The organism is Rhizobium johnstonii 3841 (assembly GCF_000009265.1).
In the GTDB taxonomy this organism is placed as follows: Bacteria; Pseudomonadota; Alphaproteobacteria; order Rhizobiales; family Rhizobiaceae; genus Rhizobium; species Rhizobium acaciae.
Genome location: NC_008384.1, coordinates 230,687 through 461,372, shown reverse-complemented (window position 1 = coordinate 461,372; position 230,686 = coordinate 230,687). Strand labels below are relative to the sequence as shown.

The 230,686-nt window shown below is 60.7% G+C and carries 210 protein-coding genes and 11 pseudogenes (2 of these 221 cut by a window edge); 118 read left to right on the top strand and 103 right to left on the bottom strand.

Annotation, left to right across the window (positions count from 1 at the left end):
• On the bottom strand, window positions 1–401 hold the 5' end (the start) of the coding sequence (locus RL_RS31920) for an amidase (protein WP_011655163.1). The gene continues 970 nt to the left of window position 1, outside the view; 401 of the gene's 1,371 nt are visible here — the first part of the coding sequence; it begins with the start codon at window positions 399–401; its stop codon lies off the left edge, out of view.
• A 274-nt stretch (window positions 402–675) separates the two neighbouring features.
• On the opposite strand from RL_RS31920, the gene RL_RS31915 reads away from it, so the two are divergent.
• Window positions 676–954, top strand: coding sequence for a hypothetical protein (locus RL_RS31915; RefSeq protein ID WP_011655162.1), 279 nt, complete (start codon window positions 676–678; stop codon window positions 952–954).
• Window positions 955–1,025: 71 nt separating this feature from the next.
• Window positions 1,026–1,466: a DUF1810 domain-containing protein gene (locus tag RL_RS31910; protein ID WP_011655161.1), complete on the top strand. Its 441-nt coding sequence runs from the start codon at window positions 1,026–1,028 to the stop codon at window positions 1,464–1,466.
• A 30-nt stretch (window positions 1,467–1,496) separates the two neighbouring features.
• On the opposite strand, the gene RL_RS31905 is transcribed toward RL_RS31910, so the two are convergent.
• Window positions 1,497–1,685: a hypothetical protein gene (locus tag RL_RS31905; protein ID WP_003547852.1), complete on the bottom strand. Its 189-nt coding sequence runs from the start codon at window positions 1,683–1,685 to the stop codon at window positions 1,497–1,499.
• A gap of 82 nt (window positions 1,686–1,767) precedes the next feature.
• Entirely contained in the window at window positions 1,768–2,391 is a 624-nt protein-coding gene (locus tag RL_RS31900) for a TetR/AcrR family transcriptional regulator (protein WP_003547850.1), read from the bottom strand.
• A 127-nt stretch (window positions 2,392–2,518) separates the two neighbouring features.
• Here RL_RS31900 and RL_RS31895 point away from each other — a divergent pair, with 127 nt between their 5' ends.
• Window positions 2,519–2,734, top strand: coding sequence for a hypothetical protein (locus tag RL_RS31895; protein ID WP_003547846.1), 216 nt, complete (start codon window positions 2,519–2,521; stop codon window positions 2,732–2,734).
• Between the two features lie 187 nt (window positions 2,735–2,921).
• Here RL_RS31895 and RL_RS31890 read toward each other — a convergent pair whose 3' ends face one another.
• Window positions 2,922–3,779: an SDR family oxidoreductase gene (locus RL_RS31890; RefSeq protein WP_011655158.1), complete on the bottom strand. Its 858-nt coding sequence runs from the start codon at window positions 3,777–3,779 to the stop codon at window positions 2,922–2,924.
• A 249-nt stretch (window positions 3,780–4,028) separates the two neighbouring features.
• Between RL_RS31890 and RL_RS31885 the strand changes: the two genes are divergently transcribed.
• Entirely contained in the window at window positions 4,029–4,877 is an 849-nt protein-coding gene (locus RL_RS31885; RefSeq protein ID WP_032992687.1) for an IclR family transcriptional regulator, read from the top strand.
• 22 nt (window positions 4,878–4,899) lie between these two features.
• Here RL_RS31885 and RL_RS31880 read toward each other — a convergent pair whose 3' ends face one another.
• Together RL_RS31880 and RL_RS31875 are read right to left on the bottom strand one after the other, a co-directional pair.
• Window positions 4,900–6,108 carry an amidohydrolase/deacetylase family metallohydrolase gene (locus RL_RS31880; protein WP_032992733.1) on the bottom strand — a complete coding sequence of 403 codons (1,209 nt, stop codon included), beginning with the start codon at window positions 6,106–6,108 and terminating at the stop codon, window positions 4,900–4,902.
• 214 nt (window positions 6,109–6,322) lie between these two features.
• Window positions 6,323–7,192 (bottom strand): sigma-70 family RNA polymerase sigma factor, encoded by an 870-nt coding sequence (locus RL_RS31875; protein WP_011655155.1) that lies wholly within the window; start codon window positions 7,190–7,192, stop codon window positions 6,323–6,325.
• Between the two features lie 107 nt (window positions 7,193–7,299).
• Here RL_RS31875 and RL_RS31870 point away from each other — a divergent pair, with 107 nt between their 5' ends.
• The gene (locus RL_RS31870) at window positions 7,300–7,758 is read left to right on the top strand and encodes a carboxymuconolactone decarboxylase family protein (protein ID WP_003547836.1); all 459 of its coding nucleotides are present in this window, start codon (window positions 7,300–7,302) and stop codon (window positions 7,756–7,758) included.
• Window positions 7,759–7,852: 94 nt separating this feature from the next.
• Here the strand turns inward: RL_RS31870 and rhaI are convergent, their stop codons facing one another.
• Window positions 7,853–9,145, bottom strand: a complete 1,293-nt coding sequence (gene rhaI, locus RL_RS31865; RefSeq protein WP_011655154.1) for an L-rhamnose catabolism isomerase — start codon at window positions 9,143–9,145, stop codon at window positions 7,853–7,855.
• Window positions 9,146–9,222: 77 nt separating this feature from the next.
• Between rhaI and RL_RS37125 the strand changes: the two genes are divergently transcribed.
• The gene (locus RL_RS37125) at window positions 9,223–9,381 is read left to right on the top strand and encodes a YqaE/Pmp3 family membrane protein (protein ID WP_003547831.1); all 159 of its coding nucleotides are present in this window, start codon (window positions 9,223–9,225) and stop codon (window positions 9,379–9,381) included.
• A 2-nt stretch (window positions 9,382–9,383) separates the two neighbouring features.
• Here RL_RS37125 and RL_RS31855 read toward each other — a convergent pair whose 3' ends face one another.
• Complete coding sequence (locus RL_RS31855; protein ID WP_011655153.1) at window positions 9,384–11,480, bottom strand: bifunctional rhamnulose-1-phosphate aldolase/short-chain dehydrogenase; 2,097 nt, start codon at window positions 11,478–11,480, stop codon at window positions 9,384–9,386.
• 197 nt (window positions 11,481–11,677) lie between these two features.
• Between RL_RS31855 and RL_RS31850 the strand changes: the two genes are divergently transcribed.
• From RL_RS31850 to RL_RS31815, 8 genes are all read left to right on the top strand, one after another.
• Entirely contained in the window at window positions 11,678–12,490 is an 813-nt protein-coding gene (locus RL_RS31850) for a DeoR/GlpR family DNA-binding transcription regulator (protein ID WP_011655152.1), read from the top strand.
• A 48-nt stretch (window positions 12,491–12,538) separates the two neighbouring features.
• Complete coding sequence (gene rhaS / locus RL_RS31845; protein ID WP_018448549.1) at window positions 12,539–13,534, top strand: rhamnose ABC transporter substrate-binding protein; 996 nt, start codon at window positions 12,539–12,541, stop codon at window positions 13,532–13,534.
• Between the two features lie 73 nt (window positions 13,535–13,607).
• Complete coding sequence (locus RL_RS31840) at window positions 13,608–15,143, top strand: sugar ABC transporter ATP-binding protein (protein WP_041936920.1); 1,536 nt, start codon at window positions 13,608–13,610, stop codon at window positions 15,141–15,143.
• Window positions 15,144–15,152: 9 nt separating this feature from the next.
• Entirely contained in the window at window positions 15,153–16,154 is a 1,002-nt protein-coding gene (locus RL_RS31835) for an ABC transporter permease (protein ID WP_011655149.1), read from the top strand.
• Complete coding sequence (locus RL_RS31830; RefSeq protein WP_011655148.1) at window positions 16,151–17,158, top strand: ABC transporter permease; 1,008 nt, start codon at window positions 16,151–16,153, stop codon at window positions 17,156–17,158. The genes RL_RS31835 and RL_RS31830 overlap by 4 nt, the downstream gene beginning before the upstream one ends.
• Window positions 17,155–17,475, top strand: a complete 321-nt coding sequence (gene rhaM, locus RL_RS31825) for an L-rhamnose mutarotase (protein ID WP_003547822.1) — start codon at window positions 17,155–17,157, stop codon at window positions 17,473–17,475. The genes RL_RS31830 and rhaM overlap by 4 nt, the downstream gene beginning before the upstream one ends.
• On the top strand, window positions 17,472–18,851 hold the full coding sequence (locus tag RL_RS31820; RefSeq protein WP_011655147.1) for an FGGY-family carbohydrate kinase: 1,380 nt from the start codon (window positions 17,472–17,474) through the stop codon (window positions 18,849–18,851). Before rhaM ends, RL_RS31820 begins: the two co-directional genes overlap by 4 nt.
• A gap of 79 nt (window positions 18,852–18,930) precedes the next feature.
• Complete coding sequence (locus RL_RS31815; RefSeq protein ID WP_011655146.1) at window positions 18,931–19,689, top strand: fumarylacetoacetate hydrolase family protein; 759 nt, start codon at window positions 18,931–18,933, stop codon at window positions 19,687–19,689.
• Between the two features lie 16 nt (window positions 19,690–19,705).
• Here the strand turns inward: RL_RS31815 and mmsB are convergent, their stop codons facing one another.
• The 18 genes and pseudogenes from mmsB to RL_RS39545 all read right to left on the bottom strand — a co-directional run.
• A complete protein-coding gene (gene mmsB / locus RL_RS31810; RefSeq protein ID WP_011655145.1) occupies window positions 19,706–20,587 on the bottom strand; it encodes a 3-hydroxyisobutyrate dehydrogenase in 882 nt (293 codons plus the stop codon).
• Window positions 20,588–20,597: 10 nt separating this feature from the next.
• Window positions 20,598–22,193 carry a GMC family oxidoreductase gene (locus tag RL_RS31805; protein WP_028741798.1) on the bottom strand — a complete coding sequence of 532 codons (1,596 nt, stop codon included), beginning with the start codon at window positions 22,191–22,193 and terminating at the stop codon, window positions 20,598–20,600.
• 131 nt (window positions 22,194–22,324) lie between these two features.
• Window positions 22,325–23,314, bottom strand: coding sequence for a branched-chain amino acid ABC transporter permease (locus tag RL_RS31800; protein WP_003547798.1), 990 nt, complete (start codon window positions 23,312–23,314; stop codon window positions 22,325–22,327).
• A 1-nt stretch (window position 23,315) separates the two neighbouring features.
• Window positions 23,316–24,203 carry a branched-chain amino acid ABC transporter permease gene (locus RL_RS31795; RefSeq protein ID WP_003547797.1) on the bottom strand — a complete coding sequence of 296 codons (888 nt, stop codon included), beginning with the start codon at window positions 24,201–24,203 and terminating at the stop codon, window positions 23,316–23,318.
• 4 nt (window positions 24,204–24,207) lie between these two features.
• A complete protein-coding gene (locus RL_RS31790; protein ID WP_028741797.1) occupies window positions 24,208–24,909 on the bottom strand; it encodes an ABC transporter ATP-binding protein in 702 nt (233 codons plus the stop codon).
• Window positions 24,909–25,691 carry an ABC transporter ATP-binding protein gene (locus RL_RS31785; RefSeq protein ID WP_011655142.1) on the bottom strand — a complete coding sequence of 261 codons (783 nt, stop codon included), beginning with the start codon at window positions 25,689–25,691 and terminating at the stop codon, window positions 24,909–24,911. Before RL_RS31785 ends, RL_RS31790 begins: the two co-directional genes overlap by 1 nt.
• Window positions 25,692–25,696: 5 nt before the next feature.
• Window positions 25,697–26,902, bottom strand: coding sequence for an ABC transporter substrate-binding protein (locus RL_RS31780; RefSeq protein ID WP_011655141.1), 1,206 nt, complete (start codon window positions 26,900–26,902; stop codon window positions 25,697–25,699).
• 480 nt (window positions 26,903–27,382) lie between these two features.
• The gene (locus RL_RS38680; protein WP_011655140.1) at window positions 27,383–27,886 is read right to left on the bottom strand and encodes a hypothetical protein; all 504 of its coding nucleotides are present in this window, start codon (window positions 27,884–27,886) and stop codon (window positions 27,383–27,385) included.
• Window positions 27,887–28,330: 444 nt separating this feature from the next.
• Complete coding sequence (locus RL_RS31770; RefSeq protein ID WP_011655138.1) at window positions 28,331–29,506, bottom strand: glycoside hydrolase 5 family protein; 1,176 nt, start codon at window positions 29,504–29,506, stop codon at window positions 28,331–28,333.
• Between the two features lie 16 nt (window positions 29,507–29,522).
• Window positions 29,523–30,902 (bottom strand): membrane protein, encoded by a 1,380-nt coding sequence (locus tag RL_RS31765; RefSeq protein WP_041936918.1) that lies wholly within the window; start codon window positions 30,900–30,902, stop codon window positions 29,523–29,525.
• 2 nt (window positions 30,903–30,904) lie between these two features.
• Complete coding sequence (locus RL_RS31760) at window positions 30,905–31,906, bottom strand: glycosyltransferase family 2 protein (protein ID WP_011655136.1); 1,002 nt, start codon at window positions 31,904–31,906, stop codon at window positions 30,905–30,907.
• Window positions 31,899–32,726, bottom strand: coding sequence for a membrane protein (locus RL_RS31755; RefSeq protein ID WP_011655135.1), 828 nt, complete (start codon window positions 32,724–32,726; stop codon window positions 31,899–31,901). Before RL_RS31755 ends, RL_RS31760 begins: the two co-directional genes overlap by 8 nt.
• Complete coding sequence (locus tag RL_RS31750) at window positions 32,723–33,610, bottom strand: DUF6492 family protein (protein WP_011655134.1); 888 nt, start codon at window positions 33,608–33,610, stop codon at window positions 32,723–32,725. The genes RL_RS31755 and RL_RS31750 overlap by 4 nt, the downstream gene beginning before the upstream one ends.
• Entirely contained in the window at window positions 33,607–35,706 is a 2,100-nt protein-coding gene (locus tag RL_RS31745; protein ID WP_011655133.1) for a hypothetical protein, read from the bottom strand. Before RL_RS31745 ends, RL_RS31750 begins: the two co-directional genes overlap by 4 nt.
• Window positions 35,693–36,853, bottom strand: coding sequence for a glycosyltransferase family 4 protein (locus RL_RS31740; RefSeq protein WP_011655132.1), 1,161 nt, complete (start codon window positions 36,851–36,853; stop codon window positions 35,693–35,695). Before RL_RS31740 ends, RL_RS31745 begins: the two co-directional genes overlap by 14 nt.
• 26 nt (window positions 36,854–36,879) lie before the next feature.
• On the bottom strand, window positions 36,880–37,653 hold the full coding sequence (locus RL_RS31735) for a glycosyltransferase family 2 protein (RefSeq protein WP_011655131.1): 774 nt from the start codon (window positions 37,651–37,653) through the stop codon (window positions 36,880–36,882).
• 117 nt (window positions 37,654–37,770) lie between these two features.
• Complete coding sequence (locus RL_RS31730; protein ID WP_011655130.1) at window positions 37,771–39,111, bottom strand: polysaccharide biosynthesis/export family protein; 1,341 nt, start codon at window positions 39,109–39,111, stop codon at window positions 37,771–37,773.
• Between the two features lie 138 nt (window positions 39,112–39,249).
• A pseudogene (locus RL_RS39545) lies at window positions 39,250–39,339 on the bottom strand (IS5/IS1182 family transposase); the annotation flags it as partial.
• Between the two features lie 248 nt (window positions 39,340–39,587).
• Between RL_RS39545 and RL_RS31725 the strand changes: the two are divergent.
• Window positions 39,588–40,541, top strand: a complete 954-nt coding sequence (locus tag RL_RS31725; protein WP_011655129.1) for a LysR family transcriptional regulator — start codon at window positions 39,588–39,590, stop codon at window positions 40,539–40,541.
• On the opposite strand, the gene RL_RS31720 is transcribed toward RL_RS31725, so the two are convergent.
• Window positions 40,542–40,880, bottom strand: coding sequence for a cupin domain-containing protein (locus tag RL_RS31720; protein WP_011655128.1), 339 nt, complete (start codon window positions 40,878–40,880; stop codon window positions 40,542–40,544).
• A gap of 174 nt (window positions 40,881–41,054) precedes the next feature.
• Between RL_RS31720 and RL_RS31715 the strand changes: the two genes are divergently transcribed.
• From RL_RS31715 to RL_RS31700, 4 genes are all read left to right on the top strand, one after another.
• A complete protein-coding gene (locus RL_RS31715; protein WP_011655127.1) occupies window positions 41,055–42,242 on the top strand; it encodes an acyl-CoA dehydrogenase in 1,188 nt (395 codons plus the stop codon).
• Window positions 42,243–42,434: 192 nt separating this feature from the next.
• Window positions 42,435–42,896, top strand: coding sequence for a DUF4126 family protein (locus tag RL_RS31710; RefSeq protein WP_003547781.1), 462 nt, complete (start codon window positions 42,435–42,437; stop codon window positions 42,894–42,896).
• Entirely contained in the window at window positions 42,893–44,254 is a 1,362-nt protein-coding gene (locus RL_RS31705) for an FAD-containing oxidoreductase (RefSeq protein ID WP_011655126.1), read from the top strand. The genes RL_RS31710 and RL_RS31705 overlap by 4 nt, the downstream gene beginning before the upstream one ends.
• Window positions 44,255–44,284: 30 nt before the next feature.
• The gene (locus RL_RS31700) at window positions 44,285–44,854 is read left to right on the top strand and encodes a DedA family protein (RefSeq protein WP_011655125.1); all 570 of its coding nucleotides are present in this window, start codon (window positions 44,285–44,287) and stop codon (window positions 44,852–44,854) included.
• A gap of 15 nt (window positions 44,855–44,869) precedes the next feature.
• Here the strand turns inward: RL_RS31700 and RL_RS31695 are convergent, their stop codons facing one another.
• Window positions 44,870–45,913: an NAD(P)-dependent alcohol dehydrogenase gene (locus RL_RS31695; protein ID WP_011655124.1), complete on the bottom strand. Its 1,044-nt coding sequence runs from the start codon at window positions 45,911–45,913 to the stop codon at window positions 44,870–44,872.
• 491 nt (window positions 45,914–46,404) lie between these two features.
• On the opposite strand from RL_RS31695, the gene RL_RS31685 reads away from it, so the two are divergent.
• The 8 genes from RL_RS31685 to RL_RS31655 all read left to right on the top strand — a co-directional run bounded on the left by RL_RS31685 (window position 46,405) and on the right by RL_RS31655 (window position 55,158).
• A complete protein-coding gene (locus RL_RS31685; RefSeq protein ID WP_003547774.1) occupies window positions 46,405–46,494 on the top strand; it encodes a K(+)-transporting ATPase subunit F in 90 nt (29 codons plus the stop codon).
• 69 nt (window positions 46,495–46,563) lie between these two features.
• Window positions 46,564–48,267: a potassium-transporting ATPase subunit KdpA gene (gene kdpA / locus RL_RS31680; RefSeq protein WP_011655123.1), complete on the top strand. Its 1,704-nt coding sequence runs from the start codon at window positions 46,564–46,566 to the stop codon at window positions 48,265–48,267.
• Window positions 48,268–48,276: 9 nt separating this feature from the next.
• Window positions 48,277–48,432, top strand: coding sequence for a hypothetical protein (locus RL_RS40320; protein WP_165447751.1), 156 nt, complete (start codon window positions 48,277–48,279; stop codon window positions 48,430–48,432).
• 44 nt (window positions 48,433–48,476) lie between these two features.
• Window positions 48,477–50,537, top strand: a complete 2,061-nt coding sequence (gene kdpB, locus RL_RS31675; protein ID WP_011655122.1) for a potassium-transporting ATPase subunit KdpB — start codon at window positions 48,477–48,479, stop codon at window positions 50,535–50,537.
• 75 nt (window positions 50,538–50,612) lie between these two features.
• Window positions 50,613–51,182 carry a potassium-transporting ATPase subunit KdpC gene (gene kdpC / locus RL_RS31670; protein WP_011655121.1) on the top strand — a complete coding sequence of 190 codons (570 nt, stop codon included), beginning with the start codon at window positions 50,613–50,615 and terminating at the stop codon, window positions 51,180–51,182.
• Between the two features lie 81 nt (window positions 51,183–51,263).
• Window positions 51,264–53,972 (top strand): sensor histidine kinase, encoded by a 2,709-nt coding sequence (locus RL_RS31665; protein WP_011655120.1) that lies wholly within the window; start codon window positions 51,264–51,266, stop codon window positions 53,970–53,972.
• On the top strand, window positions 53,969–54,661 hold the full coding sequence (locus tag RL_RS31660) for a response regulator transcription factor (RefSeq protein WP_011655119.1): 693 nt from the start codon (window positions 53,969–53,971) through the stop codon (window positions 54,659–54,661). The genes RL_RS31665 and RL_RS31660 overlap by 4 nt, the downstream gene beginning before the upstream one ends.
• Before the next feature lie 41 nt (window positions 54,662–54,702).
• Window positions 54,703–55,158, top strand: coding sequence for a PTS sugar transporter subunit IIA (locus RL_RS31655; protein WP_011655118.1), 456 nt, complete (start codon window positions 54,703–54,705; stop codon window positions 55,156–55,158).
• Window positions 55,159–55,242: 84 nt separating this feature from the next.
• Here RL_RS31655 and RL_RS31650 read toward each other — a convergent pair whose 3' ends face one another.
• A complete protein-coding gene (locus RL_RS31650; protein ID WP_011655117.1) occupies window positions 55,243–56,259 on the bottom strand; it encodes a porin in 1,017 nt (338 codons plus the stop codon).
• A gap of 362 nt (window positions 56,260–56,621) precedes the next feature.
• Here RL_RS31650 and RL_RS31645 point away from each other — a divergent pair, with 362 nt between their 5' ends.
• The 5 genes from RL_RS31645 (at window position 56,622) to RL_RS31625 (ending at window position 61,525) form a co-directional block, all read left to right on the top strand.
• A complete protein-coding gene (locus tag RL_RS31645) occupies window positions 56,622–57,647 on the top strand; it encodes a sulfate ABC transporter substrate-binding protein (protein ID WP_011655116.1) in 1,026 nt (341 codons plus the stop codon).
• A gap of 8 nt (window positions 57,648–57,655) precedes the next feature.
• A complete protein-coding gene (gene cysT / locus RL_RS31640) occupies window positions 57,656–58,513 on the top strand; it encodes a sulfate ABC transporter permease subunit CysT (RefSeq protein WP_011655115.1) in 858 nt (285 codons plus the stop codon).
• A complete protein-coding gene (gene cysW, locus RL_RS31635) occupies window positions 58,503–59,375 on the top strand; it encodes a sulfate ABC transporter permease subunit CysW (protein WP_011655114.1) in 873 nt (290 codons plus the stop codon). Before cysT ends, cysW begins: the two co-directional genes overlap by 11 nt.
• A 10-nt stretch (window positions 59,376–59,385) precedes the next feature.
• Window positions 59,386–60,426 (top strand): sulfate/molybdate ABC transporter ATP-binding protein, encoded by a 1,041-nt coding sequence (locus RL_RS31630; protein ID WP_011655113.1) that lies wholly within the window; start codon window positions 59,386–59,388, stop codon window positions 60,424–60,426.
• 262 nt (window positions 60,427–60,688) lie between these two features.
• Window positions 60,689–61,525: a cell wall hydrolase gene (locus RL_RS31625; protein WP_011655112.1), complete on the top strand. Its 837-nt coding sequence runs from the start codon at window positions 60,689–60,691 to the stop codon at window positions 61,523–61,525.
• A gap of 95 nt (window positions 61,526–61,620) precedes the next feature.
• On the opposite strand, the gene pepT is transcribed toward RL_RS31625, so the two are convergent.
• The 9 genes from pepT to RL_RS31575 form a co-directional block, all read right to left on the bottom strand.
• Window positions 61,621–62,853 carry a peptidase T gene (gene pepT / locus RL_RS31620; protein ID WP_011655111.1) on the bottom strand — a complete coding sequence of 411 codons (1,233 nt, stop codon included), beginning with the start codon at window positions 62,851–62,853 and terminating at the stop codon, window positions 61,621–61,623.
• A 102-nt stretch (window positions 62,854–62,955) separates the two neighbouring features.
• Window positions 62,956–63,708: a metallophosphoesterase gene (locus RL_RS31615; RefSeq protein WP_011655110.1), complete on the bottom strand. Its 753-nt coding sequence runs from the start codon at window positions 63,706–63,708 to the stop codon at window positions 62,956–62,958.
• Window positions 63,709–63,780: 72 nt separating this feature from the next.
• Window positions 63,781–64,839 (bottom strand): ABC transporter ATP-binding protein, encoded by a 1,059-nt coding sequence (locus RL_RS31610; RefSeq protein WP_011655109.1) that lies wholly within the window; start codon window positions 64,837–64,839, stop codon window positions 63,781–63,783.
• Between the two features lie 4 nt (window positions 64,840–64,843).
• Window positions 64,844–65,674, bottom strand: a complete 831-nt coding sequence (locus RL_RS31605) for a carbohydrate ABC transporter permease (RefSeq protein ID WP_011655108.1) — start codon at window positions 65,672–65,674, stop codon at window positions 64,844–64,846.
• 4 nt (window positions 65,675–65,678) lie between these two features.
• The gene (locus RL_RS31600; protein ID WP_011655107.1) at window positions 65,679–66,614 is read right to left on the bottom strand and encodes a carbohydrate ABC transporter permease; all 936 of its coding nucleotides are present in this window, start codon (window positions 66,612–66,614) and stop codon (window positions 65,679–65,681) included.
• A gap of 96 nt (window positions 66,615–66,710) precedes the next feature.
• Window positions 66,711–67,970, bottom strand: a complete 1,260-nt coding sequence (locus RL_RS31595; protein ID WP_011655106.1) for an ABC transporter substrate-binding protein — start codon at window positions 67,968–67,970, stop codon at window positions 66,711–66,713.
• Window positions 67,971–68,005: 35 nt separating this feature from the next.
• On the bottom strand, window positions 68,006–69,178 hold the full coding sequence (locus RL_RS31590; RefSeq protein WP_011655105.1) for a PLP-dependent transferase: 1,173 nt from the start codon (window positions 69,176–69,178) through the stop codon (window positions 68,006–68,008).
• Window positions 69,175–69,897, bottom strand: coding sequence for a FadR/GntR family transcriptional regulator (locus tag RL_RS31585; RefSeq protein WP_011655104.1), 723 nt, complete (start codon window positions 69,895–69,897; stop codon window positions 69,175–69,177). Before RL_RS31585 ends, RL_RS31590 begins: the two co-directional genes overlap by 4 nt.
• Before the next feature lie 691 nt (window positions 69,898–70,588).
• Window positions 70,589–70,960, bottom strand: a complete 372-nt coding sequence (locus RL_RS31575) for a response regulator (protein ID WP_233939079.1) — start codon at window positions 70,958–70,960, stop codon at window positions 70,589–70,591.
• 143 nt (window positions 70,961–71,103) lie between these two features.
• On the opposite strand from RL_RS31575, the gene RL_RS31570 reads away from it, so the two are divergent.
• On the top strand, window positions 71,104–71,718 hold the full coding sequence (locus RL_RS31570; protein ID WP_129557822.1) for a hypothetical protein: 615 nt from the start codon (window positions 71,104–71,106) through the stop codon (window positions 71,716–71,718).
• A 10-nt stretch (window positions 71,719–71,728) separates the two neighbouring features.
• Here RL_RS31570 and RL_RS31565 read toward each other — a convergent pair whose 3' ends face one another.
• Entirely contained in the window at window positions 71,729–72,808 is a 1,080-nt protein-coding gene (locus tag RL_RS31565) for a hypothetical protein (protein WP_041936915.1), read from the bottom strand.
• Between the two features lie 94 nt (window positions 72,809–72,902).
• Window positions 72,903–73,154, bottom strand: coding sequence for a hypothetical protein (locus RL_RS39535; RefSeq protein WP_041936914.1), 252 nt, complete (start codon window positions 73,152–73,154; stop codon window positions 72,903–72,905).
• A gap of 324 nt (window positions 73,155–73,478) precedes the next feature.
• Between RL_RS39535 and RL_RS31555 the strand changes: the two genes are divergently transcribed.
• Both RL_RS31555 and RL_RS31550 read left to right on the top strand, forming a co-directional pair.
• Window positions 73,479–74,402 (top strand): adenylate/guanylate cyclase domain-containing protein, encoded by a 924-nt coding sequence (locus RL_RS31555; RefSeq protein WP_011655097.1) that lies wholly within the window; start codon window positions 73,479–73,481, stop codon window positions 74,400–74,402.
• A 1,436-nt stretch (window positions 74,403–75,838) separates the two neighbouring features.
• Window positions 75,839–76,111: a hypothetical protein gene (locus RL_RS31550; protein WP_041936913.1), complete on the top strand. Its 273-nt coding sequence runs from the start codon at window positions 75,839–75,841 to the stop codon at window positions 76,109–76,111.
• Between the two features lie 282 nt (window positions 76,112–76,393).
• Here the strand turns inward: RL_RS31550 and RL_RS31545 are convergent, their stop codons facing one another.
• Window positions 76,394–76,588, bottom strand: a complete 195-nt coding sequence (locus tag RL_RS31545) for a hypothetical protein (protein ID WP_003577126.1) — start codon at window positions 76,586–76,588, stop codon at window positions 76,394–76,396.
• Window positions 76,589–77,250: 662 nt separating this feature from the next.
• On the opposite strand from RL_RS31545, the gene RL_RS31540 reads away from it, so the two are divergent.
• A complete protein-coding gene (locus tag RL_RS31540; protein ID WP_011649142.1) occupies window positions 77,251–78,318 on the top strand; it encodes an IS110 family transposase in 1,068 nt (355 codons plus the stop codon).
• Window positions 78,319–78,487: 169 nt separating this feature from the next.
• Window positions 78,488–78,835, top strand: a complete 348-nt coding sequence (locus tag RL_RS31535) for a BON domain-containing protein (protein ID WP_011655092.1) — start codon at window positions 78,488–78,490, stop codon at window positions 78,833–78,835.
• 83 nt (window positions 78,836–78,918) lie between these two features.
• Here RL_RS31535 and RL_RS39790 read toward each other — a convergent pair whose 3' ends face one another.
• Window positions 78,919–79,146: a hypothetical protein gene (locus RL_RS39790; protein ID WP_129557821.1), complete on the bottom strand. Its 228-nt coding sequence runs from the start codon at window positions 79,144–79,146 to the stop codon at window positions 78,919–78,921.
• A 268-nt stretch (window positions 79,147–79,414) separates the two neighbouring features.
• On the opposite strand from RL_RS39790, the gene RL_RS31525 reads away from it, so the two are divergent.
• The 7 genes from RL_RS31525 (at window position 79,415) to RL_RS31490 (ending at window position 85,077) form a co-directional block, all read left to right on the top strand.
• Entirely contained in the window at window positions 79,415–79,681 is a 267-nt protein-coding gene (locus tag RL_RS31525) for a DUF982 domain-containing protein (RefSeq protein ID WP_011655090.1), read from the top strand.
• Between the two features lie 156 nt (window positions 79,682–79,837).
• A complete protein-coding gene (locus RL_RS31520; RefSeq protein ID WP_011655089.1) occupies window positions 79,838–80,191 on the top strand; it encodes a hypothetical protein in 354 nt (117 codons plus the stop codon).
• A 953-nt stretch (window positions 80,192–81,144) separates the two neighbouring features.
• On the top strand, window positions 81,145–81,402 hold the full coding sequence (locus tag RL_RS31510; RefSeq protein WP_041936910.1) for a CrpP-related protein: 258 nt from the start codon (window positions 81,145–81,147) through the stop codon (window positions 81,400–81,402).
• 17 nt (window positions 81,403–81,419) lie between these two features.
• The gene (locus RL_RS38650; protein WP_011655087.1) at window positions 81,420–81,707 is read left to right on the top strand and encodes a hypothetical protein; all 288 of its coding nucleotides are present in this window, start codon (window positions 81,420–81,422) and stop codon (window positions 81,705–81,707) included.
• 228 nt (window positions 81,708–81,935) lie between these two features.
• Window positions 81,936–83,168, top strand: coding sequence for a tyrosine-type recombinase/integrase (locus RL_RS31500; RefSeq protein WP_011655086.1), 1,233 nt, complete (start codon window positions 81,936–81,938; stop codon window positions 83,166–83,168).
• Complete coding sequence (locus RL_RS31495) at window positions 83,165–84,085, top strand: tyrosine-type recombinase/integrase (protein WP_011655085.1); 921 nt, start codon at window positions 83,165–83,167, stop codon at window positions 84,083–84,085. The genes RL_RS31500 and RL_RS31495 overlap by 4 nt, the downstream gene beginning before the upstream one ends.
• The gene (locus RL_RS31490) at window positions 84,082–85,077 is read left to right on the top strand and encodes a tyrosine-type recombinase/integrase (RefSeq protein ID WP_011655084.1); all 996 of its coding nucleotides are present in this window, start codon (window positions 84,082–84,084) and stop codon (window positions 85,075–85,077) included. The genes RL_RS31495 and RL_RS31490 overlap by 4 nt, the downstream gene beginning before the upstream one ends.
• 262 nt (window positions 85,078–85,339) lie before the next feature.
• Here RL_RS31490 and RL_RS31485 read toward each other — a convergent pair whose 3' ends face one another.
• The 4 genes and pseudogenes from RL_RS31485 to RL_RS31470 form a co-directional block, all read right to left on the bottom strand.
• Window positions 85,340–85,987: a VOC family protein gene (locus RL_RS31485; RefSeq protein WP_011655083.1), complete on the bottom strand. Its 648-nt coding sequence runs from the start codon at window positions 85,985–85,987 to the stop codon at window positions 85,340–85,342.
• Window positions 85,988–86,786: 799 nt separating this feature from the next.
• Complete coding sequence (locus RL_RS31480) at window positions 86,787–87,983, bottom strand: IS91 family transposase (RefSeq protein WP_011652217.1); 1,197 nt, start codon at window positions 87,981–87,983, stop codon at window positions 86,787–86,789.
• Between the two features lie 6 nt (window positions 87,984–87,989).
• Window positions 87,990–88,868, bottom strand: coding sequence for a tyrosine-type recombinase/integrase (locus tag RL_RS31475; protein ID WP_011652218.1), 879 nt, complete (start codon window positions 88,866–88,868; stop codon window positions 87,990–87,992).
• A gap of 10 nt (window positions 88,869–88,878) precedes the next feature.
• Window positions 88,879–89,544, bottom strand: a pseudogene (locus tag RL_RS31470) (OB-fold nucleic acid binding domain-containing protein); the annotation flags it as partial.
• A 19-nt stretch (window positions 89,545–89,563) separates the two neighbouring features.
• Here RL_RS31470 and RL_RS31465 point away from each other — a divergent pair.
• The 3 genes from RL_RS31465 to RL_RS31455 all read left to right on the top strand — a co-directional run bounded on the left by RL_RS31465 (window position 89,564) and on the right by RL_RS31455 (window position 93,978).
• Entirely contained in the window at window positions 89,564–89,761 is a 198-nt protein-coding gene (locus RL_RS31465; protein WP_129557820.1) for a hypothetical protein, read from the top strand.
• 731 nt (window positions 89,762–90,492) lie between these two features.
• Window positions 90,493–92,394, top strand: coding sequence for a potassium transporter Kup (locus tag RL_RS31460; protein WP_011655080.1), 1,902 nt, complete (start codon window positions 90,493–90,495; stop codon window positions 92,392–92,394).
• 342 nt (window positions 92,395–92,736) lie between these two features.
• The gene (locus RL_RS31455) at window positions 92,737–93,978 is read left to right on the top strand and encodes a glycosyltransferase (RefSeq protein WP_011655078.1); all 1,242 of its coding nucleotides are present in this window, start codon (window positions 92,737–92,739) and stop codon (window positions 93,976–93,978) included.
• A 310-nt stretch (window positions 93,979–94,288) separates the two neighbouring features.
• Here RL_RS31455 and RL_RS31450 read toward each other — a convergent pair whose 3' ends face one another.
• Complete coding sequence (locus RL_RS31450) at window positions 94,289–94,708, bottom strand: Spy/CpxP family protein refolding chaperone (protein ID WP_011655077.1); 420 nt, start codon at window positions 94,706–94,708, stop codon at window positions 94,289–94,291.
• 128 nt (window positions 94,709–94,836) lie between these two features.
• Window positions 94,837–95,511 carry an adenylate/guanylate cyclase domain-containing protein gene (locus tag RL_RS31445; RefSeq protein ID WP_032992679.1) on the bottom strand — a complete coding sequence of 225 codons (675 nt, stop codon included), beginning with the start codon at window positions 95,509–95,511 and terminating at the stop codon, window positions 94,837–94,839.
• A gap of 147 nt (window positions 95,512–95,658) precedes the next feature.
• Here RL_RS31445 and RL_RS31440 point away from each other — a divergent pair, with 147 nt between their 5' ends.
• On the top strand, window positions 95,659–98,133 hold the full coding sequence (locus RL_RS31440; RefSeq protein WP_011655075.1) for a heavy metal translocating P-type ATPase: 2,475 nt from the start codon (window positions 95,659–95,661) through the stop codon (window positions 98,131–98,133).
• 54 nt (window positions 98,134–98,187) lie between these two features.
• Window positions 98,188–98,652 (top strand): Cu(I)-responsive transcriptional regulator, encoded by a 465-nt coding sequence (gene cueR / locus RL_RS31435; RefSeq protein WP_011655074.1) that lies wholly within the window; start codon window positions 98,188–98,190, stop codon window positions 98,650–98,652.
• 28 nt (window positions 98,653–98,680) lie between these two features.
• Here the strand turns inward: cueR and RL_RS31430 are convergent.
• The 4 genes and pseudogenes from RL_RS31430 to RL_RS31415 form a co-directional block, all read right to left on the bottom strand.
• Window positions 98,681–99,235 (bottom strand): annotated as a pseudogene (locus RL_RS31430) (cytochrome c).
• Between the two features lie 103 nt (window positions 99,236–99,338).
• The gene (locus RL_RS31425; protein ID WP_028741778.1) at window positions 99,339–99,671 is read right to left on the bottom strand and encodes a four-helix bundle copper-binding protein; all 333 of its coding nucleotides are present in this window, start codon (window positions 99,669–99,671) and stop codon (window positions 99,339–99,341) included.
• A 10-nt stretch (window positions 99,672–99,681) separates the two neighbouring features.
• Window positions 99,682–100,113: a CopM family metallochaperone gene (locus RL_RS31420; RefSeq protein WP_011655071.1), complete on the bottom strand. Its 432-nt coding sequence runs from the start codon at window positions 100,111–100,113 to the stop codon at window positions 99,682–99,684.
• Window positions 100,114–100,154: 41 nt separating this feature from the next.
• On the bottom strand, window positions 100,155–100,481 hold the full coding sequence (locus tag RL_RS31415; RefSeq protein WP_041936906.1) for a hypothetical protein: 327 nt from the start codon (window positions 100,479–100,481) through the stop codon (window positions 100,155–100,157).
• A gap of 151 nt (window positions 100,482–100,632) precedes the next feature.
• Between RL_RS31415 and RL_RS39530 the strand changes: the two genes are divergently transcribed.
• Genes RL_RS39530 through RL_RS31405 form a run of 3 tightly spaced genes read left to right on the top strand, consistent with a single transcriptional unit; the run spans window position 100,633 to window position 101,488 of the window.
• Window positions 100,633–100,851, top strand: coding sequence for a hypothetical protein (locus RL_RS39530; RefSeq protein ID WP_122330925.1), 219 nt, complete (start codon window positions 100,633–100,635; stop codon window positions 100,849–100,851).
• On the top strand, window positions 100,848–101,174 hold the full coding sequence (locus RL_RS31410) for a hypothetical protein (protein WP_011655069.1): 327 nt from the start codon (window positions 100,848–100,850) through the stop codon (window positions 101,172–101,174). Before RL_RS39530 ends, RL_RS31410 begins: the two co-directional genes overlap by 4 nt.
• 14 nt (window positions 101,175–101,188) lie before the next feature.
• Window positions 101,189–101,488: a hypothetical protein gene (locus tag RL_RS31405; RefSeq protein WP_011655068.1), complete on the top strand. Its 300-nt coding sequence runs from the start codon at window positions 101,189–101,191 to the stop codon at window positions 101,486–101,488.
• A 79-nt stretch (window positions 101,489–101,567) separates the two neighbouring features.
• Here RL_RS31405 and RL_RS31400 read toward each other — a convergent pair whose 3' ends face one another.
• From RL_RS31400 to lov, 5 genes are all read right to left on the bottom strand, one after another.
• Window positions 101,568–102,881 (bottom strand): NRAMP family divalent metal transporter, encoded by a 1,314-nt coding sequence (locus RL_RS31400; RefSeq protein WP_011655067.1) that lies wholly within the window; start codon window positions 102,879–102,881, stop codon window positions 101,568–101,570.
• A 33-nt stretch (window positions 102,882–102,914) separates the two neighbouring features.
• On the bottom strand, window positions 102,915–103,085 hold the full coding sequence (locus RL_RS39955) for a hypothetical protein (RefSeq protein ID WP_157865248.1): 171 nt from the start codon (window positions 103,083–103,085) through the stop codon (window positions 102,915–102,917).
• Window positions 103,086–103,114: 29 nt separating this feature from the next.
• Window positions 103,115–103,774 (bottom strand): DUF6766 family protein, encoded by a 660-nt coding sequence (locus RL_RS31395; RefSeq protein WP_011655066.1) that lies wholly within the window; start codon window positions 103,772–103,774, stop codon window positions 103,115–103,117.
• A gap of 565 nt (window positions 103,775–104,339) precedes the next feature.
• Window positions 104,340–104,651, bottom strand: a complete 312-nt coding sequence (locus RL_RS31390) for a DUF982 domain-containing protein (RefSeq protein ID WP_011655065.1) — start codon at window positions 104,649–104,651, stop codon at window positions 104,340–104,342.
• A 164-nt stretch (window positions 104,652–104,815) separates the two neighbouring features.
• Window positions 104,816–105,853, bottom strand: coding sequence for a blue-light-activated histidine kinase (lov, locus tag RL_RS31385; protein WP_011655064.1), 1,038 nt, complete (start codon window positions 105,851–105,853; stop codon window positions 104,816–104,818).
• Window positions 105,854–106,057: 204 nt separating this feature from the next.
• Between lov and RL_RS31380 the strand changes: the two genes are divergently transcribed.
• The 4 genes from RL_RS31380 (at window position 106,058) to RL_RS31365 (ending at window position 111,299) form a co-directional block, all read left to right on the top strand.
• A complete protein-coding gene (locus RL_RS31380; protein ID WP_011655063.1) occupies window positions 106,058–107,083 on the top strand; it encodes a sensor histidine kinase in 1,026 nt (341 codons plus the stop codon).
• A 1,016-nt stretch (window positions 107,084–108,099) separates the two neighbouring features.
• A complete protein-coding gene (locus tag RL_RS31375; RefSeq protein ID WP_028741771.1) occupies window positions 108,100–108,378 on the top strand; it encodes a hypothetical protein in 279 nt (92 codons plus the stop codon).
• 301 nt (window positions 108,379–108,679) lie between these two features.
• A complete protein-coding gene (locus RL_RS31370) occupies window positions 108,680–110,305 on the top strand; it encodes a carboxylesterase/lipase family protein (RefSeq protein ID WP_041936905.1) in 1,626 nt (541 codons plus the stop codon).
• Window positions 110,306–110,723: 418 nt separating this feature from the next.
• Window positions 110,724–111,299, top strand: a complete 576-nt coding sequence (locus tag RL_RS31365; RefSeq protein ID WP_041936969.1) for a hypothetical protein — start codon at window positions 110,724–110,726, stop codon at window positions 111,297–111,299.
• Window positions 111,300–111,354: 55 nt separating this feature from the next.
• On the opposite strand, the gene RL_RS31360 is transcribed toward RL_RS31365, so the two are convergent.
• Both RL_RS31360 and RL_RS31355 read right to left on the bottom strand, forming a co-directional pair.
• The gene (locus tag RL_RS31360; RefSeq protein ID WP_003548979.1) at window positions 111,355–112,170 is read right to left on the bottom strand and encodes an endonuclease/exonuclease/phosphatase family protein; all 816 of its coding nucleotides are present in this window, start codon (window positions 112,168–112,170) and stop codon (window positions 111,355–111,357) included.
• 93 nt (window positions 112,171–112,263) lie between these two features.
• Window positions 112,264–113,727 carry a phospholipase D-like domain-containing protein gene (locus RL_RS31355; RefSeq protein WP_011655057.1) on the bottom strand — a complete coding sequence of 488 codons (1,464 nt, stop codon included), beginning with the start codon at window positions 113,725–113,727 and terminating at the stop codon, window positions 112,264–112,266.
• Window positions 113,728–113,892: 165 nt separating this feature from the next.
• Between RL_RS31355 and RL_RS31350 the strand changes: the two genes are divergently transcribed.
• From RL_RS31350 to RL_RS31340, 5 genes are all read left to right on the top strand, one after another.
• On the top strand, window positions 113,893–114,534 hold the full coding sequence (locus tag RL_RS31350; protein ID WP_011655056.1) for a UdgX family uracil-DNA binding protein: 642 nt from the start codon (window positions 113,893–113,895) through the stop codon (window positions 114,532–114,534).
• A gap of 142 nt (window positions 114,535–114,676) precedes the next feature.
• Entirely contained in the window at window positions 114,677–114,931 is a 255-nt protein-coding gene (locus RL_RS31345; protein ID WP_028741767.1) for a DUF2934 domain-containing protein, read from the top strand.
• 136 nt (window positions 114,932–115,067) lie between these two features.
• Window positions 115,068–115,244, top strand: coding sequence for a hypothetical protein (locus tag RL_RS40315; protein ID WP_165422437.1), 177 nt, complete (start codon window positions 115,068–115,070; stop codon window positions 115,242–115,244).
• A 9-nt stretch (window positions 115,245–115,253) separates the two neighbouring features.
• A complete protein-coding gene (locus tag RL_RS40310) occupies window positions 115,254–115,427 on the top strand; it encodes a hypothetical protein (RefSeq protein WP_165447752.1) in 174 nt (57 codons plus the stop codon).
• 175 nt (window positions 115,428–115,602) lie between these two features.
• On the top strand, window positions 115,603–118,320 hold the full coding sequence (locus tag RL_RS31340; protein ID WP_041936904.1) for a hybrid sensor histidine kinase/response regulator: 2,718 nt from the start codon (window positions 115,603–115,605) through the stop codon (window positions 118,318–118,320).
• 45 nt (window positions 118,321–118,365) lie between these two features.
• On the opposite strand, the gene RL_RS31335 is transcribed toward RL_RS31340, so the two are convergent.
• Complete coding sequence (locus RL_RS31335) at window positions 118,366–118,734, bottom strand: hypothetical protein (protein ID WP_041936903.1); 369 nt, start codon at window positions 118,732–118,734, stop codon at window positions 118,366–118,368.
• A 153-nt stretch (window positions 118,735–118,887) separates the two neighbouring features.
• On the opposite strand from RL_RS31335, the gene RL_RS31330 reads away from it, so the two are divergent.
• The 3 genes from RL_RS31330 to RL_RS31320 are packed head-to-tail and all read left to right on the top strand — an operon-like array spanning window position 118,888 to window position 120,278.
• The gene (locus RL_RS31330) at window positions 118,888–119,202 is read left to right on the top strand and encodes a hypothetical protein (RefSeq protein WP_011655053.1); all 315 of its coding nucleotides are present in this window, start codon (window positions 118,888–118,890) and stop codon (window positions 119,200–119,202) included.
• 53 nt (window positions 119,203–119,255) lie between these two features.
• Complete coding sequence (locus RL_RS31325) at window positions 119,256–119,546, top strand: DUF3175 domain-containing protein (protein ID WP_011655052.1); 291 nt, start codon at window positions 119,256–119,258, stop codon at window positions 119,544–119,546.
• A gap of 6 nt (window positions 119,547–119,552) precedes the next feature.
• Window positions 119,553–120,278 carry a glutathione S-transferase gene (locus RL_RS31320; protein ID WP_011655051.1) on the top strand — a complete coding sequence of 242 codons (726 nt, stop codon included), beginning with the start codon at window positions 119,553–119,555 and terminating at the stop codon, window positions 120,276–120,278.
• Window positions 120,279–120,351: 73 nt separating this feature from the next.
• Here RL_RS31320 and ligD read toward each other — a convergent pair whose 3' ends face one another.
• The 8 genes from ligD to RL_RS31275 form a co-directional block, all read right to left on the bottom strand.
• Window positions 120,352–121,230: a non-homologous end-joining DNA ligase gene (gene ligD / locus RL_RS31315; RefSeq protein WP_041936902.1), complete on the bottom strand. Its 879-nt coding sequence runs from the start codon at window positions 121,228–121,230 to the stop codon at window positions 120,352–120,354.
• A complete protein-coding gene (locus tag RL_RS31310) occupies window positions 121,227–122,234 on the bottom strand; it encodes a DNA topoisomerase IB (protein WP_011655050.1) in 1,008 nt (335 codons plus the stop codon). The genes ligD and RL_RS31310 overlap by 4 nt, the downstream gene beginning before the upstream one ends.
• A gap of 15 nt (window positions 122,235–122,249) precedes the next feature.
• Window positions 122,250–124,406, bottom strand: coding sequence for a glycogen debranching protein GlgX (gene glgX / locus RL_RS31305; protein WP_011655049.1), 2,157 nt, complete (start codon window positions 124,404–124,406; stop codon window positions 122,250–122,252).
• Window positions 124,407–124,508: 102 nt separating this feature from the next.
• A complete protein-coding gene (locus RL_RS31300; RefSeq protein WP_041936968.1) occupies window positions 124,509–125,303 on the bottom strand; it encodes an SDR family NAD(P)-dependent oxidoreductase in 795 nt (264 codons plus the stop codon).
• A gap of 115 nt (window positions 125,304–125,418) precedes the next feature.
• A complete protein-coding gene (locus tag RL_RS31295; protein ID WP_011655047.1) occupies window positions 125,419–126,009 on the bottom strand; it encodes a DUF4760 domain-containing protein in 591 nt (196 codons plus the stop codon).
• Window positions 126,006–126,389, bottom strand: a complete 384-nt coding sequence (locus tag RL_RS31290) for a hypothetical protein (RefSeq protein ID WP_233939080.1) — start codon at window positions 126,387–126,389, stop codon at window positions 126,006–126,008. Before RL_RS31290 ends, RL_RS31295 begins: the two co-directional genes overlap by 4 nt.
• A gap of 43 nt (window positions 126,390–126,432) precedes the next feature.
• Window positions 126,433–131,064 carry a caspase family protein gene (locus RL_RS31285; protein ID WP_244432412.1) on the bottom strand — a complete coding sequence of 1,544 codons (4,632 nt, stop codon included), beginning with the start codon at window positions 131,062–131,064 and terminating at the stop codon, window positions 126,433–126,435.
• A gap of 444 nt (window positions 131,065–131,508) precedes the next feature.
• Complete coding sequence (locus RL_RS31275; RefSeq protein WP_011655044.1) at window positions 131,509–132,723, bottom strand: MFS transporter; 1,215 nt, start codon at window positions 132,721–132,723, stop codon at window positions 131,509–131,511.
• A 160-nt stretch (window positions 132,724–132,883) separates the two neighbouring features.
• Here RL_RS31275 and RL_RS31270 point away from each other — a divergent pair, with 160 nt between their 5' ends.
• Window positions 132,884–133,120, top strand: a complete 237-nt coding sequence (locus RL_RS31270) for a hypothetical protein (RefSeq protein WP_017992143.1) — start codon at window positions 132,884–132,886, stop codon at window positions 133,118–133,120.
• Between the two features lie 40 nt (window positions 133,121–133,160).
• On the opposite strand, the pseudogene RL_RS39520 reads toward RL_RS31270, so the two are convergent.
• Window positions 133,161–133,384: pseudogene (locus RL_RS39520) on the bottom strand (3-oxoadipyl-CoA thiolase); the annotation flags it as partial.
• Window positions 133,385–133,699: 315 nt separating this feature from the next.
• On the opposite strand from RL_RS39520, the gene RL_RS31260 reads away from it, so the two are divergent.
• Genes RL_RS31260 through RL_RS31225 form a run of 8 tightly spaced genes read left to right on the top strand, consistent with a single transcriptional unit; the run spans window position 133,700 to window position 142,212 of the window.
• The gene (locus RL_RS31260; protein ID WP_173364463.1) at window positions 133,700–133,996 is read left to right on the top strand and encodes a helix-turn-helix domain-containing protein; all 297 of its coding nucleotides are present in this window, start codon (window positions 133,700–133,702) and stop codon (window positions 133,994–133,996) included.
• The gene (hyfB, locus tag RL_RS31255; protein ID WP_011655042.1) at window positions 133,993–136,014 is read left to right on the top strand and encodes a hydrogenase 4 subunit B; all 2,022 of its coding nucleotides are present in this window, start codon (window positions 133,993–133,995) and stop codon (window positions 136,012–136,014) included. Before RL_RS31260 ends, hyfB begins: the two co-directional genes overlap by 4 nt.
• The gene (locus RL_RS31250; protein ID WP_011655041.1) at window positions 136,005–136,961 is read left to right on the top strand and encodes a respiratory chain complex I subunit 1 family protein; all 957 of its coding nucleotides are present in this window, start codon (window positions 136,005–136,007) and stop codon (window positions 136,959–136,961) included. Before hyfB ends, RL_RS31250 begins: the two co-directional genes overlap by 10 nt.
• On the top strand, window positions 136,961–137,626 hold the full coding sequence (locus tag RL_RS31245; protein WP_003548927.1) for a hydrogenase-4 component E: 666 nt from the start codon (window positions 136,961–136,963) through the stop codon (window positions 137,624–137,626). Before RL_RS31250 ends, RL_RS31245 begins: the two co-directional genes overlap by 1 nt.
• Window positions 137,623–139,086, top strand: a complete 1,464-nt coding sequence (locus RL_RS31240) for a hydrogenase 4 subunit F (protein ID WP_011655039.1) — start codon at window positions 137,623–137,625, stop codon at window positions 139,084–139,086. Before RL_RS31245 ends, RL_RS31240 begins: the two co-directional genes overlap by 4 nt.
• 12 nt (window positions 139,087–139,098) lie before the next feature.
• Window positions 139,099–140,613: an NADH-quinone oxidoreductase subunit C gene (locus RL_RS31235; protein WP_011655038.1), complete on the top strand. Its 1,515-nt coding sequence runs from the start codon at window positions 139,099–139,101 to the stop codon at window positions 140,611–140,613.
• Window positions 140,614–140,625: 12 nt separating this feature from the next.
• Window positions 140,626–141,159, top strand: a complete 534-nt coding sequence (locus tag RL_RS31230) for an NADH-quinone oxidoreductase subunit B family protein (RefSeq protein ID WP_011655037.1) — start codon at window positions 140,626–140,628, stop codon at window positions 141,157–141,159.
• A gap of 12 nt (window positions 141,160–141,171) precedes the next feature.
• Window positions 141,172–142,212 (top strand): DUF4365 domain-containing protein, encoded by a 1,041-nt coding sequence (locus RL_RS31225; protein WP_011655036.1) that lies wholly within the window; start codon window positions 141,172–141,174, stop codon window positions 142,210–142,212.
• 196 nt (window positions 142,213–142,408) lie between these two features.
• On the opposite strand, the gene RL_RS31220 is transcribed toward RL_RS31225, so the two are convergent.
• From RL_RS31220 to RL_RS31205, 4 genes are all read right to left on the bottom strand, one after another.
• On the bottom strand, window positions 142,409–142,891 hold the full coding sequence (locus RL_RS31220) for a GNAT family N-acetyltransferase (RefSeq protein ID WP_011655035.1): 483 nt from the start codon (window positions 142,889–142,891) through the stop codon (window positions 142,409–142,411).
• A 76-nt stretch (window positions 142,892–142,967) separates the two neighbouring features.
• Complete coding sequence (gene pcaF / locus RL_RS31215) at window positions 142,968–144,173, bottom strand: 3-oxoadipyl-CoA thiolase (protein WP_011655034.1); 1,206 nt, start codon at window positions 144,171–144,173, stop codon at window positions 142,968–142,970.
• A 9-nt stretch (window positions 144,174–144,182) separates the two neighbouring features.
• Entirely contained in the window at window positions 144,183–144,872 is a 690-nt protein-coding gene (locus tag RL_RS31210) for a 3-oxoacid CoA-transferase subunit B (RefSeq protein ID WP_011655033.1), read from the bottom strand.
• Window positions 144,869–145,576, bottom strand: coding sequence for a 3-oxoacid CoA-transferase subunit A (locus tag RL_RS31205; RefSeq protein WP_011655032.1), 708 nt, complete (start codon window positions 145,574–145,576; stop codon window positions 144,869–144,871). The genes RL_RS31210 and RL_RS31205 overlap by 4 nt, the downstream gene beginning before the upstream one ends.
• Before the next feature lie 262 nt (window positions 145,577–145,838).
• Here RL_RS31205 and RL_RS31200 point away from each other — a divergent pair, with 262 nt between their 5' ends.
• Complete coding sequence (locus RL_RS31200) at window positions 145,839–146,597, top strand: IclR family transcriptional regulator (RefSeq protein WP_011655031.1); 759 nt, start codon at window positions 145,839–145,841, stop codon at window positions 146,595–146,597.
• Between the two features lie 101 nt (window positions 146,598–146,698).
• Here RL_RS31200 and RL_RS31195 read toward each other — a convergent pair whose 3' ends face one another.
• Window positions 146,699–148,243 carry an acid phosphatase gene (locus RL_RS31195; protein WP_011655030.1) on the bottom strand — a complete coding sequence of 515 codons (1,545 nt, stop codon included), beginning with the start codon at window positions 148,241–148,243 and terminating at the stop codon, window positions 146,699–146,701.
• A gap of 199 nt (window positions 148,244–148,442) precedes the next feature.
• On the opposite strand from RL_RS31195, the gene RL_RS31190 reads away from it, so the two are divergent.
• The 10 genes and pseudogenes from RL_RS31190 to RL_RS40910 form a co-directional block, all read left to right on the top strand.
• Window positions 148,443–149,732 carry a cytochrome-c peroxidase gene (locus RL_RS31190; RefSeq protein WP_041936900.1) on the top strand — a complete coding sequence of 430 codons (1,290 nt, stop codon included), beginning with the start codon at window positions 148,443–148,445 and terminating at the stop codon, window positions 149,730–149,732.
• 118 nt (window positions 149,733–149,850) lie between these two features.
• Window positions 149,851–149,976 carry a hypothetical protein gene (locus RL_RS41070; protein WP_261315805.1) on the top strand — a complete coding sequence of 42 codons (126 nt, stop codon included), beginning with the start codon at window positions 149,851–149,853 and terminating at the stop codon, window positions 149,974–149,976.
• A gap of 157 nt (window positions 149,977–150,133) precedes the next feature.
• Window positions 150,134–151,060, top strand: a complete 927-nt coding sequence (locus RL_RS31185) for an ArsR/SmtB family transcription factor (RefSeq protein WP_011655028.1) — start codon at window positions 150,134–150,136, stop codon at window positions 151,058–151,060.
• Between the two features lie 210 nt (window positions 151,061–151,270).
• Entirely contained in the window at window positions 151,271–152,779 is a 1,509-nt protein-coding gene (locus RL_RS31180) for an alpha-N-arabinofuranosidase (protein ID WP_011655027.1), read from the top strand.
• A 312-nt stretch (window positions 152,780–153,091) separates the two neighbouring features.
• Entirely contained in the window at window positions 153,092–154,996 is a 1,905-nt protein-coding gene (locus RL_RS31175; protein ID WP_011655026.1) for an ABC transporter substrate-binding protein, read from the top strand.
• A 113-nt stretch (window positions 154,997–155,109) separates the two neighbouring features.
• The gene (locus RL_RS31170; RefSeq protein ID WP_003548897.1) at window positions 155,110–156,114 is read left to right on the top strand and encodes an ABC transporter permease; all 1,005 of its coding nucleotides are present in this window, start codon (window positions 155,110–155,112) and stop codon (window positions 156,112–156,114) included.
• 3 nt (window positions 156,115–156,117) lie between these two features.
• Window positions 156,118–156,975 carry an ABC transporter permease gene (locus RL_RS31165; RefSeq protein ID WP_011655025.1) on the top strand — a complete coding sequence of 286 codons (858 nt, stop codon included), beginning with the start codon at window positions 156,118–156,120 and terminating at the stop codon, window positions 156,973–156,975.
• 1 nt (window position 156,976) lies between these two features.
• Entirely contained in the window at window positions 156,977–157,966 is a 990-nt protein-coding gene (locus RL_RS31160) for an ABC transporter ATP-binding protein (RefSeq protein ID WP_003548893.1), read from the top strand.
• Window positions 157,963–158,775, top strand: a complete 813-nt coding sequence (locus RL_RS31155) for an ABC transporter ATP-binding protein (RefSeq protein WP_011655024.1) — start codon at window positions 157,963–157,965, stop codon at window positions 158,773–158,775. Before RL_RS31160 ends, RL_RS31155 begins: the two co-directional genes overlap by 4 nt.
• A 316-nt stretch (window positions 158,776–159,091) precedes the next feature.
• Window positions 159,092–159,184 (top strand): annotated as a pseudogene (locus RL_RS40910) (ABC transporter ATP-binding protein); the annotation flags it as partial.
• Between the two features lie 31 nt (window positions 159,185–159,215).
• Here the strand turns inward: RL_RS40910 and traA are convergent.
• Entirely contained in the window at window positions 159,216–162,500 is a 3,285-nt protein-coding gene (gene traA, locus RL_RS31150; RefSeq protein WP_011655023.1) for a Ti-type conjugative transfer relaxase TraA, read from the bottom strand.
• A 278-nt stretch (window positions 162,501–162,778) separates the two neighbouring features.
• Here traA and RL_RS31145 point away from each other — a divergent pair, with 278 nt between their 5' ends.
• On the top strand, window positions 162,779–163,093 hold the full coding sequence (locus RL_RS31145) for a hypothetical protein (RefSeq protein WP_011655022.1): 315 nt from the start codon (window positions 162,779–162,781) through the stop codon (window positions 163,091–163,093).
• Window positions 163,093–164,770, top strand: a pseudogene (locus RL_RS31140) (type IV secretory system conjugative DNA transfer family protein). The gene RL_RS31145 and the pseudogene RL_RS31140 overlap by 1 nt, the downstream one beginning before the upstream one ends.
• A gap of 102 nt (window positions 164,771–164,872) precedes the next feature.
• Here the strand turns inward: RL_RS31140 and RL_RS31135 are convergent.
• Complete coding sequence (locus RL_RS31135) at window positions 164,873–166,129, bottom strand: type II toxin-antitoxin system HipA family toxin (RefSeq protein WP_011655020.1); 1,257 nt, start codon at window positions 166,127–166,129, stop codon at window positions 164,873–164,875.
• Window positions 166,122–166,451: a helix-turn-helix domain-containing protein gene (locus tag RL_RS31130; protein WP_028741739.1), complete on the bottom strand. Its 330-nt coding sequence runs from the start codon at window positions 166,449–166,451 to the stop codon at window positions 166,122–166,124. Before RL_RS31130 ends, RL_RS31135 begins: the two co-directional genes overlap by 8 nt.
• A 133-nt stretch (window positions 166,452–166,584) precedes the next feature.
• Here RL_RS31130 and RL_RS40905 point away from each other — a divergent pair.
• Together RL_RS40905 and RL_RS31125 are read left to right on the top strand one after the other, a co-directional pair.
• Window positions 166,585–166,827: pseudogene (locus tag RL_RS40905) on the top strand (type IV secretory system conjugative DNA transfer family protein); the annotation flags it as partial.
• 104 nt (window positions 166,828–166,931) lie between these two features.
• On the top strand, window positions 166,932–167,177 hold the full coding sequence (locus RL_RS31125) for a WGR domain-containing protein (RefSeq protein WP_011655018.1): 246 nt from the start codon (window positions 166,932–166,934) through the stop codon (window positions 167,175–167,177).
• A 28-nt stretch (window positions 167,178–167,205) separates the two neighbouring features.
• Here the strand turns inward: RL_RS31125 and RL_RS31120 are convergent, their stop codons facing one another.
• Window positions 167,206–168,126 carry an ArdC family protein gene (locus RL_RS31120; protein ID WP_011655017.1) on the bottom strand — a complete coding sequence of 307 codons (921 nt, stop codon included), beginning with the start codon at window positions 168,124–168,126 and terminating at the stop codon, window positions 167,206–167,208.
• Between the two features lie 381 nt (window positions 168,127–168,507).
• Window positions 168,508–169,404 (bottom strand): GGDEF domain-containing protein, encoded by an 897-nt coding sequence (locus RL_RS31115; protein ID WP_011655016.1) that lies wholly within the window; start codon window positions 169,402–169,404, stop codon window positions 168,508–168,510.
• Between the two features lie 204 nt (window positions 169,405–169,608).
• Here RL_RS31115 and RL_RS31110 point away from each other — a divergent pair, with 204 nt between their 5' ends.
• The 3 genes from RL_RS31110 (at window position 169,609) to RL_RS31100 (ending at window position 171,769) form a co-directional block, all read left to right on the top strand.
• Entirely contained in the window at window positions 169,609–170,043 is a 435-nt protein-coding gene (locus RL_RS31110; RefSeq protein ID WP_011655015.1) for a hypothetical protein, read from the top strand.
• A 467-nt stretch (window positions 170,044–170,510) separates the two neighbouring features.
• The gene (locus RL_RS31105) at window positions 170,511–170,816 is read left to right on the top strand and encodes a hypothetical protein (protein ID WP_041936899.1); all 306 of its coding nucleotides are present in this window, start codon (window positions 170,511–170,513) and stop codon (window positions 170,814–170,816) included.
• Between the two features lie 209 nt (window positions 170,817–171,025).
• Window positions 171,026–171,769, top strand: coding sequence for a thermonuclease family protein (locus RL_RS31100; protein ID WP_003548854.1), 744 nt, complete (start codon window positions 171,026–171,028; stop codon window positions 171,767–171,769).
• On the opposite strand, the gene RL_RS31095 is transcribed toward RL_RS31100, so the two are convergent.
• From RL_RS31095 to RL_RS31075, 5 genes are all read right to left on the bottom strand, one after another.
• On the bottom strand, window positions 171,770–172,744 hold the full coding sequence (locus RL_RS31095) for an OmpA family protein (protein ID WP_028741734.1): 975 nt from the start codon (window positions 172,742–172,744) through the stop codon (window positions 171,770–171,772).
• On the bottom strand, window positions 172,729–173,931 hold the full coding sequence (locus tag RL_RS31090; protein ID WP_003548852.1) for a hypothetical protein: 1,203 nt from the start codon (window positions 173,929–173,931) through the stop codon (window positions 172,729–172,731). The genes RL_RS31095 and RL_RS31090 overlap by 16 nt, the downstream gene beginning before the upstream one ends.
• Entirely contained in the window at window positions 173,931–174,755 is an 825-nt protein-coding gene (locus tag RL_RS31085; RefSeq protein WP_011655012.1) for a hypothetical protein, read from the bottom strand. The genes RL_RS31090 and RL_RS31085 overlap by 1 nt, the downstream gene beginning before the upstream one ends.
• The gene (locus tag RL_RS31080; protein WP_011655011.1) at window positions 174,733–176,181 is read right to left on the bottom strand and encodes a hypothetical protein; all 1,449 of its coding nucleotides are present in this window, start codon (window positions 176,179–176,181) and stop codon (window positions 174,733–174,735) included. Before RL_RS31080 ends, RL_RS31085 begins: the two co-directional genes overlap by 23 nt.
• 468 nt (window positions 176,182–176,649) lie before the next feature.
• Complete coding sequence (locus tag RL_RS31075; RefSeq protein WP_233939083.1) at window positions 176,650–178,530, bottom strand: PBP1A family penicillin-binding protein; 1,881 nt, start codon at window positions 178,528–178,530, stop codon at window positions 176,650–176,652.
• A gap of 127 nt (window positions 178,531–178,657) precedes the next feature.
• Between RL_RS31075 and RL_RS40900 the strand changes: the two genes are divergently transcribed.
• The gene (locus tag RL_RS40900; RefSeq protein ID WP_244432411.1) at window positions 178,658–178,885 is read left to right on the top strand and encodes a hypothetical protein; all 228 of its coding nucleotides are present in this window, start codon (window positions 178,658–178,660) and stop codon (window positions 178,883–178,885) included.
• A gap of 896 nt (window positions 178,886–179,781) precedes the next feature.
• Window positions 179,782–180,255, top strand: coding sequence for a VOC family protein (locus RL_RS31070; protein ID WP_011655008.1), 474 nt, complete (start codon window positions 179,782–179,784; stop codon window positions 180,253–180,255).
• Between the two features lie 661 nt (window positions 180,256–180,916).
• On the opposite strand, the gene RL_RS31065 is transcribed toward RL_RS31070, so the two are convergent.
• The 4 genes and pseudogenes from RL_RS31065 to RL_RS31050 form a co-directional block, all read right to left on the bottom strand.
• Window positions 180,917–181,138 carry a hypothetical protein gene (locus tag RL_RS31065; RefSeq protein WP_017992210.1) on the bottom strand — a complete coding sequence of 74 codons (222 nt, stop codon included), beginning with the start codon at window positions 181,136–181,138 and terminating at the stop codon, window positions 180,917–180,919.
• 213 nt (window positions 181,139–181,351) lie between these two features.
• The gene (locus RL_RS31060; protein WP_027687847.1) at window positions 181,352–181,558 is read right to left on the bottom strand and encodes a hypothetical protein; all 207 of its coding nucleotides are present in this window, start codon (window positions 181,556–181,558) and stop codon (window positions 181,352–181,354) included.
• A 65-nt stretch (window positions 181,559–181,623) separates the two neighbouring features.
• Window positions 181,624–181,863: a DUF982 domain-containing protein gene (locus RL_RS31055; protein WP_028741728.1), complete on the bottom strand. Its 240-nt coding sequence runs from the start codon at window positions 181,861–181,863 to the stop codon at window positions 181,624–181,626.
• A 356-nt stretch (window positions 181,864–182,219) separates the two neighbouring features.
• Window positions 182,220–182,771: pseudogene (locus tag RL_RS31050) on the bottom strand (alpha-glucosidase/alpha-galactosidase); the annotation flags it as partial.
• Window positions 182,772–182,964: 193 nt separating this feature from the next.
• Here RL_RS31050 and RL_RS31045 point away from each other — a divergent pair.
• From RL_RS31045 to RL_RS31020, 6 genes are all read left to right on the top strand, one after another.
• Window positions 182,965–185,946, top strand: coding sequence for an ATP-binding protein (locus RL_RS31045; RefSeq protein ID WP_041936898.1), 2,982 nt, complete (start codon window positions 182,965–182,967; stop codon window positions 185,944–185,946).
• A 21-nt stretch (window positions 185,947–185,967) separates the two neighbouring features.
• Window positions 185,968–187,125 carry a YcaO-like family protein gene (locus tag RL_RS31040; RefSeq protein WP_011655003.1) on the top strand — a complete coding sequence of 386 codons (1,158 nt, stop codon included), beginning with the start codon at window positions 185,968–185,970 and terminating at the stop codon, window positions 187,123–187,125.
• On the top strand, window positions 187,115–187,882 hold the full coding sequence (locus RL_RS31035; protein WP_041936897.1) for a TfuA-like protein: 768 nt from the start codon (window positions 187,115–187,117) through the stop codon (window positions 187,880–187,882). The genes RL_RS31040 and RL_RS31035 overlap by 11 nt, the downstream gene beginning before the upstream one ends.
• A gap of 66 nt (window positions 187,883–187,948) precedes the next feature.
• Window positions 187,949–189,157 (top strand): hypothetical protein, encoded by a 1,209-nt coding sequence (locus RL_RS31030; RefSeq protein WP_204339815.1) that lies wholly within the window; start codon window positions 187,949–187,951, stop codon window positions 189,155–189,157.
• Between the two features lie 13 nt (window positions 189,158–189,170).
• The gene (locus RL_RS31025; RefSeq protein WP_011655000.1) at window positions 189,171–189,671 is read left to right on the top strand and encodes a hypothetical protein; all 501 of its coding nucleotides are present in this window, start codon (window positions 189,171–189,173) and stop codon (window positions 189,669–189,671) included.
• A gap of 26 nt (window positions 189,672–189,697) precedes the next feature.
• Window positions 189,698–190,093 carry a hypothetical protein gene (locus tag RL_RS31020; RefSeq protein WP_011654999.1) on the top strand — a complete coding sequence of 132 codons (396 nt, stop codon included), beginning with the start codon at window positions 189,698–189,700 and terminating at the stop codon, window positions 190,091–190,093.
• Window positions 190,094–190,589: 496 nt separating this feature from the next.
• Here the strand turns inward: RL_RS31020 and RL_RS31015 are convergent.
• Window positions 190,590–192,880, bottom strand: a pseudogene (locus tag RL_RS31015) (PBP1A family penicillin-binding protein).
• A 327-nt stretch (window positions 192,881–193,207) separates the two neighbouring features.
• Between RL_RS31015 and RL_RS31010 the strand changes: the two are divergent.
• Complete coding sequence (locus RL_RS31010; protein WP_122330924.1) at window positions 193,208–195,202, top strand: AI-2E family transporter; 1,995 nt, start codon at window positions 193,208–193,210, stop codon at window positions 195,200–195,202.
• A gap of 192 nt (window positions 195,203–195,394) precedes the next feature.
• Here the strand turns inward: RL_RS31010 and RL_RS31005 are convergent, their stop codons facing one another.
• The 6 genes from RL_RS31005 to RL_RS30980 form a co-directional block, all read right to left on the bottom strand.
• On the bottom strand, window positions 195,395–196,765 hold the full coding sequence (locus tag RL_RS31005) for an alpha-glucosidase/alpha-galactosidase (RefSeq protein WP_011654997.1): 1,371 nt from the start codon (window positions 196,763–196,765) through the stop codon (window positions 195,395–195,397).
• 22 nt (window positions 196,766–196,787) lie between these two features.
• Window positions 196,788–198,455, bottom strand: a complete 1,668-nt coding sequence (locus tag RL_RS31000; protein WP_011654996.1) for an ABC transporter ATP-binding protein — start codon at window positions 198,453–198,455, stop codon at window positions 196,788–196,790.
• Window positions 198,456–198,465: 10 nt separating this feature from the next.
• Entirely contained in the window at window positions 198,466–199,602 is a 1,137-nt protein-coding gene (locus RL_RS30995; protein WP_011654995.1) for an ABC transporter permease, read from the bottom strand.
• Window position 199,603: 1 nt separating this feature from the next.
• Complete coding sequence (locus RL_RS30990; protein ID WP_011654994.1) at window positions 199,604–200,611, bottom strand: ABC transporter permease; 1,008 nt, start codon at window positions 200,609–200,611, stop codon at window positions 199,604–199,606.
• Window positions 200,612–200,788: 177 nt separating this feature from the next.
• Window positions 200,789–202,876, bottom strand: a complete 2,088-nt coding sequence (locus RL_RS30985) for an ABC transporter substrate-binding protein (protein WP_011654993.1) — start codon at window positions 202,874–202,876, stop codon at window positions 200,789–200,791.
• A 123-nt stretch (window positions 202,877–202,999) separates the two neighbouring features.
• The gene (locus RL_RS30980; RefSeq protein WP_011654992.1) at window positions 203,000–204,466 is read right to left on the bottom strand and encodes an alpha-glucosidase/alpha-galactosidase; all 1,467 of its coding nucleotides are present in this window, start codon (window positions 204,464–204,466) and stop codon (window positions 203,000–203,002) included.
• 60 nt (window positions 204,467–204,526) lie between these two features.
• Here RL_RS30980 and RL_RS30975 point away from each other — a divergent pair, with 60 nt between their 5' ends.
• Window positions 204,527–205,552, top strand: coding sequence for an AraC family transcriptional regulator (locus RL_RS30975; RefSeq protein WP_011654991.1), 1,026 nt, complete (start codon window positions 204,527–204,529; stop codon window positions 205,550–205,552).
• A gap of 29 nt (window positions 205,553–205,581) precedes the next feature.
• On the opposite strand, the gene RL_RS30970 is transcribed toward RL_RS30975, so the two are convergent.
• The gene (locus RL_RS30970; protein ID WP_011654990.1) at window positions 205,582–206,643 is read right to left on the bottom strand and encodes a class I SAM-dependent methyltransferase; all 1,062 of its coding nucleotides are present in this window, start codon (window positions 206,641–206,643) and stop codon (window positions 205,582–205,584) included.
• A gap of 250 nt (window positions 206,644–206,893) precedes the next feature.
• Here RL_RS30970 and RL_RS30965 point away from each other — a divergent pair, with 250 nt between their 5' ends.
• The 12 genes and pseudogenes from RL_RS30965 to RL_RS38605 all read left to right on the top strand — a co-directional run bounded on the left by RL_RS30965 (window position 206,894) and on the right by RL_RS38605 (window position 218,390).
• Window positions 206,894–207,214 (top strand): helix-turn-helix domain-containing protein, encoded by a 321-nt coding sequence (locus tag RL_RS30965; RefSeq protein WP_011654989.1) that lies wholly within the window; start codon window positions 206,894–206,896, stop codon window positions 207,212–207,214.
• 3 nt (window positions 207,215–207,217) lie between these two features.
• The gene (locus tag RL_RS30960; RefSeq protein ID WP_003548716.1) at window positions 207,218–207,478 is read left to right on the top strand and encodes a hypothetical protein; all 261 of its coding nucleotides are present in this window, start codon (window positions 207,218–207,220) and stop codon (window positions 207,476–207,478) included.
• A gap of 9 nt (window positions 207,479–207,487) precedes the next feature.
• Entirely contained in the window at window positions 207,488–207,727 is a 240-nt protein-coding gene (locus RL_RS30955; RefSeq protein WP_009987796.1) for a hypothetical protein, read from the top strand.
• 114 nt (window positions 207,728–207,841) lie between these two features.
• Window positions 207,842–207,982: pseudogene (locus RL_RS40035) on the top strand (bifunctional methylenetetrahydrofolate dehydrogenase/methenyltetrahydrofolate cyclohydrolase); the annotation flags it as partial.
• 103 nt (window positions 207,983–208,085) lie between these two features.
• Window positions 208,086–210,647, top strand: coding sequence for a GcvT family protein (locus RL_RS30950; RefSeq protein WP_011654986.1), 2,562 nt, complete (start codon window positions 208,086–208,088; stop codon window positions 210,645–210,647).
• A 419-nt stretch (window positions 210,648–211,066) separates the two neighbouring features.
• Complete coding sequence (locus RL_RS30945) at window positions 211,067–212,047, top strand: HlyD family secretion protein (RefSeq protein WP_011654985.1); 981 nt, start codon at window positions 211,067–211,069, stop codon at window positions 212,045–212,047.
• Between the two features lies 1 nt (window position 212,048).
• A complete protein-coding gene (locus tag RL_RS30940) occupies window positions 212,049–213,257 on the top strand; it encodes an ABC transporter permease (protein ID WP_011654984.1) in 1,209 nt (402 codons plus the stop codon).
• A gap of 5 nt (window positions 213,258–213,262) precedes the next feature.
• Window positions 213,263–214,390, top strand: a complete 1,128-nt coding sequence (locus RL_RS30935; RefSeq protein ID WP_011654983.1) for an ABC transporter permease — start codon at window positions 213,263–213,265, stop codon at window positions 214,388–214,390.
• A 77-nt stretch (window positions 214,391–214,467) separates the two neighbouring features.
• Complete coding sequence (locus RL_RS30930) at window positions 214,468–215,988, top strand: cyclic nucleotide-binding domain-containing protein (RefSeq protein ID WP_011654982.1); 1,521 nt, start codon at window positions 214,468–214,470, stop codon at window positions 215,986–215,988.
• Window positions 215,989–216,339: 351 nt separating this feature from the next.
• The gene (locus tag RL_RS30925; RefSeq protein ID WP_041936895.1) at window positions 216,340–216,717 is read left to right on the top strand and encodes a helix-turn-helix domain-containing protein; all 378 of its coding nucleotides are present in this window, start codon (window positions 216,340–216,342) and stop codon (window positions 216,715–216,717) included.
• The gene (locus RL_RS30920; RefSeq protein ID WP_011654980.1) at window positions 216,717–217,949 is read left to right on the top strand and encodes a type II toxin-antitoxin system HipA family toxin; all 1,233 of its coding nucleotides are present in this window, start codon (window positions 216,717–216,719) and stop codon (window positions 217,947–217,949) included. Before RL_RS30925 ends, RL_RS30920 begins: the two co-directional genes overlap by 1 nt.
• A 230-nt stretch (window positions 217,950–218,179) precedes the next feature.
• Window positions 218,180–218,390 (top strand): annotated as a pseudogene (locus tag RL_RS38605) (hypothetical protein).
• 101 nt (window positions 218,391–218,491) lie between these two features.
• On the opposite strand, the gene RL_RS30915 reads toward RL_RS38605, so the two are convergent.
• The 7 genes from RL_RS30915 to RL_RS30890 all read right to left on the bottom strand — a co-directional run bounded on the left by RL_RS30915 (window position 218,492) and on the right by RL_RS30890 (window position 223,990).
• Window positions 218,492–218,716, bottom strand: coding sequence for a hypothetical protein (locus tag RL_RS30915; RefSeq protein ID WP_011654978.1), 225 nt, complete (start codon window positions 218,714–218,716; stop codon window positions 218,492–218,494).
• Complete coding sequence (locus tag RL_RS30910) at window positions 218,713–219,465, bottom strand: COG4280 domain-containing protein (RefSeq protein ID WP_011654977.1); 753 nt, start codon at window positions 219,463–219,465, stop codon at window positions 218,713–218,715. Before RL_RS30910 ends, RL_RS30915 begins: the two co-directional genes overlap by 4 nt.
• A 57-nt stretch (window positions 219,466–219,522) precedes the next feature.
• Entirely contained in the window at window positions 219,523–220,251 is a 729-nt protein-coding gene (locus RL_RS30905) for a phosphatase PAP2 family protein (RefSeq protein WP_011654976.1), read from the bottom strand.
• 176 nt (window positions 220,252–220,427) lie between these two features.
• Window positions 220,428–220,580, bottom strand: coding sequence for a hypothetical protein (locus RL_RS40305; RefSeq protein ID WP_165422434.1), 153 nt, complete (start codon window positions 220,578–220,580; stop codon window positions 220,428–220,430).
• 423 nt (window positions 220,581–221,003) lie between these two features.
• Window positions 221,004–221,375, bottom strand: coding sequence for a response regulator transcription factor (locus tag RL_RS30900; RefSeq protein WP_011654974.1), 372 nt, complete (start codon window positions 221,373–221,375; stop codon window positions 221,004–221,006).
• Between the two features lie 99 nt (window positions 221,376–221,474).
• Window positions 221,475–222,107, bottom strand: coding sequence for a response regulator transcription factor (locus tag RL_RS30895; protein WP_011654973.1), 633 nt, complete (start codon window positions 222,105–222,107; stop codon window positions 221,475–221,477).
• Window positions 222,104–223,990 (bottom strand): sensor histidine kinase, encoded by a 1,887-nt coding sequence (locus tag RL_RS30890; protein ID WP_041936894.1) that lies wholly within the window; start codon window positions 223,988–223,990, stop codon window positions 222,104–222,106. The genes RL_RS30895 and RL_RS30890 overlap by 4 nt, the downstream gene beginning before the upstream one ends.
• Window positions 223,991–224,290: 300 nt before the next feature.
• On the opposite strand from RL_RS30890, the gene RL_RS30885 reads away from it, so the two are divergent.
• The 5 genes from RL_RS30885 to RL_RS30865 all read left to right on the top strand — a co-directional run.
• Window positions 224,291–225,961, top strand: a complete 1,671-nt coding sequence (locus RL_RS30885) for an arylsulfatase (protein ID WP_041936893.1) — start codon at window positions 224,291–224,293, stop codon at window positions 225,959–225,961.
• A gap of 115 nt (window positions 225,962–226,076) precedes the next feature.
• Window positions 226,077–227,048, top strand: coding sequence for an HAD family hydrolase (locus tag RL_RS30880; protein ID WP_233939088.1), 972 nt, complete (start codon window positions 226,077–226,079; stop codon window positions 227,046–227,048).
• Window positions 227,049–227,146: 98 nt separating this feature from the next.
• Window positions 227,147–229,396, top strand: a complete 2,250-nt coding sequence (locus RL_RS30875; RefSeq protein ID WP_041936892.1) for a multiheme c-type cytochrome — start codon at window positions 227,147–227,149, stop codon at window positions 229,394–229,396.
• A 90-nt stretch (window positions 229,397–229,486) separates the two neighbouring features.
• A complete protein-coding gene (locus RL_RS30870; protein WP_011654968.1) occupies window positions 229,487–230,275 on the top strand; it encodes a hypothetical protein in 789 nt (262 codons plus the stop codon).
• Between the two features lie 219 nt (window positions 230,276–230,494).
• Window positions 230,495–230,686 carry the 5' end (the start) of a hypothetical protein gene (locus tag RL_RS30865; protein WP_027689955.1) on the top strand. The gene runs 624 nt beyond the window's last position, so 192 of the gene's 816 nt are visible here — the first part of the coding sequence; its start codon is at window positions 230,495–230,497; its stop codon lies off the right edge, out of view.

The window sequence follows — 230,686 nt, the reverse complement described above, 5'->3', positions numbered from 1 at the left end:
AGGCCGGAAAAGGCGAACTCGCTCATATTGGTGCGTCCGACGGCGACCATGCCCGCCTGCCTGAGCAAAGCGACGACAGCCGCGTCGCGCTTGGCCGGCATGTTCTTTGCCAGAACGACGGAGCCCGCCGTCGTCGGCAAGCCTTCAATGTCGAAGAGATCCTTCCAGGCAATCGGAATGCCGTCCAGCAATCCAAGCGAGCGCCCTCCCCGCAGACGTCGCGAGGAGGCGCGCGCCTCCTCCATCGCCCGGCTTTCGAGCAATGTGGTGAAGACCGCCTTGTCGGCATAATTCGCGATGGAATCGAAGACCGCCTCGGCCACCTCGACAGGATCGGCCGCGCCACCTTGAATGAGGACGGAAAGCTGCGCGACCGACATCGCGCCGAAGGATTTGCTCATGGGACTATCCAGAAGAGAGATGTGCCTCTCTGGACTACCCCGGATCATTCCGGTGAACCAGAGCTTCACGATATTTTGCATTTATTGGTACGATTTTTTGAACACTGAGTTTGAATATCGCCCCTTCAATTGCCACGATCGAAGACACACATGCTGCTCGCATGCGAAGTCGGTTCGGCACGAGGGTGAGAGTTTGCTCTGAGAACCCGGCTCCGCATGTGTTGCAGGAGTAATTAAAATGACAGATTGTGAAACTTTAAGCCGTCGCCAGGATATGGTGACCCTTCATGTAAAAGAGGACGAAACCGCCGGTTTAGGCGAACGCGATTATGTGGAACATGTCAGCGCCCAGAAGCTTTCGGCCTTCGAACGCATCGTCGTGGTCGGAGCGCTGGTTCTCTTGAGCTTTGCGGGTTTTGCCGCATATTCTTCCGGCAATACGGACCCGATGACAACATCGGCTATTGCTGCCCCGGCTGGCGATACCATGCCGGCTCATCCGGCCTACGGCCATTGCCGCGACAGCAGCCCCTACGCTGAGAGGGTCTGCTGATAGCAAAACATATTGCCGGGCGTGGAAACCTTGGCCCAGGCTGCATCGACAGCAGGAAAAGGGAAAGGACCATGGCCGGCGACATCGACTACAAGCTTCACCGCTTCATCGACGCACAGAACGGCATCTACGAGCGGGCGCTCTCAGAGCTGAAGGCCGGGCGCAAGACGTCCCACTGGATGTGGTTCGTCTTCCCGCAGATCGCCGGTCTCGGTACGTCGGCGATGGCCGAAAAATATGCGATCCGCTCGGCCGAGGAAGCCGCCGCCTATCTCGCCGATCCCATTCTCTCAAGCCGGCTGCTGCGTTGCGTCGAGGCGATCCTGTCGGTGGACGGCCGATCGGCGCACGAAATCCTGGGTTCACCCGACGACCTCAAGCTGCGCTCGTCGATGACCTTGTTTGCCGCGATCAGCGATCACGGTTCGCCCTTCCACCAGGTGATCGACCATTTCTATCAGGGAAAATTCGACGAACGGACGATAGAAATCCTCAGCGCCAACACAGATTGATTTTATGCCGGTCGGCTAAAATCTGAATAGTTATCTGCCCGGCCTGCTCTCCAGCGTAGCAATTTCCTCGGAAATTTCGCTCAACCGCTGACGCAGATCGCTGTCGGTGCCGTCATCGACCTCTTCCTCGCCGAAACAATAGCGCGCATCATGGAGCTCCAGCTTGGCTTCGAGCTCGGCGCGTTTGGCATATAGGCGTTTGAGATAGACGTAGTTCATCTCCTTGCCTCCACATCGCCCTCGGGTTAGTGTCAAAACGGCATGGAAGCGGTAAGGTTCCCCTCCCACACACTTGCGGTGCTCAGGCGAAAGAAGCGATCGCCGCGTGGCAGGCCTTGGCGAAATGACCGCAGCAGCCGGCAGCGCCCATGGCCTGGCGGCTGACGCGCGCGCCTTCGAGCAGCAGCGTCAAAGTATCGGCAAGAAGCTGGGGTTCGCGTGCGCCGGCCGCCGAACAGAGCGCGGCCAGGCGATCACGCTGTTCAGCCTTGTGCCGCTCGATCATTTCGTGGGCTGGATGGCCCTCGCCCTTCAGCTCGATGGCGGCATTGGCGAGATCGCAGCCGGCGGGCTCGCCGTTCAGACATTGCGCCCGCATCTCCACCCAGGCGTCCAGCTGGGCGCGCGGATTGTCGGGATAGGCCGATTCCAGATCGCGCCAGATGGCACCCGCCTTTTCGGAGGCGCGGCGAAGCGTTTCGCAGACGAGCTCATCCTTCGAGCCGAAATGCCGGTAGAGCGTCATCTTGTTGGTCAGAGCCGCGTCGGCAATGGCATCGACGCCAATGCCGCGAATGCCGCGCTCGCGGAAAAGCTCCGAGGCGGTCGAGACGATACGCTCCCGCGGCGGGATGCGATCTTCTGGAACGGCTGCGGGGATTTCATTCGAAGTTTCTGATTTTTTTGCGGACGTAGTCCTTGACATCAATGTGACCGATCGGTAACAAATGCATTGTTACTTACCGGTAACACCACGAAACGCGAAAGTCAATGCCGAGGGCATGGCAGCGAAAAGTGGAACACGGGCTACCGCCCACGAAAGGAGGACAACCATGACAAAGACCAGAGATGACCTGACGATATCCGAAGCCCTTCGCGACCCCCTGATCGCCATGGTGTTGCGCGCCGATGGCGTAAAGCTTGAAGACTTCAAGCAACTCCTGGAGACGGCCGCCCGCAAACGCGAACCGCGCTCGACATCGGTGGGCAATATGATCGGAGCGCTCGCAAGCCGCGCCAATCTGCCGGCAATGCCCTGCTTCGGCTGAAGAAGCCGCCTGACCAGCTTGGGGATCTCTCCCTGCCCCCGTCAAGGGCTGCCGTCTCGACCAGACGGCGGCCCTTGTCGCTTATTGGAAGGCCGCGACCAAGCGATGCTGGCCGTCGGTAACGACGTGATCATTACAATGCCGACCGGCGGTGGCTGAGCACCGTGCGTCCCTTCGGGCCGATACGCTACAGGATCGGCTTGCCGCCGGTAACCGCGATGGTCGTGCCGGAGACATAACTCGACAAGGGATCGGCCAGCATCACATAGGCTGTCGCAAGCTCGGCCGGCTGGCCGGGCCGTTTCATCGGCACCTGCTTGCCGAAATTGCTGACGTTTTCTTCAGGCAGTGTCGAGGGGATGAGCGGCGTCCAGATTGGCCCGGGCGCCACGGCATTGGCGCGAATGCCTTTCTCGGCCAGAAGCTGGGCGAGGCCGGCGGTGAAATTCTGGATCGCGCCCTTGGTCGTCGCATAGGCAAGCAGCGTCGGGTTCGGATTGTCCGAATTGATCGAGGCGGTGTTGATGATGGCGCTGCCGGGCTTCATGTGGGCGACGGCTGCCTTGGTCAGGTAGAACATCGAATGGATATTGACCTTGAAGGTCAGTTCCCACTCCTCGTCGCTGATCTCGTCGATGCTCTTGAAGCTCGCCTGATGCGCGGCGTTGTTGACGAGAATGTCGATACCACCGAGCTCCTTGACCGCCGTCTCGACGATCTGCCTGCAGTGGGCGGGATCCTGGATGTCACCGCTGACGAGGATAGCCTTGCGTCCGGCTTGCTCGACCAGCCGTTTCGTCTCATCGGCATCCTCGTCCTCGTCGAGATAGGAGAGCACCAGATCGGCACCCTCCCTGGCATAGGCGATCGCCACAGCCCGGCCAATGCCGCTATCGCCGCCGGTGATGATCGCCCGCTTGCCCTTCAGCCGCTCGGAACCGCGATAGCTCTTTTCGCCATGGTCGGGAACCGGGTCCATCCGGGCCGTGAAACCCGGCATCGGCTGCTTCTGGGATGGGAAAGGCGGTGTGGGATAATTTGGCATCGTGACCTCCTTGAGTTTCAGAAATCAAACTCGGCCTGATGCTTGTTGTTCCAAGTCTCGCGGCGGAACGACTTCTCCAGCAACCGCTCGCGCTGAGCGCGTTCACGGCCGTCGCCGCATCCTAAACATCCGGTGATTATTGAAAACGGAGCCTCATCTGGTCGGCCCACTCGGACTGGCAACCCGCGAAATGTTGCCATTTGCCACGGCGACAGCTATGCCATAGTAATGTAACATAGTCGCGTTTTCATGAGGGGCGTGGAATTGGACGGAAAGACATCAGCAGCAGTTTACTCCGAGGATGAGGGTGTTGCCGGCGAGACCGGTGGCAAGGGCGCGCGCCGCGCGCGCGTCAGCGGCATCGACCGGGCGCTTCAGGTGATCGATCACCTTTACGAGACCGGATCGCCCGCCGGCGTCTATGCTATCGCCAAGGCGGTGAAGGCGCCGCTGTCGACCGTTTACGTGATCGTCGACGACCTCGTCGAGAAGAACATGCTGACGCGCCAGACCGACGGCTCGATCTGGCTCGGCGCGCGGCTCTACCATTACGGCCTTGCCTATGCCAGGTCGCTGGATTTCATGAGCATCGCTACCCACGAAATGCACGATCTCTGCCGGCAGGCCGGCGAAACCGTGCAGGTCTGCGGCCGCGACGGCGACTATATGCTGGTGCTTGCCATGGCCGACGGCCCAAGCCATTTTCAGGTGGCGTCCCGCGTCGGCACAAGGGTGCCGCTGAACTGGACGGCCTCCGGCCGCCTGCTCGTCGGCCACCTGGCCGAGGAGGAGCGCATCGAACTGTTCAAGCGCTGCGCCCGCTCTTCACCGACCGGCCGCGCCGAGATCGATCCGGGCACGCTGTCGGAAGCCGCCGGCAAGGCCTTCGAATCGCGGCTGTCGATCCAGGCCGGGGAATCGGATTATGCGGTTGCCTGCATCGCCTCGCCGATCTGCGATCGCGACGGCCAGTGCGTCGCCACTATTTCCATCGTGCTGCCGGAACAGAAGGCGTTTTCCGACGAGAACCACTATACGGCCCATGTGCGCAGTTCAGCGGAACGGATCGAAAAGCTGATGGGCTGGCGCAACCGCTAAGGATTGCGCCCTTCAGCGGATCCTACCTGTAGGAATAGCCGTGGCTGTGGCGCACCAGCTTGCGCGCCCGCGGCACGTAGCGGCTGGCGGCGAAGGCATCGGCGCCCATCACCGCATAGCGCGGCTCGAATAGCTTGTTGAGGACCGAAACGTCGCCGTTGGAATCCGTCGCCTCGAGATCGGAATCGACCAGGTCGAAAATAGTAAATTCCGCTTGCGAGCCGACCGAAAGCCGGTTCTCCATCGACAGCTTGATGACGGATGCCGGCGCATGGGTGACGGCTTCCACCACCTTGTCGAAAGGCATGCCGACGCTGAGCAGCTTCGACATTGTCGTCGCCAGGTCCCAGACCGGGAAGTTCATCGAATGGCCGTGCAGGTCGGTCGAGATCGAGAACGGCAGAAGCCCGCGGCCGATTGCCGCCTCGGCGACCTTGAAGGAGAAGGAGGCGCCGCCATGGCCGATGTCGAGACGGATGCCTTCGGAGGCGCAGCGCTCGGCGAGGTTGAAGAGGTCCTCGTCCTCCATGATGCTCGACCCGGCCTTGCCGTTGAAGCAGTGCGTGACGACGTCGCCTGGGCCGAGGATCTCCAGCACCTCGTCATAGAGCGCCGGCGGCTCGCCGACATGCACCATCATCGGCACTTTCAAGATCTTGGCGATCTTCTTGCCGAGCTTGACCGGCGTGACGCCCCAGGACCCGGTGATGACATGGCTGGCGCGCACCTTGATGCCGACGATGTGCTCGCTGTTTTCGGCATAGACTTCGAGAATGCGGTCGAGATCGATATCGCGGATATCCCGCAATTCCGCGACGCGGTTGCAGGCGACGAGGCCGATCGAGCCGAGGTTCAGGAAGGCCTTGATGCGTTCGCGCGAGGGCTCGATGATATATTCCCGGAAGCCATGGAAATTCGCCTCACCGGCCGAGCCGGCATCGACCAGCGTGGTGACGCCACGCTCGAGGCCGCATTCGGACGGGCGGATGGAAATATCTGTGCCGCCGTGCCAGATATGCACGTGCAGATCGACCCAGCCCGGTGAAATGAAGGCGCCCTTGCCGTCGATGCGCGTCACATCCTGCGAGACGGAAAGCGACGGACCAATCTCGGCGATCCTGCCATCGGCAGTGACGAGAATGTCGGTTGCACCCTCTTGTGTGCCCGCACCGAAAGCGATCGGTTTGACGTTGGTGAGGAGAAGCGGCTTCTTCGCCTGGTCGCCGGACATGACATGCATTCCTTTCGAAGTCTCGGACCGGGATCGCTCCTCGGTCATCCGTCTGAAATTCCATAGTTATGCTATATAAATCTTTATAATAGAATAAAGCTGGGGATGCCGCTGTCAAGAAAAATGACGCGGCCGACACCGCTCAGGAAACGTGAGCGGCGCGCTCCTTGCGAAGCGCGCCTATCTCGAAGATCCGGTAAATTCTCGTTTTTTTTCAATCTAAAAGGATCGAATAGTCGAGCCGTTCCAGGTGATCCGGATCGGCGATGGCATCGATCGCGGCGATCCTTCCATCGGCGATCGTCAGCGCCACGACGACGCGGAGCTGGCCTTGGATCTCCACGACGAATCCGAGCTCACCGCCGACGATGGCGATTTCGGCTGCCTGCGCCCGACCCTTGAAGGCTTCGGCCACGTGAGCCGCGCCGCGCATTTCGCCAATGGTGCCGAAGCGGGCGGCCGTCGCATCCGGCCGGAAGACGACGTCAGGGGCAAGCACCGCGATCAATCGCTCCAGATCGCCATTGCGCGACGCCGTCAGAAAGGCCTCGGCGATCGTCCGCTTGCGGCCGAAATCGACATCAGGCGCTTCGTCCACCCCCTGCACCCGGCGGCGGGCGCGGCTTGCGAGCTGGCGGGTTGCCGCGGACGAACGGCCGATGATCGGCGCGATCTCGTCGAAGGGCAGGTCGAACATATCGTGCAGCACGAAGGCGACACGTTCAGCGGGCGCCAGCGTCTGCAGCACGACCAGCAGCGCCAGACCGACCGAATCGGCAAAGGCGGCTTCGCGCTCGGGATCGTTCGCCGGATCGGCGATCCCGGCATGGATGGGCGCCTCCAGCGGCTCCTCGCGCCGGGTCTTGCGGGCGCGCAGCATGTCGAGGCAGATGCGCGCCACCACCGTCGTCAACCAGCCGCCGAGATTGCCGACCCCTGTCGTATCGGTGCGGCTAAGCCGCAGCCAGGCCTCCTGAACGGCATCCTCCGCCTCGCTGCGCGAGCCGAGCATGCGGTAGGCTGCGGCCCTCAGATGCGCTCTGTTTGCCTCGAACTCATCGGCCAGCCATTTTTTCTCGTCCATTTGTCACATTCCTCCGCTGCGTTCCGTCAGGGCCATGACGCATGAAACCCGGCCGATGTGACAGCGCCGGCGGATCGTCGAATACGAAACGTATAAGGAGACATATCATGCAGGAGAGAATGGGAAATCCCGCCCTCGTCCTTCCCGCAGCCATGCAGGCGCTGGCGGCTCTCAGCAAGGTGCCGGCCGAAACCGGCCTTTCGCCCAAGCTGCTCGAACTCGTCAATCTGCGCGCCAGCCAGATCAACGGCTGCAGCGTCTGTGTCGACGGGCATCCCCGCATTGCAAAGAAGCTCGGCGAAACGGACGAACGGCTCTTTGCCATCGGCGCCTGGCGCGATTCGCCCTATTTCAGCGATGCCGAGCGGGCAGCCCTTGCGTTGACCGAGGCGGTGACCCGCGTCAGCGACCGGGCCGACCCTGTGCCGGATGATATCTGGGACGAAGCGACCCGGCATTATGACGGCAGGAGCCTTGCGGCACTCGTCATCGCCATCGCCAACATCAATGTCTGGAACCGGCTGAACATCGCCACCCGCCAGATCGCCGGGGCCTGGAAGCCATAAACGGCGAGGTTGCCGGCAGCGCGTCACCCCTGCGCTGCCGGCAGCCATCATCCCTCGTCAGCATGGCTTCAGGCCATGCGAAACAATCGGGCGTTCAGATGATGCCGCCGCCACCGGCTGCGGAGGCCGGACGCTCGGCCGCCACTTGTCTGCGATAACCGCTGGCGCGGTAGACGGCGATCGGGTCGATCGCGCCGCCGGCCCTGCGGCGGGCTTCAGCCAGAATCGGCTCGACATCGGCACGATAGGCGCGCTTCAGCGTTTCCGACGCCATCAACGCGTCGTTGTCGTCCTGGTAGCCGGAGAGCGCCTTGCGGTCGACGAGCAGTGCCTGCGCATAGGCGCGGCGGATTTCGTTGGCGCTGTTGATCAGGCTTTCGATCGGGTCGGTGACATTGTGCGACTGGTCGATCATATGGGCCGGGTTGAAATCGTTGACGCCGCGCTGCTCGGCGTCAACCAGTTCGTTGAAGACGAGGAACAGCCGGTAGGGATCGATCGCGCCAGCGTCGAGATCGTCATCGCCATATTTCGAATCGTTGAAGTGGAAACCGCCAAGCTTGCCGAACTGGATGAGCCGAGCGACGATCATCTCGATATTGGTGTTCGGCGCGTGGTGGCCGAGATCGACGAGGCAATAGGCCTTGGGGCCGAGCGTCTGGGCGATCAGATAGTTGGTGCCCCAATCCTGCACGATGGTCGAATAGAAGGCCGGCTCGTACATCTTGTGCTCGGAAAACAGCTTCCAATCGTCGGGCAGCGCTTTGTAAATATCCGCCATCGAGGCAAGGTAACGCTCGAAAGCCTTGGTGAAATGGCTCTGGCCGGGGAAGTTCGAGCCGTCGCCGATCCAGACCGTCAGCGCCTTGGAGCCGAGCGCCTTGCCGATCTCGATGCATTCGAGATTGTGCTCGACCGCCTGCGCACGCGTCGCCGCATCGGTGTGGCTGAGCGAGCCGTATTTGTAGGAATGGGCCTGGCCGGGCGCATCGGAAAAGGTGTTCGAATTCATCGCATCGAAGCCGAGGCCGAGCGCGTTACCCTTGGCCTTCAATTCGCTGGCATCCGCCTTGTCCCAGGGAATATGCAGCGAGACGTTCGGAGTCGCCTGCGTCAGCTGGTTGATGACGGCGCAATCGTCGAGCTTGTCGAAGATGCCGCGCGGTTCGCCGGTGCCGGGGAAACGGGCAAAACGCGTGCCGCCGGTGCCGACGCCCCAGGAGGGAACCGCAACGAAGAATTCCGCAACTTGCCGGGTGACCGCCTCGATATCGACACCGCGACGGGCAAGCGTCGCGCCCAGTGCCTCGTAATCGGCTTTCAACGCGGTTGCCCGCTTGTCGTTATCAGTCGCGACCAAATCTGGCGCAATCCTGGATTCTGTCATCTATTCCTCCCTGGTCGCGAACCATAGGCCATGGTTCGCGTTCAAACGCTTACATGTCTTCAAACGAAGGAGCTACGATGGACGTTGTCCGCATTCTTCTTGCGATCATCCTGCCGCCCCTTGGCGTATTCTTGCAGGTCGGGATCGGCCTGCATTTCTGGCTCAATATATTGCTGACACTCTGCGGCTATGTGCCGGGGATCATCCACGCAATATGGGTGATCCTCCGGAAATAGCTCTAGCGCGTAAAGCTCTGCACGTTGCCGGCATCGACGTTGATGATGTTGCCGGTCGATTTTGCCGAAAGGTCCGAAGCGAGGAAATAGATCGCCTCGGCGATATCTTCCGGAAACACATTGAGTTTCAGCATCGAACGCTTGCGGTAATGTTCCTCGAGATCGTCCACCTCGATCTTGGACGAGGCGGCGCGCTGCTCGCGCCATTCGCCGCTCCAGATCTTCGAACCGCGCAGGACAGCATCCGGATTGACGGTATTGACGCGGATGCCGGCATCCGCGCCTTCCAGCGCGAGGCAGCGGGCAAGATGGATTTCGGCAGCCTTTGCGGTGCAATAGGCAGATGCATTCGGCGAGGCGGCCAGACCGTTTTTCGAAGCGACGAAGATGACGTTGCCGCCGAGCGCCTGACGGCGGAACAGGCGGAAGGCTTCACGCGAGACGAGGAAATAGCCGGTCGCGAGAATATCGATATTGCGGTTCCACGTCGCCAGTTCGGTCAATTCGATCGGCGCGGAGGAGGCAATGCCGGCATTCGAGACGAGGATATCGATGCCGCCGAATTCGACGCAGGCTTCCGCGAAGGAGGCGATCACCGCATCTTCCTTGGTGACGTCGAGCCGGACGCTGCGCACGGCGTCAGCGCCGAACTTCTTGACGAAATCGGCTTCGGTGCCCTCGAGTGCTGCCTGGTCGATATCGGCAAGCACCACGCAGGCGCCTTCGCCGACGAGGCGTGCGGCCGTCGCCCGGCCGATGCCGCCGGCGCCGCCGGTGACGAAGGCGACGCGGCCGGCAAGGCTCTTCGGCTTCGGCATGCGCTGCAGCTTGGCCTCTTCGAGCAGCCAATATTCGATATCGAAGGCTTCCTGCTCCGGCAGGCCCTGATATTCCGAGACCGTCGAGGCGCCGCGCATGACGTTGATGGCGTTGACATAGAATTCGCTGGCGATGCGGGCCGTCGCCTTGTCGCGGGCAAAGGACAGCATGCCGACGCCGGGCACCAGGAAAATGACGGGATTGGCGTCGCGCATGGCAGGCGAATTGTCATGCTTGCAGTCGTTATAATAGCGGGCGTAGTCGGCGCGGTAGTCCTCCAGCGCCTTGTCGAGACCGGCGACGATCGCGTCGACATCCGGCTTGGCCGGGTCGAAATCGACGATCAGCGGGCGGATCTTCGTGCGCAGGAAATGATCAGGGCAGCTGGTGCCGAGCGCGCCGAGCGGACGCAAATCGCTGGAATTGACGAATTCGAGCACGGCGTCCTGATCGTCGAAATGTCCGAGCTTGCGCTCCTGCTTGCCGATGCGACCGCGGATCTCCGGCATCAGCCGGGCGGCGATGGCGCGGCGTTCGGCAACGGCCAAGCTCTGCGTGACCGCGCCGCCGAAAATCGTCTTTCCCTCGGTCTTTTCGGCAAACCAGACAATCGCCTTGTTGATGATATCGAGCGTCAGTTCGTAGCAGGCCTTGGCATCGTTCGCCCAGGTGAAGAGGCCGTGGCTTTCGAGCACGACGCCCTTGGCATTCGGGTTTGCGGCAACGAATGCGCCGAGGTCGAGGCCGAGCTGGAAGCCCGGACGGCGCCAGGGCAGCCAGCCGATCGCGTCGCCGAAGATCTGCTGCGTCAATTCCTTCGAATTCTTCGACGCGGCGATCGCGATGATCGCGTCGGGATGCATGTGGTCGACATGGGTGAAAGGCACGAAACCGTGCAGCGGCGTGTCGATCGAGGCAGCGCGGGCATTCAGGTTGAAGGTGCAGTGCGGCAGGAAGCCGACCATGCGGTCCTCGTCCTCGACACCCTTATAAATGCCCTTCAGCGATTCCAGCTTGTCCTGGTAGAGCGTCGCGAAACCGTCGAGCTTGATCGTGCCGACGTCGCCGCCCGAGCCCTTGACCCAAAGGACCTTCACCTTGCCGCCGGTCAACGGATCGGTTTCCATCACCTTCGCCGAAGTGTTGCCGCCGCCATAATTGGTGATGCGCTTGTCGGCACCGAGCAGGTTGGAACGATAGAGCAGCTTGCCAGGCTCATCGAGGCCTGCCGCGTAAGCATCATCCCACCGGTTTTCCAGAAGCCGGACGTTCGCCGCCATGTCATCCTCCCATATGAAATCATCATCGGAGCGCAAGTTCGCGCCCCTTTTCGCAGACGGTATCGCTCATCAAAACCGAGGTTGTCAATCGAAAACGATCAAATTCGATTATTGTGCAGCGCAATATGAAAATTTATGATCGTTTTTGATTGACACATTGTCATATGTGCGAAATAAACGATCGAAGGAGGAGCCCCATGCACGAACGCGAACGCCATCGCATCATTCTGAGCGCCGTTCAGGAAAAGTCCGTCGTGACGGTTCAGGATATTTCCGAACTGACCGAGGCTTCCGAGGCGACGATCCGGCGCGACATTGCGGCTCTTCATGTCCAGGGCAAGATCCGCCGTGTGCGCGGCGGCGCCGAGGCGGTGCATCCGCCGCAGCTCGGCAATCTCGCCGGGCGCCCCTTCCGCGTTTCGGAATCGGTCAATATCGATAAGAAACGCGCAATCGCACGTCAGGCGGTCGAGCTTTGCGATCCTGGCGACGCGATCATCATCAACGGCGGCACGACCACCTTCCAGATGGTGCATTTCATGGCGGCGCACCGCCTGCAGGTGATGACCAATTCCTTCGCGATCGCCGAACATCTGGTCAAACATTCGAAGAACACGGTGACGGTACCGGGCGGCGCGATCTATCGCGAGCAGAGCCTGATCCTCTCCCCCTTCGACAATGACGCGATCCGCAACTTCTACGCCCGCCGCTTCTTCATCGGCGCGCAGGGCATCGGCCCGCTCGGCATCATGGAAGCCGACGCGCTGATCATCCAGAGCGAACAGAAGCTGATGCATCAGGCCGACGAATTGGTCGTCATGGCCGATTCCAGCAAATTCCATCGCCGGTCGAGCCTCATTCTGTGCCCGCTCGAGCGTGTGTCTACAATCATCACCGATGACGGCATTCCAGAGGAAGCCGTCAGGATGATCGAGAATGCCGGCATCAGGCTCATTGTCGCGAGCCCGGTCGCCCAGGCAATCAAGGAGGATTCCTCGTCGGTCGCATAAGGCGCCGGGGAGGTGTGAAGAGTGTCAATCAAGTGGGAGGATGAAAGCATGAAACTCGCAAAGAAACTCGCAATCGGCGTGGCATTTGCCGTTGCCATGATGGCCGGGACAGCCAGCGCTGCCGACATCAAGATCGGTCTCGTCGTCAAGTCGCTCGGCAACGGCTTCTTCGATGCTGCCAACAAGGGTGCGCAGGAAGCCGCCAAGGAACTCGGCGGCGTCGAGGTCATCTATACCGGTCCGACGACGACGACCGCCGAAGGCCAGATCGAAGTCATCAATTCGCTGATCGCCCAAGGCGTCAGTGCCATCGCCGTTTCGGCCAACGATCCCGACGCGCTCGTTCCGGCGCTGAAGAAGGCTACACAGCGCGGCATCAAGGTCATCTCCTGGGATTCCGGCGTCGCACCTGAAGGCCGTATCCTGCAGCTCAACCCGTCGTCCAACGAGTTGATCGGCAAGATGTGCCTGACGCTCGTCAAGGACCATCTCGACGGCGGCAAGGGCGACTTCGCCATCCTGTCGGCCACGACCACCTCGACCAACCAGAACATCTGGATCGACCAGATGAAGAAGCAGCTCAAGGATTTCCCGGGCCTCAACCTCGTCACCACAGTCTATGGCGACGACCTCTCGGACAAGTCCTATCGTGAAGCCGAGGGCCTGCTGAAGGCGAACCCGAACATCAAGGTCATCGTCGCTCCGACGACGGTCGGCGTTCTCGCCGCATCGAAGGTTGTCGAAGACAAGGGCCTGGTCGGCAAGGTCTACGTCACCGGTCTCGGCCTGCCGTCCGAAATGGCCGGCGCGATCAAGTCGGGCGCCACGAAGGAATTCGCCATCTGGAACCCGATCGATCTCGGCTACTCCGCAACGCAGATCGCCTATCGCCTCGTCAAGGGCGAGACCGACGGCAAGCCGGGCAGCGAGATCGAAGCCGGCCGCATGGGCAAGATCAAGGTCGGCGACAACGGTGAAGCCGCCATGGCCGATCCCTTCGTCTACAATGCTACGAACATCGACCAGTTCTCCAAGGTCTTCTGATCTGGAGCCGACGCATAAAAGCCCGGCGGCCTGATGGTCGCCGGGATTCTCATTCGACACTGGTAGAAGCTTGATGAACGCTGCCTTTCAACAAACCGCCACGGACAGCAAAACCGGTGATGCGCCCGCCATTCTGGAAATGCGCGGCATCTCCCAGATCTTCCCGGGCGTGAAGGCGCTCGACAATGTCAGCATCGCGCTGCATCCCGGCACGGTCACCGCGCTGATCGGCGAAAACGGCGCCGGCAAATCGACCCTCGTCAAGATCCTGACCGGCATCTACAGGCCGAACGAAGGCGAGATCCTGGTCGATGGCCAGCCGGTGACCTTTGCCAGCGCCCAGGCCGCGATCGATGCTGGCGTCACCGCCATCCATCAGGAAACCGTGCTGTTCGACGAGCTGACGGTTGCCGAAAACATTTTCCTCGGCCATGCGCCGCGCACGCGTCTGCGCACCATCGACTGGCAGGCGATGAATAGCCGCGCCAAGGCGCTGCTGACCGCGCTCGAAAGCAATATCGACCCGACGATCCGGCTGAAGGACTTCTCGATCGCGCAGCGCCATCTGGTGGCGATTGCGCGCGCTCTGTCGATCGAGGCCCGCATCGTCATCATGGACGAACCGACGGCAGCTCTTTCCCGCAAGGAGATCGACGATCTCTTCCGCATCGTCCGGGGCCTGAAGGAAAAGGGCAAGGCGATCCTCTTCATCAGCCATAAGTTCGACGAGGTCTACGAGATCGCCGACGATTTCGTCGTCTTCCGCGACGGCCGCGCCGTCGGTCAGGGCCGGCTCAAGGAAACGCCGCAGGACGAGATCGTCCGCATGATGGTCGGCCGCGACGTCGAGAATGCCTTTCCGAAGGTCGACGTTGCCTTCGGCGGCCCGGTTCTCGAGATCCGCAACTACAGCCATCGCACCGAATTCCGCGACATCTCCTTCACCCTGCGCCAGGGCGAGATTCTCGGCATTTACGGCCTGATCGGCGCCGGGCGTTCGGAACTGTCCCAATCGCTCTTCGGCATCACCAGGCCGCTCTCCGGCAAGATGATGCTCGAAGGCCGCGAGATCACCATCCATTCGCCGCAGGACGCGATCCGCGCCGGCATCGTCTATGTGCCGGAGGAGCGCGGCCGCCACGGGTTGGCGCTGCCGATGCCGATCTTCCAGAACATGACGCTGCCTTCGCTTACCCGCACCTCGCGCCGGGGCTTTCTCCGGGCGGCGGAAGAATTCGCGCTTGCCCGCAAATATGCCGAGCGGCTGGACCTGCGCGCCGCGGCCCTTTCCGTCCCGGTCGGCACGCTGTCGGGCGGCAATCAGCAGAAGGTCGTCATCGGCAAATGGCTGGCGACGGCGCCGAAGGTCATCATCCTCGATGAACCCACAAAGGGCATCGACATCGGCTCGAAGGCAGCCGTGCACGGCTTCATCAGCGAACTCGCCGCCGAGGGCCTGTCGATCATCATGGTCTCGTCCGAACTGCCCGAAATCATCGGCATGTCGGACCGCGTCCTGGTGATGAAGGAGGGTCTCGCCGCCGGAATTTTCGAACGCGCCGAGCTGTCGCCGGAAGCGCTGGTGCGCGCCGCCACCGGCAATGCATAAGGTAAGAGCATGGCAAGACTGATCAGAAAACGCGAAACCCTGCTGTTCCTCATCATCGTGGTGATGATCGCGATCTTTTCGACGCGCGCTGCCGATTTCGCAACGCCGGAGAATCTCGCCGGCATTTTCAACGATACCTCCATCCTGATCATCCTGGCGCTCGCCCAGATGACGGTCATCCTGACGAAATCGATCGACCTGTCGGTTGCCGCCAACCTCGCCTTCACCGGCATGGCGATCGCTATGATGAATGCCGCCTATCCCGACCTGCCGCTCGTCGTGCTGATCATTGCCGCGATCGTCATCGGCGCCTGCCTCGGCGCCATCAACGGCTTTCTCGTCTGGGCGCTCGAAATCCCGCCGATCGTCGTGACACTCGGCACGCTCACCATCTATCGCGGCATGGCCTTCGTGCTCTCGGGCGGGGCATGGGTGAATGCTCACCAGATGACGCCGGTCTTCCTGTCGGTGCCGCGCACGCCGATCCTCGGCCTGCCGGTTCTCGGCTGGGTGGGCATCGTCATCGTGCTTCTGATGTATGTCCTGCTCAGATACACCCAGTTCGGCCGCTCGGCCTATGCCACCGGCGGCAATCCGACCGCGGCCGTCTATGCCGGCATCGATACGGGCTGGACGAAATTCCTGGCCTTCGTTCTGTCGGGCGCCCTTGCCGGCCTTGCGAGCTATCTCTGGGTGTCGCGTTATGCCGTCGCCTATGTCGATATCGCCAACGGCTTCGAGCTCGACAGCGTTGCGGCCTGCGTCATCGGCGGCATTTCGATTGCCGGCGGCGTCGGCTCGGTCGCCGGCACCGTGCTCGGCGCGCTCTTCCTCGGCGTCATCAAGAATGCGCTGCCGGTGATCGGCATTTCACCCTTCACGCAGATGGCGATCTCCGGAACCGTCATCATTCTCGCCGTCGCCTTCAACGCCAGGCGTGAGCGCAACCGCGGCCGCATCATCCTGCGCGACCGCGCCGCAGCCGAGATCAGAACGGAGGCCGCAGCATGAGCACCGTGTCCACACACGAAAAGCGGGTCATTCCCGACCGCCTCGGCACACCCTTCCGCCGCATTATCGCGAGCTGGGAAGTGCTGCTCTTTGCCGTCGCCGTCCTGATCTTCATCTTCAATTCGCTCGCCTCGCCCTATTTCCTCGATGCCTGGAACCTCTCGGACGCCACCTTCAACTTCACCGAAAAGGCGATGATCGCCTTCGCCATGGCGCTGCTCGTCATATCGGGCGAGATCGACCTCTCGGTCGCCGCGATCATCGCGCTCGCCTCGACGGCGATGGGCGCGGCAGCGCAGGCCGGCATCGGCACACCGGGTCTGGTCGCGATCGGCATCGGCACCGGCCTTGCCTGCGGCACCTTCAACGGCATGCTGGTCTCGGTGCTGAAACTGCCGTCGATCGTCGTCACCATCGGCACGATGAGCCTATTCCGCGGCATTTCCTATATCGTGCTCGGCGACCAGGCCTATGGCAAATACCCGGCTGATTTCGCCTATTTCGGCCAGGGCTATGTCGTCTGGGTATTCTCCTTCGAATTCGTGCTCTTCATCGTGCTGGCGATCCTCTTCGCCATCCTGCTGCATGCGACGAATTTCGGCCGGCAGGTCTATGCTATCGGCAACAACGACTTCGCCGCCCGCTTCTCCGGCATTCCGGTCGAACGCGTCAAATTCATCCTCTTCCTGCTGACCGGCGTCATGAGCGGCGTTGCCGCCGTCTGCCTGACCTCACGCCTCGGCTCGACCCGGCCGTCGATCGCCCAGGGCTGGGAACTCGAGGTCGTCACCATGGTCGTGCTCGGCGGCATCTCGATCCTCGGCGGCTCAGGTACGATCGTCGGCGTCGTCATCGCCGCCTTCGTCATGGGTCTCGTCACCTTCGGCCTCGGCCTGCTGAACGTGCCCGGCATCGTCATGTCGATCTTCATCGGCCTGCTTCTGATCATCACCATCGCCATCCCGATCATCGCCCGTCGCATCAAGGTCATGAGCTCCCGATGACTTTAGAAAAACACGCCTTCAAAATGCAGCTCAATCCCGGCATGGAAGCCGAATACCGCAGGCGGCATGACGAGATCTGGCCGGAACTGGTCGATCTCCTGCATAAATCAGGGGCCAGCGACTATTCCATCCATCTCGACCGCGAGACCAACACGCTTTTCGGCGTGTTGACGCGGCCGGCCGACCACACGATGGCGAGCCTGCCGGAGCATCCGGTCGTGAAAAAATGGTGGGCTTATATGGCCGACATCATGGCGACCAATCCCGATAATTCACCGGTCCAGAGCGACCTGGTCACCGTCTTCCATATGCCATGAACGCCACCTCCTATCGCCGCATCGCCGTCCTCGACATCGGCAAGACCAATGCCAAGGTCGTCGTCCTCGACAGCGAGACGGGCGCCGAGATCGCCGTCCTGAAACGGCCGAATATCGCGATCAAATCCGGCCTCTATCCGCATTTCGACGTAGAGGCTCTCTGGTCCTTTGCGCTCGATGCGCTGAAGAGCCTTGCGCGCGAGCCCGGCTTCGACGCCATTTCGATCACCACCCATGGCGCATCCGCAGCACTGCTTGGCCGGGACGGCGCGCTTGCCATGCCTGTCATCGACTATGAACACGAATATCCGCAGGACATCCGCGACGCCTATACGGCACTGCGCCCCTCCTTCGACGAAACCTTCTCGCCGCACCTCGCGATGGGTCTCAATGTCGGCGCGCAGCTGCACTACCAGAAGACCGCCTTTCCCGAGGAATTCGCCGAGGTGGCGACCATCCTCACCTATGCGCAATATTGGACGGCGCGGCTGACGGGTGTTACCGCCAATGAGCTGACCTCGCTCGGCTGCCATACCGATCTCTGGAACCCGAGGGAGGGCCACTATTCCTCGCTCGTCGACAGGCTTGGCATTCGCGACCTCATGGCGCCGATCCGCTCCGCCTTCGATGCGCTCGGCCCGGTCCTGCCGGATATCGCCGCTGAACTCGGCCTTGTCGCACCTGTGCCGGTCTATTGCGGCATTCATGATTCCAATGCCTCGCTGCTGCCGCATCTGGTTCATCGGGAGGCACCCTTCGCCGTCGTCTCCACAGGCACATGGGTGATCAATTTCGGCGTCGGCGGCGATCTCGATCATCTCGATGCGAAACGCGATGCGCTCGCCAATGTCGATGCCTATGGCCGGGCCGTCCCCTCCTCCCGTTTCATGGGCGGCCGGGAATTCGAGATCCTGTCGGCCGAGATCGGCCCTGTCGACGAAAAAGCCGCCCAGGCGGCAATCGGTCCCGTCATCGACAAAGGCATGATGCTGCTGCCGAATATTGCCTCCGGTTCCGGGCCTTTCCCCGGAAAGACAAGCCGCTGGATCGGCGCCGAAGAGGCAAGCCGCGAGGAGCGTTCTGCCGCCGCCTGTCTCTATCTCGCCTTGATGACCGATGCCTGCCTCGGACTGATCGGCGCCAAAGGCCCTATTATCGTCGAAGGGCCTTTTGCGCTGAATGGGACCTATCTCAAGCTGCTGGCGGCCCTAACCGGCCGCGAGGTCATGGCCCTTCCCGGCTCGACCGGCACCAGCCAGGGGGCGGCCCTTCTCACCGGCATCCGGCCGGTGTCGGGTGCCGAGACGCATGTTCCGCCGACAGATATTCCCGAACTGGCCGCCTATCGCACCCGCTGGTACGCGGCGATGGAATAGGAGTCTTTCCAAAAGCGGCCTTGTTCGTCCCTGCCTTGCCGCTAGTGTGGCACCTCGAAAATCATGTCGAGGAGATAGCATGACAGAGACATTCGATCCGCGCACGGTTGCAGCCAGGCTTCACAGCCTGCGACAGGCCGGTCGGCAGGAGGCAACGGACACTTTCGCGCTGCCAGCCGATCTGCATCAGGCGATGGAGGCGCAGAATTTGCTCACTGCTGCAGACGGTATTTCCAGCAATGCCTGGAAGGTGACGGTCTCGCCGCAGGGCCAGGCGGTCACCGCTCCGCTGCATCCCTATGCCGAAGCCGTCTCGGGCGCTGACATTCCCTGGTATCCGGGGTTGAAATTCGAGACCGAGATCGCCGTCCGTCTCGGCAGCGACCTGCCGGTCCGCACGGGCGTTCCCTACAGCCGCACTGAGGTGCTCGAGGCAATCTCCGCTGTCTATCTCGGCGCCGAACTGTTGATCAGCGCTGTCAAGGAAAGCGGCAGCGTGTCCTTTCTGCTGTTCGTCGCCGACCGGCTCGGCAATAGCGGCTATGTGCTCGGCCCGGAGCTCGAAAAAAGCGTTGTCAACACCGTCGGGGGAACACCACTCAAGGTCACTCATGCCGGCCACACGATCTATGATGGTCCGGCACAGCATCCGAAAGGCGACGTTCTCACCTGGCTCGTCGATTATGCCAATGACGGCTTGCGCCCCGAGACATCGCTGAAGGCAGGTGCGCTTATCACCACAGGCACGTTGAGCGGCGCGATCGAACTGACCGAACCCGGCGAGATCGACATCCTGCTCGGCGACATCAGGCTCAGCTTCTCGGTGTCGAAGGCTTGATTTGACGCCGCGGTGCTTACGCCTTCTCGCGAAACATCTCGATAATGGCGGAAAAGTCCCTTCCGCCATTGCCCTGCTTTTCGAAGAGCGCGAAAAGCTGCGCTGCTTCCGCGCCGAGCGGCGTGGAGGCGCCACTCGCCAGCGCCGCTTCCTGGGAAAGCCTGAGATCCTTGAGCATCAGTGCCGCGGCAAAGCCCGGTTTGTAGTCATTGTTCGCCGGCGAGGTCGGCACCGGGCCAGGCACCGGGCAATAGGTATTGATCGACCAGCACTGGCCTGACGAGGTCGAGGCGACGTCGAACAGCGCCTGATGCGAGAGGCCAAGCTTTTCGGCGAGCACGAAGGCCTCGCAGACGCCCACCATCGAAATGCCTAATATCATGTTGTTGCAGATCTTCGCTGCCTGGCCGGCGCCGGCCTCACCGCAATGGACGATCTTCTTACCCATCGCCTCCAGGATCGGCTTCGCCCTGGCGAAGGCGTCTTCCGAGCCGCCTGCCATGAAGGTCAGCGTGCCCGCGGTCGCCCCGCCGGTGCCGCCTGAAACCGGGGCGTCGAGCGACAGGCAGCTTGCGGCCTTGGCCATCTCATGCGCCTTGCGGCTGCTTTCGACATCGATGGTCGAGCAATCGATGACCAGCGTGCCTTGCGCGGCCGACTGCAGGATATCGGTCCAGGCCGTCAGCACGTGTCTGCCCTGCGGCAGCATGGTGATGATGATGTCCGCGTCCTTGACCGCCTGGCTGGCATGGCTTGCCGGCTTGACGCCGCTCTCCTCGGCCGCCTTCAGCACCGAAGCCGCGAGATCGAAGCCGAGGACCTCGTGACCTGATTTGACCAGATTGGCCGCCATCGGCCCACCCATGTTGCCGAGGCCGATGAATGCGATCCTTGCCATGGTCTTCTCCCTATCGATTGTCTTCGAGGATCATCGCTGCCGCCTTTTCGGCGATCATGATCGTCGGCGAATTGGTGTTGCCCGACGTGATCGACGGCATCACCGAGGCGTCGGCGATCCTGAGCTTGCCGAGCGCCCGGAGCCTCAGCCGGGGGTCGACAACGCTGTCCCTGTCGGCCCCCATGCGGCAGGTGCCGACGGGATGGAAAATCGTCGTGCCGATCTCGCCCGCCGCCCGCTCCAGATCGGCCTCCGTCTGATAGGCAGGCCCCGGCTTGAATTCCTCCGGCCTGAAACAGGCAAACGAAGGTTGCGCGACGATCTTGCGCGTCAACCGTATTGAACGAACAGCTATGTCACGATCGCGCTGCGTCGAGAGGTATTTCGGACTGATCGTCGGCTGGGCGGCAAAATCCGGGCTGGACAGGTGCACCGAACCGCGGCTTTCCGGCCTCAGATTGCAGACGCTCGCGGTGATTGCCGGGAAAGGATGGACGGGATCGCCGAACTTCTCCAGCGAGACCGGCTGCACGTGATATTGCAGGTCGGGCGTTTCCCGGTCCGGGCCCGATCGGGTGAAGATGCCAAGCTGGCTCGGCGCCATTGCCATTGGCCCGGAGCGGCGGACGAGATATTCGAGCCCGATTGCCGCCTTGCCGATCAGCTTCGTCGCCTTCTCGTTCAGCGTCGGAACGCCTGTGACCTTGTAGGCCAGACGCAGCTGCAGATGGTCCTGCAGGTTCTCGCCGACACCCTTGACCTCGGTGACGACATCGACGCCGGCCCGCTGAAGAACCTCGCCCCTGCCGATGCCTGACAGTTCCAGGATATGCGGCGAGCCGATCGAACCGGCTGACAGGACAGTTTCTTTCGCCGCGTAGGCGCGTTTCGCCACGCCACGATGCTGAAACTCGACGCCGGCAACGGCGCCTTCCTCCACCAGCAGCCGCCGGACCTGCGCCTTGGTCAGGACGGTCAGGTTGGAGCGCCTCATCGCCGGCCGCAGGAAGGCCTTCGAGGTATTCCAGCGAATGCCGGAGCGCTGGTTGACGTCGAAATAGCCGGAGCCCTCGTTGCTGCCGCGGTTGAAATCCGCAGTCTCCGGGATGCCCGCTTCCCTGGCGGCCTGCTGGAAGGCATCGAGCACGGCCCAGCGCACGCGCGCTTTCTCGATGCGCCATTCGCCGCCGGCACCATGCATCTCGTCTTCGCCGCGATAAAAATCCTCCGACTTGCGGAAGAATGGCAGAATATCGTCCCAGCCCCAGCCGCTGCAGCCCATCTGCCGCCAGAGGTCGTAATCGCGCGCCTGGCCGCGCATGTAGATCATGCCGTTGATCGACGAACAGCCGCCGAGAACCTTGCCGCGCGGATAACTCAGCGCCCGGCCGTTCAATCCCGCTTCCGGCGCCGTGGTGAAGCACCAGTCGGTACGCGGGTTGTTGATGCAATAAAGATAACCGACCGGAATATGGATCCAGTGATAATTGTCGCTGCCGCCGGCTTCGAGCAGCAGCACCCGGCTCCGGCCATCGGCAGACAGCCGGTTGGCGAGCACGCAGCCGGCGCTGCCTGCCCCGATGATGATATAGTCGTAACGATCCATGCCCCGCATGAGACTCCAGATGCTTGCCGCTTCCCCCTCCCCGCAGCACGGGGAGAGGAAGAGTCGCAGCGCCGCCGCCCGTCTCTTTTCCGAAAGAGGTATTCTTTCCGGAAAGAGAGAGGTCCGCCCGTTCAGCGGCGATAGACGAAGCCCAGTTTCCGCCCCAGCCGCGAGGCGTAGAATTCGCCGATGATGCCGCGGCGGAAGATCAGCACGCAGACCATGAAGACGATGCCGGTGATGATCGTCACCGGGAATTCCGAGGTGGCGAGGTAGTTTTCCAGCACCACCACCAGCCCGGCGCCGAAGAGCGGGCCGATCAGCGTACCGATGCCGCCGAGCAGCGTCATCAGGATCACCTCGCCCGACATCTGCCAGGCGACATCGGTCAGCGTCGCGAACTGGAAGACGATCGATTTCACCGCGCCCGCGAGCCCGGCAAGCGCTGCCGACATGACGAAGGCGCCGAGCTTGTAGCGCGCCACCGAATAACCGAGCGAGATCGCCCGTTGCTCGTTTTCGCGGATCGATTTCAGGATCATGCCGAAGGGCGAATTGATAAAGCGCCAGATGATCAAGATGCCGACGAGAAAGACAGCCAGTACGAAGTAATACATGTTGGTCGAACTGTTCAGATCGATGAAGCCGAAGAGATGGCCGCGCGGCACCGACTGGATGCCGTCCTCGCCTTCGGTGAATTCCGCCTGCAGGCAGAAGAAGAAGAACATCTGCGACAGCGCCAGCGTGATCATCGCGAAATAGATGCCCTGGCGGCGGATGGCGAAGAAGCCCATGACGAGACCGAGAAACGCCGCACCCGCCACACCGATCAGAATGCCGAGTTCCGGCGGCAGGCCCCATTCCTTCACCGTATAGGCGGTGAAATAGGCGGCACCGCCGAAGAAGGTGGCGTGACCGAAGGACAGCAGGCCGGTATAGCCGAGCAGCAGGTTGAAGGCACAGGCAAAGAGCGCGAAGCAGAGCAGCTTCATCAGGAAGATCGGATAGAAAAAGAACGGCGCCAGCAGCAGGAGCAGCAGTCCCGCCAGCAGAAAACCCGCCTGCACCGAAAGGGCGGTTCGGCTTTTTTCCGTTTGGATGGTTTCGGTGATGTCAGCCATGTCAAGCATCCCGTCCGAAGAGGCCCGCGGGCCTGATGAGAAGCACGATCGCCATGATGACGAAGATCACGATGTTGGACGCCTCGGGATAGAAGACCTTGGTCAGGCCCTCGGCAATGCCGAGCACATAACCGGTGATGATCGCGCCCATGATCGATCCCATGCCGCCGACGACGACGACGGCGAAGACGACGATGATCATGTTCGAGCCCATCAGCGGCGAGACCTGGTAGATCGGCGCCGCCAGCACGCCGGCAAAGGCGGCGAGACCGGCGCCGAGCGCGTAGGTGAGCGTCAACAGCACCGGCACGTTGACGCCGAAGACCTGCACCAGCACGGCGTTTTCGGTGGCGGCACGCAGGTAAGCCCCGAGTTTGGTCTTCTCGATCAGCAGCCATGTGCCGAGGCAGACGACGAGCGAGACGACCACCACCCAGCCGCGATAGATCGGCAGGAACATGAAGCCGAGGTTCGCCCCGCCGGCAAGGGCCGCTGGCGTTGCATAGGGCTGGCCGGAAGAGCCGTAGAGATAACGGAAGGTGCCCTCGACCGCGAGCGCCAGCCCGAAGGTGAAGAGCAGGCCGTAGAGCGGATCGAGATCGTAGAGCCGGCGCAGGAACAGCCGCTCGATGATTGCACCCGCAAGGCCGACGATAACGGGCGCCAGGATCAATGACGGCCAGTAGCCGATGCCGGCATAGGTCAGCAGCAGATAGGCGACGAAGGCGCCGAGCATATATTGCGCGCCATGGGCGAAGTTGATCACCCTAAGCAGGCCGAAGATGATGGCGAGGCCGAGGCTGAGCAGCGCGTAGAACGAGCCGTTGATCAGGCCGATCAGCAGCTGGCCGAACAGCGCCTGCAGGGGAATGCCGAAGATCATCGTCATCTGGTCACACTCCCAGAACCTTGTGCAGCGTATCCATGCGCTGCGGCAATTCACCGACCGGGAATTCCGACACCATCTGCCCATGATCCATCAGATAGAAGCGATCGGCAATACGGCTGGCGAAACGGAAATTCTGCTCGACGAGCAGGATCGTCATGCCGCGCTCCTTCAGCGTCTTCAGCACCTCGCCGATGCGCTGGACGATAACGGGGGCAAGCCCTTCCGTCGGTTCGTCGAGAATGAGCAGCCTGACGCCGGTGCGCAGGATCCGGGCGATCGCCAGCATCTGCTGCTCGCCGCCTGACAGTTTGGTGCCCGGGCTGCCGCGACGCTCGTAGAGATTGGGGAAGAGCTCGTAGATCTCGTCGAGCGTCATGCCGCCCTCTGCCACGACAGGCGGCAGCAGCAGGTTTTCGGAAACGGTCAGCGTCGAGAAGATGCCGCGCTCCTCCGGCACGAAGCCGATGCCCCGATGCGCCGTCTTGTGCAGCGGCACCTGCATCATATCGCTGCCGTCAAAGCTGATCTTGCCCTTGCGGGCCCGCACGATGCCGGTGATGGTGCGCAGCGTCGTCGTCTTGCCGACGCCGTTGCGGCCGAGAATGGTGATCGTCTCGCCTTCGGCCACACGCATGTCGACGCCGTGCAGGACGTGGCTTTCGCCGTACCAGGCATTGAGCCCCTGGACTTCGAGGAGAGTGGCCATCAATGCTCCTCCGTGCCCATATAGGCCACACGCACGCGCTCGTCCTGGCTGACGGTCGCATAATCGCCCTCGGCGAGGATCTCGCCGCGCTGCAATACGGTGACATGCTGACAGATATTGGCGACGACGGAGAGATTGTGCTCGACCATCAGCACTGCCCGGTCGTGGGCGACCTCGCGGATAATCGACGAGACGACGCCGACATCCTCCTGCCCCATGCCGGCCATTGGCTCGTCGAGCAGCAGCACCTTCGGATCCAATGCCAGCGTGGTGGCGATCTCCAGCACGCGCTTGCGGCCATAGGAAAGATCGGCGGCGATGTGATCGCGCTCCTTGGAAAGCCCGACGCTGGCGAGCAGTTGCTCGGCGCGCTCGTTCAGCCGGTCGAGTGCGGAGAGTGGCCGCCAGAACTGTGTGGAAAGATTGTTCGGCCGCTGCAGCGCCACGCGCACATTGTCGAGAACTGTCAGATGCGGGAAGACCGCCGAAATCTGGAAAGAGCGGACCAGCCCCATGCGCGCCACCTTGTCGGGCGGCGTCTTGGTGATGTCAACGCCCATCAGGGTGATGGTGCCTGAGGTCGGCTGCAGGAACTTGGTCAGCAGGTTGAAGACCGTCGTCTTGCCGGCGCCGTTCGGCCCGATCAGCGCATGCACGCTGGCGTCATGCACATCGAGATCGACGTTCTTGACGGCCGTGAAGCCGCCGAAATCGCGGCGCAGGCCGCGGGCGGACAATACCACCCGCGGCTTTTCCTGAGTTTCAATTGCGGAAACCGCCATCGTGCTTACTTCACCAGATCGCAGCCGCTCTTGGCGGGATCGATATAGGCTTCCTTGCCGGGAATGGTGGCGAGCACGTTGAAGTAATCCCACGGCTCCTTGCTTTCGGAAGGCTTCTTGACCTGCAGCAGATACATGTCGTGGATCATGCGGCCATTGGCGCCGACCGTGCCGCCGCGGCCGAAGACGTCATCGACCGGCATTTCATGTAGCTGCTTGGCGACGGCTTCCGTTTCGTCGGTACCGGCCTTCTGCACCGCCTTCAGATATTGCGTCACCGCCGAATAGGTGCCGGTGTGGATCATGTTCGGCATCTTGCCGGTGCGGGCGAAGAACTTCTTGGCGAAGGCGCGGCTCTCGTCGTCGCGGTTCCAATAATAGCCCTCCGTCAGCGTCAACCCTTGAGCCGCTTCAAGGCCGAGACCGTGAACTTCGGCGAGCGTGAAGAGCAGTGCCGCCAGATGCTGGCCGCCCTGGGTGATGCCGAATTCGGCCGCCTGCTTGATGGCGTTCGAAGTGTCGAGGCCGGCATTGGCAAGGCCGATCACCTTGGCGCCTGATGATTGCGCCTGCAACAGGAAGGACGAGAAGTCCTGGCTCGACAGCGGATGGCGCACAGCACCGACGACCGTGCCGCCGCTCGCCTTGACGTAATCGCTGGTCTGCTGCTCCAGCGAATAGCCGAAGGCATAGTCGGCGGTCAGGAAGAACCAGCTGTCGCCGCCCTGCTTGACGAGCGCGCCGCCGGTGCCCACGGCCAGCGCATGGGTGTCGTAGGCCCAATGGAAGCCGTAAGGCGAGCAAGCCTTGCCGGTCAGATCCGTCGTCGCCGCACCGGTGACGATGTCGATCTTCTTCTTATCCTTGCCGATCGCTTGCACAGCAAGCGCCACCGACGAGGTCGTCAGCTCCATGATCGCATCCACCTGCTCGGTGTCATACCACTGGCGGGCGATGTTGGAGGCGATATCCGCCTTGTTCTGGTGGTCGGCATCGACGATCTCAACCGGCACATCAAGCACCTTGCCGCCGAAATCCTCGACCGCCATCTTGGCGGCTTCGACGGAGGACTTGCCGCCGAAATCGGCATAGACACCCGACTGGTCGTTCAGGATGCCGATCTTGACCTTGCCGTCGGTCGCGCTCTGCGCGAGCACCGCAGTGCTGCTCGCAAGCAGAAATGCAACTGATGCAATGAGATTCTTACGCATATTCTCTCCTCCCAGAGATTGGCCAGATTGCGGATCTGTTCAAATTTGGCCAGCCGTTCTCCTCAGAACGACGGACCCTCAACTTACGATCACGGAAATCCCGCCCTGAGGCAACGGGTGATTTACAACTAATTCCAAACAGCATCTGTGCATTTTTGAACAGGGGGTGAATTAGACCATTCTAGTCGGCGCTTCTAAAAAGCGCGAAATGGTAAGCGTTACCGTTAGAACTAGGGCAGTTCGAAGCTTCGGCAGGCCTGACAGCAGACAAAAGACCAATCGCGTGAGGTCGGATCTTCCCGTCGTCGAGCGTTTTGCTCGCGTTCTGTGCGAGACCTTTACTCCGCTCGCAATGGCGTCACTCCACAGCGGCGCAACGGCCAGGCGAAGGTCAGATCAACCGCCGGAAGGCGATCGAGCGTGCGATTTGCGGCTGAGCTGATCCGCACGGCACAAGCGAGGCAGAGGTGCAAGCGACAGTTATTTCGGCTTACGCAGATCGAGAGATCCAGTCGGAAGAGGAACCACACTAGCAAGTCGTTGGCCTACCACAGTACCGATTGTCGCGGCCCCGGAAGTATTCCTGGATGCGGACTCGATTTGGCGAAGAAACAGTCCGCTATTATCTGCAAGAGATCCGATGGTAATCATCGGCTCATCGTCGACGAAAAGTATCAATCCAATGCCGGATCCAATCTTATCCTCCAACCTGCATGGCAGGACTCGCAGTTCGGTTTCCCCCTTTGTCGAAAACAGGGATTTCACAAGCCCGCCAAGTGCTTCGACCTTATTGACGAACGGCCGCACGACGAGCGTGACAGGTTCTTCTTCGGATAGAGTGAGTTCGACGGAAAACTGAGCCGGCGCAGAACCGGTTGGCAGGCAAGCACTATAAAGCTGAAAAATCGCGGCGCGGGCGAAATTCAAGCGTGTATCGTGGGATTCGGCTTCGACGATTGATTGGAGAAAGCGTGAAGAGTTCACTGCCGGAATCCCTGTTTCGAATCGGGATAGCCCGATGATGTATCAATATACGATACCGCTTCTGGGAGCGAGCCGTCCGCATTATTCATATTGCCAACTGCTGACCTTCGAAAAATCTCCAGTTTGTCCCTAATATCTTGGATATACCGCGAATATTTGGCGAAGCTAGAGACCCAGTTTAGATCGCAAGAAAAATATGGAAGCATTTAGGTCAATACTCTGGCGTGTTGAGATCGCTATCGCTTGTTCGTTCGCGCAACCATCCCGGTTCGCGGGCGCGCTTCCGATCGTCGTGTCACGCGTGTTTTCATTTTGAAATCGGTTTCCGCCTTCGAGCGATATGCCACATGTTGTTGGCAGCCATCAAATCAAATGGCAACACCCGGCCCGATCCATCGCTCAAGACGACGAATGCTGAACGGCGAAATGGCTCCGGTGGCCTGATTATTGAAGCTTGAGGGCGGCGTCTCGCAGAGCCTGCCAAGCAGGGCTCCCATCGTTATGGATGTCGAATTTGTCGTAGTCGTCCTGGGGATAGAGGCCCGAGTCCTGCGTGCTGGTGAGCCGCCAGACCACCCAGCCTCCGCAATCCGAGGTGGCGATCGTGTTCAGCCAAGTCCCATAGGCATTTGCCTGATCGGCATCGGACCGCGGAATTCCAAACTCCTCCAGGATCACCGGTTTTCCGATATTTCGCCCGATCGCGCAGTATTCGCGAATGCGGGCATCGAAATCGGAATGGCTCATTTTGACGTAGGATGGGTAGCCATGCCAGGTGCCGAAATCGACGCTTGGAATGTTCATATCCGCCAGCTTCTGATCCATGTTCCCATGGCCCGTCGTTACCAGCTGTTTCGGTGCCAGGGATTTGACATAGGCTGACATTTCCGACACCCACTCATGAAGGAGCGGTTTGGGATGGATGTCAGGTTCGTTGGCCAGATCCCAGGCAAATATGGTGGGGTCATCGGAATAGCGGACACCAGTAATCGTGTTGACGCGCGACAGAACATGCCCAACCCATGCCTTGTAATCGCGTCGGGTTCGCGGATCAGCGGCAAAGAAGGTGTATTTGTCCGAACTCCCGTACCAGGCGTTCATCTGCTGGGCACCGCCCGTGTAGGCCCAGAAATCGACGAATGCGAGGATCAGCCTGAGCTTGCGCTTCGCCGCTTCCGCGATGAGGTAATCGACCTTTTGCAGGCCGTCAGGTCCGTCGTTGGGAACCATCTTGTTGGTTATCGGATCCCAACTCATCATATAGATGCCCTTGGTCCCCAGATTGCTGGAATCGGCCGTGCTTTTTGAATTCCAAATCGTCGGCACCCGGCCGTCCAACGACCCTATAACCGGTTGCAGGAAGGTGCGCACCACATTGGCACCCATTGCCGTGGCATCGTCCAACACGCGGGTGACTTCGCCTGACGAGCCAAATGTCAGATAATGGTTGTTTACGCCGGCCACGCGAAATGGCTTGCCGTCTAGCAGGAAGCCCCCCTCTTTCGTTGTGACGAAAGAGGGCTGCGCAGACGACTGCGCGTCCGCAGATCCGACTTGAGCAGACCAAAGAAGCGCCACAGCGCCGATAGCGAAATTCCGGAAATGGTGAATACGTCTCATTCGAAGAAACTCCCTTTCAAGCCCGTGACGCAATTCCGATTTGGTCTGTCTCGTCGAGGGAATTGCCGTATGTGGAGACACCAGCAGCCGCTGATGGCGCGATGGTGGACTGGGTCGCAGTGTGCCGTGTGGCCCAATACAATGCCGGGCACAGAAGCAGCCCCTCCAGCGAAACAGCAATGACCCAGAAGTTGGCTGTGCCTGCGATCCCGAATTGCGCACCACCGACGGCGGCCGCGATCTCCAGCACCGCACCGCCGGTCAGAACGAGCGTGGCAAAACCCAGGCGCCGTCGGAGACGTTGAACCGCCAGATAATGATACTTCAACGCCATTCCGAAAGCGGCAACGCCAAGAAACTGGAGGCCATTTCCTGCAATCACAGCATAGGCGGGATTGAATACCCAGAGCATGAAGCGCGACAGGAAGAGGAACGCCAAGGCGGTCGCCGCGCAGACCAGCATCGACAAGCCGAGCGACAGGCGCAGGCGCGAAGGAAATAGCTCCGGCTCCCGCGCAGCGATGGCAAACAACACCGAGGCGAGTGACGCAGGGACTAGAAGCGCGACGTTCAGCACCGTCCAGGCGGCATAGAAGGCGGCGTTGATCTCAGCGGACAGCATCACCGTGACGACGAAGGGCAGCAGCAGCGCCGGCGCCTGAACAGCCATGCTGAGCGTATGATGGCCGAAAACCTGTCCGAGCACCGGGCGGAAGGCGCGGATCTCCGGCCGGTGGAAAACGCGCCTGCCGGCATAAACAAGAAGCCCGGCCACGACGACCAGCGAGACAAGCTGCCCGGTAAACCAGGTGGCGAAGATCGCCAGTCCGCTGGTCGCCCGGCCAAGTGTCAGGCCGAGGGCGATCAGTAGAAGAAGCTTGCTGGCGGCAAAGACGACATTCCGGGCCAGTTGAAGGCCGCTGCGCAGAAGGCCGACCAGGGCTTGGTCGAGCACGAGGGTCACGGCCGTCAGAGCGCAACCAGCGACGAAGAAGAGATCGGTCGCGGAGGAACCGACGATCGAGCCAAGCTGCGTCGATGTCCAGGCTGCGATAACAAGGTAGATCAGCCCCACGACGATGGAGGCGCTGAACGATGCCAGGAGGGCGCCCGTCAGAAACGGGCCTGCTCTTTTCTGACGGCCTATCTCGCCCATCAGGAAGGGCCCGAGACCGACTTCACCGAGATTCGCGAGGAGATTCATCAACGATATGGCGGCGGCTGCGAGCCCAACGGCTTCGGCCGAGAAGGAGCGCGCCGCAAACCACCAGTAGACGAAGCCAAGAATGGCCGTCATCAACGTTCCAAGCCCCAGCATGCCTGCATTGAGGAGCAAAACCGCCTGATTCATCAGGAGGCTGCGGACCTTGGTAATGGCGGCGCTGAGGGTCATCATGCCTATTCCACCGGTTCGAGAGCGCGAGCAGGAACGGAGGTGAACGGTCGCGTAAGGGCAGCGCGGGTCCGGCCGAGAGCGAAGCCGGCCGCGGTGGCCGCCAGGCCGGCGCCCAGCGCGACGGCGCGAAGAAGGCCGCTCGGCTGGCCAAGCAACACATCAGCGAATCCCCGCATAACCCCTTGGGGCAACGTCCTCGTCATATAGGTCTTTTCCGACGCCAGCGCCTCGCCGGAGCCTGCCATCAACGATAGGCTGGCCTTTGAAAGCCCTTCGGCCCAGCATCGATGAAGGAAATATTTCCACGTCGCGCGATCGGCGGGTATGGCGTGATCGCTGCCGCTCGATGGCTCGAAGACGAAACGGCCATGCGGTAAGGCCTTGGTTGCACGGATGCAGAGTTCGGTTTCCTCGCATCCGAGCGGCAAAGCCTTGGCCGTTCGGCCCAAGCCGGAATCGAAGCCGCCCGTATGATCGAAGACGTCGCGGCGGATGCACATCGACGCGCCGATGAGGTTGCGCACCGGCCCCGGATGAAGGCCGCGATAGGTGCAGCCGAGGGTCCACAGGAATTCGTCGGGAAACCAGGACGGACGGTCTGTTTCCCACAACGGGCGGATGGCGGACACGGCGCCCAGAACCGAGGGATCCTCGAGTTGCCGCACCAAGGTCGCAAGCAAATCTTGATCCGACACGGCGTCGTCGTCGAGAAACAGGATGACCTCGCCGCGGCTGACGGAAATCCCGGTGTTGCGGGCACCGGAGAGGCCGGGCGGATGAATATTCTCGACGATCCTGACCGGCGTTTCGAAGCGCTTGGCGCACAGACGCAGCGCCAGTGCCGGATTATGATCGACGATGACGACGATCTCGTCCGCGGCCGGGACCTGGCGCGCTGCGGCCTCGATTGCTTTGTTCAGAATGTCCCAGCGCTTGTCGGAATAGCAGCAGATGACGATCGCCGTCGTGAGCTTGCCGGGCACGAGGTGCTGGACATTATCCATTTTTCGTCTCCGGAGCGAACTGAAGGGTTATTCCGGTCGGTGCCGGGGACTGGAGCGTGTCGATGGTCATCCAGACCTTGCGGTAGATCGTTCCCCTGTCGCCGTCCTTGTAGAGCCAGGCTTCCAGCCGTGCGGGGGGGCGCGTTTTTGTCGGCACGGAGAATTCGAAGGTTTGGCTGGAGGAAGGCGCCAGTTCGAAGGTTGGCATCTTTCCAATCAGCGTGCCGCCCAGAACAAGGTCAAGACTGTAAAGCGTCTTGGCGTCTTCCGAATTGCGCACGCCTACCGTTACCACATTGTTCGTCCAGTTCCATTTGGGCACCATCCAAAGCTCGGTGAATTGAAACGGCTTGCGTTCAAGCGCGACCGGGCGCGCCATGAGGACGGCACTCGTCGCCAAGATCATGGAAGCTGCGAAGGCCCCAAAACGGCGGCCGGGCCAAGCCCAGGGAATGGCTGGAACCGGACTTGCGAGCTGCAAAACGACATTCAGCCACCGAACGGCGATAGTCGTCAGGCCCAGCGCGTAGACCCAGCCCCGCGCATCGAGATGCCCGACGACATGCAGCAGAAGCCCACAAAAAATGCAGGCCGCGAAGCTCAGGAACACCGAGAGCGTCCCCCTCGTGACCATATCGCCCTCTATGCGCAGGGTGTCCACCAGCATGCGGCCCGGGAAATACAGTATCAGCGGCGCGCAGAGCACTAGGCGGACGGCCTTCTCCCAGGTCGAAAAGGTTTCGGGCAGCCACGTTACGGCCAACGCAGCGGCAAGAACCCACAGCGGAATGATTCCCAGAAAGACACGGCGGGCCATCATCGGGGACGAGCTCCTGCATCCGCCCATGCCGTCGCGCCGATGATCTGAGCGGCGCCTGGGTTCACCTTCATCAGCTTCTGCCGGATCACGTTCGGGTCGAAGGATTTCTGGACGAGATGAACGATCTTGCTGTCCAGACGGCTCAGAGTGAGGCCGAGACGGCTATGGATCTGCGTCAGATAGGCCCCGCGCGCATCGCGCATCGTCGGCGACCGGTGCATCACATCGAGCAGAAAAACGGAATAGAGCGTCCATTCTCCGAACCGCGTCTGGTCTTTTGACGCACTCAGACCCTTGAGCAGCTCGACGTAGGGTTTTGAGCCGTATTTCGACGCGATGTAGTCATTCAGCGCGATGAGCCATTCACGCTTGAAGCAGAAGAAATCGTTGATGAAATCGACGTAGCGAAAAGACCGGGCCGGCTCGACGCCGAGGATCTTTGCAACATTGCGCAACCGTTTCTTCTCGAAACGGTAGTGCAGATCGGGAAGCCTGTGGCTGGAATAATAGAGAACCGGGTCGCGCCGGTCGATCAGATCGGTCGTCGCGATGGGCCGCAGCAGCAGTGTATCCGCACCGAGATTACAGAAATGCTCGGTCCGGCAGAATTCGAAGGCGCGCAGCTTGATGATCTGCTGCCGAAACCAGCCGGGAAGCTCCAGTTCGCTGGCCGAAAGCCAGTCGTTGTCGCCGGAGACAGCTGCGCCAGGCACGAGACCCTTCGCGTCGAGGAAGGCTCTTAAAGCCGCCGGGTTGTCGGTGACCATGGTCAGGTTTCCCTTGTCGGGGAAATGCTGCTGGTAGGAGCGAAGGGACGCTTCGAGTAAATATTCGATGTCCCGCGAATGGACGCACATGAAAGCGTCGATACGGCTATCGATCATTGCAAATCTCCGTCTGTTCGTCCCAAGGATTGCACCGGCTCTCCGGTCCGCTTGCGAGGGACGGCGGGCTGCCGTGTTTTCCCGAGCCGCCCGACGTCGAAAATGACCATGAAGCCGTTGTCGAAGGTGCGGTCGACATCGGGCTCGGAGTTGAACTTAAGGAGCGACGAGGACTGGAGGGGGACCATGTGGTTTCGGTCCTGCGCGCCGCCGTCGAAATAGACGCCGACGCCGGGCAGGCCGGTGGTCATGCGCAGGTCGACCATGACGAAACCGACGCCCGAGTCGATCAGCAGCTTGCGTTCCATCGGGCCGAGATCGGCTGAGGTGATGGCCATGCCTGTATCCTGCCCACTCTCAAGCGTGGTCGAGACCTTTTGCCGGCCGTAGGTAGACAGGAGCAGGCGATTGATCCGGTCGGTTGCGAAATGCTGGTCGCCGCCCAGCCATTCCCTGGTCCACCTTGCGGCGCTGATCCCCATCGGTTCTATCGACGAGGAGTCGGCCGACACTTCATAGCCGGCCGGAACCAGGATACGTGGTCCCTCGGAACTGATGACGCCAGCAATCAGCACCGTCGTTGCGGCGGCGGCAAGCGCCGTTGCGCGCAGCCAGCCACGCGACGTGCCGTGCCAGAACGCCGCGACGGCCACCGCGACGACAATTGCGACGCCGAGGAAGGATAGCGAGCCGATGCGGTTGCCGATCTCCCACCCACTGCGCGTCAGGCGGAAGATGATACTGACTGGATAGGCCAGCGTCACCAAAACGAGGATCTGGAGAAGGCTTGACCGCCATAGACGCCATCTGGTCGGCGGCCAGAGGATGCTCGCATTCCGGTGCTGCCCATTGAAAACGAGCGAGCGGAGAAAGCCGGTGAGAAGTCCCAGGCAGATCAGCGCGACGCCCGCCATCGTCAGGTAACGTTGCCAAGCAGGCGCCAAGGCTCCCGTGTCCGACACGAAAAGCTTACGCGTCGAGGTCGAACTCGATACGAGTTGCGCTACCTCGTGTATGCCGCCTGCCAGTACGGGAAGGATGTAGCTGCCGGTGGGGTTCCCAACGATCTTCGACCAGGCGACCGGAGCAATCACGGCGATCGAGGCCAGCAGGATCGCCTGCCGCCTCTGCATAGTGGACGCGCCCTGTCTCAGGCATTCCATCACCGCCGTGCCGCACAAAAGGGCCGTGCAAAAATAGGAGGTGAGATGATGAGTAGCCGCGAGCGCCACGATCAGGACCATGGTGGCGGCGACCATCGGCCAGCCTGCCGCGTCGCTTCGCTCCATGCGTCGGCTTTCCGAAGCCAACAGGACCGCCGCAAGCATGGGGATCGCCAGGCTTTCGTAGGAATAGTGGACGTCGAACAGCAAAAACGTGGACGAGCCCATGTAGATCAGGCAGGCGATGGAGGCGATCCGTGCCGAATCCGTGATCTTTTCGAAGAGCAGGAATAGCGTGAGCATCAGCATCATCCGTGCCGCCGCCAACACGATGAGGCCTGCCGCGAAGACGGACAGTCCGGACAGGCTGACCAAAGCGGACGTTATCAGCTCCAGCCCGGGATAGAGCGGGCTGACCGGCAAAAGCGGATTGGGCAGGAACAGCCGCCCCGCCTCGAGAATATCGTTCACCGTCGCCCAGTGCAGGAATTCGTCATGGTCTATGAAGGCGACGGGCGCGCGGATGACGCGTACCACGAAGAGGGCTGAGGTCACGATCACTATGAGCGCCAAGCGCTCCAGGCGGCTGGCTCCCGGGTGGATGATTCGCGCCGCCGCGGGGAGAAAGATCGCGGCGATGGCGCAATAGAACGTCGGAACCGCCCAGCTCTCTCCCAGCCGACTGGCATTTGCGGCAAGAGCGGCCACAACTAGGGCGCAGCTGCACAGGAAGGCAAAGACCGGCGACATCCCCAGCGACGAAGGATCGGCAACGCCCCCGACCGCGCTGTCCTGCCTGCGCAGGCCCAGAAATGCGGCGATCCACAGATCGACGCGTGGAATGGAAACCCTTCCTGGATAGCGATGACGATAAGCTCCGTCCTGGTAGGCCTTCTGCCGGCCTGGAGAAGCCCGCCCCTTAACAACGGTCATCGTGCTTCAAATCTCCAAGCAGTGCCGGACCGGTTCGCAGTTCAGGCTGCGGATGCGAAAGTACGCGTCTGTACACCATCAGCAGCCGGTCCGTGCAATCGTCCCAGTCCGGCAACTTCGTCTCAATTGAGATCGGCCCCGCGTCCATGGCGGCGAGCATTTCACGCGCGGTGAAGTCTGGCGAAGCGTTGAGCGGAATGGATCGCACGAGGCCCTTCTCAGCCAGCTCCCGAAAGCCGGATGTGTCGGTTGTCACTACGGGAGCCTTGACCGAAAGCGCCTCCATAACCGCCACGGGATGAGCTTCATAATCGCTGAGGAGCACGACAAGAGCGGCCGAAGACAAAAGATCGGCCATTGCGGAGCGGTCGGTCGGCGGAATTGCCCCGATCTCGACACGGTTGCCGAGCCCGAGCTCGGTCACCTGCTGTCGCAGCTTCGCCTCATAGGGCCCCTCTCCTAGGATCCGAAGGCGCATATCAGGGAATTTTGTTGCCAGTACACTAAATGCAGCAAGCGCGCGATGATGACCTTTATAGCGCTCCAGCCTGCCGAGCGAGACAATCAGCGGCCTGTCGTGAGGTGAAGCCGGTCGCCGCCCGGACTTTTCCGGCAGGCGCGCGCCATTGGGGATAACGATGAACCGGTCTCTCGCGATTGCCATATTCTGGCTGAATAGATCCGCCTCGAATCGCGACACGCCAATGAGTTGCGCGGCCCTAGCAGCCAGAGGCGCAAGCATTCTATGTTGGAAGCACCGGATCGAGGACCGAAATCGTGACGAATGGCCACCGCTGTGAAAGGTGACCACGAAAGGAAGCCCCTTGCGCGATGCGGCGGCCATTCCCAGCGGTGCCAGGAAGGTGTGGTAGCCCTGAACATGCATCAGGTCCCAATCCCCTTCGGCGACCGCACTGAAGACGCCGGGGGCGAAGCACCAATCCCGCCCGCGGGGATAGCTCTTGAGCCTGACAATCTGCACGCCGTCTCGGGTTTCCGCTGCCGGAAGAAGGCCGTCGGGATTGCCCGTCAATACCGTCACCGTATGCCCCTTGCGCACGAGCCGGATTGCGACCTCGCTTACATGGGTTTCCGTTCCTCCGGCAAATGGCAGGTATCTCGCGCTGAGCATCAAAATGCGCATCATGCGGCCTCGCCAATCAAATCCAGACCTCAGGACATGCCCTGCTCGAGGACTTGGACGCCCGTCGGCGTACTGACGCGCTCCCGGAAGATCGTTTTCAGCACGCGCCAACCGTCCGGAAGGGCACGCAGATTGCTCACGCCGTAGATACGCTCCGATTCAAAGCTCGCGACTTCCATAATTTTGAGCTTGTTCTTCAGGGCTCGCAAATTGATCAGCGTCTCAATTTCGAAGCCGTCGCAATCGGCACGCAGCAAGGGAACATGCCGTCTCCAAAAGCCCATGTAGCCGTAGCACAGATCGCTGAAAGAGCTGCCATAGAGCATCCGGACCAGGAGGGTCAGGCCCAGATTGCCGAAACGGCGGATGACCGTCATGTCGCTGGTGCCGCCACCCTGCATAAAGCGCGAACCCTTGACGAAATCCGCACCTGCAACAAGAGCCGCGACGAACAGGATGATTTCGTAGGGATCCATCGACCCGTCAGCATCAAGCATCACGATCATATCACCAGATGCGGCTTCGAAGCCCGTCCGCAATGCGATACCTTTGCCCTTCTTAGGCTGAAGTACGATCTTGACATCATCGCGCATGCTGCGCGCTATGTCAGGCGTTCCGTCTGTCGATCGCCCATCGACGATGATGATTTCATGCACCCATGTCGGTATGCGGGGCAAGAGAAGCTTAATGTTTTCCGCTTCGTTCAAGGTTGGAATGACGAGTGAGGTCCTTGGCAAATTGAACATCGGACCTTGGACCGGCACCGAGGAATGCGAGGATTCTAAAGCTTCGATTGCAGACATAAGCTCTCCTTGGCGTTTTGGACCGCGTGACAAATCGCAAATCGACGATGCCCCCGAGCTCTTTGGCCGAGAGGAGGACTAAACTCTCCCCTGTCGGGAAGAGTATGTGGCTAGGTCTCAATGTACTTTGATCAGATCGCCAGGCTGTAAGACCGTTTCTTCGGTCGCGGGTTCGACGATCACACCATTCGGTCCAGGCCGAACGATTTCGAATTCAACACCGGCGCTGTCATTCGACGATACCATCGACCGGAAAATTTCAAGATCGCTCTCGGTCGTCTTCAACGCCGTGGATAGGCCTCTTTCGGCATCCGCTGCCGACTTTTCGATTTCGATCTTGCGTTCGATACGATCGCGCTCAACGTCCTGTTTCGCTGCCGCCAGCCGTTGCTTTGCACTCTCGACGTCGATGACGGCCTGCTGTTTTCGATCTTCCGACTCGGTCAGTTCGCTTTGTGCCCGGGTCAACTCAATGCTGGTGACAAGTTTGTTTTTGGCCAACTTCTCGATGCTTGCCAGCCGATCCTGACGGACCCGAATGGTGGCATCATAATTACCGACGCGTGCCTGACGCAGATCGAGATCGGCCTGAGCATCGGCAACAGATTTTGCGTAAGCACTGCTTTGCGCATCCTTACTCGTCGTTACCAATTGGCGCTGCCATGTCTCATCATCCAGCAACCGTTGAGCATCGGGATCTGGACCAAGAACAAGTGTGCCAATGCTGGCAATTTGTACGGAATCGCGCTTTGCCCTGAGCACCTCGGTTCGCGACGCAAGCCGCTTCAGATCGGCCAGCTCAGCCTTCAACCGCTCGATCTGGCGTGTAATTTCCACACCCTGCCATGGCTCGATACTCTTCGCCGCCATGCCACCCGCTTGCGCAACGGCATGCAGAACAGTCATGCCATCAACATATCTAAACGAGCCAGGATTACGCACCGGGCCGGTAATATAAATTGGCTGGTGCTCAATCTTGACGATATTCACGAACCCCTTTCTGCCGACCAAACTTTCGTACGACGGTAGAATTATCGCCTCCACATCCGCCGGAGGAAGCCCTCGAACCGGGAAGCGTCCCAATAGCGGAACCGAAATCGTTCCGTCCGCTTCAACGACGTATTCGCCAGTGAGCTCGGGCCGCTGGTAAAAGTTCCAGGGAACCGTTCCCTGTGAGCCCGTCCAGCGATCTTCTACGGAGGCCAGGCTTTCGTAAAATGCGAGATTCAATTTATCGCCTGAGCGAAGAACGTCACGCAACAATTGAGGCTGGCGGGCCAAAGTCTCACCAGATGTCACAACCGAGACCGGTTCCGTGGGCACAGGTAATTCTTCAGCCGCCGGCGTCAATGGAACAATTGCCGCAAATACAACGCCCAGTATTGTTTGATTTAGGCGAGAACCGCTTCTCAGCCTATATTCAGACATAGCTGGAGATATTATTTGCGAAAGCTTCATGTTTCAAATTTCCGGCTTGAAAAGGTACTAATCGCCTCGGATCTCTTTGAGGTTAACATAATATTAACCATACACAATAGTACTTAAGCAGAATTAATATATCCTCCAAGAAACCTCAGAGCCTGCTTCGAAAAGAATTCAATGAATGTAGTATCTTGCCAGGTGTCGGGTGAGGATGTGGATGTGAGCGATGACTATCCAGGCTTCGGCCGAAGCGATTGATTTTTCCTCAACGCTTGCCCCGGCACCAACAATAAAAACCGTATTATCCGCAAACATGTGAGCGAACTCTTTTGCGCGTATTATCGAAGAAGTTCGCGGGGAAGTCTTAGCCGTGGTCTGCTAATCCACTGGGGTTTTTACCGTGCGAGTTTGAACGACGTGGCATCGGCCTTCTGCTCATAGCTATGATGACGGGATGGCAGGTGCCGAAAATTGCGCAATTCATTATCGCTTTTTGAACAGAGAGGATCGCGATGAACAATCCACCGCAGTTTACTTGGGACGATCTGCAGTTTTTTCTAGCCGTCGCCCGCACCGGACAGCTGTCGACCGCGGCCCGCCAGCTGCGCTCCAGCCATGCCACCGTCTCGCGCCGCATCGACCGGCTGGAGTTCACCCTCAAGGTCAAGCTGTTCGAGCGCAATCCGCGCGGCTACGTGCTGACCGCCATGGGCACGCGCTTTGTCGAGACGGCCGAGAAGATGGAGCAGGAGACCGAGCGGCTGCGTGCCGATCTTGCCGCCGGCTCGATGGCGCAGCGCGGCCTGGTGCGGCTGAGCGCACCGGAGGGTTTTGCCAATTTCTTCTTCGCAACCGTGCTGCCGCAGTTTGCCGCCCAGCATCCGCATCTCTCGCTGGAACTGGTGACGATCCAGCAGATCATGTCGCTGTCGCGCAAGGAGGCCGATCTTTCCGTCGTTCTCGACGAGCCGAAGGGCGGGGCTTATTTCGCCGAGAAGCTGACGGACTACCACCTGCAGGTCTATGGCTCGCGCGACTATCTGGCCAAGGCCGCGCCGATCACCTGCCGCGAAGACCTGCTCGGCCATCCCTTCGTCAGCTATATCGAGGAGATGATCTTCGCGCCGGGCCTGGATTATCTCGGCGATGTGCACCCGCGCATCAAGCCGCAATTCCAGAGTTCCAGCATCTTCGCGCAGCTCACTGCCACCAGAAACGGCCTCGGCCTCTGCATCCTGCCCTATTTCTTCGCCAGTCGTTATCCCGAACTCGTGCGCGTCCTGCCCGAGGAAATCGACCTCAAGCGCCATTACTGGATCACCTGCCATCGCGACCTGAAACAGGCGCCGCGCGTGCGCGCCGTCATCGATTTCCTGCGCGAGGCGGTGCGCGGCGAGGATACGCGCTTCGTACCACCCTATGTCACCGCCGCCGGTCCGGCGCGCCGGGCAAAGGTGGAAACCTGACTACTTCAGGAATTCGGCCCGGTGCGGAGTGAATGCATCGATCAGCCGGCCCTTTTCCAGCGCCTTGACGCCGTGGACCAGATTAGGGGGCACGATGAAGCTGCCGCCCTGTTTCAGCACCTCGGTCCGGCCATCGATCGTCACTTCGAAACTGCCTTCGGCGACGTAGCTGGCCTGAATGTGCGGATGCGAATGGGCCGCACCCACAGCGCCGCTTTCGAAGGCCACTTCCACCATCATCATCTCGGGCAGATAGGTCATGATGCGCCTGACGACGCCGGGCTCGGGATTGACCCATTCGGCGCCTTCGGCCGATACGAACAGATCGCTTGACGACATTTCCGCCTCCTCGTTCCAGAATCGATCGCGGGCAAAGTGGATCATGCCGACGCTTTTGAAAAGATGGCCCGGCCCGTCTTTTCGACGCGACCTCCTTCTGTTGACGCGGTCGGCTGGCGGGTCTATGGCCAAGTTGAGCGAGGTAAGCCTGAACTGGGATGAGGAGACACCGCCATGCAGCATACGCGCGAAGTTTTCGACTGGGCCGATCCGTTCCGCCTGGTGGAACAACTGACCAGCGAAGAGCGCATGGTGCAAGACACCGCCCACGCCTATGCGCAGGAAAAGCTTGCGCCCCGCGTTCTGGACGCCTTCCGCAATGAAAAGACCGATCCTGAGATCTTCCGCGAAATGGGCGAACTCGGCCTGCTCGGCCCGACGATCTCGCCGGATTATGGCGGCGCCGGCCTCGGTTACGTCGCCTACGGCCTGATCGCCCGCGAGGTCGAAAAGGTCGATAGTGGCTATCGTTCGATGATGAGCGTGCAGTCCTCACTCGTGATGGTGCCGATCGAAACCTTCGGGTCGCAGGCGCAGAAGCTGAAATACCTGCCGAAACTCGCCACCGGCGAATGGATCGGCTGCTTCGGCCTGACGGAGCCCGATCACGGCTCCGACCCCGGCTCGATGGCGACACGCGCCAAAAAAGTCGACGGCGGCTACAGCCTGACCGGCTCGAAGACCTGGATCTCCAACGCACCGATCGCCGATGTCTTCGTCGTCTGGGCAAAGACCGAGGACGGGCTCATCCGCGGCTTCATCCTCGAAAAGGGCTGGAAAGGACTTTCGGCGCCCGCGATCCACGGCAAGGTCGGCCTGCGTGCCTCGATCACCGGCGAGGTGGTGATGGATGGGGTCTTCGTGCCTGAGGAAAATCTTCTGCCTGATGTGACCGGCCTCAAGGGCCCGTTCACCTGCCTCAACTCGGCTCGCTTCGGCATCGCCTGGGGCGCACTCGGCGCTGCCGAGGATTGTTATGCGAGAGCCCGGCAATACACGCTCGAGCGCAAGCAGTTCGGCCGGCCGCTTGCTGCCAACCAGCTGATCCAGAAGAAGCTCGCCGACATGGCGGCGGAAATCTCGCTCGGCCTTCAGGGCTGCCTGCGGCTTGGCCGCATGAAGGAGGAAGGCCATCCGCCGGTGGAGCTGACCTCGATCCTCAAGCGCAACAGCTGCGGCAAGGCACTGGAGATTGCGCGGGCGGCCCGCGACATGCTCGGCGGCAACGGCATCTCCGACGAATTCGGCATCGCCCGTCATCTCGTCAACCTCGAAGTGGTCAACACCTATGAGGGCACGCACGACATCCACGCGCTGATCATCGGCCGGGCGATTACCGGCATTGCCGCTTTTGCGAATTAGTGCATGCCGCCCAAAAGTGTGCAGCGGTTTTGGGACAACGGCATGCATAAAACAAAGACTTAAAGCGCGTCACATGATTCCGATTCGACGCGACGCGCTTTAGCCCTTTGGAGCGAAAGGGCGAATTGCCACACGCCTGACAATATGCAACCTTCCCTGACTGCGGCAAGAGCCGGCAAAAGGGGATCATGCATGTTTCTGCTTCTTGCATTGCTGATTGGTGTCATTGCCGGGCTTCGCGCCATGACGGCGCCCGCCGCCGTCGCCTGGGGCGCAGCACTTGGATGGTTCGATGTCTCGCAGACGCCGCTTGCCATCATGGGTTACCAATGGACGCCGTGGATCTTCACGCTTCTCGCCGTCGTTGAACTGATCACCGACCAGCTGCCTTCGACACCGTCGCGCAAGGTGCCGGTGCAATTCGGCGCTCGCATCGTCACGGGCGCGCTGGCCGGTGCCACGATCGGTGCCGCCAGCAGCCTGCTTTTCGGCGGGCTGATTGCCGGCGTGATCGGCGCTGTCATCGGCACATATGGTGGCGCCGCCGTCCGCGGCAGGCTTGCCGCCTCCTTCGGCAAGGATCTGCCGGCCGCTCTCATCGAGGATGCCGTCGCCGTCATCGGCGCGGTGCTGATCGTGGGGGCCGTCGCATGAAAAGCTTCGACGCCATCGTTATCGGCGCCGGCCAGGCCGGCCCGTTTCTTGCCGCCAGGATGGTCGAAAAAGGCATGAAGGTCGCGCTGATCGAGCGCAAATTCCTCGGCGGCACCTGTGTCAATGCTGGCTGCATGCCGACGAAGACACTGGTCGCCAGCGCCCGCGCCGCCCATGTCGCAAGAAACAGTGCTGCTTACGGCGTCAATATTCCAGGCGAGATCGCCATCGACATGACGGTGGTCAGGGCGCGCGCCGAAACGGTGACCATGAATGCCCGCAACGGCCTGATCGGCTGGTTCGCCGGCATGGACGGCATGACTGTGATTTACGGCCATGCCCGCTTCGAGGGCCCGAAGACCGTCAGCGTCAACGGCGAGACGCTGACCGCACCGCGCATCTTCCTCAATGTCGGCGCGCGGCCGGTCATCCCCGAGCTATCAGGCGTCAACGATATCGATTACCTCACCAGCACCTCGATCATCCATCTCGACACGCTGCCACGGCATCTGGTCGTGATCGGCGGCAGTTATATCGGGCTGGAATTCGCGCAGATGTATCGCCGCTTCGGCGCCGAAGTCAGCGTCATCGAGCATGGCCCGAAGCTCGCATCGCGCGAGGACGAGGATATATCCGACGCAATCGCCGATGTCCTGCGCTCGGAGGGCATCGACATTCATACCGGCGTCAGCGATATCGCCTTTGCCAAGAGCAGCGACGGAATAACGGTCGCCACCGATTCAGCGAGGATCGATGCGAGCCATGTGCTGATTGCCACGGGCCGCAAGCCGAACACCGACGATCTCGGCCTCGATGCCGCCGGCGTCATCACCGACGGACGCGGCTTCATTACCGTCGACGACAGGCTTGCCACCAATGTCGACGGCATCTGGGCGCTCGGCGACTGCAACGGCCACGGCGCCTTCACCCACACTTCCTACAATGATTTCGAGATCGCCGCTGCCAATCTGCTCGACGGCGACGACCGCAAGGTCTCGAGCCGTATCCCGGCCTATGCGCTTTATATCGACCCGCCGCTTGGCCGTGTCGGCATGACGGAGAAGCAGGCGCGCGCCTCGGGACGCAAGATCATGATCTCGACCCGGCCGATGAGCCGCGTCGGCCGCGCCAACGAGCGCGGCGAGACCAAGGGCTTCATGAAGGTGATCGCCGACGCCGAGACCAAAAAAATCCTCGGTGCAGCGATCCTCGGCATCGAGGGCGACGAGGTGATCCACGGCATCATAGACGCGATGAATGCAGGAACGACCTATCCCGCATTGCAATGGTCGGTGCCGATCCACCCGACGGTGTCGGAGCTGATCCCGACGCTGCTTGGGGATTTGAAGCCGGTTTAGCTGTAGAAACCCCGGGCCGAGGACAGCTGCGTGTCTATCGAACTGCTGATCGAGCACTACGGCCTGCTGGCGATATTTCTGGGCGCAGCCTTCGAAGGCGAAACAGCTGCCTTCCTCGGCGGCGTGATTTCCCACCGCGGGCTGCTGACCTATTGGTCGGCGTCGCTTGCAGCAACGGCAGGATCCTTCGCCGGCGATCAGTTCTGGTTCTTCGCCGGCCGTTATGCCGCTCGATGGGGTCTCGTCCGCCGGCTGATGGAAACACCGACGCTAGCGCGCGCAACCCGGCTTCTGGAAAGATACCCCACAGGCTTCATCCTCGCGTTTCGTTTCCTGGTTGGGTTGCGGACGATCAGCCCGATCGTCATCGGGACAACGCGAATTGCGACCGGTAAATTCATTATCCTGAATGCCGCGGCCGCGTTGGTGTGGGGGCAGCTGTTCACGGCGCTCGGTTATGTGTTCGGGCATGGCATCGAACAGACATTGGGCCACCTTCCCCTTCACCGCCACCTGCTGATTGCAATCGGCGCCGCGGCTGTCGTCGCAGCCGCGGCCCTTGCCTTTCGCAAGATGAAACTGAGCGCCAGGCACTCATAGGAGCACTGTAGCGCCCTATTCCATCACGATCTGCAGCTTCACGTCGCTCGGCCGGGCCTCGACGGCGCGATCAAACGCCTTGATCGAATCGTCGAATTTGAAGGTCTCTGATATCAGCGGCTTCAGATCCACGCGACCCGAGCCGAGCAGCGCGATCGAGCGCTCATACTGATGCGCGTAGCGGAACACTGTCTCGATGCGGATTTCCTTGGTGGATGCCGTCGAGACGTCGAAGCCGATCGGATTGACCGGCAGGCCGACGACGACGATGACGCCGCCCGGGCGCGGCAGCGCCATGATCGTCTCCCAGGCCTTCGGCGAGCCGGAGCATTCGAAGACGACATCGGCGCCCCAGCCGTCGGTCAGCCGGGCAACCTCTTCGGCCAGGTTCTTCTCGCGGATATTGACCGGAATGACACCCTGGTACTGCGCGGCGATATCGAGCTTCGGCTGGGCAAGATCGGCGACGATCGCGCGGGCGCAGCCGCCGGCAAGCGCCGCGATCGCCACCATCGTGCCGATCGGCCCGGCGCCGAGGACGACGGCAGTATCACCAGGCGTAATCTTCGCCTTGGTGGCCGCCTGCATGCCGACGGCGAAAGGCTCGACCATGGCGCCTTCGGCAAAGCTGACATTGTCCGGTAGCTTGAAGGTATAATTGGCGGGATGCACGACCTCTGGCGTCAGCACGCCGTGGATCGGCGGGGTCGCCCAGAAGGTGACGGCCGGGTCGATATTGTACATGCCGAGCCGGCTTGCCTTGGAATTCGGATCGGGAATGCCGGGCTCCATGCAGACGCGGTCGCCGACTTTCAGATGCGTGACGCCGGCCCCGACCTCGACCACCGTGCCGGCCGCCTCATGGCCGAGCACCATCGGCGCGTTGACCACGAAGGGGCCGATCTTGCCGTGGGTGTAATAATGCACGTCCGAACCGCAGACGCCGACCGTGTGGATCCTGATCTTCACCTCGCCGGGGCCGGTTTCGAGCGGCAGATCGATATCGCGGAGCGCAAGCTCATGCTGGCGCTCGAGGACAAGCGCGCGGACTTTGGTCATCGTCGGTTTCCTTCCCTAGTGGCTTGCCCATGACTCCATCGGGCAGCGTTGAAGACGACTATAAAGCCCGAAGCCTTCCCAATTCAACCAGATTGAGAAGGCTTTTGCTCAACAAATGATAAAATGCTCAAGCAGATCTGCCGGAGGCTTAGTGCCGAGCAGCGGCCCCTCCGAACCCGCGCCAGCCTGGTCCGACGGCGAGCGGCTCACAAGGGCATTTATAAGATTTTTATATAGATGGCCTGTCGTCCGTCTCGAACCTTTATGCGCTTCGGCTCCATATTGATGTCCGAGAGATCGAAAAGATCATCTCCACGCCAGAAAGCATGAAAGGCGGCCTCCCAGCGCCCTTTGTCTTGTCTGACTCCAACAAGAACAACAGGAGTCACGATCATGATGGATATCATTCTACTTGGCACCGCGATCATATTTTTCGCGCTGTGCTTTGCCTACACCCGAGCCTGCGACAGGCTTTGACAGGAGAACCGACGATGACCCTCGATTATGTCTTGAGCGGTGCCGTGACCGTGTTTCTCACCGTTTACCTCACCTACGCTCTCCTTCGCCCAGAACGCTTTTGAAGAGAACTGGCGCTTCCGGGGTCACGCATGCGCGACCGAGAAGCAGCCGGGTATTGAAAGTTACCTCAAATGACCCTCAACGGATGGCTTCAGATCCTGCTTTACTGCGGGATCGTCCTCGTGCTCGTCAAACCGCTCGGCGGCTACATGACGCGTGTCTACAATGGCGAGCGCACATTCCTCTCCCCAGTCCTCGTTCCGATCGAACGGGGGCTTTACCGTATTGCCGGCACCAGCGAGCGCGAGGAGCAGCATTGGACCTCCTATGCCTTCGCGATGCTGATGTTCAACCTGCTCGGCGTCCTCGTCCTCTACGCGCTCCTGCGCTTCCAGGATATCCTGCCCTATAATCCGGCCGGCATGGCCGCCGTCCCGCCGGAGCTTTCGTTCAACACCGCCGTCAGCTTTCCCACCAACACCAACTGGCAGAATTACGGCGGCGAAAGCACCATGTCGTATCTGACCCAGATGGCCGGCTTCACGGTGCAGAACTTCCTGTCGGCCGCGACCGGCATGGCGATCGCTGTCGCCTTCATCCGTGCCTTCGCACGGGCGTCGGGCAAGGCGATCGGCAATTTCTGGGTCGATATGATCCGCGGCACGTTCTACATCCTGCTGCCGATCTGCATCGTGCTGACGATCGTCTACGTCTATCTCGGCGTGCCGCAGACACTTGGGCCCTATGTCAATGCGACCACGCTCGAAGGCGCGCAGCAGACGATTGCCGTCGGCCCCGTCGCTTCGCAGCTTGCGATCAAGATGCTCGGCACCAATGGCGGCGGCTTCTTCAACGCCAATTCGGCCCATCCGTTCGAAAATCCCGACGCGATCTCCAATCTCATCCAGATGGTCTCGATCTTCGCGATCGGCGCGGCTTTGACCAACGTCTTCGGCCGCATGGTCGGCAACCAGCGCCAGGGCTGGGCGATCCTTGCCACGATGGGCGTGCTGTTCGTCGCCGGCGTCATCGTCACCTATTGGGCGGAAGCTGCCGGCAACCCGCTGATGCACGCTTTCGGTCTCGGCGGCGGCAATATGGAAGGCAAGGAAGTCCGCTTCGGCGTCGCCATGTCTTCGCTCTTCGCCGTCATTACCACGGCCGCCTCCTGCGGCGCGGTCAATGCCATGCATGGCAGCTTCACCGCGCTTGGCGGCCTGATTCCGCTGATCAACATGCAGCTCGGCGAAATCATCGTCGGCGGTGTCGGCGCGGGCTTCTACGGCATCCTGCTGTTCATCATCGTCGCCGTCTTCGTCGCCGGCCTGATGGTCGGCCGCACGCCCGAATATCTCGGCAAGAAGATCGAGGCGAAGGAAATGAAGATGGCCGTTCTCGCCATCCTCTGCCTGCCGCTCGCCATGCTGGTCTTCACCGCCATCGCCACGGTGCTGCCTTCCGCCGTAGCCTCGATCGGCACCGCCGGCCCGCACGGCTTCTCCGAAATCCTCTATGCCTATACCTCGGCTGCGGCCAACAACGGCTCGGCTTTCGGCGGCCTGACGGGCAATACGCCCTGGTACAACATCACGCTCGGCATCGGCATGCTCGCCGGCCGCTTCCTGGTCATCATCCCGGCCCTTGCCATCGCCGGCTCGCTGATCGCCAAGAAGACGGTTCCGGCCTCGGCAGGCACCTTCCCGACCGACGGTCCGCTCTTCGTCGGCCTGCTTGTCGGCACGATCCTGATCGTCGGCGGCCTGACCTTCTTCCCGGCCTTGGCGCTCGGCCCTGTCGTCGAGCACCTGGTCATGATCGCCGGCCAGACCTTCTGAGGTGATGCCATGATCCTCCGTCACAGGCTTCGCAACGCCTTCCACCCTCGTCCCGGTGCGCCGGGACGAGGGCATGGCCCGACGACCCGCGCCTCCGACATCATCCTGGTGATGATGGCAGGCCTCCTCGTCATCGCCGCCATCTTCAAAATCTTACAGGGCTGACCGGCTTCCGGTTCGCCATCCTCGTTTCAAAGCTGGAGTCTCTTATGAGCCAGGCAAAATCCGCGAGCGTCATGGATTCTCGCATCCTCATTCCGGCCGTGGGGGCCGCTTTCAAGAAGCTGACCCCCCGCGCGCTCGCCAGAAACCCGGTCATGTTTGTCGTGGCCACGGTCTCGGTGTTGACCACCGTCCTCTTCCTGCGCGATCTGGTGGCGGGCAACGGCAATCTCGGCTTCTCGTTCCAGATCAATCTCTGGCTCTGGTTCACCGTGCTCTTTGCCAATTTCGCCGAAGCCGTCGCCGAAGGCCGCGGCAAGGCGCAGGCGGATTCGCTGCGCAAGGCGCGCACCGAAACCCAGGCCAAACTGCTCACCGCCAACAATGGCAGCGGCTATCGCATGGTGCCGGGCACCAGCCTCAAGGTTGGCGATCTCGTGCTCGTCGAGGCCGGCGACATCATCCCGTCGGATGGCGAAGTCATCGAAGGTGTGGCCTCCGTCAACGAAGCGGCGATAACAGGCGAATCCGCCCCTGTCATCCGCGAATCCGGCGGCGACCGCTCGGCCGTCACCGGCGGCACGCAGGTGCTGTCCGACTGGATCCGCGTGCGCATCACCGCGGCTGCCGGCTCGACCTTCATCGACCGGATGATTGCGCTCGTCGAAGGTGCTGAGCGCCAGAAGACGCCGAACGAGATCGCGCTCAACATCCTGCTTGCCGGCATGACGCTGATCTTCGTGCTTGCGACCGCGACGATCCCGAGTTTCGCCATCTATGCCGGCGGCTCGATCCCGATCATCGTGCTCGTCGCCCTCTTCGTCACCCTGATCCCGACGACGATCGGCGCGCTGCTGTCGGCAATCGGCATCGCCGGCATGGACCGCCTCGTCCGCTTCAACGTGCTCGCCATGTCCGGCCGCGCGGTCGAAGCTGCCGGCGACGTCGACACGCTGCTGCTCGACAAGACGGGCACGATCACGCTCGGCAATCGCCAGGCGACGACCTTCCGTCCGGTCCGCGGCGTGTCCGAACAGGATCTCGCCGATGCCGCCCAGCTCGCCTCGCTTGCCGATGAGACACCGGAAGGTCGTTCCATCGTCGTGCTCGCCAAGGAGAAATATGCGATCCGCGGCCGCGACATGGCAAGCCTGAAAGCAACCTTCGTGCCCTTCACCGCCCAGACCCGCATGAGCGGCGTCGATCTCGAAGGCGCCTCGATCCGCAAGGGTGCGGTCGATGCCGTGCTGACCTATGTCAACGGCGATTCATCCTCGAAAAACGGCAGCGAGGTCGTGCGCGAACTGCAGTCGATCGCCGACGAAGTCGCCAAATCAGGCGGCACGCCGCTGGCCGTTGCCCGCGACGGCAGGCTGCTCGGCGTCATCCAGCTGAAGGATATCGTCAAGGGCGGCATTCGCGAGCGCTTCACCGAGCTGCGTCGCATGGGCATCCGCACGGTGATGATAACAGGCGACAACCCACTGACGGCGGCCGCCATCGCCGCCGAGGCCGGCGTCGACGACTTCCTCGCCCAGGCAACGCCGGAAATGAAGCTGGCGCTGATGCGCGAGGAACAGTCGAAGGGCAAGCTCGTCGCCATGTGCGGCGACGGCACCAACGATGCGCCGGCGCTTGCCCAGGCCGATGTCGGCGTCGCCATGAACACCGGCACCGTCGCCGCCCGCGAGGCCGGCAACATGGTCGATCTCGATAGCGATCCGACGAAGCTCATCGAGATCGTCGAGATCGGCAAACAGCTGTTGATGACGCGCGGCGCGCTGACGACCTTTTCGATCGCCAACGACATCGCCAAGTACTTCGCCATCATCCCGGCGATGTTCCTGACCTTCTACCCGCAGCTCGGCGTGCTGAACATCATGGGGCTTTCGACGCCGCAAAGCGCCATCCTCTCGGCGATCATCTTCAATGCGCTGATCATCATCGCGCTGATCCCGCTGTCGCTGAAGGGTGTGCGCTACCGTCCGATCGGCGCCGGCGCGCTACTGTCGCGCAACCTGCTGATCTATGGTGCCGGCGGCATCATCGTCCCCTTCATCGGCATCAAGGCGATCGACATGGCTGTCGCAGCCCTCGGCCTCGCCTGAGGCCTGGAGCCATCCCGGTTCCGAGAGGATCGGAACCGGAGCTCTTCGCAAAAGAACACTCCAAGGAGTAAGACAATGTTGAAAGAACTTCGTCCGGCAATCGTCATGATCGTCGCCACCACCGCCATCACCGGCCTTCTCTATCCGCTCGCCATGACTGGTGCTGCCCAGGCCCTCTTCCCGACCCAGGCGAACGGCAGCCTGATCGAGAAGAACGGCCAGGTGATCGGCTCGACGCTGATCGGCCAGGCCTTCACCAGCGACAAGTATTTCCACGGCCGCCCCTCGGCCGCCGGCGACGGCTACAATGCGGCTGCCTCCAGCGGCTCTAACCTCGGCCCGACCAGCCAGAAGCTGATCGACCGCGTCAAGGGTGACTACGAGGCAGCCAAGGCGGCGAACCCGACGGCCGATGTCCCCGCCGACCTCGTCACGGCTTCGGGCAGCGGCCTCGATCCCGATATCTCGCCGGAAGCGGCCTATTTCCAGGTACCGCGCGTCGCCAAGGCACGCAGCATGGATGAAGCCAAGGTCAAGGCACTGGTCGACGGCGCCGTTCAAGCCCGCGAACTCGGCATTCTCGGCGAACCTACAGTCAATGTTATGGCGTTGAACCAGACCCTTGATGCTTCTATGACTCAGTGACCCTGCCAGGCTGGGCGCACCCGTTCCTTCCCATCCGCGGTAGCGCCCGCCCCGGCAGCCATCTGCAGAAAGACCATACGCATGCCAGACGACAACCGCGACCAGGCCGGCAGGCCCTCGCCCGATGCGCTTCTCGAAAAGGCCCGGGCCGAGACGCGCGGCCGTCTGAAGATCTTTCTGGGTGCCGCCCCCGGCGTCGGCAAGACCTACGAGATGCTCATTTCCGGTCGTGCGAAGGTCGCCGACGGTCTCGATGTCGTCATCGGCGTCGTCGAGACCCACGGCCGCAAGGAGACCGAGGCGCTCGTCGCCGGCTTCGAGATCATCCCTCGCGTCGAAATCAGCTACAAGGGCCGGGCGCTTGAAGAAATGGATCTCGACGGCATCCTCGCCCGCCGGCCTGATCTCGTGCTGGTCGACGAACTCGCCCATACCAATGCCGAGGGCAGCCGCCATCCGAAGCGCTATCTCGACGTGAGGGAATTGCTCGATCGCGGCATCGACGTCTATACGACGCTGAACATCCAGCACGTCGAAAGCCTGAACGACGTCGTCTCGCAGATTACCCGCATCCGTGTGCGCGAGACGGTGCCGGACTCAATCATCGACCTTGCCGACGACGTCGAGATCATCGACCTGACGCCGGATGATCTGATCAAGCGGCTGCATGACGGCAAGGTCTATATGGCGCGCACCGCCGAGCGGGCGCTGACCAATTATTTCACCCCCGGCAACCTGACGGCGCTCAGAGAGCTTGCGCTGCGCAAGACCGCCCAGCGCGTCGACGATCAGTTGCTCACCCATATGCAGGCTCATGCCATATCCGGCCCATGGGCGGCGAGCGAGCGCGTTCTCGTCTCGGTCGACCACCATCCGCGCTCAGCGTCACTGGTGCGCTACGCCGCCCGCATGGCCTCGCGCCTGCGCGCGCCTTGGGCCGCTGTCTATATCGAGACCAACCGCTCGATCAATCTGAGCGAGGCCGAGCGTGACACGGTCGCATCGACGCTGCGCCTTGCCGAGCAGCTCGGCGGCGAGGCGATCACCCTTCCCGGCCGCGAGGTCGCCGAAGAGCTCGTCGGTCACGCCACCGCCAACAACGTCACCCACATCGTCATCGGCGCCCCGAAGAAGCCGACATGGCGGGACTGGTGGAGCCGCTCGATCACCGACGAACTGATCCGCAGGGCCGGAGAGATCAGCGTCCACGTCATTTCAGGCAACGAGAAGGACGGCACTACCACACGCGGCGTCAAGGCCGCCGTCACCGCGCCGCCGCTGGATTTCAGGGCCTACCTGCTGGCGACCGGCTATGTCGCCATCGCGCTCGGCGTCAGCGTCGTGCTCGACCAAGTGCTCGACGTGCGCAACCTCGCCCTCGTCTTCCTGATGGCGGTGCTGACCTCCGCCGTTCTCCACGGCCTGCGGCCTGCACTCTACAGCTGCATCCTCAGCGCCCTTTCCTTCAACTTCTTCTTCCTGCCGCCGCGCTACACGCTGACGATCAGCGATCCGGAAAGCGTGCTTGCGCTCTTCTTCTTCCTGGGCGTCGCCATTATCGCCAGCAATCTGACAGCGACCGTGCAGCGGCAGGCGGCGGCCGCCCGCCAGCGGGCGCGCACGACGGAAGACCTCTATCTCTTTTCGAAAAAGCTCGCCGGCACCGGCACGCTCGACGACGTGCTCTGGGCAACCGCCTTCCAGCTCGCCTCGATGCTGAAGGTCCGCGTCGTGCTGCTGCTGCCGGAAGAGGGCAGCATCGCCGTCAAGGCCGGTTATCCGCCTGATGACACGCTCGACGATGCCGATATCGCCGCGGCCCGCTGGGCCTGGGAACACAATCACGCCGCCGGCCGCGGCGCCGACACCCTGCCCGGCGCCAAGCGCCTCTATGTGCCGCTTAGAACCGGGCGCACCGCCGTCGGCGTCATCGGCCTCGACAGCGACCGCCGCGACGGGCCGCTGCTGACGCCAGAGCAGCAGCGGCTGCTCGATGCGCTGGCCGACCAGGCGGCCCTTGCCATCGAACGCATCCAGCTTGTCGCCGATGTCGACCGGGCAAGACTTGCGGCCGAATCCGACCGGTTGCGCTCAGCCCTGCTGACGTCGATCTCGCACGACCTGAAAACCCCGCTTGCCGCCATCCTTGGCGCCGCCGGCACGCTACGCGATTATTTCGCCTCGATGCCGGAAGAGGATCGCAGCGACCTTCTGTCGACCGTCGTCGACGAATCCGAACGCCTCAACCGCTTCATCGCCAACCTGCTCGACATGACCAAGATCGAATCCGGCGCGATGGAGCCGAACCACGCGCTGCATTATGCCGGCGATATCATCGGCAGCGCGCTGCGCCGGGCGGCAAAGATCCTCGACGGCCACAAGACCGAGATGAGCATTCCCGCCGACCTGCCGATGGTGCGTGTCGATCCCGTCCTGTTCGAGCAGGTGATCTTCAACCTGCTCGACAATGCCGCGAAATATGCGCCTGAGGGATCGGTCATCCATATCGAGGGCTGGGCCGATGCCGACAACGTCGTCGTGCAGGTCTCGGACGAAGGCCCGGGCATCCCGCCAGCAGATCTCACCCGCGTCTTCGACACTTTCTACCGTGTGCGCAAAGGCGATCAGGTGCGCGCCGGCACCGGGCTTGGCCTTTCCATCTGCCGCGGCTTCATCGAGGCGATGGGCGGCACGATCACCGCCGGCAACCGGACGGGCCGCCGGGGCGCCGTCTTCACCATCCGCCTGCCGAAACCCACCGACATTCCGAAACTGGATGAACTCAGATGACCGGTTCAGCCGTCAAAATCCTCGTCGTCGACGACGAGCCTCCGATCCGCAAGCTGCTCCGCGTCGGCCTGACCGCGCAGGGCTACGAGGTGCAGGAGGCGCCGAACGCCAGCGCCGCCCGTCAGTCGGTCACCGACGACATGCCCGACCTCATCGTGCTCGACCTCGGCCTGCCCGACACGCCCGGGCATGACCTGCTGCAGGAGTGGCGCGACGAGGGGCTTTCCATGCCCGTCGTCATTCTGTCCAGCCGCACCGACGAGGCCGGCATCGTCAAGGCGCTGGAAAGCGGCGCCGACGATTACGTCACCAAGCCCTTCGGCATCAACGAGCTCGGCGCCCGCATCCGCGTGGCGTTGCGCCACCGCCTGCAGCAGCAGGGCGAAAAGGCGATCTTCCAGACCGGCGGGTTGTCGATCGATCTCGTCAAGCGCATCGTCAAGGTGGACGGTAACGAAATAAAATTGTCGCCGAAGGAATACGACATCCTGCGCGTGCTCGCCCAGCATGCCGGCAAGGTGCTGACACACCAGTTTCTTCTAAAGCAGATATGGGGGCCGGCGGCTGACGTGCAGTATCTGCGCGTCTACGTCCGGCAGCTGCGGCAAAAGGTCGAGCAGATTCCGGACCAGCCGCACTATATCACCACCGAGACCGGCGTCGGCTACCGGCTCAGGGAACCGGATTGACATCCCCTCCCTCCCGCTGCCCGAACAGTATTGAGAATGACATGAACCTTCCCAACATCATCCGGCCGGAACACACTTTCATCGGCGTGTCGGCGCCGACCAAATGGCGCGCGCTGCAGACTATAGCGGACAAGGCCGCCAAGGCTTTCTCCGTCGACGGCCAGACCATCCTGAAGGCGCTCGAAGCGCGTGAGAAGCTCGGCTCCACCGGCATCGGCAACGGCATCGCCATCCCGCATGCGGCGATCGACGCCATGACCAGCCCACGCGGCCTGCTCATCCGCTTTGCCCAGCCGCTGGATTTCGAGGCGATCGACGATATCCCGACCGACATCGCCGTCGTGCTGCTCTTCGGGGAAACCAATCGCGGCGAATATCTGAACGTGCTGTCCGCCATCGCCAGGCGGCTGCAATCGGACGGCGTGCTTGCCGCCATGCGCAAGGCAAGAACGGTCGACGAATTCTATTCCGATTTCATCGCCGATTCACGGGTATGACGCCCCAAAACCGCTCACACTTCTCGGCATCATAAATAAGGCGCGGCCCGAAGGTCGCGCCCGCTCGTCTGCAATCAGACTATCTTAGAAATCGCGCTGGAAGCGCAGGAAGCCGAACACTTCGTCGTCGCCTTCGTCCTCATCGTGATATTGCACGCTGAGCTTCGAACGCAGGTCTTCGACGATCTGGTAGTCGATGGTGACACCCGTCGTGTAGGCGCTGCCGCCGGTGAAGCCGTTGCCGTCAGCCTCGAGAGCGATGTTCTCGAAGTACTGGAAGCCTGGGGTGACCGACCACTTGTCGTTGACCTTCAAGGCATATTCTGCTGCGATCGTCCATTCGGACTCTTCGTAGTAGTAGTTGGCGCCGCTTGCCCATACGCCGGCAATGCCGAGCGTGCCCGGGCCGATGTCGGCATAGACGATACCGCGGACAGCGACTTCGCTGGTGTCGGTGTCATAACCGGCAAGCAGGTAAGCGCTGATGGCGCCAGCCTTGTAGGAGACCTGGCCTGCGACACCGAAGTTGTTCGGGCCTTCGCCCGGCTTGGTGTCGTAGTCTTCTTCGAGTTCGTCGACCGAAATGCCGGCCGCGAAAGCACCATTCTCGTACTGATAACGGATCGAGTTGTGGGTCGTCTCGTTGCTGGCGAGCGTATCGGTCTCGCCGCTCATGTCGTCATCCCACCAGCTGTACAGTTTACCGGCGCGGAAACCGGCAATGTCGAGATAGCCTTCGTCGAGCAAAGCTTCCTGATCGGAGGCATTGTCGACATTGTAACGCAGGGTGATGACGCCGGTGAGCGTACCGTACTCGGTGTCGTTCTTGGTCTGGAAGGTGACCTGACCACGAGTCCAGAAGTTTACGTCGGAATCGCCGGATATCTGCTCACCGAAGCGCACTTCGGTACGGATGTAACCGCCGATCGAAAGGCATGTTTCCGTCCCCGGAATATAAAAATAGCCGGTACCGTAGGCGTCGCAAACGCGAACATATTCCACGGGCTCGGGTTCCGCCGCTACGATGGCGTCGGCTGCACGGGCTCCGGAGGCCGCGGCAAGGGCGGCAACGGAGGCAAAAAGGATAGTTCTGATATTCATTTTGAATGGCCCTAAACAGGTTTGGAATGCGAGGCGCACTTCAAGGGTTGCCCCCGCGTAGCAGTCGGCGAATACGACCGCACGGGAGCCATATAGGAATCCGCAAGTGTCATCGCGGCAAAATCTCGGCAAAAATCTGCATCACCATGTCGTTTTCGTGGAGGAACTGTGGCCAAAAAAACACGGCCCTGCGGCAGGCAGCGCCCGGCGACCAATTGGCCGCGGCCAACTTCGGCACGTCCATTTCCAAATTGCCCCTTAAATGGAATTGCATTCTAACAGCCATGCCGGAACCGGAAGAACCTTTGTTTCATTATACGACTGAGTTGATAGAGTTAAGACAGAAAACAGGAGGGTTCCCCATGCAGACACAACGGCTCACCCAGCTCCTCGCGGCGGCGGTCATGGCAGGCAGCTTCGCGATCGGAAGCATTGCTCCGGCATTCGCAGATCAGACGATTCTTAACGTTTCCTACGATCCGACCCGCGAATTGTATAAGGATTTCAATGCCGCCTTTGCCGCCAAGTGGCAAAAGGACAGCGGTGAAACCGTGACGATCCAGGCTTCGCATGGCGGTTCCGGCGCCCAGGCCCGATCCGTCATCGACGGCCTCGACGCCGATGTCGTGACACTTGCCCTCGAAGGCGATATCGACGCCATCGCCAAGGCGACCGGCAAGATCCCGGCCGACTGGAAGACCAAGTTCCCCAACAATTCGACGCCCTATACGTCGACGATCGTCTTCCTCGTCCGCAAGGGCAACCCGAAGGGCATCAAGGATTGGAGCGACCTGATCAAGGACGACGTGCAGGTCATCACCCCGAACCCGAAGACATCGGGCGGCGCCCGCTGGAACTTCCTGGCTGCCTGGGCATGGGCCAAGCAGGCGAATGGCGGCGACGAAGCCAAGGCGCAGGACTACGTTGCAAAACTGCTGCAGCACGTCCCGGTCCTCGACACCGGCGCTCGCGGCGCCACGACCACCTTCGTCCAGCGCGGCCTCGGCGACGTGCTGCTCGCCTGGGAAAACGAAGCCTATCTTTCGCTCGAAGAACTCGGTCCCGACCAGTTCGAGATCGTCACCCCGGCCTTCTCCATCCGCGCCGACCCGCCGGTCGCCATTGTCGACGGCAATGTCGACAAGAAGGGCACGCGCAAGGTCGCCGAAGCCTATCTCAACTACCTCTATTCGGACGAAGGCCAGAAGATTGCTGCCAAGCACTACTATCGGCCGACCAAGCCGGAAGCCGCCGATCCGGCTGACATCGCCCGCTTCCCGAAGCTGACGCTCGCGACCATCGACGACTTCGGCGGCTGGAAAGACGCACAGCCGAAATTCTTCGGCGACGGCGGCGTATTTGACCAAATCTACAAGCCGGCCCAATAATAGACTTCATGAAAGCACATAGCCCCACGCGGTGGCGGTTCAAACGGCCGAGCGTCATTCCGGGTTTCGGAATGGCGCTCGGCCTTACCTTGACCTGGCTCACCCTTCTGATCCTCATCCCGCTCTCGGGCCTTGCCGTCCGGTCGAGCGCGCTCGGCTGGGAGAAATTCTGGTCGATCGCGCTCGATCCTCGCACGCTGAACGCGCTGCGCATCAGCTTCGGCAGCGCCTTCATCGCCGCGATCGTCAATGTCGTCTTCGGCATCATCCTCGCCTGGGTGCTGGTGCGTTACCGTTTCCCCGGCAAGCGCATCATCGATGCCATGGTCGACCTGCCCTTCGCGCTGCCGACCGCCGTTGCCGGCATTGCACTGACGACGCTCTACGCGCCGAACGGCTGGATCGGCCAGTTCCTGACGCCGCTCGGCATCAAGATCGCCTTCACGCCGGCCGGCATCGTCGTGGCGCTGATCTTCGTCGGTCTGCCCTTCGTGGTGCGCACCGTGCAGCCGGTCATGGAGGAGATCGACAAGGAAGTGGAGGAGGCTGCGGCAACGCTCGGCGCCAACCGCTTCCAGACGATTTTCCGCGTGCTGCTGCCAGGCTTGGCCCCCGCCGTGCTCACCGGCTTTGCGCTCGCCTTTGCCCGCGGCGTTGGCGAATACGGCTCGGTCATCTTCATCGCCGGCAACCTGCCGTTCAAATCGGAGATCGCGCCGCTGCTGATCATCATCAAACTCGAAGAGTATAATTACGCCGCGGCGACCGGCATTGCGGCGATCATGCTGATCATTTCGTTTGCCATGCTGCTCGTCATCAATCTCATTCAGAGCTGGAGCAGGCGGAGGTACGGCTATGGCGCTTGATGCGACCGCTCAACCAACGAAGCTGCGTTCGGTGACCACCGAAAACAGGATCGCGCGCTTCAGCCTGATCATCCTCTCGCTCGTCTTCCTGCTGCTGATCCTGCTTCTGCCGCTCGCAGCCGTCTTCGTCGAGGCCTTCCGCAAGGGAGCCGGCCCCTTCTTCCAGGCGCTCGCAGACACGGAGACCTTCTCGGCGATCCGCCTGACACTGATCGTTGCCGGCGTCAGCGTGCCGCTCAACCTCGTCTTCGGGGTCGCCGCCGCCTGGGCGATCGCCAAGTTCGAGTTCAAGGGCAAGGCCTTCCTGACGACGCTGATCGACCTGCCCTTCTCGGTCTCACCCGTCATATCGGGCCTGGTTTTCGTTCTGCTGTTCGGCTCCAGTACCTGGCTCGGCCAATGGTTCAGCGCGCATGACATCAAGATCCTGTTTGCGGTACCGGGATTGATCCTCGCCACCATGTTCGTCACCTTCCCCTTCGTCGCCCGCGAGCTGATCCCGCTGATGCAGGAACAGGGAACGGCCGACGAGGAGGCAGCCCTTTCGCTCGGCGCCAGCGGCTGGCAGACCTTCTGGCACGTGACGTTGCCGAATATCAAATGGGGCCTGCTTTACGGCGTGCTTCTCTGCAACGCCCGCGCCATGGGCGAATTCGGCGCCGTCTCGGTGGTATCAGGCCACATCCGCGGCCAGACGAACACCATGCCGCTGCAGGTGGAAATTCTCTACAACGAGTATAATTTCACCGGCGCTTTTGCGGTCGCCACGCTTTTGGCCTTGCTCGCGCTCGTAACTCTTGTTTTGAAGACGCTGCTGGAAATGCGCTATAGCGCCGAAATCGCCGCCAGCCGGCGGCACTGAAGGATTTGGAATGGAAGTACGCGTTCAAAACATTCGCAAGGAATTCGAGCGTTTTCCGGCGCTGCACGATGTCTCGCTCGACATCCGCTCCGGCGAGCTGATCGCCCTGCTCGGCCCCTCGGGCTCCGGAAAGACGACATTGCTGCGGCTGATTGCCGGCCTCGAAAGCCCGACGGAGGGGCTGATCTTCTTCGGCGACGAGGATGCCTCGAAGAAATCGGTGCAGCAGCGCAATATCGGCTTCGTCTTCCAGCACTATGCTCTCTTCCGCTACATGACGGTGCTCGAAAACGTCTCCTTCGGCCTTAAGGTGAGAAACAGTGCGCGGCGGCCGCCGAAGGCCGATATCCGCAGGCGGGCGTTGGAACTGCTCGACCTCGTCCAGCTTTCCGGTCTGGAAAAGCGCTACCCGGCCCAGCTTTCCGGCGGCCAGCGCCAGCGTGTGGCGCTCGCCCGCGCCATGGCCGTCGAGCCGAACGTGCTACTGCTCGACGAACCCTTCGGCGCGCTCGACGCCCAGGTACGCAAGGACCTGCGCAAGTGGCTGCGCGATATCCACGACCGCACCGGCCATACCACCGTCTTCGTCACCCACGACCAGGATGAGGCGCTGGAACTTGCCGACCGCGTCGTCGTCATGAGTCAGGGCGCGATCGAACAGGTGGGCACGCCGGACCAGGTCTACGACAATCCGAATTCGCCCTTCGTCTTCGGCTTCATCGGCCAGTCGAACTGCCTTGAGGTCGAAATATCAGACGGCGACATTCGCTTCGAAGGCCGCTCGCTCGGCCTCAATGCCGAAGGCGAGCCGGATGGCACGGCGCAGCTCTATTTCCGCCCGCATGACGTCAGGCTCTGCGAATCAGCTGAAAACTGTATCGCCGGCCAGCCGGTTTCCAGCCGCCGCGTGGCTGGTACCCGCCATATCGAATTGGATATCGGCGCCGATCGCCCGCATATCGAGATCGAATTGCCGCCGAGCGAGGCCGACAGGCTCGACCGCAACCGGGTGGCTTTCAAGCCGACCCGCTGGAAACTGTTCCGCAGTTGATGGAGATGGGCGGCGATCGACTGCGCCGCGCGTCTTTTCGACAGCAGCAAAGGAGCTGTAACACTTTGAATTGCTGCATGATTTTATCCTTGAATCAATTCCGATTTAAGGAATATGCAGGAGGTCACCGCCGGAATCGCATTTGGCGAGAGTCCCTTGGGCTTTTTGTGATCTAAGGTTGTTTGTATTTCAGTCATATGACGAGTAAAACGTTTTCACTTAATCACAAAGGGCTGGACTATCCCATAGGAGGCACCTGGCGTTGAGGGCGGAGATTTCCTTTGGAAAATCCCTGATCGGGATTTTGCTCGTAGGACTGGCAGCTGCAAGCTGCACGACGACATCGAAACCGGCGGCAACGGCGGCGAACACCAAGACGAAGCAGGGCCAAGCGGCGAAAGTCACGTTCAATTATACGGCCAAGGATCGCGAATGCCTGCAGCGCGCGATGTATTTCGAATCGCAGCATTCGGACGAGGACGGCTACATGGCTGTCGGGACCGTCGTTATGAACAGGCTCACCTCCGGCGCCTATCCCCCTTCCATCTGCGGGGTCGTGGCCCAGAAAAGGCAGTTCGCGCCCGGCGTGATGACGCGCGAAGTCAAGCCGCAGGCGGAAACCGAGCTTGCGAGCGCGGCCGATGCGATCCTTATCAAGGGCGCCCGCCATCCTGCGGTGAAGGATGCGATGTTCTTCCACACCAATGGACTGAAGTTCCCCTACGACAACATGCACTATGTGACGGTCGCCGGCGGCAACGCCTTCTACGAGAAACGCGACTCCAACGGCATGCTTCAAACGCCGCCGCCGCTGCCCTCCTACGAGGTGGCGATGAACTATGTGCCCGGCGAAAGCATGCTGCCGCCGCAATTCGAAGCCCTGATACCCTCGGAAGTTCCCGTTCCTCTGCCGGCTCCGGACCCCATGGCTACGGCGAGCACGGGGCAGATGCGGATCACTGCGCCGGTGACCACGCCGGAAACATTGCCGGTAAGATCGGTCGAGCCCGAACCGGGAATGCCCATCGCGATCCCGACGCCCCGGCCCGCCTATGACAGCGTGATGCTGCGCGAAAGCCTTCCGGCGAACGGCGGTTAATCAACCGCCCTTTCGGTTTGAGTTAGATGGAAGCGCGTTTTTGTTTCCGCGCAATTCCGGACGCAAAACCGCTGCGCACTTTTGCTGGAATTGCTTTAGGCGCGCTCTTCCCAGACCCTCGCCAGTTCCACAATCGTTTTGACGGCCTTTTCCATATCCTGGCGGCTGACCCATTCGAGCGGCGAGTGGAATGCATGGCCGCCGGCAAAGATGTTCGGGCACGGTAGTCCCATGAAGGAAAGGCGCGAGCCATCCGTGCCGCCGCGGATGCTGCCGCGCACCGGCGTCATGCCGGCCCGGCGCACCGCCTCGATGGCGTTCTCGACGATCTCCGGGTGACGATCGAGCACCACCTTCATGTTGCGATACTGCTCCTTCACTTCAAAACGATAGGTCGAGCCGGGATAGCCAGCCATCACGTCCTTGACGATGGCATCGAGCATCGTTTCCTTTTCCGTCAGCCCCTTGTCGGTGAAGTCACGGATGATGAGGCTCAGCGACGCCTTCTCCATCGAACCGGTCACGCCGGTGGGATGGATGAAACCCTGCTGGCCTTCCGTAGTCTCCGGCGCAATATCCCTCGGCAGCCGGTCGATGATGGCGCCGGCGATCTTGATGGCGTTTTCCATGCGGTCCTTGGCGAAACCGGGATGGATCGCCACACCTGATATGCTGATCTCGACGCCGTCGGCCGAGAAGGTCTCATCCTCGATATGGCCAGCCGTCTCGCCGTCCATCGTATAGGCGAAGTCGGCACCGAGTTTCTTCAGGTCGACCTTGTTGACGCCGCGCCCGACTTCCTCGTCGGGCGTGAACAGGATCTTGATCGTCCCGTGCCTGATATCAGGATTGCCGACGAGCATCGCAGCCGCGGTCATGATTTCGGCCAGTCCGGCCTTGTCGTCGGCGCCGAGCAATGTCGTCCCATCGGTCGTGACGATATCGTTGCCGATCTGGTTCTGCAGTTCGGGGTGATCGCTGACGCGGATCACCCGGCCCGTGTCGCCGGCAAGCTTGATATCCCCGCCGGCATAGTTCCTGATGATCTGCGGCTTGACATCGGTGCCACTGAAATCGGGCGCCGTATCCATGTGCGAGCAGAAACAGATGACCGGCACCGCCTTGTCGCTATTGGCCGGAATGGTCGCGTAGACATAGCCGTGCTCATCGAGATGCGCGTCCGCCAGACCGATCTTCAGCAGTTCATCGACCAGAACCCGGCCCAGATCCTTCTGCTTGCCGGTGGTCGGCTGCGTCGACGAGGCAGGGTCGGATTGCGTGTCGATAACGACATAACGGAGAAAGCGGTCGAGAACAGTGTCGGTCATGGCATCCAATCCAGCATAATCACACGCACGATATAGCCCTCATGGGCGATGCGGCAAAAGATTTTTCCGCTCGCTGCACGTGAGGAATGACCGTGCAATCCTTCATGCGCCCCTGTCTGATGCCGGAACCGAGACCACGTGCGAAACCAGCCTGCCGTCGCGGACCTCATGCACGAGGAAGGACGGAGCGTCGATCACCGAAAGATCCGCACGGCCTTCCAGCAGAAGCGGATTGGGCGGGCAGAGGGAGCCGCAGGTCTGGACAGGGATCGATCCCAACCGACCAAATGCGGGTCGGTGGACATGGCCGCAGAGAATCGCCAGCGGCAGTCTGTGCATCGTCTCGAGCGTACCGAGAAGCGCACTGCCGTTCCTGCATCCGACCTGGTCCAGCGCCTCGATGCCAATCCTGAATGGCGGCTGATGCATGAACAGAAGGGAGGGTGTCGTCACGTCGGCAAGCGCGCTCATCAGCCATGGCAGATGCGGCCGGACGTCGCCGTAGCTCTGGCCGGCGACGGTCACATCGACACCGAAGAGGGTTAGATCATCGACGGCTGTCCGGAAATGCATCGGTCCCGTCGCATTGATCCATGGGCCGACGGCGGCAAGTTCGGACCGCATCAATCGCACATCGTCACCATTGCCCGGCAACAGGTGGACAGGGCAGTCCAGCAACCGCAGGCTTTCGGCGACCAGGCGATAGCCGTGCCGCCATCCGTCGTCCACCAGATCTCCGGTGACAACAAGCACATCCGGGCGGAACGTCTTCAGCCACGCTATCGCCCGCTCCAGCGTCCGCAGCGACGAAAGGTCTGGCCCTGCATGGATATCGGATATCTGCGCAACGAGCATATTCTGCCTCCTCGCCTCTGCTGGAGACAATATGCCGAAACCGATAGCATCAGGCTACCGGCCGCCGACCATTCAGTCGACGCGTTTTCCGTCGCCGTCGAACACATGCAGATACTGGGCCGGGAAGGCGACATTGACCTTCGGACCGGCCTTCAGCGCATCGCGGTTCAGCGTGAAGATCTTGAACGGCAGGCCATGCAGGGCAAGGTGCAGGATGATGCCGAAGCCTGTCGGTTCGACGAGTTCCACATCCGCGGCAAGCCCCGCCCCGCCGTCGCTCATCAGCACATGCTCTGGCCGGATGCCGAGCGTCACCTTTGCGCCGTCGACAAGCGGCAGAGGCTTTGCAAGCGGCACGATCGTGCCGTCCTTCAGCTTCACGCCGCCGGCATCGTAGCTGGCCTCGAGGAAATTCATCCCCGGCGAGCCGATGAAGCCGGCAACGAAGAGATTGGCGGGGCGGTCGTAGAGTTCCAGGGGACTGCCGACCTGCTGGACCACCCCGCCATGCATGGCGACGATCCGGTCCGCCAGCGTCATTGCCTCGATCTGGTCGTGGGTCACGTAGATCGAGGTCGCCTTCAGGTCACCATGCAGTTTCTTGATTTCGGCTCGCATCTGTTCGCGCAGGCGCGCATCGAGGTTCGACAGCGGTTCGTCGAACAGGAAGGCCTTCGGCTGGCGCACGATGGCGCGGCCCATGGCGACGCGCTGGCGCTGGCCGCCGGAAAGCGCCTTCGGCCTGCGTTCGAGCAGCGGATCGAGGCCAAGCTTGGCGGCGGCGGCGGCCACCGCGCTGGTGATTTTCTCCTTCGCCACCTTCCGCAGCCTGAGGCTGTAGCTCATGTTGCCGGCGACATTCATATGCGGATAGAGCGCATAGGACTGGAACACCATGGCGATGTCGCGATCCTTGGGATGCAGCTCATTGACCCTATTGCCGGCGATGCGGATCTCGCCTGATGTGACCTCCTCCAGCCCGGCGATCATCCGCAACAGCGTGGACTTGCCGCAGCCGGACGGGCCGACGAGCACGACGAATTCGCCGTCCCGAATTTCGAGGTTGACGCCGTGCAGCACCTGCACATGGCCATAGGCTTTGCGGATATTCTGGATATCGATCGATGCCATTTGTTTAACCCTTGACCGCGCCGGCCGTCAGGCCCTGGACGAGATAGCGCTGGATGAGCAGGAAGAAGAGGCCGGCCGGAATGAGCGCCATGACGCCCGCCGCCATCATCTGCCCGAAATCCACCGAGAATTTCGAAACGAAGGTGAGAAGGCCGACGGGAAAGGTCGCCGCGTCATTGCCGTTGATCAGCATCAGCGCGAAGAGCAGTTCGCTCCAGGCGGCGGTGAAGACGAAACCGAGTGTGGCGGCGATCCCCGGCAGCGTCAGCGGCAGGATGATCTGGCGAAACGCCATGAACTGCGTCGCCCCATCGATCTTCGCCGCCTCTTCGAGATCCCTCGGGATGCCGTCGAAGAAGGACTGCATCAGGAAGGTGGCGAAAGGCACGTTGAAGGCGGTGTAGACGATGACGAGCCCGGTCAGGCTGTTGGTCAGATGCAGCGGCGACAGGATCTTGAAAATCGGCGCCACCAGCATGACCAGCGGGAACATCTGGGTCAGCAGCATCAGGGCGACGATCCAGTATTTTGCCCGGAAATTAAAGCGCGACAGCGCGTAGCCGGACAGCGAGGCGCAGATTGTCACGGTGATGGCCGTCGAGGCCGAGACGATCAGGCTGTTCTTGAAGAAGGTCGGAAAGGCGCTGTGCCGCAGCACGAAGGCATAGTGATCCCATGTCGTGTGCGACGGCCACATACGCACGCCCTCGCTATAGAGCAGGTCGTTCGGCGTCACCGAGACCTTGAGCAGCCAGAACAGGGGAAAGAGCGCAAAGGCGATATAGCAAAGGATCGCCAGGCGGTGTGCGACGGTGGGAATGACGGATCGTCTCATGATCTCAATCCTTGTTCAGCAGCGTCTGCCGGAGCAGGATGATCAGCATCGAATAGGCAAGCAGCAGCACGAGCAGCACCAGTGCGATCGCCGAGGCATAACCGAAATCGAGCCGCCGGAAGGCCGTCGTGAAGATATAGCTGGCGACGATCTGCGTCCGGTCCGCCGGTCCGCCATTGGTCATGACGACGATAAGATCGGCGAAGTTGGAGATCCACACGGTGCGCAGCAGCACGGTGATGGCGATCGTTGGCGCCAGGAACGGCAGGGTGATCGAGCGGAAACGCTGGAACCAGCCCGCGCCGTCGATCGACGCCGCCTCATAGAGATCGCGCGGGATCGCCTGCAGCGCCGCGAGCAGGGTGATGGCGAAGAACGGAATGCCCCACCAGACATTGGCGACGATCGGCCCCCACATCGCATAATTGGGATCGGAAAGGATATTGCCCGGCTCATGCATCAGCCCGAGGGCGAAGAGCCAGTGCGGGATTGGCCCGATGACGGGATTGAACAGCCAGGCCCAGTTGAGGCCCGCGAGGAAAGACGGCACGGCCCAGGGCAGGAAGACCAGCGCCTGCGCGATTGCCCTGCCCTTGAACGGCTTGTCGAGCAGCAGCGCCAGGATCAGCCCGAAAACGAACTGCAGGACGACGGAAGCGCCCGTCCACCACAGCGTGTTTCTCAGCGCCCCGTAGAAGGCGGCGTCGCCGGCAAGCTCGCGGAAGTGATCGAGCCCGATGAAGCCGCCGGAAAACGGATTGAGCAGCTGGATATCGCGGAAGGCGTAGGAAATCCCGACCGTCAGCGGCACCAGCATCACCGCAATGATCAGGATCAGCGACGGCGCGCTGTAGAGATAGGGCTCCGAAGCATCGGCAACGCGACGCAGCCATGGCCTGCGGTCGCGACGCATGTCGAGCGTATCGGCGGAAATAGTCATCAGCCAAGAGTTCCCGTTCGCGGCGTTCATGCGCCGTCTGTGTCATCAAAAAAGCGGCGGCGGCCTGTGTTGAGGCCGCCGCCGTCGATCCGTCGCTTATTTCTTGGCGAGGAACTTCTGCTGCGCCTTGGTTAGGTATTCGGCCCACTGGTCGGCCAGATCCTTCGCCGAGATATCGCCGAGCAATGCCTGCTGCGAGGTCTTGATCGCCAGCGAATCCTTGAAGAAGGCGAATTCCTCGAGGTAGGTCGGCATGACTGTTGGTACCGTGTTCGGGTCCGCCAGTTCCTCGAACCAGCCCTTGAACTGGTCACCGGCATAGAAGGGATCCTTCTCGGCCGCCGTATAGGCCGGCAGGGCGCCGATGCGCTTGTTCCACTCGATATTGCCTTCCGGCCCTTCGAGGGTAGCAATCAGCTTCCAGGAGAGGTCCTTGTTGCCGCTGGTCGTGAACATCGACCATCCGCCATAGCCGATCGTCGGGAAGGACTTGCCGTCGGGACCCTTCGGCAGCGGCATGACGCCGAAATCCTCCTTCTTCATGCGCTCTGCGATGGCGATCAACGCATCCGGATCCTGGTCGAGGAAAGCGCAGGTGCCGGAATAGAAGCCGGCGACGACTTCGTTGAAGCCCCAGTTGACGCTGTCCTTCGGCGCATAGCCCTTCTTGTAGAGATCGACCATCCATTCGATGCCCTTGGCCCAGCCGGGGCTATTCATCGTCGAGGTGCCGTCTTCGTTGAAGTACTTGTTCGAGCCGGCCATCGAGGCGGCAAAGATCATCCAGCCGTTGAGGCCGCCCGCTCCGCCGCGCATGCAGTAGCCGTATTTGCCGGACAGTTTGGAAACCTTTTCCGAAGCGGCGGTGAATTCTTCCATCGTCTTCGGCGGCGCGGCGACGCCGGCTTCGGCAAGCAGCTTCTTGTTGTAGAACATTGCCCTGAGATAGAAGCCGTAGGGCAGCATATAGGCGGTGTTCTTGACGTCGCGGCCGAGTTCCAGCGCGCGCGGCGTCAGCTCCTTGGTATGCTCCCACTTTTCGAGGTAGGGCTCCAGGCTCTCGAGCATGCCGTTATTGGCATAGAGCGACAGCCAGGTATCAGGCATTTCCATCACATCGGGCACGTCGCCGGCCGATACCATGGTCGCGAACTTCTGGAACGCTTCGTTCCAGGGCAGCGAGATGATGTCGACCTTGGTGCCGGGATTGGCGGCTTCGAATTTGCCGACGATCGATTTCAGCGTTTCGGTGCGCTCAGGGCTGGTGATGACTTCGACAAGCTTCAGCGTCGTATCGGCAAAGGCCGTACCCGCCATCATCGAAGCAAAGAGCGTCGAGATTATTAGTTTTTTCATGGCTCAGTTCCCCCTTGTTAGGTCTCTCTCGGGTTTCAGGATTGTGAGGCGGCGGCGAGCGCCTTCTCGATGTCTCTCCACAGAGCCTCGGTGCCTTCGAGGCCGACATGGAGACGTACGGATCGCGCATGGATGCCGAAGGCATGTGCGGAATTCGGCTGTGCCTTCTGCTGGAGCACCACCTCGCCCGGTACGATCAGGCTTTCATGTCCACCCCAGCTTACGCCCAGTTTGAAGAGCTTGAGGTGATCGGCGAAGGCGCGGATATCGACGCCTTCGCGGAATATGAAGGAAAACAGGCCCGAGGTGCCGTTGAGCCCGGCGGGCAGACGGTTGGCGAGCCCCGGATGGCAGACCGTCTCCACCACGTCGAGCTTCTGCAGGCGCCTGGCGATTTCAAGCGCCGATGTCTCATGGGCTCTCATGCGCAGCGGCAGCGTGCGCAGTCCGCGGATCAGGAGCCAGGCGTCGAACGGCGAAAGCTTGCCGCCGAGATAGGGATAGGCCTCGGCCTTGACGCGCGCGATCATCGCCTTCGAGCCTGCGATGACGCCCGCCACCACATCGCTGTGGCCGCCGAGATATTTCGAGGCCGAATGGATGACGAGGTCGACGCCGAGCGTCAGCGGCCGCTGGAAGAACGGGCTTGCCCAGCTGTTGTCGATCATCGAGACGACGCCGTGCTGTCTGGCGAGTGCTGCGAGCGCGCCGACGTCATGCGCTTCCATCACCCAGCTCGTCGGGCTTTCCATGTAGAACAGCTTGGCGCCGGGCAGTGCCCTGGCGACCGCTTCCTCGTCGCGCCCGTCGACATAGGTCACCTCGATCTTCATCCGTTTCAGGATGGTGCCGAACAGGCGGAAGGCATCGGGATAGACATGTTTGACGGCGACGATGCGGTCGCCCGGCTCGACGAAGCTTAAGACCGCCGACGAGATTGCCGCCATGCCGCTTGCAAAACCCAGCGCATCCTCCGCCCCTTCGAGCTTGGCGAGCATTTCCTCGAAGGCACGCACCGTCGGGTTCAGTCCGCGTGTATAGATCGGCCGCACCTTCTCGCCGCGGTAGGAGGCGATCATGTCGTCATAATCGGAAAAGGTGAAAAGCGAGGTCTGGAAAATCGGCGGCACGACTGCGTCGGCGAAGTTGCCTTCGTCATGCGCGGTGATGAGGGAAGCAAGATCGAACGGTTCAGAGCCGTTGCTCATTTGGACATTTCCTTGATGTCTTCCTCGACGATATCGAGAATTTTCAATGTTTCGGCGCGCGCCGCCTCGGGATCCCCGGCAGCGATTGCGTCGAAAAGGGTACGATGAAAGGGAAAGGACCGGCGTGCGAAATCCTGCCGGTCGAAGGGATGCTCCCAGAAGCGCTCGAAGGTCTCGCGCATCTGCTCGAGAAGCTGGCGAAACAGCGGATTGTGGGTGGAGTCGTAGACGGCGAGATGGAAGGCCAGATCCTCCGGCCCGGAGGTGCCTTTCTCCAGGTGCACACGTTCCATCGCATCCAGCTTTTCCTCGATGACGACGAGATCCGTGCTCGTGCGCCGCCGTGCCGCGACCATGCCCGCCTCGCATTCGATGCCGCGACGAACCTCCAGCGTCTGCAGCAGCACGTCGCGCAGATGAACCGTGTCGAGCGACAGCGGCATGTGGATCGTCGCCCTGGAAACCGGCTTCAGCAGATAGGTGCCGCTGCCCTTGCGCGTCTCGATGACGCCGAGCGCCTGGAAATGGCGGATCGCCTCACGAATGGTCGAGCGGCCGACGCCAAGGGCTGCCATCAGTTCGCGCTCGGCCGGCAGCCGATCGCCCGCCTTCAACCTGGCTTCCTCGACATAATCCGCCAACGCATCGGTCACCTGACGCGCGCGGTCCATGACCGGAAGCGGCCGGATCACCGGCCTGTCGCTGCTATTTGCCTTCATGGTTCCCCATTTTCTTATCAGGCAGCCGACCTCTGAAATTGGTCTGACATCTTAGCATTTCTCAAAGAGAGAAAGACGTCAAGGGGTGTTTGTTCGTAACGAAGTCGGCTTGGTTCAGCCAAGATGTATGGCTGGCTGGGACAAAGTGTTCGACTAGATTCCGCCGTCCGACGGATTCTCAATCAGAAAGGTTGAAATGATGAGTTAGGGCGCGGAATGTAGCGCAGAACGAGCCACCGCCTCCTTCCAACACGACGTCAAGGCGGCGCAAAAGAGATGGTCTCTTTTTGACGTCAGCCTTCCCAATTCCCATAGACGACAGCGGCGTCGAGCGACTGCTGGCGATCTGGGGTGGAGAGGTGGCGTCCTGGACGTTGGACGATAACGGAGCCGAGCTGGGTTTGCCGGCAATAGACCTGCCGCGCATCATGGAGATCGCGATGCCTATCGCGACCGCGATGGACGGATCGGGGGCCTCCACGATCGCAGGCCGCTTGCTGGACTTGCGGATGGCAGACCTCGGTCTCACCAATACCGCGGCGGGATTGATCTCTACACCACCGTCGCTATGCAGCCTGAGGCGGTGTCCGTTGTCCATACCGAAGGCGAGCAGGCATATGCGGACATGGGCCGAGGCTATCCTCTGTCCTTCACATACTGGAAGTCGGACGAAGACAACGCGGAATGATCATCACGATGCCGTTCGTGCAATCGCCTCGTTGTTGTGCTGAATGACGTTTTCGACCGTCGCAACTGCCACAATTGTATTGTAGGGCTTGGGCAGGAAGCTTGCCTTCGCGGGCAGATCACTTCGGTCAATGTCCGCCCTCCCTGACGTGACTACGATCCCGATGTGCGGGCTGACGCTCGCCACCATTCTCGCAAGGTCGATACCGTTGAGGCCGCCAGGCATGTCGACATCGGTGAAGATCGCGTCGACGTCGGTTCGAAGGCCAAGAATGCCTACCGCTTCCAAAACCGATCCGGCCTCAAGAACCGCAAACCCGGCGTCCTCCAGCGCATCCGCCAGAAATAGGCGGATCAACGGTTCGTCTTCCACCACGAGCACAATCCGAGACGGCTTCTGCATTTCGGTTCCCCTTGTTGTTCAAGGAGGTAACGCAATCGGTTGGGATTTCGATTCAACCGGTCCACGGCAAAGAAGAATCATATTTAATAAAATGCGAACAACGGGGGTGGGGTCGGATGTCTCTGGGGACGGGTTTGTTTCTGTCGGCGCTCGTGCTGTCGCTGGTCATCTTGTACTCGGTCACCCGAGACCGGTGGAATTGGCGGCGCGTCGCTCTTTGGGGCACGCTCGGTCCATTGGCGGTATTGATTGTGCTCGCCGCCGCCGCCTATCTCGTCTGTCGCTGGGAAGATCGACCCAAGCCTTTGAACAGTTTTTTCGGTGTCGCGCTCAGGGCATCCGAGCAGGATGTCAGGTTCATGAAGGGCGAGCCTACGTCGCGGGAGCCGGACGGAACCTGGGTCTACGACATCAAGGATAGCAGCAGCGGACAAATCGTTGCCACCTACCGGGTGCGGTTTCGGGATGGCAACGTCCGATATGTGTTCTATGCGCCCGGCGGATACGATCCCAACAAGGAATACGCATTCGGGTTCTCGGACGGCACGAGGCTGAGCCAGGTCAGCGGCAAGCTCGGCGACCCGTCCGATACGAGCGAAAAGCCCGATGGAAGCGCGAGGCTCTATTCCTACCGCGACTACAGCGCCTTCTTCGGTTTCAGCAAGGGCGTCGTGGAAGTCTACGGGATGTACGATCCGGCAACAGGACCGTTGAAGTTCACGGCCGATTAGGAACCGCCCTTCAGAGATCGTGGATGCCGGTGTAAGGCATGTCGATGTACAGGCCGTCCTCGCGCACGCTGGTAGACATGCGGTACTCGTTGAGCAGTCTCTCGGCCACAGCGATCAGAGGGTCGTAGACGCCCATATTGGTCCATTCGGTCAAGTTGAACAGAGGCTGGACCGCCTCACGAGACGCATCAATCAGCCAACCCTTGCTCATTTCACGAAGCGCTTCGATTTCGGCGTCGAATTTCGATGCCAGTTCGGGGTGGTCGTCTCGATTTTCCAAAACCCAATCAGCATGACCCAGTGCGTATCCCAATGCCTGAAAGAGGAATCCCAAACGCTCGCTGACGACCTTCCAAAGGCTCGCGACGTCGCCGTGCAAGCGGTAGGCAAGGCGTTCCTTCCTGACCTGTTCGTCGACATCGGACATAACCTCCTTCAGCATGCTCATGTGCATAAGGCCTTGTTCCGGTGCCGCGAATGCGGATCGGCGCTGTGCGCTGTACTCGGCCTGACAAGGATGTACGATAGTCTGGAGCGCGGCGTCCCGAGCGTCGCGAGGTTTCGCTGCCCTCCACCCTCCGGGATAGGTCGTTGTGAATAGCCGTGTATCGTCCACGTGGATCAACTCGTGAACGAATGTATGGAGGGCGAGAGGCTGGTTTGGATCCTCATGATCGAAGATTGCCCGTACCAAAGGCGTCCAGATCACTACGACACTCCAGACTTCATCCCCACGGAAGATGTTCGTCGCCATCGCAAAGCCGTTCCCATATTCATTCGCCGTTGGCGTTGGCACGGGAGCCTGTTCGCCATTCACGCTTGCCAACGCTTCATGGTAGTCCGAGCCGATGACGATGCGGTCGAGCCTGCTCAGATCGATGAAGTTCGAAATTTCACGGGTTAGCTGGCACAGTCGCTGACCAAAGTCTCGAACCTCTTCGTCTTTATCGTCCTCCCACCCGCGGATGGTGACGGTAAATTGCGGGTTCAGGGTAGGTGTGGAATCGAGCGCATCCTTGTTTTCCATAATCGGCAATTCTGTGTCCATTCGTCGGAAAACCTTGTTTAATTTCCTGAGCTTGACCTCCATATGGTCGTGCAATCTCAGAACGACAAGCGGTGCGTCGACCCACGCTGGAAGATCGCAGTCTGTCTCGCATTTGTGCTGTCCAGTGGCCGCCCTTTCAGCACTTCTTTCCGACTGCTGGATCGTTCCATCCGTCAGTGATCGCTTTCACTCGGTCAGCCCGCCCGGGATGGGATTTCGACGGCCGCTCATCAAGAATGGGAACCGCACTGAGAGCAGCATCAAGGCTCATCTTCGATGGATGCATTGCCGCGCCGGCGAACCTGTCGGCGGCCAGTTCCTTGCGCGGGTCTGCGGCGGTCCCGAGGTGATGGCAGTAATGGTGCCTAAGCTCATGGGTGATGACCATCGACGCGCCTCCGCAGTGAGCGATCTCGCTTGACGCCATCTTCCGAAAATCGACAATTTCTCTTTGGAGCCTCTCACAATATTGCCTACCCTTTCGCTTGAAGATCAGATGAAGATCATGATCGGTTTCGCCGTCTCGGATGCGGGCGCACAATATTCAGACCAAAAGGCACCGGCGTTAGCTATCGTCGCGAGGGAACAAACCTGCCCCGTCGTCGGTTGATGAGCATCGACCGCCCCGTCGTTGGAAACGCATCCGGTCTGGTCGTTGGCATTGCTTTTGCAAACAACTTTGGGACTGGGTGTGTCGGATCGGACCGTTCGGATGGAAGCGCCACCGCTTGAAAGAAAGCTTGCAGCCATTCTCGCCGCTGATGTCGAGGGCTACTCCCGACTGATGAATGTTGACGAGGTACAGACACTTGCGACCTTGACCTCGCATCGCACGATCGTTGATGCGCTCATTGAAAATGCGCATGGGCAGATATTCGGCACCGCCGGCGACAGCGTGCTGGCTGAGTTCCCGTCCATCGTCCATGCTTTCAACTCGGCTGTGGCGATCCAGCAGGCGATGTGGCGCGCCAACCGAGAGCTTTCCGAAGACCGCCGAATGAACTTTCGCATCGGGATCAACGTGGGCGATGTGCTGGTCAAAAACGGTGATATCTTCGGTGACGGCGTCAATATCGCCGCCCGGTTGGAAGGGCTCGCGGATGTTGGAGGCATCTGCGTGACGAGGGGAGTCAGAGATCACCTGCGCGATCGGGTCGATGCGACCTTCGAAGACCTGGGAGAGCATAGCATCAAGAATATAGCCCGCCCACTCCGTGTATTTCGCGTCATATTCGATCCGGAGGCAGAACCGGTACTGGATATGGAATTGCCCCCGGTCGGAATGCCCGAAGAGTCCTCTTCAGTGGAGCAGTCGGTGGCGCACGACCCCGAGGGCGACAACGAGGGGCACCGCGTCGAAGTCGCCTTCTGGGAATCGGTACAGCAAAGTGACGATCCGGCCGAATACGCTCTCTACTTGGAGCGCTTTCCGAATGGGCAATTCGTCGAATTGGCCGCGGCCCGTCTTGAAAATGGTGGACCTGGCGACCACGATCCCGGCGTCGAAGTCGCCTTTTGGGAGACGGTGCGTGATGCAGGCAATCCGGAAATGATCGAAGCCTATTTGGCCAAATATCCGCAGGGGCAGTTCAGCGAACTCGCCAACATCATGCTGGGCGAGCTTCGCCAAAATTGACCCAGGAGAAGCGCGTCTTCGATCAATTAAACCACGGTGCTTGAGATATCCGTGATAGTATTGCCGCGGATCAGTTTTCTTCCCACATCGCATTCGTCCTCGTCCATGCGGGAAATGGCTTTTAGCACCGCGAGCCTCTGGCCCGAAGGACATAGCAATGACAGCCGTCATACCTCTCCACCCCGACGCTCGCTCAGTCTCGCCCTCGCGGTCCCGACGTAATCTTGGGATTGAAGCCGCGGTTATCCTTGGGTAACTGCGGCTTCACCATCCGACGAAAGTATGTGCAAAGCAATGTGCCGCGCCAGTTGATTTCAAAGAGATTTTAGGCTGATGTAGGCGCATCCAAATCTACGGCTTGAGAATGCAGCGCTACCAGATACAAGCACTCGAGAACGGGACCTGGTCGGTCATAGATCACCAGACCGGCAAGCCAATAGTTGACCAGCAACGGTCAAGCGAGAGAACGAGGCTGGAGGCTCAGGCTTTGGCTGATTTTCGCAATGGAATATCGGCCCCTCCTCCACAGCGGATTTCCTCCCGGCTTCAGAAGATACGTCGAGCTTGGGCACTCCTCTCTGCGAAGCGGTAGACGCGATAAGCCGCTTCGCGCTTCCTACCAAACGATTACCGGAGATGTCATCGAACGACGCAGACGCACTCAAGGGGATGCCCTCCCCTACGCTCTGTTGTGGCCGGCCGGTTCATGACACACCCTTGATGAATGGATGATCACGGTGCGAAAATGAACGTTCCAATTCCGACGATATCGAGAGCCATCTCGGAAGAGCAGATGTAGCGTCGGTTTGAAGCTGATCTCAAAGGCGATGTCGAACTCGGCAGCCTTCGTGTCATCCGATGGAGAATATCCATCGAGAAGAACAGGGAGAAAGGTATCAGCCTAGGACACCTCCTATCGCTGGCAGAAAAGATCGAGTCGAGATGGATCGCCATCGAGGCGCAATACGGTGAAGGCGCATTACTGGTAGAGGAAAACAACGTCTCCCAGATGCTAACAGCTCCGGGTGGGCGGTTCGCCACGGAACCGCACTTGCTTGAAAACGCGCGCGTCCTGCGAGACCTCAAGGGTCAAGAGTGGTGGTCGCTAGAACATCGGCTCGACTCGCTCCTTGAATTGGTTCGAGCTTGAACTGATGAACTACATAGCGGCCCGCGTTGGGAACTCTTGTAGCATGTACGCTAATCAGGCTACGGTTTGAAATCTCGGCGTTCCGATCGACAACAGCAGCCACGCAGCCCCCGAGATTTCGTCCGCTGATGCGTCGAACAGAATGTGAAGAACGAAAATCCGCGTAGCTTCTTCCTGGAATGTCCGCTGGATAGGCGATGGGAACTTCGGTGTCTCGCGGCCGTTTAGTTGCAGATGCGGCGTATCGGGCGGACCTCCTGCGCCTCGGGCGGCACAAGAGATCGTCATGGCAAGGGATGCCGACATAACCATATTAAGAAAGCGCGGAATGCTGGCGACCGTGCGCGGCGTCGTTGCGCATAGCGTGAGCGGGGCCGAAGTCGAGACTGCGCCCTGCGATATGCTACTGGGTAACGCAATTCTGCATGTCGCGAGACTGGACGTTTCGGTCTGCACGACCGCCGCCGCGAGTGTCGTTGCGGAGGGCATTACTTTGAATTGCGAGGAGTGCCGTCGGCTCGCCTTGAAATATGGCGACAAGCTTGAAGTTCGTGAGTAGGAAGCGAGTGCGCCGATCAGCTTGCTGGGCCCAAGGAACCTCAATCGGACATCAACACGACAACCGACCTCGGAGCCACGAGAGAATTCCGTTCGATGACGGTGTTCGGGAGTTTCATGGTTGAGACGTGGGGCATTGCCCCCCTTGGCTGATGCTCTTTCGTACACCATTCTTCACCTTTGAGTTCTCGTAATCGGGCAGCGTTGTGAAACAGATGGGGATTGCGTTCATGTCGGCCCTGGATGACGGACGCCGCATGACTAGAAGAATATCTCCTGTCATTCAGTGCGAGGTGATCGCACGACCGCTGGACGCGAGATGCTCTGTAATGGCGCGCCTGATTTCGGTAACCGTGTCGAAGAGCCTGTTGTCCAGGTCGATGACATTGAAGCGGACAGCGATGAATTTGAGGCGGTTTTCGACAGGGACCGCGATCCCGACTTCCTGACCGTTGAATACGACAGCTTGCTTTTGCATAACAAACCTCGGGCGCGCCACACGGGAGCACCATCTTAGAAAAGTGGAACAAAGGGTTTACGACGCGTCAGATTGCCGTCGTAGGTCGGTATCGGATCGAGACGAGATCACGCAATCGCTGCATCATTGCGAAGAAATGAAGTCGGACAAACAACGTCACCATCCTCCTCAAGCGAGGTCAAACAACCGCTGAGTATGGCCGGCTAGGGCCGGTTTATTTCGGAACTCTTCGGTAAAAAACGTAGTCGAGAAACTTCGAGTAAGCAACTGATTTTCGTTATTATTTAGCGTTTTGAATCGTATGACAATTACCGCAGGTGCGAAGTAACAAATGATGTACGTTCATCCGACCCCATCGTCGAAGGCCCGTGAACGGCTTTACTCGGATTGCAGACCAGGCGGCATCCATTACATCCTCATGAAAGTACTCCCGGGTCGACTGCGGGGCCGCCCACAGCTTTCTCGGACCTAAGTCCCTATCGTGAACCAAATTACCTGTCCGCTGTTTCCTTCCTATCACGAAGGAGGTGGCATGAAAGAGGCCGCGCCCGTTGAGAGAACGGATCACTGAGATGCAGATGATGATCGAGGGACAGTCACACTTCCAGCCTTTCGGCTTATCCTATTGGGGTTTCGAAGATCTCAATAAGGGAGTTGGAAGCATGACTGCCTCTTATGAATACCATATCGGGGTCGACTACCACAAATCCTACAGCCACCTGGTGGTTCAGGACAGCAGCGGCAAGACGCTGAGATCCGGCCGGGTGAAGAACGACCGACAGTCGCTCGGCGGGTTTCTCGAACGCTATCGGGAGAACTCGCATGCGGTTGTCGAAGCGACGCGCAACTGGATGGTGATGTACGACTGGCTCGACGACATTTGTGATGATGTCGTTCTCGCTCATCCGCTGAAGGTTAAGGCGATCGCCGACGCCAAGATCAAGACCGACAAGATCGACGCGACGGTGCTGGCACATCTGCTCAGAGCCGATCTGGTACCCGAAGCCTGGGCGCCAAGCGAGAGATCGCGGGACCTTCGCGTCGCGCTGCGCGAGCGGATGTTTTACGTGCGGCTGCGCACGATGACCAAGAACCGCATCGTCACGGTGTTCGACCGCTATCCGGAGCAGACGGCGCAATTGAAGAAGCTTGGCGACCTGTTTGGCAAGGCCGGCCGCGTCCAGCTGGCTCAAGTGAACGTCTCTGAGATCGACCGCATCCAGATTGACCGTGGTCTCGCCTTCATCGGCGACATCGACATGCGGATCAAACAGTCGGAAGCAACGATCCGGGCGATGACCAAGGCCAATGCCAACGTCAAGCTGTTGAAGACGATCCCCGGCATCGGCGAGTTCTTCGCCCGGCTGATCGATGCGGAGATCGACGACATATCGCGGTTCCGCCACTCGAAGAAGCTTGCCGCCTATGCCGGGCTTGTGCCGTCGACCCATTCCTCCGGCGGCAAGACCTTCCACGGCAAGATCATCAAGCAGGGCAACAAGTGGCTGCGCTGGGCCTTCGTCGAAGCCGTCGCTCCTGCCATCGCCAGCGATCCACAGCTGCGCGCCCAATACGAGCATCTGAAGATCAAAGGAATAAACAAGGCGCGGGTGGCGATTGCGCGCAAGCTTTTGACGATCACCTTCCAGATCCTGCGTGACCAGCGCGCCTACGAGCCGCGCGGCGAAAGCACCATGGAAGGCGCGTCGACGATATCCCGGTTGTCCTGATGGCAGTCTAGCGAGCCCGGTAGAACTGGGTTGCGCTTCTCAAGGAGAATGGGAAACCGGGAGCCGAACGCCACTCTGTGACCGAAGCCCCAGGCATCAGGTCACGCATTGGAGACTGGTTCAAGAACCGAAGGACAGCAAAGCGATCTGTCCGGCGGAAAGAGAGACTTTGCCGATCGGTGCGAATGCCGGTCAAAACTTAACCGAACCCAAGGAAAAGCCGCCAAATGGTGGTGTTCTGCCCCTTGCGTTCTTTCATTGGAGGACTGCCATGACCTTTGAGCCGGAAAGCCTAGCCTACGATCAGCTTGCCAGCGTGCAGGCCGCGGTGTCCTCGGAACCAGAACTGAAAAGCTCGTCCATCTCTGTAAGCATGGTGGGCAGAAGCGTCCTGCTGAAGGGCTATGTGGCGGGCTACGGTAATCGGGAGAAGGCGACGGCGATCGCCGCTTTGATCGCGGGGCCGGAGAACGTGCATGATAGGATGCAGGACCGCGACTCGACGACAGATAGCTAGCGACACGCCGGGGATAATGACAGAACTGGCTCCTAGTGCACAATCAGCGTTGCGCGGGCACTTCGATCCGATCACCAAAGTCCTCATGGATCAATGGCAGTATGGCCACGGTCAGGGAGTCTCGCGAACTCCACCCTAAGACTTTGAAGGATTTCCTCCCGGGCGCGGCCTTGGGAGCGCAGGTCTACGACCCGCGCCACGAAACCCTGATGGTCTGGAGAAATCTTCAGCTCATTGCATGCATCGACGACGATCGCCTGGAGGAATTCGAGGTCGTCAATGTCAATCGCGAAATCAGAAAGCAGGCCCAATTCCCACCCCGTAGACAGAGGCAGAGAGCGTCAACATCTCCCAAGCTGGCCCCCAAAAGACCAACCTAGTCATCATAGCGCGAATGCGTCCGCAATCCAGCGAAATTCAGATCGTCTCGACGACGCGACATCGTAGAGCGCCCACTCCTTTTCAGCCGCATGCCTTCACACCCGGTCACTCCAGGTAATCAATCGTCAATTACGAATTGGGAATACACGCGTATATTACCCCTCGGGGATTGCGATCCCTGCCCTGAGGTCGACGATAATGGACTGGGACGCAACCTCTGCATTCACACCCGTCGGGCTGGCTCTGCGCGGTCAGCCAGCTCACAGGATCGTCCGCACCCTCGGCGACGCGGCATATATGCTGCTTAAGGACTGGCCCTCCGATGACGGCGAAGAATACGTCACTGCGGTGAAGGCTTGCGTCGATGCGATCAGCGGTGAGATCACTCCGCAGCAATTTTGGGTGGCGTTTCTGCGTGCGGCCGATGAGGCCGGTATCGCTGCTCTGACTATCGTTCACCGATGACAGCGAGTAAAAGAAGGGATGGTTGCGAGTCGGATCATGCAGGCCCTGATTACGGCCTGCCGACATCCTCGCCCGCATCGCCGACACACCGATCAGAAGGCTGGAACAATTGCTTCCGTGGAATTGGCGTTGTCACCGAATTGAGGCCGCTGCTTCATGGAAGCACACCCCGATCTGAGCGACGACCGACGAAATGCGCTGTTGCAGAGTTTGACGGCAGTAGGTTTGTCTAAGCCACTTGGCTATCTGCCACTCTACACAATCGAAAAGTTCTTACGACTTACACCGAAAACTCTCGCCGACGCTGCGGCAAAACGCAGCCTGGCACGCTTCAAGTCGATGCAGCAGCCTGTTGCATCAAGAGCGGTGCGCTTTATGCATACCATCGTCAGGCGCTGGCGAGCCTTTTGTAGGGAAACGCTGCTATCGTTCGAGCCGCTGGACTTCCTTTGGACCCGGATGAATTTGTATTCCAGATCGCTACAGTATGGTTTGCGGACCAACACCTAGCACACCCGGTCCCTTGCATTTGGCGACAAAGGTTGATGATCCCCTCCGATATTCGCGCGGCTCCAAGGGATACCGAAGGACTACAAATGGGCGGTTCGCGCTGTGACAATGGTTCGGAATTAAGCGTTTAGCGAGATTGCGTAGGTCATTTCATTTCTGAGGGGACGTGCTCACATAGCGCATCGACTTGGCAACAACAACGCAGACGGAGTATGGCAGGTGGACGTAAAATCGTCACAGGTCACGGGAAACGCGGCCCTGCATTACGCGGCTTGGCAGCTGTCACGTAAGGGTTGGAACGTGATGCTGACATCCAGAAACGCCAAGGGCAGCGACCTGTTTTGCTCAAATGACGCCGAGACAGTTGTCTTCGGGGTTCAGAGCAAAGGGCTCACGAAGCGCGATCCCGTAGGGCTCGGAGCCAGTATTGCCAATCTTCGCTCGGACTGGTGGATTATAACTATCCACGCAAAGACTGATGCCCCGGTATGTTTCATCATGAAGCTGCAGGAGGTCAAAGACCTGTGCTATCAAAGCGATCCCTTGAAAAGCAGGACGGGATCAGCCTCGATCTGGCTCCAACCATCCGCATTTGACCAGCCGCAATTCCGTGAAGCTTGGCATAGGTTTGAGACTCTGACGTAGCCTGTGGCGTGGAGAAAACGGAACGCCGATCGACAGGCTGAAAAGCGCCGAGTTTGGTAGACGCCCTATCGGCGTCCTCCCCCAGACGTCAATCTTGCGCCACCTCACTCCGCACTCCGTAGTGCCTCAAAGTCGGCAACTGAGATGCACATCATGCATACCTCCGGGGCTGCGGAAACCGAGCTAGCCTCCTGCTTCAACCGACTCACAGGCGCACTTACAACTGTCCCAAATTAACCCATAATTTAGCATTCGCTTGCATGCGCGAACTCCGATGCTACCGTCGCAGACATCGTGGGGGATCGCGCATGACAATTGAAGAGCTAATCGATATACAGGAAGCAGGTTCAAGAGCGCGGGTGCTCGGGCTGAAGGCGCACGAGAACCCATACCTCGCGGCCCATAGGATGCCCACTGGTGATGCCGGTGCTCTCGGGGATTGGCTTGCGCGTCACGACGCGTGGAAGTTCGGTTGGGAGGCTGAGGACGCGAGTCGCGAGGGTAGGATTGTTACACACTTCAAGGAACTGATCCCGATTGCCAGCCGACGTCAACTCGATGCGTAATGTACTAGCGCGTTCCAATGAAAAATGAACTCACCCACGAAATCTGGCTCGATCCCGAACCTGATGGTCAGATGCTTCCTGGTCTTTGTCTTGCTGGCCCCATGGGCAATGATTTCAGGGCTCTCCTTAAACCAGAAGCGGTAAAGGCCGCCGAGCTGAGGGGACACAGCCATTTCGACGCCATGACCAAGTATTGGAAGCTTCAAGGCTGGGGCGAGTACGAGGCGGAATGTCCGCAAGATCACGAGCCCTATCCAGATGAATGGGCAGCAATTCAGCGCACTTTTTTCGATGGCCAAGATTGAGGTGGAGTCTGGAGTCAGTGGCCGCGGTCCGAACCTTGTTTGCGCATCCCGCTCCTAATGAAAATTCCGACTCTTCAACTTGAGCTGATCGATATGAAGGTCCGGGATTTATCCCGAGCCCGAGACTATGCCGAGCCCATTCCCTAAAGCCCGAGATTTCCGGTAATCCGAGATTAAAAGCTCGGCATAATAGTCTGTCTCCGCAACTGCAACTTAGCGGAGACACGCATGACTATTCCTTCTTTCGAGACAATACAGCGCTGGAAGCTGATTGAGGATTGGCCACATCGGCCGAGTGTAGATGCCGTAATCACCTCCATGGTGGACAAAGGTTACTCGTCGCAGACCATGGTGAGAGCCGTTCGATTTATCGGGGCTTTTATCGAATGCCAGAATAAACGTAACTGTGGAGCGCCAGAACGATTGGACGCTGCTGATATCGATCAGTTTCTCGCCAGCCGATTGTCTGCAGGTGCTATAGAGAATGGTAATCGCATCGCTCTGCGCCGCCTGCAAACCGAACTCGTGAGAGCAGGTGTTCTATTCCCACCGGCAGAGAAAGCCGACCCAGCCGAGAAGGTCGCCACGCTTTTCGGCGCGGAGCTACATCGTCGAGGTTATTCGAAGCATTCGATCTCCGGGCACATCTGGTCTGCGCGGCGCTTTCTTCAGACCATCTGGGCCGAGCACGGTGGAGTTTCCCAGCTCACACACAGTGAAGTACGGGATTATCTGGCGAACAACTTAGATGGCCGGAAGAGCAACTCCCTTGTGACCTGGTACTCCCACCTTCGGGTTTTGCTCCGCTTCCTGCAAGCATCGGGGCTCACGGAGCTTGATCTCTCCGCAGCCGTCCCGAGCCCAAGGAACCTGCGTTTCTCGGCATTGCCAGCTTATATGAGCGTCTCGCAACTGAACTCGGTTCTGGAGGCCTGTGATCTGTCCACGATCCCTGGCCGCAGAGACCTTGCTGTGCTTTTGCTACTTTCGAGGCTGGGCATGCGTGCAAGCGAAGTCGCCCGTTTGTCGCTCGATGACATCGACTGGCGATCAGGCCTCCTGCGTGTGAACGGCAAAGGCGGTAGGGTCGCAACCATGCCCCTTCCGAAGGACGTCGGGGCGGCAATATCGGACTACATCCTTCATGGACGTCCAACATCCGGGTCCCACACCATCTTTCACAGGGTGCAGACTCCATGTACACCCTTTACAACGGCGACGCCCGTCATCCTGATCGCAGGTAGGGCCCTGAAGCGGGCGAAGGTCACAGGCACGCGGTCTCACCATGCGCATATTTTCAGGCATACCTTCGCCACGATTGCGATCAGGTCGGGCGTGGGCATGACCGAGCTTGCCCAGCTCCTCCGCCATAAAGACCCTGATACCACGAGGATATATGCGAAGTTCGATATTGAGGGCCTGCGTTCCCTCACACGGCCATGGGCAGGAGCGGTTCTATGATGGACATGTCCGATGCCCTTGAACAATACCTGAAGTTGCGGCGCTCACTCGGGTTCAAGCTCCAAACTCAGGAGAGCCGTCTGCGCAATTTTGTGAGGTATGCGACTGATCGTGGCGAACTGCGGGTCACCGCGAAGACTGCGGTGGATTGGGCAAGCCACCAATGTGGTCCAGCAACGTGGTCGTCGCGCCTTTCGACGGTCAGAGCTTTTGCCCGCCACCTCCAGGTGGTCGACCCCCAAACCGAGATTCCGCCTTCGCACATCTTTCCACCACAACGAAGACCGCGTCCTTTCATCTATTCAGACGAACAGATCGCCGATCTCCTGAAGTCGATGCTCGACCTGCATCCTGGAAGTTTCCGAGGGCCGACATATCATTACTTCTTCGGCTTGCTGGCATCCACCGGACTTCGCTTTTCAGAGGCGGCGCGGTTGCTTCGTGAGGACGCCGATCTGGAAGCAGGTACGCTGACGATCCGTGAGACGAAGTTCGGAAAGACCCGCATCGTTCCGCTGCATCACAGTACGACGCTGGCGCTTCGGCGATATGCGTCAATCCGTGACGATCACCCGGTCAGACGAGTAAGCAAATACTTCTTTACCGGAGACCTTGGCAGGGCCCTGATCCATACCAACCCACACTTCTCTTTTATCCGCTGGACACGCCAGGCGGGACTGAGGCAGCCGGATAAGCGTGACGGTCCCAGGATTCACGATCTCCGCCACACCTTCGCCGTCCGAACGCTGCTGTCCTGGTACCGGGATTGTGAGGACATTGAGCGGCGATTGCCTGAGCTTTCGACCTATCTCGGGCACAATCATGTCAGCGCCACCTATTGGTATCTTACCGCGCATCCCGATCTGCTGGATCAAGCAAGACTTCGCCTCGACGCAAGGTGGGAGATGGCAGAATGAGCAATCCGCTACCTCGACTGATCGAACGCTTTTTTGGGCAGCGCCTTGCTCGCCAGCGCAACGTGAGCCCACATACGATTGCCTCCTATCGCGACACATTCAAGCTTTTCCTGAAGTTCGCGCATCGTCGAACCGGCAAATTTCCGTCTGATCTTCGACTGGAGGATTTCGATGCGGAGCTGGTTGTCGCGTTCCTTGATGATCTGGACTCCGAGCGCCACGCCAGCCCTGCGACCTATAACCTACGGCTGACGGCAATCCGGTCCTTCTTCCGCTTCCTGGCCTTCGAGGAACCAGCATATAGTGGGCAGATACAGCGCATCCTTGCGATCCCAGGGAAGATCGGGTCGAAGCGGGAAGTGCAATTTCTCACCCGTAGCGAGATCGAAGCGATCCTCTCGGCTCCTGATCGACGAACCTGGGTTGGGCGTCGTGACTATGTTTTGATGCTGACAGCCGTGCAGACAGGGATGCGCCTCTCCGAGCTAGTGGGCCTTGATCGAAGTGCCGTCACCATTGGCACAGGGGCGCACATCCGGTGTTTCGGGAAGGGACGCAAGGAACGCACTACGCCGATAACCAGAATGCTCAATGTTACGCTCAAGGCCTGGTTGGACGAGCCACCGGTTGGGAACGGCAATGCTCTTTTCCCGACCGTTCACGGCGGGCGGATGAGCCCTGATGCCGTTCAGTATCTTCTGGCAAAATACGTGTTGACGGCGTCGAAGGGCTGCTCGTCGTTACGATCAAAGCGGATATCACCCCATGTCCTTCGACATAGCGCGGCGATGGAGTTGCTGGATGCCGGTGTCGACAGCACGGTGATCTCATTGTGGCTCGGCCATGAGTCCACGCGGTCCACACAGCCGTACTTGCATGCCCACCTGGCAATCAAGGAGGCCGCTCTAGCCAAGATCGACCCGTTCAATGGACAATCGCCTGGCCGGTTCAGGGCAGGCGACGAGCTATTGGCGTTTCTTGACAAACTTTGATCCCTGGCGGAGCCCATGACATCGCGGTGAGGGCCGCGATGTCATACCGAGCCCACCAATCATCGAGGAGCTTTCATTAGGCAGGAAAGCGCCAATAGGAGACATAACAGCACAGCTCGATATTATCGTCTTTCAACCTTTATTGCGGACGTCGGCTCAGTCGAGCCGCCGAAGACCTGACATTGACCTACCGGAAAAGCATGTCGCAGATTTCGGGAATGCTGCGACAATCTAGGTCGGTATTCAGAGATTTGAGATATATTTAGTCGGCCGGACCAGCAAACAGTATGAGGTTTTCGTCCGGGTCCCTAACAATGAAATTTCGAGCACCCCACGGCTCCTTCTTGAGCGCCTGGTGAAAATCCACTCCGGTAGCTTGGAAATCCAGAAAGAGTCGCTTGATCTCACTTGCGGTGTTAACCGTGATCGAGGCGGAGAGCAGATGTTCGCGTTGTCGCATGTCGCCGACAAACACAGGCTCGCAAACTAGCCTCAGAGCGAGGCGCGCATTGTCACGAACAACCTGTCCATAAAATGGAGGGTCGCCGTAAGCAAAGTCGAGCGCGAAGCCGAGTTTGTCGGTGAAGAATTCACACGACGCTTTGATGTCGGAGACGAAGAGTTGCGCGGAGACAGAACTCAGAACCGGGTGGGATGCGGTCTGTCTGCTTTGATTGGTCATGCCACAGGCTCCTGACTTGAGCGCCAGCCACCCCTCGAATCCCAATTGACGTGCGACAAGTTCTTGCGCGTCATTCAGCTTGAAACTGGATTGCAATATCTGATTATCGTCGAGGTGTTGAAATCGTGGCAAAGCAGCGCGGATATGGGCCGCGACTGGATAATACCGCTCGCGATGCCACCGCAAATACTGCTTGGCTTGCTTCTTGAGGTTTTCGAGATTCGGCATAAGCGCTACCTTTGAAGTTGTAGGCGGGCGTTGCCCAGTCGGCTCAAAGGCCGGTGCACCCTACGAAGCGCCATTTTCAGAATGCAGAATATGCGTGAGACTGTCAACACTCACGACTTTGTTGCGCTCCGCGACTAATCCGGCGACACATTCTGGAACAATCGTTGCTTATGAAAGAGAATCGGCCACCGCTTATCACAAAGCTTCCAATCTAACTCCGAAGAGTTTCCTCTACGACGCCGAGTGGCGAGTGCTCCGAGAACCCAATGGCAAGGCGACTGTCCGCTTTTTACCCGATCTCAGTTTTCCGGAGACCGGCCCCTGAATGTCTCCTTAGGGCCGAACCCGGTCTTCCGACGCATTCAAACTATGCCGAGCTTTCAATCCTGGATTACCGGAAATCTCGGGCTTTAGGGAATGGGCTCGGCATAGTCTCGGGCTCGGGATAAGGCAGAGCGTTTTTAGCTTGGCGTCGCTGATATCGACGATGAGAGGCGCACCGAGGCAGATAGCGACGGTGAGCTAAAAACGTGTTGGGCTAAGCCGCGGGCGCGATTGAGGTTCTATGGGTATTGAATGGCGCGGCTCCAACGAAGGGCGTTGCAGGGGCGGTATCGACCTGCGCCGCCGCGGGGTGCACGGGACGAAAGCAGCGCCGATTTCGAACTCGACAAGGGGTAAAGATTGCCATCGTGACCTGGCGCGAGGAACTGGCAGGCGCGACGGCACGCACCTTCGCGGGACCGACCGGTTTCCGGCGGAACGGTGCGACGGTGACGATGAAAGCGGTGCTCTTCTTTCATGACGTATCCCAGTATCGCGGTGGTCCGCTGACGCCGTCGAAGGTTTCGATGGTGATCATCTGCCCTTGACGACAGGCCGGGCATTGCCTGAGGGAACACCCAGTAAGTTCCTCGTAGCGGTCTCGGTAGTCCTTCGAGGCTCGGCTCTCTGATGGCTCTGGTACCGGCATGCCGAGCAGGTCGCGACAACGGGCAAGCTTTTGTTCGCGATACCGATTGCCAAGGAAACCGTAATAGCGGATCCGATGGAAGCCCTCTGGCAGGACGTGTAACAGAAAGCGGCGGATGAATTCATCGGCGGAGACGGTCATGACTTTTTGCCGATCGCCGTGCCGATAATCCTTCCAGCGGAAGCGCACCGCGCCATCCTCGATATCGACGAGGCGGTTGTTGGAGATGGCGACGCGATGCGTGTAGCGGCCGACGTAATCGAGCACCTGTTCGGGCCCGGCGAAGGGCGGCTTGGCGTAGACCACCCAGTCGGCCTTTCGAAGGGGCGCCACAGTGCGCCGGAAGGCGTTGCGGTCGCTCAGGGCTCGCAAGTCGGAGAAGAACTGCAGCTTGCCGGCGTCGAAGGCTTTCTGCAGGTGCTCGAGGAACAAGCGGCGGAACAGGCGTGAGAGCACCCGGACCGGCAGGAAGAAGCCGCGTTTGCAGGTGATCCATCGCGTGCCGTCCGGCGAGAACCCGCCACCCGGGACGACGCAGTGCAGATGGGGATGGTGCAGCAGATTTTGCCCCCAGGTGTGCAGCACGGCAAAGAAGCCGATCTCGGCGCCGAGATGCTTGGGGTCGGCGGCGATGGTGCGCAGCGTCTCGGCGGTGGCGCGGAACAGCAGGCCGTAGACGAGCGCCTTGTTTTGATAGGCGATGGCGGCAATGGCCTCCGGCAGCGTGAAGACGACGTGAAAGTACTGCGTGTCGAGTAGCTCGGCGCGACGATCCTCCAGCCATTGTGCACGGGCGAGTGATTGGCAGCGGGGACAATGTCTGTCACGGCAGCTGTTGAAGGCGATGCGCCGGTGGCCGCATTGATCGCACGCTTCGACATGCCCCCCGAGCGCGGCGGTGCGGCACAACTCGATCGCCGTCATGACACGGCGCTGAGCGGTCGACAGCGATGTGTGCTGGGCACGATAGGCCTCGCCGTAGCGACGGAATATATCCGCCACTTCCGGCCCCGGACGGGCCATCAGCGCTCAGAAGTACTCAGGCTTAGCGGGCGGCAGGGTGGGCGCCGGACGCGGCAAAAGCTCGAAGGGGCTCGACGTGGCGCAGACCTTGTTCGTGGCGATGCGCAGATAATGGGCGGTGGTCGCGAGGCTGCGGTGACCGAGCAACAATTGAATGGTGCGCACGTCGGCACCGGCTTCCAGGAGGTGGACGGCGAAGGCGTGCCGCAAACTGTGCGGCGTCACCGGTTTGGACAAGCGGGAGAGGTTGTGCGCTTTCGCGCAAGCTTCCCCCACTGCATCCCTGGTGATCGGCTGGCCGGCTCGATCGCCGGGGAAGAGCCACGCCTTCGGCCGCCGCATCTTCCAGTAATCGCGCAGGATCTCAAGCAGCTTGGGCGACAGCATCACATAGCGGTCCTTCTGGCCTTTACCCTGCTCGACACGGACGACCATTCTCTGGCTATCGATGTCCGTGGGCTTCAGCTGCACCGCTTCCGAAATGCGTAGGCCCGCGGCATAGCACGTGGTCAGGATGGCGTGATGTTTGGGATCGAGCACGCAGCCGAGAAAGTGCTGCACTTCATCCGGACTGAGGATAATCGGTAGCTTCTGTGGCTTCTTGGGAAGCGGGAGGACCTCTTCAGGCACCCAGTCTCTCTCGAGCGTCACCTTATAGAGAAAACGCAGCGCCGAAATTGCGGTATGGATCGAGCTTGGCGCCAGCTTCTTCTCGTTGGCCAGATAGACCTGATAGATCCGGACATCCTCGCGGCCGAGCAAGTCCGGCGACTTGCTGAAGTATCGCGCAAACAGCGACACCTGTTGCAGATATGCGAGTTGGGTATTGAGCGAAAAATTGCGCACCTGCATGTCCTCGCTCATGCGCTGGCGAAGTGGGGTCATGATGAGCTCCTCAGTCTGATGGAATGGCTGCAAACAGCCGTGCCATCCTCGCGCAGTTGGGGCTCCTACTGAATATACCTGACCTCCTTGCCGCTCCGGCGTAGCGGAGCGGGTTAGTCCAAGTTCCGTTATGCCGAATTCGGCATAATGGCACGAAAATATCCCGCGATTTCATTCCCTGACCTGACGGCTCGCGCGAATCCGGCCTGCCGGGTGTACCGTTAGCAAACTCATCGCCCCTCCCTGTCGGCAGCCGAAATTCCAGATCGCGATCCGCCAACCCAGTTAGATCGCTCGACAGATCGAACAGCTGCTGGGCAACCAGGTGAACGACATCGCCCTCACGCTGAATGCGGCCATTGATCGCCAGCATCGAGGCTCCCAGCGCAACCCGTCTCGACCGCTCGAACAGCTTAGGCCAGATGACAACGTTGGCGACGCCTGTCTCATCTTCGATGGTCATGAATATCACGCCCTTTGCGGAGCCGGGCCGCTGGCGCACAAGCACCAGCCCGGCCGCCATTAGCCAGCGACCGTCACGGGTCGACATCGCCTCCGAGCAGGTGACGATGCGACGTTCCGCGAGTTCTCGACGAAGGAAGCTGACAGGGTGTTCGCGCAACGTCAGACCGGTATGCCCGTAATCCAGGACCACGTTATGACCTTGCGTCATCTGCAGGAAGACGAGCAGGACGATGATCAGCACAGCGGATTTGGACGCGTTCGACGCTGAACATGTTCAACTCGACGAGATAGCCATAATCCACAGAAGGGACAGCCAAGATATCCGGCGACAGCTAGCAGTCGCGGGTGTCCGTCCGTTGCTGGGCGGCCAGCGTCAAATTGCTCGGTTTTATCGAAAAGTTGATGTCGAGCCACTTGGCTTGATCTGATCCTCCTCGTAGTCCAGTGGGCCCGGTTTTCCGGGCCTTCTTTTGTGCCTTTTAAACCAGCAACAATCCATCGTTGGCTGAATCTAGCCGAGCATCTGGCGTAACCTGCGGGAACCCAGAAATAGGCCACGGGTTTTAACACATAATATCAATTGGTTACAGGCTTTTCGAAAGCGAAAATGGTTGAAGCAAGATGACCTCGCCATGTTCGCAGTGGCCCCGCTCCTCCACAATGTCCTTTTGCACCCCCCGAAAAGGCCCCAAAGTTGGTCTTAACCGGGCGAGGACTTGACGCTACCCCGTGCCGACGGTAGCGACCTCACCCTCGCGATGTCGGCCAGCGACAAGGCGGCGTTTAGCGCGGCCGCCGCCGTGGTCCAAAAAAACGGGTGAGGATGCGAAGAGCCTCCCAGTGATCACCGCGAGATACCGATCCTCCTCGCCTCGATCCCGCATTCTCGCGATCAGCGTTTCGCCACATGCGATTGTGCACACGCTGTAATGATTGTGCACGCGCGGGACAGCCAAATATTTCTCGTCGAAAGAAATTTCGCGCACTGCCAGATGCAGTGTCGCCCCGTCAGCTTGAAAAGCAACGGGTTTCTAGAAAAGCCATGGCCTTCCACAGCGATGTTCGTGAGACGGAAACTATGCCTGTTCACGTTCGTTCGAGTTGCAATGACGCTTAGCCGGTGGCAATTTCCAGCGCTCCACCCAACAGGACATGCCATTTGACCGATAGCAAGCTGCGATCAGCAGATCCGGAACTGGAACACCAGACCCGGCAAGGACTGCCATCGCTCGTTCTCGCTGCTCTGGGAGTCGTCTATGGCGACATCGGAACAAGCCCCCTCTATGCCTTTAGGGAAGCCCTCCACGCCACCGGTGGATCGGGAGCGGATCGTGCCAACGTGCTTGGAATTTTGTCACTGATCGTCTGGGCACTCACGATCGTCGTCACGTTGAAGTATGTGACGTTCGTGCTGAAGGCGGACAACCGGGGCGAAGGCGGCACACTGTCGCTCATGACTCTCGCCCGCGAAGGTCTGACGGGGCGCCCCAAGTGGGTGCTTGTCCTGGGCGTGATCGGCGCTTCGCTGTTCCTCGGCGATGCGATCATCACGCCGGCGATCTCAGTCCTGTCTGCGGTCGAGGGCATCGAGGTGGTCGCACCAGCGTTGTCCAACTGGGTCGTGCCTATAACGCTGACGATTATTGCCGTGCTGTTTTTCGTCCAGCGATTCGGCACGAGCGGCGTGGCGTCGGTGTTCGGTCCCGTAACGGCTCTGTGGTTTATCGTTCTTGGCGTCAGCGGGGCGATCCACATCTTTGACGATCCGTCGGTGTTAGCCGCAGTCAATCCGGTACACGCACTCCAATATATCGCAAACAACATCGGCTCGGCCATCGCGGTGCTCGGGGCCGTCTTTCTTGCCGTGACCGGCGCCGAGGCTCTGTATGTCGACCTTGGACATTTCGGACGCCGCCCGATCGTCACGGCGTGGTTTTCGCTCGTCTTCCCTAGTCTGCTTCTGAATTACTTCGGGCAGGGAGCGTTCGTGCTCGCGAACCCGGAGATGGCTGAGCATCCCTTTTTCAGCATGCATCCGGAGTGGGCGCGGATTCCTATGGTCTGTCTGGCCACCGCGGCAACGGTCATCGCCAGCCAGGCCGTGATCTCCGGCGCTTATTCCCTCGTCCGTCAGGCGATGCACCTCAACCTGCTTCCGCGCCTGCGAATCCTTCACACCTCCGAAACACAATCCGGACAGATCTTCATGCCGCAGGTGAACAACCTGCTGTTCATCTTCGTGGCTGCTCTGGTACTCTTCTTCCAAAACTCGAGCGGCCTTTCCGCCGCTTACGGTATCGCCGTGACAGGCGAGATGTTCATCACTTCGATCCTCCTGTTCATCGTGATGCGCCGTATCTGGAGCTGGAAGCTGACGGCGGCTCTTGCAGTCATCGTGCCGATTACGCTGATCGACGCCGGGTTTCTAGCCGCCAACATCGCGAAGTTCGCAGAAGGGGGATGGGTTCCCGTTGCGGTGGCGTCGACGATGGCGCTCATCATGCAGACATGGACAGCGGGGCGTCGGCTGCTTGCTGCCCGCACCAAGGCTGACGAAATCCCACTTTCGGCGATCATCGACAACCTGGCTCGGAAGAAGCCGCCTACGGTGCCTGGCACGGCAATGTTCCTGACGAGCGACATCGAAGGCGCGCCGACCGCACTCCTCCATAGCCTGAAGCACTACAAGGTGCTCCATGAGCAGAACGTCATTCTCAGCGTCGTGACCTCGACCACGCCTTTCGTCCCGGACGATGAGAAAATTTTTCTCGAAAGCTTCAATCGCCACTTCAGTCGCCTGGTGATCACGTTCGGCTACATGGAGACGCCAAACATCCCTCGTGCGCTCGTTCTCGCCCGCAAGCTTGGTCTGAAGTTCGACATCATGTCGACCTCGTTCTTCCTTTCCCGCCGAACGATCCTCCCGTCGAAGAAGGGCGGCCTGCCGTTCTGGCAGGACCGGCTGTTCATCTCGCTCGCGGAGAATGCCAGCAATGCGACAGACTATTTCGGGCTGCCGTCGGGGCGAGTGGTCGAACTCGGGCTGCAGACGACCATCTAGCGGCGCACCACAGCTACCTATGCCGTCCTCATCTGTACGATCGTCGTTCAGGAACTGACTCTGGGGAAAGTCGCCCGCCGCTCGTTGCGGGCGTCCGGCCCTTCACTGTAGACAACAGCGGTAGCTTGAGTGGACACTGGAATGAATATTAGGAAGAAGTGGATTCCCTTCGTAATCATAGTCCTGGCCCTCCTCGCGGTAGCGCAAATTGCGCTCGTGGGCGCGGGGCGATGGGATGGTTCGGCTCTTAGCAGATGGCTTTTCGGAAGACCCGCCACCGAGCCGCAAGGTGACATTGGGAACAACGGCTATTGAACCGGGAGGAAGCGAGGTGACGGCGCAATGAGGGTAGCCATTCATACGCTCGGCACGCGCGGAGACGTTCAGCCCTATATCGCTCTGGCATTGGGATTGATCGAGCGAGGACATCGAGTACAGCTCGCTGCTCCGGTTCAGTTCGAGAGCATGGTGCTAGACCACGGCATCGCATTCGCCTCCCTTCCCGGAGAGTTTCTCGCTCTTCTCGATACTCCTGAAGGAAAGGCGGCGATCGCCGGCGGCAAGGGCTTCAGTGCCGGTTTCAAGCTGCTCAAGTATGCACGTCCGATGATGCGAACCCTGTTCGACGCGGAATGGAAAGCAGCCCGGGCCTTCACCCCCGATATCTTCGTGCATCATCCGAAGGCGATCGCGGTCCCACATATGGCGGAGGCGCTTCAGTGCCCATTTATTCTGGCCTCGCCTCTGCCTGGCTTTACGCCGACTGCCGCTTTTCCCAGCCCGATGTTGCCTTTCAAAGATCTGGGCTGGTTCAATCGGACCAGCCATATCGCGGCGATCAGGGGCGCTGAACTTCTGTTCGGCACGTTGCTCTCGACCTGGAGGGTGGGACAACTTGGATTGGCGCAACGCAGGACGCCAGCTATCGCTTCGAGTGGTACGCTCTACGCCTATAGTCGCCACGTCGTGCCGGTCCCTCCGGACTGGGGCAGTGACGTGCTGGTGAGTGGCTACTGGTTTCTCGACAGCAAGAACTGGCGACCTCCAGACGATTTGGCAGCCTTCCTCGCCGAAGGAGAGCCGCCAGTCTACGTCGGCTTCGGAAGCATGCCGGGCGTCGATCCGGGCCGGATGACAGCCACTGTTATCGAGGCGCTCGGGAGGCAGGGCAAGCGGGGTATCTTGGCTGTTGGAGGCGGTGCCCTAACCGCAGAACATAAATCCAGGCACGTTCATGTCGTTCGCGACGCCCCTCACGACAGGTTGCTTCGCGAGGTGAGTGCGGTCATCCACCACGGCGGCGCCGGAACGACCGCGGCCGCTCTTCGGGCCGGCAAGCCCATGATCATCTGCCCATTTTTCGGCGATCAGCCGTTCTGGGCAAGACGGATAACGGATCTCGGCGTCGGATTGTCACTCGATCGCAGAGCATTGACCGTCGAGAGCCTGACAGACGCAATCGCGGCCATGGACGATCCACTTATGCGACGCCAGGCAGACGCGGTTGGCGCACGGATCAGGGACGAGAATGGCGTGGCCACCGCAGTCGGCTTCATCGAGGCGGCTGCGAACAAACTGCATTGAGGCCCATGAATTCGCCCTGCCCGGTCGAGAGGCCATTCGTGCCAAGCGGGCAAGATCGGGAGAAGGCGATAAACTACAGCGATGCCGCAATGTGCGTACGCGGATATGCTCGCCTGCAAAGATCGATGGCTTGCATTTCATGCGCGGTTCTCTCGATATATCTATCGATTGAGATCCAGCGCTCACGCAGCGGAAGGTCAATGAATGCTGTTTAGGAGACGGGAGCCGCTCTCACTGTCAGCCGTCGTACTTCATGCGCTCTTGCGTGGATAAAAACCGCGTGCCGTCGCGCCTTCTGCCGCCTGACGGTCTATTTCGAATAGCCGCGGTGCTCGCCATAGGCTGTGATCTGACCGTCGTCGAGAAGCCGGGTCACCTCGAGATGCGCCGCAAGGTGAATGAACCTCAGCCGTGACCGGCTCGCCTCGGCAGTGGCGACAAGGTTGCGAAGTGCGGATTCGGTAATGGCCCCGCTTCTGAACGCCGCATCGAGCTCCCGCTCGGCCTCTACGAAGACCTTGCCCTCTTCCGACGCTTGAACCTGCATAAGGTCGAAAGCCTTCTGCACTTTCAGGAGCTGATCGTCCGTCAGGCCTAGTCGGTCCTTCATCTGAAGCACATGCGAGGGACCGGGGTAGCCGTTGAGCTCCGCCGGCTTCGCAAAGCCCCACCCGCCCCCTCTCGCCAGTTCGTCGACGTCCGTTGCCGACAGAGACTTGATATCCCGCACCGCCTCCTGCGCATATGCGGACGTCGCGTGATGCGCTCAGGCCGGCTATCCGTGCAGTTTCAAACGAGTTTGACCTCGGAGCGGAGCGCCAGCATTAGCAAGTGTTCCGCGCCGGGGGTTACAAACCGTCAGCGCGGAACCTCATAGGTCTGAGGCGACCGTCGATACGCTTCTTCACACTGCGGCGAGCAAAACCACCGCCCTTCGGGGGCGGCCCGCCTGTAGGACGAGTATGGTGCATGCATCTTGCACACCGGATCGATCCACGCTGGGTCCGCAGACGGAGCAAGCTCGATCTCATAGAGAGGGACTTCCCCCGCCACCGACCTAAGCGCCACCATTCCGAGGTCCCGCACCAGGATGCCTCTGGCGACGGCCGCCTCGGCAACGAGCCGCGTGGCGAGCAATTGGCCGGGTGATGCAAGCGCGGCGATTCGTGCCGCAACGTTGACCGTCGATCCAAAGAGATCGCCTTCCCTGCGGACGACCGGCCCGTGGTTCAGCCCGGTCCGAGTGAGCGGCAGTCGCGGCTCCTCGCGGCAGGCCTGCAGCAGCGGTCCGATTACCTGGATCGCCGTATCCGGATCGGGAAATGATAGCATTGCCTCGTCCCCGATCCATTTGATCGGCGGATCATAACCGCTGAGGGCGTCGCGGACCATGCTCTCGAATACCTCAAGCACGTCGAGCGCGGCTGCGTCTCCATAAATGTCAGCAATCGCGCTGAATCCCGCGATATCTATGAACGCAACGGTGGCCGGTGCGGTAGCTAGATTCTCTCGCTGCCTCACATCGCTCTCCATGGCTCGAAGATCTGATCCTAGCAACGCCGCATTCTCGCTCGCGTTCGTTTCCAAAGCAACTTTTGAAGCTCCTTGTCAACACGAGCCCTTGACCTTCCCATCATAGGAAGGATTACTTATGTATGCAGTTCAACAAGGGATCGTCCCATGACTGCCATATCCAAGATCGAAAAGTCGACCGCATCACCCATTCCGACCGAGTTCGGAATCGAAGGCATGTCGTGCGCGTCGTGCGTCGGCAGAGTCGAACGGGCGATCAAGGCCGTCCCCGGCGTCGACACCGCGTCGGTGAACCTCGCGACGGAACGCGCGACCGTGACGTTCAAGGACACGGTGGACGCGGCCGCCGTCCTGCAAGCCATAGAAGGCGCAGGCTACGAGGCCAGGATCGAGACGCTGGAGATGCTTGTCGTAGGCATGACGTGCGCCTCCTGCGTCTCCCGCGTCGAACGTGCTCTGAAAGTCGTACCGGGGGTCGTCGAAGCATCCGTCAACCTGGCAACCGAGAAGGCCACGATCCGCTTCGCGGCAGGTGCGGTGTCGCAGCGCACGTTGGAAGACGCCGTCCGCGCGGCCGGATACGAGCCGAAATCCGAAAGTCGGCTGGAAACGGCCGCGGCGGCCGACCGCCGCGACGTCGAAATGCGTTCGCTTGCGCTCCGCTTCGGCGTTTCCGCCGTCCTCACCCTGCCGCTGTTCCTGATCGAAATGGGCTCCCACGTCATACCGGGCGTCCACGGGTTCGTCATGGACGTCGTCGGCATGCGGCAGAGCCTTTACATGCAGTTCGCGCTGGCGACCATCGTCCTGTTCGGGCCTGGTCTTGCCTTCTTCTGGAAGGGCGTGCCCAACCTCCTGCGGCTGGCGCCCGACATGAACTCTCTGGTGGTGCTCGGCACTTCGGCGGCATGGGCGTACTCCGTGGTCGCGACTTTTCTGCCCGCCGCCCTGCCCTCAGGAACCGTCAACGTCTATTACGAGGCCGCAGCCGTCATCGTGACCCTGATACTGCTCGGCCGCTACCTCGAGGCACGAGCGAAGGGAAAGACGAGCCAGGCCATCACGCGCCTGCTCGGCCTGAAGGCGAAGACCGCCTTCGTGGAGCGGTCCGGCACGTTCGTGGAGATCGAGATAGACGAGGTCGTGACCGGGGACGTGATCCGCATTCGGCCCGGCGAGAAGGTTCCGGTGGACGGCACCGTGGTGTCCGGGGCGTCCTACGTCGACGAGGCCATGATCACCGGCGAGCCGGTTCCTGTCTCGAAGTCCGCTGGAAGCGAGGTGGTCGGCGGTACGATCAACAAGACGGGCTCGTTCACGTTCCGCGCGACCAAGGTCGGGGCCGACACCGTGCTCGCCCAGATCGTCCGGATGGTCGAGGCCGCGCAAGGATCCAAGCTGCCGATCCAGGCCGTGGTGGACAGGGTGACAGGCTGGTTCGTCCCCGCCGTCATCCTAGTGGCACTACTGACATTCGGCGCGTGGATGATCCTCGGCCCGTCTCCGGCGCTAACCTTTGCGCTGGTCAACGCCGTCGCCGTCCTGATCATCGCCTGCCCGTGCGCGATGGGTCTCGCGACGCCGACGTCGATCATGGTCGGGACCGGCCGCGCGGCCGAGCTCGGGATTTTGTTCCGCAAGGGCGAGGCGCTGCAAAGCCTACGCGAGGCCAAAGTCGTCGCCCTGGACAAGACCGGAACTCTGACGAAGGGCAAGCCCGAGCTGACCGACTTCCAGGTCTCGGATCGCTTCGTGCGCGAGGACGTCCTCGCCTGGGTGGCGAGCATCGAGGCGCTGTCGGAGCATCCGATCGCCGAAGCCATCGTCAAGACTGCCGAGGCGGAGGGATTGGCGCTCGCCGCCGTGGAGGACTTCGAAGCGTCGCCCGGCTACGGCGTGAAGGGAACCGTCGCAGGTCGATCGCTGCTCGTGGGAGCGGATCGGGCGCTGGTCCGCGAGGGCGTCTCCGTAGAAGGATTCGCCTCGATCGCCGAGGCACTCTCCTCAAAGGGCAGATCCCCACTCTATGTCGCCGTGGACGGCCGTCTTGCGGCGATCGTCGCCGTGTCGGATCCCATCAAGGAAACGACACCCGAAGCGATCAGGTCCCTGCATGCCCTTGGTCTCGAAGTCGCGATGATCACCGGAGACAACCGTCGTACCGCCGAGGCGATCGCCGCCCAGCTCGGCATCGACCAGGTGATTGCGGAGGTGCGTCCAGAAGGTAAGGTTGAGGCCGTAAAACGGCTGCGCGAGCGCGGCAAGGTCGCCTTCGTCGGCGACGGCATCAACGACGCTCCGGCACTCACGGAGGCGGACGTGGGACTTGCCGTCGGCACAGGCACCGACGTCGCGATCGAGAGCGCCGACGTCGTGCTGATGTCCGGCGACCTCACCGCCGTCGTCAGGGCCGTCGGGCTGAGCCGCGCGACCATCCGGAACATCAAGCAGAACCTGTTCTGGGCGTTCGTCTACAACGCCAGCCTTGTGCCCGTTGCGGCCGGTCTTCTCTATCCGGTCAACGGCACCCTGCTTTCGCCAGTCTTCGCCGCCGGGGCGATGGCCATGTCGAGCGTGTTCGTCCTCGGTAACGCGCTGCGCCTTCGCCGCATAGAAGCTTGAGGCAATTGGGGCGTCGTCATCGAAGCCGCCCTCCCATATCGACAGGAGCATGGAATGAACATCGGAGAGGCAGCAAAGGCCAGCGGCGTGTCGGCGAAGATGATCCGCTACTATGAGCAGATAAAGCTGATCACGCCCGCGCATCGCACGGAATCGAGCTACCGCACCTACGGCGAAAACGACGTCCATACGCTGCGGTTCATACGCAGGGCGCGGGACCTCGGCTTCTCCGTCGAGCAGATGAAGACCCTGCTGGCCCTCTGGCGGGACAGGTCGAGAGCGAGCGCCGACGTGAAGAGCATCGCCCGCGAACACATCGAGGAGCTCGAACGCAAGGCTGCGGCGATCCACGCCATGACGGCAACGCTGAAGCATCTGGCCAAGCACTGCCATGGCGATGATCGGCCCGACTGCCCGATCATCGAGGAGTTCGCCAATCAGAGCGAAGAAGCGCCGCCGCCTGCGACCAATTCCCGCTTCGGTCTCAACGGATTGAAGACGGACCACGGCAGGCGCTAGCCGCACCTCTCGGTCCCGAGTGGCGACGTCATTCCATCCTGAACCTGACGTGGCAGGTCGTGCAGGTCTGGAGCATGAGGTGGAACGCGTGTTCCGCCGGCAGCGCCGACAGCTCCTGCTCGTTGCGAACGTGGGTGCCGAGCGGCCCGCCGCCCATCGCCTCTCCAGGCTTCATGCGCATGCTGGCGGGCATCCCTCCGGGGTTGTTCTCCGCGGTGGCATCCAGCGCGACGGCGTAGTCGCGTAGGTCGTTGGCGAGGCGGTCGAACCGCTCGCGCTCTTCGAGGAAGTTCGGCCTCGCCTTCTACTGCGGACTGGCCGCCTCGGAGGCGAAATGTGCGGAGAGAACGCTCCCGGATTTGTCGCGGATCGTGTCGCCCGCCCATTTGAACTCGCTGGCCTTATAAGTCGCCGGATCCTTGAACATGCCGGAGATCGTCTTCGCCGCGGCGCCCATGGCCTTCATGTCCGCCTGTCGAAGGGTGACCAGGTCCGCCGCGGCCGGCGACGGAAGGGAAGCCATCAGGACTGCCCCCACGACGGAGAGCAGCCCAACCTTCTTCATGTAAGTGGTCTGTTTCATCAATGCTGCGTTCCAAACCGGACCCTGCCACCTGCTGCGGATATCCGTCGCCGGGTATCCGTTCTCATCTAGGCAGCAAGAGGGCGGACGTCGCCCTCCCCGATCACGCAGCCATCTTGCGGCAGCTATCGGCGCAGCGGCGGCAGGCGTCGACGCAGCTCTGCATGTCGCCGATCCGCTCGCAGTCTTCGGCGCACTGGCCGCAGATTTCGGCGCATTCCCGGCAGACATGCTTGTGGTGTTCCGAGCCGATCAGCATGAAGTGCGCAGAGGTCCGGCAGATCTCTGCGCAGGCCATCATCAGCTTGAAGTGCTGGGGCTTGGTATGTTCGCCGCCCAGTTCCAGGCAGTGGCCCATGGCCATCGACAGGCATTCGCGGTAGCAGGCGAGGCAGTTGTCGATGCAGGCTTTCATCTCAGTTGACATGTGATGCATGGTCAATCTCCTACTTGGCTTCCTTGTCCACCCACTTGGACATCTCTTCGATCTCCTTTTTCTGGGCTTCGATGACCTTCTGGGCCATCTGCTTGGCCTCTTCGTTGTCGCCATACTTAAGCTCGACCTCCGACATGCTGATCGCGCCCATGTGGTGGGCGATCATGCCGCAGACGAAGGAGACGTCGGCGTCCTTCTTCATCATCCCTTGCATCATGTTCATGTGCATGACCTTCATGCCGTCCATCGACGCCTTCTGGTAGTCGGTCATGTCGCCCATCGGCATGCCGCCCGAAGGCATGTCTGCCTTCGACATGTCCATGCCTTGGGACTTGCATTTCTCCGGGTAGGCCATCGTCGACTGGGCGGAAGCCACCGACGGGAGGATTGCGAAGGAGGCGGCGACTGCCCCGGACAGGGTAAGCCTGGTGAACGTCTTCATGTTTCGATCTCCGAAATCTGGTTGAGGTTAGTTGTACTGTCTCAGACTGGAGGAAATCGGGGCGGCGGATCGATCGCACGGATCAGCAGGAGCGGCCTCTCGACGGACGGCGGCGGTTCATGCCTGCCCGGTTCGAAGCGTGGAGCCGCGACCTTGGCAAGTTCCGGAAGGATCGGACAGCAGTGCATCGTCGAACAGCACCCGGTCTGCGGGTCGTAGGTATGCCCCAGATGGTGATCACGCTCGACGACGGCACAGTGCTGGCTTTGAAGAGTGCTCGGCGTCGCGGCCACGTCAGAAGGATTCGCCGCAACGAGGATCGCGACGACCAGAAGCTGAGCGTAGCGCAATATGCTCCCAAGTCCCATTCGGCTGGATTTCCCTTCCACTATAGAACCGCGCGGCAGCAGTAATGTTCCAACACACCGTGATCTGTGGCGGCCGCGTTTTGGCAACCGGGCGTGAGGAAGCATTAACCGTCGCCGGCTAGTCTGCGGCCTCTCGCTTCGGAAAAATTCGATGAAACCTGGCTATTCGCTGGCCCAGATAGGTCTTCACTGGCTGGTCGCCCTCCTGGTGCCGGTCCAGTCTCGAGGGTTTTTTGATTCAAGAGGCGCGTTAAAAAAATTTGAGCGGCGCGCTTCGAACCTCTTGAATGCTGTTTTCGTTGAAACAATCTCCTTTTTACCTGGAGATTTTCGCTCCGTTAGCTGGAAGTTTTTAGGAGATGCAAGATGAAAACGAAAGGCTCTGAACACACTACCCGCCACGACGCGGTCGACGCGATATCCGCGTCGCACATTCTTCACCCCCACCGACACTTCGACCGCCCGGAGGAGGTCGTCTCAGCGCGGCTTTCGAGTGACGAGAAACGAGCAATTCTCGCTTCGTGGGCTTCTGACCTTCACGCGGTCGAATCGTTGCCGGAACTGCGCCATCCGCCGGGCCTCCCCCGTCCGGTTCGATACAGAGACATTCTTGACGCGCTCAAGAAGCTCGACGAGTGGCGAGACAAGGGCTCGCAGACGCGGCCCGCGCGCCATGAGGTTTTGCTTGGATAGGCGGGAGGCCGAACATGATAGTCAGGCAAACCCGACCTCGGATTGTCACCACTACCTATGATCCCGTGCCACAGCGGCTCTTGGTGATTTCCCGCTATGTGGAGAACATCCGCCGCCTTGCACGGCTGGCGGACCGCATCGGCCACAGCGAGCTCGGCACGGCAATGATGGAGGTGGCAGGCTGTATGGAAAGGATGTCCAACGACATCGCGGTGAGCGCAACCGGCGCGGTCATCTTGCGGCGGGCCGCGAGGCTTGTTGGTACCGTCGAAGGTCTTCTGGAGAGGCAGGCGAAGCTTTCAGTGCTGCATTAGGTTGGGACCATTGCGCGAGGTGAACACTTGAATTGGCATTGGTAAAAATCCGCCAGTTCGAGGGAGGTTCCAGCGGACGTCATATTTTGAGAACGATCATTGCAATCGCCGCCATCGCCATGACAACGGTGGCGGCCCAGCCGAAGAATAAAGCGGTCTTGGAGGCTGTGAATTCTTTCATTCGTCCGTGACGGCTGACCACCGTCATCATTGCCACCATGATCGGCACGGCGACGAAACCGTTAATAACAGCACTCCAAAACAGCATTTTTATGGGATCGATAGGCATAAACTCGAGGCCAAGTCCCAGCAGGGTGGCGGCCGCGATCACTCCATAGAAGCCATAGGCCTCCCACGGCTTGTGCTCCAGGCCACATTTCCAATCCTGGCTCTCGCCAAAGGCATAGGCTGCGGATCCTGCAAGCACCGGAATAGACAGCATGCCGGTCCCGATGATGCCGAGGCTGAACAGCACGAATGCGAACTCGCCCGCAAGAGGCTTGAGGGCCTCGGCGACATCGGCAGCCGACGCAATCTCGGTCTTGCCATGAGCATGGAGGGTGGCTGCGGTGCTCATGATGATGGCGATCGCGACGATGTTGGAAACCGCCATTCCGGCAAAGGTGTCGAGACGGATCCGCTTGAGTTCCTTCGGAGCTTGTCTCGGGTCGTTCTTGAGCGGCTCTGCGCTGTCCTTGCGATCAATCTCCTCGACCTCTTGGCTCGATTGCCAGAAAAAGAGGTAGGGGCTAATCGTGGTTCCGAGGATCGCCACGATGACCGTAAAACTGTCGCCTGACAGGGGAAAGGACGGCCATATGAAGCCCTTCAAAGCCACGACCCAGTCGATCTCGACAACCAATAGAACGGCGACATAGCTCAACAACACGAGCGTCAGCCATTTGAGATATCGGGCGTAGCTTTCGTAGCGAATGAACATCTGCAGCGTGAGGGACAGAACAGCGAAAACCATGGTTACCGGAAGACTTGGTATTCCAGTGGCGAGTTCCGCGGAAGCTCCCATTGCAGCAAGGTTGGCACCGATGTTAATCGTGTTCGCCACGAATAGAAGCAGTACCAGTCCGACGACAAGTGGCTTGGGCCATATCGCCCCGATGTTGGTGGCGAGGCCGCATCCCGTGACACGGCCGATGCGGGCGCTGATGAGCTGGATCGCCGACATCAACGGATAGGTCAGCAGCATCGTCCAGAGCATATTGAAGCCGAACTGAGCTCCGGCCTGCGAGTAGGTCGCGATACCGCTTGGATCGTCGTCGGCGGCTCCGGTAATCAGTCCGGGACCGAGCTGCTTCAGGACCGAACCATGCTTTCCAGCCGCGCGGGGTGTCGGGTGCGCTTCGCGTGGCAATGGGTCACCGAATGAAGTTTCCATGCGCTCCTCCCGTCACGCATAACTAACTCGAAGTTAACGGCTTTCAAGATGGCGGAACGTTACCGGCGGATGGCCAGAAGCGGCCCGGTCGAGTTTTTCGTCATCACGAACTTTGGTGCGATGACCGGCCGGGCGAAGCGCGGGCACACGCGTCTCGCCGGACGCTATCTGCAGGGTCACAAGTTTGAAGCCTTCGAAAAACATGCCTCCCGTCCATACAGATCTCGAAGTGTTCAGGCCCCCGTCTCGCGATGCGAGGAAGCGACAGGCTTTGACTCCGGCGACCCCTTAAAGCGCAGGAAGATCGACAGAACGACGACGACCGCGGTTGACAGAAATTCAGACTGCCAGTTCTGCAGGGATTCAAACCAGAACCGCGCACTCGCAAGATGGTCGACCATGGTGACTGGAGGCTGGCCGTGTATCAGCGCCTCGGCGCTTTCGGCTTCCGCACTGTAGCGAAGATGCAGCAAAAAGGTCACAATAAACAGCATGCCAAGTGCGATCCCCAACGAATAGGAATAGAGAAATCTTGTGAAGCCGCCAACGCGGACCGGCCACGGCACCTCTGGGTCATTCTGCCTTAAGGCGGGGTCCTCATCCTGCTCGGCAGGCTCGTCCGGATCCTTGGATTCAGCCGATCCGCGCTGGAAGAAAAAAGCGGTCAGCATCACGTAGGCCGACATTTGCAAAAATTCGCTTTCCCAGTTCTCAAAAAGCGATGAAAGGAAATGCCCGGACGCAGCGTAGGCTGCCAGTCCGATCTGCGCAGCACCATGGTCGGCGAGTTCGTGATAGTAGACAAAATAACCGGTTACCAGCATGCCGCCAATCGTCAACAGCGATGCCGTTGCGAGAATGATCGACAGTCCGTTGTCGCGTAAAGTACGCATCGTGTTTCCCTCTTCCGAGATACTGCTTCGCAGTAACCCGTGATCGGGAATTACGTTCCCACTTATGCGGGCGTGCGGCGCCGGCCGTCGTGGGTGGTTCCGTGCCGTTGATGATCGCCCAGACCAGGTCATATGCGCAGGTTTCTGAACCGAAAGCGTGCGATGTTTCAGAGCTGAGGTTCAACGCGAGTTTATGACTGCGGCGCAAGCGTAGATCATTACTGAGAAAAATCAGTCCGTTCTCGTCTCGGCAGAACCCTTTGGAGTGGTTCTATCCGAATGGTCGCCTTGAACCAGTTCGGACTACCGACCCGTTGATTCTCAGCATTGAGAACGAAGCCTAGCTCGTTGGCAAAGTGTCTGGCCATTCGTGCGCGCCATGGAGGACGCGAAGGATACGAACCGCTGTTTCGGTGATTGCATACGCTGCGACGCCCTCCCGTCCGACAGCGAAATGCCGGCTGACAGCCGGAAGTCCCATCACGGCGTTCGCCCAGCCATTTACGAGAAAACGTGCGCTTATACCAGACCTCGCCCCATCCGAGGCGAGATCATCGTTTCTGCTTTAACTGGCAACGAGACGTGCTGGCCGGGCCGCATCCGTTGTCGGCTTTCTCTTCCACGGGGCAAGGATGGACGGCATGCCGGCTTCGAGGCAGGCGGCCACGAAGGCCTCGCGCGCGACGATGCTGGGAATAGCCCCGTTGAGAGCGCCACGGCACGTTTTCACCGCGCGTTCGTGGCGCTCTCCATGACGCAGCGGCCATTCGTTCTCGAGAAAATCCAAGGCGTCGTAGGCTCCTGTGAAGGTGCGCTCCAAACCGCACTGCAGCCGGATTCTCACCGGCCGGGTCCACGGAACATCGTTCAGCGGCATCTTTTCCTCCTTTCATGCCACCAATGGTCCTTATGAAAATCATATTGGGGCAGGTCCGCAGCTGTTCAAGGGCCATCACAATCAATCCCATTCCTAGTCACCGGGGGCCGTCTCTAATTTCAAGGGCGGGTCTCTGACCTCACTTTTCCTGCGCCGACGTGCCGTTATGCGCAGGTCGGGCCTGCCGATGGGATCTCAATGTCGATAAGCAGCCCTTCGTCCGACCAGATTTTCTGAAGGCGTCCTTTAAGCTGCTTTTCGACCATTGCGCCGACAATCACCGTACCAAAACCTCGTTTGGCCAATTTGGGTGGAGTGGGGGCGCCCACCTCCTGCCAACGGATGTAAAAGCCCGCCCCGGACGGTCTGGGCTTCCAACTGATTGAAAGCCTGCCTTGCGCCACGGCAAGTGCACCGTGATGGGCTGCGTTGACAGCGAGCTCGTGGAGTACGAGCGCAAGGGGCTGGACGACCGGCGCAGGCATGTTGATATCCGGCCCGTTAAAAATAGCGCGGGTGGCCGCGAACGGCGTCACTTGTTGGCGAATGAGTTCCTCAAGAGAAATGTTTGTCCATCCCCGTGCAGCAAGCAAGGTATGGGCACGGGCGAGCGCCTGTACGCGGTGTTGAATAGCGGCGGCGTAAAGGGCGGGGTCATCGGCATTGCTCAGGCGGACGATGCTGTCGACGATCGCGAGGACATTCTTGGATCTGTGGTCGACTTCCATCAGCAGGCGATGTTCGGAGGCCTCCAGTGCCTCGATCCGCCGGTATTCCGTCATGTCGATTTGAGATCCAAAAAAATACAGGATCTTCCCGTCATCGCCATGGACGGGACTGAGATGCAAGCGATTCCAGAACTGCTCCCCACTCTTCTTGTAATTGAGGATCTCGACGCTGACCTCACGCTCGCCGGCGATAGCGGCACGAATTTCTGCGACCGCGATTGGAGACGTCGCGGGGCCCTGCAGGAAACGACAGTTGCGGCCTAGCACTTCTTGGGCCGGGTAACCTGTCAGCTCGAGGAATGCCTTGTTTGCGAGCACGATCGGAAGATCGGGTTTGCGGCCGTCGGTGACGACCATCGGCATCCTGGTGCGTTCAAATGCGATCGCTGCCAACTCTTTCCGATCGGCAGAAGCTGCTTTTGAAGATGCGGAGGGCAAATCCCCGTGGAGTTTTTCTTTGGTATGGGGTGTCATGCTTCCACGCTCACAAAGTCGTCGGCTGATAACGTAGCTTGTGTATCTTTGTTTCCGAGAAGATCGCTTGTTTGACGTACTCGATTACTCATCCGACACCTGCCGGACGAAGTGCCACACACCCACGATCTTGGCCAACACGATGGCCCCCGCTTCTGGATGTGGTCGATCAGCCTTGCAGCTCCGAAGGATCAGGCGCACCATATGATCATGAAACTCTTCTCCAGTTCCAGCCGCTCCCGAGAGCGATTTCTCGAAGCGATCCTGCAGAGTGCGATCGAGTATGCGATCATCTCTATGGATCTGGATGGGCTGGTAACCACATGGAACGAGGGCGCCCGCCGGATCGTAGGATGGGATGAAGACGAGATCATCGGCCAGCCCGCGGCCACGATTTTCACCGAGGAAGACAGGCTGGCGGGGATTCTCCAGCGGGAAATGACTGCCGCTCTGACCGAAGGTCATGGCAATGATGAGCGCTGGCACGTTCGCAAGGACGGATCGTTGTTCTGGGCGTCCGGCCAGATGATGGCGTTGACGTCGGATGATGGCGAAGTCGAGGGTTTTGTAAAGATTCTGAGAGATCGCACGGAGCAGAGAGAAAACGAGGAGCGACAGCGCGTCCTGATGCACGAACTCTCGCACCGCATGAAAAACACGATGGCCGTCGTTCAGGCGATCACCAGCCAATCCTTCCGAAACGCCAGCTCTATGGAGGATGCCGAGCAGTCAATCTCGGCACGGATCAATGCTTACTCGAAAGCACACGATATTTTGCTGCAGCAGGATTGGTTGGGTACGACCATGGCAACGATTGTCGAGGCTACCGCGATTAATCTCGGACTTGAGACGTCGGGACGTTTCCGCGCGAGCGGTCCTGCAGTTGAATTGGGTCCACAGGCAGCCCTTTGCTTCTCCCTCGTGCTGCACGAACTCGTCACCAACGCCAGCAAGTATGGTGCGCTGTCGGTAGATACAGGGACCGTCAAAATCGAATGGTCCGTGGGAGACGAGCTGGGCGACAAGCGCCTGAACTTCATTTGGCAGGAGGTCGGAGGCCCGGCGGTGGAAGCTCCGAGCAAGAAGGGGTTCGGCACACGCCTCGTCAACTCCAGTCTGTCCGCCTTCGGGGAGGTCTCTCTTGATTACGCCCCGACCGGGCTCATCCTGAGGTTGGATGCGCCGCTTCAGACGCTGCAATATAAGAACTATTCCGACGCCAAGGAATAATTTGATTGCAAAGCTAATAAGGCCGGCGCTCGAGAAATCAAAGACATCGATGATGTCATCGCGAGACGGTTGGATTTTCCTTGTTCCAGGCAACAACGAACCCAATCCAAAAGTTGGTTCACGACGGTCTGGCAGTTGCTAAGGTTCGTCGACGGGATCGCCGTTTGGGTTGGGCACCGGTGCCTCCCTTATATCTCGAGCCGGTTGTTTATGATCGCCAGGCTCCGGTGGCGCTTCCTTACGCTCAGGGCGATTGACAGGCTGCTCCTTAGGATTGGCCACCTTTGATGGGTCATTATTCTTTCTGGACATAGACCGTCCTCCATACAAAGGTACGAACAGACTGGCGCGATCGAAAGTTCCGAGACAACCAGACTGCCGTGGCGTAGCCACCGGCACTCAGCCGGCATGACGCTTGATAGACGCTTAGGGCAAAGCGGATGCAGACGGACAAGCGCCAGTCAGTGACGTCCTTCCCGAGGCGGCATCATAACCAGAGTGGTCGACCGCTCTTCTACCATCGGCACGACCTAGTTCCCTGAAACAAGCTCTCGCGAGCACCGCTGAACCCGCCCTCACCGGCGGGTTTTTCTTTGCCTCGTTGTCACCTAGCCTCGAGAAGCGGGCCATCGATCCAGGTGCCACAACCGTGTTTTTGGTGCAAAAGACGGAGTCAAAATGAATGAAATCAACCAGTTACAGAGAGGTTGGGGACATTGTCAGCGCGCCGGATCAGCAGGTTGGTCCGCCGCTCCACAATTCCCTTTGCACCTCCGAATGGTCTCAAAGCACATGATCCGATGTCCCTTTGATCGGTCACGAGAGACCTCGACACGCGATGTGGCTGGTCTACCGCAGGGCGCCGCGATCGAAGTCTCTTTGATATCCGGATGCAGGCGAACCAGCGCCAGGAGATGCCGTCAGTCCCCGAGGCGGCACCCGGTGGCTTACCGCAGACACGCTGTGGAACCGGCTCTCTCTTCAGGTGTTCCTGTCGATCAGCAGGGAGCTTTCAAATGACCTACGTCGCATCGCCAAGCTACGACCGTAACGACGCCAGCCGCGCTTCGAACCTCCGTCAGTGTCTCGAGACCGCCAGACGCCGCCTCGATGAGACTTCGCACAACTCGGAAACCGAGAAAATCGAAACGCTCGTGGCTTCCGCCGTCGAGGCGGGCTGGGAAGAGGAAGAAGTGCGCGAGGCACTGAGCGCGGGCGGCGAGCAAGGAAACAAGGTGCCGGAGCACGAACCACCCGTCCCAACGATCGGCGTGGTCCCTTCGTCATCTTTCTGACAAGTGGCGGACGCTAGCTAGCGCAGTCCGGGCAAGCGGCGAGATTTCCATGTATCTCGCCGTTTAATCACCCGTGCGGGTAGTGTTGGCCAACGACACCACTCGGGGGCCGCGTAGTGTTCCGTCGGACGTACTCAAGAAGCAAGAAGACCCGTCCAACCCTCCGGCGTGATCCTCTTTCCAGCAAACCATCTGACTGTGGCCTGACAATCGGCGGCACCGACCTAGTTAGTCACCGACGGTCGGGGATGGCGGCCGTCGGGCTTTGAAAACTCGAAATCAACGACAAGAGGATAAGTTGATGAAAAGGACGTTTCTATATTATTGCGCTTTGATATCTGCGCTGTCGGCGGTGACAATTTCCATTGCCGGCGCACCCGCTCTCGCCGAAGAGTTTGTTGCTTCGCAGAGCAAGACGGTGGTCGAAACCAAGAAGGGCAGTCTCGTCGGCGCACTCGACGATGGCATCTACAGCTATCTTGGCGTCCCCTATGCTCATGCCGACCGCTTCATGCCGGCGGAAGAGGTCGCGCCCTGGAAAGGCATCCGTCCCGCAGTCACCTATGGCGAGAACTGCTTCATCCCCCGCATGAAGGAAGTGGCCGGCGACGAACTCTTCAATCCGCACCGCTATCTGCCGATGAGCGAAGCGTGCCAGTTCCTGAACATCTGGACGCCGGCGATCAAGGACGGAAAGAAACGGCCGGTCATGGTTTGGATCCATGGGGGCGGCTTCACCAATGGCTCCGGCATCGAGCTGACCTCCTATGACGGCCGCAATCTGAGCAAGGACGGCGATGTCGTCGTCGTCACCCTCAACCACCGGCTCAACGTGCTCGGCTTCCTCGATCTTTCCGCCTACGGAGAGAAATACAAACGGTCGGGCAATGCCAGCGTCACAGATCTCGTCGCCGCGCTGAAATGGGTCCACGACAATGCTGAAGCCTTTGGCGGCGATCCCGGCAACGTGACGATTTTCGGCCAATCCGGCGGTGGCTACAAGGTGCGCGCCCTGATGGGGACGCCTTCAGCGAAGGGCCTCTTCCAGAAGGCCATCGTCCAGAGCGGCTCCCGGACCGATTCCGTCATCGATCAGGCGTCCTCGCGAAAGGTGGCCGAACTGACGCTCGCCAATCTCGGTCTCAAGGTCGGCGAAATCGACAAGCTTGCCGACGCGGACTATTACGATCTCCTTGCCGCAGCCGACAAGGCCATCAAGGACGCGACCGCCCAAGGCGCGAAGGACGCCCGCTATGCACCCGTTCAGGACGGCGACTACATTCCGGCGAACCCGGTCGGGACAGAGTGGGTCGATCAGGCCAAGGACATTCCGCTGATGGTCGGAAACACCCTCAACGAGTTCGAGACGGTGATCGGCCACAAGGCGGGCGAGCTTCTTGCCGACAACAAGAACAACTGGGACGAAGACAAGTCTCAGGCCAAACTGAAGGAGCGCTTCGCCGACAAATCCGACGCGGTCGGCAAGGCATTCATGGCTGCCTACCCAGAGAAAAAGATCGCCGACGCCTATTTCCTGGATCTACGCTTCCGGCCGGGAGCCATCCGTGATCTCGACCTGAAGGCGAAGCAGAACGGGGCTCCGGTCTACTCCTACATGTTCGCCTACGAGTCACCGGTCCTGGATGGGATTGCCATGGCCTGGCATTGTGCGGAATTGCCCTACGTGTTTGCGAACGCCGCCCTGGTCAAGACGTCGACCGGCGGTGGCAGCGACGCGCTCGCGCTTTCCAGGAAGGTCAGCCAGGCCTGGGTCAACTTCGCGCGCAACGGCAAGCCGAGCGCCGACGGCTTGCCCGACTGGCCGGGCTACACAACCGACAAGCCGGCGACCATGGTTCTCGACAAGCAGCCCCGCGTGGCGGTCGATCTCGATCGCAAGCTGCTGCAGGCAGCAGGCGCTCTCTAGCGCCAATTGCAGAGATTGAACATACGGCGCCGGCTGGCATCGACCGGCCGGCGCCGCCTGCCACGCGACAAATGCGCCTAATCTTTGCCAATATCATCCGCCTTCAGCCCCCGATCCGCGGCCTGATCCAACGCAGGACCGGCCGCGGATCTCCTCCAGGCACTCGTCGATCCGGTCGAAAGATAAAGTCAGGATGCGAGCAGCCTGCCCCCCGGCGGCGGTGAGATGGACGCTGCGATGCCGGCGCTCAAAAAGGGCTCACCGAGTAGCTTCCAGCTCCCGCAGGCGCCATCCCTTTCGGTTCTAAAAAATTTTCAGATGCCGCGCTGGCAGACGCTTGCTACGACACAAGCGTCCGTTGTGCCTTCGAGCATGCCATGAGATGCTCCAGCGCGATGCATATCCCTGGGACAAAAGCATGCGAGACTATCTGAAAAGTAGAGATTTTCACCGACATATGCGCTTGCTGCTGGCTTCGAGATTTCGGGAGCTCGGGTGGGAATCCCAGAACTCGGGCAAGTGCAGCTTTGCCCGGGACGGAAGGGCTTGTTGGCTACAAGTTTCCCAATATTCGAACAGCATTATGGGTGCCAAATTTACGATCAACATGACAGAGGGCTCCGGCCCCGCCGGAGACACAAGAATACTTCGTCGCCTCAACGAGGCGGATCGAAGCATTGGCAAAGCTCTGGAAGAAAGCATCATTGCGCGCCTTCCCAGACCCGATCCAGACCCGGAGATCGAAGTCCTCGGAGGCAGCGGCCAAACTATATTGGTCAAGCTCGGCGATCTGGCTCGAGCAAATCCACGACAATGGGAGGCTCCCTCCGACGTCTGGCTGCCTTATTTCAGCAAAAGCGATCTTGACGATTGGGCTACGTTTCTCTTGCCTCGTCTTGAGCGACTGACCGCACCTTCCTCATCGGAAAAGATCGATCCGCAATTGTGGGCTCAGCGGTTTCGCCGTCTCACGCGTCTGTTTCGCTCGAAGTGAGAGGCACTTGGCGGCCGATCGAGCCGCTTCGATCACGTCTCTGTCGATAGGGTTTCTAACCGCCCACCGGTTCCAGATCGATCAGCGCCTTGATCGGCAGGTGGTCGGAGGCGATCCGTGCGAGCGGCGTATCATGTGCTTCCACCTCCGAGATAATCCCCTTGCGGTTGGCGATAATCCGGTCCAGCGCCAGAAGCGGCAGGCCGGCGGGGAAACTCGGGACGGCGGGCGGCAGCGGTCCGAAGGCGGATTGGAAGGTGTTGAGCGAAGACCGGTCGCCGAGCCGCCATTCGTTGAGGTCGCCGAGCAGGATGGTCGGCATCTCGTGCCTGTCGTTGATCAGTTCGACCAGCATGCGGGCCTGCTGGGCTCTGCTATGGCGCAGCAGCCCGAAATGCGCGGCGATGATGCGCAGCACGCCGCCCTTCTCGAGTTCGATCTCGGCAACGAGCGCGCCGCGCGGCTCCAGCCCCGGCAGCTTGACCTGATGCACGTCATGCACCAGCCCCTTCTTGAAGAGCACGACATTGCCGTGCCAGCCATGCGCCTTCGCCATGCCGGCAACCGGTACCGCGATCAGTCCCGTCTCCCGCTCCAGCCGCCCGAGATCGAGAATGCCGGTGCGCTCGCCGAAGCGCGTATCGGCCTCCTGCAGCGCGATCACGTCGGCGCCGATTTCATGGATCACCCGGCTGGTGCGCTCCGGATCGAAGCGGCGGTCGGTGCCGATGCACTTGTGCACGTTGTAGGACGCGATCAGCGTTCCGGCACTGCGCGGCCTTGCCTCCGTATAGGCTGCGTCGAGCCGCTTTTTCCTGCTCCTGATCGAGGCTAGAATGCTGGCGGGAAGGCTGTCTTTTCTGGCGTGCATCGGCAGGCGCACTTGTTCCGTTGATCGAAAAGGCTTGTCTCAGCAGTATAGGCAGGCAAGCCGGACTTGCCACGTCCGATCACAAAAAATCCTTCAGAGATAAGGCGACCCCAGCCATAGCACCTTCTCGAGCAGCCGCACCGCGAAGGGTCGCGCCTGCAGCCCTTCAAGCGTCACAGGCGTTGCCGTTTTCAGGGTTTCCTCGATATGCTCGTCGATCTCGGCGGCGAAACCCTCGTTCAGCACTTCGAGATCGACCTCGAAATTCAGCCGCAGTGAGCGCGGGTCGAGATTGGAAGAGCCGACATAGGCCCAGGTGCCGTCGATCGTCAGCAGCTTCGAATGGCTAAAGCTGCCGGTGGAGCGCCAGATGCGGCAGTAGTTCTTGAGAATCTGATCGAATTGCGCCGTCATCGCCCGGTCGACCAGCACGAGGTTGTTGACAGCAGGCACGACGATATCGACCTCGACGCCGCGCCGCGCCGCCGTTACCAGGGCACTGATGAGTTCACGGTCCGGCAGGAAATAGGGCGACATGATGCGGATCGATTGGCGCGCCACGGAAAAGGCGCCCATCAGCATCTTGTGGTTGGTCTCGACGCTGCGGTCCGGGCCGGAGGCGACGACGCGCATCAGGATGGGATCGCCGGGGCTGCGCTGCGGCGGTTCGATGCGCCAGGGCTCGTCGTTCAACAATTCCTGCGTGGAGAAGCGCCAGTCTTCGGCGGCGAGATCGAAGAGGTCGGCGACGACAGGGCCGGTGACGGTGAAATGCGTGTCGTGAGCAAAGCTCTCGCCCGTCGCCTCCTCGCTGAAGCCCGCCCTGATGTTCATTCCGCCCGTGAGCGCAATTTTCCCGTCGACGATGAGGATCTTGCGGTGGGTGCGCAGATTGGCATAGGGCAGCCGCAGCCCCATGATGACGTTGCCGTTGAAGACGGCAACGGTGACGCCACCTTCCCTCAGATGGCCGAGAATGCTCGGCACCGAATAACGCGCTCCGACCGCGTCGATCAGCACCCGGACTTCCACACCGCGCCTGGCCGCCGCAATCAGCGCGTCGGCGATGCGAAGGCCGACAGCATCGCGGTCGAAGATATAGGTTTCGAGCAGGATGCTGCGCGCCGCCTCGTCGATGCTTGATTTCATCGCCGCATAGGCCTCGTCGCCGGTTTCCAGCATGTCGATCGTATTGCCTGAGGTCAGCGGATTGCGCGTCACCCGGTCGCCGAGCGTCTGCAGCGCCGCAAAGCGGCGGCCGAACTGGCTGATCACCGTCTCTGCCTCGGCGTCGAAGGTCTCCAACTCGTCGAATTCGGCCGCAAGCAGCAGCGCGTCGCGGCGCACGCTCAACGATTTGCGGCGGATGCGGTTGATGCCGGCAATCGCATAGAGCACCGCGCCGATGATCGGAGACAGGATGATGACGCCGACCCAGCCGATCGCGGCACGCACCTCCTCCTTGGTCATGGCGGCATGGATCGCCGCCGCGGCCCCCATGGCGACCGAGACGACAAAGAGGATATGCGGCCAGTAGGTCGACAGGAGATAGAACATCGCTGGCGAATATAGCCGCGAAACGGCGGCGTTCAATCGCGCCGTCGCTCTCCCATGACGCGAATTTTCTCGCCGTGATCATTTTGCCGGCCCGGGACCGGCCGTTTCGGCAGGGAACAATCCCTGCACGGATCGATTGATCCCGAGGAGACTGAGGATGGCATCATGAAAATCGCCGCAAACGTCGGTCCGGCTCTGGCGTTCGAAGTCGCGGATGCCGACAGCATTGCCGAACTCCGGCATCAGGCCGAAGGCTGCACTCGTTGTGATCTCTTCAGGAATGCCACGCAAGTCGTCTTCGGCGAAGGCCTTGTGAAATCCGAGATCGTCCTTGTCGGCGAGCAGCCGGGCGATCAGGAGGATCTGACCGGCAGGCCTTTTGTCGGTCCCGCTGGCCGCCTGCTCGATCGCTGCCTCGAAGAAGCCGGTCTCGATCGTCAGCGCTGTTATGTCACCAATGCCGTCAAGCACTTCAAGTTCACGCCGCGCGGCAAACGGCGGCTGCATGCAAAACCGAATGCCGGCGAGATCAGGCGTTGCGCCTGGTGGCTCGGCGCAGAGCTTAACATCCTGCAGCCGAAGCTCGTCGTGGCGCTCGGCGCAAGCGCGCTTTATGCGCTGCTCGGGCCTAACGCCAAGCTGACGCCGGAACGCGGGCACATTCTGCATCCGACAAACCGTCCGCCTGTCCTGGTCACGATCCACCCCTCCTATCTCTTACGCATCCGCGACGAGCAAGAACAGCACCGGCAGCGCCGGGAGTTCGTGTCAGATCTGCACAAGGCGGCGGCGTTTCGGCCCGCATGAGTGCCGATTTTCAACCCTAATATGCTGCGATGCGAAATATTTCCGGTTGCGGCGCGATTTCGCTTGTAAGAGCTCCCCTCCTCTGGAACCATCTAAGCAGTATCGCGTTCGAACGACGGCATCATGTGACTGGAGATCAGCGATGGCAGAAACTCGGGAAGAGTGGATCAAAAAACGTGCATACACCCTCTGGGAAGAAGAGGGTTATCCGACAGGGCGAGAGTCCATCCATTGGGAACAGGCACGATACGAGCGCGAAGCGCTCGAGGGCTCGGCTGCGTCTTCCAAGGGCAAAGAGGTCAAGCCCAAGGCGAAGCGCACTGCGACCGGTGCCAAGACGAATGGCGTGGTCACGCCGGCGCCAAAGCGCACCGCGAGCCGCAAAACCGCGTCCTGAACGCTAGAATAGTGAGCATCTCGATTAAAAAGGGCGTCGTCTCGACGCCCTTGATCCCTTTTGTCATATGCCTGAATTGGTTGTGCGATATTGAATTGCAGGGGTGGGCTTCCATGCGGGGGTGAACAGAGGCCGGATGACGCTGCAAGCTTTGAGGCTTCCAAAAAAAGTTGAGCCCTGCCCGGATAACCGGGAACAAGAGCATCCCCTGGCTGTTTATGGCGAAACCGGGGAAGTTGCCATGAACGACGGCCATATCGAAATACTTTCCATCCTGCTCTTCGCGGCCAGCGGCCGCGTTTCGATCGTGTGAGGGATGGAGATGTCGCTCCTCGTCATCGCCGCACTGCTCTACCTCGGTCTCGCGCTCGGATTCATCCTTGTCGTCGACAATCTGGTCGGACTGGTTTTTCGCGATCCGCGCGCGCCGGTTCAGCTGGTCTCCGTCTACATCGACCGCGCCTTTGCCGCATCGCAAAAACTCTATCGAAGATAACAGCCCGCAGGCGACGTCCGCAGACTGCTAAAACTGTTGAACACCCGGCAGTTAAGGATATTTCGACCGCGCCCTTTCCCTCCCATCGGAAGCCCCTATGTTGACGGTTTGGAAGGGCTGAACCCCGAGGTGGCTGATCACCCCGGCGCGGCTGACGACAAGAAAGCGATTTTGAATGGGAAGCGTCGGGAACGGCTGGCCGAAAGGTGGCGGCGAAATCGGCGAATTGTTACGGCATCCGGCTTTCCACGCCGACGGTCTCGGTCCGGTCGAAAGCTGGCCTGCGTCTCTCAAGCATATCGCCGAAATGGTGTTGAATTCCCGCCAGCCTAAATTCGTCGCCTGGGGTCCGGATCTCGCTTTTCTCTACAATGACGCCTATGTGCCGGTTTTCCCGGAGAGGCATCCCGATGCCCTCGGACGACCCTTCCGCGAGGTCTGGGCGGATATCTGGGAACAGTTCTCGCCGATCGTCGGCAGCACGCTGGAAGGTAGTTCGCAGCTCTTCAAAGAGCTGCTCATCCCGATGCGCCGCGACGGCCGTACCGAGGACACCTGGTTCACCTTCTCATACACCCCGCTACGCGACGAAGACGGCAAGGTCGCCGGCATCCTCTGCGCGGCCCTCGATGTCACCGACCAAGTGTCGGCCAAGCGCGGCGAACAGAGAGCGCTGGAAGAACTGCGCGCGAAATCGGAGGCGCTTGCTGTCGTCAACCGGGCGGGTGCGGCGATCACCGCCGAGCTCAGTGTCGAACGCCTCACCCAGATTGTCGTCGATGCCGGCGTGACGCTGACCGGCGCGGAATTCGGCGCCTTCTTCTACAATGTCGATGATGGCGAGGGCGGCAGCTACATGCTCTATGCGCTCGCCGGCGTCGATCGGAAGGCCTTCGAGAAATTCCCGATGCCGCGCAATACCAAGGTCTTCGCGCCGACCTTCAACGGCGAAGGCATCCTGCGCTCCGACGACATCCTGCTCGACCCGCGCTACGGGCAGAATGCGCCGCATGCAGGCATGCCGAAGGGGCATCTTCCGGTTAGGAGCTATCTTGCCGTGCCGGTGAAATCCCGCGACGGCAGCGTCATCGGCGGCTTGTTCTTCGGGCACGGCCAGCCGGGCCGTTTTTCCGAAGCGGCCGAGGCGAGCCTCGTCAGCCTCGCCGGCCAATCGGCCGTCGCGATCGACAATATCCGGCTCTTCCGTGCCGCCGAGGTCGAAATCGACCAACGCCGCGACATGGAGGATCAGCTGCGGAAACTCAACGAAATGCTCGAGGTCCGCGTCGCGGCCGAGATCGCCGAACGCCAGCAGGCCGAAGCAGCGCTCCAGCAGTCGCAAAAGATGGAATCGATCGGCAAGCTCACCGGCGGCGTTGCCCATGATTTCAACAATCTCCTGCAGGTGATCTCAGGCAATCTGCAGCTTCTCGGCAAGGATGTGGCAGATAGCGGCCGGGGCAAGGAACGCATTTCCAACGCGCTTGCCGCCGTCGAACGCGGCTCGCGGCTGGCAAGCCAGTTGCTCGCCTTCGGTCGCCGCCAGCCGCTGGAACCGAAGGTCATCAACATCGGCCGTCTCGTCACCGGCATGGACGACATGCTGCGCCGCGCACTCGGCGAGGAAATCGAAGTCGAGACCATGGTCTCCGGCGGTCTCTGGAACACCTTCGCCGATCCGATCCAGATCGAGAACGCACTGCTCAACCTTGCGATCAACTCGCGCGACGCGATGGATGGCGCCGGCAAGCTGACGATCGAGGTCGGCAACGCCTTCCTCGACGATTCCTACAGCCGTATCCATCCTGAAGTCACCGCCGGCCAATATGTGGTGCTCGCCGTGACCGATACCGGCGCCGGTATGACGCAGGAGGTGATGGAGCAGGCCTTCGAGCCCTTCTTCTCGACGAAACCGGAAGGCAAGGGCACAGGTCTCGGCCTGTCGATGGTCTACGGCTTCGTCAAGCAATCCGGCGGCCACGTGAAGATCTACAGCGAGATCGGCGAAGGCACGACCGTCAAGCTCTACCTGACCCGCTCGTTCCGAAGCGAGGATCGGGTCACGGCCGCTGACAGCGTACCGGCCGCCGGGGGCACGGAAACCATCCTCGTCGCCGAGGACGACGAGGGCGTGCGCGCCACCGTCGTCGAGATGCTGTCGGATCTCGGTTACTACGTGTTGAAGGCCAAGGACGCCCAAAGCGCGCTCACCGTGATCGAAAGCGGCGCTCATATCGACCTGCTCTTTACCGATGTCGTCATGCCCGGGCCGTTGCGGAGCCCGGAGCTTGCGCGCATGGCGCGCGAGCGTCTGCCCGATATCGCCGTGCTCTACACATCGGGCTATACCGAAAATTCGATCGTCCATGGCGGCCGGCTCGATCCCGGCCTCGAACTGCTCTCCAAGCCCTATACGCGCGAGGAACTCGCCCGCAAGATCCGCCACGTGCTTACTCTCAGGACGCAACGCCGCCAAGGGGCGAGCGATGCCGTAGTGGCCCCTGCCAAACACCCCGAGATCACCCGCGAAAAGCTGAAGCTGCTGCTTGTGGAAGACGACGCCTTCATCCGCCTGGATACTGCCGAAATTCTGCAGGATCTCGGCTATGACGTCATCGAAGCTGATAGCGGCGAAAGGGGCGTGGAAATCATCGGACACACCACCATCGATATCATCGTCACCGATGTCGGCCTGCCCGGCATGTCGGGTCCGGCCTTTGCCGCCAAGGCCCGCGAGGCTTTTCCGTCGGTCGGCCTGGTCTTTGCCACCGGCAACAGCAGCCTGCCGGATGCAAACCATCTCCCCGGCTCGGTGCTGCTGTCGAAACCTTTCAGCAGCACGGCGCTCGACCGGGCGGTCAGAAGCGCCGTCCAGCAGCGGCCTGGCGCCTAGAGTATCTCTGTTTTCTGCCAGTCACGGAATGCTGCGGCTTCTGCTTTATGCGTCGGTGCCGTCGAACTCGGGATATTTGCGCATCAGATCCACCTCGCTGGTGCAGCTGTCGTCGCGCGCCGTCAGTTCGATCGAGATCGTGTCGGCAGGATCGAGACGGCCATCATTGCTACCATCGTGATGGCTGCCGCCATCGTGATAGACGGGAATGCGCGCGCCGCTCTGAGTGACCAGCACGGCATCCCGCTCGAAGCCCCTCTGCAGCAGCCAGTCACGCGGCGCCATCAGGCGGATGTCGACCTCGTAGGAACGTCCCTTCCCTTGCTTGAGGCCGACGGTATAGGTGACCGGCGATACCTGGCTGTTCACGTCGATCGCGCCGTTTCCATCGGCTTTGACGATGTGTTTTTCCATGTTCTCGGCTCCTTCTTCTGTGCAGGGCTTTGCCATCGGAAACCTGATAAAATCGGCTTTTGTTCCGAATCCGGGCCTTGCGGGCCACGATCGCGGCCGGAACTTTTGGGCAGCTGACCGGTTCAGTCCCTTTGCAAACCAGAGGAGGCCAAGATGCCGAGAGGTGACAAATCCGACTATACCGACAAGCAGAAGCGCAAGGCGGAGCACATCGAGGAGGGCTACGAGGATCGTGGCGTCTCCGAGAAGGAAGCCGAACGGCGTGCCTGGGCGACCGTCAACAAGGAAAGCGGCGGCGGCAACAAATCCGGTTCCGGCCGCGGCAAGAAGGATACGCATGAATCCTCCGAAAAGGGCGGCCGCATCGGCGGCGCGGCATCCGCCGCACGCTCGAAGGAGGAACGGTCCGCTTCGGCAAAGAAGGCCGCTGCGACGCGCAAGCGCAACGAACACCACAGCCACCATTAACAACTGATGCGGCAAGCGGAGGCTTTCCGCCAGCCGTATAGGGAGTTTGACCCATGGCCAAATCGAAGAAGAAATGGTCGCAGGACGTCACCGAACACAGCGATGCGATGGACCTGAAGGAAGGCGTGTTCAAATCGGACGATCCGAAGAAGATTGCCCGCTCCGTCAAGCACTCCGCCGAGAAGAGCGATCGCCGCAAGTCGAGCCCTTATCGCGCCGCCATGTCGATGCTGACCTTCTACATCAACCGCGCCGGCGACCAACTGACGAAAAAGCGGCGTGGAACCCTTGAAAAGGCCAAGGACGAACTGCGAAAAGACTTCGCTCGTCAACCGAAGGATTGAGCGCTCATGGCATACGAGCTTTATTATTGGGACGGCATTCAAGGCCGCGGCGAATTCGTGCGGTTGGCGCTGGAAGAAGCCGGCGCCGATTATATCGATGTTACCCGCCAGCCCGGGCGTGGCACCGGTGCCATGATCGACATCATGGAGAGCGAAAGCGAACCGCATATTCCTTTCGCACCACCCTTCTTGAAGGACGGCGACCTCATTATCCCGCATGTCGCCAACATCCTGTTTTATCTCGGTCCGAAGCTCGGCCTTGCGCCTAAGGATGAAGGCCTTCGCCATGTCGTCAACGGCCTGCAACTGACCGTCACCGATTTCGTCGCCGAAGTGCACGATACGCATCACCCGATCGACATGTCGCTCTACTACGAGGATCAGAAGCAAGAGGCAAAAGCCCGCTCGGCCGCTTTCATTCGTGACCGCATTCCAAAATTCCTCGGCTATTTCGAGCGGGTGCTGCGACGTAACCCGAAAGGCGCCAACCATATGGTCGGCGATGCGCTCACCTATGTCGACCTCTCGCTCTTCCAGGTGATCGAGGGCCTGAATTACGCATTTCCGAAAGCCATGACGAAGCGCAAGGCGGAATATCCCGGCCTCTTGGCTCTGCACGATGCGGTGGCGAAGCGACCGAAGATTGCCCGCTATCTCGCCTCCCCCCGCCGCCTCGCCTTCAACGAGGGAGGGATTTTCAGGCATTATCCTGAGCTCGACGGTGTGGGCTGAGTTAAGAGCAATTCCCGGCAAAGCGCGAAGCGGTTTTGCCGGGAATTGCGTAAAAGCAAAGGGATAGAGCCGTTCATTCGAGCGGCACCGCCGCATCGAAGAAATTTCTCCACGGGTCTTTCGGCTGGGTCTCCAATCGCCGCGGCACGTTGCCGAGCGTGAAAGCGGCTGGACCGCTCACCTCGTTCAAATCAGCCCAATCCAGCGGCATGGAAACCGGCGCGCCCGATCGTGCCCGCGTCGAATAGGCCGCGACCGCCGTATTGCCGCGGCCGTTGCGGAGATAATCGATGTAGATATGTCCACTGCGTTTTGCCTTCGTCGCCGTTGCCAGATATTTCTCCGGCGCGTCGGCCGACATGCTTTCGGCCAGCGAATGGGCGAAATCCTTCACCTCCGCCCAGCCGGCCTTCGGCGCGAGCGGCGTGACCACATGCAGCCCCTTGCCGCCCGACGTCTTGACGAAGGCGACCAGGCCATGGGCTTCCAGCCGCGCCTTCAATTCAAGCGCTGCTGAAATCACAGCGCTCCAGGCCACGTCCTCGCCGGGATCAAGGTCCATGGTGATCATGTCGGGTCTTTCCCAATCGTCGGTCGTAACGCCCCAGGGATGAATTTCGAGCACGGCTGACTGCACCAGCGCCACGAGGCCGTTGAAATCGGCGATGCGCAGCAGCTTTTCACCGTCCGCATCCTGCGGGTCGGCGATCTCCTCGATATGTGGGTTCATGCCCTTCCAGGCATGTTTCTGGAAAAACCGCTGGTGGCTTTTTATCCCGTCCGGCAGGCGCAGCAGTGCTAAGGGCCGATTGACGACATAAGGCGCCATGAACGGCCAGACCGCGGCGTAGTAATCCGCCAGCGCCTGCTTGGTCACGCCCTCGTCCGGCCAGTAGAGCCGGTCGGGATGCGTCAGCGATACATCAGATGCTGGCGGAAGTCTGGGGCTCATTCTTCGATCTCGCTTGTGAGGAAATCAAGTAGCCTGTTTTCCTCGGCCCGCAAGCCCCGTAGCGGCTCGTTCCCAGTCTCGACCAGCGGATGATCGTTGCCGGAGAGCGCGATGATCGCGGGATGAATATAGCTCGAGCGCGAGATCGCCGGTGTGTTGTGCAGCGCCTCGGCCGCGGCCTCCGACATCTGCTTCACCGTCGGCCGGCCGCCACCGAGGATCGTCTCGCGCGCCGCTCCGAAAGCCGCCAGCGATCCAGCCCAGGTGCGGAAGGTCTTCGCCGAAATCGGAATGCCCGATATCTCGGCCAGATAGGCGTTCAACCGGCCGGAATCGATTGGCTTCAGCGTCCCGCTTTCGTCCTTCCAGACGAAGAGCTGGCGGCCTGGCAGGTCGGCTATCTCCTCCAGGATCTTCTGCAGCCTGGGATGCTTGAGGCTGCGCTGGACGCGCTTGCCACCCTTCGCACGGAATTTCAGCTCGATCTGCCCGTCGACGATCTTCAGGTGGCGCTTGAGCAGCGTCGTTGCGCCATAGGTGCCGTTCTCCCTGACATAGGCCTGGTTGCCGACGCGTAAGTGCGCCTCGTCAAGCAGCGTCGTCAAAGCCGCAAGCACGCCGTTGACATCCTCCGCACCGGTGTCGAGATGGCGCAGCACGGTGCGGCGTATCTTCGGCAGCGCCCGGCCGAATTCGATCAGCTGATGGAATTTTCCCGCACTTCGGAAGGATTGCCATTCCTTGTGGTAGCGGTATTGCTTGCGCCCGCGCGCATCGAAGCCGGTCGCCTGCAGATGGCCGTTTTCGTAGAGGCAGATCCAGACATTCTCGTAGGCCGGTGGCAGGCCGAGCGCGCCGATGCGCGCCCGCTGCAACTCGTCGGCCAGCGTCGTGCCGTCGGGCATCACATAGCTGAAACCCTTGCCCTTCCTTCGTCTGCGGATGCCTGGTTCGGTATCGCTGACATAGACGAGACCAAGGTCGGTGATGGCTTCGGCATTCATGTTCTCTGCGACCCGTTACTTGCTCCTGCGGCCGAACTGGAACCAGCGGCGACGCTCGGCTTTTGTCGCGCCTTTCGGCGGCTCGGTTTGTCCCTTCGGCGCGAAGACCGCCACGCTCTGGGCATAGACGATGACCGGATTCTCCGGCTCGCGCACCTCGAAGGAAGCCGTCTCCGAGCCCGTGTCGAGAACCCTCGACCACTGTTTCAGCCCATTCACCACGGGCAGGTGAACTTCGCAGTCGCCACCTGCATTGAAGACGAGGAAGAGGTCGTCCATCTCCTCGGTGTCCGGTGCATGCACACTCCTCGAGACGTAGACGCCGAGTACCTGCAAACCGTCGTCGTTCCAGGCCCCCTCGTCCATGAAACCGCCGTCCGGTTTGTACCAGGCGATCTCTATGCGCCCGTCCTCGGCTGTCTCTCCGGTCAGGAACCGCTCCTGCCGCAAGACCGGATGGGCCTTTCGGAAGGCGACGGCCTGCCGGCAGAAATCGAGGAAGGGGTCGTCGAGCCCCGACCAATCCGTCCAGCCGATCTCGTTGTCCTGGCAATAAGCGTTGTTGTTGCCGCCCTGGCTGTTGCCCACCTCATCGCCTGCAAGGATCATCGGAACGCCCTGGGAGAGCATCAGCGTCGCCATCATGTTGCGGCGCCGCCGCGCCCGAAGGCTGTTGATGTCCTCGTTATCCGTCACGCCTTCGGCACCCATGTTGTCCGAATGGTTGTCCGAATGTCCGTCCCGGTTATCCTCGCCGTTCGCGTCATTATGCTTGTCGTCGAAGGAAACCGTGTCCATCAGCGTGAAGCCGTCATGGGCCGACAGCAGATTGATCGATGAGGTCGCGCCGCGATCCGAGTGGTTGAACTGTACCGCCGAGCCGGTGATGCGTTGCGAGATCTCCGAGACCATGCCGCCATCGCCCTTCCAAAAGCGACGCACGTCGTCACGAAACTTGTCGTTCCACTCACGGAAGGGATGCGGAAAGCCGCCAACCTGATAGCCGCCATCGCCCACGTCCCAGGGCTCGGCGATCAGCTTGACACCGGCAAGGATCGGATCCTGGCGGATGGCGCCGAAGAACAGGCCCTGCCGGTCGAATTCCATATCCTGGCGGCCGAGTGTGCTGGCAAGGTCGAAACGGAAGCCGTCGATATGCATGACGCCGACCCAATAGCGCAGGCTGTCGAGCACCATGCGCATCACCATGGGATTGGCGGCATTCAGCGTATTGCCGGTGCCCGTCGTATCGTAGGTGTGGCGCGGATCATCAGGGGAGAGGATGTAATAGCTGGCATTGTCGAGCCCGCGGAAGGACAGCGTCGGTCCTTTCTCGCTGCCCTCGGCTGTATGATTGTAGACCACGTCCATGATGACTTCGATGCCGGCGGCATGGAACTTCTTCACCATGGTCTTGATTTCGGTGATCTTGTCGCCGGACATGTAACGAGATTGAGGCGCGAAGAAGCCGAGTGTTTGATAGCCCCAATAATTGCGTAGGTTGTTTTCCAGGAGATAACGATCGTCGAGAAAATACTGGATCGGCAGCAGCTCGATCGCCGAGATGCCGAGCTTGACGAGATGGTCGATGATCGGATCGCTGCACATGCCGAGAAAGGTGCCGCGCAGCCGGTCGGGCACCTTCGGATGCGTCATCGTCAGTCCGCGCACATGCGCCTCGTAGATGATGGTGTCGGGCCAGGGACGGCGGATCGCCTCTTCACCCGCCCAATCGAAGTCCGGATCCTGCACCACGCCCTTGACCGTGAAGGGCGCGCTGTCACGTGCGTCGAAGGAAAGGTCGTCCTCACCGATCTGGTAGCCGAACAGCGCGTCGTCCCATTTAAGCTCGCCCGTCACCTGTTTGGCATAGGGGTCGAGCAGGAGCTTGTTCGGATTGAAGCGATGTCCGGCTTGCGGGTCATAGGGGCCGTGGGCGCGATAACCGTAGACGGTGCCCGGACCGACGCCGGCGATATAACCCGACCATATGTCGCCTTCGCGTTTCGGCAATGGCAGCCGGGCGATCTCATTCTTTCCGTCAGGCGAGAAGAGGCAGAGCTCCATCTGTTCCGCATGGGCGGAGAATACCGCGAAATGGGTGCCAGAACCCGTATACTCCGCTCCCAGCTCCGGCTTGAGGAAGTCGAGTTCCGAAAATGAAAAGCTCATGGTGCCCCGCTTGCTGAAAAGACCAAGCGGGAAACGTCACGGCGGTTCGAAAGTTCCCTTTTAAAAGGGAAAGCGAGGGATCCTGCTCGCCGATTGAAGCGTTTACGGCATAAGCTGGCCGCCATTGACCTCGATGATCTGGCCGGTGATGTAGCCCGACAGCGTCGGCGAGGCGAGGAAGAGATAGGCGCCGACGCAATCTTCCGACGTGCCGACAAAACCCATCGGGATCGACTTGCGCTGCAGCTCCATCTGCTCGTCATTGGTATAACGCTCGTGGAAGGGCGTGGCGATAACACCCGGCGCCACCGCGTTGACGCGGATCCGGTCGGCGACGAATTCCTTGGCGTGACCACGCGTGATCGTCGAGACGAAGCCCTTGGACGCCGCATACAGGATCGCACCATTGCCGCCGCCATTGCGCGCGGCGATCGAGGTGGTGTTGATGATAAAGCCACCCTGCTTCTTCAGCCAGGGATGCGCCGCACGCGTTGCCGCCAGCACCGAGCGGGCGTTGAGGTCCATGACCGCGGCATAATGCGCGTCGGTATATTCCGAGGTCGGCTTGCGCCCCAGCATGCCGCCGGCATTGTTGATGAGCCCGTCGAGATGACCGAAGGTCTTCGCCGTCTCCTCGACGACACGCTCGGTCTCGCCTTCCCTCGACACGTCGCCCTGGATCAGATGCACGGTGCCGCCGGCAGCCCGGATCTCCTCGGCAAGCTTCTCCGCCGGTTCGCGGCTGGCATTGTAATGCACGCCGACCTTCGCCCCCTGCGCAGCAAAGGCGCGGGCGAGCGCCGCGCCGATCCCGGTCGAGGCGCCGGTGATCAGCACGGCCTTGCCGGACAGGTCCTGTAGCTTGATGGATGCGAGCGATTGCGCAAGTTCGACCATGGCGACGATTGCCTCCCGAAAAACCAAGGACATAGGTGATGAAACGAATAGGAGAAGTCTTATCAGGGGAAATCGGCGAAGGGCAATGCACGAAAGGGAGAGATTCGCATGGTGCCTAGTCCGGACCAGCGGGATTGAGCTCCCGAGAGAGATCGACAAGTGTCGCGCCCCGGCCTGGCAATGTTTCCTTGCTGCTTTCGATATAAGGGCCGTAAGCATCGAGGAAAGACTGCACGGTATCATTGAAGAAGACTGCGGTGGTTTCCTTGGAGCAGAGCGACGCGCTCACGCAAAGACCAAGCCGGTTGAAGAAATAGACGACCTCCCTGACTTGCTCCTGGCGCGCAGGCTCCTGCGCGATCCGACGGTTGAAGGACTGCAGCAGGTTGTCCCTGGCGTGTCCGCTCGTCTCAGCCGTCCTCCTGTCGGCGGGCGGGACCGTCTCGATGAACGCCGTGTAGAACTTACGAAGTTCACCATAGGCTTGCCGATAGCCCTGCGTTTCCCAGGTCTCGATGAGAGTGAGCGTATATTTCGTGCGTTCGGTCTCCTGGCTCTCGCGGTACTCGAAGACTGCCCAAAAGATACCCCCCACCGCGCCGACGAAGGTCACAACGGTGACAATGCTGCTCAAAAGCGACCAGCCGTTATCCGAAACGTAGAAGAAAGAGAGCCCAGCCCGCCGCTTGGATGATGGCTGGCTCATGGCATGCAATTCTCGACCAGATCGAACCGCACCGACGGATCGATCGTGCCTTCGTGACCATCCAGCAGTCGTTTGAGGCAAACAAGGCTTGCCTCGTCGAAGATGTAGACCGAGCGTAGCTCGCGCTGGTTCCGTGCGGTGGATTCACTGCCGGGCGGTAATAGCCCGGGCATCCGATCAAGACCGCGGCGTTCGTGTCCGTCGTCCCCGGCGCAGGCGGAGAGGTCGACCTCCGCATTGCTCGTTTCCGCGCTCCGGGCGGTTGAAAGAAACTTTTCATAGTCCTGACGGAAGCATTTTGCCCTTACTCCATCCAGCTCGACGACCTCGTCACAGATGAGGCACGCGGCACCGGCGGCGGCAGGTGCGAGAAGCAGCATGGCAACGGTTAGGACCGCAACCGCTTTATACGCGTCGCGAAATCTAAAAGAGGGCATAGTCTCCCACCAGTCGGCTGTTGATGATCCAGGGTGTCTGCTTGCCGTCGCTCGCCGCGAAAACCAGCGTCTTGACGCCTCGATACAGTTCGGAGGCCTCTATGCGACCATTATGGTTGTGGTCATAACGATCGCGTTCCTTTCCAAGGACGGTAACGATCGCGTTGGTGAACAGGCCCCCGACCTCGCGCCGCCCGAGCGACTCCTGTCGCCCCTTCGCGGCGGCGAGAACGGTGAGATTGGATCTGAGGGCGGCGAGGCTGTTGGCGAGATCGTCGTTGGTGGTGAAAGACCCGGTCCCCGCGGCGCCAGAATGGCAGGCGTCAAGAAGAATGGTGATGCGCGCCTCGGTCCTTTCGAACAGCGCGGCCAGCCGATCGAAAGGCAAGGCTGTGTGTTCGAGATCCGTTGGATCGGTGGCCGACGTCGCGAAATAGAAACGCCCATTGCGGTCCTGCATGCCATGGCCGGCCAGAAACAGGACCGCGTGGTCCCCACGCGCCAGCCCGTCCAGCAGTCGCGCCGTCGCCTCCAGTATGGCCTCGGGTGTGGCACGCCTGTCCTTCGGCCCTACCTCGCCGCGGAACGGTGGCTCCTTGCCAAGCGGCTCGGTCAGCGTTTCGAGCACCGTGCCTGCATCGCGCAGAGGGTAATTGAGAGAACGGAGGCGCTCATCCTCGTAAGTGTTCACGCCGATGACGAGCGCGCGGGTGACCGCAAGGCGCGCAAGAGGCTCGCCAAGATCAGCCGATACCGGGAGGCTCGCCAGGCCCGCAGAATTGAATCCGATGACCGAGACCCAACGCGCGTCCTTAAGCCTCTCGAACGACACTGCGTCTCCGATGGTGGCGGCATCAACCGTTTCGGTCAGCACACCGTCCTGAAAAACGGACATATGCACCGTCTCGGCCGGATCGAAGTGCAATACGGCTCTTACGCGACCGCCGTTTTCCTCGAGCGCGATCTCGCCTGTCAACGACGGCGGCACGCCCACCTCGGCAACGGCCTGCGGCGTCTGCCCTCGATCAAGAACGGCGCGCGCCAGATCTGGGACCAGGCGCGCTGTGCCAAACCGGTCGAGACTATACTGTCCAACCCTACCGGGAAACTTCAGATCGATGAGGGCGGCGGCCTCGGCTGTCGCGTCGTAAAAGTAGTCCTTGGTCCAGACCGCGATCTCGTCGTCGGCAATGCGCCCGGACAGGAGTGACTGCCGATCGTCCAGAATGGCGTGAATGTAGAAGTTGCCGTCAGAATTAAGTTGTACCGCATGGCGACGGTCTTTCGTCAACCAGGCGTCGACGAGGAGATCGCCATTCGGAAGATTCTCGCCGATCCAGAGGAACTTCTGCGTTGCGCGGTCACGCACCGTAATGACGCCGTTGCCGGGCGCATAGGTCAGCAGCAGGTCGTCATTGGCTTTGATACGAAAAGCGTGCTGGTACCACAGACGATGGGCATTGTTTTCAAAGAAAAACGCGCCTTCCGCCTGAAGTGCCGCACTCGCCGCCGGCGCGGGGCGCGCGATATCCATGACGTAAAGGGCAGCATAGGGCCTGAGGCTTCCGAACGTCGCGCCCGCGACACACTCCGCACGCGCCACCCATACCGCCCCGCGAGACGTGCGGACCGTCGAGACCTCGACAACATCGCGAGGCGCTGACAGCGAGCCCGTGCCCCCCGTGCTTGAGGATTCTCCGAGCAGAAGATGTTCACAGTCGGAGATGGGACCCTCCTCCCCGACGGGCAGAGCCCAGTCGAATCGCCAGCCCGCACGCTCCGCCTCGCGGCGGAAGCGCCCCATCGCTTCTGCGGATCGTTTCAGCCGCTGATCACGATCAAGCGCGTGAAGGGCGTTTTTCTCACCCGCGGCGTAGGACGCGACGAGGCGTTCACCGTCGACCATTGGATCGAGCGCGACGCCGAGGCGCAAGAGTTGTTCGGGCAAGGCGGCGGCGAGAGGCGTGTCGTTGCCGGCTCTGGTGGAGCCTTGGTCGCCCGATGCCACGGTCGTATCGACCATCACGGCCTGAAGCTCGATTTTGCCCAGTGCGCGCGACAGGCTCTCCGTAAAATCGCGGGGGCGGCGGCTGTCGGCGTCCGCGACCTCCCAGTCTTCCCAGGTACTGGTCGTCCTGAAGCCGCCCGCAACATCGAATGCGCGAGCGACGCTGACAGGCGACACCATGCCAAGCGACCAGAACATATGAAAATGAAGGGGAATCGTCTCGCCCCCTGCGGAACTGTAAGCGCCGGAAGAATTCGCGATCGAGGCGTAGTCCGGGTTCTGGAGCGCACCAACGCGGTAGCCGGCGCCACCCCAGATGGCGTAGGCGGCATTCTCCAGATCGATCGCCACGCGCGTTTGACCGCGTTCCGCGGTGCAGCAAGACGGCCCGGTAATCTGTTCCCGTATGCGCAAATGATCGCCGAAGGTGGAGGAAAAATTCACCTCCGCCCAAGGCGCGAGTGTGGTGAAGACGACACTATCGCCAAGCGCCCAGCGAAGGTCGCCGGCATCCGCCGTCGCGGCCGTATGCCCATCGACCATGTCGACGATGTCGAGCCGGCCATTATGCTCGACGCCGATGAAGCGGTGGGTCGGCGAGATCTGCAGGTGTGTACCTGCCCGCTCGACGATTTCCGTCCCGCTTGCCGCATCCAGCAGAAGAAAGCGGGTATCGTTGAGGAGGATGCGGCGGGAGAATTTAGGGATATCGATGCTATGTGTGAACGCCGCGCGGCCCTCGGCGGTGTTGAGGACGATCTCGGCGGGCGCCGGTGCGATGTCGAGCCGCTCTGACTCTTCCTTCAGAACGATCTCCTCCTCGCAGGCGCGCAGATAGCCCACCAATGAGACGGATAGGTTCAAGGGCCCGGCTTGCAGCGGAATGGTTGAAACTGAACCACCGGCCCCGGCGCCACGCGTCGCCAGAGCGACCATGGCGCGTGTCTGGCCGAGACCGGTTTTGATCGCGAACGGATTGGGCGCGGCAGGACCCAACGCCACATGCCCCTTGCCTTTAAAACGGACGGGCTGTTCTGCTTTGACCATGAACCAAACCGGTATGCGATCTTCGAGCGTGTTGCCCGACCACTCGATCGCAAAGCTGTTTCCGGCGCGGAGCGGTCCCTCATGCGGCAGTTTCCATTGGAATTTTTCGGCCAGACGCCGGAGCGTCTCCTTCTCCTCGTCGCATGACCCGCCGAGCCTGCGAGCAGCTTGTTTCACGCGGGCCTGGAAGCCGTCCAGCGTCTCGCCCTCGTGCCACCCCACCGCTCCATCCACGATCGGTCCCGGTCCGCGGGTGGGTGGAGGCGCTAAACCCGCTTTCCGGCCATCGAAAACGCCGCTCTTTGCGGCTGAGTAGGGTTTGGGCGAGCCCTTTGCGGACTTCAGGAAACATGCCCCGCCGCTCGGGTTGAACGTATAGGCCCGGCACATGTCGGTTTCCGAGCAGATCGCGATACATTCGCCTTCCGTCAGGCCACGCAGAAGCGGATCGGCCAGCCCATGTCGAATATCATTGCCGCCAAGATCCGTATTCGGCTGCGAGGTCCAGGTTCCTTCGGACACGGTGGCCTCGGCCAGTTCGTCGGCAAGACGGGAGAACTGGCCAGGGAATGGATCCTCGCCGCTACGGAGCCTGGCGAGGAGGGTAGCACATGCCTTTCCGACCCGGTCGTACTCGGGGCCGAATTGCGCGAGACCGAAGGATATCGACCATGTCCCCAACTTGAGGTTCAGCGACCGCCCGGAGGAAAGGCGGGCGATGAGCGCTGCATCGCGACCGGCATCGAGGACCGGTCTCTTGCGGATGCCATCGAGAGGAAGCATTGCCTCAGGGCCCCGATCCACCGTCAGTCCTGCGCTCGAGACCGACGGCGTCGCGTAGCCTGCCACCTCTTCGAAATCAAGGACCACACCGGCTTCGGCATCGCAGGCAAGACGAAGGCAGACTTTGCTGTAGCCGGTGGAGGCGCAGACTTTGCTGCCGATCCCCGTGTCGTCCGGCTGCCACGGTGGCAAGGCCGCATCGCCGACAACCGGGCCTGTCCGATGGGAGAGCTCCTCCTCCATGTTGATGGCATGTGCCTCGCGGATCGATGCCGGCGCCTCCCAGCTCCGATCCGCCGCCCAGGCCGCCATCGCAGCCATGGTCGCTTGGTCTGTCTGCCCATTCACCGGCCCCGAATAGTAGCCGAGCCGTGAGAGGGCCGTTTGAACGCGACGAACAGTCCCATCTTCTGGACCAGAGCCTGGACGATCCTGTTCTGCAACCTGTCCCTGCGCGCGTTCAGCTTCCAGAGAATTGAGATGCGCGACACGGAGGGTTGTTGGAGCCTCCCATCCCCGATCGCGTGCCCACGCTACCACCGAACTCCACGTCTCGGCCCCGGCATCTCCGTCGATCGGACCATGATAGTAACCGAGCGCTTCCAGGGCACGCTGCAGGCGTTGCACTTGCGATCTTGTCAGCTGTGACCGGAGAGTCGGTATCGGTTTAGACGGTCGGCTGCCAGCATCTGGCGGCGCGGAATCACGCGTGACGCCGTCGGTCAAGCTCCTGATGATGTCGAGTGGAGACTGCGCCAGAGCCGGCTGCGACAGCAACATGATACATGCCAGAGCAATCCCTATTACCCTCATTGCTGCAGCATGGCCCCCAGCCAAAAGTTAATAAAGAGTATACTGCCGAAGAACTGAGGGTTCCTCAAGTGAATATTTAAGGACTGGTGCGTCTTACCCGTTACCACCCTAGCAGAGCGCGTCGCCGCAGCGTCCACTACTACACCAATACGAGATCGGTTTTCGCCAGCATCAAGTTATTCCTTGCCTTGCAACGCTTTGTTCTTTCAACATCCAGAATGGCACACAAACCAGCGGATGCGAATGATTGCGGTTCGGCTGGTCCTCGTCCATTTGTTACGGCGGAGGCAAACGTGCCGCCTGCGGTGTTCGCGATTTGGCGGCAAATGCGACGATGCGAAAACTTTGAGTGGGCGTCGTCACCAACGTCCACTCTCGATACCGCCCGCAAGGATTGGCAAGGCGCGCCTGTTACGGCGCCATACCAAAGGCCGGCTGCGGCTTTTGGCGGGCGAGAGGCGGGAATGCCAGCGCTATCGCCGCGGCCGCCAGCCCGACCATTGCCGAGCCGATGAACAGCCAGGAATAGTTGGCGAAGGTGTCGAATATCCAGCCGCCGATCAGAGGGCCGAACGCCATGCCGAGGCTGGAGAGCATCGTTGCCGCCCCGAAGACGGTGCCGATGATGCGCGGCCCGAAATATTCCCGCGCCAGCACGGCATAAAGCGGCATCACGCCGCCATAGGCACTGCCGAAGACGATGGCGAGCGCGTAGAATTCGCCGAGCTGGCTGACGATGAGATAGGTCGCAAGGGCCGCCGCCTGCACCAGAAGGCCGGCGACCAGCACCGGCTTCACCCCGATCCTGTCGGCAAGGCTGCCATAGAGCAGCCGGCCGCCCAATCCCGCCAGCCCCTCGACGCTGTAGATGCTGACGGCCGCCATCGGTGCGACGCCGCAGATCGTCGCATAGTTGACCATATGGAAGATCGGCCCGGAATGCGCTGCGCAGCAGGCAAAGAAGGTCAGGCCAAGCACGATGAATTGCGGCGATCGAAATACTTTCGACAGTTGCGGCCGGGCGCCGCCGGCCGCGAACGCAGTTCCGGTGTCAGGGGTCTCAGCCGGCGGGCGCCTGACCAGCAGCGCGACCGGCACCAGCAGCACCCAGGCGGCAACGCCGATGATCAGCATGGCCGGCCGCCATTCATAGGCCGAGATCAGCCAACGCGCGAAAGGTGAGATGGTCATCGGCGCGACGCCCATGCCGGCGGAGACCAGCGACACCGCAAGGCCGCGGTTTTCGTCGAACCAGGCGGTCGTCGCCGCGATCATCGGCGCGAAAAATGTGCTTGCCGCCAATCCGACGAGGATGCCGTAGGTCAATTGGAACTGCAGCAGCGTCTCGGCGCGGCTCGCTAGGACCAGCGCCAGGCCGAGCAGCACCGACCCGATCATCACGACGATGCGCGGGCCGAAGCGGTCGCTTGCCGCCCCCCAGAAGAAGCCGCCGAAACCCATGACGATGAAATTCAGCGTCATGGCGCTCGCTATGCCGACATGCGACCAGCCGGTCGCCGTTGCGATCGGCTCCTGGAAAATCGCCAGAGAGAACATCGCGCCGAGCGCAACGCATGTCATCAATGCGCCCGCAGCGACGATGACCCAACGATAGGAAACACCCATGGCTTCATAACCTCCATGCCGACAGAGTGATCGCGACGCATGCGGCAAGCCTACCGCATTTCGCGCCCGCGATCTCAAGACGTTTGGGCCGCGGCGGATTCGACAGCGCACTCACATCTTTTTTTAGTGTCGAACCGGCAATGGCCCTATCGGGGCTCTGTTGATCATGCAGGGTTCGCCGCTGGTGATGGCCGCCTCCAGCGGCTTTGCGAAATTATTCGATGGGTTCGGGATCAGACCGGTGATGTTCGAGGATCACGGTCGGGTACAAGAATCGGGCGCGATCTATTTTCCGCGTGCGCTCGAGAAATCTCCGGTCCGCGATTTCCTGCGTTTGGTGCGTGGTTCGATGCCGTTGCTGGAGTTGCCTGAATTCTCGCTCACTGAAAGTGCGTAATTGTTTTCATCGGCCGTGCAGATCGCCCGGTCGCGCTGGGTGCCTCCATCGTCGTTGCACGCGGATGCTCGTCCTTGTCGACGACAACGGGAGCGCCCTTGCGCCGCGGGATGGTCACCGACGTGATCTCCTTCGCCAGCCGTCCGCTCGCCTGCGCGACAGCGGCCTTCGCCTGGCTTCGCACGGCGAAGGCATACTGATCCTCGCGGCTGACTGATAGTCCTCGGCGACGTTCTCGCCGGTCTCCGGCATCGAATCGACGCCTGCGAGAATATTTTCTTGGCGCGATGACGGCGGACTGTTCCGCTGCCGACACGCTCGAGCGGCCCAACTCGTCATCGAGGGCAGCAACGGCTGACTGCACATATCGGCGCTGGTCGGCCACGAACGGCTCTTCGGTGTGTGAAAACGACATTCTACTTACTCTCAGCCGGGTGGGCTTAACAAGCAGCGGTTCATGTCAAAACGAGGCTGACGCATCAGAATATTGATTTCAGACATCAATAAGCACATCATAGGAGTCAATATCAGAGTTTGCGCAAGATAAGCGATGTTTCAATCGTGATCACCGCCGCTCAGATGCGGGCCGCCCGGGCCCTTCTCGGTATCGACCAGCGCCAGCTGGCCGAACTGGCGGGAATTTCTGTCCCGACAATTCAGCGCATGGAGGCGAGCGCCGATGTCGTGCGCGGCAATGTCGACTCGCTGATGCGTTTACTGGCCGCGTTGGAAAGCGCCGGTGTCGAGGTGATCAACGAGGGAACCGTCAGCACGGATGGTGGGCGAGGGGTCAGGCTCAGGGCGAAACTCAAGCCATCAAAGAGCGGAGCGACGGAGCCATCAGCGCCCCTTCCTGCAGCGAGGGATGATCCGTGACATCGGTTTCTATCCTGTTGTCATGTGTGGCCGCGCTGCTTGGGATGGCTGTGCTCGCAGTGCCGATCGCCCGTTCGGCCTCGCCCACGCCTATCATCTACGGTGCAAGCCTGGTTTTCTCCGCCATCGCTTTCGTTATTGCGTTCGCCTATCTGGCCACGGCTCTCCCTGCCGCCGAAGCGTCGGCGCTTGTCCTTCCTCTCGGCCTGCCATGGCTCGGAAGCCACTTCCGGATCGATGCGCTTGCGGCCTTGTTCCTTGTGATCGTCAACCTCGGCGGCGCGCTCTCCAGCCTCTACGGTCTCGGCTACGGCCGTCACGAACACGCGCCGCATCGGGTGCTGCCGTTCTTTCCGGCTTTTCTCGCCGGCATGAACCTTGTGATCATGGCCGATGATGCCTTCACCTTCCTCATTTCCTGGGAGTTCATGTCGCTCGCGTCCTGGGCGATGGTGATGGCCCATCATCGCGACGCCGGCAACCGCAAGGCCGGCTATCTCTATATCGTCATGGCGAGCTTCGGCACGCTCGCGCTCCTGCTTGCCTTCGGGCTGCTTGCCGGGGCTGACGGAAACTATGGTTTTGCCGCCATGCGGATGTCCGAACATACGCCGTTCACGGCTGGTCTCGTGCTCATCCTGCTGCTGCTCGGCGCCGGTTCCAAGGCCGGCCTCGTGCCGTTGCATGTCTGGCTGCCGCTGGCACATCCGGCTGCGCCGAGCCATGTTTCGGCACTGATGAGCGGCGTCATGACCAAGGTCGCCGTCTATGCGTTCATCCGCGTGATTTTCGACCTGATCGGCGCGCCGACATGGTGGTCGGGCGTCATCGTCCTTGTGCTCGGCGGCGGCACGGCTGTGCTGGGCATCCTGCATGCGATGATGGAGAGGGACCTCAAACGTCTGCTTGCCTATAGTACGATCGAGAATATCGGCGTGATCTTCGTAGGCCTCGGCCTGGCGCTCGCCTTCAAGGCGAACGGCATGGATCTGGCGGCCGCACTGGCGCTGACGGCCGCGCTGTTTCACGCTCTCAATCATTCCTTCTTCAAGAGCCTGCTCTTCTTCGGCGCCGGCGCGGTACTGACGGCAACGGGCGAGCGGGACATGGACAAGCTGGGCGGCCTTATCCACCGCATGCCGGTCACCAGCTTCCTTTTCCTCATCGGCTGCGTCGCGATCTCCGCCCTGCCGCCGTTCAACGGCTTCGTTTCCGAATGGCTGGCATTCCAGGCGATCCTGCAAAGCCCTGATTTGCCGCAATGGGGCCTGAAAATCCTGGTGCCGGCGGTGGGCGGGCTACTCGCCTTGTCGGCGGCACTGGCTGGCGCCTGTTTCGTCAAGGCATTCGGCATCACCTTCCTCGGCCGTCCCCGAACCGTCGTCGCCGAACAGGCGCTGGAGGTCGACCGCTTCTCTCATGCGGCAATGTCCGTATTGGCAGCGCTCTGCCTTTTCGCCGGCATCCTGCCGGGAATCATCATCGACGGCCTTGCACCGGTGACACTGTCGCTGATCGGTGACCGGATGCCGGTGCAGACGGATATTCCGTGGCTGTCGATCGTGCCGGTCGCCGAAAGCCGCAGTTCCTATAACGGCCTGCTGGTCTTCCTGTTCACCCTCCTTTCGGCGTCGCTGACGGTCTATCTCATCCACCGTTTCGCTTCGCGGCGGCTCCGCCGGGCGCCCGCCTGGGATTGCGGCTTCCCCGAGGTCAATCCGATGACGCAATATGGCGGCGGCAGCTTCGCCCAGCCCGTCCGGCGCGTTTTCGGCACGCTGATCTTCCGGGCGCGCGAGCGGGTCGACATACCGGCGCCCGGCGATCTCCGTCCGGCACATTTTGCCGTCGAGACACATGATCTGATCTGGGAAGGGCTTTACCTGCCGATCGCAGGCGCCGTCGGATTTGTGGCCGAAAAGCTCAACCACCTGCAGTTTCTCACGATCCGGCGTTATCTGAGCCTGGTCTTCCTCGCGCTCGTCTTCCTGCTTCTGGTGCTGGCGCTATGGTCCTGATCACAGCTCTTCTCGTCCAGGCATTCCAGATGGCGCTCGTCGTGCTGCTTGCGCCGCTGCTGACAGGCTTCATACGCCTCATCAAGGCGCGGTTGCTGCGTCGGCGGGGGCCTTCCGTGATCCAGCCATATCGTGACCTGCTGAGGCTTCTGCGCAAGGAGGTGGTGCTCGCCGAAAATGCCTCCTGGCTGTTCAGGGTGACGCCCTATCTGATCTTCGCCGTCACGTGGGTTGCAGCCGCCATCATCCCCACCTTCGCCACCGGCCTCATCTTCAGTTGGACCGCGGACCTGATCGCCATAGTCGCGCTGCTCGGCAGCGCCCGCTTCTTTCTGACACTCGCCGGCATGGATGTCGGCACGAGCTTCGGCGGCATCGGATCGAGCCGCGAGATGATGATCGCGACGCTCGCCGAGCCTTCGATGCTGCTTATCATCTTCACCCTCGCCCTCATCGCCGGTTCGACCCAGCTTTCGTCCATCGCCGCTTTCATGACCTCATCGCAGGTGGGCCTGCGTGTTTCCCTGGCGATCGCCCTGATCGCCTTGGTCATGGTCGCGATCGCCGAAAATGCCCGTATTCCGGTCGATAACCCTGCGACCCATCTGGAGCTCACCATGGTGCATGAAGCCATGGTGCTCGAATATTCCGGGCGCCATCTCGCGATGATCGAGCTCGCGGCATCGCTCAAGCTGTTGCTCTACATCTCGCTGATCGCCTGCATTTTTGGGCCGTGGAAACTGGCCGTCCTGGGCGCCGGCCCAGCCGTCTATCTGGCCGGCCTGCTCGCCTACCTCGCCAAGCTTGCGGCCGGCGGAGCGCTGCTTGCGCTGTTTGAAACCGCAACGGCCAAGATGCGGGTGTTCCGCGTGCCGGAATTCCTTGGCGCGGCACTCATGCTCGCGCTGCTCGCCACCCTCCTGCGGTTCGTCTCGAGGAGCCTTTGATGGACGGGCCGGTCTTCGACATCGCCCATATGTTCGCCGGCGGCCTGGTGCTGGTCAGCATGATGATGCTCTATCAGGACCGTCTTTACGCGCTGCTCAACGTCTTCGCCCTGCACTCGCTGATACTGACGCTGTCAGTGGCCTGGCAGGCCTTCATCCAGGATGCGCCGCATCTGTATGTAACGGCAGCAATCGCCCTCGTCTTCAAGGCGATCGTCATTCCCGTCGTGCTCCACCGCATGATCCGCCAGCTCGGCATCCACCGCGAGATCGAGACGGTCGTCGGCATCGGCCCAACCATGCTCGCCGGGATCGGACTGGTCGCCCTGGCGACGGCGGTGATGCTGCGGGTGACGCCGGAGGCGGATCCGCTGGCGCGGGAGGATCTCGCCTTCGCCCTCTCGGTGCTGTTGCTCGGGCTTTTGATCATGGTCACCCGCCGCAATGCCGTCAGCCAGGTCGTCGGCTTCATGTCGCTGGAAAACGGGCTAGTGCTCGCCGCAACCGGCGCCAAGGGCATGCCACTGGTGGTCGAGATCAGTGTCGCCTTCTCGATCCTCATCGCCTTCATCGTCATCGGCGTTTTCCTGTTCCGCATCCGCGAGCGGTTCGACACCGTCGATGTCCGCGCGCTCGATGATTTCAAGGGAAGGAGGCGAAAATGAACGTTTTCTCCCCTGTCCTGGCCCTCGATGCTGTAACGGCCGTCCTCTTGATACCGATTGCGGCGGCGGCCCTTCTGGCGCTGCTGCCCGGCTATCGGATGACGGCGCGACTGAACGTCCTTGCAAGCCTGCTGACCCTGCTTGCCGCCCTTTGCCTGTTCGTGACCGATCGCCCGGCACCGGGACAATATCTCCTCGTCGACGATCTCAACATCGTCTTCATCGTCCTCAACACCTTCGTCGGCTTCACCACCAGCGTTTTCAGCGCCAGCTACATCGCCCACGAGCTGGAGACCGGGCGGCTGACACCGGCAAACATCCGCTTCTACCACGCCATGTATCAGATCATGATGTTCGGTATGAATCTCGCATTCGTGTCGAACAATATCGGCCTGATGTGGGTTGCCGTCGAACTTGCGACGCTGACCACCGTGCTGATGGTCGGCCTCTACCGCACGCATGAAGCGCTCGAAGCCGCCTGGAAATATTTCATTCTGGGAAGCGTCGGAATCGCCTTCGCGCTCTTCGGCACCATTTTGGTCTATCTGGCTGCGCAGCCGGTGGTGGGCGAAGGTTACGACGCCATGGTCTGGACCATCCTGATCGACCATGCCGCCGCCTTCGATCCGGCGCTCCTCAACGTCGCCTTCATCTTTCTGCTGCTCGGCTACGGCACCAAGGTCGGTCTCGCACCGCTGCATGCCTGGCTGCCGGACGCCCATGCCGAAGGGCCGACACCGATCTCGGCGGTCCTTTCCGGCCTGCTCCTGAATGTCGCGCTTTATGCCGTGCTGCGCTTCAAGATGCTGCTGTCGGCCAGTCCCGAGGCGCTCGCTCCCGGACCGCTGATGATGACGATGGGCCTCGCCTCGCTGATCTTCGCCGCCTTCATGCTTTACCGTCGCCGCGACATCAAGCGCCTGTTCGCCTATTCCTCGATCGAGCATATGGGCATTATCGTCTTTGCCTTCGGCCTGGGCGGGCCGATCGCCAATTTCGCCGGGCTGCTGCACATGGTCATGCATTCGCTGACCAAATCGGCGATCTTCTTTGCCGTCGGCCATATCGCCCAGATCAAGGGAACGCAGAGGCTCTCCGCCATCCGCGGCCTGAGCGAAACGCATCCGGGGCTTGGTTGGGGTCTGCTCACCGGTGTCATCGCTATCGCCGGCCTGCCGCCGGCGGGCATATTCATGAGCGAGTTCCTGATCGTCAGCTCGACCTTCGCCAAGCAGCCGCTGCTTGCCATTCCGCTGGTCTTCGGGTTGCTGGTCGCATTCGGCGCCCTACTGCTCAGACTGACGGGGGCCGTCTTCGGCCAGCCGCGCGGCAGCACGGCGCCGGCCCAGGCGTCCTACCTGCCGATGTATGCCCATCTCGCGCTGGTGCTCGTCGCCGGCGTCTATCTGCCGCCGCCGCTGGTCGCCTGGTTCCAGCATATCGCCAACCTTCTTCGATGATGCGGGGAAAAGATGTCGGTGCTGAGCGATCTGATTGAGAAGGGGGTGTCGGTTCAACATCACGCGCCATGGCCGCGCCCCGTCGTCGATCCGGCGGTATGGGCATCGGCGACACTAGAGCTCGCGAAAGGGCGGTTGACCTTGCTCGGCCTTTGGGGAGAGAGGCACGCCGTGCACATGGCCCTCCTCGATGAATCCGCCGGCTCGATCGCGGTCATCAGCCTTGAAGGGCTGGCGGATGGATATCCCTCCGTTGCGCGGCATCATCCACCCGCGCTGCGGCTGGAGCGGGCAATCCGCGACCTTACCGGATTGGAGCCGCAGGATCTGCCGGATATCCGCCCATGGCTCGATCATGGACGCTGGGATCTGCGCCACCCGCTTGGCGAGCGGGCGGCAACCCTGGCGGAGCCCTATCCCTACACCTTCCTGCGTGCGGAGGGTGACGGTCTGCATCAGATCCCGGTCGGCCCCGTGCATGCCGGCATCATCGAGCCCGGGCATTTTCGATTCACGGCCAACGGCGAAACGGTCGTCCGTCTCGAAGAACGTCTCGGATATGTCCACAAGGGGATCGAGGCGCTGATGGTCGGCAGGGATCTGCTCCGCGGAGCACAGCTCGCTGGACGGACGTCCGGCGACAGTACGGTCGCCTATGCCTATGCCTTTGCTCAGGCGGCGGAGGCAGCGACCGGACTTGTTGTACCGCCCCGCGCGTTATGGCTGAGGGCCCTGATGGCCGAACTGGAGCGGCTCGCCAACCATCTCGGCGATATTGGCGCCATCTGCAACGATGCCGCGTTTCCGTTGATGCTGGCCCATTGCGGCGTGCTGCGCGAACGTGTGCTTCGCGCGTCCGATACCGCCTTTGGCCACCGGTTGATGCGCGATCGTATCCTCCCCGGCGGCGTTGCGGTCAACCTCGGCGACGATGGACGCGCCATCTTGAAGGCTCTGCTTGATGAAATCCACCGAAAGTTGCCGGCCTTGGTGGAACTCTATGACAACACGGCCTCGCTTCAGGACCGAACGGTCGGAACCGGCAGGCTGCGATGCGAACTTGCCCGCCAATATGGCGCCGGCGGTTATGTCGGGCGCGCCTCCGGGCGCGGTTTCGACGCGCGGGATGCCCTGCGTTATCCGCCCTACGACCAGCTTTCATTCGAGGTTCCGGTGCTGAACGAGGGCGATGTCAACGCCCGCGTCTGGATCCGCATTCGCGAAGTCGAGCAGAGCCTATCCCTGCTGAGCCAGATCATCGACCGGTTGCCGGATGGTCCGATCGTGAGGGATATCCCCTTCATCAATGAGAGCCGGGAGGGCATGGCGCTCGTCGAAGGCTTTCGCGGCGACGTTCTGGTCTGGCTGCGGCTGACTCGGGAGAGTAGGATCGAACGCTGCCATTTGCGCGATCCATCCTGGTTTCAATGGCCACTGCTGGAGGCCGCGATCGAAGGAAATATCGTCGCGGACTTTCCGCTCTGCAACAAGTCGTTCAACTGTTCCTATTCCGGTCACGATCTCTGAAGGCAACCCATCATGCGCAAGCTCCTCTTCGAAAGTCTCATCCGGCCGCCACTGACGGAACTGAGACCGCCGGTTTCCGACGCTGCGATGACAGAGCTCGCCGCCGCCATCGAAAGGAGCGCGCGCCTACGGCTTGGACGCAGCCTGTCGATCCGAGCCGTCGATGCCGGGTCCTGCAACGGCTGCGAGCTGGAAATGCACGCGCTTGGCAATACTTTCTATGACATCGAGCGCTTCGGGCTTCGTTTCGTCGCCTCGCCGCGGCATGCCGATGTGCTGCTGGTTACCGGCCCGGTGACCAGGAACATGGTGCAGGCACTCGAACGGACCTACATTGCCACGCCCGACCCCAAATGGGTCGTTGCCCTCGGCGACTGTGGTCGCGATGGAGGCTGCTTCGCGGGCAGCTATGCCGTCCTCGGCGGGGTTTCGAAGGTCGTGCCCGTCGATCTGCACATTCCAGGATGTCCCCCTTCACCGATGGATATCCTCAAGGGTCTGCTCGCGCTGCTTGAAGATGTGAACAGGGAGGGCCGCGTTTCGTGACGGGCAGTTTCGATGGTTCGACTTCTGCAGGCTGGGATCATTGCAGTCACCACGCTGGCCGCGGCAGCGCCAAGGCTACTTGCAACCATTTGGCACCGGATCGTGCCACCAATACCGCCGCGCCGGCGGCATGACAATGCGCTGGGCGGTCAACCGGCGGATCCCGCTATGCGCATGGCAATCGATGCCGTCGAGAAGGTGTTTGTCCGGGATTTCAAGTGGTCTTTTCGCAGGCTGCCGGTTTCGAAGGTCGGCATCGATGCACGGGCCGAGATTCTTGATAGCGGGCGGCCAACCGGAAAGTTCCTGCCTCTTCAAATCAGATCGATACCATCATGGGTGGAAGCCGGTGGCGATTACATCCATCGCGGCGAGCGCAGCCATCTCGATTACTGGGCGAAACACTTGTTGCCTGTCTGTATCGTCATCGCCGATGCCCGCAGCGGGATAATGCGATGGCAGAGAGCCGACAAGGGGAACTGCGCGGAAACGGAGTCGGGGTGGGAGATGGTTGTTCCGGCAGCCAACGTGTTGGATGCTAACGCCAAGTTCTGTTTCGACGAGGCCGTTGCCTCCGATCAGGAGTCGCTGATGCGCTCTGCCTTTGCCCTTGATCGAGAGCTCATGGAGGAGGTTCAGGATCAAACAACTTTTTTCGTGTGGGACGAGTGGGGCGACACGACAGTGATCTTTTCCAACCTGCAGATCTATATCGGCGAAGACGGGAGGGACGAGCCGGATATTCGGATCGACTATCATCTTCGGGCAGACAATCTGCATGACGTCATGACCAGGCTCTTTCCTTGGGCAACCTACTCTTACGCCGAGCCGATCAAGGAATATTCCGAAGAGGTTGCCGTGCACGTTCTCGAGGTCGAACTTCGACCTGAAGCAGAGGCCTATCTCGAGGCCGAAGACTTTCTGGTGGCGGGCTACCCCGATGAGGAGGAGCCGTGCGCGCCGGAATCCGAGGGTTATGTTACGGCGCAAGAAGAAGAGGCGTTCTGGCGGAGCCGGGGTGTTTCTCGCGGGCATCGTAATCAGGACGAATGACGATACCGTGCAAATCGCGGATTTGGGGTCAAAGAGGCGGCAGGCACAACGCTGTCTACACGACGTGAACCTGCCGCTTTGGGAATCAGCTTTTCGTATGCCACTCTTTTCCTCCGCAGCAGCATTTTTGGAAGTGCGTGATTGTTTTCATCGGCCGTGCAGATCATCCGGTCGCGCAGGGTCCAGGATCAAACAGCTAAAGCGTGCGAAACATCACCAACGCGTCGACGTAACCCTGCGTCGGATGAAGGAAGACACCAGGCAGCCGGCCGACGATATCGAAGCCCAGAGATTGCCACAGCCCTACCGCGCGTTCATTGCTGCTGACGACGAAATTGAACTGCATCGCCCGAAAGCCCCGCGAGCGGGCATGCTCCAGCGAATGCTCATGCATCAGCCGGGCGACGCCACGGCCGCTGGCCGCAGCATCGGTCATGTAACCGCAATTGCAGACATGCCGGCCACCGCCGGCCTGATTGGCCTTGATGTAATAGGTGCCGAGGATCACGCCGTCCTCTTCGGCGACGAAGGTCTCGCGGTCCGGTCCCATCCAGTAGGCCAGCGCGTCAGCTTCGCTCAGATCGCGATCGAGCGCATAGGTTTCGCCGGCGCGGATCGTCGGACCGATGATCCTCCAGATGGCGCTTCGATCGTTCTTGTCTGCGGGTCGGATCAGCATGCCCGATCTCTAACGAAACCGGGCACGCCGCGCAACGGGTCGGCAGCCTCCGGCAAAAGCTGGAAGCGTCCCGACCTCAAACCCTTTCAAGTGCGATTGCAATCCCCTGCCCGACGCCGATGCACATGGTCGACAGCGAGTATTTTCCGCCGGTCTCCAGAAGCTCGAGCGCTGCCGTGCCGGTGATGCGTGCGCCCGACATGCCAAGCGGATGGCCGAGCGCAATGGCGCCGCCATTGCGGTTTACGCGCGCGTCATCGTCGGCAATCCCGAGCGCGCGCAGCACCGCTAGCCCCTGGCTGGCAAAGGCCTCGTTGAGTTCGATCACGTCGAACTGATCCGCGGTCACGCCGAGCCGTGCCATTAGCTTGCGCGAGGCCGGGATCGGCCCGACACCCATTACTCTTGGCGGAACCGCGGCAGCCGCGCCGCCGAGAATGCGGGCGATCGGCGTCAGGCCGTATTTTCGCGCCGCCGCTTCGGAGGCGACGATCAGTGCGGCCGCCCCGTCATTGACGCCGGAGGCATTGCCTGCTGTCACCGTACCGCCTTCCCTTTTGAAAGGTGTGGCGAGTTTCGCCAGCGTTTCGATCGTCGTTGCGCGCGGATGCTCGTCCTTGTCGACGATAACGGCATCGCCCTTGCGCTGCGGGATGACCACCGGCGTGATCTCCTTCGCCAGCCGTCCATTCGCCTGAGCGGCAGCGGCCTTCGCCTGGCTTCGCACCGCGAAGGCATCCTGGTCCTCGCGGCTGACATGATAGTCCTCGGCGACATTCTCGCCGGTCTCCGGCATGGAATCGACGCCGTACTGCTTCTTCATCAGCGGGTTGACGAAGCGCCAGCCGATCGTCGTGTCATGGATCTCAGCCGCGCGTGAAAAGGCCGTCTCGGCCTTCGGCATGACGAAGGGCGCACGCGACATGCTCTCGACGCCACCGGCGACCATCAGCTCGGCCTCGCCGGAGCGGATGGCGCGTGCGGCCGTGATCACCGCATCCATGCCGGAGCCGCAGAGCCGGTTGATCGTCGTGCCGGGTACGGCGATCGGCAGGCCGGCCAGCAGGGCCGACATGCGCGCGACATTGCGGTTGTCCTCGCCCGCCTGGTTGGCGCAGCCGAAGATCACGTCGTCGACGGCTTCCCAATCGACGGCGGCATTTCGTTGCATCAGCGCCTTCAGCGGGATTGCGCCGAGGTCGTCGGCGCGCACCTGGGAGAGCGAGCCGGCAAAGCGGCCGATCGGCGTTCTGATATAGTCGCAGATAAAGGCTTCGGTCATGACTTTTCCTCAGAGTTTGGGCACGACGAGGTCGGCAACCAGGCCCTCGACATGCAGCGGCGCGCCGGTCATGGCCTGCAATTCCTCCTGCGACATCGCGGCCAGCTTCTCGCGCAGGACGAAGCGTCCCTTGACGATGTCGATGACGGCATGGCTCGTATAGACGCGGGTGATGCAGGCGACGCCGGTCAGCGGGAAGGTGCATGCCTCCACCAGCTTCGGCTCGCCTGTCTTGGTGACGTGCTCGGTAATGACGCAGACCTGCTTGGCGCCGTGCACGAGGTCCATGGCGCCGCCGACGGCCGGCACACCCTTGCTGCCCACCCGCCAATTGGCGAGGTCGCCGCTCTGGGCAACCTGATAGGCGCCGAGGATCGCGACGTCGAGATGGCCGCCGCGCACCATGGCGAAGCTGTCGGCGTGATGGAAGAAGGCAGCACCCGGCTTCAGCGTCACCGCTTTCTTGCCGGCGTTGATCAGATCCCAGTCCTCCTCGCCTGCCGCCGGCGGCTCGCCGAAGTTCAGGATGCCGTTTTCGGTGTGAAAAATCGCCTGACGGCCGGGCGGCTGATAACGGGCCACCATTTCGGGAAAGCCGATGCCGAGGTTCACATAGGCGCCGTCGGCGATGTCCTGCGCGGCGCGCCAGGCGATCTGCGCATTGGAAAGCTTGATGTCTTCGCGGGTGTCGATGGTCATACGTAGGCCACTCCGGCTCGAATGAGCTCTTCTTCCTGCTGGGGATTGGGAACAGTGACGACGCGGTCGACGAAGATGCCTGGTGTCACCACCTGCTCGGGATCGATGCCGCCGGCCGGCACGATGGATGAGACCTGGACGATGGTTTTCGCCGCCGCCATGCACATCAGCGGATTGAAGTTGCGGCCGGCCTTGTTGTAGGTGAGATTGCCCTGGATATCGCCGATCGCAGCCTTGACGATCGCGAAGTCGGCCTTCAGCCAGCGCTCCTGCACGTAATGGCGGCCGTCGAATTCGGCGATGACCTTGCCGTTGGCAAGTTCGGTGCCGTAGGCCGTCGGCGTATAGAAAGCCGGAATGCCGGCGCCGCCGGCGCGGATGCGCTCGGCAAGCGTTCCCTGCGGCACCAGTTCGAGCTCGATTTCGCCGGCCAGATATTTATCCGTGAAGGCGCGCGGATCCGACGAACGCGGGAAAGAGCAGATCATCTTTCTGACCATGCCGGCATCGATCATCGCAGCGATACCGATGCGCCCGTTGCCGGCATTGTTGTTGATCACGGTGAGGCCCTTGGAGCCCTTGTCGATCAAGGCATGAATAAGCTCGATCGGCGCGCCCGAGCCACCAAAACCACCGATCATGACGGTCGCGCCATCCCCGATCTCAGAGACGGCTTCCGCAGTGCTCCCGACTGTCTTGTCCATGCGAGACCTCTCCTTGACTAGATGCGGTCGGGAGCTCTCCATCCCGTCCTCTGCCGTAGACATAAAGCGCGGCGGGCCAACCGACAATATATTTGTGCGATATTTGACATTTGTTCGTATATCGCACAACATGGAGTGATCGGGCGCAGCCCGAGCAATCGATCCAGTGAATCGATTGCAGCGACGAATGCCCAAAGCGCACGCGAAGGGCGAAGCACCATAGAATGCGTTCAGACAGACAGCCCCAACACAGGAGCCCACCATGCGCGAAACGGATTTCGTCAGCGGCTTTGCCCGCGGCCTGAAGGTGATCGAAGCCTTCGGCGAAACCCGGCAGCGGCTTTCGATCGCCGAGGCCGCCAAGCTGACGGAGCTTGACCGCGCCACTGTTCGCCGCTCGCTGCTGACGCTCGCCGAGCTCGGATATGCCGATTATGACGGCAAGTTCTTCACGCTGACGCCGAAGATCCTGCGCCTAGGCCATGCCTATCTCTCGGCAACGCCGCTGCCGGCGCTGCTGCAGCCGCACCTCGATCATCTTTCGGAAAGGGCCGGCCAGAGTGCCTCGGCTTCGGTGCTCGACGGCACCGACATCGTCTATATCGCCCGCGCCTCGCAGCGCCGCGTCATGTCGATCAACCTCACCCCCGGCAGCCGCCTGCCCGCCTACTGCGCCTCGATGGGCCGCGTGCTGCTCGCAGCCCTTCCAGAGAGCGAGGTACGCGCCATCCTCGCCCGCAGCGAGCTGAAGCAAAACACTGCGAATACGAAAACCGATCCGGACGAACTGATCGCCGAATTCCGCCGCGTCCGCACTGAGGGTTACGCCATCATCGATCAGGAGCTGGAGATAGGCCTCTGTTCCATCGCCGTGCCTGTCGACAACGACCGCGGCGAAACGGTCGCGGCGATCAATATCGGCGCGCCGGCCGCTCTCGTGCCAGCGGCGGAGATGAAGGAACGCTATCTGCCGCTGCTGAAGGAAACGCAGGCGGCGCTGCGGCCGCTGCTGCGGCGGTGATGGTAAGCAGTTCCAGCAAAAGTGCGCAGCGGTTTTGCGTCCGGAATGCGTAAAATAAGAGATGGAGCGGCCCCGCCAGTGCCGGGGCCGCTCGCAATCGATCAATGCGACAGGTCGAGCGCGGCGGTCAGGTCGCCCATCGGCGGCCGGTCGTTATTGCGCAGCGCCTTGTCGCGGGCGATGACGCCGGGCAGCACCGGCAGATCGTAACGGGCAGTGATGAAGCGGATGATCGACGTCGTGTCGTACTGGGTATGATCGACCATGCCGCCCTTGGCGAAAGGCGAGATAATGAAGGCGGGAATACGGTTGCCCGGGCCCCAGCGATCAGCCTTCGGCGGCGCAACGTGATCCCAGAAGCCGCCATTCTCGTCATAGGTGACGATGACGAGCATATGGCCCCATTGCGGGCTCTTCTCTAGGTGGGAAACGATATCGGCAAGATGCTGGTCGCCGCTAGAAACATCGGCATAACCGCCATGTTCGTTGAGGTTGCCCTGCGGCTTGTAGAAGGAAACCGCCGGCAGCTTGCCGTCGTCGATATCCCTGAGGAAGGCTTCGCCGCCAAGGCCGCCGTCTTTCAGATGCTCGGAACGCGCCGGGGTGCCGGGCGCAAAATTGGCGAAATAGTTGAAGGGCTGGTGATGGAACTGGAAGTTCGGTACCGGCGTGGCATTCTTGCCGTCAAGGACTGCCTGCCAGGCGCCGCTATACCAGGCCCAGCTGACGCCCTTCAGCGACATGAGGTCGCCGATGGTGATTTCATGCTGCGGCGGCAGCGTCGTTGCGGCGGCGGGATCGGCATAGGCCGGATCGCCGTTCTTGGCCGGCGGATTGGCGCTCGGCTGGTAGGGCGGCTGCATGGTGTTGACGGCGTAGAAGTCGGGCGTCAGGTTCCCGTCGGAGACGAATTTCGGTGCGCCCTCCAGCGCCGACTTCGGGGCGTTTTCCGCGACCGTCAGCGACGTGCCGTCCGCGTCCACCTTGGCGATGGTCGGCTTGGCCGGGCTCTTGTCGGCATCCGGATAATAGGGCGTGCAGGCGCAGACCAGTGCGAAATGGTTGAGGAACGAACCGCCGAAGGCGCCCTGGAAGAAATTGTCGGCAATGACGTATTTCTTGGCGACGTGCCACATCGGCAGGATGGAGCCGTCGTAATGGCCCATCACCAGGCTGCCGGAATCGGCCCAGGCGACGAACTTGTCGTTCTTGCCGCCGTCGATCTGCATCTGCTCCTGGTAGAAGCGGTGCCAGAGGTCGCGGGTGATGACCGAAGGCGCCTCTGCGAAGCCCTTGGGATCGTCGATCGCGAAGGCGGCGTTGGCAAGATGGGCCGACTGCGCCTCGGTGACGGCAGGCGTCACACCCTTGGCGGTGAGGCCGCCCCAGGCCGGCGGCAGTTCGGACAGCGGCTGGCCGTCGCGATCGAGCTGGCGGGCGCGATCGGCGGTCGCGTTCGAGAGCCCGTCGACGCCGGGAAAGCTGCCGTAGAGATTATCGAAGCTGCGGTTTTCGGCATAAATGACGACGACATTGTCGATCTTGTCGTAACCGGCGGGCGCCGCATGGGCTGCCGTCGCCAGGGCAAACGGCACGATGGCCGATCCGGCGAGATAGATCGAATGGAGGAGTTTCAGTCTTTTCACGGGTGGTACCTCATGGCTAGGGGGCGTTGGCTAGAGGGAGCGAAGAACGCTCGGGGGGCGTTCGGACGCTATTCCGGCCGTCTATCAACTTTGTGACATCAGGGGTTGCCGTGATGCCGCAGGGACTAGCCGTCATCAATTTGTTGCAACGAGGTTCGATCATGGAGGAAACCAGTCTTAAGCTATTGGAATCCTTATCATGACAATCAAGACCATCTGGCTTGTGCGGTCCGGCCTGGCCGTCAGCATGGCAACAACGGCGCTCTGTCTTGCCCTTCTTCCCCTGCGGCAAAGCAGCGCGGCGACCGCCGTCGGCCTACATCCAGGACCGATGTCGCGCACGGAAGCCTTCGCCCGGGCAGAAATGCTCACCGCGCTCGGCCGCAAGATATTCTCAGATCCCTCGCTGTCGGCCTCGGGGCTTCAAGCCTGCGCGTCCTGCCATGATCCCAGTCATGCCTTCAGCCCGGCATCGGCCATGCCGGTCGAGATGGGCGGCGAACATGGGGACCAGCCGGGCCTGCGCGCCGTTCCGACGCTGCGCTATCTGCAATCGGTGCCTGCTTTCACCGAGCATTATTACGATTCCGAGGACGAGGGCGACGAAAGCGTCGACAATGGCCCGACGGGCGGCCTGACTTGGGACGGCCGGGTCGATCACGGCGCCGATCAGGCGAAGATCCCGCTGCTCTCGCCCTTCGAGATGGGCAACAAGGATGCGGCCGAGGTGGTGGCGAAGCTGCGAAAAGCCGCCTATGCCGACGACATCAAGGCAGCCTTCGGCGCCACCGTGTTCGACAATCCTAAGGACGCCTTCGATGCCGCTGCCGAGGCGCTCGCCACCTTCGAACAGAGCGGCCCGGATTTCTATCCCTATTCCAGCCGCTACGACGCCTTTCTCGCCGGCAAGGCGACGCTGACAGCGCAGGAGTTGCACGGACGGCAACTGTTCGAGGACCCCGCCAAGGGCAACTGCTCAAGCTGTCACTTAAGCGAACCCGCCAATGACGGCGAGCCGCCGCAATTTTCAGATTTCGGCTTCCTCGGGCTTGCCGCACCGCGCAACATGGCGATCCCGGCCAACAGTGATCCCAACTATCATGATCTCGGTCTTTGCGGCCCGCAGCGTACCGACTTTGCCGGACGCAGCGAATATTGCGGCCTGTTCCGCACCCCGACGCTGCGCAATGTCTCGCTGAAGAAGAGCTTCTTCCACAATGGCTATTTCCACTCGCTGCGCGACGTCGTCTCCTTCTACGCGACGCGCGACAGCGATCCCGGCCGCTGGTATCCGAAAAACTCAGACGGCACGGTCCGTAGATATGACGACCTGCCGCAGGCCTATTGGGACAATCTCAACCAGGACCCGCCCTTCGGCAGGAAGCCGGGCGATGCGCCCGCCCTCACCGATCCCGAGATCGACGACATCGTCGCTTTCCTCGGAACCCTGACCGATGCCGACCTGCAATCTGATGCGACCGGGCATTGACCCGGGCCGGCGGACCACTCTTGTTGTGGACCTGCCAGGCTGAGGACGGAAACGCATCTCGGTCATTGCTTGAGAATATGCAATGTTTCATATGCGTCATTGACGAATGGAGGTAGCGATGGCCAGCATGACGATCCGGAATCTCGCCGATGCCATTCGCGCCCGCTTGCGATCGATCGGGGGAATTGAGCTCGCAATTCCACCCCGCCAGCCGATCCGAGACGCGCCGGAGTTTGACGCGTAACGATCCCGATACCACTGTCATATCGGAAGTCGGAAGGACTTCACGTTCATTCATGGCGGGTTGAAACCGGGGCCGCTATCCTACAATCCGGCGAAGCATTCCCACTTGATGTATCATAATTTCCGATATACATCATTTCATCGGAAATGGTGGGGGAATGATGGAACGCTCGTTTTTGACGATTGCTGCCGGCGAGAATAATGATGCGATACGCGCGCTTTCGGCGCCGGCGCGGCTCGAGATGCTCAAGCTGCTCTGCGCCAAAGGGCCGATGAATATCAACGATATCGCGCGTGCCCTTTCTCTTCCTCAATCGACTGTCGCCACCGGGATCCAGATCTTGGAAGATGCCCGGCTTGTCGATTCCCAGCTGACGAAGGCCCGCAAGGGAAACCAGAAGATCTGCTCGGCAATCTATAGCGAAATTCTGATCAGCTTTGAGGAAAGTGCGGCCCAAAGGGCCAACAATATCATCGAAGTCGAGATGCCGGTCGGGCTCTACACCAGTTGTGACGTCCATGCGCCATGTGGTCTTTGCTCCACCGAGAGCGTCATCGGTCCTCTCGATGTCCCCGACTATTTTCTCGATCCGCAGCGCATGCAGGCCGGGCTCGTCTGGTTCGGCAGGGGATATGTGGAATATAAATTCCCCAACAATGCCAAGGTGTTGAACAAGGATATCCGCGCCATCGAGTTTTCGCTGGAGCTGTCGTCGGAAGTGCCGGGCACCAATCCGGACTGGCCGTCTGACATAACCCTCTGGGTCAATGGAATGGCGATCGGAACCTGGACGTCTCCCGGCGACTATGGCGACAAGCGCGGCGCCTTCACGCCGGCATGGTGGAAGCTCGAGGGCTCGCAATATGGGATGATGAAGACCTGGCGGATTTCCACGCGCGGAACCTTCATCGACGGTATCGCCGCCTCGAATGTCACGCTCAGCGATCTTGCCCTTGCCCAGCATTCCTCCATCCGGCTCCGGGTCGGCATCGCAGAAAATGCCGGCCATACCGGTGGCGTCAATATTTTCGGCCGCGGCTTCGGAAATCACGGACGCGATATCATCATGCGGCTGCATGTCTGAAAAATCAAAATCGGAAATCTTGATTTAAATATCACGATTCTTTCCAGTTTCCGTCGTCGTCAAAATCGCAGAAACAACTGAAATAAAACATTTTTCTTTGAAATCCATATTAGTATGATTAAAGCCGCAACTTGGTTGACAGAACAACATTCCTGATATCAAGTTAGAGGCAAGAAAACAAAATATTTGATATATAAACGGGAGGATCCGTTGAAGACGAACGTTGTGGTTCACCGCGATTTCCGCATCGCGACCATTGATTCCAGGCTCTACAGTTCATTTCTCGAGCATCTCGGCAGGGCGATCTACGGGGGCATTTATGAGCCCGGACACCCGACGGCCGACGAGGACGGATTCCGCCAGGATGTCCTCGATCTCGTCCGTGAGCTCGACACCCCATACTGCCGCTATCCCGGCGGCAACTTCGTCTCGGCCTATAATTGGGAAGACGGCGTTGGCCCGCGTGCCGAGCGCCCGGTGCGCCTCGACCTTGCCTGGCGCACCCGCGAAGCAAACCAGATCGGCGTCAACGAATTCGTCGACTGGTGCAACAAGGCGAATACCAAGCCGATGCTCGCCGTCAATCTCGGATCACGCGGCCTGGATGCCGCCCGCAATTTCCTCGAATATTGCAATCATCCCGGCGGCACCTACTGGTCTGATCTGCGCCGCAAACACGGCTGGTCCAATCCGCACGATGTCAAATTGTGGTGCCTCGGCAACGAGATGGATGGTCCCTGGCAGGTCGGCCACAAGTCGGCCTATGAATATGGCCGGCTGGCGGATGAGACGGCGAAGGCCATGCGCGGCTTCGACAAGTCACTCGAACTCGTGGTCTGCGGCTCATCCAATTCCGACATGAAGACCTATCCCGAGTGGGAGGCCCAGGTTCTCGAGCAGTGCTATGACAGCGCCGACCATATCTCGCTGCATATGTATTTTGCCAACCGCGAGAAAAATACCCTCAACTATCTCGCCCGCGCGACGAAGCTCGACCGCTACATCACCACGATCGGCGGCGTGATCGACTACATCAAGGCGAAAAAACGCTCGAAGAAGACGATTGGCATTTCCTTCGACGAATGGAATGTCTGGTATCATTCCAACCAGCAGGACAAGGAGATCCTGGCGCGCGACGAATGGCCGGATGCGCCGCATCTCTTGGAAGACATCTATAATTTCGAGGACGTGCTACAGGTCGGCGGCATCTTGAATACCTTCATCCGTCGCTCCGACCGGGTGCGCATCGCCTGCATCGCGCAGCTCGTCAACGTCATCGCCCCGATCATGACCGAGGACGGCGGCGCTGCCTGGCGCCAGACCATCTATTACCCGTTCTACTACGCCTCCAGATATGGCCGTGGAACGGCGCTGCAGTTGGTCGTCGATGGCCCGACCTATGACAGCGACGAGGAGAACGACGTCCCCTATCTCGACGTATCGGCAGTCCATTCCGAGGACGGCAAGACCTTGACCTTCTTTGCCGTCAACCGCCATCCGAGCACGGCGCTCGATCTCGATGTGCGGCTGGAAGGGTTCGCAAATGCCCGGGTGGTCGAGCAGGTGGAGATGACCCACGGCGACCTGGAAGCCGTCAACACGGCAGCGCGGCCGAAGACGGTCGCCCCCGTCAACGTCGAGAGTGGAAAGATCGAGGATGGACGGCTGCGGGCGGCGCTGAAACCGTTCTCCTACAACGTCATCCGGCTGTCGGTGTGACAGCTACCGCCGGGTAGCCCATTGGGGCGCCCCGGCTAGAACAGGATGATTTTAGGCCGGGTCGGCCTAAAGTCTGAATCCTGTTCTAAATTAAAGAGTTAGAGCATGATGTCGTCCGAAAACCGCTGACACTTTTCGGCATCATGCTCTGGGATATTCGGCTCGCTGCGAGGAGGCAGGGAGCCGGAGAGATGGTTCGCTGAGGTCCCGGACCTGACTGTTTAAGTCCTGATGCCTCTGCGAACCGACAACCGCGACGTGCCCATGCGTGCCCTTGCGGCCGCCGTATCGTCGCTTTCTAGGGAGGAGTTCATGCAACAGTGGAAGAGGCTCGCATTTGGCGTCGCGCTGGCCGCACTCGGCCTGACAGCGACGGCCAAGGCCGATGACTACACCTCCTTGCCGCGCAAGGAGACGCTCATCGTCGAAAATCCGGAAGGGACGATCAAAAATCCCGGCTGGTTCAACATCTGGGTCAATGGCGGCGGCGGCGTATCGACCGGCCTGCAGCAGCTGACCATGGATACGCTCTGGTATATCGACCCCGAACAAGGACTTGGCGGCGCGACCTGGGACAATTCTCTGGCTGCCGACAAGCCGCAATATAATGCCGACTTCACCGAGATGACCGTGAAACTGCGCAAGGGGCTCTTCTGGAGCGACGGCGTGGAGTTCACGGCAGACGACGTGGTCTACACCGTCAAGACGCAGATGGATCACCCCGGCATGGTCTGGAGTGCTGCCTTCTCGGTGCAGGTGGCAAGCGTCGAGGCGACCGACCCCTCGACTGTGGTGTTCAAGCTGAAGAAGCCCAATTCGCGCTTCCACGCCATTTTCACCGTTCGCTGGAACGGCGCCTGGATCATGCCCAAGCATGTCTTCGAGAAAGTCGAAGATCCGCTTCGTTATGATTTCGCCAATCCCGTTTCGCTCGGCGCCTACAAGCTCAAGTCCTACGACCCGCAGGGCAAGTGGTATACCTGGGAGAAGCGCGACGACTGGCAGCGGACATCGCTTGCCCGCTTCGGCGAGCCGGCCCCGAAATATGTAACCTATGCCGATCCCGGCCCGCCGGATAAACGCACCATCGCTCAGCTCGAGCATAATCTCGATATCATTCACGACAACACGCCCGAGGGCATGTTCACGCTGAAGGAAAAATCCAAGTCGATCGAGACCTGGTTCCCGGGCTTCCCCTTCGCCCATCCGGATCCGACACTTCCGGCGGTGATCTTCAATACCCAGGAGCCGCCCTTCGACAACGCCGATGTGCGCTGGGCGCTTGCCCTGCTGATCGACATCAAGGCGGTTGACATGGCGAGCTATCGCGGGGCAGCGACGCTGTCGGCGCTCGGCGTGCCGCCGACGGCGGCCACGATGAAGGACTATCAGGCGCCGATGCAGGATTGGCTGAAGAATTTCGAGATCGATACCGGCAAGAGCAAGATCAAGCCTTATGACCCGACGGTCGGGCAACAGATCGCCGATATCCTGCGCAAGCAGCCGAAGTTCAAGGACCAGATCCCGACCGACCCGGAGGCGATCAGCGGTGCCTTCGGCTATGGCTGGTGGAAACCGGATCCGAAGGCTGCCGGCGAACTGCTGGAGAAGGCAGGCTTCAAGAAATCCGGCGGCAAATGGCTGACCCCTGATGGACAGCCGTTCAAAGTCCGGATGACGGTCGAGGGTGACACCCGCTCCGTCTTCACCCGGGCCGGAACGCTGATCGCACAGCAATGGGCCGCTTTCGGTATTGACGCCAAAGCCGTGCCGGCCGCGAAACTGTGGCAGGTGGCGCTCCAGCCCGGCGATTTCCAGGTGGCGATTGCCTGGAGCGTCGAAACCTGGGGCGGCGATCCCGATCTGTCGTTCTTCCTCGACAGCTGGCACTCGCAGTTCGTGGCCAAGAAGGGTGACAATCAGCCGCCGCGCAACTGGCAGCGCTGGAGCAATCCGGAGCTCGACAAGATCATCGAAAGCATCCGCGGCATCAGCGCCGACGATCCGAAGGGCGTCGAGCTCGGCAAGGATTATCTGAAGCTGGTCGCCCGCGAAATGCCGACGATCCCGCTGATGTCGTATAACGTCTTCACCTCGATGGATACGACCTATTGGACCGGTTATCCGACGATATCAGATCCCTATACCGATCCGGTGCCGAATTGGGCCAACTCCAGGCTGATGATGGTCAAGCTGAAGCCGGCACAACCGAAATAATCCTCCCAACGCCGGCGCGAGTGTTGCGCGCCGGCCCCCTAATCGACGGGCATGTGGCATGTCCGTCGATCCTTTCCACTTGATGAAGGGAACCAGAGAGGAACCACCGCCCTATGACGTCCTATCTGATCTTTGTGCTGAAGCGGTTCGGTCAGTTTCTGCTTGTCGTGTTTCTTGGCGTGACCATCACATTCTTCGTCACCCACCTGACCCCGATCGATCCGGTCGAAGAAAGCATAGGCGCCATCACCCAGATGGGGCAGTCCGACCCGAATGCGATCGAACTGATGCGCCAGTCGCTTCGCGAGCTTTACGGCATGGAGGGCTCGATCTGGCAGCAATACCTCCATTTCTGGCTGCGGCTTGCGACCGGTGATCTCGGTCCCTCGCTGTCGGCTTTTCCCACACCCGTTTCCACCATCATCCTGCGGTCCCTGCCCTGGACCATCGGGCTGATGACGGTGTCGACGCTGATCACCTTCGTGCTCGGCAATGCGATCGGCGCGCTCGCCGGCTATTACCGCAAGGACATGGTGCTGAAGGCCGTCAGCCTCGTCTTCATCGCCCTGCTTCCCATTCCCTATTACATTCTGGCCTTCGTGCTTCTGATTGTGTTCGGCTATCTCTGGCCGGTGCTGCCGATCAATGGCGGCTACGAGATGAACGCCAATCTGGACCTCTCCTTTGCCCTGGTCCTCGATATCCTGAAACACTCGATCCTGCCGGCCTTGTCGCTGATCATGGTCGGCGCCGGCAGCTGGCTGATCGGCATGCGCGCCCTCGTTTCCAACATCATCACCGAGGATTACGTCGTCTTCGCCGAGCTTGGCGGCGTTCCGAAGCGGAAGATCCTGCGCTCCTATATCGCCCGCAATGCCATGGTGCCGCAATTCACCGGGCTTGCCATGTCGCTCGGGGCGATCTTCAACGGCACGGTCATCACCGAAATCGTCTTCGGCTATCCGGGCATCGGCAACCTGCTGATCGAAGCGGTGCATGCCGGCGACTACAGCCTGGTGCTCGGCCTCAGCGCATTGTCGATCGTCGGCGTTGCCGCCGCCGTCTTCATCATCGACATTTTGAGCCCGCTGATCGATCCGCGCATCAAGGTGGAATAGAGCATGTTTACGATCGTCCGCGACCTCGCGCGCCAGAATATGGAATTCCTCTGCGGCCTGCTGCTCTTTGCCGTCATCGTCGGCCTGGTCATCATGTCCTATTTCTCGCCCTACGGCGCGACCGACATCTACCTTCTGCCGCCCGATATGCCGCCGGATGGCGAATACTGGCTCGGCACGACGTCGCGCGGCCAGGACGTTTTCTGGCAATTGACGACCGCGCTCAGGAACACCCTGTTTTTCGGCATCGGCGTCGCCTTCATTTCACGCATCATTTCGCTGGTCGTCGGCCTCGTCGCCGGCTATGCCGGCGGCACGGTCGACCGGGTGCTGATGGCCATCAACGACAGCGTCATGGTCATCCCGCAATTTCCGCTGCTGATCCTGTTCTACTTCGTGCTGAAGGACAGCATGACCTGGACGGCGCTGATCCTCATCATGGCCTCGCTCGGCTGGTCCTATGACGCACGCCTCATCCGGTCGGTGGCGATCAGCCTGAAGACGAGATCCTTCACCACGCAGAGCGTGTATTCCGGTATGAGCATGCGCAAGATCCTCGTCGAGGAGCACCTGCCCTATGTTCTGCCGATCGTCTTCGCCACCACGATGAACAACATGATCTGGTCGATCGGCATGGAGATCACCCTGTCGGTGCTGGGCTTCACCGATATCGAGACGCCGACCATGGGCATGATGATCTATTGGGCCAATGCGCATTCGGCGCTGATATCAGGCATATGGTGGTGGGTGGCCGCCCCCGTCGCGGTCATCGTCGTCCTCTTCCTGGCGCTCTTCCTGCTGTCCATGTCGATGAACGAATACAATGATCCGCGCAGCCGGCTGAACCGGATGGGAAATTAGTATGGATCCTTTGGTCGAAATTGAGAACCTGAAAGCCTATTACCGTGCCTTCCTCTACGGCGTCGATCGCGAGGTGCGCGCCGTCGACGATATCAGCCTGACCATCGCCCGCGGCGAGGTCTATGGCGTCGCCGGTGAATCGAGCAGCGGCAAGACGACCTTGATCAAGACCATCGCCGGCGCGATCCGGCCGCCGCTGAGGGTCGTGTCAGGGAAAGTGACATTCCATTTCGACGGCGGCACCCAGGATATCTACGCGATGAAGCCGGAGGATCGGCTGGCGCTACGCTGGAAGCATCTGTCCTATATCATGCAGGGCTCGATGAACGTGCTCAATCCGGTGCGCCGGATCCGGCATTCCTTCACCGATTTCGCCTTTCGCCACATGAAGGTCAGCGGCCCGGTCTTTTTGGAAAGGGTCGCCACCCATCTGCAGCGGCTGAAGCTCGATCCGCACCTGCTCGACGCCTATCCCCACGAATTGTCAGGCGGCATGCGCCAGCGCATGACCATCGCGCTGGCCACCATCCTGACGCCGGAATTCATCATCGCCGACGAACCGACGACCGCGCTCGACGTGATCGTTCAGCGCGACGTGCTGTCAATGATCCGCGAAATCCAGCGCGAGATGGGCTCGTCCTTCCTGTTCGTCACCCATGACATGGGGGTTCACGCGACGGTCTCCGACCGCATCGGCATTGTCTATGCCGGGCGTCTTGTCGAGGAAGCGCCGACCGCCAAACTCTTCAACATGCCGCTCCACCCCTATACGCAGCACCTCGTCGGCAGCCTGCCGCGCATCGGCGATGCGACGGCCCGCCCGTCGCTGGAGGGGCGTCCGCCGAACCTCGCCATGCCGCCGGAAGGCTGCCGGTTTCACCCGCGCTGTCCGAAACGGATGGAGATTTGCTCGCAGAAGGTTCCGCCGCTGGTCACCGTCGAGCCGCAGCGGCGCGTGGCGTGTTTTGCCGTTACGGGAGATCAGGTTTGAGCGCTCTTCTTAGCCTCTCGCATGTTACGAAAGTCTATAGGCAGGGCGGCATGCTCGGCCGGCGGCTGATTACGGCGGTCAAGGACGTCAGCTTCGAACTGGGAGCGGAGCCGGAGATCCTCTCGATCGTCGGAGAATCCGGCTCGGGAAAATCGACGATCGCGGCGATGATCCTCGGCCAGACCGAACCGACGGAAGGCGAGCTTCAATTCAGCGGCAGGACCGTCGCCATCCATAGCAGATCCGAACGCAAGGCTTTCATGAAGGAGGTGCAGCCAGTTCTGCAGAACCCCTTCGAAGCCTTCAACCCGCTGAAACGTGTCGACCGTTATCTCTTCGAGACGGCCCGCAATTTTTCGTTCTCGGGAAACCGGCCGGACCGGCAGCAGGCGGAGAAGATGGCGGATGCAGCCCTCGTCCATGTCGGCCTGACCCTTGAAGAAGTGAAAGGCCGGTTCCCCCACGAATTGTCGGGCGGCCAGCTTCAGCGCGTCGCCATTGCCCGCGCACTGATCCCGCAACCCCGCCTGCTGGTGGCCGATGAACCGGTCTCCATGGTTGACGCATCGCTGCGCATGGCCATCGTCAATCTCTTTGGCCGCTTGAAAAACGAGCTCGGTCTTTCCATCGTCTACATCACCCACGACCTCGCCACCGCCTATTACATCAGCGACAACATCATCATCATGCGCAAAGGCGAAATCGTCGAGCGCGGACAGGCCCGGGCCGTGTTGGACAACCCGCGGCATCCGTATTCGCAGGCGCTGAAGGACGCGGTGCTGGCGGCCGATTTTAGCGCGGCGACGTAAGCGCAGCGGGCAAGATGCGGCAATTAAACCGCGTCCGTCACTCGGCGCGATCTCTTCGTGATGGGCGACGAGAGAAACGCGGCTCATTCGCTCAAATCACCCAACGACAGCGGCCGGCAAGCCAGCACCGCTCATAAGCAACCGTGTGGTCCAGCGGCGGAAATTTGAAGAGGTGGCTGGGAAACCGGGCGCCTTGATTGGAGCTGAACCGCTGACGCGCCTCAACGTAGGATCGATTTTTATCGAAACATTCTCGTTCCACATTCCGTCTAATTTAAAGTCTAAAGGCGGCCAATTTGAATTTTCATGCCCACGCCTTTCGATCGTCGGAGAATCCGGCTCGAGAAAATCGACGATCGCGACCATGATCCTCGGCGAGATCGCGTCAACGGAAAGCGAGCTACAATTCGGAGCCTCGCTTGTGGGCCGAGCCAAGACGTCTACATCCCAAGCCCCAAGGTCCTGCCACGCTTCAGTGATCGCTTCAACTCCATCTGCTGGGTGAGCTCCGCACGATGACTACGATCGGCAAGGCGAGCAACCTGGCGGATCCGCTCGATGTCCCCAGCCTGACCCGGCCCCACGCGCTTCAGCTGCTCTGCGAGATCTGAGGGATCGGCCCGACCGAAGCGCGTTTCGATCGCAGTAACGATGTTCTTCGCCTCGGCAAGCGCGCGACGGCCCTCCGGCGTCCCCGCCAGTTGCTCGACGAACTTTGCCTTGTCGCTATAAGGCAGATCGTCGAGCTGGCGCAGCAGCGCCTCGCTCCGGCGGCTCGGCCCCAGAACCTCGACCACGTCCTGCTTTTCTCGCTTCCATCGTTCCGAGCCGCATTCAGCCGAAAGGCGACGCTGCCAGGTGTTGGCGGATTGGCGAACATGCGAGGCCAGTGCATCGATCCGGGAAAGCGCGTGTTTGCGTTCGGCGTTGTCTCCGAACAGGCCGGTCTTGCCGGCGAGCGCACCGATCGTTTCGGGCGAAGCGCTGAGTTGACTGGCGAGCGCGACCGGATCTGCATTCTCATCCAGGATGCGGCCGCGCAACACGTCCATTGCCGCTGGCGCGTCGTTGAACACCTGCGGCGCAAGCTGCTTTGCCGCGGCCCAATCTCGGTCGAATGCCGGCATCGCCTTTGACCGTCCAACCGCTTCCACGCTCATCGCATAGGTCTTCACGGCCGCAACGAGCACGCGGCGTTCATCGTCATTGCGGTCTTGGTGCGGAGAGCCGCCATCGGCGATGCTGCGCACTGCGAGCGGTGTCGGCGGCCGCGGCTCCTGCAGTGGCTTGGGAACCGCCGTGTCCGGAATGTGCTGTATCCCTTTGCTGATTCCCTGAGATGCGACCTCACTCTCGCCCTGCCCCCGGCGATCCTCCATGCCGCGCCGATTGGCAAAGTCATGGGTATAGTCGAGCGTCGTCTCCTTCACGCCTGAGCGGCTCAGCGTCTCCGTCAGGGCGCGCACCGTCTTGAACGCATCGAGCCCGGCATAGAGCTGCACCTCCTCGCGATGACGGGTCATCGCCACATAGGTCAGATGCCGGTCCATCGTCGTCGACGCCAGAACAAAACTCCGGTCGACGGTGGCGCCTTGCGTCTTGTGGATCGTCGTGGCGTAGCCGTGATCAAAGGCCTGGTAACTATTCACCGGAATGATCACCTGGCGTTGCCCATCTGGCGTCTGCGCCTTGCCGTCAAGCCGAACCTGTATTGCGTCCGGCGCGACGGCGATCACCTCGCCCAGCATGCCATTCTTGACGGCGAGATCGCGATTGTTCTCCAGGAAGACGATGCGATCGCCGCGCGCGAACGCCCGTCTCCCATTGTGGGTCTGGTAACTCAGTTCCTCACCCTTATCGCCAGGCGGGTTGGTGCCCTTTGCCAGCTCACCGCGCTCCTGCAACTGAGCGCGAATGCCGGCATTGATGGCGCGGACGTCGTCGCGTCGATGGGCCATGGCAATGCGCGTGTCGTTGGGATTGGCCGATCGGTCAGCGACGTAATCGGCAATGATCGCCTTCAGGGTTTCAGCGTGATCCGTCTTCGGATGAACGCTTCCCCGTGCCTCGTAGGCCGACAGTCCGGCTGCGGTCCGATGCGAGGCAAAGTCGATCGAAGCCTGCTTTTGCCAATCGGCTTTTTGCCGGCGCACTTCCGATAGCTGCGCATGGCCGACGGCTTCCGCGATCGCCCGGAACGGTGCGCCCGCTCCGATCGCCTGAAGCTGTTCATGATCTCCGACCAGGACGAGCTTGGCGCCGGCCCGTCTGACCTCCTCGACGAAGCGGGCAAGCTGACGGCTGCCGACCATTCCGCCCTCGTCGATGACGAAGACGTCCCGAGCATTGAGCCGACCGCGATCAGCTTGCCAGCTATATTCCCACGATGCCAATGTGCGGCTCGCGATCCCGGACGATTGCTCCAGGCCCTCGGCCGCCTTGCCGGCCAATGCCGCGCCATGAACACGATAACCTTGCGCTTCCCAGGCGTGCCGCGCAGCCGCCAGCATCGTGCTCTTGCCGGCACCGGCAAAGCCGATCACCACGGCGATCTGACCGGGACCCGTGACGTGCTCGATCGCATGGCGCTGTTCAGCCGACAGCCCCTGCCCCGGTGAAGGATTTCCCGCCTGGATCGATCTGTCCTGTTCGGCAATCGCGGCATCGACATTGCGCTTCGCCACACCGTGGTTTTGGCGCGCCTTCATCGCCATGACATTGCTGGCGATCACGCCCTCGATCGCCACCATCTCGACCGTCGAATAGCGTGCCTCGCCATCGCGACCCCGAAGGCTTGAACTGTCGGGTTTCAACTCGACGAGAGCCTTCGACGCCATGACCGATGCAAAGGCATTCTGGAAGGTCTGCGGATCGTCGTTGATGTATCGATGCAGAGCCCTGGCAATGTCATAGCGGGTGAAGACGCTCTTCTCGTTGGTAATCAGCTTCAGGATCTCATCCGGGCGCCGCCGGATGGTCTCGGCATTTCGCTCGGCCGATTGCGGTGAGATGCGCACGCGCGAGACTGCCCCACCCTGCCGATTGATCTCAGTCGCATGCACACCGACATGTTCGGTCGGCTCGATCGTGATCCCGGCTTCCAGATGCGAACGGTTGTCGATACGGATATCGAGGCCGGCCCTCTCAAGGTGAGTGTTGGCAAGATGCTCCCAGGCCTGTCTGAGATCCTTCAGCTGCAGCTGCGATGGCGGCAGGTGATTGGCGAGAAGCCATCTGTTTTCCCGCTCGAGCAGCGTCTTGTCGCCAAGACCGGCTTCCGTCACCTGGCGCGTCGTCATCATCAGATGCGCGTGGCTGTTTCTGATGTCGCTTGCCTCGCCTGGCCGATGGATCGCGAAGTCGACGGCGGCGCCATAACGATTGGCCAGATGCAGCGCAAACGCCCGCGTCAGCACCAGGCGTTGATCCGGCGTCAGTTCGTGCGGCAGCGCGACTTCGAATTCCCGGGCAATCCGGGCGTCACTTCGCTTCTCGGCACGCTCGGCGGCATTCCACAAGGCGGATCGCTTCATCGCCCAATAGGCAGAAGAGCGAGCCGGCAAGACGATCTCGGCATGCTCGACACCTGTCCTGTTGCTAAAATCATGGGTCAGCCCATCGCGCTCGTTGGTCAGTCTCACGGCGGCACGATAGGCGGCGGACGCCACGGCGCTGCGGCCACCGCTGCGGGCGATCGGCTTCATGCTGAGATGATAGATCGCCATCGCCGTCCCCTATGTTAGCGGGCCGCCGGCCCGCGCTTTGAGTTGCCCCGCAACTCGTAAGTGCGCCCTTGTGCCTTCGTCGCTTCGCTCCTTCGGGCACTGGTGGGAGCACGCGGCAATCTCCCCATGACCTCGTAAGCCGTTCAGCCGGTTGCTTCCACGCGCAGATTTGCGAGTAGCCGACATGCCACCCATCGTCGCAGCATCTGCGCATGCGATCGTGTGCGGTCATTGTCCTGATGCCGCGGGTTAATCGCTCATCGACGAGAAGGGAGACAATGACAGTGGTACGTAAATCCATTGGGGAACGGCTCGCCCAGCTGGAAGCGCAACGAAAGACATTGCAGATCCGTCTCGGCAAACAGGAGCGCGCCGTCGATACCCGCCGCAAGGTGCTGATCGGCGCACTTGTGCTGCATCGGCTCGAGCATGACCGCGATGTGCAGATCGGCGGAGGACTGGCAGCCTGGCTCAGATCCGAACTGCCAAAGTTCCTCACCCGCGATGGCGATCGGGATCTGTTCGACGATCTGCTGAAGCCGCAGGCAAATGAGCCGTCGATCGGCAATATCGGCAATGGGAGCGCGGTATGATGATCCATGCCAACCAGATCAAGATTGCCTTCGCAAACATGATGCACATGGCGGCCCGCGATCCGCTCTGGGCGATCGTCGCCCTGATCACGTTTCCGCTGCGATATGCCAAGTCGTTTGTCATGGGTGCGGCCGGCTACTTGTTTGTCGTGTTCACCGTCTACTTCGGGATCGACTACCTCAGACGCGTGATCCTTGGCAGCAGCAGAGGTGACGTCATCTGGCATATCGGCGATTGGGTGGTGATGGCCTTTGCCATCGTGCTGCTCATACGATTGTTGTCGGTTCCGTTGATCACGCATTTTGGATCGGCGGTGGACGACACGCATGGGTCGGCGCGCTTTGCCGGCCGAAGAGAGATTGCGCCACTCACCAAAGCCGGCAGTGGCCTGCTGATCGGCCGTGCGCCGGGTTCGGCTCGCTTGCTGCGATATGACGGACAGGCTCATCTGCTCACCATGGCGCCAACGCGCAGCGGCAAGGGTGTCGGCACCATCATCCCCAACCTTCTGACCGCCGACCGCTCGATCATCTGCATCGATCCGAAAGGCGAGAACGCGCAGATCGCAGGTGATGCCCGAGAGACGTTCGGGCCGGTTCATATTCTCGATCCATTCGGCGTCACCGGCGGACCTTCGGCTGCCTTCAATCCGATGGACGGCGTTGATCCAGACAGCGTCGATGTTGCCGAGGATGCAACGACACTTGCCGATGCACTGGTGTTCGACGAACCCGGTGTTTCAGGCGACGCACATTGGAACGAGGAAGCAAAGGCGCTGATCGCTGGATTGCTGCTGCATGTGCTCGTCAGCCAGCCAGACGACAGGCGCACGCTGACCACGCTCAGGCATTTGCTGACGTTGGCGCCGGCGGCATTCCAGAATCTGCTTCATGAGATGCAGGGGAATGATGCGATCAACGGACTGATTGCGCGGGCCGCCAATCGTCATCTCGGCAAGTCGGATCGCGAGGCCAGCGGCGTGGTGTCGGCTGCCCAGCGACATACGCATTTCCTCGACAGTCCGCGCATGACTGAAGTGCTGTCACGCTCGGATGTCCGGTTCGGTGATCTCAAGGCAAACAAGGCGACCGTGTTCCTGGTCTTGCCGCCAGACAGGCTTGCGGCCTACTCGCGATGGCTGCGTTTGCTGGTGGCCCAGAGCCTGACCGAGATGGCGCGAACGCCACCCTCGCCGCATCCATCCGCGCCGCCTGTTCTCTATCTGCTCGACGAGTTTGCCGCCCTTGGTCATCTGGCGCCGATCGAACGCGCCATGGGATTGATGGCAGGTTACGGTGTGCAACTCTGGCCAATCGTCCAGGACATTCATCAGCTGCGCGCCACCTATCGCCAGCGTGCCGGTACGTTTCTGTCCAATGCCGGCGTGCTGCAAGTGTTCGGCGTATCACGACAGCGCCCGTCTGGTCTCCGATCTGCTTGGCCAGGAGACGGTGGTGTTCAACACGGCGGCACGCGCACTCGATTCGGAAAAGAGCGGCCTCTCCTTTGCCGAGCAGCATGTCGGCCGCCCGCTGCTGACGCCCGACGAAGTGCGTAATCTGCCGGCAAGTAGTGAGCTTCTGTTCATCGCCGGTCGGCGGCCGATCGTTGCGACAAAGTTGCGCTATTATTCCGATCCGGAATTCGTCGGATTGTTTGCCAGGCAGGAGAGATGAACCAGGCGGTTCACATCACCCCGATGAACCGATCTGCGCGCGCCTTGGACGCAGTCGCGGCAGCGGAAGATCCGTCATCACAGCGTGCTTCTGATTCCAGCCTTATTGATTGGCGCAACTGCTGAGTACGGGCGTCATCACCTTCACGTGCTCATCGATCCGCTCGAGCACTTTTTCCGGGACGACGGCCCGTTCCGGAAGACTCCACCAATGCTTGTTAACGCGTTCAACGATATCGACGACCGCCTTGAGCACAGCCGGCTCCGGCAGCCTCGCGCGGTTGGCGAAGATCTTCCATCGCTGCGCGATGAGCGCCTTGAAGGAGCGCTCGCCGCCGAGTGACAGCGCCATAGCGTCGGCGGGAATGTAGGGCACGGTCGACAGGACATCGTAGATCGGCGCGAGCTCCGGCTTGTCGCCATTGCCACGATAGATCAGCGACCAGTTTTTGAGGTGCATGTCGCCATTGCCGGTTATGACCGTCAGGGCCAGACGGCGTACGAACTCGAGGGCGGCCGTCGGCGAGATGGCGACACCGAGGGCGGAGGCTATATCGTGGTATGCTGCGGCCTCGTATTTGCGCGAGGGATAAATGCCGAAGACCTGGGCGAAATCTTCGATATGGATGCGTTCGGCGCCGGCGCCCCGATCGAAGCGTTTGACTAGGAGTACCTTTCCGTCCGACAGCGTGTCGAACTCCTCGGGGATCCCTTCGAAATCGGACTTCTCGACAAGCTCGCGTTCTGGCACTTCCATGCCGATCGCGGCAGCCAATGCAAGGTTGGCGTACTCGTTTTCAGAAACACCAGGAAACGATGTCGAAGGAAACTTGGCGATGTAATGGCCCTGCTCGTCACCCATCGGCAAGGTTAGACCACCACCCCTGCCAGTGTTTTTCATCACCGAGAGTTTCATCTGCACACCTGCGAGTGAAAACCGGGCTTTCGGCTTGCCTCTCGACGCGTCCTCGATCACCGCCGTCGTGCCACCGCTCGGTACAACGCGGACAGCGCCTGGCAGGTCCTGACCGAGCGCGGCCAGCAGATCAAAATCGTTGCCCGCGCGCACATGACCCGCGTGGTGCTTTTCCATCGCCTCGCGCAATTTGTCTTCAGGAAGAAGATTGGCGAAGAACGCCGGCAAGGCGCCGGCAATTGGCTTGGGATCCTTGCGCAACCCTCCCGTCGCCGCCCGGAATGACAGGCCAAGGACTGGGAACCCACCCGTCGCGCGATAAGCTTCGTCGAAGCTGAACGCACTGAAATCTCCAGGCGTCCTGACAAGTGTGCCGACCTTCAGATCGTTCAGCAGCACCTCAAGCGAAGGAATGGCATTGGCAGCCTGAAATATCTTAGCCATGATCGTTATCGTCGGGGCGGGAGATGAAAGCCGGGAGATCATCGTCGTCATGTGGGCGCAGCAAGGCCTCGACCGCGGGAACCATTGCTTGGGGGATCATCATCATTTCTAGGCCGAGCGCGCGGGCGACATTCATCAAAGTTGTCGCGCGAGCCGCAGCGACCCCCGTCTCGATGTCGCGATAACGAGGACGCGAAATGCCTGCCAAATCGGCGACCTGTTCCTGGGTCATTGCCGAGGCCTGTCGTGCCTTCTTCAATAACTGCCCGATTTCGAGCAACGCCGCTGAATCTGGGCCCATAATGATACCTGCGCGTTTCATTCGACCTTGCACTGATATGTATAGATATCTTCTGTCACTGTTGTCAAGGTTATTGATCTGTTTACGGATCATATTCGACCAAACGATATGTTTAGAGATCATCGTCATGTCTGCCTTAGCCTCAACGGGTGGGCGTCTGGTGTCCAATTTGCTTGGCCAGGAGGCCGCGGTGTTCAACATGGCGGCACGCGCCCTTGTGTCGGAACGACCGGCCTCTCCTTTGCCGAGCAGCATGTCGCCGCCCGCTGCTGGCGCCCGAAGCGCGCAACATGCATGCCGAGACCGAACTGCTGTTCATCGCCGGTCAGCGGCCGATTATTGCAACAAAGTTGCGCTGTTATTCCGACCGTAATTTGCCGGATTGTTTGCCAGGTAGGAGAGATGAACCAGGCGGTCCCATCACCCCGATGAATCAATCACGCCTGACCGATTCACAAATGTCGTTGGACGCCCCCGCCTGCTCTTTGCGATCCTGCCGGCATGACACGAGAGCCCCGTCACCTCTACATCGAACGCAGAGAGCCTGACAAAAACATGGCACGCTTCTATGCGCTGTCGATCGAGCCGAACCTCTTCGGCGGGACATCGCTGGTGCGCAGCTGGGGACGCATCGGCAGCCGCGGGCAGCAGAAGATCCATGTCTTCGACAGCGAGGCAAAAGCCGTCGATCTGCTGCTCACCCTTTTGCGCAGGAAGCGGTCGCGAGGCTATCGGGTCATGCGGTGATCGGTATCCGCAGGAGACAGTTGAGGGCTCACGCCGCCTCCTCCTCGTTGCGCTTCGGCTGCAACGAATGCAGGTAATCGACGGCGCGCTGGGCATGTGCTGCCGCCGAGAAGATGGCACGCTTGTCGTTGCCCAGAACCTTGAGCCAGCCATCGAGATAGCCTGCGTGGTCGGGGCGCGGTTCGAGCTCTGGGACGATGCCAAGATCGGCGCAGAGAAACGCGCTGCCGAGTTCGGCAATCAGCTCCTCGCGGGCACGGTCGCTCCTGTCTTTCGCGTAGCGGCTGAGATCGCGATCAAGCCGTCGCGGTGCCCCGGTCCAGTGCGTGATCTCGTGGCTGAGGACGGCGACATAGGCGGCATCGTCCCGGAAGGCATCCAGGCATGGCATCTGGATGTAATCACGCTGAGCGGCATAATAGGCAGCCGATCCTCCGTGCCGGATCAGTGCGCCGGTATTGGCAAGGAAGCGGCCGGCATCGCCGATGCGGCTCATCGGATCCTCACCAGGTGCGACGTCGTCAAAGCGGCCGTCGAGACCGGCGATCTGATCGGTGTTGAACACCGTGTAGGCCTTGAGGAACGGAATATCCTGTTCGATCTCGGTGCCCGTCTCGGTCGTCTCGGTGCGGCTGAACGAACTGGCAAAGACCACGGTCGTGCCGGTTTCGCCCTTGCGGACGGCGCCGCCAAGTTCGATTGCCTGGCGAAACGTCATCCAGCGTGATGAGGCAAAGCCACGGGCGATGGCTTGCGACCAGAGGAGCAGGACGTTGATCCCGGAATAGGGTTGGCCGTTGTGGCGCAGCGGCCGGCTGACCTCGGCTGCCGCATGTCCCGTCGTCCAGGGTTTGGTCCATGGCCGCACGCCGCCTTCGAGATCGGCGATGATCGTGTTGGTGATGCGGCTGTAGATATCGGATCGTTGATTGGATTGCTGCTTGCTCATGTTGGAACCTCCGTTTCGAGGTCGCGGCCATCGCGACCTGCTACGGCGGTCCGAATGCCGGGCTGCAAGCGCTGCCTGCACCCGCAGGGCCGCAACGAAGTGGAGGACGGCAAAGCCGTTGCCGGCGGCGCGAGCCTGGCAGGACCAAAAGCCGCGGCAGGACGCGATGGCCACAATCCAAGGGGGAGGTTTAGACGGAGGCAGACGTGACAAATCCGCGAGCCGGCATCATGTCGCTCACGTCGCAGATGCTAGCAGCGGCGATGGCTTGCCCGGCCGGCCGGACGATCGCCGTTGCCCCGGCGGGCGACTGATGTGCAAGACGAAAGTGCCTGCTTTGAGAACGGCAGCCCAATAGAGCTTCAAGCGTAGCCCATGTCCCTACGCTGCGCGCACCCTGTCCCGTCCGCTCAACTTGGCAGCGTAGAGCGCTTGATCGGCGCGTCGATAAAGGTCCGAAGCGCTGTCTGACGGGGTACAAGCGGCGATACCGGCAGAGCAGGTGTAGCTAAAGTCGGGTGATTCAGGCAGAGGCCGGGAGAAGCGGATCACCGTCAGCATGCGCTCGACCATGGCGACGGCATCTTCCGGCCCGGTTGCCGGCATCACGAGAACGAACTCTTCTCCGCCGACCCGCCCAAAGCAATCGTTGCGACGGACAATCTGATGAATGCGATGAGCGAAATCGCGCAGAACGACATCCCCTGCGTGGTGACCAAGCCGATCGTTGATGCGTTTGAAATTGTCGATGTCGAATACGGCAAGACATCCGTTGTTTCCGTGCCGAGCGGCCGTCAGCATGTCGTCGACGCGTGCCATCACAAAGCGGCGATTGGCGACACCGGTGAGTTCGTCGGTGTAGGACGCCTTGATCGCCTGATCGCGATCTTGCCGGACAATCCTGCCATGCGCTCGCAAACTGGTGATGTCGCTTGCAATACACAACATCCATCCGCTCTTCTGGACCGCTTCGGTCATCCAGAACCATCGGCCGTCGCACAGATCCGTCTCGAACGCGCGATAGCCGATCTTGCCGCGGCGCGACTGTGTCGAGCGCAGCCACTCGTCGAAATTGCCCGTCCGAATGACTGTGCCTCGCCCGAGCTCGAAATTGCGCCGCATGAGATCAGGCCAGAGTGGAGCTTCATCGGGCTCGATGAAATAGACCGAACGAAAGGCCGTGTTGGCGTATTGCAGCCGGTCATGACTATCGTAGACGGCAATGAGCGTCTCGGTTCGTCCAGAAAGGTGCAGAAGCTGTTCGAAAATTTCGTCCATACCGAACCTGTCTGGTTGCCTTGGCATGACATGGCGCAGAAACCCTATGGGAAAAGAGCCGCTCCGCAAGCAAAGGCACCTCCAGTGATTACGGAAACGTCAACGAGATGCCCGTTTTCAATCGTGATTGGACATCGGCCGCGACCTGAGCGACGCTGTTTTCGGGAGGCGGACCATCTATTTTTCCGGAGATAGGAGGCCGAAATGGAACAGTACGCATTAGATCAGTTGAAAACCATCGCAACGGTCAGCCCGACCTGCAAGCGCCTTGAAATCACGCGGTGCGAACGGCTTGAACGGTGGGCCGAAAGTCTCGAACGCAGCCCCAGACCGTTTCTCAAGACACTTCACGAAACCGAATATCAGCCGATTTCAGATCGGCTTGCTCTGCGCGATGACGGCACGCCCATCTCCGTCGCGTTCGCTGATCCCATTCTGCGGGCGGCAGGAATGGAAAATGACAGCTATGGAGAAGCCAAACGGTTCTTCGAACTCAGCGACGAGCAATTGCATGATCTCGTGTGCTTCTGCCATTTCGGTGAACGCGTCAGCGCTGCAGTCGTGGCTCGCCGTTTGCGAAAGATGGCGGGTACCCAACCAAGTGGGTTTTTCGCTCAGCTGCGCGCGTTCTTTGGCTAAGCGCGGTTAAGGCGACTGGTGCCGCGAGCGTTGGCGCTCGCCTCGGAAGAAAGGGCCGCCGCGGTCATCGGCTGGTCCCGGTCTCGACGCGTGCCGACGTCGTCAGCTCAAACCGGCCACACTCGCATCCGTGGGGCTGACGACGTGTCGTCAACGCGCGCGAGCGGCATCTGATGCAGGGATGCCGCGACGATGGTGAAGCGCGACAGCAGCTTATCCGTGGAACGAGGATCAATGTCGCCGCGACAGCAGTGAGCGTCAAAGCGGCATTCCGATGCGTTCCCTAAGACCGCGTCGCCGAACGGTCCAGCGATGTCACCTTGCTCCGCCCCCGGCGTTGCTCCGTTTCCGCGACGGGATCGGCCGCTGTTTTCCATTCAGGTCAATGGATCGCTTCGGCAAAGTTTCAGTTGACCGTTTTCGATGGGGAGGTGACATTCTCCTGTAGCGAGGCAGGAGGAAAAACGATGGACGAGGCAGACCGTTGGCGCCATATGGCAAGCGCACCGAAAGACGGTAGTCGGATCCTGGTGACGATCCGGCCATCCGAGCAGGGGCCGGCGGAGGTCGACCTCGCGTACTGGTCGAATGGCGATCAGTTCGCGGGAGAAGGCTGGCGCGCGTCCGACTCCTCGCCGGGGCAGATCATCGAATATGCCGATCCGGAACTGAGGTGTTGGATGCCAATGCCTTCGGCCAACCTTGGTCGCACGTCGATACCCCCACCCTGGGAGGGCGACGATGACCGGAACCTCGACGGGTCGGGGATCTGAAAAATCGCGCTCAAGGACAGTGCGACGAGCGGGTGTGGATTGACCCTTCACGGGCTTCCTCGGATGGCGAGCCTGTTCTCGCGTTGACCCGCCGCGAGTTGAAGCGGGATGGGCAACGGTCTCGCATTGCGTGGTGATCCGCCACGCTTGGAAAATTCCTGATCTTCCCAGCAAGGCAAACCCGCGTTAAGCCGGCCTCGAGGTTTTGCGTGCGAATTTGGAAGCGGGGGCCTCGCGTCGCGTTTTTGAAGAACAGAGAAGGCAACTCCTTATTGGCGAACAGGAAGTTCAGACACACGGGCTGGATGACCGTCATCATCACATTCACGATCGGGGTATTCCCACGGGAATCGACAGCGGAAACGGTGCGGGTCATAGACGGGGACACGATCCTTCTTGACCAAATCACGGTTCGGCTCGAGGGAATCGACGCACCCGAGGCCGGACAGAAATGCGCGTCCTTCTCCGGAGGAGATTGGCCCTGCGGCAAGGTCGCCATCGCGGCGTTGGAAGCACTGGTGGCATCGGGAGACGTCGTCTGCGATGATCGCGGCGTGGACATCTATCAACGACAGCTGGGTGTATGTCGTGTCGGAGAGCGTGAGATCAATGCCGAAATGGTCGCGTCGGGCAGCGCTTGGGCATTCCGAAAATACTCCACCGACTACGTCGCACTCGAGGATAAGGCCCGCGGCGAGCACCTGGGCATTTGGCAGGCTTTCACGATCCCCGCATGGGATTATCGCGCCGAGAGATGGCACGTCGCCGAGCAGCAAGCGCCGAAGGGCTGCCCGATCAAAGGCAACATCACCGAGAACGGCCATATCTACCACGCGCCATGGTCTCCGTGGTACGACCGCACCAAGGTCGATATAAAGAAAGGCGAGCGCTGGTTTTGTGACGAAGCCCAGGCGCTGAAAGCCGGATGGCGGGCGCCGCGATGGGGCCATTGATCATGGAGACAGGGACTGAGCCCGTCTCCGGATCCTGATTTCGATGCGTCGTCGCGCCTCGACATTTCCTGCCTGCCCTGCGGTGACCGTATCGCCCGGAAGTATCAATTGCGCCGCCGACATTGGAAGCACCGTTGCTTGGCTCAGTTTTGGGTTCGCCTTGAGGATGTTGGCGACGGCCATCGCCCGTGCCAATCCCAGCCCAGCGTTGTCGGCCGGCTCAAGGGCGGTGATCGGCAATTTGCTGTCTAGGACATCGATGAAGGTTTTGTCGAGATTGGAACTCGTCCGGGCCAGCGGCTGCTCGTCGGTATGGCCGATGACCTCGATGACGTCGACCTGATAGCGAGACAGGTTGTCCGCGATCTGGTCGGAAATGGACGTGCCCAGCTTCTGCTGAAATTCACTGGTCAGCTCGGCGCTGCCCGACCTGAAATAATAGCCGCCAGCTTCGCTGAGATTGATGATGGGCGGCCACTCGTGCGGGCTTTTCGCCGCCGCATTGGCCGTGACAAGCCTTTTGATCTCCGTGGGAGCGGCGTCAAGCTTTATGCCGTTGTCGTTCAGGACTTTCCGCAGCGCGGCCAGTTTTTCGAGCTCCGACATCTCGACCCCGCTTTTCTGCAAGCGGTCAACGGCCTGGCGTGCCGAAATCAGTTCCCGCCATTCCTTCTCGAACTTCTCCCGATCGACGGGTGAGAGATTGCCGGCTCCGAGCCTGGCCTGAAGTTCAACCACCCGGGCAGTCGCGTCGAAATTGTCCTTCTTGAGCTCCGCGAGCTTTTGCTCGGTGACCTGCAGCGCTCGCTCGGCCTCATATCGCTTTTTTCTTTCGGCGGTCACGAGCGCGGCCGCCACCAGCAGGAGACAAAAGACGAGCAGCAGCATGGATTCGGCCATGGTCAGGCCCAGAATGAGGCCGCGATTGTAGCCCTTATGCTCGAGTTTCGGGGTCTCGGCTATGTGCGCTGCCAATTGAACCACCTCTTACGCTCGATCGCTGATGCAGGTCGTGGCTTATCGTCGACTTCGACGGGTTTGGCTGCTGAAGATTCAAAGTTGGCCAAGTCGATTGCAGTTTCCTCGGAGACCAAAACCCCAGTCGCAACGGCCGGCTGAGGACGCTCCGGGTAAGCGCTCCGGCTCAGGCCTGCTTCAGGCGGCAACGCCATCGGGGGCTTCTCAAGAGCGTTGGCGATACGGTCGAGCTTTTCTTCAAGGGTCTGCAACGGCTGGAGCGCTTCCTTGGTCTGCTCGATATGGGAACGCCCTCGCTCCGTATCCGCCTCCATGCGCTTCAAATGGGCCTCGGTCATCTCCCTGATGGACTCGATGACCGGCGTGAGCTCGATCTTGATGACATCTTCCGGGGCACGTATCTCGCCAAGCCGTGTGCCGACGCTTTCCACCGCGCCGCCGAACCTGTCGATGATCGTCGAAAGCTGACCGGTCGTTTCGGTCAACTTCGCCGCCGCGTTGTTGTTGCTGTCGTTGATGGTCTTGTTGTGGGATTCGATAATGGCCGAAAGCTGCTGCGCCGCCTCCTGAATTGGCTTGATCGCCTCTTTCGACAGGGATTCGATCGCCTTGCGAATATCTTCGCCGTTCTTCTCGGCCTGGCGGGCAATCTCGTCGAACCCTTCCGACAGCATCTGGTTGCTGACCCTGCGGTAGTTCGAAAACTCCCGGGCGGAGGAATCGAGCTCGGTTCTGACGCGCCTGGTCATCTCGGCAAGTTCGTGCCTGGCACTGCGCTCGATATCCAACGGGTCGCGGCGCATCTGGTTGAACAGGATCCGGAGCGTCACCCCGGCGATCGTCGACGTCACCGCGATACCGAAGTTTCGCACGATCGTGTCGATCGAGGTCTCACCGGCAAACAGATAGAGCGACACACCGAGGCTCGAGAGCGTGAACAGAAAGCCCATGTAGTAGAGATTGTCGCCCGCCTGCTCGTTATGCAGCCGGAAACCCGCCAAAAGCAGAGAAGCGAGAAAGTAGGTTGCCATCAGCAGCAACGGGACGACGGTGACGACCGCCGTCGACCATCCCCATAGCTTGGCCGTCCAGATGAACACCATGCCGCCGATGGTCGTGAGCGCGAACAGCACCAGCGGCCCGTAGTCGCGGATCGCAGACTTTGTCACCTCTCTCGAGGCCATCAGCGTTTTCCTTCCAGACGGATGAACCCGTCGAAGTAGCCGTTATTGTTCGTGATCCACTCTCTCCAGAATTCGGCCAGTTCCTCGGCGGAAAATTTCAGGTTTGGACGCTGAAACGCGAGGATCTTCACCGACACCCCGTCGAGAGATGTCCTGAACTTATCACGCGCCTCGCTTTTCTGAAATTTCGAATAGGCGACGCCGTCGCGGTAGTTCGAAAACGCCGGCGTGTGTTCGATCATGTCGGAGGCGACGAACAGGGCCTTGGGCGTTCCGGCGGGGAGGTTCGAGAAGACCTCGAGGTTGATCCGCTGGATTCCGGCCATGATCGGCGAAGCATCGCCTGCCTTGCCGGACGCCAGCCTGCCAGCTATGTCTTCCAGGGGTTTTTCAAAGCCCATTTCCCAACGCTCCTGGATCAGTCGCGGATTGCTGGTCCATTCATCGGCGAGGTCGCCGCTGCCCGGATTGCAGGCGTGGAACGTACGCTCCGGCTCGCCTTCCTTCTCGGTCAGCGAATAGATATCGATGGCACCGCCGACTGGAACCCTGGCCACGATTTGCTGAAATTGGTTCTTGAGATCAAGCGCCGTCGTGTCGGAAATGGGATCGGTGACATCAAGCAGGATGGCGGTTTCGGACGTCGCGCCGGTGACCGGGCAAAGGGAGGCCTTATCGACCGCCACGGTGCTGCTTGCCCTGTATTTGAGCCACCCAAACGCACCGATAATCGCGACAGACACCAAGCCAAGGGCAATGGCGCCGACAATCAGCCCGGCGGAATTGCCACTCCGCCTACGGCTACGCCTGCTGGATCGCGCCAAGGCCGGCCTCCGGGAATATGTTGTCCAGCTTGTGATAATTTTCGACAGCGGCTTCGAACTCGGCACCGATCTTGCGAATCTGCTCCGACAGTTCCGCCTGAGCCGCCTGAATTCGGCCACTCAAGACCGCGTCATCCCATTCCTCGCTGGTGCGCAGCACCGGTGTCAGGCGCTCGAGCTTGTAGGGTTGAGAAAAATAGTCGGGCTCGGGTTCCGTCCGTGCCGCGCGGTTCGCGTCACGATAGATCGTCAGCAGCGCGTTGCCGGCGCGCTCGAGATTGCTCTGATGCTCCGCAAACAGTCCCACGGTCCGCGTCCGGTGAGCGATGATGGCCGCGCATTCCTGGCGCCGCCCGCTGAGATCGCGCACGATCTCTTCGATCTTCGCATTGTGATCGTCTCTTATGTCACGGAGGTTGTCGATGAGCTCGAGCTTCCGGTCGATGTAGTTCGCACGCGCGCTGTCCAACCGCTTCCTCACGCCGGCAAAACCCGGATAGGGATCCGTCAGGTAGCAGCCGTCAATGAAGGCCAGGATCGAAAAAAGCAGTCCGACGGCAAAGAGCATCCAGGAATTCAGTTCGGCAAGCTCCAGCGGCGCGTTTCCGAGCCGGGAAATGACTTGCGCGCCAGCTCCGGAAAGAACGGTCGATGACACCTCGCGATAATGGGCCAGGGCAAGATTGATGCCCAGGGCGATAGAGATATAGGCGACCAGCCCACAGAACCCGAGCAGCTTGAAAAACAGGGATCGATGGACCAGGAAGCGAACGCAATAGACCGAGAACAGAAGAGCCGATCCGATGTTGAGGATGGCGAACGCGATCGCCTCAGTCACGCCGCCGACGATCCCCTGCTCGCTTCCCTTCGCGAGAAAGCTTCCATTCATGATCATTTCGAAGAGCACGAGGAAAACGATCAGGGCAATCTTGAAAGCCTGCGCGGCGGCGGTCGAAACCTTCGCGGCGCGATCGAGATTGTGTTTCGCCTTGAAGGAAGACATCTCGTCCTCGGCGGCCTTCAGGTCGCGGCGCAGCCCATGCAGCTCGTCGACGCCACTTGCCACCTCGGCCTTGAAGTCGGATACGCTCGACGCGTTGGCTTGCCGGATCAATCCAAACTGCCCTTCGAAGTCGAGATTGCGCAGGCGACCCTCGAAGGTCTGAAATTGATCTTCAAGGACCTGATAGGAGGCGGCCTTCTCCTCCTCGATCCGAGAGACTGTCCTCTGCTCGACCTCGTCCGGCGACGCGGCGTTTGGTGCAGGCCGATTGAGCTTGCCGTTCTCGGCACCTTTCGCCCGCAGATCGAGCGTGGAACTGGTCTTATCAATATCGAGCGAAGGGAAGATGTCGGTCGAGGCACGAAAGTCGTGGCTGGATTCCCGAACGCCCTCCCAGAGCCTGTTCAATGCTTCAAAGCCCACGCGAAACCTTTAGTGGTTGTTTACCAAATGATGCTGCTGAACTGGATATCGCAGTGGTTGTACGTGGTCCAGCATCCGTTTCCCTCGCCTATACTAATCGCGCCATACGGTTAATCGAGATCTTTTCCGAACGTACATGAAAAGCTCGCGCCCACGGCAAATCGCACCCAGTCTCCGGTCCTGGCGCTTTGTAGAGGATCCCTACCCCAGCGGTTGGTTAGTTGACATTGCCCGCTGTTAAATCAGCCCGATCTGTCGGGTTTATCCGGCAGGAAGGTTTCCGGAGAGGCGAGGTCAAACAATGACGTTCCACCTTAGTTGTGGCTGCCGCGCATGAGCCTTATCACGTCAGTGGCGCTGACCGTCCGTCGGCGTCTTCCTTGGCGATCGGCGCAGCTCCGTTGCGGTCGATCGGAACACCTGGCGTGAGGTGAGGACGCCCAGGTATTCGATCTCTGCGGAACAACATCACTTTTCGCAAAGCCGTCGGCCGCCGGAATATGGCTGATAGGTGCAATCGGACGGCCGAAAGGAGCGGTAGGCGCGCGAGCAGGCGGTGATGTTGCAGGACGGCGGTGCGCCTTGACCATCGCTTGCGGCTTCTGTCGATCGCACTCCACTCAGCGTCGGTTCGGTCGTTGCCTCGCGCATGAAGTCCCGCCAGATATGCGCTGGCAGGGCGCCGCCCGTCACCCCCTTCATCGGCGTGTCATCATCATTGCCAACCCAGACACCGACGACGAGCGCTTGCGTGAAGCCGACGAACCAGGCATCACGATTGTTCTGGCTCGTGCCGGTCTTGCCGGCCGCGAACGTGCCGGGATCCGCTCCACGGCCAGTACCGCGCTCGACCACCAACTGCAGGAGGCCGATGAGGTCCGACTGGTAGGGCGAAAGATCGACATTCGGCTTTGCTTGTGAGCCAACCCGAAACGTCTTGGGCTGCCCTGCCGCTTGAAAGTCGATGATGCCCCAGGGCCTGACAGGTGCCCTGCCGAGTTGGACGGACGCATAGGCGCTGGTGAGGTTGAGCAGATTGACCTCGGACGTGCCAAGCGCCAGAGACGGTGTGTTGGGCAGCGGCGCATCGATGCCGAGTTCGCGCGCCGCGGCAATCACATTGTCTAGACCAACCTCTTCGGCAAGCGCAACCGACGCGGCATTGAGCGATCGCGCGAACGCCTCGGCAAGCGTTACCCAACCGCGATAGTTGCCACCGGAATTTTCCGGTGCCCAGCCGTCGATGTCGATTGGCGCGTCAAGAACCCGGTCGGACAAGGTGAGCCCAGCCTTCAATGCCGCGTAATAGACGAATAGCTTGAAGGTGGAACCCGGCTGGCGCATCGCAGTGACGGCGCGGTTGAACTGGCTTGCCTTGTAGTCGCGCCCTCCAACCATCGCGACGACCGCGCCGTCGGGCGTCATCGCGACCAAAGCGGCCTGCGATGCTCCGACCGTCTTTCCTTCACTGTCGAGGGCACTTTTCACGACCCTTTCGGCGATCTGCTGCAACCGCGGCACCAGCGTGGTGCGCACCGTCGTCGAACCTGGCGAGGAGCCGGCGATTTCGCTTGCTTGCGGTGAAATCCAGTCGGCGAACCAGCTTCCGGAGCGCGGCGTGGGCGTCGTTGGGTGCAGCCTGGCAAAGCTCGTCCTGGCCTCCGCCGCCTGTGGCTCGGTGATCTTGCCATTGGCTGCCATCGCGTCGAGAACGACCAAGGTGCGCTGCCGGGCGCCTTCGAAATTGTCGATGGGATTCCATTGGCTCGGCGCCCGCAGCAGCCCCGCCAGCATCGCCGACTCCGGCAGGTTGAGTGCGCCGATGTCCTTGTTGAAATAGATGCGCGCAGCGGCAGGCATGCCGGTGGCGCCCGCGCCAAGATAGACGCTGTTGAGATAGCGCGTCAGGATTTCCCGCTTGCCGAGCTTCCATTCCAGCCAGAAGGCGATGACGACCTCCTGAATCTTTCGCTTTATTGTTCGGTCGCTGTCGAGGTATTGCAGCTTGATGAGTTGCTGGGTGATCGTGCTGCCACCCTCCACCACCGCGCCAGCCTCCAGGTTCCGCAGAAGCGCCCTCCCGATGCCCCTGGGGTCGACGCCGAAATGATCCATGAACCGGCGATCCTCGATTGAAAGGACGGCATCGATCAGATGGGGCGGAAACTGGTCGTATCGAGCATATGGCCCTTGATAAGGGCCCTGCCTCACCAACGGCGCGCCGTCAGCGGTTTCCAGCACGACGACCGGCTTCAAAGTTCCATCCCGTATTTCGCTCCAGGGCACGTCCTTGAGTGCCCACACCAGCACGCTTCCCGCGAGGAGGGAGACAAGAAGGGCCAAGCCCATGGCGAACCTCCACCTGGCCGCGACGCGCGATGCGCTCCGGCGACCTTCACGGCGCCTTGGAAGCTGATCGCGAATTCCGCGCCAGGCTCTGACCAAAGCGGTCGTCATCCATGTGTGGGGAGCCGACGTGATCTCCAACCGCGTCGACCTCAGCTTCGTCATTGATAACGAAGCGGCCGCCTTGATCTTTGCCCAAGCAGAGCTTGCCTGCAAATCTTGGCGCAGCGCACTGAACAGAGTCCTGGCGGCCCGTCGAGTTTGGCCGAAGGATCCGCGAGGTGGTTGGGGGTCGTCGACTTGGGTGATTCCTGGCAAATCGGAGGCGGCTACTTTCGCTGCCAAATCCACTGTCTGATTGCCGCCCGTGCTTGAGCTGCCAACGCTTTCGCCAGAGGATTCGCGAGAATTGGGCATCGGTTACCGCTTAAATGCAAACGCAGCATGACCTTTATAGCCGGGCGATGCAGTGTCTTCTACCGCAAAAGGCACCCATGGTTCCGAGGAGTCTTGCGTCTGGCCATGAATGCCGGATTGATAGAGATTTCCCGCCGCCCATGAGAATCGTGGCCGTCCTAGTCTGGCGTAGAGGCGGCGGCCAAGGTGACTTTCGGAGCGATGCCGCGGCCGCATCGGTCAGGGGCGGTCGACCGACCGGCGCTCGATCTCGACCTACTCGTCGCCCATTCCCTGGTTCCGAAGAAACTATCCCGCTGGGGGCAGGACCGGTTTCTTCGTGGCTGGAAGCGCGCTCGCGGCTCGTTTCGGTACGAGGGCCACCTGGCGCGGTCGAGCAACACTTCGGCCACGACGATGCGATCGAGTTCGATGCCTTCGTCCTCCTGATTAGCGACAGCAGTTCCCTTGACGCCAGGCCGGTTACCCCCGCTCCCAATCGCGCGGCCCCAGTGCAAGAGTTGCCCGGTCCTTCACTACGGAAGACGGCGACCCAAAACAAAGCCATGTCGTCGAGCCATATCCCACCTGTCTCGACGTCTGATAAGACCGAATACGCGGTTTCCGAACTTGACGGCTTGCTGGATTGAAGCTGTGCGCGGCAGTCGCAGCGGGCGCGCAATGCTACAATTTCCATTTCGTTCTGGACGGCCAACGCGAATTTCAAAAAGCGTCGAGATCGCTGCCATAGCGGATCAACGTTTATTTTGGGGATGATGTCGGCGCCTCCATAGCTCATCCGTCTTTCAGTCATGACGACCGCTAAACCCCACACGTTAAATCATGAAAGGGACTGAAATGGCTAAGAACACGATCTGCCTCTGGTTCGACAAGGATGCCGAGGAAGCCGCGAACTTTTATGCGCGGACCTTCCCTGACAGCGCCGTCGGAACCATTATTCGTGCGCCCGGCGATTATCCGGACGGAAAAGTCGGCAATGTCTTGGTTGTCGAATTCACGGTTGCCGGTGTCTCGTGCGTGGGATTGAACGGCGGTCCAACCTTCAAGCACAATGAAGCTTTCTCATTCCAGATTTCGACCGAAAACCAGGAGGAAACCGACCGATATTGGAACGCCATCGTTGGAAATGGCGGACGGGAAAGCGAATGCGGGTGGTGCAAGGACCGTTGGGGTATCTCGTGGCAGATCACGCCGCGCGTTTTGATGGATGCCATGAGAGCTGGCGGGAGCGAAGCAAAACGAGCTTTCGACGCGATGATGAAGATGCAGAAGATCGAGGTCGCGTTGATTGAAGCGGCCGTTCGAGGATAGCGCGGTCGGCGACGTGGCGTTTCCGACGACCTCGCGCAGCGACGCGGGTTTGGAGACGTCCATGTGCTTCATGTCCTAGACGCGGACAGGAGCGCCTTGCCGGACGGCGCTCCCGCTCCTCCTCCGAGATCATGCGACCTGCTTCTCGCCTTCGATCCGCAGCGGCGCCCTGCGTCCCCGGGCTGCCGCCAATGGCGATCTTGCGGAGAGACGTTCGAAGAGGCAGCGACGCTACGTACCGCCGGTTGACCGGCGCGCTTGCCATTTCAGGTGATTTAACGGAAAATCCTCGGCATGGCCCTTGAGGCCTGGGCAGCCTGCCATGATCGGAGAACGCCGTGCCTCTGAAAAACATTTTGGCCGCAGCAGCAATCGTCTTCATGACACTCGCAGGATGCGCAACTAGCGGATCGGACAACACAACCTATGCACAGCCGCAGGGGATAGGCCCAGTTCGCGGTGAGATGGGCGGTTACTAGCCCATCGAGGGTGTTTCGACCGCTTTAGAAACACAGCCTGGCTGTTTGCGACGAACCAACCTCGGCGCTCGATCCGATATCATCGTCGCTGTCCGCGGAGGAAGGCATGACGATGATGCCGGGCCGCAGCCGACGTGGCAAATACAGAGGCATAGATTCCGTGCGCAGTAGGGCTTTAAGCCTCAATATTGTCGAGCATCGAATTCTTCAATCGTTTCGGGGTCCTGCTTATATTCCCATTGCACACCGTTCAGCCGGCGCCAGATTTGTCCCGATGGGTTTCGGGCGGCGGCGTCGACGAGTGGCACCGGGAGGAGTGTCTCGTGCTTGTGCCAGAGGGTGACGTCAGTGACGTTGGCCTGCTTGGGCTTCCGGAACAAGTTGAAAAGGAGTGCGAAGTCCATTGGCCGATTTTTCTCCAAGGGACTCAACTATAGGGACATTTTAGGTACTTTCAAGTACCATAATTTTTGGACCCGACGCGCGGAAAATATCGGCGCCCCTGCTCACGAATAGCATGCGTCATAGAGATCGAACAAAGGTCAGCTAGGGGCCCGATTGCGAACGCAGCAAAGAGGCCTCTGAGGTAGCACAGACGTCTCCAATCCCAGAAGCCCCTACATATCCGCGTTGTCGTTGAACGGCAGTCCGCGAGTTCTCCATTCGTCCCTCAGTATATCTTCCAGGTCCTCGACCGTGAATTCGTCGAAGTTTGCCCAGAGCTGCACGGCCAGCGCCTTCAAATTCGACGTTGTTTCTGAGTCAGCTTCGGCCGCCGCGGCAAGCCGATAGATTTCCTGGCGGAGTGCATCGCTCTCTGTCATGTCGCTCCTCATGTCACTGCGCCAGCGCCTCCTGTTCGATGGTAGGCAGCGAACAAGGTAATCCCCTAAGTTTGTCGCAGGATGCCGGCCTCCTTCGCCGCAGCCTCAAACGCAGCTCGCGCTTCCGCACCGGGAACAACGCCATTCGCCGCGTCCAGGCATACCTTCCGCGCTGTCGCGTAGCTCGGGCTTCTGTTGTCGGGCCAGTATTTCTTCAAAAATGCAACCGCCTCTCGAGCGCTCCTGATGACGTGAAAACGATCATCTATCTTCAATTCGACGTTCGCATCCCAGATGCTGATCATGGCGTCCTCCGTGGGGCAGGCTTCCCACAAACGTATATTAGGACGATCTGTTCCAAGCGGACGATCCGGCCGGAATTTTGGCAGCAGCATGAGGCTCTTTCGTTTTAACCCAGCAACCGCTCGCGATAGCCGTCGCTGTTGCGCTGCGTCCTACCGCCGTGCTTCGAAAGCTTCGCCTTATCTTCGGTTAAGCGCCTTCGATTCGGCTCTGAAGGGGCATTCAAGAAAGGGGTGACAGGATGTCGATCCGGCCATGCGAGTCACGTCCCCAAATCGCAAAACGCCCCATCCCCACGAAAGAGCCCCGCGGTTGTTGCCACCGCGGGGCTCCTTGACGCCTCACCCGGGAGAGGGGGTCAGGCGGCCTGTACCTTGCGGGTCGTGCGTGCCCATTCGGGCAGCCAGTCGCCGTGGGTGGCGAGCAGATCGTCGACCAGCGACCAGATCTGGTCGAGGTCGAGTTCGGCTGCCGTATGCGGGTCCATCATCGCGGCGTGATAGTTATGCTCGCGATTTTCCGTCATCAGTGCCTGCACCGTCAGTTCCCGGACGTTGATATTGGTGCGGATCAGCGCGGTCAGCTGCGGCGGCAGATCGCCGATGAAGGTCGGCTGGATGCCGGAGGCGTCAACGAGGCAGGGAACTTCGGCGGCGCAATTGGTCGGCAGCGAGGTGATGCAGCCATTGTTGCGGACGTTACCGTAGATCACCGAGGGTTCGCCGGTCCAGACCGAATTGATGATCGAGGAGGCATATTCCTTCGCCGGCCGAACCTCGATCTTGTCGGCTGAACGATAGGCCTCCGCCTGGCCCTTCCAGCGCTCGATCTGCTCGATGCAGCGCTTCGGATATTCGTCGAGCGGGATACCGAATTTCTCGATCAGGTCCTCGCGACCCTCCTTGATGAAGAGCGTACGCCAAACAGCATGATGAGCCCGAAGCGGTGCGGCCGGGCATGCGTCGCGGTTTTGAAGAGCGCATGATTATCAAGCCGCAAGCCAACAACCGATTCATAAATTAGCATCGCCGCACGAAAAGCTTGCATGCAAGCTATAAATCGGATGTCCTGAGAAAGGCTTCTGTGGTGTTGGGCGACCCGCTATGAAAACCCTCGATGCGCGAATTCGGTTCACAGGTGAGCGGCGACAGGTCACTGCCCTTTTCTATGATATCGTCGGCTCAACGGAGCTCTTATTGCGGAGCGAGCCGGAGAAATTCTTTCGCTCCGTGTCGGCATTACATCAGAGCGCCGAGACGATCATAAAAAAGCATGGAGGCTTTCTTCATCAGCGGCTTGGTGATGGGGGATGCTGTTTCTTCGGATATCCCGATCAATCCGAAGATGCGGCTGAAAGCGCGGTACAGGCTTCCTTGGAATTGTTAGGCATTGCAGCGAGCACCAAGAAGACGCGCACAGCTTTCAGGCTGCGCATCGGGGTTGCCACAGGTCTTGTCGTATTCTCCACGCAAGGAGACGAGATTGTCGGCACAGCACCCGTCCTGGCGGCTCGCCTGCAGGCGGAGGCCGAACCGAATTCGGTCCTGGTCGCAGATTCGACCGTTCAGCTCACGCGACACAAGTTCGACTACACTCTAGTGCGGAAGGCCAAACTCAAAGGCTTCGAAGAGCCGGTTGCGCTCTGGCGCCCGCAGGAACGTGATCGATCAACCTCTGCGCTGTCGTCATTCAATGAATGGGACCGGCCGATAAGAGGCAGGGAAAGAGAGCTTGCCGCTCTTTCGAGCGCCTGGAATTCAGCTCGCGACGGCAAGGGCAGTTCAATCACCGTGGTCGGAGAGGCAGGCATCGGCAAATCCAGACTGATTGGCGAATTCGCCCGCAGCTTATCGCAAACTTCGCACGAGACCCTGATCTTTCAGTGCGGCAGGCGCCTGGAGAGCCAGCCTCTGCACCCATTTATGTCGTTCCTTGAGAGACTTGTGGCCGAACCTTCGGTTCTGAAGAATGGCGAAAGCGCGGCTCTTATGCAGGCTCTCCAAACAGCCGGCCGGGACGTCGACGCAGCCGTCGTCGACACCATCCTCTCATTTACGTCAGACCGATCGCCGGCAACCTCACGCAATATTCGAGCCTCCGATTTGTCGGGGCGCGCATTCAGGCGGAAGGTCATCGAAGCCGCCTCCGACATCCTGACGTGCAAAGCGACTGGCGTTCCGACGCTCCTCGTCTTCGAGGATGTCCACTGGGCTGACGTCATGACGTTGGAACTGGTCGATCGGCTTGGATCGCTCGCAGGCAAGTTGCCGATCCTGGTGGTTCAGACATCGAGGATCAGACGATCCCTGGCACTGGCGACCGAGATAGAATTATCCGGATTGGCCTCTGCGGCGGTTCGCGATCTCGTCGCCTCGGTCTGGCCTGAGCGTCCCCCGCCCGGCCTGTCCGATTTCATCCTGGATCAATGCGATGGCATGCCGCTCTACGCGGAAGAACTGGCCAACTTCTTCCTGGGAAGGCAACCCTTGGGCAAGGCCTCGTCCGAATGGAAAGGGCTGCTTCTGGAAGGTGGCGTCAGCTCGCTGAATGATCTGCTTTCCGCCAGACTCGCGGCGACCGGTTCCGCACGACGGGCAGCGCAACTTGCGAGCGTCATCGGCCGCGAATTCAACATCTCGCTGCTCACCTGCCTTCTCGAAGGGGTCAGCCGGCAGACTGTCGACGTTGCCATTGAGCGGCTTCTTTCCCAAGGCATCATTGAGCGTTCTTCCGGCAGTCGCGGCTCCTTTCAGTTCCGGCACGTGCTGACTCAGGAAGCTGCCTACAGCAGCCTTCTCAAGAGCGACAGACGGCGCATACACAGGCGGATCGCGGATCTCTTGATCGGAGAAGGAGAGCCCAGCTTGCCAGCTGCGATCGCTGCCTGGCAGTGTGCTGAAGCGGGCCTGCATGACGCTGCCGCAAAGTTTGCCTTGGCGGCGGCGGAAGCAAGCGTTCTTCGCTCCGCAATGCACGAGGCAAGCGTGTCACTTGAGCTTTGTGCACGGGAGGTCAATAGCGTTTCCCAGCGCCATCCCGATCGCACCGAGCTCGCACTCGGCCTGTTCGAACTTCAAGGCGTCGTGGCGACCGCACTGGAAGGAGAGGGCTCGGAGCGCGCGCGGCGGGTCTATTCCCGCGCAATGCAGCTTCTGAAGAAACAATCGTCGGCAGCCCGGGTGAAACATTTCCCGGTCTACTGGGGATGGTGGTTCACAGCGCCCAACATTCTGACACAGCAATCTCGCGCGCGAATTCTCGTGGGGGACATGCAGGCTGTCGAGGATCAGGAGACGAGACTTCAGTCCTATCACTGCGGATGGGCCACCAGCTTCCATGCCGGCGAGCACGACTTCTGTCTCGATTGTGTCGCCAAAGGCCTCGATCTCTATGATCCCGAAAGAGCGGTGAGAAATCGAGCTTTCTTCGGTGGACATGATGCCAAGGTATGTGGGCTGGGTGAGAGCGCCCTTTCCTACCTGCTGCTGAATGATGCCGACGCCAGTGAAAATGCGATCAGACAGTGTCTGGAATGGGCAACCTCGACTGATCACGCAGGCAGCATGGTTCATGCACTTTATTACGCAATAGTCCTTCGTCGCTGCCAAGGCAGATATGACGATGTCCATGCTCTCGGCGAACAAATGCTGTCGCTTGCCGAGCGACACGGTCTTGCAGCAAGCCAGGCGCGTGCCAACATGTACTGCGGCTGGGCGGAACTGATGACGTCGTTTGCCGAACGGGGTGAAGAGCGATTCCAACACGGTCTGCTGCTCCAGCAGCAATTGGGCACCGACGATAATTTTTCCATGCACAGCGACATGCATGCGCAGGTGCTGCAGCGGCTCGGCAAGCCTGCTGAAGCCCTGGCGATCATTCACAATGCGATCAATGTCGGCCGCAACAGCGGTCAACGGTTCTGGCTGGCCGAACTCTACCGCCTCAGCGCAAGACTGAGACGAGATCTGAACGACCCTCCATCCTTGATAAGAAGAGACCTGACCAGGGCGGTGCAGATTGCCGACGCGCAGGGAGCGGCATGGATTCTGGCACGGGCCGAGTGGGATCTGGGAGGCATTGGTTGAGGATATGATCAGAGGGCGATCTTGCTGAACGGAGAACAACTCGAAAGAATGTTAGCGGCCCCGATTCAGCCGCCGCGTGATCCAATGGAGACCGTTCGCCGAATTCTCGAGCGGAAGCGGGAATTCGGTATCACGAGGCTGGGTTCCATTACCGAACTTGACCGCATCGGAATCCCGGTTGCCCAAGTCGTAAGGCCGTTGTCGCGTTCGGTGAGCGTGAACCAGGGCAAGGGTCTCACTCACGGGCAGGCCGCCATCTCCGCTCTCATGGAATCGCTGGAAGGGTGGTCTTCGGAACGCATACCCACCGAGCGGGTCGAACTGGCGGGTTTCCGTTCCATGAACGGGCAAGGCTACTGGTCGCACCTCGCGGACTATGGGGAACGCGACGAGACACTTGCGTGGATCGAAGGCTGGGACCTCTTCTCGTCCAGGGCGGTGCCTGTACCGCTTGCCTTGGTTGACACCGCCTATACAATACCCTCCCCCCATCCCGGCTGGCTGCCGAGGAACACTACGGGCCTGGCGGCAGGAACAAGTTGGCGGGGGGCAATTGAGCATGCTTGTTTCGAAGCGCTCGAAAGGCACGCGCGTTGTGCGGCGATGAAAATACCGCACTTCTTCGACCGTTATCAAGTGGACAGTCGTTCTGTTCTTGCCGGAGCCGCGGGAGAGATAGTCGGCCGACTGCGTTCGGCGGGCTGCTCCGTAGGAATGTGGTCAATCCCGACGGAACACGGCCTCCCCGTCTACTGGTGCCACGTCATGGAAAGCGACCTACAGGCTCCTTTTGCCCCCTGGCCAGCGGAAGGCTTCGGCTGCGACCGGACCCACGACCGAGCACTCGCCAAGGCGCTGCTGGAAGCATGTCAGTCCCGCCTCGGGATCATCTCGGCCGCGCGGGAGGACATGGCGGGACACATTTACCGCTACCAGGACGCTAGGGAACTGTCCGCATGGCGACGGCGACTCGCTATCCCCGGATTGCCTTACCCGTCACCGGACGGGGCTGACCTGAATACCGATCCATCGCCGCTGCCGGTGGAAGCATTGCGACGCGCGGGGGCAGAGGCCGTCATTGTGGTGGCGCTGTTTTCCGATGAAACCATACCGCTCCATGTGGTGAGGGTTGTGACCCCTCCTCTCGAAACCGACCCGGAGTTTCAGAATGGGGTATGAGATCGTCGTGTTCCTCGGGCCCACAATGAGCGTCGCAGACGCCAGGGAGCACCTGGATGCATTGTACCTCACACCTGCGGGCAACGGGGATATCGTGAGGGCGGTGATCGAACATGATCCCAGCGCGATCGCACTCATCGACGGCGTGTTCGGCCAGTCCCCGGCGGTGCGCCACAAGGAAATCCTCTGGGCGATGTCGCGGGGCGTGCGCGTCTACGGAGCCTCCAGCATGGGTGCCGTGAGGGCCGCGGAACTGACGGAGTACGGGATGAGCGGATACGGCATGGTCTTCAGGTGGTACCGCCGGACTTTGCTCGCCGACGATGCGGACGTGGCGGTTGCGATGGCGCCTGCGCAATTGGGGTCCTTTCCCCTCGGTGACGCCCTCATTGACATCAGGCTGACATTGAAAAGAGCCCTGCGTGACCGCATTATAGGGCGGCAGCTTCAAGTGGCGTTGGAAAGACTGGCCCGCTCCATCCACTATACGGAAAGGAGCTTCGGGAAGCTAATTTCCATTGCGGCCGAGCGTGGCATGTCCAGTCAGGAACTCCGCGCCCTCGATCTTTGGCTCGTGAGCGGAAAGCGGAAGCAGAAGGAAGCCGATGCCACCGGTCTTCTTGCCCTCCTGTCGTCTAACGCCCTTGAGATGAAGAAACGCAGCGAGCCGAGGAGTTTCGAACTGACGGAGGCTTTTGCTTACGATATGGAATACTACAATTTTGCGGATATATTGTTGGATCCTGACCATCATTGATCGTTTTCTAATATATAGTATATTGTCCACTTCGCCCGGCAAGGGAAACGGGCGGTGGGGGCAACGTTGGATGCCATCGCAAATTCGGGCGACGCGGGACAGAAGGTGGTTTCCGACCTCCTGATCGGGACGCGTTTCCTGGTTTTTCCGCAGCCGCCGTTCATCAGTGGATATGAGAAGCCAGAGGTTGTCTGGATTGGCCGCTCCGACGGGCCGATCCTGGCTGGGCCTTCCGACAACCGCATGTACGTGGCCGATCCGGTCGAACCAAAGCGACCATATGCCCTTCCTGACCTCCCGCCCTACCCTGGGGTTCTGCGCCCCCCGGCCGAGCCGGGGCCGGACGGGCACTTCGACCATATACTCCCAGGATCGCCTGCCTTTCTTTCAGCCCACAGCTACGCTTGCTCCCGTCGCGTGCTGGATATCTGCGAGGGATACGTCGGACGGCGTATCGATTGGTTCTTCGAGCCGACCTACGACAGGCTGGAGATCGTGCCGCACATCCCTCGATGGGAGAACGCCCAGTCGGGATTCGGTTTTCTGGAACTGGGCGAGAGCGAACCTCCGACGCCTACCTCCAGTTTTGCGTTGAACTTCGATGCGATCGCCCATGAGATGGGTCATCTCGTTCTGTTGGGCGAACTCGGCATTCCATACGGAGACGGCCAAGATGCCGACTTCTTCGCCTATCACGAGGCGGTCGCGGATTTCATATCGCTTCTCGGCCTTCTGCACTTCGATACGGCCATCGATCGGCTCCTCCGGCGGACAGGCGGGAATCTTCTGATCCACAACGAACTCGATCGTTTCGCAGAACTCAGCGATGAAAAGCAGCTCAGGTCGCTCAACAATTCGCTCAAGACCGTAGACGTCGGCGATGATGTGCACGACAGGTCGAAGCCTTTCGCGGGAGCGATGTTCGACAGCCTTGTCGAAATATACCAGACGTTGCTTTTCGAAAGGGGCGTGACAAACCTCGATCCGCGCAGGTTCAGCAACCTGCGCCAGCAGATGGCCCCCGCACTGATCGAGGAGAACCTTCGCGGTTCCAAGGACGACTACGAGAAAAGGCATTTTGCGAGTAAGGCCGCGCTACAGGAGGCCAGGGATATCGTCGGGGAGGCGCTTGTCCGGTCATGGGCGCGCCTCGACCCTGACCTTTTGACATTCCAGGGGGCGGCGGAAGCGCTTCTGGTTTCAGGCGACAAGGGCCGCGCCCGTCCATATGTCGGGCAGATCGAAGATTGCATCAGATGGAGGGAAATATGGTAAAGGAGGTCGGAAAATGGTCGATGTGAGCATACCCGCACCCGAAAAACCGGGGATGTATTTATCGGGGATGGTGATCCTTTATGGCGTCAAACTCAATCTGAATCAAAGTTTTGGCGAATTCGACGCCGGCGAGAACGGAAACGCTGCCTTGCAGATGCAACTCTACAGAGGAGGCAAGAAGCAAGAGAACGACGAATATTCGATCGTCCTCGCCTACGGCTACGCTTTCGAGGGGCATTGTTATCGCTTGGACACCAACAGGGTTTTCATCGTCAAAGGTCCGAAGCCCGAGGACGCCGCAGGGTGCGGATTCGACGACCTTCCGACAGCTGCGAGGGGCAAATACCAAATGTGGCGCGTACGATCCAACGAGGAATTGCTCGAAATCGTCCTGAATTACGGCGACGTCAAGAAACTGATCCTCGACGCCAACCTGCCCGGTAGGAGATCGCCATCATCCTACGCGATCACGGCGTCTTTGGCCCACCGAGATGGGCGTCTTAACCGTGAATAGAATTTTCAACAGTGGAGGGAAGCGTCATGAAAGCGAGGATTTACTTCAAGATCGACATGACAGGCGTGCGGATCGAAGACGTGCTAGACAGTTACAATCCCGTCGGCCAATGGCCTAGCGTTAACGCTGGATCAACTAAGGAGATCAGTCCCACTGACATCGGCGGGATTGGAACGGTCGATATACACGGCAAGGGCGTTTCCAATTCGATAGATTACTACGAGAGGACGAACTTGAGACACGGGGAAAGGTATGACTTCCCTCCAAGCGCAAGCTCGGCCCTCGACGAGATTCCGCAATTCGGTAACCTCGGCGAATTGGCACGCGAAATCGACAAGATACTCAAGAACACACCTTCTCCAGCCGCCAAGTCTTCGCGTGCCGCCAAGTTGTCTCTTTCTGCCCCCAAAGGGCCGAAATAGCAGTTCGTCTGCTGGCAAAAGCGCATGATCGAGGCTCGAGATCAATGACCGATGACCTGCTGCCGGATGGCGGAGTCACCCTGTTTCCCTAGGCTTTGGATAATTTCAACTTTCAGCCGACGATCCGCCAGGTGTTGAGCTCGGGCAGGATTTGAACCTGGGGCCTTCAGGTTATCAGCCATAGACGAACTACAGACCTCCGGGTCATGAACGTGGTGCTACTTATCACCGCAGCCTCACACCTCCCCCTCCCGGCACTCCCCACAGCCCAATCGCCCACACTACGCCGGTCCGAGTGATGCAAACGAGCGCCCCCTTGATCGCAAATCTTCTCACGCAAAGAGCCCGCGGTTGTTGCGACCGCGGGGCTCCTTGACGCCTCACCCGGGAGACGGGGGTCAGGCGGCCTGTACCTTGCGGGCCGTGCGGGCCCATTCGGGCAGCCTGCCATGACCCGAAAACCGACCGCAGCCGCGCCTTCCTCGACCGCGCCACGTCACTTTTCGCAGAGCCGTCGGCCGCCGGAATATGGCTGATAGGTACAATCGGACGGCCGGAAGGAGCGGTAACTGCGCGAGCAGGCGGTGATGTTACAGGACTGTGCTGGGCCTTGACCATCGCTTGCCGCTCCTGTCGATAGCACGCCATTCGGCGTAGGTTCGGCCGTCGCCTCGCGCATGAAGTCCCGCCAAATATGCGCTGGCAGGGCGCCGCCCGTCACCCCCTTCATCGGCGCGTCATCATCATTGCCAACCCAGACCCCGACGACGAGCGCTTCCGTGAAGCCGACGAACCAGGCATCACGATTGTTCTGGCTCGTGCCGGTCTTACCGGCCGCAAACGTGCCAGGATCTGCCCCACGTCCAGTGCCGCGCTCTACCACCAACTGCAGCAGGCCGAGGAGATCGGACTGGTAAGGCGAAAGATCGACATTCGGCTTTGATTGTGAGCCAACTCGAAACGTCTTGGGCTGCCCTGCCGATTGAAACTCGATGATGCCCCAGGGTTTAACAGGTGCCCTGCCGAGTTGGACAGACGCATAGGCGCTGGTGAGGTTAAGCAGATTCACTTCGGACGTCCCGAGCGCCAACGACGGCGTGCTGGCGAGGGGCGCATCGATGCCGAGTTCACGCGCTGCGGCAATCACATTGTCTAAACCAACCTCTTCGGCAAGCGCCACCGAGGCGGCATTGAGTGATCGCGCGAACGCCTCGGCAAGCGTAACCCAACCGCGATAGTTGCCACCGGAGTTTTCTGGCGACCAACCGTCTATGTCAATTGGCGCGTCCAGAACCCGGTCGGACAAAGTAAGTCCAGCTTTCAATGCTGCGTAATAGACGAATAGCTTGAAGGTGGAACCCGGCTGGCGCATCGCGGTGACAACGCGATTGAACTGGCTCGCTTTGTAGTTGCGCCCGCCAACCATGGCGACGACCGCACCGTCCGGTGTCATCGCAACCAACGCAGCCTGCGATGCTCCGACAGTTGTTCCTTCGCCGTCCAAAGCTCTTTTCACGACCCTTTCGGCGATTTGCTGCAATTGCGGCACCAGCGTGGTTCGCACCGTCGTCGAACCCGGCGAGGAGCCGGCGACTTCGCTTGCTTGCGGCGAAATCCAGTCGGCAAACCAGCTTCCCGAGCGTGGCGTCGGTGTCGTTGGATGCAGCTTGGCAAAGCTCGCCTTGGCCTCCGCTGCCTCTGGCATGGTAATCTTGTCGTTCGCCGCCATCGCATCGAGAACGACCATGGTACGCTGCCGGGCGCCTTCGAAATTGTCGATGGGATTCCATTGACTTGGCGCCCGCAGCAACCCCGCCAGCATCGCCGACTCCGGCAGGTTAAGGGCGTCGATATCCTTGTTGAAATAAATCCGCGCGGCAGCAGGCATGCCGGTAGCGCCGAGATAGACGCTGTTGAGATAGCGCGTCAGGATTTCCCGCTTGCCGAGCTTCCACTCCAGCCAGAATGCAATCACAACCTCCTGTATCTTTCGCTTTATCGTTCGATCGCTGTCGAGATATTGCAGCTTGATGAGTTGCTGGGTGATCGTGCTGCCCCCTCCACCACCGAGCCAGCCTCCAAATTCCGGAGAAACGCCCTCCCGATCCCTCTTGGATCGACGCCGAAGTGATCCATGAACCGGCGGTCCTCAATTGAAAGGACGGCATCGATCAGACGAGGTGGGAACTGGTGGTATTGCGCATATGGCCCTTGATAAGGTCCCTGCCTTACGAGCGGCGCACCGTCGGCGGTTTCCAGCACAACGACAGGCTTTAACGTCCCGTCACGGATCTCGCTCCAGGGCACGTCTTTTAGTGCCCACACCAGCACGCTGCATACGAGGAGGCAGACAAGCAAGGCCGACCCCATAGCGAATTTCCACCAGTTCGCCGGAAGCCATCGGCGTCGGCGACTTTCGCGCGGCTTGGAACCCCGATCGCGAATGCCGCGCCCGGCTTTGGCCAGAGCAGTCGTCATCCATTTGGCGGGAGCGGATATGGTTTCCAGCCGCATCGACCGCCTTAGCCTCGTTCTCAAAAACGAAGCCGTCGTCTTGGTCTTCGCCAAAGCAGAACTTGCCTCAAAATCGTGGCGTAGCGCACGTAATAGATTGCTCGCAGCCTGTCGAGTTTGCACGAAGGTTCCGTGGGGGAGTTGCGGGTTGTCGTCTTGGGTGATTCCTGGCGAATCCGAGGCGGCCGCTTGCATCGCTGAATCTGCTGGCTGATTGCGACCCGTGCTCGAGTTGCCAACGCTTTCGCCTGAGGATTCGGGAGGATTAGGCATCGGTTACCGCTAAAAGGCCAACTTGGCTTGAACTTTATAGCCGGGCGATGCCGCGTGTTCTACCGTAAAGGGTCCCAATGGCTCGGAGCGAGATTGCAGGAATGCGGCGCCCATTGCCAGCAGCGGTAGAGGCGGACGCAACAGCACGAGTGGCTTGAAAGGAACTGGCCTGCAGCAAGGTGCGATCGGCGACATGGCCCTAACGACGGCGGGGCTGTTTTTCGGAGCGTATGCCGTAAAGCCCGTCCAGGGAGGTCCGTCACACCATTGCCGAGGCCGATCTGCGCCCTAATTTCAAAAGACTTGGTGAGAGCGACCGACACATCGATGTCTTCGAGCGACGCCAAGATCACGGAGGCGGAATTGGAAAATGACCTCGGCCCCCGCCGCGTCTATTCGACCTCGCCATCCTCCCCTTCACGCATGCCTGCATTCGCGAGTGTACTCGCTGTTATTGCCATTCTGTATTTCGGCAAGGATGTACTTCTTCCTCTAGCAATCGCAGTCCTGTTGACGTTCGCGTTGGCTCCCATCTCCTCTCGTCTTCGAAAGCTTGGCATGCCGCGTATTCCGGCGGTAATCGTCACCGTCGTGATCGCTTTTCTTGTTCTCGTCCTGTTCGGGCTTGTCGTAGCGGGACACGTAGCCGAAGTCGCCCAGAACCTTCCGGCCTACCAAGGCAACATCATAGCAAAAATTCGGTCTCTCCAGGAAAGTGGAACGGATAGCGGTATTGTGCGGCGCCTGACATCAGTCGTTGAGAGCGTCGGTCGTGAGCTCAGCAACGCCGAGGAGCGCCCAGCTGCTCCAGGTACCGGATCAAGACCAAGGGAGCCCGTGCTCGTTGAGATATTCGCGCCTAGTAGACCAATTGAAACGCTGACTAGCCTGATTGGTCCTCTGCTCGGCCCCATCGCCTCATTGGGCTTGATCATCGTCGTCGTAATATTCATGCTTTTAGAGCGGGAAGAGCTTCGCGATCGCTTTATCCGGCTCGTTGGCTATGGCGATCTGCATCGCACAACAGAAGCTATCCAGGAGGCAGGTAGCCGCGTCGCGCGGTATCTTCTTATGCAGTTGGTGGTGAACTGCGCCTACGGCGTCCCATTGGCGCTCGGACTATGGGCGGTTGGCATTCCAAATCCAGCGCTCTGGGGGATGCTAGCCATCGTCCTTCGATTTGTCCCTTATATCGGGCCTGTAATCGCGACGGTTCTGCCGCTGTTCCTGGCCTTTGCAGTCGACCCTGGCTGGAGCCTTGTTCTCTGGGTTGGGGCCATCTTCCTCGTGTTGGAATTGACAAGCAACAACGTCATCGAGCCCTGGCTCTATGGTTCTCGTACCGGCCTCTCTCCGCTGGCAATCATCGTCGCGGCGATTTTTTGGGCATGGCTGTGGGGACCAGTCGGTCTTGTGCTGTCCACGCCGCTGACCGTGTGTCTCGCAGTGTTGGGCCGGTATGTCCCGCAATTCGAGTTCCTTGAGGTCGTTTTTGGTAGCGACCCGGTGCTCGATCCCAAGGAGCGGCTGTACCAGCGGCTTCTTGCAGGCGATCCCGATGAGGCGACCGATTACGCTGAGGAATTCCTCGAGGAGGACTATCTGGAGGATTACTATGGCAAGGTTGCCATTCCCGCCCTCCTACTCGCGGAGAAGGATAGGCGTCGAGGCGTCCTGACCGCGGAGCAGATGGAACAGGTGTTCGGGACCGCCATCACACTGGTCTCGAACCTCGCGGAAATCGCGCAGGAAGAAGAGCAGGAAGAGGAAGAGGAAGAGGAAGAGGAGGAGAACCAAGCGGCAGGTCGGCCCAGCCCCCCCAAGGAAGGGAATGGGGATGAGAGCGAACTACCTGACGGACGGGGCAAGACCGTCTTTTGCGTCGGAGGCAGGGGCCCGCTCGACGACGCGTCAGCTGCGATGCTTGCCCAGATTCTTCAGATACAGGGAGCCGAAGTGGTCGCAGCGAGGCATTCTGACATCCCCAATCGCCGCGCCATGAGCCTCGTTCCGAAACAATCGAACGCCATCGTAGTTTGCTTCCTCAACGAGGACTCGACAAGGCACGCCACCATACTTGTTCGTCGGTTCAAGCGCATATACCCAGCCATTCGCGTCGGCGCGGTCCTTTGGGTGGAAAACCAGAAGGAAAGGCAACCGCCCGCGCTTGGGGAGGCAGATTTCGTTGCCACAACCTTGACCTCGGCTGCCCGCGAGGCACTCGCCGATGCACCGCCATCCTTGGTGACGCCCGTGCGCAAGATTCGTACCAGGCGGTCCTCGAACAGGACAGGCATAGCCGCCGCGCGCTCCGGGATTTAGCGGCAAGCGGTGTCCAGGGGCCGGTCAGAGCCATGGAGCAGATCACATGAATTGTACATTCGCGGATTGGAGCCTCGCAACCGTCACCGATAAACGAATGACCTCCTAATCGCAAAGCGCCACCCCACAAACGCAAAAGCCCCGCGGTTGTTGCGACCGCGGGGCTTCTTGACGCCTACCCGGGAGACGGGGTCAGGCGGCCTGTACCTTACGGGTCGTGCGTGCCCATTCGGGCAGCCAGTCGCCGTGGGTGGCGAGCAGATCGTCGACCAGCGACCAGATCTGGTCGAGGTCGAGTTCGGCCGCCGTATGCGGGTCCATCATCGCGGCATGATAGATATGCTCGCGATTTTCGGTCATCAGAGCCTGCACCGTCAGTTCCTGGACGTTGATATTGGTGCGGATCAGCGCGGTCAGCTGCGGCGGCAGGTCGCCGATGAAGGTCGGTTGGATGCCGGAGGCATCGACGAGGCAGGGCACTTCGGCGGCGCAATTGGTCGGCAGCGAGGTGATGCAGCCATTGTTGCGGACATTGCCGTAAATTACCGAGGGTTCGCCGGTCCAGACCGAATTGATGATCGAAGAAGCATATTCCTTCGACGGCGCGACTTCGATCTTGTCAGCCGAACGATAGGCCTCTGCCTGGCCCTTCCAGCGCTCGATCTGCTCGATGCAGCGCTTCGGATATTCGTCGAGCGGGATACCGAATTTCTCGATCAGGTCGTCGCGACCCTCCTTGATGAAATAGGGCGTGTATTCGGCGAAATGTTCCGAGCTTTCGGTGACGAAATAGCCGAGCCGCGTCAGCATCTCATAGCGCACCTTGTTCGGGCAGCGTGGGTTCCAGCCGGGCTTCGGCGCCCTGCCCTCGCGATAGGCGCGCAGCAGGTCGGGATAGAGGTTGCGGTAGGAACCGTCCGGCTGGCTATGCTCGAACTTGAGATAGAAGGCCATGTGGTTGATGCCGGCCGCCCGGTAGCGGATTTCGTCATAGGGGATGTCGAGGTCGTGGGCCAGTTCCATCGCCGTGCCCTGCACCGAGTGGCAGAGGCCGACCTGGCGGATGGTCGGATATTTCTCTGATATCGCCCAGGTGTTGATCGCCATCGGGTTGACATATTGCAGCATGATCGCCTCCGGGCAGACGACGAGCATGTCCTCGCAGACCTTCCAGAGATGCGGCACGGTGCGAAGCCCGCGCATGATGCCGCCGACGCCGAGCGTATCGGCGATCGTCTGGCGCAGCCCGTATTTCTTCGGCACTTCGAAATCGGTGACCGTGCAGGGCTCATAGCCGCCGATCTGGAAGGCGACGACGACGAAATCGGCGCCCGAAAGCGCCTTGCGCTGGTCGGAATAGGTTTCCGCCTTCGCCTTCACGCCAAGCGTCGAGATCAGCTTGTTGACGACGATGGCGCTTTCTTCCAGCCGCTGCGGGTTGAGATCCATCAAGGCGATCGTCGCGCCTGACAGCGCGGGACGCTGCAGCACGTCGCCGACAATGTTCTTCATGAAGACGGTGGAGCCAGCTCCGATGAACGTAATCTTGGGATTTCTTGCCATTATAACCTCCGGCATTCGATAATCATGCTACCTCGAAAGCGGCCTTGACGAGCCGTTCGGTGTAAGCGGTCTTGGGATGGGATAAAACTTCGTTGACAGGGCCCTCTTCGACGATCTTGCCATGCTGCATGACGATGACGCGATGGCAGAGCGCCCTGACGACCTTGAGGTCGTGGGAGATGAACAGGTAACTCAGGCCCCGCTCGTCCTGCAGCTTGCGCAGCAGTTCGATGATCTGCGCCTGGACCGAAAGGTCGAGCGCCGATGTCGGCTCGTCGAGCAGGATGAATTCCGGCTCCAGCGCGATGGCGCGGGCGATTGCGATGCGCTGGCGCTGGCCGCCGGAGAATTCGTGCGGGAAGCGCGACAGGATATTGCCGGGCATGCCGGCGGCAATCAGCGCTTCGCGCACCCGGTCCTGCCGTTCGGCCTTGGTGGCGCCCAGCCTGTTGACGACGAGGCCCTCCTCGATGATCTGGCCGATCGTCATGCGCGGATTGAGCGATGAGAACGGATCCTGGAACACCACCTGCATGCGGGCGCGCAAGGGCCGCATCTCGGCCCGGGACAGGCCGTGGATCGGCTGATTGTCGAAACGGATCTCGCCGCTGTCCGGCGTGTTCAGCCGCAGGATCGCCTGGCCGAACGTCGTCTTGCCGGAGCCGGATTCGCCGACCAGCCCCAGCGTCTCGTGACGGCGCAGCGTCAGGTCGAGGCTGTCGACGGCGACAAGCTCGCGCATCGCCGGCTTCAGAAAGGTACCGTGACGCATCATGAAGGAGACGCGCACGCCCTTGGCATCGAGGATGACATCCGACCCTTCGGGTAGCGGATTGGCCTGGCCACGCGGCTCGGAGGCGAGCAGATGCTTGGTATAGGCGTCCTGCGGATTGGCAAACAGCGCTTCGGTGGTGTTGTGCTCGCGCACTTCGCCAAGCTGCATCACATAGACGTAATCCGAGAACTGCCGCACCACGGTCAGATCGTGGGTGATGAGGATGACAGCCATCCCCAGTTCCTTCTGCAGGTTGCGGATCAGGTTCAGGATCTGCGCCTGCACGGTGACGTCGAGTGCCGTCGTCGGCTCGTCGGCGATCAGCACATCCGGATCGTTGGCAAGCGCCATGGCGATCATCACGCGCTGGCGCTGGCCGCCGGAAAGCTGATGCGGATATTGCATGAGCCGCGCGGCGGGATCGGGGATCTGCACATGTTCGAGCAGTTCGAGCGCGCGCTTTTGCGCATCTCTCTTGCTGATCCGGCGATGCACGCGGATCGCTTCGACGATCTGGCTGCCGATCGTATAGATCGGGTTCAGCGAGCTCATCGGCTCCTGGAAGATCATCGATATGCGGTCGCCGCGCAGCTTGCGGCGCGCCCGCTCGGAAAATTTCAGGATGTTGCTGCCGTCATAGGCGACCGTCGATTTCTCGGAGACGACGGCGCGCTTCGACAACAGCCCCATCACCGTTCGCGCCGTCACCGATTTGCCGGAGCCGGATTCGCCGACGATGGCGATCGTCTCGCCGCGATAGAGCTGAAACGAGACGTCCTTGACGGCTTCGACCATGCCGTCTTCGACCTTGAAATTCACCGCCACGTTGCGGGCGTCGATGATCGGCGTGTCCGAACGGCCATCATGATCGTGGCGGACGGGCGGGGCGAAGGAATTGACCAGTGCAAGAGCCATATCAATCACCTCAATAAGGATCGACCGCGTCGCGCAATCCGTCGCCGAGCGCATTGAACGCGAAGACGGTGGCGAGCACGAAGCCGACGGGAGCGAGAATCCAGGGATAGGAGCCGATGACCGAATAGGTTGCCGTATCCTGCAGCATCAGCCCCCAGGAGATCAGCGGCGGCTTGACGGCGAAGCCGAGGAAACCCAGGAAGGATTCCAACAGCACGACGCTCGGTATATGCAGCGTCACCGCGACGATGACGTGGCTCATCACATTCGGGAAGATGTGCTGCATGATGATGCGCGTGTCGGTGGCGCCGACGGCCATGGCCGCCCGGACATAATCGATGCGAGCAAGAGCTAAGGTCTTGCCGCGCACCTCGCGCGACATCTGCGCCCAGCCGAGCGCCGACATCACGGCGATGACGAAGGCAAGAAAGACGTTGGTCGGCGCCGTCACCGGGATCAGCGAGGTCAGCGCCAGATAGAGCGGCAATTGCGGGAAGGCCAGCACCAGGTCGACGAAACGCTGCAGCCAGACATCGAAGGTGCCGCCGAAGTAACCCGACACCATGCCGACGGTCGTGCCGATGATGGTGACGATGAAGACGACCGTCAGGGCAATGGTCAGCGAAATGCGCGAGCCGATGATGGCGCGCGACAGCACGTCGCGGCCGAACTTGTCGGTGCCGAGGAAATGCACCGGCTGGCCGTCGGTCGAGCCGAAGAAATGCCGGTTGGCCGGGATCAGGCCGAAAAGCCGGTATTCGGCGCCCTTGACGAAGAAGCCGAGCAGCCGTGGATTGTCGTAATCCATGCCGACGATCGGCTGGAAGGTGACCGGATCAAGCTCTTCGGAATCCGAGAGCGCGTAGACGCGCGGCTGGAAGACGAAATTGCCATCCTTGTCGTGGAAGCTCATCACCTGTGGCGGCGCGAAGCCGACATCGGTCGCCTTCGGATCCATCGGCGCAAAGAAATCGGCAAAGATCGCCATGAGGATCAAGAGCACGACGAGCACGAGCCCGGCCATGCCGGTCCAGGAGCGCCTCAACCGGCGCCAGACAAGGGCGATATAGCTCTCATGCCCACGCGATGGCTTTTTGGTCTCGATGTCGGTTGTCGGCGGCGTTGCAGAAGAGTCGAAAGCAAGCATCTCAGGCTCCTCCATATTGGCGGACACGCGGGTCGAGCAAGGCGAGCAGCATGTCGGCGATGATGTTGCCGACGATGAGCGTCGCCGACAGCACCATCATGAAGGTGGCGGTGACATAGACGTCGCCGACCGCCATCGAGCCGACGATGGCCGGACCGACGGTCGGCAGCGCGAAGATGATGGCGGTCTCGATCTCGCCGGTCAGCATGTAAGGCAGCACGACGCCCTGGTACATCACCAGCGGGTGCAGCGCATTCGGCACCGCATGGCGCATCACCACCGCTCCACCGGAAAGGCCCTTGGCCTTGGCCGTCTCGACATACTGGGCGTTCAGCGTATCGAGCAGATTGCCGCGCATCACCCGCATATTGTAGGCGAGCCCGCCGAAGGTGGCGATCGCGACGACCGGCCAGACATGGTGGACCAGATCGACGAATTTCGCCCAGGACCAGGGCGCCCCGCCATATTGCGGCGAGAAGAAGCTGCCGATTTCGGAAACGTTAAGTTGGAAGACCAGAAGATAGACGATGATCAGCGCCATCAGGAAGCGCGGCACCGTCATGCCAAGGAAGGAAATCCCCGAAAGCAGGCTGTCGATCCAGCTGTATTGCCGGGTCGCCGCCCAGATGCCGAAGCCGATGCCGAGCACCGAGGCAAAGAGATGGCAGACGAGCGCCAGAAGCAAGGTTCTCGGCAGGCGTTCGCCGACGACATCGGCGACCGGCTTGTTGTAGAACATGCTGTATCCGAAATCGCCGCGCGTCACGATGCCGCCGATCCAGTTGACGTATTGGATGACGAGCGGCTTATCCAGCCCGTGTTCGACGCGGTAAGCCTGCGCCTGCGCTTCGGCCTGCGCATAGGACGCGCCGCCCTGGTTGATCAGCTGGGAGCGGATGTAATCGGCGTAGTCGCCAGGCGGGGCCTGGATGATCGCGAAAGTCACCACGCTCAGAATGAAGAGAATGGGGATCGCGGAGGCTATGCGCACGAGCAGGAATCGTAACATCGGACGGTTCGCTTCTCCTTGCCGCCAGTCGCTCCTTGTCAGCGCGGCCGGCTTGTTGGTCTTGCCCGGCCGCGCGCTGCACGCGCGGCCGGAAGCTCACTTCAGCTGGGAGGGAGCTCTCCAGCGCGTCGCATCACATGCGACGCGCTTTGACTCTTTGTTTCCGGGCGGCATGCATCAGTTGATGGGACCCTTGTCGCCGGGCTTGCCGGGCAGCTGTTCGGGGAACAGCTCGTATTTGCCCTGCTTGTCGGCGGCCACCCACAGGCGTTCGCGGATCACCGAATCTTCAGCCCAGTTGAACATCATGATCGGCGTACCCTGGGGCACGTTGGAGAACCGCTTGTTGACGATCAGGGCGCCCGGATATTCCGTCAGGCCGACGGTGTTGACGTGCTCCGTCGAGATCTTCTGATACTGCTTCATCAGATCGACGCGCTCGTCGTTGTTCTGGCTCGTCCTGAACTTGTTGACGACATCGACAAGCTCCTTTTCGAAGGGCATCAGATCGAGCTGGTCATCCTTGCCGGCACGATGGTGCCAGCTGGTGCGCGGACCGACAGGAGCAAGCTGTTCGGTATTCTGCACCACCGACGACAGTTCCGTCGTGTTGCGCTGGATCAGCCAGTCGAAGCGGCCGGCATAATGGGCGTCGTCACGCTTGGCGCCGTCGAGCGCATTGATGACGATCTTCAGCCCGAGTTTCTCCATCTGGCCGACGACACCTTCGGCAAGGCTCTTGTCGGTCGTGTACTGATTGTTGATCAGCATGACGATTTCGACATCCTTGCCGCCGAGCGTGCCGGCCGGGAAGTTCACGATGCCGTTGCCGTCGGTGTCCTTGAGACCGGCTTTGGCGAGTTCCGCCTTGGCGCCCTCGAGATCAAAGGGGTAGTAGACGGTCGAGTTGCGGTCGTAGAAGCTGGTGCCGGAGGAGAGCCCGCCGGGATAGATCGCGGTGAAGGGCCCCTTGACCAGCGAGTCGCCGATCGCCTTGCGGTCGAGCGCCATGGTGACGGCCTTGCGGAAATCCTCGTTGCGGTTCAGCTCGCGGATCGCCTCACCGCGCTCGTCCGGGCTGCCCCAGCCATTGGCGGAAAAGTTCATGCGGAGATTGTAGCCGATGAGGCGCGGGCCGAAGGCGAGACGGGCGGGTGCGGTCTTCTCGGCGGCACGCTTCAGCGAGGCGACGAAATTCTCAGGCTGCTCGAGGTTGGAGAAATCGGCTGATCCCGCCACGGCCTGAACGTCGCGGTCGGCCCAGGTCGAGAGCTTGTAGTGCAGCTCGTTCAGATAGGGCAGCTGATCGCCCTTCTCGTCGACCTTCCAGTAATAGGGGTTGCGGCGCATGACGATGATGTCGTCGGAGCGATATTCCACCGGCACCCAGGCGCCCATGACCGGCATGTTCATGAACTCCGGCGGGAAAGCGTTCTTGAACTGGTCGTAGGTGTTCTTCGAATATTTCGGATGCTTCGGCTTCAGGATATGCGACGGACCCGGGCAGAAGTTCGGGTAGGACATCGTATAGAGATATTGCTTCGGGAAGGCCTCCTTGAAGGTCCATTCGACGGTGTAGTCGTCGACCTTCTTCAGCGTCGTTCCCACGCCGAAGGCTTCCGGCGAGGCGCCGCCGCCGAGCGGCGAGACGTTCGGGTCGATGACTTCGTCTTCCCAGTAGAACATGATGTCGTCGGCGTTGAACGGCGCGCCGTCCGACCATTTGGCGCCTTCGACCAGGTGCATGGTCAGCTTATGGCCGTCTTGCGACCAATCCCAGCTCTTGGCGAGGTTCGGCAGCGGCTCGGTGTCGGAGGCCTGCACCTGGAACAGCGGCGCGGTGCGCGTCAGGCATTCGGAGAGACCGATATCGATGCCGCCCCAGCCCTGCGTCTGGCCGGCGCCATAGTTCCAGCCTTCCGGCCGGCCGCCGATGACGTGGCGCATCGTATCGCCATAGACACCGATGCCGTCTGGCATATTGCCTGTCTTGAAGACCAGCGGCTCCTTCGGCAGGCGGTCCTTGACCGGCGGCAGCTTGCCGGTGGCGACGAAGTTTTTCGTGACCCAGTCGGGCTCGTGATATTCGGGCAGCGCCTTGAACTCCAGGATGGAGTCGCGCGCCACATAGTTGATCTTGCCTTCGGCGGGGAAGTCCGCCGGCGCCGGTGGGATGGTTGGCTCGGAGGCATATGCATTCAGCGCCGCGGCTGAGACGCTGAGCGCCAGTCCGGCCAGAATGCCTGCGTTACGGAAATTCATCATCGTTTCTCCCTCTTGTTCCGGAGCGCGATCACGCGGCTCCTTTTTCCTCGAACGACATGAAAGCGGGCCTGACGCCATGGATTTCCCTCCCGGAAACCCATGACGACCCATCCTTCAAGAACATCAGACGGCCTGTTTCAGCGCCGCCTTTTCCGCGCGCAGCTCCTCGATCGAGCGAACGTTGCGGCGTGCGGCCCCCGCCCAGTCGCGGGTCTGCACCTTCGATTTCGACAGCCGCTCCTTGGCGGCCGGCACGGCATGGGCATATTGCGGCAGCCAGCGCGCCTGGGCAACGACCATCTCGTCGACCATCTGCCAGACCTCTTCCGGCGTCGAGACGGCGCCGACCAGCGGGTCGTGCAGCACGGCAAGCTTCAAGAGGTCGATGTCGCCCGATATCGCCGCATGCACCGACATGCGCTGGACGTTGATCGAGGCGATGCAGGTCGCCGCGCAAGCTTCCGGCAGGGTGACGCCCGAGACCATGTTGATGCCGAAGCGATCGACGAAGCCCGGCGATTCGATGATCGCATCGGACGGCAGGTTGGTGATGACGCCATTGTTCTTGACGTTGAAATGGCCGCGATAGACCCGGTTCGTCTCCAGCGCCTCGAGGATATGGCTTGCATGTTCGTTCGAGCGCTTGGCGGGATCGATCGGCTGCGCGGCGGATTCCAGGAATTGCGGATATTCCGTCTCGAACCAGTTGCGCGTTTCGGTGGAATGGCGGAGATAGCCGCCGGTCTCGCCATGGATCCAGTCGGACATGTCGATCCAGCGGGTGATTTCATCCGGCCGCTTGCGATACCAGGGCAGGTATTCCGAGAGATGGCCGTTGCTTTCGGTGGAATAGACGCCGAAACGCTTCAGCACGTCGATGCGCAATTTCTCCTGCTGCGAATAGACCGGATGCGCCTCGAAGCCGGCGATGAGCTCATCCTTGCCGATCCTGCGGCCGTTGAGGCGAAGGTCGATGAACCAGGTCTGGTGGTTGATGCCGGAGCAGATATAGTCGAGCTCGCTCAGCGACTTTGCGCCGAGCACCTCGGCGATCTGCTCGGCGCCGTGCTGGACGCCGTGGCAGAGGCCGACGGTATCGACCTTGCCGTATTCGATCGCCGCCCAGGTGTTCATCGCCATCGGGTTGGCATAGTTCAGGAATTTCGCACCGGGCTCGGCGACCTCGCGGATATCCTTGCAGAAGTCGAGGATGACCGGGATGTTGCGCTGGCCATAGAGGATGCCGCCGGCGCAGATCGTATCGCCGACGCACTGGTCGATGCCGTATTTCAGCGGGATTCTGATATCGTCGGCATAGGCCTCGAGCCCGCCGACCCGGACGCAGCTGATGATGTAGCGCGCGCCTTCCAGCGCCTGGCGCCGGTCGGTCGTCGCCGTCACCTTCGTCGGCAGCCCGTTCGCCTTAACGACGCGGTCGAGGATGGCCTTGATCATCTCGAGATTGTGTTCGCTGAGATCGGTCAGCGCGAATTCGATGTCGCGAAACTCGGGAACGCACAATATGTCGGTGAACAGCTTCTTGGTGAAACCGACGCTGCCCGCACCGATGATAGCGATTTTGAAACTCATGATCTTCACCTCGACCCAATCAAATGCTAAGGAAAAGAAGGCCATGGAGGATCAGGCCGCATGCCGACGCATGTGGCTGAAAACACCGTAAAATCTGCCTTTTTCCTCCCGGCCGCTCTGTCGGCCGTGGTCTCTTCCTCTTGTCGGCGGGGATTATGCCCGAAATCGACAGGGCGACCAGAGAAGGATTATGCTTTCAGGGGTAATTTTGTGCTGCAGGATTTGATCGCCAACGGACAGTCGATGAGGACGGTTTCGCTGCCCCGCGGCCGCCAGCGATTGCACGCCATGCCGACCAGCGCCGGCTATGAAGTGCGTGAGAACGAGACCTATGACTGGGACGGCCGCCGGCGCGGCCAGACCCCCTTCACCGTGCTGCAGCACACGATCAGCGGCAGCGGCCAGTTGCGCTACCAGCACCGCAACTATCGTCTTCAGGGCGGCGACACGCTGCTCGTCCTGGTGCCGCACAATCATCGCTACTGGCTGGAGAAAGGCGACCGCTGGGAATATTTCTGGATCTCGATGAATGGCGAGGAAACGCTGCGCATCCACCAGATGGTGCTGTCGACCGCCGGCCCGGTGCTGAAGCTGCAGCCCTCGACCATCGATCATCTCGCCGATTGCAGCCTGCGCCTGGTCAAGGGCGCGACATCGCCGGGTGCGGCCTCGGCAATCGCCTATGAAGCGGCGATGGCTCTTTATGACGACGTCTTCGGCTCGCCGGCCTTTGCCGCCGAACTCAGCGTGATGCAGCCGGTAATCGACCATATCAACGCCAATCTCGAAAAGCCGCTGCCGGTCAGCGAGCTTGCCGGCATCGTCGGCCTCAGCCGCGCGCATTTCTCGCGCAGCTTTGCCGAGAGCGAGGGCATGCCGCCGGCCGAATTCGTGCTGCAGCAGCGCCTGCAGCGCGCCGTCAAACTTCTGACCAAGGCCGACTTCCTGCCGGTCAAGGAGGTCGCCATCATGTGCGGCTTCGAGGACCCCAACTATTTCTCCAAGGTCTTCCGCCGCGTCTACGGCACCAATCCCACCGAATTCCGCACGACGGGCATGTATGCCAGCATCGGCAAGCTGCGATAGCTGGTCGTCCCGATTGCCGGACCTTGGCTTCAGGCCCGGACCTCAAACACCATGTTGAACGGCGTTTCCGTGGCGCGCCGGAAATGCGTGAACCCGGCGTCGAGCGCGACCTTTCGAAGCTTCATTTCTCCGGCCTGCGCGCCGAGCCCGAGCCCCACCTCCTGGGAGAGTGACGCCGGCGTGCAGATCATCGTCGACGCGCCGTAATAGACGCGGCCGACCGGGTTGAGATTGTCCTTGAGATGGTCATGAGCAAAGGGCTCGACGATCAGCCACGTCCCGTTCGGCCCAAGCGTTTCCTTGACATGCCGGCCGGCGCCGACCGGATCGCCCATGTCGTGAAGGCAGTCGAACATGGCGACCATGTCATAGCCGCGCCCCGGAAATTCCGCCGCAGAGCCCTGCTCGAAGGTCACGCGGTCCGATACACCCGCATCTTTCGCGGCGGCCTTTGCTCTTTCGATCGACGGGCCGTGATAGTCGAAGCCGGTAAAGCGGGAGGCGGGATAGGCCTGCGCCATCAGGATGGTCGATGCCCCATGACCGCAGCCGACATCGGCGACACTGGCGCCGGTCTTGAGCTTTTCTTCGACCCCGCCAAGGGCCGGAATCCATTCATTGACGAGATGGCTGTTATAGCCCGGACGAAAGAACCGCTCGGTTCCGCGAAAGAGGCAGGTGCTGTGCTCGTGCCAGCCGAGACCCTTGCCGGTCCGGAAGGCATCGGCGACCTTGGGCTCGTCCATCCACATGGATTGGACGACCTCGAAGGCGCCGACGAAGAAGGCGGGGCTGTTTTCCTCGGCAAACACCATCGCCTGCTCAGGCGTCAGGCTGAAACGATCGGTCTTTTCATCGTAGGCGACATAGTCCGCGGCCGCCTGGGCGCTCAGCCATTCCCTGAGATATCGCTCCTTTATCCCTGTCTTCTTGGCAAGATCCTGGACGCTCATCGGCGTTCCGTCGGCCATTGCCTTGTAGATTCCGACCTGGTCGCCAAGCACGACCAGGGCCCCTGACATGGCGGCGCCGACGTCCCCAACAAGACGACCGACAAGCGCATCGAGTTTTTGCATATCTGGCTCACGCATTGTTACCTCCCGGGTGCGTGATAAAGGTAAGTTAAATTAGACTTTAATAATATTCAGTCAATCAACTTGGTCGTTCGATAGATGAGCGTCGAGTATTAAAGGTCGAAAGAATGGAATAGGCGTGCCCATTCCAGGGCTCACAACATGCTGTGCCGTCATGCACCTGCTCTCATCGTCGCTTGTATCGAGATTACGTTTTCAATAAAATCTCCCCGAGGCAGAATCACACTTTTGATGCAAGGTTATTGTTTTGTGTCTATCTTCCGCTCAATGCCGCGCTGCTCGTGCCCTTTTGGCATGGTCTCAGGACGATCTGTCTTCGGCCTCGAAAGTCGCCAAGGCGACGATCGCTAATTTCGAGGCCGGCAAGCGCTCTCCCTACGAACGAACGCTTCAGGATATGAAGCACGCCCTGGAAGGTGCAGGTGTGATTTTCATCCCCGAAAATGGCGGGGGTGCGGGCGTTCGCCTGGCAAAACGCGCCGATGCCTCGATCGACACGAATGAGACCGAGACGGTTCAATATGAAGAATATCTCAAAAACGACGCACCGCCCGGTGCAGGTGGCTGAATGATGGTGAAAAAAGAAAAGCTCGAACACTCCGAACTGGCAGGAGAATTCACCGATGACGGGATCACCGTACTCGTCGATATCTTCCGCACATCGGGCAGCAATGAAGACTGGACGATGGAAGTGGTCACGCAGGCGGAAGATCTGATCCGCTGGGACGAGCCATTTGCGACTGACCGGGATGCCTTCGACGAATTCCTGGCCGTGGTCGCGCGCGACGGCATTCGATCGTTTCTCGAAGACGAAGAGCCATCCGTGCATTGAGGGTATCCCGTGAAAAGCATCAATGATCTCGTCGCATCGGCGAAAACCGTCTGCGATCGATACCGGGCCGGGCGGATGGAGCGCGAGACCGTGCGGGAATGGGTTCTCGGACTTGGCGCTTATCCATCGCCGCATGGCGACCGCGTGCGCGAAGCGGCAGAATGGTTCCGTTTGCACAATCGCGAGCCTGTTTCGGAAGACATCGTGCTGGTGGACATCGACCGGCTCAAGGCGATTTCAGCGCCCTGAGCCAAGGACAAGCTAGCCGCAAGGGCTCGCCATATCCGATCGCCGCCAGTCATTGCCAGACCGTTCGATGCGGGACGGATCGCAGCAGTGCCGGCGCTGTTTTGCGGTTGCCTCGCCGCCTCGATCCGGACTGGCGCAATTACGCCGTTACTAGGCGGCGTAGGACCAATGACGATCACGCGCCTTATGCATAATACCCTCATCGCAGCTTCCATGCGGAGCGGTCGGGGGGTTCCGCTGCTTCGGCAAATGTGACACTCCTTACCAGGCTGACATGGCTCCTGCATCTCACGCGCGAAGCGTACGTCAAGCGCGGTTAGGGCATTTTAATTCGTGCGATAAATAGAAGGAACAGCACGTGGCAGCATTTCCGGAAAAGGCAAAGGTCGTCATCATCGGGCTCGGCGGTATCGTCGGCGCCTCCATCGCGCATCATCTCGTCGAGCGGGGATGGGACGACATCGTCGGCATCGATAAGTCGGGCATCCCGACCGATATCGGCTCGACAGCCCATGCCTCGGACTTCTGTTACACCACGAGCCACGACTATCTGTCGGTCTGGACCACGCAATATTCGATCGATTTCTACGAGAAGATGGGCCACTACGCCCGCATCGGCGGCCTCGAAGTGGCGCGCACCGGCGACGATTCCTGGATGGAGGAAATCAAGCGCAAGCTATCCTCGGCACGCGCTTTCGGCACGCGCGCTCATTATGTCAGCCCTTCCGAGATCAAGGAGAAGTTCCCGCTGATCGAGGAAGATCAGGTGATGGGCGGCCTTTACGATCCGGATGCCGGCCTCGTCATTCCGCGCTCGCAGACCGTTGCCGGCAAGCTGGTCGATGCCGCCGAAAAGGCCGGCAAGCTTAAGGTGTTCGGCAACACGCCGGCGAAGTCGCTGATCGTCGAAGGCGGTCGCATCAAGGGCGTCGTCACCCATCGCGGCACGATCATGGCCGACCACGTCATCGTCTGCGCCGGCCTCTGGGGGCGCCTGATCGCGGAGATGGTCGGCGAAGACCTGCCAGTCATGCCGGTCGACCACCCGCTCACCTTCTTCGGTCCGTATAATGAATTCGAAGGCACCGGCAAGGAAATCGGCTTCCCGCTGCTGCGCGACCAGGGCAACTCCGCCTATATGCGCGATACCGGCGACCCGGCGACGACGGAGGGCGGCCAGATCGAGTGGGGCTATTACGAAACGACCAATCCACGCATGTGCCATCCGCGCGATCTTCTCGAAAAACACGAAGCGCGCCTTTCGCCCTCGCAGCGCGATCTCGAGATGGAACAGATCATCGAGCCACTCGAGCGCGCCATGGAACTGACGCCGATCCTCGGCGAACTCGGCTATAACGAAGGTCACTCCTTCAACGGCCTGCTGCAAGTATCGGCCGGCGGCGGCGCATCCTGCGGCGAGAGCCAGAAGGTGCGCGGTCTCTGGTATTGCGTTGCCATCTGGGTCAAGGACGGCCCAGGCTATGGCAAGCTGATCGCCGACTGGATGACCGATGGCCGTACCGAGATCGATCACAACAGCATCGACTACGCCCGCTTCTATCCGCATCAGTTGACGGAAGAGTTCATCGAGGGCCGCTGCTACGAAGCCGCCCAGAAGATCTATTTCCCGGCTGTTCACACCCGCGAACCCTATGCATCCGGCCGCAACGCCAAACGCTCGCCCTTCTACGAGCGCGAAAAGGAGCTTGGCGGCTACTTCATGGAACTTGGCGGCTGGGAACGTGCGCACGGCTACGCCGCCAACGAGCACCTTCTGGAGAAATACGCCGACCGCGTCCCGGTCCGCGAGAATGAATGGGACAGCCGCCATTTCTGGCGCGTGTCGAATGCCGAGCATCTGGCAATGAGCGAGGATTGCGGCATCGTCAATCTCAGCCACTTCCACATGGTCGATATCGAGGGACCTGACCATGTCGAGCTGATGGAATGGCTGTGCGCCGCCAAGGTCGGCGGCGATGCCAACATCGGCAAGGGCATTTACACCCACTTCCTCGACGACGAAGGCATGGTCCGCGCTGACTTCACCGTCTTCCGCATGGCTGATCGATGCCGCCTCGTCAACGGCGCCGATGCCGGCCCGCGCGACCTGCACTATATGAAGCGCGTCGCCGAAGACCGCGGCCTTGACGTGACCATCACCGACGTCTCGGAAAAATTCGTGACGATCGGCATCTGGGGTCCGAACGCGCGCGACACGCTGAAGAAGGCCGTGGCCGATCCGGCCGGGCTCGATCAGGAAAACTTCGCCTTTGCGGCGATCAAGCCGATCGAAATCGCCGGTAAGCCCATCACCGCCTTCCGCATCTCCTATGTCGGCGAGCAGGGCTGGGAACTGCACATGAAGTACGAAGACGGCCTCGCCGTCTGGGATGCGCTCCGCTCGACCGGCGTGATGGCCTTCGGCGTCGAGACCTATGCAAACTCGCGCCGCATGGAAAAGAGCCTGCGCCTTCAGAACGCCGATCTCCTGACCCAGTACAACCTGATCGAAGCCGATCTTGCCCGTCCGAAGGTCAAGGAAGCCGATTTCCGCGGCAAGGCAAAACATCTGGAATACAAGGCGCGCGAGCACCAGCCAGCCATGCTCTGCACCCTTGTGATGACCGAGAACACCGACAAATCGGGCGTGAAGCGTTATCCCGTCGGCAGCATGCCGGTTATCGATCCCTCAACGGGAGAGGTTCTGGTCGACGAGCTTGGCCGTCGGTCCTACACGACCTCGGTCGCCTACGGCCCAACGGTCGGAAAGAACATCGCCTTGGCCTATCTGCCCTGGTCGCATTGCCAGGTCGGACGCAGGCTGAATGTCGAGTATTTTGCCGAGACTTATCCGGTCGAGGTTGTCGGCGTCGGGTACAAGCCGATCTACGACCCCGAAAATCTGAAGCCGCGCAGCTAAGCACATCGGCCCGAAATCGGATTCGATTTTCGGAAAGTAACAATGTGAGGATTGAAAGTGTTACAGCGCCGTGCGTCTAAAGGACGCGCGGCGCTGTAAGCGCTCAAGCGCTTGTGGCGCCGCAAGGATGGGGCGCCACCAAGATGAGGTTGAGCCGCTTGGTCAAAACAACGAGAAATCTCGGCGTTCGTGCCACTCCATTGTGTGCGGAACTGTACGTCGCCGGAGATTTCGAACAGGACAAGGGCGCGCGGGCGAGGCCCACACCCTCCCTCGGGTAAAGGTTGCAAGACCCTCGCCGAACAGACCGGTTGTTACATAGAAACAGTCATTTGACATCTCTGTAGCGACCGGCAATGCTGACCTACCAGTCTTCCAAATGCATCCGGGCGACGTCATTCGGCAAGGGAAAGTGGGTCATGACAGCTTCCAGAATTCTTCGGCCAATGATCGCCATGGCGGTTCTGGCAGCACTCGGCATCCTGCTCTGGTTTGCAACACGCCCGCCGCCGCTCATCGTCCAAGGCGAGGTCTCCGCCAATCGGGTCGATATCAGCCCGCGTGTCTCCGGCCGTATTGCCAAGCTCAATGTCGATGTCGGCGACAATGTCGAGGCGGGCAGTGTCATCGCCGCGCTTGAAAGCCCCGAACTGACGGCGGCACTTCATATGTCACAAGCCGCCCTTTCCGTTTCGCAAGCCGATCTTGCCCGTGTCAACAGCACGCGTCCCGAGACGATCGATGCCGCCAACGCCGAACTTGCTGCGCCCGTCGCGGATGTGACCCTCTACCAGGAAGAGTCTGCGCGTCAGGCCAGGCTGATCACCACCGGCGCCTCGACCCAAGCTCAGGCGGACCAGGCGGCCCGCAATCTTGAAGCAGCGATTCGCAAGCGCGAATCCGCCGAGGCCAATGTGCGGCTAGCGGTCGCCGGCTCCAGCAAGGAGGAGAAGGCGCTTGCCGCCGCGCAGGTGGAACAGACGCGCGCCTCGCTCGATCAGCAGCAGGTCAATGTTTCCGAGTTGACGATCCATGCGCCGATCTCCGGGCAGGTCACGACGCGGGTTGCCGAACTCGGCGAGAATTTCAGCGCCGGCGCGCCACTCTTTTCGATTATCGATCTCCAGAACCCCTGGTTCACGTTCAACCTGCGCGAGGATCTGCTGAAGGGCCTGAAGGTCGGGGACAATTTCGATGTCGCCGTGCCGGCAATCGGCCCCGACAAGATCGCGGTCAAGGTGACCATGATCAATGCACAGGGACAGTACGCGACCTGGCGGGCGACGCGGGCGACCGGCGATTTCGATCTCAGGACGTTCGAGGTGCGCGCCGTTCCGGTAAAAGCGGTGGACGGCCTGCGGCCCGGCATGAGCGTCATCGCCGCCTGGTCGGAGCGTTGAAATGACGCCGCGCGGGCGCGTGCACCCGGGTTTCCTTCTCGTCTTCGCACGGGAGTTCCACTGGTTTCGCCGCCGGCCGTTCCTCCTGTTCCTGACGACGGTCCTGCCACTGCTGCTGATGGGCCTTCTGGCTGCGGTTTTCAGCGCAGGTCTGGCAACCCGCCTGCCGATCGCCGTGCTCGATCAGGACGGCACCAATCTGTCGCGCCAGATCATCCGCATGGTCGACGCCAGCCAGGATACGTCGGTCGCGCTTGCCGTCAGCGACCTCGCCGAAGGCCGGCAGCTCATCCTCTCCGGCGAGGTTCACGGCTTGCTGATGCTCCCGCGCAATCTCGAGCGCGACGTATTGTCCGGCCGCCGGCCGGAAGTGGTGTTCTTCTACAACAGCCAGACGATGACGACCGGCAATCTGGTGCTGCGTGGCGTCAACGCCGCCGTGCCGACGGTGGCTGCGGGCATCAGATTGTCGTTGCGCACCGCCCAGGGAGAGCCGGTCGACGCCGCACAGGCCGCTCTCGCTCCCGTTCCGGTACAGGTGAACCCGCTCTTCAACCCCACCCTCAACTATGCCCATTTCCTTCTTGCCGCCCTGATGCCCAGCGTGCTGCAGGTGGTGATCATCACGACGATGGCCTATTCGCTCGGCCTCGACGTCGAGAGCCGCCACCGGCTGCGTATCCTCCGACGGTTGGGCGGCGGGCTGGGGCCGGCGCTGGCGGGCAAGATCCTGCCCTATACGCTGATCTTTCTCGCCGTGCTCGGCATCGCCGATCTGGTCCTCTTCGATCTTCTCGACATGCCGCTGCGCGGCAATCGCGCCCTGCTGCTGATGGCCGGCACCCTGTTTATCCTGGCAAGCCAGTTCATCGGCGTGCTGCTGGCGCTGTTGCTGCGGCCGATGGCGAGCGCCATCAGCATCGGCTCGCTGCTAGCCGCGCCCGCCTTCGGCTTCATGGGCATCGGTTTCCCGAGGATTGGGATGAACGACTTCGCCTATTATTACGGCCAGATGATCCCCGGCACATGGTACCTGATGGCAAGGATCGACCAGACGATCCGCGGCACGCCGCTCGATCTGTCGTGGAAGCCGATCCTCGTGCTGCTCTTCCTCGTCGTCCTGCTTGCATCCGTCACCGTGCTGCGGCTGGAGACGATGAGATCGAGGAACAGGCGCGAGGCATCGGCACTGCGGGAGGCCACCCGATAAACGGCGTGCTGGCGACCTGCCGCATCGAATTGCAGCGCATCCTGTCGCTGCGGCCGGCATTCTCCGTGCTCATTCTGGCGGCCTGCATCTATGCCGCCCTCTATCCCCAGCCCTACCGGGGCGAGGCCCTGCGCGACGTGCCGATCGCCCTCGTCGATCTCGACGGCACCGACAGCAGCCGCCAGTTCGCCCGCCGCGTCGATGCCTCGGCCGATGTGTCCATCGGCGCCGAACTGCCCGACGAGCCAAGCGCCGAGCGCGAGGTCTTCGGCCGCCAGCTCTACGGCATCCTCGTCATCCCGAAATATTTCGAGCGCGACCTGCTGCACGGACGACCCTCGCCCGTGGCGCTCTATGCCGATGCCAGCTACTTCCTGATCTATTCGCGCATCTCCGGCGGCGTCTCGGCCGTCGCCAAGACTTTCGGCGCCGAGGTCGAGACTGCAAGGCTGGTCGCCATGCATGTCGATCCTGCCGTCGCCGCTGCGGCTTCCGACCCGATGCCGCTGACGACGGTGCCGCTCTTCAACCCTCAGGGGGGCTATGCCACCTATCTCCTGCCCGCCGCCTTTGTTCTCCTTCTGCAGCAGATGCTCCTGATCGGCGTCGGCCTGCTCGGAACGCTGCGAAACGACGGGCTCGCCGGCTCACCGGCCGGCGCTCTCGCAACCGTGCTCGGCAAGCTGCTCGCCTACCTCGTCCTGGAGGCGGTGGTGCTGCCCTTCTATCTGATCGTGCTGCCTTATCTCTACGACATTCCAAGGCTCGGGGGACCGCTCATCATCTTCGCCGTCTCGCTGCCCTTCGTGCTTTCCGTCAGCGCGCTCGGCATGGTCGTCGCGGCATTGTTCCGCAACCCCCTGACCGTCCAGCTGGTGTTTGCGGCGATCGGCATCCCCTTCCTGTTTCTCGCTGGCTTTTCCTGGCCGACCGAGGCGATGCCGAAGGCGCTGCAATATCTGGCGCTCCTGGTTCCCAGCAGTTCCGCCATCAACGGAATCGTATCGGTATCGCAGCTCGGGGCGCCGCTGAGCGACGTCCGCACGCCGTTTCTGACGCTCTGGGCGCTGGCGCTATTTTACGGTTGCCTCGCGGTCGGATTGGAAGTCAGGATGCGGCGAAGCCACCATTAGAATTCTAGAGTGAAGCATGATGTTGACCGAAAACCGCTCACACCTTTCGGCATCATGCTCCAGCAAGTGGACAGTCGATGCTTGATAATGTCACATGGTCCGGAGTGCTTGCCGATCCTGTCGTCCAGGCCGGGACGTTGGCCGTGGTCGGCGCGATCGTCACGCGCATAGCGCTTCGACCCTTCCCGAGCTGGAAGCTTGCCGGCCAGGTGTTCTTCTTCGCGGCGCTGACCGTCCTGCTGCTCTATCACGACATCGTGCCCTACGAAGTCGGGCCGGCGCCGGCTTCGACCTTCGAACGTGTCTTCATCGCCCTTGCCAAGGTGGTCTGGTGGATCAATGCCGCCTGGGCGCTGATCGCCTTCGTCCGCGTCTTCCTGATCTTCGAGCGCCAGCCGAGAGAAGGTCGCCTCGTTCAGGATCTGGTCATCGGCCTGATCTATCTCGGCGCGATCCTCTCTGTGGTCGCCTATGTCTTCAGCTTCCCCGTCGGCACGCTGATCGCCACCTCAGGCGTCTTTGCCATCATCCTCGGCCTTGCGATGCAGAGCACCTTGAGCGACGTTTTTTCCGGCATCGCGCTCAATCTCGGCCGGCCCTATACGATCGGCGACTGGATCGTACTGAATGACGGCGTCGAAGGCCGCGTCGTCGAAACCAACTGGCGCTCCACCCATCTCCTGAACGGTTCTAACGACCTGGTGGTGCTGCCCAACAGCTTTCTGGCCAAGGTCGGGCTGACCAATCTCAGCAGCCCCGATCGCAGTCACGGCGCCTCACTGACGGTCCGGGTCGTGCCGACGATCGGGCCGTCGGCGATCATCGAGGTCATGCGCGCCGTGCTTTTGAGCAGCGACTCGATCCTGACCGAACCGAAACCCGGGGTGCAGATCAAATCGCTGACATCAGATGCAATGGAGGTGGAACTCTCCTTCCGCGTCAGGGATATCGGCCAGGCGGGGCCGGCGAAGAACGAGATATTCGATCTGATCTACCGTCATATCAAGGCCGCAGGCCTCACCTTGGCACGACCGCTCGACGCCGCCGGCCCACCGCCCGAGCAGTTGCAGTCGGAGGAGATGACAAAGCCGCACCGGCCGACGCCGCTCAAGCTTCTCGACGCCATCCCGCTGTTTTTCTCGCTGACCGAGGACGAGAAGGAGACGCTCGCAGGCTCGATGACCCGGCGGACCTACAAGAAGGATGCCATCCTCATCGAGCAGGGCGATACGGTCGCATCGCTGATGATCGTGCGCAGCGGCGCCCTCGTCGCCACCCGCCAGGAAGGCCATAAGGAAATCGAACTCGGCCGGCTGGCGCCGGGCGATTATTTCGGCGAAAGCGGGCTGCTGATTGGCGTCGGCGAGGCGGCCAGCCTGCGGGCGTTGACCTTCGTCGTCGTCTACGAGATTGCCCAGGCAAGCCTGACGCCGCTGCTGCACGACCGGCCCGGCATCGCCGAAGAGCTTGCCGCCACTTTGTCGCGCCGCATCGAGACCGGCCAGCACTCCTTCGCGCCCGAAGGCGCCACGCTGAATGGCCGTTCGATGAGCTCGCTTGTCACGCGCATCCGTCATCTGTTCCAGGTGCCGCAGTAGCGCTCCAGGGCAATGGTCACCGAGGCCTTTCACAGCTGGGATCATATCCCGCTTCAATGCCAACCCCGAGAATGAGGTTCGCTCCGTCCCGGCGAACGAGGAGCTGATGGCTTGCTACGTTTCGCCCAGCACGGCCCGGCAGGAGGTTGGCAAGGCGCTAGGGGCCTCACTTGAACGCGCAGAGAAAAAGCGGGTACTCCTTCGGTTGGACCGCTCACCCCTTTTAGAAGCCATGGACTATCGGGCTGGTCGTTGACAGGACGTCTATCGCGCAACGCGCTTGTAGAAACAACCAACTCATCATATATGACATTATAAGTAACTTTATCGATCATATCTGGGATGACTGCTATGGGATCGCCCAAATCAAAACCTGCCCTCCAAAGGCTCGGACACGACGTCCGCGGCGCTCGTTTGCGGCGCGGCATCGCCGTGGCCGATCTGGCGGTGCGGGCGGGCACGTCGCCGAGCACCGTCGCGCGCTTGGAAAAGGGAGATCCTGGTGTCGGGATCGGCACGCTCGCCGATGTTCTCGTTGTGCTTGGCCTTGTCGACCGGTTGGCCGACCTGGTCGACATCCGGAAAGACGATCTGGGTCTGGCGTTGACCGCCGAACGCCAGCCACGTCGCGGACGGTCTTTTGCGACTACGCTGCGCAGGCAGAGGGCCAAGGGTAAGACGGCACAGGGGGATCCGGATGTCGTTGATCCAGACGGCGCTTCATTCTGATGCCTGAGTTCAACGCCCATGTCGTTCTCGGCGAGAGCCTGACACCCGTTGGCCAGTTGCGTTTCACGCAGGCGGGGCCGCGGCAGTTCTCGACTTTTGCTTACGATCCGGCTTGGATCGAAAATCCTCGTGCCTTTGCCTTGCAGCCGACATTTCCCCTTGAAGCTGGGCCATTTCACACATCCGGCCAACCCGGAAATATGCGCGACGCATTGGCGGGCGTCTTCGCCGACGCTGCACCGGACAGTTGGGGCCGAAGGCTTCTCGAACGCACCTATGGCAATGGCCTTTCGGAGTTCGAATATTTGACGTTGTCCGATGATGCTTGCCGGCAGGGGGCGCTGCGATTTGTGGACGATGGCAGAAAAATCATCCGGGGCGGCGCGGCCGACGCCGTACCGCGTCTGGTCGATCTGGAGGCCATCACCGCCATCGCCCAGGCCTATGAGCAGGGCAAGGAGATATCCGCAGAGGATATGCAGGCGCTCGTCGGTGCGGGCGGTTCCGGCGGTGCGCGTCCTAAGGCCAATGTTCGGGATGGCGACACGCTCTGGCTCGCCAAGTTTACCTCGGTTCATGATCAGCATCCAATCGAATGCGTCGAGGTCGCCACGCTCCGCCTCGCCCGGGCTTGCGGGATCCGGACCCCCGAGGTCAGGCTCGAACTGGCTGACACGCCATTCCCGGTCGCTCTGATCAAGCGGTTCGATAGGCGCGGGCCTACGCGTGTTCCTTATATCTCGGCCCGCACTGCACTCGGCAAGACCGGAGCCGAACTCGGCTCCTATACGGAGATCGTCGACTTCATGCGAGCCAATGCCGCTGATCCGCAGGCCGATTTCCGTGAACTCTTTCTGCGCCTGATCTTCACCATCCTCGTGTCGAACAAGGATGACCATCTAAAGAATCACGGTTTCCTTTATGTAGGGGCCGGTCGCTGGCGACTGTCTCCGGTGTTCGATGTTAACCCCGCACCTGACCGCAATCCGCATCTCGAAACGTCAATTCTTGAGGGCGGTGCGCATGACCGGTCAATCCGTCTGGCCTTCGAAGCCTGCGAGTTCTTCGAAATGCACCAAACAGATGCGCGCCAGATGATCCGCGAGACGGCGCAGCAAATTTCGATGCAATGGCGAGATGCGCTTCGACACGTGGGCGTCTCCGGGCCGTTGGCGCGCGAGTATGAAGCCGCCTTCGTAAACGACCAGACTGAGATAGCGCTCGATATATAATTTCAGATATGCCCGATAAAGTCGAATATCTTGTCATATATGACATAGCTCTCTGATCTGGACTGTTGAATAAGGAAAATTGAGGGTCGTCGTGCGACCATGGACCGCCGATCATGGTACTAAAGGCCTTCTTGACAGCCCGCCATATTCCGTTCTCACAGTTCGGTGCGGGGTTTGGCCCGTCACCATTCTGTGGCACACTGACGGCGGCCACAATTGACGGGCTCATCATGACCTCAGAACGTTTCTCCGAGTGCCTGTTGCATATCCGCTGGACGCCAATCAACATTGCCTCGGCACTGCAATGCGAGCTGTCGTGGATTGAATCAATGGAGGCCGGCAACGAAGAAATTCCGAATGTTCTGGCAGTGGCTCGAAACACTGGCTCAAGCCCACGAAGCGCTTCCGCCGCCAACGACCTATCGCGGCCGGAGAGCATAGGAGTGACCAGCGAGACTGCCTAATGAACCTTAGCTTGCGCAACTCCTCGGCTGGTGACGCTGATCCACCACCTGTTCAAGGTATCGCAGCGGTCGCCTGAGCTATTTCCGTTGGAACTTCTTTCGCGCCGCCCGTGCCAGGCTCTCGGCGAGAATCAGCAGACAGCCGACGAGAAGCAGAGCAGCGGCTAGCAGTGCGTCGACGTGGACGAATTTCACCAGAACGCCGACGGCGGCGATTAGCAGCAGCGCCGCCAGCGCCAGCGCGCCGTCATCGATGAACATGCCGAAGAATTCCCTGAACGCGACCTTAAGAATATCCATCACGCGGCCACCTCGACAGGGGTGTCGAGATACTGGCGCAGCATCCGAACCGCGACGAAGGAGAAGGCGCCAAGCACGGCAAGGATCGCCAGAAGTGAAAGGTCGGCACCGGGCCAGTCGGCGCCGACGCCCTCGCCGACCCAGAACATGCCGAAGGCGCTGAGCAGCAGCCCAACGACAAATTTCAGGCTGTTCTCCGGAACCACCGAGAGCGGTTTGTGCACGAAGATGCCGATGATCAGCACCAGCAGGCAGGCCGCGGCGGCCCCAAGGCTGGCATAACCGATCATGCCGTGTCCGGCGCCGGTGGCGATGACGATGAACACCACTTCGATCCCCTCGAGCAGCACCGCCTTGAAAGCCGCGGTCCCTGCCAGGAAATTGGCACGGCGCTCGGCGGATTGGCGCCGCAGGCTATCGGTCTCGGTCGCGAAGGCCTTTTCCTCGTCGTGCAGCGCGATGAAGCCGGAGGCCCGCAGGATCGCCTTGCGCAGCCAGCGCAGGCCGAACAGGACGAGCAGCGTTCCGATCACGAACTGCATCAGCTCGATCGGAATAAGGGCGAGCAGCGGACCGAGCGCCAGTACGAGAAGAGCGAGAAGGGCGAGTGCAAGACCGGTGCCGATGAAGGCCGGACGCCAGCCCTGCGTGACGCCGACGGCGAGGATGATGGTGAAGGCTTCAACGACCTCGACGAAGGAGCCGAGAAACGCGGCCGTGACCGTCGAGGTGATCGTTGTCAAAGTTGTCATGGTTCTTGTCCGTTGTGCCCGGGGGAATCATGTATCGGCCTGAACTGCTATCTCTTCTTACCGTTTTCCGGCTTCGGCAACATCATCTGGCGCGCGGCTCGGAACGAATCGCTTTGAAATCAGCCAGCAGCCGAGCGCCCAGAGCGCGCCGGCGCACCATCCAGCCAAGACGTCAGTGGGGTAATGGACACCAAGATAGATGCGACTCAAACCGATGGTGACGGCGAGAAAGACGCCGGCGCCCATAACGAAAATTCGCGTCGACTGGTAACGCTGCGTTCGCGCCAGCAACGCGCCCAGCGTCAGATAGGTCACCGCTGAGACCATCGCGTGTCCGGAGGGAAAGCTGAGATCGCTGACTTCGACGAGATGCGGCACGATGTCGGGGCGCGGCCGGGCGACGAGGATCTTTAGCAGCGTGCTCGCCAGCCAGCCGGTCAACACCGAGGAAAAGACGAAGATCGCGATCGGCCAGCGCCGGTCGAGCAGAAGATAGACGGTGACGAGAACCGTCATCAGCGAGAGAACGGTGATACCGCCGAGGCTGGTGATATCGTCGACGGCATGGGTCAGCCAGCCGGGACCGATCGGCACGGCAAGTTCGCCCGGCCGTCGCAACGCCAGCAGGATCGCCTCGTCGAAGCGGAATGTCTCGCCCTCCAGAACTTCGCTTGTCAGTCGCTGGAGCAGGAACAGTCCACCGGCGATGGATGCCAGCGTAATGAGCGTCAGCGGCTCATAGGCGGTAAGCCGTGTCAAAAATCCCCGTCGTTGAACCTCACTCATACCTGCCGCAGAACTCCCCTTACATCATGTCGATCCTCGCCAGATTGGCAAGGCAAAGCCAGGATTCAAGACCTTGCTGCAATCAAGGACGCTGCCGAGAGGAGTTTTTCGGTTGGCGAGGCCAGCGGTGAAGCTCGTCAGACACCTGGCTGTCGGGTGCGGAAGTCGCCTGATATTCATAGCGAAGCCTTGGGCAGAAGATCGGCAAGCAACATCGGCAGATTTGTCGCTCCGACCTGGGTAAGCTTCGGATTTTTCGATATAAATTTCCTGGCAAACATCGGCAAACCATCAACAGGTTGCAAATTTCGAAGACCGGCAATCAACATGGGCAATTTTCTTGATCTAAGTATGTTAACCTCCTAATCATAATCATGTTTTCGAGATCAAAAGATCGGTCATACCTGTCGAGCGGCCGCGACGAGTACATGAACGCCTCGGAAGAGGCGAGCCAGCACGAAATACGCCTCACAAACTTGTCTCCGAGCTCGTTAAGCCGCGTCAAAAGTCCGCGTCGTCAAACCTCAGTCATGCCTGCCGTAGAACTCCCTTCAGATCATGTCGGCCCCGCGAGATCGGCAATCCTAAGCCAGGGTCAAGACCTTGCGACATGCAACGACGTTCCCGAGCGTGGATTTTCTGGTCGTTGATTTCGCCGGCCATAACTTCATTAAGACCACTGGCATGCCGCCAACGCCTGCGATACAAAGGCGATCATCGCTTTGAGAGCGCATGGTCTCCGCCCCATCAGCTCACGATCCCAATGCCTTGTTGATGGCCGCAATCAGCGCAGCTCCGGAAAATTGCTTCTGCAGATAGGCAACGCATCCCACCTTTTCCGCCTCCGCCTTCACGAAGGCGGTTTCCAGTGCCGTGATGAAAATCACCGGAAGGGTTGTCCCCTCGGCCTTCAGTCTGCGTTGCAGATCGATGCCGGACATGCCACTGAGGTCGATATCAAGGACAAGGCAGTCTATCGCCGTTTTGGGATCGCGAGCGAGAAAGGCCTCGGCGGATGCATACTCCTCGGCCAGAAAACCGTAGGCGTTGAGCAGCCGCCCGAGGCTGCGCCGTAGGCTTGCGTCATCATCGACGACAGCGACCGTGCGGCGAAGGTTCTCCACCTCATGCCCCCTCTTTCGAACATTTGAGAGATTAACGGTTGCCGATCAAATTAGGCCGCTTGGACGTCGATTGATATTGTCCTTAGGGGAAGGAGCCGATCACCCCACCGGTGATGCCATATCCCGGTCGATGAGGCCGATATTTGCGGCGATCGACACAGCCTCGGCCAGCGAGCGTACGCCAAGCTTATCCATGACCTGATGGCGATGGACCTTCACCGTCCGCTCCGAGATGCCGAGCGCATAAGCGATCTGCTTGTTGAGACGGCCGCGAATGAGGAACCGGAACACTTCGGCCTCGCGCGGACTGAGGCCCGCCACCAGCGTGCGCTGGGCTTGAAGGCGGTCGTGTTCGGCCAGCTGTCTTTCGTATTGAATGAGCGCCCGATCGATCGCCTCCATCAATACCGCCGTAGTCGAACTCTTCTCCAGAAAATCCTTGGCGCCCGCCTTCATCGCCTCAACGCTTGCCTTTATGTCTCCTTCCCCCGTGAGAAACACGACCGGCAGTAGCGGCGCCAGCTCGCACAGCCGGCGTTGGATCTGCAGGCCGGACTGGCCGGGCATCTGGAGGTCGAGGAGAACACAGCCCGGCTCGCAAGCGGAAAGGCCGGCGAGAAACTGGTCTCCGGATTCATAGGCTTCGACCTTGAGACCATGTGCGGCAAGCAGCCTTGCGGTCGCCGTCCGGTAGGATTTGTCGTCATCGACGATATGGATGACCGGTTTCATCTCGATCGCTCCGGCCTGCGGGCGAGCGGCAATGCCACCCGAAAGACCGCGCCGCCTTCCGGCCGATTGTCGGCACAGATGGTGCCGCCATAGGTCTCAACAATAGCGCGGGCTATCGAGAGACCGAGCCCCGTCCCCGCTTGTTTGGTGGTGTAGAATGGCTCGAAGATGCTGTTCAGCCTCTCCTTGGGGATGCCGTCGCCGGTGTCTGAGACCCGCAGCTCCACCTTCTCGTTCGCCAGTCCCGTTGCAAAGGTGAGCGTTCTCCCGGCCGGGAGGGCATCCAGCATGGAATCCATCGCGTTGGTCGCCAGATTGAGGATGACCTGCTGCACGTGAACCTTGTCGGCACGGACCGGCAATTTGCCGGGCAGCTGGGTTGATGTCAGCTTGATTCCGCGGCGTTCCGCCTCGCCATGAATGATGTGGATCGCGCTCGACGTGACATCGTTGAGGTCGAACTCCTGCCAATCGATCTCGTTTCTCTTCTTGAGCAATCCTCTCATCCGGCTGATGATATCGCCTGCACGCTGATCGTCCTCCTGGATGTCGAGAAGAATCTGCTGGATCAGTTCGTGGTCCGGCTTCTCGCTTCGAAGAAGTACCGACGCTGCCTCGGCATTGTTTCGAATGGCCGAGAGGGGCTGGTTCAGTTCGTGGGCAATCGACGAGGACAATGCTCCGGCTGTCGCTGACTGGTTGAGATGGACGGCTTCAAGCAGGTGCAAACGCGAGTTGCGCTCGGCGCGGCGACGGCGCCGCCGCTCGAGCAAGAGCACCGAGATGATGCTGGCCTGCGCCAGCACGAGGCCTCCCCCCGCCACCACCACGACCCAGTGCTCCTCCCAGAGGCTCCTCTCCTTGTGCATCTGGATCGTGCCCGGCGGCAGATCCTTTTCGGCGAGCCCCCAGCGCTGGAGTTGCCGGGCATCGGCGACATAGGTCTGCGGCGCTTCGAGATCCGACACCGGCTTACCGGCAATCGCATCGATGACGAGGTCGCCGACGGTGCGGCCCAGCGCTTCGAATGTGACGGTATTGCCGCCGACGACACCGTGGTCGATGTAGGTCTCGTAGGGTCCGTAGACGGGCGCGCTGGCGGTCGCTGCGATCTGCCCGATCGCGTCGCGCGGAATGAAGTTGCGCCCTTCCCGATCCTTGAAGACCGTCAATGCCAGGATGATGCTGTCAGGCGGCACACGGGATGCCCGCTCGACGAACTCGTCGATCGTCAGATCTTCCAGATAGGTCGTCTCGTAGGACTTCGAGAACTGCTCGAGAGCCGCGCGGGCAGTCGTCAACCATCCGCGGTCGAAGTCGGACGAACCGCCGACAATGTAGAGGTGGCGGGCATCGGGCTGCAGGCTGCGGGCCATTTCGGCCGTCTTCAGAATGTCGAATGTCGTGAAGGCTCCGATCACGTCATCCGGCAAGCTGATCTTCTCGGCGGTGGCTGTGCCGAAACCGGCGGCGACGATCTTTGCGCCAGGCGCGATCGTGCCGCGGTTCGCGGTGACGAAGCTCGCCGATTCCTTGCCGAGGGCGACGACTACGTCCGGGCGGCGCGGCGCGTATTTCTCGCCGAGATATCGTGCCATGCGCGCGACATGGTCACCTTCCGGAAACCGCGAGAGATCCAGGAACTCTGAAAACAGGTCGATCTTGCCGTTTGTCGCCTCCAGCAGTCGGCTCCGCAGCGCCTCTCCGGCAGCAGTCGTCGCCGCGATCCTCTCATCATAAGGATAAAGAACGAGGACCCGGGGAACCCGGTTGGCAATCGAGGTGTCGGAGGCTGAGGCATGGCGACTGGACAGACTTATGGCGACAACCGCCAACAAAAAGGCAGTGCAGCAAAATCGACCTGACCATTCGCCCAAGCCCATCTGCTTTCCCCCCAAAGCCGGGCGACAATAACAGCTTCTCGCTGCGGCGTCATCTGCGCATTACTACTGTCGATTGCCACCGCATGAAGAGATTCCCTAAAGTACAATATCGGGCGAAGGCAGCATTCGCTAAAGTTCAGCGGGCCGGGGCAGAGATGCTGCCGGCCTCGCAACCCTGCCGGAGGCAGCTCCAGCAGGTTCTTCATTTTCAAAGCAGTCCAATTGAACGACGCATGCGATCGGGGCGCTTTGCCGCGAGCGGCTCCGTCATTCAACCGAACGGCAACGGAGGGATTTGAAATGAACGGCAGAATCCTTATCCGCTACATCGGAGCATTGGCTTCATCCACCATTCTCTGGTGCGCGGCCTCGCCCATGCAAGCGCAGGACACCCAACGAAAACCCAACATCCTGTTCATCGTTTCCGATGATACCGGCTACGGCGACCTCGGCCCCTATGGCGGCGGTGAAGGTCGCGGGATGCCGACCCCGAACATCGACAAACTGGCGGAAGACGGCATGACCTTCTTCTCCTTCTACGCCCAGCCGAGCTGTACGCCCGGCCGCGCCGCCATGCAGACGGGACGCATTCCGAACCGCAGCGGCATGACGACAGTTGCCTTTCAAGGACAGGGCGGTGGCTTGCCGGCAGCGGAATGGACGCTAGCATCTGTGCTGAAACGTGGTGGCTATCACACCTACTTCACCGGCAAATGGCATCTCGGCGAAGCGGATTACGCCCTGCCGATTGCGCAAGGCTATGACGAGATGCGGTACGCCGGCCTCTACCATCTGAATGCCTATACCTATGCCGACCCCACCTGGTTTCCGGATATGGATCCGAAGCTGCGGGAGATGTTCCAAAGGGTGACGAAGGGGGCGCTTTCCGGCAAGGCCGGGGGACCTGTCACTGAAGATTTCAAGGTCAACGGTCAATATGTCGACACCCCGATTATCGACGGCAAGGAAGGCGTTGTCGGCATCCCCTACTTCGACAGCTATGTCGAAAAGGCAGCCGTCGAATTTCTCGACGAAGCCGCAAAGAAGCCGGATGAGCCCTTCTATATCAACGTGAACTTCATGAAGGTGCACCAGCCAAATATGCCGGCGCCGGAATTCGAGCACAAGTCACTGTCGAAGAGCAAGTATGCCGACTCGATCGTGGAACTCGACACCCGTATAGGCCGGATCATGGACAAGCTGCGTGAAACGGGGATGGACCGGAACACACTGGTCTTCTACACCACGGACAATGGTGCTTGGCAGGACGTCTATCCGGACGCTGGGTACACGCCGTTGCGTGGCACGAAGGGTACATTGCGCGAGGGCGGCAATCGCGTCCCTGCGATCGCCGTCTGGCCCGGTAAGATCAAACCCCGCACCAAGAACCACGACATTGTCGGTGGTCTCGATCTGATGGCGACATTCGCTGCCGTCGGCGCGGTCCCCCTTCCCACCGAGGACCGCGAAAACAAGCCGATCATTTTCGACAGCTACGACATGTCGCCGATCCTCCTCGGCACGGGGAAATCGGAACGGAAATCATGGTTCTATTTCACCGAAAATGAGCTGTCGCCAGGTGCCATCAGGGTCAATAACTACAAGTTTGCGTTCAATCTTCGCGGCGACGACGGAGCGCAGACCGGCGGACTGGCAGTCGATTCCAATCTCGGCTGGAAAGGCCCGGACAAATACGTGGCAACGGTTCCCCAGGTCTTCGACCTCTGGCAGGATCCGCAGGAGCGCTACGACATTTTCATGAACAACTTCACTGAACGTACATGGATGGGCGTTGTCATGGGCGAAGAACTCCAGAAAATCATGGCGACTTACGTCAAGTATCCTCCAAGAAAGATGCAAAGCGTCGGCTACACGGGTCCGATCACGCTCTCGAACTACGAGCGCTTTCAGTGGGTGCGTGATCAGCTCGCCAAGGATGGTGTGACGCTCACCCTCCCGACCGGGAACTGATCGAAGAGCGGCGGCTCTGCGAGGGGTCGCCGCCCATATTCTGTTTCTCCCTGTTGCCAACCCCGGAGGATGACCGATGTCTTTTGTCCGCTCGGCGCCGCGATTGATCTGCCTGATGATCATTGCGCTCGGTGTCGCACTGGTTCATGCCACTTCTGCATTCGCTCAAAGCGATCCTTTGCCTTCCTGGAACGATACCGCCTCGAAGGTTGCCATCGTCTCTTTCGTCGAAAAGGTCACTGGGCAGGGATCGCCCGACTTCGTCCCGGAAACCGAACGGATCGCCGTATTCGACAATGACGGCACCCTGTGGGTCGAGCACCCCATGTACGTCCAATTGGCCTTCGCTTTGGACCGCGTGAAGACGCTTGCTCCGCAGCATCCGGAATGGAAGGAGACGCAGCCATTCAAGGCGGTGCTTGACGGCGACATGAAGTCGCTCGCGGCGTCGGGCGAAAAGGGCCTCGTCGAGCTCATCATGACCACGCATGCCGGAATGACCAGCAGCGATTTCCAGAAGATCGTGACCGATTGGCTCGCTTCGGCCCGTGACCCCAAGTTCAAGCGGCCCTACACCGAACTCGTCTACCAGCCGATGGTCGAGCTTCTCGCCTATTTCCGCACCAACGGTTTCAAGACCTTCATCGTTTCAGGCGGAGGCATAGAGTTCATGCGGCCATGGGCGGAGAAAGTCTACGGCGTCCCGCCCGAGCAGGTCATCGGCTCGTCGATCAAGACCGAATTCAGGATGCAGGACGACACGCCGACCCTCTATCGGCTTCCCGAAGTCAATTTCATCGACGACAAGGCCGGCAAACCCGTCGGGATCAACCAGCAGATCGGCCGGCGGCCGATTGCCGCCTTCGGCAATTCCGACGGAGATCTCGAAATGCTGCAATGGACGACCATGGCAGGCGCACCTGCCAGGCTCGGCGTGCTGATCCATCACACCGATGCGGAGCGTGAATATGCCTACGACCGCGATACAGAGTTCGGCCGCCTCGACAAGGCGCTCGATGCGGCCGCGATCACCGGCTGGACTGTCGTCGATATGAAGGCCGACTGGAAACAAGTGTTCAAGGATTAGGATTGCGCCTCACGCCAGAGGTTTGAACCATGGCGGCCCGATCTTCTCAAACGTCAACAGGGAGCGATTGAGTGGCAGCATCTGTTCGGTCAGCAGCAATGGGACGAATAGCGGTCCTGCTTTTCCTGTTGCTCGCGCCTGCCGGGCGCAGCCTTGCGACCGACGACATCTCGACATCCGGGGCCGACCCGCAGATATCGATCCATGAGGGTTTCGTGGACGAAAGGACGTGCGCAGCCTGCCATGCCGATCAGGCCGCGGCTTTTTCGAAATCCCACCATGCAAAGGCGATGGCGCTGGCTGACCACGAAACAGTGCGCGGCGATTTCAACAACACCCGGTTCGACCATGACGACGTCGTCACCACCTTCACCCGTCGCGATGGTCGTTTCTTCGTCGGCACCGAGGGAGCGGACGGCGGCCAAGCCGAGTTCGAAATCAAATACACCTTCGCCTACGAGCCCCTGCAGCAATACCTCGTCGACATCGGGGGAGGACGGCTGCAGGCTCTCGACATCGCCTGGGATACGGTCAGACGGCAATGGTTCTGGCTCGGCAACGGCACCCCGGCCAAACCCGGATCGACCTATCATTGGACAGGACCTTTTTATCGCTGGAACCGCACCTGCATCGATTGTCATTCGACCGATCCTAAGGCGAAGTTTCAACCGCAGACCAACGCATACAAGTCGACCTACGTCGCCACCAGCATCGGCTGTCAGTCCTGTCACGGCCCCGGAGCCAAGCACGTCGCTTCGGCGCAATCGGGCAACGCCTCATCCTCCGTCAAGCTGGATACAGGTCTGCCGAAAGTCGATGCCGGCATCTGCTTTGCCTGCCATGCCAGGCGCACCAAGCTGCTGGACGGCTATCAACCGGGAAAGCCCTTTCTCGACTATTTCTCCCCTGACCTGCTCCGGCAGGACCTCTATTTCCCGGACGGGCAGATCCTCGACGAGGTCTTCGAGTATGGCTCGTTTCAGCAAAGCAAGATGGCAAGGGCCGGTGTGACATGTCTCGACTGTCATCGGCCGCACGAGGCCGGGCTTAAGGTCGAAGGCAATGCGCTCTGCACGCAATGCCATGCCGAGACGAAGCCGGAGCGCTTCGTCAACCAGGATCCGAGCGGGCTGTTCGACACTCCCGCGCATACCCACCACCAGGCCGGTTCGACCGGGGCACAATGCGCCAACTGCCACATGCCGGAACGCACCTACATGAAGGTCGATCCGCGCCGCGACCACTCCTTCGTCATCCCCCGGCCCGATCTATCGGCAAGCCTCGGAACGCCGAATGCGTGCACGACCTGCCATGTCGGCAGAACCGATGATTGGGCAACCGAGACAATGGACGGATGGTACGGAACGCAATGGCGCAAGCGCGCGTCGATCGCCCATGCCTTCGCCGGAGCTGCGAAAAGCGATCAGACCGCGATTGAGGCTCTGCGCGCGCTTGTCGGTGACCAGGACCAGGCAGGAATTGTCAGGGGCAGCGCCATCGCCGCACTGAGTGGAATTAGCGGCGTGGATGTCGCCACCGACATTCGAACGGCCGCAGCCGATGCAGATCCGCTCGCAAGGCTCGGCGCTGCGGAAGCAGCAGGCAATATTCCGCCGGAGCAGAGGCTGGAGGCGATCGGCAACCTGCTTGGCGATGCGACGCGCGCGGTGCGCGTTGCTGCCGCGAATGCACTCGCAAGCACCCCGCCCGAGCTCTTCGGCAATCAGCGCGGCAATTTCGAAACGGCTGTCGCGGACCTGCGCGCCTATGTCGAAACGAATGCCGACGTCGCCGAAACACAAAGCAATTATGGCGTCTTCCTGTTTGCTCGACAGCGTACGGCCGAGGCCGAAGCCGCCTTTCGACGGGCGATTTTTCTCGACCCGACACTGGAGGCAATGCGCATCAATCTCGCGGAATTCTACCGCGCCACAGGCCGGAACGACCTGTCGGAGCAGACTTATGCCGAAGCGATCCGGATCGCGCCTGAGCGCGCGGATCTGCGTTACGGACATGCGCTGTCGCTGGTGCGCAAGCAGGCATTGACCGAGGCTATCACGGAACTCCAAGAAGCGGTGCGGCTGGATCCGCAAAACTCCCGCTACAAGACGACCTTTGCCGTCGCTCTCGATTCCGCTGGCCGGACGGGGGAGGCATTGGACAGGCTCGATGGTTGGGCAGCGGGTGGAGACGCCGATATCGTGGGCCTGGCACTGCAATACAGTCTCAAGCTTCGACGCTTGCCGGAGGCGCTGAAACACGCGGAGGATCTGGCGCGACTGAGACCTGAGGACCAGCAGCTCTCAGGCCTCATCGGGCAGTTGAAGCAGGAGATCAACGGAAAATAGGTATTTAAGCTTGTTCAAATCTACTTCTCGCTGCACAGTGCCGACTCGGGACAGCAGTGCCGAGGCGATAAACGAGATCGGGGGATTCTCATGAAAGCCATATACTTGCGTGCCATTCTGTTGCTGGCTGGCATCTCCGCGGCGTCGGTCGGCAATGCCGCCGATGTCACGCCGCTCACGCCGGAAGCAAAAACTGTCGAGAGCCAGAGCGGCTGGGAATTCACCTTCGCTCCATATTTCTGGGCTGCCGGCCTATCCGGCGATATTGGGCAGTTTGGGCTGCCGGAAGTTCATGTCGACGCGGATTTCGGCGATATCCTCAATAACCTCGACTTCGCTTTCATGGCGGCAGGCGAAGCAAGATACGATCGCTTCAGCATCGTTGGTGACGTGATCTACACCAAGCTGGGTGCCGATGCCGACACGCCGGCCGGCATCCTTGCCGACAGCGTCGATGTGACGTCGAAGACCTTCGCGGGATTTCTTGGCGTCGGTTACGCCATACTCGAAGACCAAAATGGCCACCTCGACGTGGTCGGCGGCATGAAGGTCTGGTCGGCCAAAACCGAGATCTCATTCAATGGCGGCATTCTGGCCGGAGTGGATGTCGAAGACAGCGCCACGTGGGTCGATGCCGTTGCGGGCGTCCGAGGAAATTACTTCTTCACGCCGGAAATCTATGTCACGGGGTGGGGCCTACTGGGCGCCGGCGGCGCCGATATCGACTGGGATGTGGCGTTGGGCCTCGGCTACAAGTTCAACGACACCATCTCAGCGGTCGCCGGATATCGTGCACTCGGCGTCAATTACGATAATGACGGGTTCGTCTTTGACGTCGTCCAGCAGGGGCCGATCTTCGGGGTCGCCATCCGGTTCTAACGGGCGGACTGGCGAACTTCGTACTGTTAGCGATTATCCTTCCAGTATGCTCACCTTTTGAACACCTGTTGTCCTCGAGGAGCCGGGACAACGACGTCTCCCAGGAAGCAGAGAGCCGCCGTGACAGCGGCTCACAGTTCGGTATCCAACAGCATCGATCCGGGGGATATGGTTTCATTTCGGAGGAAGCCTGCCTTGCGGGCTGGGTTCAATCGGATCATGGAGGCCTTGATGAAGAAAGTCGCTTCTTGGGTAGTACTGGTTGTCGCGCCGCTCGGTGTCTGGACAGGGACGGCAGCCGCCCAGTCGAGTGAAGACCTGGCGAAGAAGCTTTCCAATCCGATAGCCTCGCTCATCAGCGTCCCGTTCCAGTTCAACTACGATCACGGCTATGGTCCAGACGACGGCGAC

Excerpts from the sequence above, each read along its gene's own strand:
- RL_RS31915 (WP_011655162.1), top strand. The coding sequence starts at position 676 with ATGGTGACCCTTCATGTAAAAGAGGACGAAACCGCCGGTTTAGGCGAA.
- RL_RS31910 (WP_011655161.1), top strand. The coding sequence starts at position 1,026 with ATGGCCGGCGACATCGACTACAAGCTTCACCGCTTCATCGACGCACAG.
- RL_RS31905 (WP_003547852.1), bottom strand. The coding sequence starts at position 1,685 with ATGAACTACGTCTATCTCAAACGCCTATATGCCAAACGCGCCGAGCTC.
- RL_RS31900 (WP_003547850.1), bottom strand. The coding sequence starts at position 2,391 with ATGTCAAGGACTACGTCCGCAAAAAAATCAGAAACTTCGAATGAAATC.
- RL_RS31895 (WP_003547846.1), top strand. The coding sequence starts at position 2,519 with ATGACAAAGACCAGAGATGACCTGACGATATCCGAAGCCCTTCGCGAC.
- RL_RS31890 (WP_011655158.1), bottom strand. The coding sequence starts at position 3,779 with ATGCCAAATTATCCCACACCGCCTTTCCCATCCCAGAAGCAGCCGATG.
- RL_RS31885 (WP_032992687.1), top strand. The coding sequence starts at position 4,029 with ATGAGGGGCGTGGAATTGGACGGAAAGACATCAGCAGCAGTTTACTCC.
- RL_RS31880 (WP_032992733.1), bottom strand. The coding sequence starts at position 6,108 with ATGTCCGGCGACCAGGCGAAGAAGCCGCTTCTCCTCACCAACGTCAAA.
- RL_RS31875 (WP_011655155.1), bottom strand. The coding sequence starts at position 7,192 with ATGGACGAGAAAAAATGGCTGGCCGATGAGTTCGAGGCAAACAGAGCG.
- RL_RS31870 (WP_003547836.1), top strand. The coding sequence starts at position 7,300 with ATGCAGGAGAGAATGGGAAATCCCGCCCTCGTCCTTCCCGCAGCCATG.
- rhaI (WP_011655154.1), bottom strand. The coding sequence starts at position 9,145 with ATGACAGAATCCAGGATTGCGCCAGATTTGGTCGCGACTGATAACGAC.
- RL_RS37125 (WP_003547831.1), top strand. The coding sequence starts at position 9,223 with ATGGACGTTGTCCGCATTCTTCTTGCGATCATCCTGCCGCCCCTTGGC.
- RL_RS31855 (WP_011655153.1), bottom strand. The coding sequence starts at position 11,480 with ATGGCGGCGAACGTCCGGCTTCTGGAAAACCGGTGGGATGATGCTTAC.
- RL_RS31850 (WP_011655152.1), top strand. The coding sequence starts at position 11,678 with ATGCACGAACGCGAACGCCATCGCATCATTCTGAGCGCCGTTCAGGAA.
- rhaS (WP_018448549.1), top strand. The coding sequence starts at position 12,539 with ATGAAACTCGCAAAGAAACTCGCAATCGGCGTGGCATTTGCCGTTGCC.
- RL_RS31840 (WP_041936920.1), top strand. The coding sequence starts at position 13,608 with ATGAACGCTGCCTTTCAACAAACCGCCACGGACAGCAAAACCGGTGAT.
- RL_RS31835 (WP_011655149.1), top strand. The coding sequence starts at position 15,153 with ATGGCAAGACTGATCAGAAAACGCGAAACCCTGCTGTTCCTCATCATC.
- RL_RS31830 (WP_011655148.1), top strand. The coding sequence starts at position 16,151 with ATGAGCACCGTGTCCACACACGAAAAGCGGGTCATTCCCGACCGCCTC.
- rhaM (WP_003547822.1), top strand. The coding sequence starts at position 17,155 with ATGACTTTAGAAAAACACGCCTTCAAAATGCAGCTCAATCCCGGCATG.
- RL_RS31820 (WP_011655147.1), top strand. The coding sequence starts at position 17,472 with ATGAACGCCACCTCCTATCGCCGCATCGCCGTCCTCGACATCGGCAAG.
- RL_RS31815 (WP_011655146.1), top strand. The coding sequence starts at position 18,931 with ATGACAGAGACATTCGATCCGCGCACGGTTGCAGCCAGGCTTCACAGC.
- mmsB (WP_011655145.1), bottom strand. The coding sequence starts at position 20,587 with ATGGCAAGGATCGCATTCATCGGCCTCGGCAACATGGGTGGGCCGATG.
- RL_RS31805 (WP_028741798.1), bottom strand. The coding sequence starts at position 22,193 with ATGGATCGTTACGACTATATCATCATCGGGGCAGGCAGCGCCGGCTGC.
- RL_RS31800 (WP_003547798.1), bottom strand. The coding sequence starts at position 23,314 with ATGGCTGACATCACCGAAACCATCCAAACGGAAAAAAGCCGAACCGCC.
- RL_RS31795 (WP_003547797.1), bottom strand. The coding sequence starts at position 24,203 with ATGACGATGATCTTCGGCATTCCCCTGCAGGCGCTGTTCGGCCAGCTG.
- RL_RS31790 (WP_028741797.1), bottom strand. The coding sequence starts at position 24,909 with ATGGCCACTCTCCTCGAAGTCCAGGGGCTCAATGCCTGGTACGGCGAA.
- RL_RS31785 (WP_011655142.1), bottom strand. The coding sequence starts at position 25,691 with ATGGCGGTTTCCGCAATTGAAACTCAGGAAAAGCCGCGGGTGGTATTG.
- RL_RS31780 (WP_011655141.1), bottom strand. The coding sequence starts at position 26,902 with ATGCGTAAGAATCTCATTGCATCAGTTGCATTTCTGCTTGCGAGCAGC.
- RL_RS31770 (WP_011655138.1), bottom strand. The coding sequence starts at position 29,506 with ATGAGACGTATTCACCATTTCCGGAATTTCGCTATCGGCGCTGTGGCG.
- RL_RS31765 (WP_041936918.1), bottom strand. The coding sequence starts at position 30,902 with ATGATGACCCTCAGCGCCGCCATTACCAAGGTCCGCAGCCTCCTGATG.
- RL_RS31760 (WP_011655136.1), bottom strand. The coding sequence starts at position 31,906 with ATGGATAATGTCCAGCACCTCGTGCCCGGCAAGCTCACGACGGCGATC.
- RL_RS31755 (WP_011655135.1), bottom strand. The coding sequence starts at position 32,726 with ATGATGGCCCGCCGTGTCTTTCTGGGAATCATTCCGCTGTGGGTTCTT.
- RL_RS31750 (WP_011655134.1), bottom strand. The coding sequence starts at position 33,610 with ATGATCGATAGCCGTATCGACGCTTTCATGTGCGTCCATTCGCGGGAC.
- RL_RS31745 (WP_011655133.1), bottom strand. The coding sequence starts at position 35,706 with ATGACCGTTGTTAAGGGGCGGGCTTCTCCAGGCCGGCAGAAGGCCTAC.
- RL_RS31740 (WP_011655132.1), bottom strand. The coding sequence starts at position 36,853 with ATGATGCGCATTTTGATGCTCAGCGCGAGATACCTGCCATTTGCCGGA.
- RL_RS31735 (WP_011655131.1), bottom strand. The coding sequence starts at position 37,653 with ATGTCTGCAATCGAAGCTTTAGAATCCTCGCATTCCTCGGTGCCGGTC.
- RL_RS31730 (WP_011655130.1), bottom strand. The coding sequence starts at position 39,111 with ATGAAGCTTTCGCAAATAATATCTCCAGCTATGTCTGAATATAGGCTG.
- RL_RS31725 (WP_011655129.1), top strand. The coding sequence starts at position 39,588 with ATGAACAATCCACCGCAGTTTACTTGGGACGATCTGCAGTTTTTTCTA.
- RL_RS31720 (WP_011655128.1), bottom strand. The coding sequence starts at position 40,880 with ATGTCGTCAAGCGATCTGTTCGTATCGGCCGAAGGCGCCGAATGGGTC.
- RL_RS31715 (WP_011655127.1), top strand. The coding sequence starts at position 41,055 with ATGCAGCATACGCGCGAAGTTTTCGACTGGGCCGATCCGTTCCGCCTG.
- RL_RS31710 (WP_003547781.1), top strand. The coding sequence starts at position 42,435 with ATGTTTCTGCTTCTTGCATTGCTGATTGGTGTCATTGCCGGGCTTCGC.
- RL_RS31705 (WP_011655126.1), top strand. The coding sequence starts at position 42,893 with ATGAAAAGCTTCGACGCCATCGTTATCGGCGCCGGCCAGGCCGGCCCG.
- RL_RS31695 (WP_011655124.1), bottom strand. The coding sequence starts at position 45,913 with ATGACCAAAGTCCGCGCGCTTGTCCTCGAGCGCCAGCATGAGCTTGCG.
- RL_RS31685 (WP_003547774.1), top strand. The coding sequence starts at position 46,405 with ATGACCCTCGATTATGTCTTGAGCGGTGCCGTGACCGTGTTTCTCACC.
- kdpA (WP_011655123.1), top strand. The coding sequence starts at position 46,564 with ATGACCCTCAACGGATGGCTTCAGATCCTGCTTTACTGCGGGATCGTC.
- RL_RS40320 (WP_165447751.1), top strand. The coding sequence starts at position 48,277 with ATGATCCTCCGTCACAGGCTTCGCAACGCCTTCCACCCTCGTCCCGGT.
- kdpB (WP_011655122.1), top strand. The coding sequence starts at position 48,477 with ATGAGCCAGGCAAAATCCGCGAGCGTCATGGATTCTCGCATCCTCATT.
- kdpC (WP_011655121.1), top strand. The coding sequence starts at position 50,613 with ATGTTGAAAGAACTTCGTCCGGCAATCGTCATGATCGTCGCCACCACC.
- RL_RS31665 (WP_011655120.1), top strand. The coding sequence starts at position 51,264 with ATGCCAGACGACAACCGCGACCAGGCCGGCAGGCCCTCGCCCGATGCG.
- RL_RS31660 (WP_011655119.1), top strand. The coding sequence starts at position 53,969 with ATGACCGGTTCAGCCGTCAAAATCCTCGTCGTCGACGACGAGCCTCCG.
- RL_RS31655 (WP_011655118.1), top strand. The coding sequence starts at position 54,703 with ATGAACCTTCCCAACATCATCCGGCCGGAACACACTTTCATCGGCGTG.
- RL_RS31650 (WP_011655117.1), bottom strand. The coding sequence starts at position 56,259 with ATGAATATCAGAACTATCCTTTTTGCCTCCGTTGCCGCCCTTGCCGCG.
- RL_RS31645 (WP_011655116.1), top strand. The coding sequence starts at position 56,622 with ATGCAGACACAACGGCTCACCCAGCTCCTCGCGGCGGCGGTCATGGCA.
- cysT (WP_011655115.1), top strand. The coding sequence starts at position 57,656 with ATGAAAGCACATAGCCCCACGCGGTGGCGGTTCAAACGGCCGAGCGTC.
- cysW (WP_011655114.1), top strand. The coding sequence starts at position 58,503 with ATGGCGCTTGATGCGACCGCTCAACCAACGAAGCTGCGTTCGGTGACC.
- RL_RS31630 (WP_011655113.1), top strand. The coding sequence starts at position 59,386 with ATGGAAGTACGCGTTCAAAACATTCGCAAGGAATTCGAGCGTTTTCCG.
- pepT (WP_011655111.1), bottom strand. The coding sequence starts at position 62,853 with ATGACCGACACTGTTCTCGACCGCTTTCTCCGTTATGTCGTTATCGAC.
- RL_RS31615 (WP_011655110.1), bottom strand. The coding sequence starts at position 63,708 with ATGCTCGTTGCGCAGATATCCGATATCCATGCAGGGCCAGACCTTTCG.
- RL_RS31610 (WP_011655109.1), bottom strand. The coding sequence starts at position 64,839 with ATGGCATCGATCGATATCCAGAATATCCGCAAAGCCTATGGCCATGTG.
- RL_RS31605 (WP_011655108.1), bottom strand. The coding sequence starts at position 65,674 with ATGAGACGATCCGTCATTCCCACCGTCGCACACCGCCTGGCGATCCTT.
- RL_RS31600 (WP_011655107.1), bottom strand. The coding sequence starts at position 66,614 with ATGACTATTTCCGCCGATACGCTCGACATGCGTCGCGACCGCAGGCCA.
- RL_RS31595 (WP_011655106.1), bottom strand. The coding sequence starts at position 67,970 with ATGAAAAAACTAATAATCTCGACGCTCTTTGCTTCGATGATGGCGGGT.
- RL_RS31590 (WP_011655105.1), bottom strand. The coding sequence starts at position 69,178 with ATGAGCAACGGCTCTGAACCGTTCGATCTTGCTTCCCTCATCACCGCG.
- RL_RS31585 (WP_011655104.1), bottom strand. The coding sequence starts at position 69,897 with ATGAAGGCAAATAGCAGCGACAGGCCGGTGATCCGGCCGCTTCCGGTC.
- RL_RS31570 (WP_129557822.1), top strand. The coding sequence starts at position 71,104 with ATGTCTCTGGGGACGGGTTTGTTTCTGTCGGCGCTCGTGCTGTCGCTG.
- RL_RS31565 (WP_041936915.1), bottom strand. The coding sequence starts at position 72,808 with ATGGAGGTCAAGCTCAGGAAATTAAACAAGGTTTTCCGACGAATGGAC.
- RL_RS39535 (WP_041936914.1), bottom strand. The coding sequence starts at position 73,154 with ATGGTCATCACCCATGAGCTTAGGCACCATTACTGCCATCACCTCGGG.
- RL_RS31555 (WP_011655097.1), top strand. The coding sequence starts at position 73,479 with ATGGAAGCGCCACCGCTTGAAAGAAAGCTTGCAGCCATTCTCGCCGCT.
- RL_RS31550 (WP_041936913.1), top strand. The coding sequence starts at position 75,839 with ATGGCAAGGGATGCCGACATAACCATATTAAGAAAGCGCGGAATGCTG.
- RL_RS31545 (WP_003577126.1), bottom strand. The coding sequence starts at position 76,588 with ATGCAAAAGCAAGCTGTCGTATTCAACGGTCAGGAAGTCGGGATCGCG.
- RL_RS31540 (WP_011649142.1), top strand. The coding sequence starts at position 77,251 with ATGACTGCCTCTTATGAATACCATATCGGGGTCGACTACCACAAATCC.
- RL_RS31525 (WP_011655090.1), top strand. The coding sequence starts at position 79,415 with ATGGACTGGGACGCAACCTCTGCATTCACACCCGTCGGGCTGGCTCTG.
- RL_RS31520 (WP_011655089.1), top strand. The coding sequence starts at position 79,838 with ATGGAAGCACACCCCGATCTGAGCGACGACCGACGAAATGCGCTGTTG.
- RL_RS31510 (WP_041936910.1), top strand. The coding sequence starts at position 81,145 with ATGACAATTGAAGAGCTAATCGATATACAGGAAGCAGGTTCAAGAGCG.
- RL_RS38650 (WP_011655087.1), top strand. The coding sequence starts at position 81,420 with ATGAAAAATGAACTCACCCACGAAATCTGGCTCGATCCCGAACCTGAT.
- RL_RS31500 (WP_011655086.1), top strand. The coding sequence starts at position 81,936 with ATGACTATTCCTTCTTTCGAGACAATACAGCGCTGGAAGCTGATTGAG.
- RL_RS31495 (WP_011655085.1), top strand. The coding sequence starts at position 83,165 with ATGATGGACATGTCCGATGCCCTTGAACAATACCTGAAGTTGCGGCGC.
- RL_RS31490 (WP_011655084.1), top strand. The coding sequence starts at position 84,082 with ATGAGCAATCCGCTACCTCGACTGATCGAACGCTTTTTTGGGCAGCGC.
- RL_RS31485 (WP_011655083.1), bottom strand. The coding sequence starts at position 85,987 with ATGCCGAATCTCGAAAACCTCAAGAAGCAAGCCAAGCAGTATTTGCGG.
- RL_RS31480 (WP_011652217.1), bottom strand. The coding sequence starts at position 87,983 with ATGGCCCGTCCGGGGCCGGAAGTGGCGGATATATTCCGTCGCTACGGC.
- RL_RS31475 (WP_011652218.1), bottom strand. The coding sequence starts at position 88,868 with ATGACCCCACTTCGCCAGCGCATGAGCGAGGACATGCAGGTGCGCAAT.
- RL_RS31465 (WP_129557820.1), top strand. The coding sequence starts at position 89,564 with ATGATCAGCACAGCGGATTTGGACGCGTTCGACGCTGAACATGTTCAA.
- RL_RS31455 (WP_011655078.1), top strand. The coding sequence starts at position 92,737 with ATGAGGGTAGCCATTCATACGCTCGGCACGCGCGGAGACGTTCAGCCC.
- RL_RS31445 (WP_032992679.1), bottom strand. The coding sequence starts at position 95,511 with ATGGAGAGCGATGTGAGGCAGCGAGAGAATCTAGCTACCGCACCGGCC.
- RL_RS31440 (WP_011655075.1), top strand. The coding sequence starts at position 95,659 with ATGACTGCCATATCCAAGATCGAAAAGTCGACCGCATCACCCATTCCG.
- cueR (WP_011655074.1), top strand. The coding sequence starts at position 98,188 with ATGAACATCGGAGAGGCAGCAAAGGCCAGCGGCGTGTCGGCGAAGATG.
- RL_RS31425 (WP_028741778.1), bottom strand. The coding sequence starts at position 99,671 with ATGCATCACATGTCAACTGAGATGAAAGCCTGCATCGACAACTGCCTC.
- RL_RS31420 (WP_011655071.1), bottom strand. The coding sequence starts at position 100,113 with ATGAAGACGTTCACCAGGCTTACCCTGTCCGGGGCAGTCGCCGCCTCC.
- RL_RS31415 (WP_041936906.1), bottom strand. The coding sequence starts at position 100,481 with ATGGGACTTGGGAGCATATTGCGCTACGCTCAGCTTCTGGTCGTCGCG.
- RL_RS39530 (WP_122330925.1), top strand. The coding sequence starts at position 100,633 with ATGAAACCTGGCTATTCGCTGGCCCAGATAGGTCTTCACTGGCTGGTC.
- RL_RS31410 (WP_011655069.1), top strand. The coding sequence starts at position 100,848 with ATGAAAACGAAAGGCTCTGAACACACTACCCGCCACGACGCGGTCGAC.
- RL_RS31405 (WP_011655068.1), top strand. The coding sequence starts at position 101,189 with ATGATAGTCAGGCAAACCCGACCTCGGATTGTCACCACTACCTATGAT.
- RL_RS31400 (WP_011655067.1), bottom strand. The coding sequence starts at position 102,881 with ATGGAAACTTCATTCGGTGACCCATTGCCACGCGAAGCGCACCCGACA.
- RL_RS39955 (WP_157865248.1), bottom strand. The coding sequence starts at position 103,085 with ATGTTTTTCGAAGGCTTCAAACTTGTGACCCTGCAGATAGCGTCCGGC.
- RL_RS31395 (WP_011655066.1), bottom strand. The coding sequence starts at position 103,774 with ATGCGTACTTTACGCGACAACGGACTGTCGATCATTCTCGCAACGGCA.
- RL_RS31390 (WP_011655065.1), bottom strand. The coding sequence starts at position 104,651 with ATGCCGCTGAACGATGTTCCGTGGACCCGGCCGGTGAGAATCCGGCTG.
- lov (WP_011655064.1), bottom strand. The coding sequence starts at position 105,853 with ATGACACCCCATACCAAAGAAAAACTCCACGGGGATTTGCCCTCCGCA.
- RL_RS31380 (WP_011655063.1), top strand. The coding sequence starts at position 106,058 with ATGATCATGAAACTCTTCTCCAGTTCCAGCCGCTCCCGAGAGCGATTT.
- RL_RS31375 (WP_028741771.1), top strand. The coding sequence starts at position 108,100 with ATGACCTACGTCGCATCGCCAAGCTACGACCGTAACGACGCCAGCCGC.
- RL_RS31370 (WP_041936905.1), top strand. The coding sequence starts at position 108,680 with ATGAAAAGGACGTTTCTATATTATTGCGCTTTGATATCTGCGCTGTCG.
- RL_RS31365 (WP_041936969.1), top strand. The coding sequence starts at position 110,724 with ATGCGAGACTATCTGAAAAGTAGAGATTTTCACCGACATATGCGCTTG.
- RL_RS31360 (WP_003548979.1), bottom strand. The coding sequence starts at position 112,170 with ATGCACGCCAGAAAAGACAGCCTTCCCGCCAGCATTCTAGCCTCGATC.
- RL_RS31355 (WP_011655057.1), bottom strand. The coding sequence starts at position 113,727 with ATGTTCTATCTCCTGTCGACCTACTGGCCGCATATCCTCTTTGTCGTC.
- RL_RS31350 (WP_011655056.1), top strand. The coding sequence starts at position 113,893 with ATGAAAATCGCCGCAAACGTCGGTCCGGCTCTGGCGTTCGAAGTCGCG.
- RL_RS31345 (WP_028741767.1), top strand. The coding sequence starts at position 114,677 with ATGGCAGAAACTCGGGAAGAGTGGATCAAAAAACGTGCATACACCCTC.
- RL_RS40315 (WP_165422437.1), top strand. The coding sequence starts at position 115,068 with ATGACGCTGCAAGCTTTGAGGCTTCCAAAAAAAGTTGAGCCCTGCCCG.
- RL_RS40310 (WP_165447752.1), top strand. The coding sequence starts at position 115,254 with ATGTCGCTCCTCGTCATCGCCGCACTGCTCTACCTCGGTCTCGCGCTC.
- RL_RS31340 (WP_041936904.1), top strand. The coding sequence starts at position 115,603 with ATGGGAAGCGTCGGGAACGGCTGGCCGAAAGGTGGCGGCGAAATCGGC.
- RL_RS31335 (WP_041936903.1), bottom strand. The coding sequence starts at position 118,734 with ATGGAAAAACACATCGTCAAAGCCGATGGAAACGGCGCGATCGACGTG.
- RL_RS31330 (WP_011655053.1), top strand. The coding sequence starts at position 118,888 with ATGCCGAGAGGTGACAAATCCGACTATACCGACAAGCAGAAGCGCAAG.
- RL_RS31325 (WP_011655052.1), top strand. The coding sequence starts at position 119,256 with ATGGCCAAATCGAAGAAGAAATGGTCGCAGGACGTCACCGAACACAGC.
- RL_RS31320 (WP_011655051.1), top strand. The coding sequence starts at position 119,553 with ATGGCATACGAGCTTTATTATTGGGACGGCATTCAAGGCCGCGGCGAA.
- ligD (WP_041936902.1), bottom strand. The coding sequence starts at position 121,230 with ATGAGCCCCAGACTTCCGCCAGCATCTGATGTATCGCTGACGCATCCC.
- RL_RS31310 (WP_011655050.1), bottom strand. The coding sequence starts at position 122,234 with ATGAATGCCGAAGCCATCACCGACCTTGGTCTCGTCTATGTCAGCGAT.
- glgX (WP_011655049.1), bottom strand. The coding sequence starts at position 124,406 with ATGAGCTTTTCATTTTCGGAACTCGACTTCCTCAAGCCGGAGCTGGGA.
- RL_RS31300 (WP_041936968.1), bottom strand. The coding sequence starts at position 125,303 with ATGGTCGAACTTGCGCAATCGCTCGCATCCATCAAGCTACAGGACCTG.
- RL_RS31295 (WP_011655047.1), bottom strand. The coding sequence starts at position 126,009 with ATGAGCCAGCCATCATCCAAGCGGCGGGCTGGGCTCTCTTTCTTCTAC.
- RL_RS31290 (WP_233939080.1), bottom strand. The coding sequence starts at position 126,389 with ATGCTGCTTCTCGCACCTGCCGCCGCCGGTGCCGCGTGCCTCATCTGT.
- RL_RS31285 (WP_244432412.1), bottom strand. The coding sequence starts at position 131,064 with ATGTTGCTGTCGCAGCCGGCTCTGGCGCAGTCTCCACTCGACATCATC.
- RL_RS31275 (WP_011655044.1), bottom strand. The coding sequence starts at position 132,723 with ATGGGTGTTTCCTATCGTTGGGTCATCGTCGCTGCGGGCGCATTGATG.
- RL_RS31260 (WP_173364463.1), top strand. The coding sequence starts at position 133,700 with ATGCGGGCCGCCCGGGCCCTTCTCGGTATCGACCAGCGCCAGCTGGCC.
- RL_RS31250 (WP_011655041.1), top strand. The coding sequence starts at position 136,005 with ATGGTCCTGATCACAGCTCTTCTCGTCCAGGCATTCCAGATGGCGCTC.
- RL_RS31245 (WP_003548927.1), top strand. The coding sequence starts at position 136,961 with ATGGACGGGCCGGTCTTCGACATCGCCCATATGTTCGCCGGCGGCCTG.
- RL_RS31240 (WP_011655039.1), top strand. The coding sequence starts at position 137,623 with ATGAACGTTTTCTCCCCTGTCCTGGCCCTCGATGCTGTAACGGCCGTC.
- RL_RS31235 (WP_011655038.1), top strand. The coding sequence starts at position 139,099 with ATGTCGGTGCTGAGCGATCTGATTGAGAAGGGGGTGTCGGTTCAACAT.
- RL_RS31230 (WP_011655037.1), top strand. The coding sequence starts at position 140,626 with ATGCGCAAGCTCCTCTTCGAAAGTCTCATCCGGCCGCCACTGACGGAA.
- RL_RS31225 (WP_011655036.1), top strand. The coding sequence starts at position 141,172 with ATGGTTCGACTTCTGCAGGCTGGGATCATTGCAGTCACCACGCTGGCC.
- RL_RS31220 (WP_011655035.1), bottom strand. The coding sequence starts at position 142,891 with ATGCTGATCCGACCCGCAGACAAGAACGATCGAAGCGCCATCTGGAGG.
- pcaF (WP_011655034.1), bottom strand. The coding sequence starts at position 144,173 with ATGACCGAAGCCTTTATCTGCGACTATATCAGAACGCCGATCGGCCGC.
- RL_RS31210 (WP_011655033.1), bottom strand. The coding sequence starts at position 144,872 with ATGACCATCGACACCCGCGAAGACATCAAGCTTTCCAATGCGCAGATC.
- RL_RS31205 (WP_011655032.1), bottom strand. The coding sequence starts at position 145,576 with ATGGACAAGACAGTCGGGAGCACTGCGGAAGCCGTCTCTGAGATCGGG.
- RL_RS31200 (WP_011655031.1), top strand. The coding sequence starts at position 145,839 with ATGCGCGAAACGGATTTCGTCAGCGGCTTTGCCCGCGGCCTGAAGGTG.
- RL_RS31190 (WP_041936900.1), top strand. The coding sequence starts at position 148,443 with ATGACAATCAAGACCATCTGGCTTGTGCGGTCCGGCCTGGCCGTCAGC.
- RL_RS41070 (WP_261315805.1), top strand. The coding sequence starts at position 149,851 with ATGGCCAGCATGACGATCCGGAATCTCGCCGATGCCATTCGCGCCCGC.
- RL_RS31185 (WP_011655028.1), top strand. The coding sequence starts at position 150,134 with ATGATGGAACGCTCGTTTTTGACGATTGCTGCCGGCGAGAATAATGAT.
- RL_RS31175 (WP_011655026.1), top strand. The coding sequence starts at position 153,092 with ATGCAACAGTGGAAGAGGCTCGCATTTGGCGTCGCGCTGGCCGCACTC.
- RL_RS31170 (WP_003548897.1), top strand. The coding sequence starts at position 155,110 with ATGACGTCCTATCTGATCTTTGTGCTGAAGCGGTTCGGTCAGTTTCTG.
- RL_RS31165 (WP_011655025.1), top strand. The coding sequence starts at position 156,118 with ATGTTTACGATCGTCCGCGACCTCGCGCGCCAGAATATGGAATTCCTC.
- RL_RS31160 (WP_003548893.1), top strand. The coding sequence starts at position 156,977 with ATGGATCCTTTGGTCGAAATTGAGAACCTGAAAGCCTATTACCGTGCC.
- traA (WP_011655023.1), bottom strand. The coding sequence starts at position 162,500 with ATGGCGATCTATCATCTCAGCATGAAGCCGATCGCCCGCAGCGGTGGC.
- RL_RS31145 (WP_011655022.1), top strand. The coding sequence starts at position 162,779 with ATGACAGTGGTACGTAAATCCATTGGGGAACGGCTCGCCCAGCTGGAA.
- RL_RS31135 (WP_011655020.1), bottom strand. The coding sequence starts at position 166,129 with ATGGCTAAGATATTTCAGGCTGCCAATGCCATTCCTTCGCTTGAGGTG.
- RL_RS31130 (WP_028741739.1), bottom strand. The coding sequence starts at position 166,451 with ATGAAACGCGCAGGTATCATTATGGGCCCAGATTCAGCGGCGTTGCTC.
- RL_RS31125 (WP_011655018.1), top strand. The coding sequence starts at position 166,932 with ATGACACGAGAGCCCCGTCACCTCTACATCGAACGCAGAGAGCCTGAC.
- RL_RS31120 (WP_011655017.1), bottom strand. The coding sequence starts at position 168,126 with ATGAGCAAGCAGCAATCCAATCAACGATCCGATATCTACAGCCGCATC.
- RL_RS31115 (WP_011655016.1), bottom strand. The coding sequence starts at position 169,404 with ATGGACGAAATTTTCGAACAGCTTCTGCACCTTTCTGGACGAACCGAG.
- RL_RS31110 (WP_011655015.1), top strand. The coding sequence starts at position 169,609 with ATGGAACAGTACGCATTAGATCAGTTGAAAACCATCGCAACGGTCAGC.
- RL_RS31105 (WP_041936899.1), top strand. The coding sequence starts at position 170,511 with ATGGACGAGGCAGACCGTTGGCGCCATATGGCAAGCGCACCGAAAGAC.
- RL_RS31090 (WP_003548852.1), bottom strand. The coding sequence starts at position 173,931 with ATGGCCTCGAGAGAGGTGACAAAGTCTGCGATCCGCGACTACGGGCCG.
- RL_RS31075 (WP_233939083.1), bottom strand. The coding sequence starts at position 178,530 with ATGGGCTTGGCCCTTCTTGTCTCCCTCCTCGCGGGAAGCGTGCTGGTG.
- RL_RS31070 (WP_011655008.1), top strand. The coding sequence starts at position 179,782 with ATGGCTAAGAACACGATCTGCCTCTGGTTCGACAAGGATGCCGAGGAA.
- RL_RS31065 (WP_017992210.1), bottom strand. The coding sequence starts at position 181,138 with ATGGACTTCGCACTCCTTTTCAACTTGTTCCGGAAGCCCAAGCAGGCC.
- RL_RS31060 (WP_027687847.1), bottom strand. The coding sequence starts at position 181,558 with ATGACAGAGAGCGATGCACTCCGCCAGGAAATCTATCGGCTTGCCGCG.
- RL_RS31055 (WP_028741728.1), bottom strand. The coding sequence starts at position 181,863 with ATGATCAGCATCTGGGATGCGAACGTCGAATTGAAGATAGATGATCGT.
- RL_RS31045 (WP_041936898.1), top strand. The coding sequence starts at position 182,965 with ATGAAAACCCTCGATGCGCGAATTCGGTTCACAGGTGAGCGGCGACAG.
- RL_RS31035 (WP_041936897.1), top strand. The coding sequence starts at position 187,115 with ATGGGGTATGAGATCGTCGTGTTCCTCGGGCCCACAATGAGCGTCGCA.
- RL_RS31025 (WP_011655000.1), top strand. The coding sequence starts at position 189,171 with ATGGTCGATGTGAGCATACCCGCACCCGAAAAACCGGGGATGTATTTA.
- RL_RS31020 (WP_011654999.1), top strand. The coding sequence starts at position 189,698 with ATGAAAGCGAGGATTTACTTCAAGATCGACATGACAGGCGTGCGGATC.
- RL_RS31010 (WP_122330924.1), top strand. The coding sequence starts at position 193,208 with ATGTCTTCGAGCGACGCCAAGATCACGGAGGCGGAATTGGAAAATGAC.
- RL_RS31005 (WP_011654997.1), bottom strand. The coding sequence starts at position 196,765 with ATGGCAAGAAATCCCAAGATTACGTTCATCGGAGCTGGCTCCACCGTC.
- RL_RS31000 (WP_011654996.1), bottom strand. The coding sequence starts at position 198,455 with ATGGCTCTTGCACTGGTCAATTCCTTCGCCCCGCCCGTCCGCCACGAT.
- RL_RS30995 (WP_011654995.1), bottom strand. The coding sequence starts at position 199,602 with ATGCTTGCTTTCGACTCTTCTGCAACGCCGCCGACAACCGACATCGAG.
- RL_RS30990 (WP_011654994.1), bottom strand. The coding sequence starts at position 200,611 with ATGTTACGATTCCTGCTCGTGCGCATAGCCTCCGCGATCCCCATTCTC.
- RL_RS30985 (WP_011654993.1), bottom strand. The coding sequence starts at position 202,876 with ATGATGAATTTCCGTAACGCAGGCATTCTGGCCGGACTGGCGCTCAGC.
- RL_RS30980 (WP_011654992.1), bottom strand. The coding sequence starts at position 204,466 with ATGAGTTTCAAAATCGCTATCATCGGTGCGGGCAGCGTCGGTTTCACC.
- RL_RS30975 (WP_011654991.1), top strand. The coding sequence starts at position 204,527 with ATGCCGACGCATGTGGCTGAAAACACCGTAAAATCTGCCTTTTTCCTC.
- RL_RS30970 (WP_011654990.1), bottom strand. The coding sequence starts at position 206,643 with ATGCGTGAGCCAGATATGCAAAAACTCGATGCGCTTGTCGGTCGTCTT.
- RL_RS30960 (WP_003548716.1), top strand. The coding sequence starts at position 207,218 with ATGGTGAAAAAAGAAAAGCTCGAACACTCCGAACTGGCAGGAGAATTC.
- RL_RS30945 (WP_011654985.1), top strand. The coding sequence starts at position 211,067 with ATGACAGCTTCCAGAATTCTTCGGCCAATGATCGCCATGGCGGTTCTG.
- RL_RS30940 (WP_011654984.1), top strand. The coding sequence starts at position 212,049 with ATGACGCCGCGCGGGCGCGTGCACCCGGGTTTCCTTCTCGTCTTCGCA.
- RL_RS30930 (WP_011654982.1), top strand. The coding sequence starts at position 214,468 with ATGCTTGATAATGTCACATGGTCCGGAGTGCTTGCCGATCCTGTCGTC.
- RL_RS30925 (WP_041936895.1), top strand. The coding sequence starts at position 216,340 with ATGGGATCGCCCAAATCAAAACCTGCCCTCCAAAGGCTCGGACACGAC.
- RL_RS30920 (WP_011654980.1), top strand. The coding sequence starts at position 216,717 with ATGCCTGAGTTCAACGCCCATGTCGTTCTCGGCGAGAGCCTGACACCC.
- RL_RS30910 (WP_011654977.1), bottom strand. The coding sequence starts at position 219,465 with ATGACAACTTTGACAACGATCACCTCGACGGTCACGGCCGCGTTTCTC.
- RL_RS30905 (WP_011654976.1), bottom strand. The coding sequence starts at position 220,251 with ATGAGTGAGGTTCAACGACGGGGATTTTTGACACGGCTTACCGCCTAT.
- RL_RS40305 (WP_165422434.1), bottom strand. The coding sequence starts at position 220,580 with ATGTTGATTGCCGGTCTTCGAAATTTGCAACCTGTTGATGGTTTGCCG.
- RL_RS30895 (WP_011654973.1), bottom strand. The coding sequence starts at position 222,107 with ATGAAACCGGTCATCCATATCGTCGATGACGACAAATCCTACCGGACG.
- RL_RS30890 (WP_041936894.1), bottom strand. The coding sequence starts at position 223,990 with ATGGGCTTGGGCGAATGGTCAGGTCGATTTTGCTGCACTGCCTTTTTG.
- RL_RS30885 (WP_041936893.1), top strand. The coding sequence starts at position 224,291 with ATGAACGGCAGAATCCTTATCCGCTACATCGGAGCATTGGCTTCATCC.
- RL_RS30880 (WP_233939088.1), top strand. The coding sequence starts at position 226,077 with ATGATCATTGCGCTCGGTGTCGCACTGGTTCATGCCACTTCTGCATTC.
- RL_RS30875 (WP_041936892.1), top strand. The coding sequence starts at position 227,147 with ATGGGACGAATAGCGGTCCTGCTTTTCCTGTTGCTCGCGCCTGCCGGG.
- RL_RS30870 (WP_011654968.1), top strand. The coding sequence starts at position 229,487 with ATGAAAGCCATATACTTGCGTGCCATTCTGTTGCTGGCTGGCATCTCC.